This window comes from Klebsiella sp. 7-CIP_Kleb. (assembly GCF_050378655.1).
Taxonomy (GTDB): Bacteria; Pseudomonadota; Gammaproteobacteria; order Enterobacterales; family Enterobacteriaceae; genus Klebsiella; species Klebsiella quasipneumoniae.
In genome coordinates, this window is record NZ_JBNRLJ010000001.1 from 1,184,107 (window position 1) to 1,413,486 (window position 229,380).

At 58.3% G+C, this 229,380-nt stretch carries 201 protein-coding genes, 8 tRNA genes, 1 other RNA gene and 2 pseudogenes (1 of these 212 only partly in view); 87 read left to right on the plus strand and 125 right to left on the minus strand.

The window, feature by feature from the left end:
• The first annotated feature begins 84 nt into the window (after positions 1-84).
• On the plus strand, positions 85-198 hold the full coding sequence (locus ACQUTI_RS05820; RefSeq protein ID WP_002912762.1) for a protein YohO: 114 nt from the start codon (positions 85-87) through the stop codon (positions 196-198).
• Here the strand turns inward: ACQUTI_RS05820 and ACQUTI_RS05825 are convergent.
• From ACQUTI_RS05825 to bglX, 5 genes are all read right to left on the minus strand, one after another.
• Complete coding sequence (locus ACQUTI_RS05825) at positions 173-910, minus strand: ABC transporter permease (RefSeq protein WP_048325142.1); 738 nt, start codon at positions 908-910, stop codon at positions 173-175. The genes ACQUTI_RS05820 and ACQUTI_RS05825 overlap by 26 nt on opposite strands.
• A complete protein-coding gene (locus tag ACQUTI_RS05830) occupies positions 894-1,841 on the minus strand; it encodes an ABC transporter ATP-binding protein (protein ID WP_122543274.1) in 948 nt (315 codons plus the stop codon). The genes ACQUTI_RS05825 and ACQUTI_RS05830 overlap by 17 nt, the downstream gene beginning before the upstream one ends.
• Positions 1,834-2,991, minus strand: a complete 1,158-nt coding sequence (locus ACQUTI_RS05835) for an ABC transporter permease (RefSeq protein ID WP_122543276.1) — start codon at positions 2,989-2,991, stop codon at positions 1,834-1,836. The genes ACQUTI_RS05830 and ACQUTI_RS05835 overlap by 8 nt, the downstream gene beginning before the upstream one ends.
• A gap of 7 nt (positions 2,992-2,998) precedes the next feature.
• Entirely contained in the window at positions 2,999-3,916 is a 918-nt protein-coding gene (gene osmF, locus ACQUTI_RS05840; RefSeq protein ID WP_064183475.1) for a glycine betaine ABC transporter substrate-binding protein OsmF, read from the minus strand.
• Between the two features lie 136 nt (positions 3,917-4,052).
• Complete coding sequence (gene bglX / locus ACQUTI_RS05845) at positions 4,053-6,350, minus strand: beta-glucosidase BglX (RefSeq protein ID WP_004201601.1); 2,298 nt, start codon at positions 6,348-6,350, stop codon at positions 4,053-4,055.
• A gap of 194 nt (positions 6,351-6,544) precedes the next feature.
• Between bglX and dld the strand changes: the two genes are divergently transcribed.
• Positions 6,545-8,290: a D-lactate dehydrogenase gene (gene dld / locus ACQUTI_RS05850; protein WP_254465672.1), complete on the plus strand. Its 1,746-nt coding sequence runs from the start codon at positions 6,545-6,547 to the stop codon at positions 8,288-8,290.
• An 85-nt stretch (positions 8,291-8,375) separates the two neighbouring features.
• The gene (locus ACQUTI_RS05855; protein WP_002912829.1) at positions 8,376-8,930 is read left to right on the plus strand and encodes a GNAT family N-acetyltransferase; all 555 of its coding nucleotides are present in this window, start codon (positions 8,376-8,378) and stop codon (positions 8,928-8,930) included.
• A 218-nt stretch (positions 8,931-9,148) separates the two neighbouring features.
• On the opposite strand, the gene pbpG is transcribed toward ACQUTI_RS05855, so the two are convergent.
• Both pbpG and ACQUTI_RS05865 read right to left on the minus strand, forming a co-directional pair.
• Positions 9,149-10,099: a D-alanyl-D-alanine endopeptidase gene (gene pbpG / locus ACQUTI_RS05860; protein WP_162994654.1), complete on the minus strand. Its 951-nt coding sequence runs from the start codon at positions 10,097-10,099 to the stop codon at positions 9,149-9,151.
• Positions 10,100-10,287: 188 nt separating this feature from the next.
• The gene (locus tag ACQUTI_RS05865) at positions 10,288-10,875 is read right to left on the minus strand and encodes a Yip1 family protein (RefSeq protein ID WP_004201605.1); all 588 of its coding nucleotides are present in this window, start codon (positions 10,873-10,875) and stop codon (positions 10,288-10,290) included.
• Between the two features lie 153 nt (positions 10,876-11,028).
• Between ACQUTI_RS05865 and ACQUTI_RS05870 the strand changes: the two genes are divergently transcribed.
• On the plus strand, positions 11,029-11,598 hold the full coding sequence (locus tag ACQUTI_RS05870; RefSeq protein ID WP_023318737.1) for a DedA family protein: 570 nt from the start codon (positions 11,029-11,031) through the stop codon (positions 11,596-11,598).
• Positions 11,599-11,631: 33 nt separating this feature from the next.
• Here ACQUTI_RS05870 and mdtQ read toward each other — a convergent pair whose 3' ends face one another.
• Positions 11,632-13,071 (minus strand): multidrug resistance outer membrane protein MdtQ, encoded by a 1,440-nt coding sequence (gene mdtQ, locus ACQUTI_RS05875; RefSeq protein ID WP_023318738.1) that lies wholly within the window; start codon positions 13,069-13,071, stop codon positions 11,632-11,634.
• A 128-nt stretch (positions 13,072-13,199) separates the two neighbouring features.
• Here mdtQ and ACQUTI_RS05880 point away from each other — a divergent pair, with 128 nt between their 5' ends.
• Positions 13,200-13,934, plus strand: a complete 735-nt coding sequence (locus tag ACQUTI_RS05880; RefSeq protein ID WP_023318739.1) for a class I SAM-dependent methyltransferase — start codon at positions 13,200-13,202, stop codon at positions 13,932-13,934.
• Between the two features lie 33 nt (positions 13,935-13,967).
• Here the strand turns inward: ACQUTI_RS05880 and ACQUTI_RS05885 are convergent.
• The 5 genes and pseudogenes from ACQUTI_RS05885 to dusC all read right to left on the minus strand — a co-directional run bounded on the left by ACQUTI_RS05885 (position 13,968) and on the right by dusC (position 21,024).
• Positions 13,968-15,363 (minus strand): annotated as a pseudogene (locus ACQUTI_RS05885) (glycoside hydrolase family 1 protein).
• Positions 15,364-15,378: 15 nt separating this feature from the next.
• Positions 15,379-17,353 (minus strand): annotated as a pseudogene (gene bglF / locus ACQUTI_RS05890) (PTS beta-glucoside transporter subunit IIABC).
• Positions 17,354-17,381: 28 nt separating this feature from the next.
• Positions 17,382-18,215 carry a transcriptional antiterminator BglG gene (gene bglG, locus ACQUTI_RS05895; protein ID WP_048295206.1) on the minus strand — a complete coding sequence of 278 codons (834 nt, stop codon included), beginning with the start codon at positions 18,213-18,215 and terminating at the stop codon, positions 17,382-17,384.
• A gap of 155 nt (positions 18,216-18,370) precedes the next feature.
• The gene (locus ACQUTI_RS05900; RefSeq protein WP_135698848.1) at positions 18,371-19,735 is read right to left on the minus strand and encodes a carbohydrate porin; all 1,365 of its coding nucleotides are present in this window, start codon (positions 19,733-19,735) and stop codon (positions 18,371-18,373) included.
• 356 nt (positions 19,736-20,091) lie between these two features.
• Positions 20,092-21,024 carry a tRNA dihydrouridine(16) synthase DusC gene (dusC, locus tag ACQUTI_RS05905; protein WP_043520328.1) on the minus strand — a complete coding sequence of 311 codons (933 nt, stop codon included), beginning with the start codon at positions 21,022-21,024 and terminating at the stop codon, positions 20,092-20,094.
• Between the two features lie 357 nt (positions 21,025-21,381).
• Here dusC and ACQUTI_RS05910 point away from each other — a divergent pair, with 357 nt between their 5' ends.
• From ACQUTI_RS05910 to ACQUTI_RS05935, 6 genes are all read left to right on the plus strand, one after another.
• Positions 21,382-21,786 (plus strand): CidA/LrgA family protein, encoded by a 405-nt coding sequence (locus tag ACQUTI_RS05910; RefSeq protein WP_004201620.1) that lies wholly within the window; start codon positions 21,382-21,384, stop codon positions 21,784-21,786.
• Positions 21,776-22,471: a CidB/LrgB family autolysis modulator gene (locus ACQUTI_RS05915; protein WP_004201621.1), complete on the plus strand. Its 696-nt coding sequence runs from the start codon at positions 21,776-21,778 to the stop codon at positions 22,469-22,471. Before ACQUTI_RS05910 ends, ACQUTI_RS05915 begins: the two co-directional genes overlap by 11 nt.
• A 128-nt stretch (positions 22,472-22,599) precedes the next feature.
• Positions 22,600-23,484 carry a cytidine deaminase gene (cdd, locus tag ACQUTI_RS05920; RefSeq protein ID WP_135698850.1) on the plus strand — a complete coding sequence of 295 codons (885 nt, stop codon included), beginning with the start codon at positions 22,600-22,602 and terminating at the stop codon, positions 23,482-23,484.
• A gap of 275 nt (positions 23,485-23,759) precedes the next feature.
• Positions 23,760-24,491, plus strand: a complete 732-nt coding sequence (gene sanA, locus ACQUTI_RS05925) for an outer membrane permeability protein SanA (RefSeq protein ID WP_008804033.1) — start codon at positions 23,760-23,762, stop codon at positions 24,489-24,491.
• A 114-nt stretch (positions 24,492-24,605) separates the two neighbouring features.
• The gene (locus tag ACQUTI_RS05930) at positions 24,606-25,955 is read left to right on the plus strand and encodes a type II toxin-antitoxin system HipA family toxin (RefSeq protein WP_064178420.1); all 1,350 of its coding nucleotides are present in this window, start codon (positions 24,606-24,608) and stop codon (positions 25,953-25,955) included.
• The gene (locus ACQUTI_RS05935; RefSeq protein ID WP_064178387.1) at positions 25,952-26,398 is read left to right on the plus strand and encodes a helix-turn-helix transcriptional regulator; all 447 of its coding nucleotides are present in this window, start codon (positions 25,952-25,954) and stop codon (positions 26,396-26,398) included. The genes ACQUTI_RS05930 and ACQUTI_RS05935 overlap by 4 nt, the downstream gene beginning before the upstream one ends.
• A 41-nt stretch (positions 26,399-26,439) precedes the next feature.
• On the opposite strand, the gene mglC is transcribed toward ACQUTI_RS05935, so the two are convergent.
• From mglC to folE, 6 genes are all read right to left on the minus strand, one after another.
• Positions 26,440-27,450, minus strand: coding sequence for a galactose/methyl galactoside ABC transporter permease MglC (gene mglC / locus ACQUTI_RS05940; RefSeq protein ID WP_002912871.1), 1,011 nt, complete (start codon positions 27,448-27,450; stop codon positions 26,440-26,442).
• A 15-nt stretch (positions 27,451-27,465) separates the two neighbouring features.
• The gene (mglA, locus tag ACQUTI_RS05945; RefSeq protein ID WP_004201625.1) at positions 27,466-28,986 is read right to left on the minus strand and encodes a galactose/methyl galactoside ABC transporter ATP-binding protein MglA; all 1,521 of its coding nucleotides are present in this window, start codon (positions 28,984-28,986) and stop codon (positions 27,466-27,468) included.
• A gap of 118 nt (positions 28,987-29,104) precedes the next feature.
• A complete protein-coding gene (gene mglB / locus ACQUTI_RS05950) occupies positions 29,105-30,103 on the minus strand; it encodes a galactose/glucose ABC transporter substrate-binding protein MglB (protein WP_004201626.1) in 999 nt (332 codons plus the stop codon).
• A gap of 295 nt (positions 30,104-30,398) precedes the next feature.
• Positions 30,399-31,421: an HTH-type transcriptional regulator GalS gene (gene galS, locus ACQUTI_RS05955; RefSeq protein ID WP_017899327.1), complete on the minus strand. Its 1,023-nt coding sequence runs from the start codon at positions 31,419-31,421 to the stop codon at positions 30,399-30,401.
• A gap of 155 nt (positions 31,422-31,576) precedes the next feature.
• Positions 31,577-32,734 carry a DUF418 domain-containing protein YeiB gene (gene yeiB, locus ACQUTI_RS05960; protein WP_032456403.1) on the minus strand — a complete coding sequence of 386 codons (1,158 nt, stop codon included), beginning with the start codon at positions 32,732-32,734 and terminating at the stop codon, positions 31,577-31,579.
• A gap of 15 nt (positions 32,735-32,749) precedes the next feature.
• Positions 32,750-33,418 (minus strand): GTP cyclohydrolase I FolE, encoded by a 669-nt coding sequence (gene folE, locus ACQUTI_RS05965; RefSeq protein WP_004201633.1) that lies wholly within the window; start codon positions 33,416-33,418, stop codon positions 32,750-32,752.
• Between the two features lie 360 nt (positions 33,419-33,778).
• On the opposite strand from folE, the gene fghA reads away from it, so the two are divergent.
• Positions 33,779-34,612 carry an S-formylglutathione hydrolase gene (gene fghA, locus ACQUTI_RS05970; protein WP_004201634.1) on the plus strand — a complete coding sequence of 278 codons (834 nt, stop codon included), beginning with the start codon at positions 33,779-33,781 and terminating at the stop codon, positions 34,610-34,612.
• Positions 34,613-34,682: 70 nt separating this feature from the next.
• Here fghA and cirA read toward each other — a convergent pair whose 3' ends face one another.
• From cirA to yieE, 3 genes are all read right to left on the minus strand, one after another.
• A complete protein-coding gene (cirA, locus tag ACQUTI_RS05975) occupies positions 34,683-36,656 on the minus strand; it encodes a catecholate siderophore receptor CirA (RefSeq protein ID WP_023318747.1) in 1,974 nt (657 codons plus the stop codon).
• Between the two features lie 300 nt (positions 36,657-36,956).
• Positions 36,957-38,426: an amino acid permease gene (locus ACQUTI_RS05980; RefSeq protein WP_004201637.1), complete on the minus strand. Its 1,470-nt coding sequence runs from the start codon at positions 38,424-38,426 to the stop codon at positions 36,957-36,959.
• A gap of 181 nt (positions 38,427-38,607) precedes the next feature.
• Positions 38,608-39,474, minus strand: coding sequence for a DNA-binding transcriptional regulator YeiE (gene yieE, locus ACQUTI_RS05985; RefSeq protein WP_004201638.1), 867 nt, complete (start codon positions 39,472-39,474; stop codon positions 38,608-38,610).
• A 265-nt stretch (positions 39,475-39,739) separates the two neighbouring features.
• Here yieE and ACQUTI_RS05990 point away from each other — a divergent pair, with 265 nt between their 5' ends.
• Positions 39,740-40,789 carry a YeiH family protein gene (locus tag ACQUTI_RS05990; RefSeq protein ID WP_004201639.1) on the plus strand — a complete coding sequence of 350 codons (1,050 nt, stop codon included), beginning with the start codon at positions 39,740-39,742 and terminating at the stop codon, positions 40,787-40,789.
• A 71-nt stretch (positions 40,790-40,860) separates the two neighbouring features.
• A complete protein-coding gene (nfo, locus tag ACQUTI_RS05995; RefSeq protein WP_023318749.1) occupies positions 40,861-41,715 on the plus strand; it encodes a deoxyribonuclease IV in 855 nt (284 codons plus the stop codon).
• Positions 41,716-41,768: 53 nt separating this feature from the next.
• On the opposite strand, the gene fruA is transcribed toward nfo, so the two are convergent.
• Genes fruA through fruB form a run of 3 tightly spaced genes read right to left on the minus strand, consistent with a single transcriptional unit; the run spans position 41,769 to position 45,549 of the window.
• Positions 41,769-43,463, minus strand: a complete 1,695-nt coding sequence (gene fruA / locus ACQUTI_RS06000; RefSeq protein WP_004201641.1) for a PTS fructose transporter subunit IIBC — start codon at positions 43,461-43,463, stop codon at positions 41,769-41,771.
• Between the two features lie 16 nt (positions 43,464-43,479).
• Entirely contained in the window at positions 43,480-44,418 is a 939-nt protein-coding gene (gene fruK, locus ACQUTI_RS06005; protein ID WP_002912941.1) for a 1-phosphofructokinase, read from the minus strand.
• Positions 44,419-45,549: a fused PTS fructose transporter subunit IIA/HPr protein gene (gene fruB / locus ACQUTI_RS06010; protein ID WP_004201642.1), complete on the minus strand. Its 1,131-nt coding sequence runs from the start codon at positions 45,547-45,549 to the stop codon at positions 44,419-44,421.
• A 336-nt stretch (positions 45,550-45,885) separates the two neighbouring features.
• On the opposite strand from fruB, the gene setB reads away from it, so the two are divergent.
• Positions 45,886-47,067 carry a sugar efflux transporter SetB gene (gene setB / locus ACQUTI_RS06015; protein WP_048325162.1) on the plus strand — a complete coding sequence of 394 codons (1,182 nt, stop codon included), beginning with the start codon at positions 45,886-45,888 and terminating at the stop codon, positions 47,065-47,067.
• Between the two features lie 34 nt (positions 47,068-47,101).
• On the opposite strand, the gene ACQUTI_RS06020 is transcribed toward setB, so the two are convergent.
• Positions 47,102-48,238: an HlyD family secretion protein gene (locus ACQUTI_RS06020; protein ID WP_053810129.1), complete on the minus strand. Its 1,137-nt coding sequence runs from the start codon at positions 48,236-48,238 to the stop codon at positions 47,102-47,104.
• A gap of 1 nt (position 48,239) precedes the next feature.
• Positions 48,240-48,584, minus strand: coding sequence for a DUF3302 domain-containing protein (locus ACQUTI_RS06025; protein ID WP_017899321.1), 345 nt, complete (start codon positions 48,582-48,584; stop codon positions 48,240-48,242).
• 213 nt (positions 48,585-48,797) lie between these two features.
• Here ACQUTI_RS06025 and ACQUTI_RS06030 point away from each other — a divergent pair, with 213 nt between their 5' ends.
• On the plus strand, positions 48,798-49,730 hold the full coding sequence (locus tag ACQUTI_RS06030) for a LysR family transcriptional regulator (protein WP_017899320.1): 933 nt from the start codon (positions 48,798-48,800) through the stop codon (positions 49,728-49,730).
• Positions 49,731-49,732: 2 nt separating this feature from the next.
• Here the strand turns inward: ACQUTI_RS06030 and ACQUTI_RS06035 are convergent, their stop codons facing one another.
• On the minus strand, positions 49,733-49,987 hold the full coding sequence (locus tag ACQUTI_RS06035) for a YkgJ family cysteine cluster protein (RefSeq protein ID WP_004201647.1): 255 nt from the start codon (positions 49,985-49,987) through the stop codon (positions 49,733-49,735).
• Positions 49,988-50,134: 147 nt separating this feature from the next.
• Between ACQUTI_RS06035 and yeiP the strand changes: the two genes are divergently transcribed.
• Complete coding sequence (gene yeiP / locus ACQUTI_RS06040) at positions 50,135-50,707, plus strand: elongation factor P-like protein YeiP (RefSeq protein WP_002912951.1); 573 nt, start codon at positions 50,135-50,137, stop codon at positions 50,705-50,707.
• Between the two features lie 70 nt (positions 50,708-50,777).
• On the opposite strand, the gene uxuA is transcribed toward yeiP, so the two are convergent.
• Positions 50,778-51,968, minus strand: coding sequence for a mannonate dehydratase (gene uxuA / locus ACQUTI_RS06045; protein WP_064187884.1), 1,191 nt, complete (start codon positions 51,966-51,968; stop codon positions 50,778-50,780).
• A 207-nt stretch (positions 51,969-52,175) separates the two neighbouring features.
• Here uxuA and ACQUTI_RS06050 point away from each other — a divergent pair, with 207 nt between their 5' ends.
• The 9 genes from ACQUTI_RS06050 to yejF all read left to right on the plus strand — a co-directional run bounded on the left by ACQUTI_RS06050 (position 52,176) and on the right by yejF (position 63,831).
• A complete protein-coding gene (locus tag ACQUTI_RS06050; RefSeq protein ID WP_004201649.1) occupies positions 52,176-53,642 on the plus strand; it encodes a mannitol dehydrogenase family protein in 1,467 nt (488 codons plus the stop codon).
• A gap of 120 nt (positions 53,643-53,762) precedes the next feature.
• Positions 53,763-54,740, plus strand: coding sequence for a CobW family GTP-binding protein (locus ACQUTI_RS06055; RefSeq protein WP_043520310.1), 978 nt, complete (start codon positions 53,763-53,765; stop codon positions 54,738-54,740).
• Positions 54,741-54,777: 37 nt separating this feature from the next.
• Positions 54,778-55,491 carry a phosphatase PAP2 family protein gene (locus tag ACQUTI_RS06060; protein WP_017899316.1) on the plus strand — a complete coding sequence of 238 codons (714 nt, stop codon included), beginning with the start codon at positions 54,778-54,780 and terminating at the stop codon, positions 55,489-55,491.
• 426 nt (positions 55,492-55,917) lie between these two features.
• Positions 55,918-56,487, plus strand: coding sequence for a bifunctional murein DD-endopeptidase/murein LD-carboxypeptidase (gene mepS / locus ACQUTI_RS06065; RefSeq protein WP_004201653.1), 570 nt, complete (start codon positions 55,918-55,920; stop codon positions 56,485-56,487).
• Between the two features lie 187 nt (positions 56,488-56,674).
• Positions 56,675-58,237: a cyclic di-GMP phosphodiesterase gene (locus ACQUTI_RS06070; RefSeq protein ID WP_017899315.1), complete on the plus strand. Its 1,563-nt coding sequence runs from the start codon at positions 56,675-56,677 to the stop codon at positions 58,235-58,237.
• Between the two features lie 68 nt (positions 58,238-58,305).
• On the plus strand, positions 58,306-60,111 hold the full coding sequence (locus ACQUTI_RS06075) for an extracellular solute-binding protein (protein ID WP_064183466.1): 1,806 nt from the start codon (positions 58,306-58,308) through the stop codon (positions 60,109-60,111).
• A 9-nt stretch (positions 60,112-60,120) separates the two neighbouring features.
• Positions 60,121-61,215, plus strand: coding sequence for a microcin C ABC transporter permease YejB (locus tag ACQUTI_RS06080; RefSeq protein WP_048295218.1), 1,095 nt, complete (start codon positions 60,121-60,123; stop codon positions 61,213-61,215).
• Positions 61,215-62,240, plus strand: a complete 1,026-nt coding sequence (locus ACQUTI_RS06085; protein WP_065905076.1) for a microcin C ABC transporter permease — start codon at positions 61,215-61,217, stop codon at positions 62,238-62,240. The genes ACQUTI_RS06080 and ACQUTI_RS06085 overlap by 1 nt, the downstream gene beginning before the upstream one ends.
• A gap of 1 nt (position 62,241) precedes the next feature.
• Positions 62,242-63,831 (plus strand): microcin C ABC transporter ATP-binding protein YejF, encoded by a 1,590-nt coding sequence (gene yejF, locus ACQUTI_RS06090; RefSeq protein ID WP_428923219.1) that lies wholly within the window; start codon positions 62,242-62,244, stop codon positions 63,829-63,831.
• A gap of 3 nt (positions 63,832-63,834) precedes the next feature.
• Here the strand turns inward: yejF and ACQUTI_RS06095 are convergent, their stop codons facing one another.
• The 3 genes from ACQUTI_RS06095 to rsuA all read right to left on the minus strand — a co-directional run bounded on the left by ACQUTI_RS06095 (position 63,835) and on the right by rsuA (position 66,422).
• The gene (locus ACQUTI_RS06095; protein WP_002912974.1) at positions 63,835-64,179 is read right to left on the minus strand and encodes a YejG family protein; all 345 of its coding nucleotides are present in this window, start codon (positions 64,177-64,179) and stop codon (positions 63,835-63,837) included.
• Positions 64,180-64,509: 330 nt separating this feature from the next.
• A complete protein-coding gene (locus ACQUTI_RS06100) occupies positions 64,510-65,706 on the minus strand; it encodes a Bcr/CflA family multidrug efflux MFS transporter (protein WP_004201661.1) in 1,197 nt (398 codons plus the stop codon).
• Positions 65,703-66,422 (minus strand): 16S rRNA pseudouridine(516) synthase RsuA, encoded by a 720-nt coding sequence (gene rsuA / locus ACQUTI_RS06105; protein WP_004201662.1) that lies wholly within the window; start codon positions 66,420-66,422, stop codon positions 65,703-65,705. The genes ACQUTI_RS06100 and rsuA overlap by 4 nt, the downstream gene beginning before the upstream one ends.
• A 147-nt stretch (positions 66,423-66,569) precedes the next feature.
• On the opposite strand from rsuA, the gene ACQUTI_RS06110 reads away from it, so the two are divergent.
• Both ACQUTI_RS06110 and rplY read left to right on the plus strand, forming a co-directional pair.
• Complete coding sequence (locus tag ACQUTI_RS06110; protein ID WP_080847695.1) at positions 66,570-68,327, plus strand: DEAD/DEAH box helicase; 1,758 nt, start codon at positions 66,570-66,572, stop codon at positions 68,325-68,327.
• 136 nt (positions 68,328-68,463) lie between these two features.
• Positions 68,464-68,748 carry a 50S ribosomal protein L25 gene (gene rplY / locus ACQUTI_RS06115; protein ID WP_004201664.1) on the plus strand — a complete coding sequence of 95 codons (285 nt, stop codon included), beginning with the start codon at positions 68,464-68,466 and terminating at the stop codon, positions 68,746-68,748.
• Positions 68,749-68,806: 58 nt separating this feature from the next.
• Here rplY and ACQUTI_RS06120 read toward each other — a convergent pair whose 3' ends face one another.
• Positions 68,807-69,694, minus strand: a complete 888-nt coding sequence (locus ACQUTI_RS06120) for a LysR family transcriptional regulator (RefSeq protein ID WP_065697564.1) — start codon at positions 69,692-69,694, stop codon at positions 68,807-68,809.
• Between the two features lie 103 nt (positions 69,695-69,797).
• On the opposite strand from ACQUTI_RS06120, the gene ACQUTI_RS06125 reads away from it, so the two are divergent.
• The gene (locus tag ACQUTI_RS06125; RefSeq protein ID WP_428923220.1) at positions 69,798-71,084 is read left to right on the plus strand and encodes a serine hydrolase domain-containing protein; all 1,287 of its coding nucleotides are present in this window, start codon (positions 69,798-69,800) and stop codon (positions 71,082-71,084) included.
• 20 nt (positions 71,085-71,104) lie between these two features.
• Here the strand turns inward: ACQUTI_RS06125 and ACQUTI_RS06130 are convergent, their stop codons facing one another.
• A complete protein-coding gene (locus ACQUTI_RS06130) occupies positions 71,105-71,701 on the minus strand; it encodes an NUDIX domain-containing protein (RefSeq protein ID WP_064178373.1) in 597 nt (198 codons plus the stop codon).
• A gap of 81 nt (positions 71,702-71,782) precedes the next feature.
• Here ACQUTI_RS06130 and ACQUTI_RS06135 point away from each other — a divergent pair, with 81 nt between their 5' ends.
• Complete coding sequence (locus ACQUTI_RS06135) at positions 71,783-72,550, plus strand: DeoR/GlpR family DNA-binding transcription regulator (protein WP_428923221.1); 768 nt, start codon at positions 71,783-71,785, stop codon at positions 72,548-72,550.
• Between the two features lie 14 nt (positions 72,551-72,564).
• On the opposite strand, the gene yejK is transcribed toward ACQUTI_RS06135, so the two are convergent.
• A complete protein-coding gene (yejK, locus tag ACQUTI_RS06140; protein WP_004144267.1) occupies positions 72,565-73,572 on the minus strand; it encodes a nucleoid-associated protein YejK in 1,008 nt (335 codons plus the stop codon).
• Positions 73,573-73,758: 186 nt separating this feature from the next.
• Here yejK and ACQUTI_RS06145 point away from each other — a divergent pair, with 186 nt between their 5' ends.
• The 5 genes from ACQUTI_RS06145 to eco all read left to right on the plus strand — a co-directional run bounded on the left by ACQUTI_RS06145 (position 73,759) and on the right by eco (position 77,878).
• Positions 73,759-73,986 carry a YejL family protein gene (locus ACQUTI_RS06145; RefSeq protein ID WP_004195346.1) on the plus strand — a complete coding sequence of 76 codons (228 nt, stop codon included), beginning with the start codon at positions 73,759-73,761 and terminating at the stop codon, positions 73,984-73,986.
• An 18-nt stretch (positions 73,987-74,004) separates the two neighbouring features.
• Complete coding sequence (yejM, locus tag ACQUTI_RS06150) at positions 74,005-75,765, plus strand: LPS biosynthesis-modulating metalloenzyme YejM (protein WP_122543295.1); 1,761 nt, start codon at positions 74,005-74,007, stop codon at positions 75,763-75,765.
• A 76-nt stretch (positions 75,766-75,841) separates the two neighbouring features.
• Positions 75,842-75,918 (plus strand) — tRNA-Pro (locus tag ACQUTI_RS06155).
• A 185-nt stretch (positions 75,919-76,103) separates the two neighbouring features.
• Entirely contained in the window at positions 76,104-77,213 is a 1,110-nt protein-coding gene (locus ACQUTI_RS06160) for an AI-2E family transporter (protein WP_004201670.1), read from the plus strand.
• Positions 77,214-77,386: 173 nt separating this feature from the next.
• The gene (gene eco / locus ACQUTI_RS06165; RefSeq protein ID WP_004201671.1) at positions 77,387-77,878 is read left to right on the plus strand and encodes a serine protease inhibitor ecotin; all 492 of its coding nucleotides are present in this window, start codon (positions 77,387-77,389) and stop codon (positions 77,876-77,878) included.
• Positions 77,879-77,933: 55 nt separating this feature from the next.
• Here the strand turns inward: eco and mqo are convergent, their stop codons facing one another.
• Positions 77,934-79,568 carry a malate dehydrogenase (quinone) gene (mqo, locus tag ACQUTI_RS06170; RefSeq protein ID WP_017899305.1) on the minus strand — a complete coding sequence of 545 codons (1,635 nt, stop codon included), beginning with the start codon at positions 79,566-79,568 and terminating at the stop codon, positions 77,934-77,936.
• 280 nt (positions 79,569-79,848) lie between these two features.
• On the opposite strand from mqo, the gene ACQUTI_RS06175 reads away from it, so the two are divergent.
• Positions 79,849-81,087 (plus strand): SulP family inorganic anion transporter, encoded by a 1,239-nt coding sequence (locus ACQUTI_RS06175; protein ID WP_224051389.1) that lies wholly within the window; start codon positions 79,849-79,851, stop codon positions 81,085-81,087.
• On the opposite strand, the gene mgtE is transcribed toward ACQUTI_RS06175, so the two are convergent.
• The 6 genes from mgtE to ACQUTI_RS06205 all read right to left on the minus strand — a co-directional run bounded on the left by mgtE (position 81,050) and on the right by ACQUTI_RS06205 (position 88,403).
• The gene (gene mgtE, locus ACQUTI_RS06180; protein WP_004201674.1) at positions 81,050-82,486 is read right to left on the minus strand and encodes a magnesium transporter; all 1,437 of its coding nucleotides are present in this window, start codon (positions 82,484-82,486) and stop codon (positions 81,050-81,052) included. The genes ACQUTI_RS06175 and mgtE overlap by 38 nt on opposite strands.
• Before the next feature lie 148 nt (positions 82,487-82,634).
• Positions 82,635-84,278 carry a multidrug ABC transporter permease/ATP-binding protein gene (locus tag ACQUTI_RS06185; RefSeq protein ID WP_064189625.1) on the minus strand — a complete coding sequence of 548 codons (1,644 nt, stop codon included), beginning with the start codon at positions 84,276-84,278 and terminating at the stop codon, positions 82,635-82,637.
• 74 nt (positions 84,279-84,352) lie between these two features.
• Entirely contained in the window at positions 84,353-85,006 is a 654-nt protein-coding gene (gene alkB / locus ACQUTI_RS06190) for a DNA oxidative demethylase AlkB (RefSeq protein WP_032456416.1), read from the minus strand.
• Entirely contained in the window at positions 85,006-86,070 is a 1,065-nt protein-coding gene (gene ada, locus ACQUTI_RS06195; RefSeq protein WP_064189624.1) for a bifunctional DNA-binding transcriptional regulator/O6-methylguanine-DNA methyltransferase Ada, read from the minus strand. Before ada ends, alkB begins: the two co-directional genes overlap by 1 nt.
• A 73-nt stretch (positions 86,071-86,143) precedes the next feature.
• On the minus strand, positions 86,144-87,196 hold the full coding sequence (gene apbE / locus ACQUTI_RS06200; RefSeq protein WP_004201678.1) for an FAD:protein FMN transferase ApbE: 1,053 nt from the start codon (positions 87,194-87,196) through the stop codon (positions 86,144-86,146).
• 103 nt (positions 87,197-87,299) lie between these two features.
• The gene (locus ACQUTI_RS06205) at positions 87,300-88,403 is read right to left on the minus strand and encodes an OmpK36 porin (protein WP_032453553.1); all 1,104 of its coding nucleotides are present in this window, start codon (positions 88,401-88,403) and stop codon (positions 87,300-87,302) included.
• Between the two features lie 772 nt (positions 88,404-89,175).
• Here ACQUTI_RS06205 and rcsD point away from each other — a divergent pair.
• Positions 89,176-91,833, plus strand: a complete 2,658-nt coding sequence (gene rcsD, locus ACQUTI_RS06210; protein ID WP_004201683.1) for a phosphotransferase RcsD — start codon at positions 89,176-89,178, stop codon at positions 91,831-91,833.
• Between the two features lie 15 nt (positions 91,834-91,848).
• The gene (rcsB, locus tag ACQUTI_RS06215; RefSeq protein WP_004201684.1) at positions 91,849-92,499 is read left to right on the plus strand and encodes a response regulator transcription factor RcsB; all 651 of its coding nucleotides are present in this window, start codon (positions 91,849-91,851) and stop codon (positions 92,497-92,499) included.
• Between the two features lie 45 nt (positions 92,500-92,544).
• Here rcsB and rcsC read toward each other — a convergent pair whose 3' ends face one another.
• Both rcsC and gyrA read right to left on the minus strand, forming a co-directional pair.
• A complete protein-coding gene (gene rcsC, locus ACQUTI_RS06220; protein ID WP_064150954.1) occupies positions 92,545-95,385 on the minus strand; it encodes a two-component system sensor histidine kinase RcsC in 2,841 nt (946 codons plus the stop codon).
• Between the two features lie 131 nt (positions 95,386-95,516).
• Positions 95,517-98,150 (minus strand): DNA topoisomerase (ATP-hydrolyzing) subunit A, encoded by a 2,634-nt coding sequence (gene gyrA / locus ACQUTI_RS06225; RefSeq protein WP_004201688.1) that lies wholly within the window; start codon positions 98,148-98,150, stop codon positions 95,517-95,519.
• A gap of 146 nt (positions 98,151-98,296) precedes the next feature.
• Between gyrA and ubiG the strand changes: the two genes are divergently transcribed.
• The 4 genes from ubiG (at position 98,297) to yfaE (ending at position 103,141) form a co-directional block, all read left to right on the plus strand.
• Positions 98,297-99,025 carry a bifunctional 2-polyprenyl-6-hydroxyphenol methylase/3-demethylubiquinol 3-O-methyltransferase UbiG gene (gene ubiG / locus ACQUTI_RS06230; RefSeq protein ID WP_117129848.1) on the plus strand — a complete coding sequence of 243 codons (729 nt, stop codon included), beginning with the start codon at positions 98,297-98,299 and terminating at the stop codon, positions 99,023-99,025.
• Positions 99,026-99,369: 344 nt separating this feature from the next.
• Complete coding sequence (nrdA, locus tag ACQUTI_RS06235) at positions 99,370-101,655, plus strand: class 1a ribonucleoside-diphosphate reductase subunit alpha (RefSeq protein ID WP_428923222.1); 2,286 nt, start codon at positions 99,370-99,372, stop codon at positions 101,653-101,655.
• Between the two features lie 101 nt (positions 101,656-101,756).
• Entirely contained in the window at positions 101,757-102,887 is a 1,131-nt protein-coding gene (gene nrdB / locus ACQUTI_RS06240; RefSeq protein WP_004140835.1) for a class Ia ribonucleoside-diphosphate reductase subunit beta, read from the plus strand.
• On the plus strand, positions 102,887-103,141 hold the full coding sequence (yfaE, locus tag ACQUTI_RS06245) for a class I ribonucleotide reductase maintenance protein YfaE (protein ID WP_004201692.1): 255 nt from the start codon (positions 102,887-102,889) through the stop codon (positions 103,139-103,141). The genes nrdB and yfaE overlap by 1 nt, the downstream gene beginning before the upstream one ends.
• A gap of 463 nt (positions 103,142-103,604) precedes the next feature.
• Here the strand turns inward: yfaE and glpQ are convergent, their stop codons facing one another.
• Both glpQ and glpT read right to left on the minus strand, forming a co-directional pair.
• Positions 103,605-104,675 (minus strand): glycerophosphodiester phosphodiesterase, encoded by a 1,071-nt coding sequence (gene glpQ / locus ACQUTI_RS06250; RefSeq protein WP_023318768.1) that lies wholly within the window; start codon positions 104,673-104,675, stop codon positions 103,605-103,607.
• Between the two features lie 9 nt (positions 104,676-104,684).
• Positions 104,685-106,031, minus strand: coding sequence for a glycerol-3-phosphate transporter (gene glpT / locus ACQUTI_RS06255; protein WP_023318769.1), 1,347 nt, complete (start codon positions 106,029-106,031; stop codon positions 104,685-104,687).
• A gap of 272 nt (positions 106,032-106,303) precedes the next feature.
• Between glpT and glpA the strand changes: the two genes are divergently transcribed.
• Genes glpA through glpC form a run of 3 tightly spaced genes read left to right on the plus strand, consistent with a single transcriptional unit; the run spans position 106,304 to position 110,350 of the window.
• Positions 106,304-107,926, plus strand: coding sequence for an anaerobic glycerol-3-phosphate dehydrogenase subunit A (gene glpA / locus ACQUTI_RS06260; RefSeq protein ID WP_004201696.1), 1,623 nt, complete (start codon positions 106,304-106,306; stop codon positions 107,924-107,926).
• Positions 107,916-109,175 carry a glycerol-3-phosphate dehydrogenase subunit GlpB gene (glpB, locus tag ACQUTI_RS06265; protein WP_428923223.1) on the plus strand — a complete coding sequence of 420 codons (1,260 nt, stop codon included), beginning with the start codon at positions 107,916-107,918 and terminating at the stop codon, positions 109,173-109,175. The genes glpA and glpB overlap by 11 nt, the downstream gene beginning before the upstream one ends.
• Positions 109,172-110,350 carry an anaerobic glycerol-3-phosphate dehydrogenase subunit GlpC gene (gene glpC / locus ACQUTI_RS06270; protein ID WP_049092581.1) on the plus strand — a complete coding sequence of 393 codons (1,179 nt, stop codon included), beginning with the start codon at positions 109,172-109,174 and terminating at the stop codon, positions 110,348-110,350. Before glpB ends, glpC begins: the two co-directional genes overlap by 4 nt.
• Positions 110,351-110,371: 21 nt before the next feature.
• Here glpC and yfaU read toward each other — a convergent pair whose 3' ends face one another.
• From yfaU to ACQUTI_RS06300, 6 genes are all read right to left on the minus strand, one after another.
• On the minus strand, positions 110,372-111,175 hold the full coding sequence (gene yfaU / locus ACQUTI_RS06275; RefSeq protein ID WP_004201703.1) for a 2-keto-3-deoxy-L-rhamnonate aldolase: 804 nt from the start codon (positions 111,173-111,175) through the stop codon (positions 110,372-110,374).
• Between the two features lie 14 nt (positions 111,176-111,189).
• Positions 111,190-112,479, minus strand: coding sequence for an MFS transporter (locus ACQUTI_RS06280; RefSeq protein ID WP_004201705.1), 1,290 nt, complete (start codon positions 112,477-112,479; stop codon positions 111,190-111,192).
• A gap of 41 nt (positions 112,480-112,520) precedes the next feature.
• On the minus strand, positions 112,521-113,726 hold the full coding sequence (gene rhmD / locus ACQUTI_RS06285) for an L-rhamnonate dehydratase (protein WP_049092582.1): 1,206 nt from the start codon (positions 113,724-113,726) through the stop codon (positions 112,521-112,523).
• A gap of 10 nt (positions 113,727-113,736) precedes the next feature.
• The gene (locus ACQUTI_RS06290) at positions 113,737-114,522 is read right to left on the minus strand and encodes an IclR family transcriptional regulator (RefSeq protein ID WP_048325206.1); all 786 of its coding nucleotides are present in this window, start codon (positions 114,520-114,522) and stop codon (positions 113,737-113,739) included.
• 203 nt (positions 114,523-114,725) lie between these two features.
• Positions 114,726-115,922 carry a nicotinamide mononucleotide deamidase-related protein YfaY gene (locus tag ACQUTI_RS06295; RefSeq protein WP_135698860.1) on the minus strand — a complete coding sequence of 399 codons (1,197 nt, stop codon included), beginning with the start codon at positions 115,920-115,922 and terminating at the stop codon, positions 114,726-114,728.
• A gap of 102 nt (positions 115,923-116,024) precedes the next feature.
• Positions 116,025-116,567, minus strand: a complete 543-nt coding sequence (locus ACQUTI_RS06300; RefSeq protein WP_004201712.1) for a YfaZ family outer membrane protein — start codon at positions 116,565-116,567, stop codon at positions 116,025-116,027.
• A gap of 413 nt (positions 116,568-116,980) precedes the next feature.
• Here ACQUTI_RS06300 and nudI point away from each other — a divergent pair, with 413 nt between their 5' ends.
• The gene (gene nudI, locus ACQUTI_RS06305) at positions 116,981-117,406 is read left to right on the plus strand and encodes a nucleoside triphosphatase NudI (RefSeq protein ID WP_017899287.1); all 426 of its coding nucleotides are present in this window, start codon (positions 116,981-116,983) and stop codon (positions 117,404-117,406) included.
• Here the strand turns inward: nudI and ACQUTI_RS06310 are convergent.
• On the minus strand, positions 117,398-118,804 hold the full coding sequence (locus ACQUTI_RS06310; protein WP_004201716.1) for a HAMP domain-containing histidine kinase: 1,407 nt from the start codon (positions 118,802-118,804) through the stop codon (positions 117,398-117,400). The two genes, nudI and ACQUTI_RS06310, sit on opposite strands and share 9 nt — an antisense overlap.
• Entirely contained in the window at positions 118,791-119,468 is a 678-nt protein-coding gene (gene tctD / locus ACQUTI_RS06315) for a transcriptional regulator TctD (RefSeq protein WP_004201723.1), read from the minus strand. Before tctD ends, ACQUTI_RS06310 begins: the two co-directional genes overlap by 14 nt.
• A gap of 133 nt (positions 119,469-119,601) precedes the next feature.
• On the opposite strand from tctD, the gene ACQUTI_RS06320 reads away from it, so the two are divergent.
• From ACQUTI_RS06320 to ACQUTI_RS06330, 3 genes are read left to right on the plus strand one after another with little or no spacing between them, the layout of a single operon-like run.
• The gene (locus ACQUTI_RS06320) at positions 119,602-120,582 is read left to right on the plus strand and encodes a Bug family tripartite tricarboxylate transporter substrate binding protein (protein ID WP_135698862.1); all 981 of its coding nucleotides are present in this window, start codon (positions 119,602-119,604) and stop codon (positions 120,580-120,582) included.
• 15 nt (positions 120,583-120,597) lie between these two features.
• On the plus strand, positions 120,598-121,029 hold the full coding sequence (locus ACQUTI_RS06325; RefSeq protein ID WP_114508329.1) for a tripartite tricarboxylate transporter TctB family protein: 432 nt from the start codon (positions 120,598-120,600) through the stop codon (positions 121,027-121,029).
• An 11-nt stretch (positions 121,030-121,040) separates the two neighbouring features.
• On the plus strand, positions 121,041-122,558 hold the full coding sequence (locus ACQUTI_RS06330) for a tripartite tricarboxylate transporter permease (RefSeq protein WP_004201726.1): 1,518 nt from the start codon (positions 121,041-121,043) through the stop codon (positions 122,556-122,558).
• On the opposite strand, the gene menE is transcribed toward ACQUTI_RS06330, so the two are convergent.
• The 7 genes from menE to ACQUTI_RS06365 all read right to left on the minus strand — a co-directional run bounded on the left by menE (position 122,555) and on the right by ACQUTI_RS06365 (position 130,143).
• Positions 122,555-123,916 (minus strand): o-succinylbenzoate--CoA ligase, encoded by a 1,362-nt coding sequence (gene menE / locus ACQUTI_RS06335; protein WP_186601609.1) that lies wholly within the window; start codon positions 123,914-123,916, stop codon positions 122,555-122,557. The genes ACQUTI_RS06330 and menE overlap by 4 nt on opposite strands.
• Positions 123,913-124,878 carry an o-succinylbenzoate synthase gene (gene menC, locus ACQUTI_RS06340; protein ID WP_122542840.1) on the minus strand — a complete coding sequence of 322 codons (966 nt, stop codon included), beginning with the start codon at positions 124,876-124,878 and terminating at the stop codon, positions 123,913-123,915. Before menC ends, menE begins: the two co-directional genes overlap by 4 nt.
• Positions 124,878-125,735: a 1,4-dihydroxy-2-naphthoyl-CoA synthase gene (gene menB, locus ACQUTI_RS06345; RefSeq protein ID WP_004201730.1), complete on the minus strand. Its 858-nt coding sequence runs from the start codon at positions 125,733-125,735 to the stop codon at positions 124,878-124,880. Before menB ends, menC begins: the two co-directional genes overlap by 1 nt.
• Before the next feature lie 14 nt (positions 125,736-125,749).
• On the minus strand, positions 125,750-126,508 hold the full coding sequence (gene menH / locus ACQUTI_RS06350) for a 2-succinyl-6-hydroxy-2,4-cyclohexadiene-1-carboxylate synthase (RefSeq protein WP_122542842.1): 759 nt from the start codon (positions 126,506-126,508) through the stop codon (positions 125,750-125,752).
• A complete protein-coding gene (gene menD / locus ACQUTI_RS06355; RefSeq protein WP_122542844.1) occupies positions 126,505-128,175 on the minus strand; it encodes a 2-succinyl-5-enolpyruvyl-6-hydroxy-3-cyclohexene-1-carboxylic-acid synthase in 1,671 nt (556 codons plus the stop codon). The genes menH and menD overlap by 4 nt, the downstream gene beginning before the upstream one ends.
• Before the next feature lie 81 nt (positions 128,176-128,256).
• Positions 128,257-129,546 (minus strand): isochorismate synthase MenF, encoded by a 1,290-nt coding sequence (menF, locus tag ACQUTI_RS06360; protein ID WP_069603737.1) that lies wholly within the window; start codon positions 129,544-129,546, stop codon positions 128,257-128,259.
• 135 nt (positions 129,547-129,681) lie between these two features.
• Complete coding sequence (locus tag ACQUTI_RS06365) at positions 129,682-130,143, minus strand: GNAT family N-acetyltransferase (RefSeq protein ID WP_122542846.1); 462 nt, start codon at positions 130,141-130,143, stop codon at positions 129,682-129,684.
• Between the two features lie 57 nt (positions 130,144-130,200).
• Here ACQUTI_RS06365 and rnz point away from each other — a divergent pair, with 57 nt between their 5' ends.
• Complete coding sequence (gene rnz, locus ACQUTI_RS06370; RefSeq protein ID WP_004201736.1) at positions 130,201-131,121, plus strand: ribonuclease Z; 921 nt, start codon at positions 130,201-130,203, stop codon at positions 131,119-131,121.
• Positions 131,122-131,177: 56 nt separating this feature from the next.
• Here the strand turns inward: rnz and nuoN are convergent, their stop codons facing one another.
• From nuoN to ACQUTI_RS06440, 14 genes are all read right to left on the minus strand, one after another.
• The gene (gene nuoN, locus ACQUTI_RS06375) at positions 131,178-132,635 is read right to left on the minus strand and encodes an NADH-quinone oxidoreductase subunit NuoN (protein ID WP_004201737.1); all 1,458 of its coding nucleotides are present in this window, start codon (positions 132,633-132,635) and stop codon (positions 131,178-131,180) included.
• Between the two features lie 6 nt (positions 132,636-132,641).
• A complete protein-coding gene (nuoM, locus tag ACQUTI_RS06380; RefSeq protein ID WP_004201738.1) occupies positions 132,642-134,171 on the minus strand; it encodes an NADH-quinone oxidoreductase subunit M in 1,530 nt (509 codons plus the stop codon).
• Between the two features lie 298 nt (positions 134,172-134,469).
• Complete coding sequence (gene nuoL / locus ACQUTI_RS06385; RefSeq protein ID WP_108433381.1) at positions 134,470-136,311, minus strand: NADH-quinone oxidoreductase subunit L; 1,842 nt, start codon at positions 136,309-136,311, stop codon at positions 134,470-134,472.
• On the minus strand, positions 136,308-136,610 hold the full coding sequence (gene nuoK / locus ACQUTI_RS06390) for an NADH-quinone oxidoreductase subunit NuoK (protein ID WP_002913148.1): 303 nt from the start codon (positions 136,608-136,610) through the stop codon (positions 136,308-136,310). Before nuoK ends, nuoL begins: the two co-directional genes overlap by 4 nt.
• Positions 136,607-137,161, minus strand: a complete 555-nt coding sequence (gene nuoJ / locus ACQUTI_RS06395; RefSeq protein ID WP_004201743.1) for an NADH-quinone oxidoreductase subunit J — start codon at positions 137,159-137,161, stop codon at positions 136,607-136,609. The genes nuoK and nuoJ overlap by 4 nt, the downstream gene beginning before the upstream one ends.
• Before the next feature lie 10 nt (positions 137,162-137,171).
• Positions 137,172-137,714: an NADH-quinone oxidoreductase subunit NuoI gene (nuoI, locus tag ACQUTI_RS06400; RefSeq protein ID WP_002913152.1), complete on the minus strand. Its 543-nt coding sequence runs from the start codon at positions 137,712-137,714 to the stop codon at positions 137,172-137,174.
• 14 nt (positions 137,715-137,728) lie between these two features.
• Positions 137,729-138,706 carry an NADH-quinone oxidoreductase subunit NuoH gene (gene nuoH / locus ACQUTI_RS06405; protein ID WP_002913156.1) on the minus strand — a complete coding sequence of 326 codons (978 nt, stop codon included), beginning with the start codon at positions 138,704-138,706 and terminating at the stop codon, positions 137,729-137,731.
• Positions 138,703-141,429 (minus strand): NADH-quinone oxidoreductase subunit NuoG, encoded by a 2,727-nt coding sequence (nuoG, locus tag ACQUTI_RS06410; protein WP_122542848.1) that lies wholly within the window; start codon positions 141,427-141,429, stop codon positions 138,703-138,705. Before nuoG ends, nuoH begins: the two co-directional genes overlap by 4 nt.
• 33 nt (positions 141,430-141,462) lie before the next feature.
• Positions 141,463-142,800 carry an NADH-quinone oxidoreductase subunit NuoF gene (gene nuoF, locus ACQUTI_RS06415; RefSeq protein ID WP_002913158.1) on the minus strand — a complete coding sequence of 446 codons (1,338 nt, stop codon included), beginning with the start codon at positions 142,798-142,800 and terminating at the stop codon, positions 141,463-141,465.
• Positions 142,797-143,297: an NADH-quinone oxidoreductase subunit NuoE gene (gene nuoE / locus ACQUTI_RS06420; protein ID WP_002913160.1), complete on the minus strand. Its 501-nt coding sequence runs from the start codon at positions 143,295-143,297 to the stop codon at positions 142,797-142,799. The genes nuoF and nuoE overlap by 4 nt, the downstream gene beginning before the upstream one ends.
• A 2-nt stretch (positions 143,298-143,299) precedes the next feature.
• On the minus strand, positions 143,300-145,108 hold the full coding sequence (nuoC, locus tag ACQUTI_RS06425) for an NADH-quinone oxidoreductase subunit C/D (RefSeq protein WP_004201746.1): 1,809 nt from the start codon (positions 145,106-145,108) through the stop codon (positions 143,300-143,302).
• Between the two features lie 87 nt (positions 145,109-145,195).
• Positions 145,196-145,870: an NADH-quinone oxidoreductase subunit NuoB gene (nuoB, locus tag ACQUTI_RS06430; RefSeq protein ID WP_002913178.1), complete on the minus strand. Its 675-nt coding sequence runs from the start codon at positions 145,868-145,870 to the stop codon at positions 145,196-145,198.
• Positions 145,871-145,885: 15 nt separating this feature from the next.
• Positions 145,886-146,332 carry an NADH-quinone oxidoreductase subunit NuoA gene (gene nuoA, locus ACQUTI_RS06435; protein WP_002913181.1) on the minus strand — a complete coding sequence of 149 codons (447 nt, stop codon included), beginning with the start codon at positions 146,330-146,332 and terminating at the stop codon, positions 145,886-145,888.
• A 650-nt stretch (positions 146,333-146,982) separates the two neighbouring features.
• A complete protein-coding gene (locus ACQUTI_RS06440; protein WP_004201747.1) occupies positions 146,983-147,909 on the minus strand; it encodes a LysR family transcriptional regulator in 927 nt (308 codons plus the stop codon).
• 876 nt (positions 147,910-148,785) lie between these two features.
• On the opposite strand from ACQUTI_RS06440, the gene alaA reads away from it, so the two are divergent.
• The gene (alaA, locus tag ACQUTI_RS06445; RefSeq protein ID WP_004201748.1) at positions 148,786-150,003 is read left to right on the plus strand and encodes an alanine transaminase AlaA; all 1,218 of its coding nucleotides are present in this window, start codon (positions 148,786-148,788) and stop codon (positions 150,001-150,003) included.
• 81 nt (positions 150,004-150,084) lie between these two features.
• The gene (gene yfbR, locus ACQUTI_RS06450; protein WP_004201749.1) at positions 150,085-150,684 is read left to right on the plus strand and encodes a 5'-deoxynucleotidase; all 600 of its coding nucleotides are present in this window, start codon (positions 150,085-150,087) and stop codon (positions 150,682-150,684) included.
• A 45-nt stretch (positions 150,685-150,729) separates the two neighbouring features.
• On the opposite strand, the gene ACQUTI_RS06455 is transcribed toward yfbR, so the two are convergent.
• From ACQUTI_RS06455 to yfbV, 4 genes are all read right to left on the minus strand, one after another.
• Entirely contained in the window at positions 150,730-152,562 is a 1,833-nt protein-coding gene (locus ACQUTI_RS06455) for an SLC13 family permease (protein WP_004201750.1), read from the minus strand.
• A gap of 76 nt (positions 152,563-152,638) precedes the next feature.
• Positions 152,639-153,298, minus strand: a complete 660-nt coding sequence (locus tag ACQUTI_RS06460) for a sugar phosphatase (RefSeq protein ID WP_004201751.1) — start codon at positions 153,296-153,298, stop codon at positions 152,639-152,641.
• Between the two features lie 11 nt (positions 153,299-153,309).
• Positions 153,310-153,804 carry a YfbU family protein gene (locus ACQUTI_RS06465; RefSeq protein ID WP_004201754.1) on the minus strand — a complete coding sequence of 165 codons (495 nt, stop codon included), beginning with the start codon at positions 153,802-153,804 and terminating at the stop codon, positions 153,310-153,312.
• Positions 153,805-153,891: 87 nt separating this feature from the next.
• Positions 153,892-154,347, minus strand: a complete 456-nt coding sequence (gene yfbV / locus ACQUTI_RS06470) for a terminus macrodomain insulation protein YfbV (RefSeq protein ID WP_002913194.1) — start codon at positions 154,345-154,347, stop codon at positions 153,892-153,894.
• A 338-nt stretch (positions 154,348-154,685) separates the two neighbouring features.
• Here yfbV and ackA point away from each other — a divergent pair, with 338 nt between their 5' ends.
• Together ackA and pta are read left to right on the plus strand one after the other, a co-directional pair.
• Positions 154,686-155,888, plus strand: coding sequence for an acetate kinase (gene ackA / locus ACQUTI_RS06475; RefSeq protein WP_004201756.1), 1,203 nt, complete (start codon positions 154,686-154,688; stop codon positions 155,886-155,888).
• Between the two features lie 190 nt (positions 155,889-156,078).
• On the plus strand, positions 156,079-158,226 hold the full coding sequence (gene pta, locus ACQUTI_RS06480) for a phosphate acetyltransferase (protein WP_004201759.1): 2,148 nt from the start codon (positions 156,079-156,081) through the stop codon (positions 158,224-158,226).
• 88 nt (positions 158,227-158,314) lie between these two features.
• Here the strand turns inward: pta and yfcD are convergent, their stop codons facing one another.
• From yfcD to yfcF, 3 genes are read right to left on the minus strand one after another with little or no spacing between them, the layout of a single operon-like run.
• Positions 158,315-158,866 (minus strand): NUDIX hydrolase YfcD, encoded by a 552-nt coding sequence (gene yfcD, locus ACQUTI_RS06485; RefSeq protein ID WP_002913197.1) that lies wholly within the window; start codon positions 158,864-158,866, stop codon positions 158,315-158,317.
• A 57-nt stretch (positions 158,867-158,923) separates the two neighbouring features.
• Positions 158,924-159,475, minus strand: coding sequence for a phosphodiesterase (yfcE, locus tag ACQUTI_RS06490; protein WP_004201761.1), 552 nt, complete (start codon positions 159,473-159,475; stop codon positions 158,924-158,926).
• A gap of 56 nt (positions 159,476-159,531) precedes the next feature.
• On the minus strand, positions 159,532-160,176 hold the full coding sequence (gene yfcF / locus ACQUTI_RS06495; RefSeq protein WP_004201762.1) for a glutathione transferase: 645 nt from the start codon (positions 160,174-160,176) through the stop codon (positions 159,532-159,534).
• Positions 160,177-160,345: 169 nt separating this feature from the next.
• Here yfcF and yfcG point away from each other — a divergent pair, with 169 nt between their 5' ends.
• From yfcG to ACQUTI_RS06510, 3 genes are all read left to right on the plus strand, one after another.
• Complete coding sequence (yfcG, locus tag ACQUTI_RS06500) at positions 160,346-160,975, plus strand: GSH-dependent disulfide bond oxidoreductase (RefSeq protein ID WP_004201763.1); 630 nt, start codon at positions 160,346-160,348, stop codon at positions 160,973-160,975.
• A gap of 65 nt (positions 160,976-161,040) precedes the next feature.
• Positions 161,041-161,403 (plus strand): dihydroneopterin triphosphate 2'-epimerase, encoded by a 363-nt coding sequence (gene folX / locus ACQUTI_RS06505; protein WP_002913200.1) that lies wholly within the window; start codon positions 161,041-161,043, stop codon positions 161,401-161,403.
• An 18-nt stretch (positions 161,404-161,421) separates the two neighbouring features.
• Positions 161,422-162,315 (plus strand): TIGR01777 family oxidoreductase, encoded by an 894-nt coding sequence (locus ACQUTI_RS06510; RefSeq protein ID WP_004201764.1) that lies wholly within the window; start codon positions 161,422-161,424, stop codon positions 162,313-162,315.
• Here the strand turns inward: ACQUTI_RS06510 and ACQUTI_RS06515 are convergent.
• Positions 162,295-162,411: a hypothetical protein gene (locus tag ACQUTI_RS06515; protein ID WP_032425776.1), complete on the minus strand. Its 117-nt coding sequence runs from the start codon at positions 162,409-162,411 to the stop codon at positions 162,295-162,297. The genes ACQUTI_RS06510 and ACQUTI_RS06515 overlap by 21 nt on opposite strands.
• Before the next feature lie 119 nt (positions 162,412-162,530).
• Here ACQUTI_RS06515 and ACQUTI_RS06520 point away from each other — a divergent pair, with 119 nt between their 5' ends.
• A complete protein-coding gene (locus tag ACQUTI_RS06520; RefSeq protein WP_102037961.1) occupies positions 162,531-163,058 on the plus strand; it encodes a GNAT family N-acetyltransferase in 528 nt (175 codons plus the stop codon).
• Positions 163,059-163,063: 5 nt separating this feature from the next.
• Here ACQUTI_RS06520 and hisP read toward each other — a convergent pair whose 3' ends face one another.
• From hisP to argT, 5 genes are all read right to left on the minus strand, one after another.
• Positions 163,064-163,837, minus strand: coding sequence for a histidine ABC transporter ATP-binding protein HisP (gene hisP / locus ACQUTI_RS06525; RefSeq protein ID WP_002913206.1), 774 nt, complete (start codon positions 163,835-163,837; stop codon positions 163,064-163,066).
• A gap of 7 nt (positions 163,838-163,844) precedes the next feature.
• Positions 163,845-164,561, minus strand: a complete 717-nt coding sequence (gene hisM, locus ACQUTI_RS06530) for a histidine ABC transporter permease HisM (RefSeq protein ID WP_002913207.1) — start codon at positions 164,559-164,561, stop codon at positions 163,845-163,847.
• The gene (locus tag ACQUTI_RS06535; RefSeq protein ID WP_004201769.1) at positions 164,558-165,244 is read right to left on the minus strand and encodes a histidine ABC transporter permease HisQ; all 687 of its coding nucleotides are present in this window, start codon (positions 165,242-165,244) and stop codon (positions 164,558-164,560) included. The genes hisM and ACQUTI_RS06535 overlap by 4 nt, the downstream gene beginning before the upstream one ends.
• 66 nt (positions 165,245-165,310) lie before the next feature.
• A complete protein-coding gene (gene hisJ, locus ACQUTI_RS06540; protein WP_002913209.1) occupies positions 165,311-166,093 on the minus strand; it encodes a histidine ABC transporter substrate-binding protein HisJ in 783 nt (260 codons plus the stop codon).
• Positions 166,094-166,360: 267 nt separating this feature from the next.
• Entirely contained in the window at positions 166,361-167,143 is a 783-nt protein-coding gene (argT, locus tag ACQUTI_RS06545; protein ID WP_004180753.1) for a lysine/arginine/ornithine ABC transporter substrate-binding protein ArgT, read from the minus strand.
• Positions 167,144-167,183: 40 nt separating this feature from the next.
• Here argT and ACQUTI_RS06550 point away from each other — a divergent pair, with 40 nt between their 5' ends.
• Positions 167,184-167,345 (plus strand): hypothetical protein, encoded by a 162-nt coding sequence (locus ACQUTI_RS06550; RefSeq protein WP_004140952.1) that lies wholly within the window; start codon positions 167,184-167,186, stop codon positions 167,343-167,345.
• A gap of 65 nt (positions 167,346-167,410) precedes the next feature.
• On the opposite strand, the gene ACQUTI_RS06555 is transcribed toward ACQUTI_RS06550, so the two are convergent.
• The 10 genes from ACQUTI_RS06555 to pdxB form a co-directional block, all read right to left on the minus strand.
• On the minus strand, positions 167,411-167,995 hold the full coding sequence (locus ACQUTI_RS06555) for a UbiX family flavin prenyltransferase (protein ID WP_004180755.1): 585 nt from the start codon (positions 167,993-167,995) through the stop codon (positions 167,411-167,413).
• Positions 167,996-168,132: 137 nt separating this feature from the next.
• Positions 168,133-169,650, minus strand: a complete 1,518-nt coding sequence (gene purF, locus ACQUTI_RS06560) for an amidophosphoribosyltransferase (RefSeq protein WP_004180758.1) — start codon at positions 169,648-169,650, stop codon at positions 168,133-168,135.
• Positions 169,651-169,683: 33 nt separating this feature from the next.
• Positions 169,684-170,172, minus strand: a complete 489-nt coding sequence (gene cvpA, locus ACQUTI_RS06565; RefSeq protein ID WP_002913214.1) for a colicin V production protein — start codon at positions 170,170-170,172, stop codon at positions 169,684-169,686.
• 217 nt (positions 170,173-170,389) lie between these two features.
• Entirely contained in the window at positions 170,390-171,076 is a 687-nt protein-coding gene (dedD, locus tag ACQUTI_RS06570; protein WP_004201770.1) for a cell division protein DedD, read from the minus strand.
• Entirely contained in the window at positions 171,066-172,334 is a 1,269-nt protein-coding gene (gene folC / locus ACQUTI_RS06575; RefSeq protein WP_062914201.1) for a bifunctional tetrahydrofolate synthase/dihydrofolate synthase, read from the minus strand. The genes dedD and folC overlap by 11 nt, the downstream gene beginning before the upstream one ends.
• Before the next feature lie 75 nt (positions 172,335-172,409).
• The gene (gene accD, locus ACQUTI_RS06580) at positions 172,410-173,330 is read right to left on the minus strand and encodes an acetyl-CoA carboxylase, carboxyltransferase subunit beta (RefSeq protein WP_004201773.1); all 921 of its coding nucleotides are present in this window, start codon (positions 173,328-173,330) and stop codon (positions 172,410-172,412) included.
• A gap of 185 nt (positions 173,331-173,515) precedes the next feature.
• Positions 173,516-174,175: a DedA family protein gene (locus ACQUTI_RS06585; RefSeq protein WP_002913221.1), complete on the minus strand. Its 660-nt coding sequence runs from the start codon at positions 174,173-174,175 to the stop codon at positions 173,516-173,518.
• A 26-nt stretch (positions 174,176-174,201) separates the two neighbouring features.
• Positions 174,202-175,014, minus strand: coding sequence for a tRNA pseudouridine(38-40) synthase TruA (gene truA / locus ACQUTI_RS06590; protein ID WP_004201775.1), 813 nt, complete (start codon positions 175,012-175,014; stop codon positions 174,202-174,204).
• Positions 175,014-176,027: an aspartate-semialdehyde dehydrogenase gene (locus tag ACQUTI_RS06595; RefSeq protein WP_004201776.1), complete on the minus strand. Its 1,014-nt coding sequence runs from the start codon at positions 176,025-176,027 to the stop codon at positions 175,014-175,016. Before ACQUTI_RS06595 ends, truA begins: the two co-directional genes overlap by 1 nt.
• Before the next feature lie 63 nt (positions 176,028-176,090).
• Entirely contained in the window at positions 176,091-177,227 is a 1,137-nt protein-coding gene (gene pdxB, locus ACQUTI_RS06600) for a 4-phosphoerythronate dehydrogenase PdxB (protein WP_004201779.1), read from the minus strand.
• 110 nt (positions 177,228-177,337) lie between these two features.
• Between pdxB and flk the strand changes: the two genes are divergently transcribed.
• Positions 177,338-178,315, plus strand: coding sequence for a flagella biosynthesis regulator Flk (gene flk / locus ACQUTI_RS06605; RefSeq protein WP_017899511.1), 978 nt, complete (start codon positions 177,338-177,340; stop codon positions 178,313-178,315).
• 86 nt (positions 178,316-178,401) lie between these two features.
• Here flk and ACQUTI_RS06610 read toward each other — a convergent pair whose 3' ends face one another.
• Both ACQUTI_RS06610 and fabB read right to left on the minus strand, forming a co-directional pair.
• Entirely contained in the window at positions 178,402-179,577 is a 1,176-nt protein-coding gene (locus tag ACQUTI_RS06610; protein ID WP_049092826.1) for an MFS transporter, read from the minus strand.
• Between the two features lie 209 nt (positions 179,578-179,786).
• On the minus strand, positions 179,787-181,007 hold the full coding sequence (fabB, locus tag ACQUTI_RS06615; RefSeq protein ID WP_002913291.1) for a beta-ketoacyl-ACP synthase I: 1,221 nt from the start codon (positions 181,005-181,007) through the stop codon (positions 179,787-179,789).
• Positions 181,008-181,165: 158 nt separating this feature from the next.
• Here fabB and mnmC point away from each other — a divergent pair, with 158 nt between their 5' ends.
• A complete protein-coding gene (gene mnmC / locus ACQUTI_RS06620) occupies positions 181,166-183,154 on the plus strand; it encodes a bifunctional tRNA (5-methylaminomethyl-2-thiouridine)(34)-methyltransferase MnmD/FAD-dependent 5-carboxymethylaminomethyl-2-thiouridine(34) oxidoreductase MnmC (protein ID WP_254465677.1) in 1,989 nt (662 codons plus the stop codon).
• A gap of 61 nt (positions 183,155-183,215) precedes the next feature.
• Here mnmC and ACQUTI_RS06625 read toward each other — a convergent pair whose 3' ends face one another.
• From ACQUTI_RS06625 to prmB, 6 genes are read right to left on the minus strand one after another with little or no spacing between them, the layout of a single operon-like run.
• Positions 183,216-183,497 carry a YfcL family protein gene (locus ACQUTI_RS06625; RefSeq protein ID WP_017899509.1) on the minus strand — a complete coding sequence of 94 codons (282 nt, stop codon included), beginning with the start codon at positions 183,495-183,497 and terminating at the stop codon, positions 183,216-183,218.
• Between the two features lie 31 nt (positions 183,498-183,528).
• The gene (locus ACQUTI_RS06630; protein ID WP_017899508.1) at positions 183,529-184,077 is read right to left on the minus strand and encodes an elongation factor P hydroxylase; all 549 of its coding nucleotides are present in this window, start codon (positions 184,075-184,077) and stop codon (positions 183,529-183,531) included.
• The gene (locus ACQUTI_RS06635; protein ID WP_004201787.1) at positions 184,077-184,886 is read right to left on the minus strand and encodes a sulfite exporter TauE/SafE family protein; all 810 of its coding nucleotides are present in this window, start codon (positions 184,884-184,886) and stop codon (positions 184,077-184,079) included. Before ACQUTI_RS06635 ends, ACQUTI_RS06630 begins: the two co-directional genes overlap by 1 nt.
• On the minus strand, positions 184,886-185,710 hold the full coding sequence (mepA, locus tag ACQUTI_RS06640; RefSeq protein WP_004201788.1) for a penicillin-insensitive murein endopeptidase: 825 nt from the start codon (positions 185,708-185,710) through the stop codon (positions 184,886-184,888). The genes ACQUTI_RS06635 and mepA overlap by 1 nt, the downstream gene beginning before the upstream one ends.
• 2 nt (positions 185,711-185,712) lie before the next feature.
• Complete coding sequence (gene aroC, locus ACQUTI_RS06645; protein WP_017899506.1) at positions 185,713-186,798, minus strand: chorismate synthase; 1,086 nt, start codon at positions 186,796-186,798, stop codon at positions 185,713-185,715.
• Positions 186,799-186,840: 42 nt separating this feature from the next.
• On the minus strand, positions 186,841-187,773 hold the full coding sequence (prmB, locus tag ACQUTI_RS06650; RefSeq protein WP_254465678.1) for a 50S ribosomal protein L3 N(5)-glutamine methyltransferase: 933 nt from the start codon (positions 187,771-187,773) through the stop codon (positions 186,841-186,843).
• A gap of 167 nt (positions 187,774-187,940) precedes the next feature.
• On the opposite strand from prmB, the gene smrB reads away from it, so the two are divergent.
• A complete protein-coding gene (gene smrB, locus ACQUTI_RS06655; protein WP_004201792.1) occupies positions 187,941-188,492 on the plus strand; it encodes an endonuclease SmrB in 552 nt (183 codons plus the stop codon).
• A gap of 18 nt (positions 188,493-188,510) precedes the next feature.
• Here the strand turns inward: smrB and sixA are convergent, their stop codons facing one another.
• The 4 genes from sixA to ACQUTI_RS06675 all read right to left on the minus strand — a co-directional run bounded on the left by sixA (position 188,511) and on the right by ACQUTI_RS06675 (position 193,103).
• Entirely contained in the window at positions 188,511-188,996 is a 486-nt protein-coding gene (gene sixA, locus ACQUTI_RS06660) for a phosphohistidine phosphatase SixA (RefSeq protein ID WP_004201794.1), read from the minus strand.
• Between the two features lie 209 nt (positions 188,997-189,205).
• On the minus strand, positions 189,206-191,350 hold the full coding sequence (gene fadJ / locus ACQUTI_RS06665; protein WP_023318793.1) for a fatty acid oxidation complex subunit alpha FadJ: 2,145 nt from the start codon (positions 191,348-191,350) through the stop codon (positions 189,206-189,208).
• The gene (gene fadI, locus ACQUTI_RS06670) at positions 191,350-192,660 is read right to left on the minus strand and encodes an acetyl-CoA C-acyltransferase FadI (RefSeq protein WP_017899503.1); all 1,311 of its coding nucleotides are present in this window, start codon (positions 192,658-192,660) and stop codon (positions 191,350-191,352) included. Before fadI ends, fadJ begins: the two co-directional genes overlap by 1 nt.
• A gap of 158 nt (positions 192,661-192,818) precedes the next feature.
• A complete protein-coding gene (locus ACQUTI_RS06675; protein ID WP_428923224.1) occupies positions 192,819-193,103 on the minus strand; it encodes a YfcZ/YiiS family protein in 285 nt (94 codons plus the stop codon).
• A 373-nt stretch (positions 193,104-193,476) separates the two neighbouring features.
• On the opposite strand from ACQUTI_RS06675, the gene fadL reads away from it, so the two are divergent.
• Entirely contained in the window at positions 193,477-194,799 is a 1,323-nt protein-coding gene (gene fadL, locus ACQUTI_RS06680) for a long-chain fatty acid transporter FadL (protein ID WP_428923225.1), read from the plus strand.
• 58 nt (positions 194,800-194,857) lie between these two features.
• Here fadL and mlaA read toward each other — a convergent pair whose 3' ends face one another.
• Entirely contained in the window at positions 194,858-195,619 is a 762-nt protein-coding gene (gene mlaA / locus ACQUTI_RS06685; RefSeq protein ID WP_135698868.1) for a phospholipid-binding lipoprotein MlaA, read from the minus strand.
• 289 nt (positions 195,620-195,908) lie between these two features.
• Here mlaA and ACQUTI_RS06690 point away from each other — a divergent pair, with 289 nt between their 5' ends.
• From ACQUTI_RS06690 to ACQUTI_RS06710, 5 genes are all read left to right on the plus strand, one after another.
• Positions 195,909-196,838 carry a formate/nitrite transporter family protein gene (locus ACQUTI_RS06690; protein WP_004201800.1) on the plus strand — a complete coding sequence of 310 codons (930 nt, stop codon included), beginning with the start codon at positions 195,909-195,911 and terminating at the stop codon, positions 196,836-196,838.
• A gap of 89 nt (positions 196,839-196,927) precedes the next feature.
• Positions 196,928-197,002, plus strand: a tRNA-Arg gene (locus ACQUTI_RS06695).
• Positions 197,003-197,365: 363 nt separating this feature from the next.
• On the plus strand, positions 197,366-198,703 hold the full coding sequence (locus tag ACQUTI_RS06700; protein ID WP_114508333.1) for a sensor domain-containing diguanylate cyclase: 1,338 nt from the start codon (positions 197,366-197,368) through the stop codon (positions 198,701-198,703).
• Positions 198,704-198,821: 118 nt separating this feature from the next.
• On the plus strand, positions 198,822-199,304 hold the full coding sequence (locus ACQUTI_RS06705; protein WP_043520206.1) for a WbuC family cupin fold metalloprotein: 483 nt from the start codon (positions 198,822-198,824) through the stop codon (positions 199,302-199,304).
• 365 nt (positions 199,305-199,669) lie between these two features.
• Positions 199,670-200,530 carry a hypothetical protein gene (locus ACQUTI_RS06710; RefSeq protein ID WP_100051214.1) on the plus strand — a complete coding sequence of 287 codons (861 nt, stop codon included), beginning with the start codon at positions 199,670-199,672 and terminating at the stop codon, positions 200,528-200,530.
• 30 nt (positions 200,531-200,560) lie between these two features.
• Here the strand turns inward: ACQUTI_RS06710 and cynR are convergent, their stop codons facing one another.
• A complete protein-coding gene (cynR, locus tag ACQUTI_RS06715) occupies positions 200,561-201,469 on the minus strand; it encodes a transcriptional regulator CynR (protein WP_108433474.1) in 909 nt (302 codons plus the stop codon).
• A 132-nt stretch (positions 201,470-201,601) separates the two neighbouring features.
• Between cynR and ACQUTI_RS06720 the strand changes: the two genes are divergently transcribed.
• The 3 genes from ACQUTI_RS06720 to ypdK all read left to right on the plus strand — a co-directional run bounded on the left by ACQUTI_RS06720 (position 201,602) and on the right by ypdK (position 203,662).
• Entirely contained in the window at positions 201,602-202,060 is a 459-nt protein-coding gene (locus tag ACQUTI_RS06720) for a nucleoside deaminase (RefSeq protein WP_049116661.1), read from the plus strand.
• Positions 202,057-203,253 (plus strand): CynX/NimT family MFS transporter, encoded by a 1,197-nt coding sequence (locus ACQUTI_RS06725; protein ID WP_004202032.1) that lies wholly within the window; start codon positions 202,057-202,059, stop codon positions 203,251-203,253. Before ACQUTI_RS06720 ends, ACQUTI_RS06725 begins: the two co-directional genes overlap by 4 nt.
• A gap of 337 nt (positions 203,254-203,590) precedes the next feature.
• Entirely contained in the window at positions 203,591-203,662 is a 72-nt protein-coding gene (ypdK, locus tag ACQUTI_RS06730; protein ID WP_099119320.1) for a membrane protein YpdK, read from the plus strand.
• A 69-nt stretch (positions 203,663-203,731) separates the two neighbouring features.
• On the opposite strand, the gene alaC is transcribed toward ypdK, so the two are convergent.
• Entirely contained in the window at positions 203,732-204,946 is a 1,215-nt protein-coding gene (gene alaC / locus ACQUTI_RS06735) for an alanine transaminase (protein WP_004202031.1), read from the minus strand.
• Positions 204,947-205,232: 286 nt separating this feature from the next.
• Positions 205,233-205,331, minus strand: a complete 99-nt coding sequence (locus ACQUTI_RS06740) for a hypothetical protein (RefSeq protein ID WP_032428955.1) — start codon at positions 205,329-205,331, stop codon at positions 205,233-205,235.
• Here ACQUTI_RS06740 and ACQUTI_RS06745 point away from each other — a divergent pair.
• Together ACQUTI_RS06745 and ACQUTI_RS06750 are read left to right on the plus strand one after the other, a co-directional pair.
• Positions 205,330-207,027: a sensor histidine kinase gene (locus ACQUTI_RS06745; RefSeq protein WP_023318840.1), complete on the plus strand. Its 1,698-nt coding sequence runs from the start codon at positions 205,330-205,332 to the stop codon at positions 207,025-207,027. The genes ACQUTI_RS06740 and ACQUTI_RS06745 overlap by 2 nt on opposite strands.
• 11 nt (positions 207,028-207,038) lie before the next feature.
• A complete protein-coding gene (locus ACQUTI_RS06750) occupies positions 207,039-207,776 on the plus strand; it encodes a LytR/AlgR family response regulator transcription factor (protein WP_004202028.1) in 738 nt (245 codons plus the stop codon).
• Positions 207,777-207,830: 54 nt separating this feature from the next.
• On the opposite strand, the gene glk is transcribed toward ACQUTI_RS06750, so the two are convergent.
• The gene (gene glk / locus ACQUTI_RS06755; protein ID WP_004202027.1) at positions 207,831-208,796 is read right to left on the minus strand and encodes a glucokinase; all 966 of its coding nucleotides are present in this window, start codon (positions 208,794-208,796) and stop codon (positions 207,831-207,833) included.
• 263 nt (positions 208,797-209,059) lie between these two features.
• Here glk and ACQUTI_RS06760 point away from each other — a divergent pair, with 263 nt between their 5' ends.
• Positions 209,060-210,295, plus strand: coding sequence for an ion channel protein (locus ACQUTI_RS06760; protein WP_023318842.1), 1,236 nt, complete (start codon positions 209,060-209,062; stop codon positions 210,293-210,295).
• On the opposite strand, the gene ACQUTI_RS06765 is transcribed toward ACQUTI_RS06760, so the two are convergent.
• On the minus strand, positions 210,292-211,953 hold the full coding sequence (locus ACQUTI_RS06765) for an alpha-keto acid decarboxylase family protein (RefSeq protein WP_004202025.1): 1,662 nt from the start codon (positions 211,951-211,953) through the stop codon (positions 210,292-210,294). The genes ACQUTI_RS06760 and ACQUTI_RS06765 overlap by 4 nt on opposite strands.
• Positions 211,954-212,133: 180 nt before the next feature.
• Here ACQUTI_RS06765 and mgrA point away from each other — a divergent pair, with 180 nt between their 5' ends.
• Positions 212,134-213,126, plus strand: coding sequence for an L-glyceraldehyde 3-phosphate reductase (mgrA, locus tag ACQUTI_RS06770; protein WP_049093298.1), 993 nt, complete (start codon positions 212,134-212,136; stop codon positions 213,124-213,126).
• 130 nt (positions 213,127-213,256) lie between these two features.
• Entirely contained in the window at positions 213,257-213,616 is a 360-nt protein-coding gene (locus ACQUTI_RS06775) for a DUF2502 domain-containing protein (protein ID WP_017899491.1), read from the plus strand.
• A 57-nt stretch (positions 213,617-213,673) separates the two neighbouring features.
• On the opposite strand, the gene ACQUTI_RS06780 is transcribed toward ACQUTI_RS06775, so the two are convergent.
• The gene (locus tag ACQUTI_RS06780; RefSeq protein WP_043520195.1) at positions 213,674-214,915 is read right to left on the minus strand and encodes an Nramp family divalent metal transporter; all 1,242 of its coding nucleotides are present in this window, start codon (positions 214,913-214,915) and stop codon (positions 213,674-213,676) included.
• Between the two features lie 345 nt (positions 214,916-215,260).
• On the opposite strand from ACQUTI_RS06780, the gene nupC reads away from it, so the two are divergent.
• Positions 215,261-216,463, plus strand: coding sequence for a nucleoside permease NupC (gene nupC / locus ACQUTI_RS06785; protein WP_012540950.1), 1,203 nt, complete (start codon positions 215,261-215,263; stop codon positions 216,461-216,463).
• Positions 216,464-216,511: 48 nt separating this feature from the next.
• On the opposite strand, the gene ACQUTI_RS06790 is transcribed toward nupC, so the two are convergent.
• The 3 genes from ACQUTI_RS06790 to ACQUTI_RS06800 all read right to left on the minus strand — a co-directional run bounded on the left by ACQUTI_RS06790 (position 216,512) and on the right by ACQUTI_RS06800 (position 219,085).
• Positions 216,512-218,683: an EAL domain-containing protein gene (locus tag ACQUTI_RS06790; RefSeq protein WP_180242078.1), complete on the minus strand. Its 2,172-nt coding sequence runs from the start codon at positions 218,681-218,683 to the stop codon at positions 216,512-216,514.
• A 209-nt stretch (positions 218,684-218,892) separates the two neighbouring features.
• A tRNA-Ala gene (locus ACQUTI_RS06795) sits at positions 218,893-218,968 on the minus strand.
• A 41-nt stretch (positions 218,969-219,009) separates the two neighbouring features.
• Positions 219,010-219,085, minus strand: a tRNA-Ala gene (locus tag ACQUTI_RS06800).
• A 218-nt stretch (positions 219,086-219,303) separates the two neighbouring features.
• Here ACQUTI_RS06800 and ACQUTI_RS06805 point away from each other — a divergent pair.
• Together ACQUTI_RS06805 and ACQUTI_RS06810 are read left to right on the plus strand one after the other, a co-directional pair.
• The gene (locus tag ACQUTI_RS06805; protein ID WP_004202017.1) at positions 219,304-219,657 is read left to right on the plus strand and encodes a YfeC-like transcriptional regulator; all 354 of its coding nucleotides are present in this window, start codon (positions 219,304-219,306) and stop codon (positions 219,655-219,657) included.
• Positions 219,658-219,660: 3 nt separating this feature from the next.
• The gene (locus ACQUTI_RS06810) at positions 219,661-220,053 is read left to right on the plus strand and encodes a MerR family transcriptional regulator (protein WP_004202015.1); all 393 of its coding nucleotides are present in this window, start codon (positions 219,661-219,663) and stop codon (positions 220,051-220,053) included.
• 53 nt (positions 220,054-220,106) lie between these two features.
• Here ACQUTI_RS06810 and gltX read toward each other — a convergent pair whose 3' ends face one another.
• Positions 220,107-221,525 (minus strand): glutamate--tRNA ligase, encoded by a 1,419-nt coding sequence (gltX, locus tag ACQUTI_RS06815; RefSeq protein ID WP_053810103.1) that lies wholly within the window; start codon positions 221,523-221,525, stop codon positions 220,107-220,109.
• A 259-nt stretch (positions 221,526-221,784) separates the two neighbouring features.
• On the opposite strand from gltX, the gene ACQUTI_RS06820 reads away from it, so the two are divergent.
• The 5 genes from ACQUTI_RS06820 (at position 221,785) to ACQUTI_RS06840 (ending at position 222,341) form a co-directional block, all read left to right on the plus strand.
• Positions 221,785-221,860 (plus strand) — tRNA-Val (locus ACQUTI_RS06820).
• Positions 221,861-221,905: 45 nt separating this feature from the next.
• Positions 221,906-221,981, plus strand: a tRNA-Val gene (locus ACQUTI_RS06825).
• A gap of 46 nt (positions 221,982-222,027) precedes the next feature.
• Positions 222,028-222,103, plus strand: a tRNA-Val gene (locus tag ACQUTI_RS06830).
• A gap of 4 nt (positions 222,104-222,107) precedes the next feature.
• Positions 222,108-222,183, plus strand: a tRNA-Lys gene (locus tag ACQUTI_RS06835).
• A 22-nt stretch (positions 222,184-222,205) separates the two neighbouring features.
• A non-coding RNA gene (locus ACQUTI_RS06840) (RtT sRNA) lies at positions 222,206-222,341 on the plus strand.
• Positions 222,342-222,427: 86 nt separating this feature from the next.
• Here the strand turns inward: ACQUTI_RS06840 and ACQUTI_RS06845 are convergent.
• Positions 222,428-223,354, minus strand: coding sequence for a LysR family transcriptional regulator (locus tag ACQUTI_RS06845; RefSeq protein WP_004202013.1), 927 nt, complete (start codon positions 223,352-223,354; stop codon positions 222,428-222,430).
• Between the two features lie 88 nt (positions 223,355-223,442).
• Between ACQUTI_RS06845 and ACQUTI_RS06850 the strand changes: the two genes are divergently transcribed.
• Complete coding sequence (locus ACQUTI_RS06850; protein ID WP_004202009.1) at positions 223,443-224,441, plus strand: bile acid:sodium symporter family protein; 999 nt, start codon at positions 223,443-223,445, stop codon at positions 224,439-224,441.
• On the opposite strand, the gene ACQUTI_RS06855 is transcribed toward ACQUTI_RS06850, so the two are convergent.
• The 3 genes from ACQUTI_RS06855 to zipA all read right to left on the minus strand — a co-directional run bounded on the left by ACQUTI_RS06855 (position 224,438) and on the right by zipA (position 227,804).
• Positions 224,438-224,656: a DUF3820 family protein gene (locus ACQUTI_RS06855; protein WP_004202007.1), complete on the minus strand. Its 219-nt coding sequence runs from the start codon at positions 224,654-224,656 to the stop codon at positions 224,438-224,440. The genes ACQUTI_RS06850 and ACQUTI_RS06855 overlap by 4 nt on opposite strands.
• Before the next feature lies 1 nt (position 224,657).
• Complete coding sequence (gene ligA, locus ACQUTI_RS06860) at positions 224,658-226,673, minus strand: NAD-dependent DNA ligase LigA (RefSeq protein ID WP_004202005.1); 2,016 nt, start codon at positions 226,671-226,673, stop codon at positions 224,658-224,660.
• A 69-nt stretch (positions 226,674-226,742) separates the two neighbouring features.
• On the minus strand, positions 226,743-227,804 hold the full coding sequence (gene zipA, locus ACQUTI_RS06865) for a cell division protein ZipA (RefSeq protein WP_004202003.1): 1,062 nt from the start codon (positions 227,802-227,804) through the stop codon (positions 226,743-226,745).
• A gap of 230 nt (positions 227,805-228,034) precedes the next feature.
• Between zipA and cysZ the strand changes: the two genes are divergently transcribed.
• A complete protein-coding gene (gene cysZ, locus ACQUTI_RS06870; protein ID WP_017900461.1) occupies positions 228,035-228,796 on the plus strand; it encodes a sulfate transporter CysZ in 762 nt (253 codons plus the stop codon).
• 176 nt (positions 228,797-228,972) lie between these two features.
• Positions 228,973-229,380 carry the beginning of a cysteine synthase A gene (gene cysK / locus ACQUTI_RS06875; RefSeq protein ID WP_004202001.1) on the plus strand. The gene runs 564 nt beyond the window's last position, so the window shows 408 of its 972 coding nt (coding positions 1-408); its start codon is at positions 228,973-228,975; its stop codon lies off the right edge, out of view.

A 229,380-nucleotide genomic window follows, 5' to 3' on the forward strand; every position in this document is an offset into this window, starting at 1 on the left:
GCGCGGCGCGCTAAACCGCAATTAATGTTTCATTAACACCTGCGCTTCACCGTATAATCCCCCTGTTAACATCAGGAGCCTATTATGAAGCCAGCGAAAATCGCGGTCGTCACTCTCTTCTTACTTATGGCCATCGGCGGGATCAGCGGCGTAATGCTGGCCGGCTATTCCTTTATTGTACGTGGCGGTGTCGGCTGATCCAGCGGGTCAGACGCTCAAACGCGCGGTCGACAATGATCGCCGCCAGCGCCACCAGTAGCGCCCCCTGCACAATATAGGCGGTATTAAACCCGCTCAGGCCGATGATGATCGGCGTCCCAAGCGTATTGGCCCCTACCGTCGAGGCTATCGTCGCGGTACCAATATTGACGATGACCGAGGTGCGGATCCCCGCCAGGATCACCGGGGCCGCCAGCGGCAGCTCCACCTTATACAGACGCTGCCAGCCGGTCATTCCCATCCCTTCTGCCACATCTGACACGCCCGACGGTATCGATCCCAGCCCGGCCAGCGTCCCCTGCAGCACCGGCAGTATGCCATACAGCGCGAGGGCGATCAGCGCCGGCAGCCAGCCAAAGCCCAGCACCGGTACCGCCATCGCCAGCACCGCCACCGGCGGAAAGGTCTGCCCGATAGCGGCGATGGTCTCCACCAGCGGACGAAAAGCGCTGCCCGCGGGCCGGGTAACCGCCACCCCTGCCCCCAGCCCGACGGCGGTTGCCGCGAGGCTGGATACCACTACCAGCCAGCCGTGATCGAGAGTGAGCGCCCAGAAGCTCTCCTGCTGGTAAACCGGCCGCGGCAGTTCCGGAAACAACCGACTGAACAGCGGCGCGCTGTAGGGTAGCCCCATCAGCAGGCCGATGAACAGCGCGATAAGCCACCACAACGGCTCACGAAGCGCCTTCATGACTCGCCTCCTGGCGCAGCAGATCGGCAAAATGCAGCGTGCCGCAGGGCTGCCCCTCGGCATCCACCACCGGCAGCGCCTCGCAGCGCCGGGCGACAAACTGCGATAGCGCTTCCCGCAGGGTCATGGTGACGGTCAGCCCCTCGCCCGCCAGCCGCTCGTCGGGGCGCAGATAGTCCCGCACCTCACGCAGCGACAGCAGGCGCACGCCCAGCTCGCTGCGGCCAAAAAAGGTCTGCACAAAGCTATTCTCTGGCCGCAGGAGCATCGCCAGCGGCGCCCCCTGCTGGACCACCTCGCCACCATCCATCAGCACCAGGTGGTCCGCCAGGCGCAGCGCTTCGTCAATATCATGGGTCACCAGGACAATCGTCCGCCCCAGCAGGCGGTGAATGCGCAGCATCTCCTGCTGCAGCGCCTCGCGGGTCACCGGGTCGAGGGCGCCGAAGGGTTCATCCATCAGCAGCACCTCCGGGTCTGCCGCCAGCGCCCGCGCCACCCCGACCCGCTGCTGTTGGCCGCCGGAAAGCTGATGGGGGTAGCGGTCGCGCAGCGTCGCCTCCAGCCCCAGCAGCGCCATCAGCTCGTCGACCCGGTCGGCGATCCTCGCCCGCGGCCATTTTTGCAGCTGCGGCACGGTGGCGATATTCTGCGCCACCGTCCAGTGGGGAAACAGGCCGATAGACTGGATGGCATAGCCCATCCGTCGCCGCAGGGTCAGGAGCGGCTGCTGGCGGATGTCTTCGCCGGCAAAGCGAATCATGCCCCGGTCCGGCTCCAGCAGGCGGTTGATCATTTTCAGCGTCGTCGACTTGCCCGAGCCGGAGGTTCCCACCAGCACCGAAAATGCGCCTTCGCGCAGCTCCAGGGTCAGGTCCTTCACCGCCGGGGGGCCGGCAAACGCTTTGCTGACCCCTTGAAACTCAATCATTGGCCTCTCCTTTTAGCCAGGCGCCCCACAGGGCGAACAGAGCATCCACCACCACCGCCAGGGCAATGGTCGGCATCACGCCCAGCAGCACCAGATCCAGCGCGCTGCTCAGCAGCCCCTGAAATACCAGCGCGCCAAAGCCGCCGGCGCCGATCAGCGCCGCCACCACCGCCATGCCGACGGTTTGCACGCTGACCACCCGCAGGCTGCGCAGCAGCACCGGCATCGCCAGCGGGAGCTGCACCTGACGAAAGCGCTGCCCGGCGCTCATGCCCATCGCCGTCGCGCTCTCCAGCGCATCCTGCGGCACCTGCTGCAGGCCGGTCACCACCCCGCGCACCAGCGGCAACAGCGCATACAACGTCAGGGCAATCAGGGCCGGCGCCACGCCGGTCCCGGAGACGCCCAGCTCGCCCAGCGCCGGAAAATAGCGCGCCACACCGGCAAGCGGGGCAATCAGCAGGCCGAACAGCGCAACCGACGGGATAGTCTGGATCACATTGAGCACGGTGAAGGCCGGCGCCTGCCAGCGCGGACGCCGCCAGAGCCATACCCCCAGCGGCAGGCCGATCAGCAGGCCCGGCAGCAGGGTGCCAAACAGCAGAAGCAGATGCTGGCGCAGAGCGTCGTCAAACACCTCCTGGCGGTTGGCATACTCTTTCAGCAGCGAGAGCTGATCGAGCGCCCCGGCGGCGAGCAGGATGATGGGCAGAAGCCAGACTTGCGCATTGAGCAGCCAGCGCCACAGCGGCCGGGCGGTAAGAGGACGAATGGCCTCGCTGGCCAGCAGCAGGCAGAGCGCCAGCGACAGCCACAGGCCGCTGCCGGGCGAGGTGCGCGCCAGCGGCGAGCCGTGCCGGGAGAGCTCAAGCGCCGCCTGGCCGCTGCCCCAGATAAGCAGCGGGAAGAGCAGTTCGGCCAGCAGCAGATGGAGAAGCGGCGCGACCCTGCCCGGCAGCCAGCAGAGCAGGATCCCGGCGAGGGCTGCCGCCAGCTGAACGCCGGCGAGCCAGGGCATCACCTGCCACAGCCCGCGCCCTTCCCCGGAGAGTAAGCGATTCGGCGCGTAAGTGATAAACGGCAGCGCCAGCGTAACCAGCAGCAGGCCTGTCAGCAGCAGGCCGACGCGGTGAGTACAGCGAATGGTCACCGGTGGCTTACTTCAGCAGGCCTTTCTGCTGCAGATAATCTGCCGCCACGCGCTTCGCATCCTGGCCTTCCACTGCGATGCGGGCGTTGAGCTGCTGCAGGGTCTTTTCATCGAGGCTGGCGAAGACCGGCTTCAGCCAGTCGGCGATCTGCGGGTAGGCTTTCAGCACCGTCTCGCGCACCACCGGCGTTGGGGCGTAAATCGGCTGCACGCCCTGCGGGTCGCTCAGCGTCTGTAATCCCAGGGCCGCCACCGGGCCGTCGGTGCCGTAGGCCATCGCCGCGTTGACGCCGGAGGTCTGCTGCGCCGCCGCTTTGATGGTCACCGCCGTATCGCCCCCGGCCAGCGACAGCAGCTGGTTCTGGTTAAGTTTGAAGTCATACGCTTTTTCAAACGCCGGCAGCGCGTCCGGGCGTTCAATAAACTCCGCCGAGGCCGCCAGCTTAAATTCGCCGCCCTGCTGCAGATAGCGGCTGAGGTCGGCCAGCGAAGTCAGGTGATTTTTCTCCGCCAGCTCCTGACGCACGGCGATGGTCCAGGTGTTGTTGGCCGGCGCCGGGGTAAGCCATACCAGCTGATGTTTCTCCTGATCCAGGCGCTTCACCTTCTCATAGCCCTGCTGGGCATTCTTCCATGCCGGGTCGTTTTCATCTTTAAAGAAAAAAGCGCCATTGCCGGTATATTCCGGGTAGATATCCAGCTCGCCGGCGACAATCGCCCCGCGCACCACCGGCGTGGTGCCGAGCTGGATTTTGTTAATCGTTTTGACACCGTGGCTTTCCAGCACCTGCTGGATCATATTACCGAGCAGCGCCCCTTCGGTATCAATTTTCGAGCCGACCTTCACCGGCTCTGCCGCCTGCAGCGGCACACTTATCAGGGCGACCAGCGCCAGCGCGCCGGACCATTTCGTCGCCATCTTCATCCCGCATCCCTCAGTTCTTTTGCGCTTCGCTTACAGAAGCTTAAGAGAAAAGCGTAGTCCATTTGCCAGCGATACGAAAAAGAAAAGGCCGATTAATCGGCCTTTTAAGTGTGACGTTGCGCTTAAGGGCTATGTCTTACAACAGCTCAAACTCGCTCTGCTTCACGCGGGCGGAGTCCACGCCGATAAAGACATTGAATTTGCCCGGCTCAGCGACGTATTTCATCTGCTGGTTCCAGAACTTCAGCGCGTCGACGTCGATCGGGAAGCTGACGGTTTGCGTTTCGCCCGGCTTGAGGTTGACCTTTTTAAAGCCGCGCAGCATTTTTACCGGCCGGCTCATGGAGGCGGTGACATCCTGCAGATACAGCTGAATGACCGTCGCCCCTTCGCGTTTGCCGGTGTTGGTCACCTGCACGCTGGCGGTCACGCTGCCGTCGCGCGGCAGGGTGGCCGACGACATGGTGACATCGGAGACGCTAAAGGTGGTATAGCTCAGGCCGTAGCCAAACGGGTACAGCGGGCCGTTGGCTTCATCGAAGTAGCGCGAGGTGTACTTGTTCGGCTTCTCAGGATTATACGGACGACCGGTATTCAGGTGGCTGTAGTAGGTTGGGATCTGCCCCACCGAGCGCGGGAAGGACATCGGCAGCTTGCCCGACGGGTTATAGTCGCCAAACAGCACGTCGGCGATGGCATGCCCGCCTTCGGTGCCGGCAAACCAGGTCTCCAGCAGCGCATCGGCTTGCTGATCCTCTTTCACCAGCGCCAGCGGACGGCCGTTCATCAGCACCAGCACCAGCGGTTTGCCGGTGGCCTTGAGGGCGGCAATCAGGTTGCGCTGGCTCTGCGGCAGGGTGATGTCGGTCCGGCTGGAGGCCTCATGGGCCATGCCCTGCGCCTCGCCCACTACGGCAACCACCACGTCGGATTGCTTCGCCGCCGCGACGGCTTCGTCGATCATTTCCTGCGGCGAGCGCGGGTCAACCTGCACCGCGTTCTCATACAGGTTAAGGAAATCGACAATGCCTTTGTCGTCGGTAACGTTCGCCCCTTTGGCGTAAATCACTTTGCCGTTATCGCCCAGCGCTTCTTTGATGCCGGTCAGGACGGTCACCGACTGGTCGGCCACGCCCGCTGCCGACCAGCTGCCCATCATGTCGCGTTTGCTGTCCGCCAGCGCGCCCACCACCGCGATAGTGCCGGATTTTTTCAGCGGCAGCGTATCAAGCCGGTTTTTCAGCAGCACCAGGCTCTCGCGGGCGACTTCCCGCGCCTCTTTACGATGCAGACGGCTTTCTGCGTTGGTGTCCTGCGGGTCAGAATCTTTTGGCCCCAGGTGGCTGTAGGGATCGTTGAACAGCCCCATATCATATTTGACGTTAAGCACGTGACGGGTGGCGTCATCCAGCTCGGCCATGGTCACCTTGCCGGACTTCACCAGCCCCGGCAGGTACTTGCTGTAATACTCGTCGCTCATGCTCATGTTGATGCCGGACTTGAGCGCCACGCGCACCGCGTCTTCCGGGTCGGAGGCCACGCCGTGCTTGATCAGCTCTTTAATGGCGCCGTGGTCGGAGACCGTGATGCCTTTAAAGCCCCACTGGTCGCGCAGGACATCTTTCAGCAGCCAGGAATCGGCGGTCGCCGGGGTGCCGTTCAGCGAGTTCAGGGCCACCATCACCGCGCCGCTGCCGGCATCCAGCCCGGCTTTATACGGCGGCATATAGTCGTTGAACAGGCGCTGCGGGCTCATGTCGACCGTGTTGTATTCTTTCCCGCCCTCCACCGCGCCGTAGGCGGCGAAGTGCTTGACGCTGGTCATCACCGAATAGCGGTCCGCCGGGCTCTTACCCTGCATCGACTCCACCATCGCCTGACCCATCATCGTGGTCAGATAGGTGTCTTCCCCGAACCCTTCGGAAGCGCGTCCCCAGCGCGGGTCGCGGGAGACGTCGACCATCGGCGCCCAGGTCATGTTCAGCCCGTCATCGGCGGCTTCATAAGCTGACACCCGGCCCACGGTCTTCACCGCGTCGAGGTTAAACGACGAGGCCAGGCCGAGGCTTATCGGGAAGACGGTGCGCTGGCCGTGCAGCACATCGTAGGCAAAGAACAGCGGGATTTTCAGGCGGCTGAGCTGCATCACCTGATCCTGCATAACGCGGATATCCGGGCGGGTAACGGTATTAAAAATCGCCCCCACCTGACCGTTTTTGATCATTTCACGGATCGCCTCTTTGGGGTTATCCGGGCCGACGCTTATCAGACGCAGCTGGCCGATTTTCTCGTCTACGGTCATTTTTTTCAGCAGGTCGGTGACAAAAGCATCCCGCGCCTGCGGGGTCAGGGGGTGGTTACCAAACAGTTCATCCGCCAGCGCGGGTTGCAGCGCCAGACTCACGGCGACGCCTACAGTGCAGAGCCATTTCATTGTTATCTCGCTTTTTCTCAGACGGGGACTCGGTAAAACATAATAAAAACCGCAGTTTGCCATATATATAAACAACGCGCCCGCAGAATGCTAAGGTTCTTCTCTGATTTTTGCGAAACATTCATGCATCAAATTGTCATACAAAGCGCTATGCTTATCCTCGATATTTCGCGCACCACCACAAGGAGTGGAACATGTCATCTGCACCCACTAACACCAATAAAACGTTTCTGGCTGACCTGGCGCGCCTGGTTGGCCCTTCGCATCTGCTGACCGACCCGGCAAAAACCCAGCGCTACCGCAAAGGCTTCCGCTCCGGTCAGGGCGAGGCGCTGGCGGTTGTCTTTCCCGGCACCCTTTTGGAACTCTGGCGCGTGCTCAACGCCTGCGTCGACGCCGATAAAATCATTCTGATGCAGGCGGCCAACACCGGCCTGACCGAAGGCTCCACCCCCAACGGCAATGATTACGATCGCGAGATCGTGATTATCAGCACCCTGCGCCTGGATAAACTGCATCTGCTGGACAAAGGCGAGCAGGTGCTGGCCTGGCCCGGCACCACGCTCTACTCACTGGAAAAAGCGCTGAAACCGCTGGGGCGCGAGCCGCACTCAGTGATCGGCTCATCGTGCATCGGCGCGTCGGTGATCGGCGGGATCTGCAACAACTCCGGCGGTTCCCTGGTGCAGCGCGGGCCGGCCTACACCGAGATGTCGCTGTTCGCACAGATTGACGCCGACGGCAAGCTGAAGCTGGTCAACCATCTGGGCATCGATCTCGGCAGTACGCCGGAGCAGATCCTCAGCCGACTCGACGACGAGCGGATCAGCGATAGCGATGTGCTGCACGATGGCCGCCACGCCCACGATCACGATTATGTTACCCGCGTGCGCGATGTCGATGCCGACACCCCGGCGCGCTACAACGCCGACCCGGACCGCCTGTTCGAATCCTCCGGCTGCGCCGGCAAGCTGGCGGTTTTCGCCGTGCGTCTCGATACCTTCCCGGCGGAAAAGCGCCAGCAGGTGTTTTACATTGGCACCAACCAGCCGCAGGTATTGACCGAGATCCGCCGCCATATCCTCGCCGAGTTCCAGCATCTGCCGGTGGCCGGGGAATATATGCACCGCGATATTTACGATATCGCCGAGCAGTATGGCAAAGACACCTTCCTGATGATCGACAAGCTCGGCACCGACAAAATGCCGTTCTTCTTCACCATGAAGGGGCGCACCGACGCGATGCTGGAGAAAGTGTCGCTGTTTAAACCGCACTTTACCGACCGCTTTATGCAGAAGCTCGGCCACGTCTTCCCGGCGCATTTACCGGAGCGGATGAAAACCTGGCGCGACAAATATGAACACCATCTGCTGCTGAAGATGGCCGGCGACGGCATCGAAGAAGCACAGCGCTGGCTGACGGAATACTTCCAGCAGGCCGAGGGAGATTTCTTCGCCTGTACGCCAGAAGAAGGCAGCAAGGCATTCCTCCACCGCTTTGCCGCCGCCGGCGCGGCGATCCGCTATCAGGCGGTGCATGCCGACGAAGTCGAAGATATTCTGGCGCTGGATATCGCCCTGCGCCGCAACGATACCGAGTGGTTCGAACATCTGCCGCCGGAGATCGACAGCCATCTGGTGCACAAGCTCTACTATGGCCACTTTATGTGTCATGTGTTCCATCAGGATTACATCGTCAAGAAAGGGGTCGATGCCCATGCGCTGAAGGAGCAGATGCTGGAGTTGCTGAAAGCGCGCGGCGCCCAGTACCCGGCGGAGCATAACGTGGGTCATCTGTATGAAGCGCCGGAGAGCCTGCAGCAGTTCTATCGCCAGAACGATCCGACCAACAGCATGAACCCGGGGATTGGTAAAACCAGTAAGCAGAAATATTGGGGTGAAGCGGCCCCGGCGCCGGTCTCCCCGGCGGATCCGCAATAATCGGCGGCAGGACTATTCAGCCTGGCGCTTCTGTATTACGCTGCACGCCGGAGAATGTCTCTCCGGCAGATTCAGGAGCGCCGCCATGCCCGCAGAGGCCCCGTTACTCGACAGTGATTTAGAAATTCGTGAAGCGCTGCCCGACGATGCGCACGCCATCGCCGCGCTGTATGTCTGGCACGTGCTTAATGGCCGCGCCTCCTTCGAAGAGATCCCCCCCACCGTTGACGAAATGCGTAAACGGATCCAGACCGTGCGCGATAACGGGCTGCCCTGGCTGGTCGCGCTGTGGCGCGGGGCTATCGTCGGCTACTGCTACGCCACTTTCTATCGCCCGCGCCCGGCCTATCGCTATACCCTCGAGGAATCGATCTACGTGGAATCCGGAATGGGCGGGCGCGGCATCGGCAGCGCGCTGCTGTCGCGGCTGATCGCCGAATGCGAGAAAGGCCCGTGGCGGCAGATGCTGGCGATCATCGGCGATGGCCATAACAATGCCGGCTCGCTGGCGATCCATAAAAAGTTCGGTTTTACCGTGGCGGGTCAGCTGCGCAGCGTCGGCTATAAGATGGGCGACTGGCGGGATACGTTGATTATGCAGCGCGCGCTGGGTGACGGCGACTGGACGCTCCCGGAGTAATATTCGGCGTCAAATCCCCGGCTCGCGGCGTAAACGCCTCAGCCGGGCTACCGTTCAGCGCGGTTCCCCAGGCCGGATAAGGCGTCAGCCACCATCCGCCACTCGGCCTGATTGCCCGGCGGCGCTGCGCTTGCCGGGCCTACGAAGGGGGCGAACCCGGCGCCAAATCACGTAGCCCGGATAAGGCGCAATGCGCCGTCATCCGGGGGATGTGCAGATTAATCGTTCTGCGCGGTCTGGGCGCCGCCTTTCAGCATCGCCTCCGCCATCTGCGCTTCGCGCTGCTTCTTATAGCTCAGCGCCGAAGCCGGCACCGGCATCACCTTCCCGGTCTCGATCCACGTGCGCAAACGGCTGGCGTCGGCAAAGTGGGTATATTTGCCGAAGGCATCCATCACCACCAGCGCCACCGGGCGTTGGTTGATCACCGTGCGCATAATCAGGCAGTGGCCGGCGGCGTTGGTGAAGCCGGTTTTGGTCAGCTGGATGTTCCAGTTGTCGCGATACACCAGATGGTTAGTGTTGCGGAACGGCAGGCTGTAGGCCGGATGGGCAAAGGTGGCGGTCTCTTCTTTGGTGGTGCTCAGCTGGCCGATCAGCGGGTACTGCTCGCTGGCGATCAGCAGTTTGGTCAGATCGCGGGCGGTGGAGACGTTATGCACTGACAGTCCGGTGGGCTCCACGTAGCGGGTATGGGTCATCCCCAGCGCCTGCGCTTTGGCGTTCATCGCGCGAATAAAGGCGTCGTAGCCGCCCGGATAGTGATGCGCCAGGCTGGCGGCCGCACGGTTCTCGGAAGACATCAGCGCCAGCAGCAGCATATCGCGGCGGCTGATTTGGCTGTTGAGACGCACGCGCGAGTAAATCCCCTTCATTTCCGGGGTATGGCTGATATCCACCGTCAGCATCTCATCCAGCGGCAGATGGGCATCGAGCACCACCATGGCGGTCATCACCTTGGTGATCGACGCCATCGGGCGCACCAGATCCGGCTGGCTGGAGTAGATGATTTTTTTGGTGGCCAGATCGACGATCATGGCGCTGCCGGAAGCGATGTCCGGCTGCGAGGCGGTCACCGCCGTCGGGGTTTTTGCTAACGCCTGGGGCGCAAAAGGCACAGCCAGCAGCAAGGTCAGGCTGAGCAAAGAGACTCGAAATTTCGGCATCATGGGCATTCTGAAAAGTATTTTTGCACGTTATGCAACGTACGCCGCGAGGTTAAGTGGGCAACTTCGCTGGCAAACGCCATCATACCGCGCTGTAAGGCCCTGTGCCTAATAAGAATCGTGAAGAAATGCTGCATTGCCGACATAAAATACATATTTGCCGGCAATGCATATTGACCCGTTACGTCCGATCAGAAGAGTCGGTAGCCATACCCCCACAGCACCACGGTGATCGCCAGCAGGACTTCCAGCACCAGCACCCCGATGGCCAGGGTTGAGCTGGCGAAACTGAGCCCCTCTTCCCGGTTAATGCTCAGGAAGGTCGGGATCCCGAGATAGAGCAGATAGCCAGTATAGAACAGGGCAATGGTACCGATCAGCGCGCATAGCCAGACCAGCGGATAGAGCGCCACAATCCCGCTCAGGAACAGCGGTGTGGCCACATAGCCGGCAAATACCATGCAGCGTTTCAGGGAAGGCTGCTGTGGATACTGCCTGGCCATCCACCAGATGACCCGCCCCATGATCGCCACCCCGGCGAGCATCACGGCATAAAACAGCACCGCCAGCGCCAGCCCGGTCAACATCGACAGTTTAATAATAGTGCCGTCGCCGAAGTTCCAGCCCAACTGCGTGGTGCCGATAAAGGCGCAAACCACCGGAACGGCCGCCATCAGCAGCACATGGTGCGTATAGTGATGAGAAATGGTTTCATTCTCGCTCTTAATCACGCTCATCTCCCGGTTGGGATGAGCGAAGAGCCCCCAGACATGGTTCATAGCGTCCCCCTTGTCACGGCTTCGTACTGCACTGATCCAAGTATAATTCACCCTGTAGATTATTTTGTGTACAGCGCAAAAAATCTGCCTCGCCGCGTTTTGGTCAGTAGGGTGTATGATTAAGAGGTGATGAGGTAAGGAGAAAAGCTGTTTATGGATATCAATCACCTGATTTCCCAGTATGGCTACGCGGCGCTGATCGTCGGCAGCATGGCGGAAGGTGAGACCATTACCCTGCTGGGCGGCGTCGCAGCGCATCAGGGGCTACTGAAGTTTCCCCTGGTGGTGATCGCCGTCGCCCTCGGCGGGATGATTGGCGATCAGCTGCTCTATCTGCTTGGTCGCCGCTTCGGCGGGCGCATTCTGCGCCGTTTCGCCAGCCAGAAGGCGCGGATCCGGAAAGCGCAGCGCATGATCCAGCACCGGCCGTGGCTGTTTGTCATCGGCACCCGCTTTATGTACGGCTTCCGGGTGATCGGCCCCCTGCTGATCGGCGCCAGCCGCCTGCCGCCGCGCATTTTCCTGCCGCTGAATATTGTCGGAGCGCTGGTGTGGGCCCTGCTGTTTACCACCATAGGCTATCTTGGCGGCGAGGTGGTCGGCCCGTGGCTGCACCATCTGGACGCCCATCTGAAGCATTGGATCTGGCTGATCCTCGCGGTGCTGGTGGTCGTGGCCGCCCACTGGTGGCTCAGGCGGCGCGAGAGTAAGAAGAAAGACTGAGCGGCGCGCCCGCGGGCGCACCGTGGTTGGCGGTTACTTCACCGTCTGGTGGTAGCCGCCGCCAAGGGCCGAGGTCAGCTGAATGCTGGCGTCAATCCACTGGCCGTGCAGGCGCAAGGCGGTGATACGCTCCTGCAGCGCCGGGAGTTTCGCCAGGCTCACCCTGGAGCCGGGCAGGATCCCCGCCGCCATTCGGGCCTGCGCCAGATCCACCACCCGCTGGGCGTCTTTTTCAACCTGCTGCTGCTGTTGGCTTTTGGCCATCAGCGTCTCGACCTGGCTGGCGGTTTTCGCCACCTGGTTGACGGCGTCCACCACCGCTTTGTTGTATTGGGCGATGGACAGGCTGTTCTGCGCGCTGGCGATATCCAGATTAGCATTGAGACGACCGCTGTCGAAGATCGGCAGCGTCAGTCCGGCGGTGACGCCCATCTGCTGCGCCGAATGGCGGAAAAGATCGCTTAAGTGCAGGGCATCCTGCTGCAGGAACGCCATCAGGTTGATGTCCGGATAAAACGCCGCCTTCGCCGCGTCCACTTCGCTCAGCGACGCCTCGATATACCAGTGAGCGACCTGCAGATCCGGGCGGCGCGCCAGCAGCTCATAGCCGAGGGTATCCGGCAGCTGCGCGCTGACCGTCGGCAGGCTGGCGGGTTTGAGGTTTAGCGACTGGCTCTGGCTGTTGGTCAGGGCCATCAGCCGCGCTTCAATCTCTTTCATCGTGCCCGCCACGTCCGCCAGCTGCTGGTCGGTTTTGCTGACGTTAATATCGTTCTCCGCCCCTTCGGCGGAGTTGGTGATCCCGCGCTGATACAGGGCCTTGTCGACCGTCACGATATTATTTTGCTCGTTTTTCACCTGCTGCAGCACCGCTTTGATCGCCGCTTCCGTCTGCCACTGCCAGTACAGGCGCGCCACGCTGCCGGAGAGCAGCTCGCGGGTCTGTGCCTGCTCGGCCACCTGGGCTTTCAGCTCGCCGATGCGCGCTTTCACCAGCGCGCGGTTTTTGCCCCACAGATCGAGATCCCAGCCGGCAGTCAGGCCGAAGGTGCCATTGGTGTACCACGGGCCGGTATTGCCGTCGGTATCGGTGGCGAACGGCCCCATCAGGCCTTCAGCGGACATTTTCTGCCGTTCGATATCGGCGGAGAAATCCATCTCCGGGCCAAGATTCGCCTGCGACATTCGTGCCTGCGCTTCAGCAAGCCTGATGCGCTGTTCGGCAATCTGCATGTCCGGCGCGTTGGCGAGTGCGCGCTGAATCAGATTATCCAGTTGGGCATCGTGGTAGTCTTTCCACCAGTCGGTGTGTGGCCAGCCATTTTTGACGGCGGCGGGAAGATCCATGGAAACGTGGGAAGCCGGAATTTGCTGCTGCGGCGGATTAGCGACCTCATGAGAAGGCGCGCAGCCAGCCAGCGCGATGGCCAGGGGCAACGCCGCCAGCACGCTATTTTTTAATATCAATTTCATTTAACAGGTCAGATAACGTAATCAGGTTGGTTATCATAAATTAATTGAATTAAACGCGTTTAGTAAAGCGTGTGACTAAATTATTAGTTAGCTAAAAATAAACAACCTTATCAATTCAAGGGATGAATATGAGTCAGAATATTTATGACGACCCGCAGTTCTTTGCCGGCTATGCGACCCTCGATCGCTCGGTGAAGGGACTGGAGGGTGCACCAGAGTGGCCATCGCTGCAGGCAATGCTGCCGCCAGTAACCGGTTTGCGGGTGGTGGATCTCGGTTGTGGCTACGGCTGGTTTTGCCGCTGGGCGCTGCAGCAGGGAGCCAGCCAGATAATTGGTTTTGATATCTCCCGACGTATGCTGGCGCAGGCGCGAGAGATGACCCGCGGGGATGAGATTGACTACCGCTGCGCCGATCTGCAAACCCTGACGTTGCCCGCCAACAGCTGCGATCTGGTCTACAGCTCACTGGCGCTCCATTACTTACCAGACATCGCCCCGCTCTTCACCGCCCTGCAGCAGGCGCTGGTCCCTGGCGGCATCCTGGTCTTTTCCGCGGAACATCCCATCTATACCGCGCCGCTGCAGCAGGGATGGCAGGTAAATGAGCAGGGGCAAAAAAGCTGGCCGGTCAGCCACTATCAGCAGGAGGGCGAGCGCGTAAGCAACTGGTTTGCCGAGGGCGTCATTAAACAGCACCGCAAACTCTCAAGCTGGGTAAACGCGCTTATCGCCGCTGGTTTTGTGCTGGAGCAGCTGGATGAGTGGGGTCCGAGCGCCGAACAGATTGCTCAACAGCCCGCCCTGGATGAAGAGAAAGAGCGTCCGATGATCTTTTTACTGCGCGCGCGTAAACCGGGCTGATCCCTCGCCCGGCGATGGCCGGGCGGGGAAGCATTACACTTTCAGGCTGGCGCCGCGGCTGGCAATCACCTCTTTATACCAGTCAAAGCTCTTCTTCTTACTGCGTGCCAGGGTGCCGGTGCCGTCATCATGGCGGTCGACATAGATAAAGCCGTATCGCTTCGACAGCTCCGCCTTCGAGGCGCTCACCAGATCAATCGGCCCCCAGCTGGTAAAGCCCATCAGCTCAACGCCATCGTCAATGGCTTCCCGCGCCTGCACCAGGTGGTCGTTCAGGTAGCTGATGCGGTAGTCATCATTAATGCTGCCGTCGGCTTCCACCTTATCTTTGGCGCCCAGACCGTTTTCCACGATAAACAGCGGCTTCTGATAGCGATCCCACAGCACGTTCAGCAGCGTACGCAGGCCGAGGGGGTCTATCTGCCAGCCCCACTCCGAGCTCGCCAGGTGCGGGTTCGGCACCATGCTGAGAATATTGCCGCGCGCCTGCTGGTTCAGCGCCTCATCGGCGGTGACGCACCCGGTCATGTAGTAGCTGAAGGAGATAAAATCGACGGTGGTTTTTAAGCGTTTCGCGATCGGCCTCGGTGATGTCGAGCGTGATGCCGTTGTCGCGGAAAAAGCGCTGCATATAGCCCGGGTACGCCCCGCGCGCCTGCACGTCGCCGAAGAACTGCCAGCTGCGGTTCTCCTGCAGCGTCGCAAACACATCTTCCGGTTTGCAGCTCAGGGGATACATCAGCCCGCCGAGCAGCATATTGCCGATTTTGCCCTCGGGCACCAGCTCATGACAGGCTTTGACCGCCAGAGCGCTGGCCACCAGCTGGTGATGAATGGCCTGATACACCTCGCCTTTACTGCTGCCGGCCGGCAAGCCGACGCCGGTCATCGGGGCATGCAGCGACATATTGATTTCGTTAAAGGTCAGCCACAGTTTGACTTTGTTTTTATAACGGCTGAACACCGTCCGGGCGTAGCGCTCAAAGAAGCCAATCACCTGCCGGCTGCCCCAGCCGCCGTAATTTTTCACCAGCGCCCATGGCATTTCATAATGCGACAGCGTCACCAGCGGAGTGATGTTGTGCTTCGCCATCTCGTCGAACAATTTGTCGTAGAAGGCGAGTCCGGCTTCGTTCGGCTCGGCGTCGTCGCCGTTGGGGTAGATGCGCGTCCAGGCGATGGAGACCCGCAGGCAGTTAAAGCCCATCTCAGCGAACAGGGCGATATCTTCCGGGTAGCGATGGTAAAAATCGATCGCCACATCCTTTATGCCGCTGTCGCCGGGTACGCGCTCGACCACTTCGCCGAAGACGCCGTGCGGCTGCACATCGGAGGTGGATAACCCTTTGCCATCTTCCAGGTACGCCCCTTCCACCTGATTCGCCGCGGTCGCGCCGCCCCATAAAAAATCTGTCGGGAATGTTTTCATCTCTCTCTCCTGTGATTAATGGCTGACTGACAACAACGGCTGACCGGCTTCGACGGCGCTGGGCGCCACCGTGTCGATCTCACGATAGCCATCGCTGTTGCTGATAATAATCGGGGTCGCCAGGTCGTAACCGGCGTCCAGAATCGCCTGACGATCGAACTCAATCAGCAGATCGCCGGCCTGTACCCTGTCGCCCTCTTTCACATGCGCGGTAAACGGCACGCCATCGAGTTTGACCGTGTCGATGCCAACGTGGATCAGCAGCTCGATGCCGCTGTCGCTCTGCAGGCCGATGGCGTGTTTAGTCTGAAACAGGGAAGCCACTTCGCCCGGGAATGGGGCGATGACTTTGCCCACCGCCGGGATAATGGCGACTCCTCTCCCCAGCAGGCCGCTGGCGAAGGTGCTGTCCGGCACCTGATCGAGGGCGATGACGCTGCCGCTCATCGGCGCCAGGATGTCATTTGCCGAGACCGGCGCTACCGCCACGGCGCCCGGCGCGGCGCTGGCGCGCGGCAGGCCGGCGAAGAAGGTCAGCACGCAGGCGAGCACGAAAGCCACGCCGGTGCCGATAAGCCCGCCCCAGACGCTGGCGTCAATCCCGCCGGGCGGGATCATTTGCGCCGGGAAAAAGATGTTTGGCAGGCCAAACGAGTAGGCATAACTGTTGCTAAAGGCAGTGATCGCCCCGCCAATCGCCCCGGCGACACAGCCGAAGATAAACGGACGGCGCAGCGGCAGAGTCAGGCCATAGATAGCCGGCTCGGTGATGCCGAACAGCCCGGCGGAGAAGGCGGAACCGGCCAGCACCCGCTGGCGCGCATCGCGGGTGGCGAGGAAAATACCGAGCACGGCGCCCACCTGGGCAATCACCGCCGGGAGGATAATAGGCAGCATGGAGTCGTGACCAAGCACCGTCATGTTATTGATCATCAATGGCACCAGCCCCCAGTGCAGGCCGAAAATAACGCACACCTGCCACATGGCGCCCAGTACCGCGCCCGCCAGCCATGGCGCAAACGCATAAATGAACTGGTAGCCGTTGGCCAGCAGATGGCTCAGCCAGGTGGCGACCGGGCCAATCACCAGGAAGGTGAGCGGGACCACCACCGCCAGGCAGATGGCCGGGCTGAAGAAGTTTTTCATCGATGACGGCAACAGCGCGTTGCTCTTGCGCTCCAGCCAGCAGGAGACCCATGAGGCGAGAATAATCGGGATCACTGACGAGCTGTAGTTGATAAAGGTCACCGGAATGCCGAGAAAGTGCTCCACCGCCGCGCCCGGCGCCTGGCTGGCCTCAAAGGCCTGAATCATCAGCGGGTGGGTTAACGCCCCGCCAATCACCATCGAGATAAACGGGTTGCCGCCAAACTTCTTCCCGGCGGTATAGCCAAGAAACAGCGGGAAGAAAAAGAACAGCGCGTCGCTGGCAGCAAACCAGATTTTATAAGTCCCCTGCTCCGGCGTAAGCCAGCCGCAGGTCACCGCCAGCGCCAGCAGGCCTTTCAGCAGACCGGTTGCCGCCATCACGCCGATAAACGGTGTAAAAATGCCGGAGATGATGTCGATAAGCTGGCTTAACACCGATCCTTTGGCCGCTTTTTCCTCGGCAACCGGTTCGCTGTCATCGCTTAACCCCGCCTCCTGGCGCACCGCCAGCCAGACGTCGTGAACGTGGTTGCCAATCACCACCTGAAACTGGCCGCCGCTCTCCACCACCATAATCACGCCCGGATTGGCCTTCAGCCCTTCGGCATCGGCTTTGCCGTTATCCTTCAGTTTAAAACGCAGACGTGTCGCACAGTGAACCAGACTCACAATGTTCTCTTTGCCGCCGACGCGGTTGAGAATATCCTGCGCGAGTGCTTTATATTCCATGCTCTTTTCCTTACTGCCGCTGCCCGCAGACAACCGGCGACTGAGTAGTAAAAATAAAAAAAACCCGAGAACCACGCCGGTAGGCGTCGCGCTCAGGTTTTGCCTGCATCATGCAGTAACAATCCAGTTTGTCGGGAGACTTAGCGTCCCTCTTTTCTTACCCGTTCAATATGAATGGCAAGAAACATAATTTCTTCGGTGGTCAGCGCACGCTGATACTGCTTTTGCAGATGCGTCGCCACCGTTTCCGCACACTTCCACGCTTTGGCGTAGTTGTCTTTCACCGCGCTGTGCAGCGAGACGTCGTCATCTTCCACCACCGTGCGGGTCAGCATCCGCTGAGCGAAAAACTTCAGGTGGGTGACGAAACGCTGATAGCTCAGTGACTCCTCGTCGTAGTTCAGCTGCAGCTGATACTTCACCAGCTGCAGGATCTCCTGCATCACCCGGGTCACGTGCATGACCTCCGGCATTTCGCTGTTGAGCTGCGCCGTCACCAGATGCAGGGCGATAAATCCGGCTTCATCCTCCGCCAGCGCCACGCCTAGCCTTTTGGCAATGATGGCCCTTGCCTCCTGGCCCAGCGCGAACTCCTTCGGATACAGCCGCTTAATCTCCCACAGCAGCACGTTACGCAGTGCGATGCCCTTTTTCTGCCGCTCGATAGCAAAATGACAGTGATCCGTTAACGTGATGTACAAACTTTCCTGTAACTTGCCCAACCGCCCGCGTGCCAGGTCGATAATGCGATCGCAGGTGGTCATCACTTCTAACGGAATCTGACTGAGCAGCTCGCCTAAGCGGCCGACCAGCTCATCGCTTTGTAAGGCGAAAACTTTTTCAATTTTACTGTCGTCCAGCACGTCGCCCGGGCGTTTCTGAAAGGCCAGCCCTCGCCCCATCACCACCTGTTCGCGCCGGTGCTCGTCGAGAACCACCACCACATTGTTATTGAGTACTTTGGCGATTTGCATATAGACCCCAGAAACAAAAAAACCTGACCCCCGACGAAACGCCAGGTGATCAGGTTTTGCCTGCCGCAGCAGTTGCAATCCAACGCCAGCACTGTAACAACTTCTGCTGCGCGCTCAACCTGACAAGTGAAAAAACGTGATTAAGATCGCGACTATCAGAAGGTCACGATGGTTTTCCACTCCACTACCCACGCGTCCTGGGTCTGCGCGACGCCGCCCGGACGGTGCCAGTACTGCAGGCCCGGCTGCAGCTCCAGCCAGGAGACCGGGCGGAAGCGATAATAGAGTTCACCGTTCAGCGAATGACCGGCCACCGGCTGGTAAGCCGGATCGTTATAGTCGGTGGCGCCGCTTATCTGATTCATATAGCGCTGATTACGTGCGTAGTGGCTGCTCATGTCGATCCACGTCAGGCCGAAGCCGATCCAGTCCTCCGGACGGGCGTCAAACAGACCGCGGTAGCGCATGGAGGCGGCGACGGCGGAGTGGATATAGTTGCTGCGCTGGTCGCTGAGGCTGCCGCTCAGCGAGACGCTCATTCCCCGCAGCGGATCGTCGGCATGGCGGGTGATCTGCTGGTTCAGGCCAGCGTACATAAACCAGGTGCTGTCGTGCTCGGCGTAGCCTTGCGGGTCCGTCGCCCCGGCGCCGCCGGATTTACCGCTGTAGAGGTCGCTCTGCGGCGCGTTAGTCCAGACCACGCCAAGGTTATAGGCTCCCGGCAGGCCATTAATCAGCGGACGGGTTTCGATCTCCATCGGCAGTAAGATGCCTTTGCTACCCTTCGTCGACCAGCTCCACGCGTGGCTGCGCGCGGTAGCCTGCGGGTTTTGCTCCATCACCCCGCCTTTGAGGGTGACGGTCGGCGTCAGCTTGTACTCCAGGGTGGTGCCCCAGGTATGAATGTTCCAGTTATTCCAGGTCAGCGAGTTGGCCGATTTCCCACCGCACTGGGTCAGCAGCTGAAAATCGCAGGGTATGATCTGGTCGAAGGTTTGCACCTTGTTCATCATGCCGATGCGCCAGGTCAGGCGGCGGTCGTCAAAGCTGCGGGCAAAGGTCAGCCAGCCGAGACGGGTGATCGACCCGCCGCCCCAGCTCTCCTGCGACAGATCGTTGAAGCTGACCCGCGGATCCTGCAGCCGTTTCGTGGTGAGGTTTTCATCATGGTTGCGATTGACGATATTACCCTCAAGCCGCGCGTCCGGTATGCCGGTCCAGCGCTCCAGATCCTGGGTAAAGGTCAATGACACCTGGTCAATATAGGCCAGATGTTTATCATGGTTATAGCCGCCGCCGGCGTTGTAGGCCATCTCGTTAAGATAGCCAAGATTATAATGAAAGCCGTTCTCTTCAAGGATGGGACGAATGCCCAGCATATCGCCCAGCAGCCCTGGCTGTCCGGCTTCAAACCCCAGCACGCTGCCGTTCCACGCCGGGGTTTGCGCCGCGTTCACGGCGGGCGCCATAGTCGCCAGCGCCGCGCCGATAAAAAGCTGATTTATTTTTTTGTTATGCATTGTGATCTCCACCGTGACTGAATAAAAACAAAGGGGATCCCCAGGCTATTTATTTACCCGTTTTCTTTTTTTAAAAATGAATGGCAAAAAGCGTCCGTCGGTAATAAAACCGCGACAATGCCAGAGAAATCGTTATTCACATCTCATTGTTTTACATCATCATTTTATCCACCCTGAATTTTTACCAAAAAAAAACCTAAGCACTTTGCGCCACGAATGACGAAAGTGCTTAGGTTTTGCCTGAGTTCAGTAGCAATCCTGAATTGATTGACCGCACATTATCACTTTATTCAACCCATGCCTATCATCAATAGGCATGCAAGTAATAATATGTGAAGCGAATAACAGTATGGCGGTTAATAGCGGCCGATCGCCACCGCTATTTCAGCAGACGTTTGCAGGGCGCGAATTTCATTAAACAGGGTCAGCGCCTCGGTATATTCCTTGCGTAAATAGCCTAACCACTGCTTAATTCTCGCCACATGATACAGGCCGGTATCACCCTGCTTTTCCAGGCGGGTATATTTTTGCAACAGCTGGACCACCTGCGGCCACGGCATGCGCGGTTCATTGTATTTGATCACCCGGCTTAGGTTCGGCACATTGAGCGCCCCGCGGCCAATCATCACCGAATCGCAGCCGGTGACGGCCATACAGTCCTGCGCGCTTTGCCAGTCCCAGATCTCGCCGTTGGCGACCACCGGGATAGTCAGGCGCTGGCGGATCTCGCCGATCGCCTGCCAGTTGATGCGTTCGGCTTTGTAGCCATCTTCTTTGGTACGGCCGTGAACCACCAGTTCGCTGGCCCCCGCCTGCTGCACCGCGTCGGCGATTTCAAAGCGCCTTTCGCCGCTATCCCAGCCGAGACGCACCTTGACGGTCACCGGTAAATCCGCAGGGACCGCTTCGCGCATGGCTTTCGCGCCGCGATAGATCAGCTCTGGATCTTTCAGTAGCGTCGCCCCACCGCCGCTGCCGTTCACCAGCTTCGACGGACAGCCGCAGTTTAAATCAACGCCCCACGACCCCAGCGCCACCGCGCGGGCGGCGTTTTCCGCCAGCCACTCGGGATATTGTCCCAGCAGCTGGACGCGCACGCGGGTACCGGACGGGGTGCGGCTTTGATGATGCAGTTCCGGGCACAGCCTGTAGAACGATTTGACCGGCAGCAGTTGGTCCACCACGCGCAGAAATTCGGTGATGCAAAGATCGTAATCGTTAACCTCGGTCAGCAGCTCGCGCACCAGCGAATCGAGCACGCCTTCCATCGGCGCCAGTAGTACACGCATATCGTTACCCGGAAAAAAAAGAGGCGCTATGGTAGCGCCTCCGGGCGTTGGTTGAAAGCGCTCAATGCGTCCGACCCGGCGCACTCCGGTCCCTGGACGCCCGAGGCGGCAAAACGGCGAGATAATCTCTATGCTTTACAGGGGTCTGTGGCGTCTCATTTACCTTTATTTGCCGCGCCTCGTCCAGCAAGGTAGCGTGGGGAGAGAAACCGTCTAAGCCGCAAGGCTTCGGACTCTGACGGGCGAGACGATGGTTCCCGTAAGCTATAAGCGCTATGCATAGAATTCATGATGTGATCGGTAGCACATTTTAGGGATTAATTGTATGATGAATTCACTTCATCAAGGGTTATTACCATGAGTAAATCGCTGACTATTATCTGGCAGTACCTGCGGGCTTTCGTCCTGATTTACGCCTGCTTGTACGCCGGAATATTTATCGCCGGGCTGCTGCCCATCACCATCCCCGGCAGCATCATCGGCATGCTGATCCTCTTCGTGCTGCTGGCGCTGCAAATCATGCCGCCGCAGTGGGTCAACCCCGGCTGCAATATCCTGATCCGCTATATGGCGCTCCTGTTCGTGCCGATCGGCGTCGGCGTGATGCAGTACTGGGATCTGCTACGCGCCCAGCTTGGGCCTGTCGTTATCTCCTGCGCCATCAGCACGCTGGTGGTGTTTGTGGTGGTGAGCTGGAGTTCCCATCTGGTGCATGGCGAACGTAAAGTGATTGGGCAAAAGGAAAAGAAAAATGATGCATGAAATCTGGTGGTCGCTACCGCTTACCCTGATCGTCTTTTTCCTCGCCCGCAAACTGGCGGCCCGCTTCAAATTCCCGCTGCTCAACCCGCTGCTGGTGGCGATGGTGGTGATTATTCCCTTTCTGCTGCTGACCGGGATCTCCTATGAACGTTATTTTGCCGGCAGCAAGATCCTGAACGATCTGCTGCAGCCGGCGGTGGTCGCGCTGGCCTTCCCGCTATATGAACAGCTGCACCAGATCCGCGCGCGCTGGAAATCGATCATCACCATCTGCTTTATCGGCAGCTGTGTGGCGATGATCACCGGCACCACCGTGGCCCTGCTGATGGGCGCCACGCCGCAAATCGCCGCCTCTGTTCTGCCCAAATCGGTGACCACGCCGATTGCGATGGCGGTGAGCGGCAGTATCGGCGGCATCCCGGCCATCAGCGCCGTGTGCGTGATTTTTGTCGGTATCCTTGGCGCGGTATTCGGCCATACGCTGCTCAACCTGATGCGTATTCGCACCAAAGCATCACGTGGCCTGTCGATGGGCACCGCCTCGCACGCCCTCGGTACCGCCCGCTGTGCGGAACTGGACTATCAGGAAGGAGCGTTCAGCTCGCTGGCGCTGGTGCTGTGCGGGATCATCACCTCGTTGATGGCGCCATTTTTATTCCCGCTGATCCTCGCGGTGGTGGGATGAATTGTGATTCAAGTCACATTTCTTAATGCAACAAAGAAAAGTTGCATTAGCAATGGGATGTAAATCACATTTGAAACCCCTTGACGCCCGTACACTGGTTCCCCATTACACTGTTATGAGGCAACGCTATGCACTCACGTTTTCAAGCTGCTTTGACTACCCTGGCAGCAGACCTGCAGGCGGCCATCTCCCCGATGCTCGCCGACCCGCACTTCCCGGCGCTGCTCGAAGCCGATCAGGTGGCGACGCTGCAACAGGCGACAGGTCTGGACGAAGACGCGCTGGCCTTTGCGCTACTGCCGCTGGCCGCCGCCTGCGCGCGCGCCGACCTTTCTCACTTTAACGTCGGGGCTGTCGCCCGCGGCGTCAGCGGCCGCTGGTACTTTGGCGGCAACATGGAGTTTCTCGGCGCCACCATGCAGCAGACCGTCCATGCGGAGCAGAGCGCCATCAGCCACGCCTGGCTGCGCGGTGAAACCTCCCTGCGCGCTATCACGGTGAACTACACGCCGTGCGGCCATTGCCGTCAGTTTATGAACGAACTGAACAGCGGACTGGCGCTGCGCATTCATCTGCCCGGTCGTGAAGCCCATGCGCTGCAGCACTATCTGCCGGATGCCTTCGGCCCGAAAGACCTGGAGATCAAAACCCTGCTGATGGACCACCAGGACCACGGCTTCCCGGTCAGCGGCGATGCCCTGACGCAGGCGGCGATTGAGGCCGCTAACCGCTGCCACGCGCCGTACAGCCATTCGCCTTCCGGCGTGGCGCTGGAGCTGAAAGATGGCACCCTTTTCAGCGGCAGCTATGCGGAAAACGCGGCGTTCAACCCGACGCTGCCGCCGCTGCAGGGGGCGCTAAATCTTCTCAGCCTCAACGGCTATGATTATCCGGACATCCAGCGGGCGATCCTGGCGGAGAAAGCCGATGCGGCGCTGATTCAGTGGGACGCCACCGTCGCCACCCTGAAGGCGCTGGGCTGCCACAATATCGAGCGCGTGCTGTTAGGTTAATCCGCCTGCGCAGATGGCCGGATGGCGTCTTCGGCTTATCCGGCCGACCTTTTATACCCTTAGGTGTCGGGTGGCGCTACGCTTACCCGACCTACGGTTCGCGCCATGGCGAGCTGAAGATCCCTATGCCGGGTGTCGGCTCACCCCTTACCCGGCCTGCGTTCGGCGATCTGTCTATATTGCTGAAAATCCCCGCAATCAAACGCGGGTTTCTTGCGCTTACCCGGCGGGTAAAGTAGCCTGAAGACTCCGTTGTCTATTATTGAGCCAAGTTCATGTTAAAGCGTGTGTTCTACAGCCTGTTAGTCCTGCTCGGCCTGCTGCTGTTGACCGTGCTGGGTCTTGACCGTTGGATGAGCTGGAAAACCGCGCCCTATATCTATGACGAGCTGCAGGACCTCCCCTACCGCCAGGTCGGCGTGGTGCTGGGCACTGCTAAATACTACCGCACCGGCGTCATCAATCAGTATTACCGCTACCGCATCCAGGGCGCGCTCAACGCCTACAACAGCGGCAAGGTCAACTATCTGCTGCTGAGCGGGGATAACGCCCTGCAAAGCTACAATGAACCGATGACGATGCGCCGGGACCTGATTAAAGGCGGCGTCGATCCGGCGGATATCGTGCTGGACTATGCCGGTTTCCGCACGCTTGATTCGATCGTCCGCACCCGCAAAGTGTTCGACACCAACGACTTCATTATCATCACCCAGCGCTTCCACTGCGAACGGGCGCTGTTTATCGCCCTGCATATGGGGATCCAGGCCCAGTGCTACGCGGTGCCGTCGCCGAAGGATATGTGGAGCGTGCGGCTGCGCGAATTCGGCGCCCGCTTCGGCGCGCTGGCGGACCTCTACATCTTCAAACGGGAACCGCGCTTCCTCGGTCCTTTAATTCCGATTCCGGCGCAGCAGCACGACGTGCCGGATGACGCCCAGTCCTACCCGGCGGTCACGCCGGAGCAGCTGCTGGAGCTGCAGAAAAACACAAAACCCGCCAATGAGTGATATAAGATACATTAATCATGCGATGCCAAAACAATGCGTATTATAAGTAACGTTAATTGCATAAATGCTCTTTAATGAGTAATATTTCACTCATCATCCTTTTTGGAGGGCGAGATGGAAACATTAACGGTACAAGCCTTTCTCAATGCGGAGTGGCAAGACATTGCGTTGATAAAATTCCCCGGTAGTGAGCAAGGGGACTGGTTTACAACACAAATCGACTATCTTACCGATTACGCCATCGACTTTCTGGAACGCGATGACTATCACGCCGTGTCGCTCAACCACCCCGTTTCGCTTTATTTTGAGGATCACGGAAATCCTGGATGGTTAAGATTTATAGACGATATCATTCCAAGCGGCGCCAGCCGACGTTACTGGGTTAACTTTTTAGATATCAGTGAACTTCCTCAGGGCCAACAGAATTTCATCTTGCTCAAATTCGGCACGATGTCGCCAGTGGGAAATTTACGCATTAAAGACTCGGTGCCGGACTGGGATAGTCTGGCAAGCAGTAAAACGTTCTCTGTCACTGATGTCATGAATCGTGCCAGTGATTTTCTCGACTATGCCCAGGAACGAGGAGCCGCAGCAGGAGGGGCTACAGGTGCTGGCGGCGAAGCGCCGAAACTGCTGCTGCGCTGTAGTAAGAGGCAAGAAATCTGGATCGATACCTGGCAAAACGAACCAGGCTCTGACGATCTTTATTACCTGGTGAAGTATCCGCGAGGCAGCAGAAGCGAAGTGGACTGTAATATTTTACGCGCCGAATTTCATTACTACCATGAACTCACCGCCATGGGCTTTTCGACTATTCCTGTCGATAATATGCGTCTTGAGGAGGGGCTACATTATCCCTCTCTCTGGTTGCCGCGATTTGATATCAGAAGAGACGGTGATGGCCGGATAATGAGATTGGGAATGGAGTCAGTCTATTCTCTGTTACAAAAAGCGCCAGCGACGATACTCGATCATGAAACCACGCTGCGGATCCTGATCGAAAAGATCACATCCAGTCATATGGTAAGAGTACAGAATTATCGCTTTGATGTTCAAGGATTTATCATAGATTGGGTACGTCGAGACTTATTAAACATTATTTTTGGCAATAGTGATAACCATGGACGTAATACTGCATTTATGAAAGCAGATAATGAAATTACCCTTGCGCCAATCTACGATTTTGCACCAATGAAAGCCGACCCGGAAGGTATACCGCGCACGATGAAGTGGTCATTAGCCTGCGAATCAGGAGGCGAATACAACTTTGGCGCCATCGCACAAGCTTTGGCTGAATGGATCGCCCCTGACACATTGCTTAATGCTTTAAGAGAAACCGCATCTCAACTCATTGATTTACCATCCCGTCTTAAAGCACGCGGCGTTCCTGTTCAGATTCTGGAAATGCCATCAATTGGTTTTAAATTTATACCTGACAAACTCGCTCGCTGGGGGCTGTTATGAAGACCCTGAATAAAAAAGAAACAGAAATCCAAAATACCTTAGCCAGGCTGCGGGCGGAGAACCCACCATCCCTACCCGCCACCGAGGTAACGGCTACGGAAAAAAAAGCTCGTTCAGAGATAAGCAGACAACGCGTCTCGACTGGTTTAAAAAAAGTCAAAACGATCGATCGTCAGGCGGTCATTCACGCCATTATCCATGACATCATGCTAGGTGCCATCAGCCAGGGAGAGGCCCTGAAAAAACTGAGAGTAGAAGTTCTGGGTTTACGCCAGGATGAATATGCCCGGCTAGTGGATGTCTCTCGTAAGACCTTATCTGATGTGGAAAATGATAAAGGCAATTATTCTGCTGAGATCATTAATAAAATCTTTAAGCCGTTTGGCCTTGAAACAGGACTCGTCCCTATTTCTAAAACACTCATTTCTTCTCTATTTAAATAGTAAAAACCCGCGCCAGGCGCGGGTTTTTGATGCGTTCAATCTTATTTCTTACGGGCGTATTTCAGGGAATCCAGCGCCACGGCGAAGATAATGATCGCCCCCTTGATGATGTACTGCCAGTAAGGGTTGACGCCAATGTAGGTCAGGCCGTAGTTGATCACGGTGAAGATAATTACCCCTGTCACCACGCCGAATACGGTCCCTACCCCGCCGCTGAACGATACACCGCCCACCACGCAGGCGGCGATGGCGTCCAGTTCGTACATAAAGCCGAGGTTATTGGTCGCCGAGCCGATACGACCGGCTTCCAGCAGGCCGCCGAAGGCGTAGAACACCCCGGAGAGGGCATAGATCATCAGCAAGTTCAACGCCACGTTAACCCCGGAGACTTTCGCCGCTTCCGGGTTACCGCCGATAGCGAAAATGTTTTTGCCAAAGCGCGTCTTGTTCCACAGGATCCAGACAAAGAAGACGGCAATCAGCGCGTAGAAGGTGATATAGGACAGGCGGAACGAGCCCAGCGCCACAAACCCCTGCGCGAAATGGGAGAAGTGACTGTCGAAGCCGGAGATCGGCGACGCGCCCACGAAATCGTAGTACAGCGAGTTAATGCCGTAGACGATGATCATGGTCCCGAGAGTGGTAATAAACGGCGTTACGTTCAGATAGGCAATGACGATCCCGTTAATCAGCCCGATGACCGCCCCGATGGCGCATACCAGCAGGATGACCAGTGGGATCGGCATGGTCGCCATATCTGGGAACACCTTGTTGGCATTATCCACCGCCTGCAGCATGGTCGCGGCAATCACCGCCGCCAGTCCCACCTGACGGCCGGCGGAGAGGTCCGTGCCCTGCGTGACGATCAGTCCGGCCACGCCGAGGGCAATAATAATACGCACCGAGGACTGGGTCAGAATATTACTCAGGTTGAGCAGACTTAAAAATGTCGGATCCTGGAAAATAATAATGGCCAACAGGACCAGAAGGACGACATATATCCCACCCTCTTTCAGGTAAGTGAGAAAACTCTTTTTATTTAACGCACTCATGTGAAGCCCCTGATCTTAAAGGTGCAATGACGCAAGACGCAGTATTTCGTTTTGCGTGGTGGTTTTAGTCTCAACAATGCCCGCGACCAGGCCGTTGCTCATTACCAGAATGCGGTCGGTAATCCCCAGCAGTTCCGGCATTTCGGAAGAAATAATAATGATCCCTTTATCTTTTTTAGCCAGCTCGGCAATCAGCTGATAGATCTCGAATTTGGCACCGACGTCGATACCGCGCGTCGGCTCGTCCAGCATCAGGATCTCCGGCTGGGTCAGCAGCCAGCGGCCAATAATGACCTTTTGCTGGTTACCACCGGAAAGCGAACCAATCTGCGTATGCTGGCCGGGGGTTTTAACGCGCATGGAGTCAATCACCCATTGGGTATCGCTCTTCATCCGCGAGTTATCCAGCAAGCCGACGCTGTTTTTATATTTCTTAATATTGGAGATCAGCGAGTTAAAACCGATGTCCAGATAGGCGTAAATTCCGGTGGAGCGCCGCTCCTCGGTTACCAGCGCAAAACCGTGGTTAATCGCCTCATTGGCGCTGTGGTTGTTGATCTTCTTCCCGTGCAGGGTAATGGTGCCGCTGGCCTTCTCACGGATCCCGAACAGGGTCTCCACGATGTCGGTACGCTTCGCGCCCACCAGACCGGCGATACCGAGAATTTCGCCCTTATGCAGGTCGAAGGAGACATCGCGAATGGAGGGCTGGCGCAGGGAGGTGAGATTGCGCACCTGGAGGATGACTTCCCCCGGGGTGTTTTCACGATCCGGGAAGCGCTGATTGAGCGAACGCCCGACCATCATGGCGATGATCTTGTCCATATCCAGCCCTTCCAGCGGCTGGGTAGCGATCCACTGGCCGTCGCGCAGGATGGTAATTTCATCGCACAGCTGGAAAATCTCTTCCATTTTGTGCGAGATATAGACGATACCGCAGCCGCGATCTTTCAGCTTGCGGATGATCTTGAACAGATGGTTGACCTCTTTCTCCGTCAGCGATGACGTCGGCTCGTCCATGATGACGATTTTGGCGTCATAGGAAAACGCCTTCGCGATCTCAATCATCTGCATCTGAGATACCGATAAAGTCCCGACGCGGGCGCGCGGATCGATATCAATATCCAGCTCATCAAAAATAGCCTTGGTATCCCGGTACATTTTGTCCTGATCGACAAACATGCCTTTGGTGGGATAGCGGCCGAGCCACATGTTGTCCATGACCGAACGCTGTAAGACCAGGTTTAATTCCTGATGCACCATCGAAATACCGTTTTCCAGGGCTTCTTTCGCCGAATGGAAATCGATCTCTTTTCCCTGAAAAAGAATGCTGCCGGAATCTTTTTGATAGATCCCAAAAAGGCATTTTAATAATGTCGATTTTCCGGCGCCGTTCTCACCCATTAACGCATGAATGGAGTGCGGACGAACCTTCAGGTTGACATTATCAAGAGCCTTGACGCCAGGAAACGATTTGTTGATGTTGGTCATCTCCAACAAATATTCGCCTGACCGTTCGCTATTATTGCTGACCATAGTTATACCTGGCTGCGTTCATGCAAGCCCCGTCCGGCGCAATTACGCCAGCAGGAGTCTGGTTCTGTATCAGGAATAATCGGGCGTGGATAACCCACGCCCGCAACTCACATCACGATTATTTGCCGGTAAACTGGCTCAGGTTGTCTTTATCGACTCCCACGTAGGGGACGCGAACAATCTTGTTGTCAATTTTCCAGTTGGTGCCTGCCGCCGCCTCTTTTCCGTCGGCAAGGTTTTTCGCCAGCTCGAAGGTCGCTTTCGCCTGGTTGTTGGCATCGTTCAGCACGGTACCGGCCATCGCGCCGGATTTCACCAGCGCCAGGGCTTCCGGCAGGGCGTCAACGCCGAACACCGGAATGCTGCTCTTGTTGTGCGCTTTCAGCGCTTCAACCGCACCCATCGCCATGGCGTCATTGTTGGCGATCACCACTTCAATCTTGTTCGCATTCGGGCCGGAGAGCCAGGCGTCCATTTTGTCTTTCGCCTGGGCGGTATCCCACATAGCGGTGTCCATCTGCAGCTGCTGGGTCTTCAGACCTTTATCGTTCAGCTCTTTGATAACGTAGGTAGTACGCGCTTCCGCATCCGGATGGCCCGGCTCGCCTTTCAGCAGGACGTACTGGATCTGGCCGTCTTTATTCAGATCCCAGTTCGGGTTGGCTTTCCAGTGCTTGGCGATCAGATCGCCCTGAATAATCCCGGACTCTTTCGAGTCGGTACCGACGTAGTAAGCCTTGTCATAACTATCCAGCGCTTTACGGGAAGGCTCTTTGTTGAAGAACACCACCGGAATATTCTGCCCGCGCGCTTTTTCGATGACCGTTCCCGCCGCAGCCGGGTCAACCAGGTTGATCGCCAGGGCTTTCACGCCTTTCGCCAGCAGCACGTCAATCTGATCGTTTTGTTTCGACTGGTCGTTCTGCGAGTCATTCATCAGCAGCTGGACGTCAGGCGCGGATTTGCCATCTTTTTCAATCGCCTTACGCACCACCGACATAAAGTTGTCGTCATATTTATAAATCGTCACGCCGATACGGGTATCTGCTGCGTGTGCTGCGGCGCCAAATAACAGACCAGCCATTACAGCAGAGAGGGTAAACACCTTCTTATTCATGGAATCTCCGGTTTTATTATGCAGGGTCATTTTTGTGAAAAGTGCGGGCGGGACTTGTTGCATTAGTGTTACCGCACAACGCATTTCACGACGAAAATTCGGTCTTCCGTGTCGGGTAACGCTCCAGGAAAATACGGCTCTAATACTCGTTTAACGCCTTGTTCCTAATAGTAAAAGTGAGGATTTCCCATCACCTTGTGGTTCAGACTGGTAAACGCTGCCATCATAATCAGGCGAATGTTAATATACTGTGAATTTACTCACAAATTGAAAGCGGTTACATCCCACTGCCGCTTCAGTTAGTGATCGGCCCCACAGTTTGCCGCTGGGCAACGGAGTGACGGCGCACCAGGGTCGGCATAAAGCAGTGCGTCGCCTCGCGATCCAGCTTGCCGGCCGCCCCCAGCAGCGCCAGCTCGGTGGCCAGCTTCGCCATCGACATCACCGGATAGCGCACGGTGGTCAGTTGAGGATCGGTGTAACGGGAAATAGGAATATCATCAAAGCCAATCAGCGACAGATGCTGCGGCACGACAATGCCGTTATCCTTTAGCGTTGTCAGCGCGCCGGCCGCCATGCTGTCGTTATAGGCGAACACGGCGGTGAGGCCGAGATTCCGCCCCAGCAGTTCGACCATCGCCGCTTCGCCGCCCTGCATGTCCGGGGAGCCGGACCCGACCCAGCTGTCCGGGGCGATGATGCCCTGCTCCTGCAGCGCTTTGCTCCACCCTTCCCGGCGCATATCGTCGTCTTCAATGCCGTGATTTGAGGAGAGATAGCCGATGCGCTGGTGGCCGTGATTGAGCAGCATGCGGGTAGCCATCAGCGCGCCGCTGACGTTGTCGAGACCCACGCAGCGATGGGCAAAGCCCGGCACGATGCGGTTGATCAGCACCATCCCCGGGATATGTTGCATAAAGTCGCTCAGTTCAGCATCGCTGAGCGCTTTCGAATGGACGATCAGCGCCGAGCAGCGCTGGCGGATCAGCACCTCGATGGCGTGGCGCTCTTTTTCCGCCTCGTGATAGCTGTTGCCGATCAGCACATACTTCTGATGCTGCTGGGCGACGGTATCCACCGCTTTCACCAGCGCGCCGAAGAAGGCATCGGAGACGTCCATCACCACCACGCCGATGGTATCGCTGACCTGGGTGGCCAGCGCCTGGGCATTGGCGTTTGGCCGGTAGCCCAGCTGGGTCACCGCTTTCATCACGACGTCGCGCGTATCCGGACTCACCAGCGCGCTGTTGTTCAGCACCCGCGACACGGTGGCCACGGATACGCCCGCCTGGCGGGCGACATCACGAATGGTGATCATACTCAGCGACCTTAAGAGAATTACAGCACGTCACATTCACCTCCTGTGCTCAGCAAGGAGGCTATTCTGGCAGCGACCCGCGGTCCGCTACGTGAGTGAGGTCACACGGCTGGAAACGTTTACATCCGTTTTGTTAATGATTGTGATCGAGATCGTTATCTGGATGTGTCTTTCAATGATGTCCCTGACGCACGCAGGGTTAACTGACGCCACAGCCATTCCACCGGCCCCTGGCGGAAGCGGCGCAGCCAGAGTGATGACAGAAGGAGGTTTACGGCCCAGATGGGGGGAACAAAGGCCAGCAGCTGCAGACGATCGAAGCGCATAAACAGCCCGAGATGATAAAACAGGGTGGTGCAGATCAGGGTCTGCAGCAAATAGTTGGTCAGCGCCATGCGTCCAACGCAGGCGATAGCCCCCACCAGGCGGAAACGGCAGAGCTGCGGCCAGTAGCCCCAGGCCAGCGAGGCATAGCCGATAGCCTGCAGCGGGGCGCTCAGTTCACGCGGCGCCTGCAGTAAAAACGCGCACCAGCGATAGTCCCAGGCCAGATACCACTGGGCGACGATGGCCGGCACATTCACCGCCATCCCGGCCGCCACCAGCAGCACGCCGGTGCGCCGATAGTGACGCTGGCTGAACTGCCCTTTCAGCCAGCCGCTGCGCATCAGCGCCGCGCCTATCAGCATCATCCCCGCCAGCTGCCAGCCATACTGCGCGCCGAGCGCCAGCAGATTGTCCGACAGCATATCCGCCCGGTTGCTGACCGCCTCCATGCCGCCGTGTAGCTTCCAGTACTGCTCATACTGCAGATTGGCCGCGTCCGGGACCCAGGAGCGATTGGCCGCGGGTCCGGAGATCATCCCCAGCAGGACCAGCACCGCAATGCCGGTGAGGTAGAGCACCACCCCGGTGTTGAACAGCGATTTGACATGCTGCGCCTCGCGCACCATGCGCCAGCTCACCAGCCCCACCAGGGCGTAGGCCAGCAGAATATCGCCATCCCAGAAGAAAAGACCGTGAATGAAACCAAGCAGCGCCAGCAGGGTCAGGCGCGACTGGATCCAGCGTTTTCCGCGGGGGAGCAGAAGCTGCAGACCGGCGCCAAACAGCAGCGCGAACAGGGTGAGAAATTTCACCTGCGCCAGCAGGTCGAGAAGCGCCCAGGTCCAGGTATCGCTGAGGGTCGCGCTTCCTGACCAGGCCGGATTGAGGTAAGCGGCCTTCGGCAAGCCGAAGGCGCTGATATTGAGAAGCAGGATACCGAGGATGGCGACGCCGCGGACAAAGTCCAGCGTGACATTTCTCTCCATGTACCCTGCTCCGTTTTAGCTGTGGTGACGTACTGCGCGCAGGAATTCCTGGCGGGTATTCTGGCTGGATTTGAACAGGCCACCGAGGGAGGTGGTGGTAGTGGCGCTGGTCGCGTCGCGGATGCCGCGCGCTTTCACGCAGTAATGCACCGCGTCAATGGATACCGCCACGTTGCTGGTGCCGAGCAGCGTCTGCAGCGCAATCAGGATCTGCTGCGTCAGACGCTCCTGGACCTGCGGACGCTGGGCGAAAAACTGCACGATACGGTTGATTTTCGACAGGCCAATCACCGAATCTTTCGGGATATAGGCTACCGTCGCTTTACCATCGATGGTGACGAAATGGTGTTCACAGGTGCTGGTCAGGGTGATATCGCGTACAGTGACCATTTCATCGACCTTCATTTTGTTTTCAATGACGGTGATTTTCGGGAAGCGAGAATAATCCAGTCCGGAGAAGATCTCATCGACATACATTTTGGCGATGCGATGCGGGGTCTCCATCAGACTGTCATCACTCAGATCCAGATTCAGCAGTTGCATAATCTCGGTCATATGACCGGTAATCAAACGCTTGCGTGTTTCGTTATCAATTTCTTGTACTGGCGCACGCATCGGCGTCTCCAGCCCACGAGCGACCAGCGCTTCATGAACGAGGACGGCTTCTTTACTCAGTGATGACATTTGGGTTTCTCCTGCAGGTGTGGCGCTCTTTGCTTTTTCTGGGGGCAAAGTTTGTATTCATTGTGCGTGAGGCGGCGCACAGAATCCAGTAGCCGTAACGATAATTATTGAAATTGGCGCTGCCTTTTATTAAGGCGCGAAGTCTCGCCTCAAGCGCGGCGCCAAATCCCTACCGCCGAATCCGGAATGATCCAACCGCTGTACGCATCCATAAGCGCCATCGCTACACCGGCATGTTGGCTATAAGTTGCATTAATGATGCAGTAAGTTCTCAAAAGGAGAAAGTGAAAGTTGCTCACCGGCTAATGAAATATCTGTATTATTAACGTTTACGCGCACACCCCTTCCGAGGAGCCTTGCATGGAACTGCTTGAAGAGCATCGCTGTTTTGACGGCCGGCAACAACGCTGGCGTCATCACTCCCCTGTCCTGAACTGCGCCATGACGTTCAGCATTTTTTTACCGCCTGAGCGCGAAACGCCGCCGCCGGTGCTGTACTGGCTGTCCGGGCTGACCTGTAACGATGAAAACTTTACCACCAAGGCGGGCGCGCAGCGCATTGCCGCCGAGCTGGGCATCGCGCTGGTGATGCCGGATACCAGCCCGCGCGGTGACGAGGTGGCCAACGACGACAGTTACGATCTGGGGCAAGGCGCCGGCTTCTACCTGAACGCCACCCAGGCGCCCTGGGCGGCGCACTACCGAATGTACGATTACCTGCGCGACGAACTGCCCGCGATTATCCGCAGCGAGTTTAGCATCGGCGACCGCTGCGCCATCAGCGGCCACTCGATGGGCGGTCACGGCGCGCTTATCATGGCGCTCAACAATCCCGGCCGCTACGTCAGCGTCTCCGCCTTCGCGCCGATCGTCAATCCCTCCCAGGTGCCGTGGGGTAAGAAAGCGTTTACCGCCTATCTCGGCGCCGATGAATCGACATGGCACGCCTGGGACAGCTGCGCCCTGATGCAGGCCAGCCAGCCGGCGGACGCTGTGCCGACGCTTATCGATCAGGGCGACAGCGATCCATTCCTTGCCGGACAGTTGCAGCCGGCGGTACTGGCGGAGGTCGCGCGGCAGAAGGCCTGGCCGTTAACGCTGCGCATCCAGCCCGGTTACGACCACAGCTACTACTTCATTGCCTCGTTTATTGAAGACCATTTGCGCTTCCATGCGCAGCATCTCTTTGGCTAAACGCAAATGCGCCGCGAAGCTGCATCGCGGCGCATGTTCAGGCCTACAGGACGCGTTTTAGCGCCGGCAATCAGAAGCGATAATCCACCGCCATAAAGTAGCGACGGCCCTCTTCGGTATAGCTGTAGTCGTCCCGGCTGAGATCTTTATCGCCCACGTTCTGCACCCCGGAGCGCAGTTTCACATTCTTGGTGACCTGCCACGCCGCGCCGACGTCAAACAGGGTATAGCCGCCCGGCGTTTTGCCGGTGGCGCTCACCGCGCGCTGCTGGCCAGTATAGTTGGCCGTCACGTAGAAGGACCAGTCATCCAGCGGTTTCCAGTCGAGCGTGCCGTTGGCGGTATGGAACGGCAGCGTCTGCAGCGGTTTGTCGCCGCCGTTGCTCAGATCGCGACCATCGTTGTAGGTGTAGTTCACCGTCAGCTTCCACTCATCGCCAAACGGGATCTTCACCTCGGTCTCCACCCCTTTGATGCGCGCTTTGTTGACGTTGAAATAGCGGAAGATCGGCACGCGCTTGCCGTTGACGGTTTTCCAGCCGACAAAGTTCGGGTAGCCCGGCGCTTCGCTGGCGCTGGAGGTGCGCAGAACATCGATCATGTCGTCGACATTATTCTGGAAGGTGGTGATGCTGCCTTCGACATTTTCAAGCCAGCCCTCTTCCCCGCGGTAGTAGAGACCGAGCTCGAAGCTTTCGCTGGTTTCCGGTTTTAGATCCGGGTTACCAACGATGCTGCACGAGCCGCGGCAGGAGTTGGTGGTCCAGTCGGGATTAAGCTGCAGCAGGGACGGGGCTTTAAACGCCGTCGCCCAGCCGCCTTTAACGGTGACGGTATCGGTGGCGTTATACACCAGATAGGCGCGCGGGCTCCAGTGATCGCCATAGGTCTGATGGTCGTCCATACGAATGCCGGTGGTCAGCGCCAGCGGCTCGATGATGCGCCATTCGTCTTCAATAAACAGGGCGTACTGGCTGGCCGACGTTGACTGACCGCCGCTGCTCAGGTTGACCGGATCTTTCAGCTTGTCGTGGCGCCATTCGCCGCCGAAGGTCACCAGCTGGTTAATCATGTCCAGCGGCAGAACGTACTTGCCGTCGATGGCATTGCTTTCCGAAGTGATGGTCCCATTCTGCCCCGGATTTTTGTTATCCACCTTTTCGCCGTAGAACTTGAGCTCGCTGTTGCCCATATCCCAGCGGCCGTTATGGCTCAGGGAGTAGTTCTCACGCTCAAGGCGGTTGCGGTCAAGGGAATCGGAGTCGCGATCCTGGCGGTCAAAGCCATAGCCCGCGGTGAAATCGTGGCTGTCGTTCGGCGTCCAGGCGAATTCAACATTGCCATCGCGGCTGGTGAAGCCCTCGATGCGCGGCGTTTCGCCGGTGGCATTGCTGGAGGACTGCGGATCGTCCTTGGCGCGTTTCGCCAGGCTGCCGTAGGCCTTCATCCCGAGCACGCCGTCGATCAGCGGGCCGCTGGTGAAGAACTGGCCGTTCCAGGTATCCCCGCGGTCGCGGTGCTCCTGGATGGTGGTATCAGCACTCAGCGTCCCGGTCCATTTCTGGCCGATTTTTTTGGTAATAATGTTGACCACGCCGCCGAGCGCATCGGAGCCGTACAGGGAAGACATCGGGCCGCGCACCACTTCGATACGTTCGATGGCATCCACCGGGATCCAGTTAAGGTCGAAGTCGTTGTGGCGGAAGACGGCGTTCCGCGAGTTGACGCGCTTGCCGTCAACCAGGATCAGGGTATAGCTGCTGCTCAGACCGCGGATGCTGACGCCTTTGCGGTTATCCCCTTCGTTGGTGAGCTGGACCCCGGGCACATCGCGCAGTACGTCTTTCAGGTTCTGGACCGGCTTGCGCTGCAAATCCTGCTGAGTGATGACGCTGATGCTCGCCGGCGCGTCTTTGACGCTCTGTTCAGTCGCCGAGGCGGTCACCACCAGCGTTTCTTCATTCACGTCGGCCAGGGCCGGAAACGCCAACGATACGACGGACGCAGACAATCCCGCCCGGATAAAAGGGTTTAACCTGAACATTCCAAATCTCCATGAGGTGTACAACCAAACAAACAAAAAAGGTGCTGCTCACACGCGCTGGCGGCCTGCCGCTCTGTCGGCGGTAGACTCGCTGTTTTCTTGTCGATGTGGCTGGTCGCCCGATGTCAGTCTGTACACATGGCAGAGACGGGGGAGTGGCTTCATCCGTAATGGTCGGAAATGATAAAGATAATGATTTCTATTATCAATATAATTATGAAGAATTGTGTCAGGCTGTAACTGCGCGGACATAAAAAAAGCCCTCTGTATCAGAGGGCTTATGCTGTATCACCGCCGGGATTAACGCTTAAAGCGGTCCGGGAAGGTCATATCGCTGTAACGAACGAAGCGGGTGCCTTTCGCCAGTTTGTAGCCAAACCAGATGACGAGGAACAGCGGAATACCGATGTAGGTCGCCGCCACACCGCCCCAGTCAATGGTGTCCTTGAGGAACGCTTCATAGTTCTGTCCCAGGGTGATGATGAGGCACAGCACGAAGGCGAAGATCGGCCCCAGCGGGAAGAACCCGGAACGATACGGCAGGTTATTGAGATCGTTACCCTGCAGGACGTAGCCGCGACGGAAACGGTAGTGGCTGATGGCAATCCCCAGCCAGGCGATAAAGCCCGTCATCCCGGAGGTGTTCAGCAGCCACAGGTACACCGTCTGGTTACCGAACATCGAAGTCAGGAAGCACAGCGCCGCGATAACGGTGGTCGCGTACAGGGCGTTGCGCGGCACGCCGCCACGCGACAGCTTCGAGAAGATGCGCGGCGCTTTGCCGTCGCAGGCCAGGGTATACAGCATACGCGTAGAGGCGTACATCCCCGAGTTACCCGCCGACAGAACGGCCGTCAGGATAACGGCGTTCATGATCGCCGCCGCCGACAGCAGACCGGCGTGCTGGAAGACCAGCGTGAACGGGCTGACGGAGATATCTTTAACGTCGTTGCGCAGCAGGCTCGGATCGGTATATGGAATGATCAGGCTGATAATCAGGATCGCGAAGACGTAAAACAGCAGGATACGCCAGAAGACCTGGCGCACCGCGCGCGGAATGTTCTTCTCCGGGTTCTCAGACTCACCGGCGGCAATACCGATAAGCTCGGTGCCCTGGAAGGAGAAGCCGACAATCATCGCCACGCCGATCATCGCCGAGAAGCCGCCGGCAAACGGCGCATCCGCGATCCCCCAGTTGCTCCAGCCGGCAGGCTGCGCCCCTTTGAAGATGCCGACAATCATCATCACGCCGACGATGATAAAGATAATGACGGTGGCCACTTTGATCAGCGAGAACCAGTATTCCGCCTCGCCAAAGCCGCGCACCGAGATCCAGTTCAGCAGGAACATAATGCCGAGGAACAAGGCGCTCCAAATCCAGCCCGGGGTGTCAGGGAACCAGTAGCTCATCACCAGCTGCGAGGCCACCAGATCAACGGCGATCGTTACCGCCCAGTTGTACCAGTAGTTCCAGCCCAGCGCGAAGCCAAAGCCCTCTTCAACATAATTCTGCCCGTAGGTGGCGAAGGAACCGGACACCGGCATAAACGCCGCCAGTTCGCCCAGGCTGGTCATCAGGAAATAGACCATCAGACCGATCAGAATATAAGACAGCAGCGCCCCGCCGGGACCTGCTTGCGAAATCGTTGCGCCAGAGGCAACAAAAAGACCCGTACCGATGGAACCGCCGATGGCGATCATGGTCAAGTGGCGCGCCTTCAGTTCACGACGTAGCGTGGGCGCTTCTGTGGTTTTAGTTTCCGAAACCATGTGATAATGCTATCCATCCAAAAAATGAGGCGCGATTGTAGCAGACGATCGGGGTTCCATCCGGTACAAATGCAAAGTTATAAGAGAGCTTCATGATCGACCGCAAATTATTAGTAAAGCACTAACCTGCGGAATTGCCAGCAAATTCCCCCCACCATTATCAGGCGATAAAGCCGGATCGCTACACCTGGCAATACTGCAGAAAACGTTGTAATGCTTTAGAAATATGCTTCTGCCGGTGGTGGATCCGCCATAGCGTGCGCGTCAGCCGGGGCAGCGGTACTTTCAGCTCCGCCAGCGTGCCGGAGGCCAGCTGTTCGGCAATCACCCGCCGCGATAAGCAGCTGATCCCCAGCCCATGGCGTACCGCGTGTTTGATCGCCTCCGAGTTGCCGAGCTCCATCCCCAGATGAAACGCCGGCAGATGCGACAGCAGAACGTAATCGACAATCTCCCGGGTGCCGGATCCATGCTCGCGCAGGATCCACGGCGCCTCGGCCAGTTGCTGCAGGGTCACCTCCCCCGCCAGCAGCGGCGAGTCAGGCGCGGCAAACACCACCAGCTCATCTTCCAGCCACGGCTCGGCAATAATATCGGCGGCATGACACGGCCCCTCGATCAGACCGAAATCCACCCGCAGGTCGGCAACGGCGTTGATCACGTCCAGGCTGTTGCCCACGCTCAGCTCAACCGGCAGATCCGGGAAGTCATGGCGATAGCGGGCGATGATCTCCGGCATAATATAGTTGCCGATGGTGCTGCTGGCGTAGACCCGAATCGCCCCGTTGTCGCCGCGAAACAGCTGCTCGATCTCCAGGGCCCGCTCCAGCAGCGCCAGGGCGCGCGGATAGAGCAGCCGTCCATGCTCATTGACCACCAGCCGCTTGCCGACGCGGTCGAACAGCTGTACGCCGAGCTGCCCTTCCAGATCGGTCAGCGCGGCGCTGACCGCAGATTGCGAAAGCGCCAGCATCTGTGACGCCTGAGTGGTCGACCCACTCTTGTGGACTTCGGCGAACACTTCCAGCTGCCGCAGCGTAATATGCATAACCCACCCGTTGAGTAATCCAGTCTGAATAACCTTTCTTACTATGGTGACACAAATCGAGGCGGCTGATGGAAGGAAAATCCCCTTACGTCACAAAATCATCGTCTTGCTGACAAGAACAGCTCGCCTCCTCGCCTCACTCCCCTGCCCCATTGTCACCGGCGAAGCGGTCATTAACCACTTATTACGATTGATTATAAACATATAATCAATTTTATATTTAATCCCGCGCGGCGTAACCTTTAGGCAGACAAAGGAGAAGGTTATGACAGCACTCACTTTACCCACCAAACATCGTTCCCTGTGGCATTTTGTCCCAGGCCTGGCGCTGACCGCCGCCCTGACCGGCGCCGCCCTGTGGGCCGGTAGCTTTCCGGCCATTGCCGGGGCGGGCTTCAGCGCCCTGACCCTCGCTATCCTGTTCGGGATGGTCGTCGGTAACACGGTCTATCCGAAAATCTGGCAACCCTGCGACGGCGGGGTGATCTTCGCCAAACAGCATCTGCTGCGCCTGGGGATCATCCTCTACGGCTTCCGCCTGACGTTCGCCCAGATTGCCGACGTCGGCGTGAGCGGTATTTTGATTGACGTTCTGACGCTCTCCAGCACCTTTTTCATCGCCTGCTTCCTGGGCCAGAAAGTGTTTGGGCTCGATAAGCACACCAGCTGGCTGATCGGCGCCGGCAGCAGCATCTGCGGCGCGGCGGCTGTGCTCGCCAGCGAGCCGGTGGTCAAAGCCGAAGCCAGTAAAGTGACCGTCGCCGTCGCCACGGTGGTGATCTTCGGTACCATCGCCATCTTCCTCTACCCGGCGATGTACCCACTGCTGGCGCACTGGTTTACCCCGGAGACCTACGGGATCTATATGGGTTCCACCATGCATGAAGTGGCGCAGGTCGTCGCCGCCGGCCATGCGGTCAGCCCGGATGCGGAGAATGCCGCGGTTATCGCTAAAATGCTGCGCGTGATGATGCTGGCCCCGTTCCTGCTGTTCCTGGCGGCGCGTGTTAAACAGCTGACCCCGGCGGGTAACGGCGAGAAAAGCAAAATCACCATTCCGTGGTTTGCCATTATGTTCATCCTGGTGGCAGTGTTTAACTCCTTCCATCTGCTGCCGAAAGCGGTCGTGGATATGCTGGTGACGCTGGATACCGTCCTGCTGGCGATGGCCATGGCCGCTCTTGGGGTGACCACTCACGTCAGCGCGCTGAAAAAAGCCGGGGCGAAACCGCTGCTGATGGCGCTGATGCTGTTCGTCTGGTTGATTGTCGGCGGCGGGGCCATTAACGTCGCGATCCACAGCCTGATGGCATAAAGCACTACATCTTTCTCCAGTTAAGCCGCTATCATTACCCACCCCCCAGCGGCTTTAACTGGAGTTTTTTTATGAAATACGTAGGAGCGCACGTGAGCGCCTCAGGTGGACTGGCCAATGCCGCCATTCGCGCCGCCGAAATCGAAGCAACCGCCTTCGCCCTCTTCACCAAAAACCAGCGCCAGTGGCGCGCCGCGCCGCTCAGCGACGAGACCATCGCCGAATTCAAAGCCGCCTGTGAAAAGTATCACTTTGGGCCCGGGCAGATCCTGCCGCACGACAGCTACCTGATTAACCTCGGCCATCCGGTGGAAGAAGCGCTGGAAAAATCCCGTGATGCCTTCATCGATGAGATGACCCGCTGCCAGCAGCTGGGGCTGACGCTGCTCAACTTCCACCCCGGCAGCCATCTGCAGCAGATCCCGGAGGAGGAGTGCCTGGCGCGCATCGCCGAATCGATCAATATCGCGCTGGCCAAGACCGAAGGCGTCACCGCCGTGATCGAAAACACCGCCGGCCAGGGCAGCAACCTCGGCTTTAAGTTCGAGCATCTCGCAGCCATCATCGATGGCGTGGAAGATAAAACCCGCGTCGGCGTCTGCATCGATACCTGCCACGCCTTCGCCGCCGGCTACGACCTGCGCAGCGCCGAAGCCTGCGAGAAGACCTTTGCCGACTTCGAGCGTATCGTCGGCTTTCAGTATCTGCGCGGCATGCACCTCAACGATGCCAAGAGCGCCTTTGGCAGCCGGGTTGACCGTCACCATAGTCTGGGGGAAGGCAACATCGGCCACGACTGCTTCAGCTGGATCATGCAGGACAGCCGCTTCGACGGCATTCCGCTGATTCTGGAAACCATCAACCCGGATATCTGGGCGGAAGAGATAGCCTGGCTGCGGGCGCAGCAGATCGCCGAAGTGGCGTAAACAGAGACATAAAAAAAGGGCCGAACAGTCGGCCCTTTTTTATTGCGGAGAGATTATGCCGCTTTTTCGACTTCCGCTACCTGCGCTTCCGGGCGTTTCAGCACCGCGTAGGAGAGGCCCGCCACCAGCGTCCCGGCGACAATCGCCAGCAGGTAGCCCAGCACTGGCGTAATCGCCCCCGGGATCAGCAGAACAAACAGCCCGCCGTGCGGCGCCATCAGTTTTGCGCCAATTGCCATCGAGATAGCGCCGGTTACCGCGCCGCCGACGATACAGCAAGGCAGCACGCGCATCGGGTCACGGGCGGCAAAAGGAATCGCCCCTTCAGAGATAAAGCACAGGCCGAGAACCAGCGCGGCTTTGCCCCCTTCCCGCTGCCCTTTGTCGAACTTATTGCGGGCAACCAGCGTCGCGACACCCATCGCCAGCGGAGGCACCATACCGGCCGCCATGATCGCCGCCATCGGCGCGTAAGTCTGGGTACTCAGCAGGCCAACGCCGAAGGCATAGGCCGCTTTGTTCACCGGGCCGCCCATGTCGGTACACATCATCGCGCCGAGGATCGCGCCCAGCAGAACCGCGTTGGCGGTGCCCATGGTTTGCAGCCAGTGGGTCAGCCAGGCAAGGATACCGGCGACCGGTTTACCGATCAGGTAGATCATCGCCAGGCCCACGATCAGGCTGGAAACCAGCGGAATGATCAGGATTGGCTTCAGCGCTTCCATACTCTGCGGCAGTTTCAGCTTAGTGCTGATGGCTTTCGCCACGTAACCGGCAAGGAAACCGGCGATGATCCCGCCGATAAAGCCGGAGCCGCCGCTGACCGCCAGCATACCGCCGATAAGACCCGGGGTCAGACCCGGACGGTCGGCAATAGAGAAGGCGATAAAGCCCGCCAGCACCGGCACCATCAGCGCGAAGGCCGAGCCGCCGCCGATTTGCATCAGCGCCGCCGCCAGGGTGTCTTTTACTTCAAACGCTTTGATCCCGAAGGCAAAGGAGAGCGCGATACACAGGCCGCCCGCCACCACCATCGGCAGCATGTAGGAGACGCCAGTCAGCAGGTGGCGGTAGGCGCCCGCCGACTCTTTTTTACCTTCGCCAGCAGCCTGAGGTTTCCCGGAAGGCTGGTACGGTTTGGCTTCCACCACCGCTTTGTCCAGCTCCTGGGCGGTTTTCTTCAGCGCCAGACCGGTGGTAGTGCGATACATCGGCTTGCCGGCGAATTTCGCCAGGTCGACTTCGATATCGGCGGCGACGATCACCAGATCCGCCTCGGCCACCTCTTCCGGGGTGATAGCATTGCCCGCGCCGACGGAGCCGCGAGTTTCCACTTTCACCCACCAGCCGCGTTTTTTCGCTTCGGTTTCAATGGCTTCAGCGGCCATAAAGGTATGGGCAACGCCGGTCGGACAGGCGGTGACCGCGACAATACGTTTCGGTCCGCTGGTGGCCGCCGGGACTGCCGCGGCGGCAGGCGCCGCGTACGGCGTCGCATGGCCCTTGGCTTCGCTCAGGAACAGCTCCGGGTGCGCCACGGCGCGATTAATATCGCCGAGGAAAACCTGTTTGCCGTTCAGCGCGCTGTCAGTGGGCAGCGCCGACCCGAGAACAATCACCAGTTCGGCGTCGTTGGGGTTATCAATCAGTTCAAGGTGCGCTTTTGGCGCGGCGGCGCCCAGCAGGGTTTTCGCCATATAGGCGCGCGCCTGTCCGAGTCCGGCATCAATAATCAGCAGCGTTTTCATTATGCCTCTCCTGCTGTCAATTAAAGGGTTGTAAGTCGACGCGCGCCATCATCGCGGCCAACTGGGTACGGTCGGTGATCCCTACATTGCTCTGGCTGACGGCCAGGGCAGCGACAGCGGTCGCCAGGCGCAGGGTATGTTCGCTGGATTCACGCATCAGCAGGCCGTAAATCAGGCCGCCGACCATCGAATCGCCGGCGCCAACGGTGCTGACCACTTCGACTGAAGGCGGCTTGGCAATCCACTCGCCGGAGGCGTTCACCCACAGCGCGCCCTCTTCGCCCAGGGAAATCACTACGTGAGCGATCCCCTGCTCGCGCAGCGCATGGGCGGCGTCGATAACGTCTTTCATCTCCGGCAGCTTACGGCCAGCCCAGATTTCCAGCTCACGACGGTTCGGTTTCACCAGCCACGGCGCCGCTTTCAGTCCGGCAACCAGCGCTTCGCGGCTGCTGTCGAAAATGATGCACGGGCACTGGCTGCGCAAACGGGTCATCCAGTCGGTAAAGGCCTCCGGGCTGACGCCGGACGGCAGACTGCCGCTGACGCAGACCATATCGAACTGCCCGAGCCAGCTCAGGGAGTCGTTGACGAAGCGTTCCCAGTCGCCCGGGGTCACTTCGAAGCCGGAGAAGTTGAAATCGGTCACTTCGCCATCTTTTTCCGTCAGCTTAACGTTGATACGGGTCCGGCCCTGCACCACCTGGAAACGGTTGGCGATCCCCAGCTCGCTGAACAGCTGCTGAAAGCCATCCTGGTTGTCTTTCCCCAGGAAGCCGCCGACGGTGACGTCAATGCCAAGATCTTTCAGCACTTTCGCCACGTTGATGCCTTTCCCGGCGGCGTGCAGGCCGGTGGTACGCACCAGGTTCACTTCACCGCGCTCGATCTCCGGGGTGAAGCCCACCAGATCGTACGCCGGGTTTAAAGTAATTGTTGCTACACGTCTGCTCATTTATGCGCCCTCCCCAAGGCCTGCGGCGATCGCTTCGCCAATCGCATCCAGCGCTTGTTGCGCATCTTCACCCTGCGCGGTAAAGCGCAGACGGTGACCTTTTTTCACACCCAGCGCCACGACCTTCATCAGGCTACGACCGTTGGCCGGCTTGCCGGAACCGTCGAGGTTAGTGACGGTGACGTCACTGGAAAATTGTTTAATGGTGTTGACCAGCATGGTGCCCGGACGGGCATGCAGGCCATGCTCATTGCGCACCACAAATTCGGCGCTCAGCACATCTTCGGCAATCGCGTCGTCGCTGGTCAGCAGCGCCAGCACGGTGGCGGCGTCGGCTTTCAGCAGATGGTCAGCTTTCTTGTCCAGCAGCAGCTTGCTCAGGCGGTTCAGCACCGCGGTTGGCTGCTCGTCGGTCATCGCCACCGTGACCAGCAGGGAAACCGGCTGATCGTCGCGGGTGAAGGCGGTGGCGGCGCGGCTGACCGCCACGGCGCTGCGCAGATTGCCTTCAGCGCTGTCGTTCAGCCAGATGCCCTGACCGAGGTTCAGCGGCGTATCGTTAATGACGTGGCTAACGAAGGCGGAATCCACCGCTCCTGCTTCTTTCAGACGCGCGGCGTTCAGCGCCTGCAGGGTCAGCAGATCGCTGGCCGCGACGTCAAGACTGAGGGTCTCGTTATCCAGCTTCAGCGCTTCGCTCTGTTTCTCTCCCATCAGCAGCGCACGCAGCTCTTCCGCGGTGGTGGCGGACTGCAGCTGGGCGGCGACGGCGTCATCGCTCAACACGTGGGTCAGCTGACGCAGCAGGCCGAGGTGTTCATCTGAGCTGGCGGCAATCCCGATCGCCACATAGGCGGTCTGCCCTTCGCCCCAGGTGACGCCCTGCGGGAACTGAAACACCTGAACGCCGGTCTTCAGCACCTGATCACGCGTATCCGTCGTGCCGTGCGGGATCGCGATCCCGTTGCCGAGGAAGGTCGAGGTCTGCTGCTCGCGTGCCAGCATGCCGTTCACGTAGCCATCGGCCACGTTGCCGGCGCTGACCAGCGCGGCGGCGACCTGCCGGATGGCCTCTTCTTTATTACCGGCCTGCTGGCCGGGATGAATATCCTGCACAGATAACTGGAACATGGTTCTCCTCTCCTGCTGAATTGAATCGTTTCAGCTAACTTGAGAAAAAAGGCGCCATCTGACGGTGAACGATATGTCGAATGACGCTGAAACGTTTCAAGAATTTTGTACCTTTCTTGCTCAATGCGCAAGGTACGTCAGCGACTTGATTGCAGAACTTAGAGGTACTGCACACTTTTGCTGAAGCCCTGGCGCCTGGCTGGGGTAAGCGTCAGCTTTTTGCTGAACCTTGTATTTTGAAACGCCTTTTTAATTATTCGTGCCATACTACTGTTTATTTTCAGCCAGCAGGCGTAAACTCCGCGCCGTCTCCTGAAACTACAGAAAACCAAACACATGGAAAACCGAAGCGCCGCCCTTCCCCGACGCGGATTCGATGTCACCTCTTCCGCCTTCCTGATCGTCGCCTTTCTGACGGGCATTGCCGGGGCGTTGCAGACGCCGACCCTGAGCCTGTTTCTGACCAATGAAGTACACGTCCGCCCGGCGATGGTGGGTTTCTTTTTTACCGGCAGCGCCGTCATAGGCATTCTGGTCAGTCAGTTCCTCGCCGGACGTTCTGACCGTCAGGGCGACCGCAAGCAGCTGATTGTCGTCTGCTGCCTGCTGGGAGTGCTGGCCTGCGTGCTGTTTGCCTGGAACCGGAACTACTTCATTTTGCTGTTCGTCGGCGTCTTCCTCAGCAGCTTTGGTTCGACCGCCAACCCACAGATGTTCGCCCTCGCGCGCGAGCATGCCGACAAAACCGGCCGCGAAGCGGTGATGTTCAGCTCCATTTTGCGCGCCCAGGTTTCCCTGGCATGGGTGATTGGTCCCCCGCTGGCCTATGCGCTGGCGATGGGGTTTGGCTTTACCGCGATGTACCTCAGCGCCGCGGCGGCGTTTATCGTCTGCGGGATAATGGTCTGGCTGTTCTTGCCCAGCATGCGCAAAGCGAAGGCGGTGGCGACCGGCCGGCTGGAAGCCCCGCGCACGCACCGCCGCGATGCGCTGTTGCTGTTCAGCATCTGCACGCTGATGTGGGGCACGAACAGCCTGTACATCATTAATATGCCGCTGTTTATCATTAACGAGCTGCATCTGCCGGAGAAGCTGGCCGGCCTGATGATGGGTACCGCCGCCGGGCTGGAAATCCCCACCATGCTGATTGCCGGTTACTATGCCCGGCGCTTCGGTAAACGCTTTCTGATGCGCCTCTCCGCGGTGGCTGGGGTGCTGTTTTATGTGGGCATGCTGACGGTGCATACGCCGGGGCTGCTGCTGGCGATGCAGGTGCTGAACGCCATCTATATTGGGATCCTCGCCGGGATTGGCATGCTTTATTTCCAGGATTTGATGCCCGGGCAGGCAGGCGCTGCCACCACCCTCTACACCAATACCACCCGCGTCGGTTGGATCATCGCCGGCTCACTGGCGGGCGTGGTGGCAGAGATCTGGAGCTATCATGCGGTGTTCTGGATTGCGCTGGTCATGGGGATCGCCACGCAGGCCTGCCTGTGGCGGATCAGGGACGTCTAGATAAGGTTGCCCGGCCGGAGCCGGGCAATGGGGATTAATGATCCAGATAGAGATAATGCAGCCAGCTGGTCATGCGCAGCAGCACTTTGCGCATAATCGACACATGGGCAAAATAATCGGTATACACCGCCGCCTGGGCGCTGACACCGTCCGGTAAATGTTCCACTTCCGGATGGGGATCGAGGTCGATCAGCACGTAAATGCCCTCTTTCGCTGCCCCGGCGTTCAGTCCTTGCAGCGCGCCGCTGGCCTGGTAGCTGCCGTCCGGGACGGTCGGCAACACCCGCGATACCTTACCGCTGTAGACGCTGCCTGGCAGACCGTTAAACACCACCTCCGCGCTATCCCCGGCCGTCAGACGCAGGACCGAATTCTGGCGGAATACCGCCACCACCTGGCGCTTTTGCTGGGGAATAAACACCAGCACCGGCTTGAAGGGCAGACGCACCGCGGTCATCCCCGGCCGCGCCAGAAGCTGGGTGACGTAGCCGTCGCTCGGCGCGCGAATCACGGTTTGCGCCAGATTATACTCCGCTTCAAGGATCTGCGATTTCAGGCTGGCAATATTGGCATCCAGCCCGTGGTAGCGTCCGGATACCTGCTCTCGGGCGTTTTGTAATTGCGCTTTCGCCGCCTGCAGTACCGCCGACTGGATCTGCACCTGCTGCCTGGCATGAGTCACATCCTGTTCCGAAAAAGGATTCACCGGCATGGCCGCTCCCTGGGCATAGCGCTGGTAGTCGCGGGTGACCCGGTCGTACTCCGCCTGCGCCTGCTGTACTCTGGCGCTGGCATCGTCAATGGTTGCCTGCTTCGCCCGCAGCGTGGCCTCCTCGGCCGCCAGATCGGCTTTCAGCTTGTTCAGCCGTGCGCGGTAGCGGGTATCGTCGATGCGAAACAGCAGTTCGCCCTTCTTCATTAACACATTGGTTTTACTGGTCACCTCCACCACCTCGCCTGATACCTGCGGCACCATCGGAATGGAGACGACAATTTTTTGCGCTCGCATCGTATAGGGGTGGTTATAGTTCATCGTTAATATTAGTGCACCGACGATCACTATTCCGCCTAATATAGCGGTGGGGATCGTCCATTTATTTACTGGAATGCGAAATATTTTAAACACGCCCCAGGCAATGGCGACATAGCAAAGGATAATTAACAGATCCATATTATTTCTCGCTATTCTCCACCGACGCCTGCTGGCTGTTTTTTAATGCCGCTTCAAGTAACGCAATGCGTTTCTCCAGCTCCGCTCGCTGCTGATGTCCTTCGGTCTGTGAGGCCATCCCCCAGCCACGATCAGGCCGGTACAACGTGGCCCAGATCCACAGAAAAGGCCAGATAGCATGCAGGGTAAACAGGCTTATCCAGCCTGCTACATGAATCGCGTCCTGATGGGGATGCTGGCGTTTTTGCGCGATGTGATAGGGAATATCGTGGATAATAATAACTCCATAAAACAATATGAGAAATACCAGTATTAATACAAACAAAGCAAAATAATTAAGCAGCATGGTGCATATACACTCAGTAAGCCAGCGGGAAGATCGTTATTTTTAATCACGTCGAGAACCACAAAAGAAGCAATAAAACGCACAGATTTCCTTAAATAAACGACTGTTCAACGCAAAGGCCATCATACGTTCAGCGGATCAATAAATCACATGGCAATTCAGCCAAACTGGTATATCATTTTTGATATACTATTAATATCAGACAGCGATAAGATGTTGAAAGACTTTAAAATGGACGAGCTGAGGATCCTCTGCGCCATCGCCGAAACCGCCAGCGTAAGCCGGGCAGCCCAGCGCCTGAATATGCCCCAGTCTAACGTCTCACGGACGCTGACCAGCGTGGAGCGGAAAGTCGGTCTGGCTATTTTTCTGCGCACCGCCAGGGAACTGGTGCGTACCGAGTTCGGCGAGCAATTTATTCACGCCAGCAGCGCCGTTCTTGCGCAGCATGAGCAGCTTATCAACCTCGCCGACCGTTATAAGAACACACTGCAGGGCGTTGTCACCCTTGGCGCGCCCATCGGCATCCACCAGTTTCTCGGGCGCTATATTCTGCCAGCGCTAAGAAAAACGCTGCCGGAGCTGCAGATCAATCTGGTCACCCGCAACGCCAGCGAGCGGGAACAGAAATACGGCGCCATTTTCAATAGCGACTGCGATCTGCTGATAAGCCCCTTTAAGCCACAGAATGAAAACCTCATCGCCCGCCCGTTTACCCGCTTTCGTACCGGCGTCTTCGCCTCCCCGGATTACCTCGCGCAACACCCTATCGCCGAACCGGAGGCGCTGGTGGATCATGAGTGCATCACCCTGCGTATGCTGGGCGGCAGCGACAATATCTGGACCTTCAAAAGCAAAAACGGCAAACCGCTTAATCTCACGGTAAAGGGGGGATTCGTGTGCGATAACACGCTGCCGGCGGTGGAGCTGGCGAAGCTGGGGATGGGGATCGTTTATGCGCCCTACTATTCACTCGCCACCGAGCTGGCGGCAGGACAGTTGGTTCCCTGTCTGAAAAAGGAGCGCTGTATCGATCTGCAGGCCTGGCTTATCTACCAGCGACGGGACATTCTTCCGCTGCGCGTCCAGGCGCTGCTGGACGGCCTCAGCGTCCATATCAAAAACCTGTCTCATTTGCTGCTTTAAGCTCAGGGCGCGGTGGCCAGCTCAAGCGCCAGCAGCCAGGTAATGGCTTCATCACGATGAGTCAAGCACATCTCCGGCGAGGGCTGCAGGCTGGCGCACACCTTCGGGCGCAGTGGGGAACCGAAAATGAGGCACAGATTGTGCTCGGAGAGCTGAATACAGCGAGTGTTGGCCGGCTTGCCCTGCGGCATACCGGGGATCGGCGATGATATAGAGGGGGCGATGCAACATGCGCCACAATCAGTACGACATTCCACAACCCAGCTCCCGAACGCTCATTTTGCGCCACAGCCTAAACGTTTTGCCAGAAGATAGCAAAACTCGCGAATTCCACTTGCCTGAATGCCCGGGCGCGAGTAGTTTTACGCGATATTTTTGACTCGTTAAGTGACAGGATTACTGCAATGCCAAGAGCGAATGAAATTAAAAAAGGTATGGTGCTGAATTACAACGGCAAGCTGCTGATTGTGAAAAATATCGATATTCAGTCACCCAGCGCCCGCGGTGCTGCGACACTGTATAAAATGCGCTTCTCCGATGTGCGTACCGGCCTGAAAGTAGAAGAGCGCTTCAAAGGCGACGATATCGTCGATACCGTGACCCTGACCCGTCGTTTCGTTGACTTCTCTTATGTCGATGGCAACGAATACGTGTTCATGGATAAAGAAGACTACACCCCTTACACCTTCACGAAAGAGCAGATCGAAGAAGAGCTGCAGTTTATTCCGGAAGGCGGCATGCCGGATATGCAGGTGCTGACCTGGGATGGGCAGCTGCTGGCGCTTGAGCTGCCGCAGACCGTGGACCTGGAAATTATCGAAACCGCGCCGGGGATTAAAGGGGCATCCGCCAGCTCCCGCACCAAGCCCGCCACCATGAGCACTGGCCTGGTGATTCAGGTGCCGGAATACCTGACCACCGGTGAGAAAATCCGCATTCATATCGAAGAGTGCCGCTATATGGGCCGCGCGGATTAATCTTCCGTGACGAGTTGACATAAAAAAGGACAGCCGCTGGCTGTCCTTTTTATTATCCCCATTGCCGCGATTACAACAGTTCAGGGTATTTGGTCATCTTCAGCGCCAGCTCCACGCCGCGTACTTCCGCCATCCCCTTGAGACGGCCAATCGCCGAATAGCCTGGGTTGGTTTTCTTGCGCAGATCGTCGAGCATCTGATGACCATGATCCGGACGGAAGGGGATCGGGCGCAGATCGCCGGCCTGCTTACGCCGCTGCTCTTCACGCAGAATCGCATCCACCACCGCCACCATATTAACGTCGCCGCTAAGGTGCGCCGCCTCGTGGAAGGTTTTCGGGTTCGCTTCACGGCAGGTGGAGCGCAGATGGGTAAAGTGGATACGATCGCCAAAGGTCTCCACCATCTTCACCAGATCGTTATCGGCGCGGACGCCATAGGATCCGGTGCACATGGTAAAGCCATTATTAATGCTGTCCACTGTCTCTTTCAGCCACTGCATATCTTCAATGGTCGAGACGATACGCGGCAGGCCAAGGATCGGCCGCGGCGGATCGTCCGGATGCACAGCCAGACGGATCCCCACCTCTTCGCACACCGGCACGATGGCCCGCAGGAAATAGGCCATATTTTCGCGCAGCTGCGCTTTATCGATGTGGTCATATTCCGCCAGACGCGCGCGGAACTGGTCGAGGGTGTAACCCTCTTCCGCCCCCGGCAGGCCGGCGATGATATTGCGGGTCAGTTTCTCAATGTCCGCTTCGCTCATCGCCTTGTAATACGCCTCGGCCTGGCGCTGCTCTTCTTCGCTGTAATCCGCTTCCGCCCCCGGGCGTTTGAGGATATGCAGTTCAAAGGCGGCGAAGGCGATCTGATCGAAACGCAGCGCCCGGGAGCCGTCCGGCAGCTCATATTCCAGATCGGTGCGCGTCCAGTCGAGGATCGGCATAAAGTTGTAGCATACGGTATCGATGCCGCAGGCCGCGAGGTTGCGGATGCTCTGCTGATAGTTGGCAATCCAGGTCGTATACTGCCCGCTGTGGGTTTTAATATCCTCGTGCACCGGAATGCTTTCGACCACCGACCAGGTCAGCCCTTTCGCCGCTAACAGCGCCTGACGCGCTTTAATCTCGTCGACCGGCCAGACCTGACCGTTTGCAATATGGTGCAGCGCAGTGACGACCCCGGTCGCCCCTGCCTGCCGTACATCATCAAGCGATACCGGATCGTTCGGCCCATACCACCGCCAGGTTTGCTCCATCGCTATGCCCTCACAAAAGTTGTTATACCAATAATGGCGACACTCATGACGACTACCATACATGTTTCTCAGCAGGCTGCAAACAGTGCCGGTGCATTGATTGATCCAGCTCACAGTCAGCGGATAATTTCGGCTTACCAATTTAATTTCCTGTCATATAACTTTAGACTGGCAATGTTAATAAGCAGTTAAACAGGTGTGTGAAGAATGACAACAATTGCAACCGCTACGCTACCGGAAAACGTGCAACGTCCTCAGTACGATCGCAGCCAGCTCCGCTCGCGTATTGTCCATTTCGGCTTTGGCGCGTTTCATCGCGCGCACCAGGCGCTGCTGACCGATCGCGTGCTGAATAACATCGGCGGCGACTGGGGGATCTGCGAAATCAGTCTGTTCAGCGGCGATACGCTGATGAGCCAGCTTCGCGAACAGGACCACCTGTTTACCGTACTGGAAAAAGGCGCCGACGGTAATCAGCCCATTATTATCGGCGCAGTGCACGAATGCCTGAACGCCAGGCTCGATTCGCTGGCGGCGATTATCGAGAAATTTTGCGAGCCGCAGGTGGCGATTGTCTCGCTGACCATCACGGAAAAAGGCTATTGCATCGATCCGGCGACCGGCAAGCTGGATCCGACGCATCCGCGCATCGTTCACGATCTGGAAAATCCGACGCTCCCGCAGTCGGCTCCCGGTATTTTAGTTGAAGCGCTGGCCCGCCGCCGGGAACGCGGCCTGCCGCCCTTTACCGTGCTCTCCTGCGATAACATTCCCGATAACGGCCACGTGGTGAAAAATGCCGTCCTCGGCATGGCGGAAAAACGCAGTCCGGCGCTGGCGAGCTGGATCGCCGACAACGTTAGCTTCCCGGGCACCATGGTGGATCGCATTGTTCCCGCCGCCACCGCCGAGTCGCTGGCAGAAATCGCCGCCGTGCTGGGAGTGGAAGATCCCTGCGCCATCAGCTGCGAACCCTTCATTCAGTGGGTAGTCGAAGACCACTTTGTCGCCGGGCGCCCCGCCTGGGAGACGGCAGGCGTGCAGATGACCGACGACGTGCTGCCCTGGGAGCAGATGAAGCTGCGGATGCTCAACGGCAGCCACTCTTTCCTCGCCTGGCTTGGCTATCTGGCAGGTCATGCGCACGTCAGCGACTGCATGCAGGATGAGGTCTTCCGCCGCGCCGCCCGCCAGCTGATGCTTGACGAACAGGCCCCGACGCTGACCATTACCGGCGTCGACCTGGCGGCCTATGCCGACAGCTTAATCGCGCGCTTCAGCAACCCGGCGCTCAAACACCGTACCTGGCAAATCGCCATGGACGGCAGCCAGAAGCTACCCCAGCGCATGCTCGACGGTATTCGCGTGCATCTTGAGCGCGGCAGCCGCTGGCCGCTGCTGGCCCTCGGCGTGGCCGGCTGGATGCGCTACGTCAGCGGCACGGATGATGCCGGTCAGACCATCGACGTGCGCGATCCGCTGGTGGACAAGATCCAGCAGCGGGTGGCGCAGAGCGATGAGCAGCAGCGTGTTGACGCCCTGCTGGGTCTGGAGGAAATATTTGGCCGCGACCTGCCGCGCAACGCCCTGTTTGTCGCCGGGATCCGCGCCGCCTGGCAGCAGCTGGCGATGCACGGCGCCCGCGAGGCAGTTGCCCGCGCGCTCGATTCTTAACAATATTTGCGCTTATGCGGACAGAATTCCCTTCTGTCCGCCTCAGGACTTCTCTTTTCCCTCTTTTTTCGTCAGGATAGGCATAACTGTTACAACATTACATTTATCCTGGAGAAAAGAGTGACCAGAACCAATTTGATCACCGGCTTTCTCGGCAGCGGTAAGACGACCTCGATTCTTCATCTGCTGGCGCAGAAGCCTGCGGATGAAAAATGGGCCGTACTGGTTAACGAGTTTGGCGAAGTCGGGATAGACGGCGCGCTGCTGGCCGACAGCGGCGCCCTGCTCAAAGAGATCCCCGGCGGCTGCATGTGCTGTGTCAATGGCCTGCCGATGCAGGTCGGACTGAACACCCTGCTGCGCCAGGGGAAACCCGATCGTCTGTTGATCGAACCTACCGGACTTGGCCATCCAAAGCAGATCCTCGATATTCTCACCGCGGCGGTGTATGAACCCTGGATCGATCTGCGCGCGACCCTGTGCATCCTCGATCCGCGTCAGCTACTGGACGAGAAAGCGGTCAACAACGACAACTTTCGCGACCAGCTGGCGGCGGCGGATATCATCGTGGCCAATAAAAGCGATCGGGAAACGCCCGAAAGCGCTCAGGCGTTTGCCGACTGGTGGCAACGCTGGGGCGGCGAGCGCCGCCAGGTGTCGGCGACCCAGGGGAATATCGACCTCGCCCTGCTTGATGAACCCCGGCGCAACACCGCCCCACTGCCGGCGAGCGCGGAGCACGCCCATCGCCATCCTCCAACAGCCGGTCTCGCCGCCCTTAGCCTGGCGGAACACCAGCGCTGGCGCCGCCACCTTAACAGCGGCCAGGGCTATCAGGCCTGCGGTTGGATCTTCGACGCGGAAACGGTCTTTGACACCATCGCCCTGCTGGAGTGGGCCCGGCTGGCGCCGGTGGCGCGCGTCAAAGGTGTGCTGCGCATTGCCGAAGGGGCGGTGCGGATCAACCGCCAGGGTGAGGATCTGCATATCGAGACCCTCAGCGTTGCCCCGCCCGATAGCCGCATCGAGCTTATCTCCGCTAATGAAGCCGACTGGAATGCGCTCCAGACCTCATTGTTGAGGCTTCGTTTAAGTTAAGGCGGCTAAGGTTGCCGCCGACTGTCACAAAATCGCAATGGCTATGATGAAAAACCGAATTCCTTTAATCTTGCTGCTAAACATCGCGGGTGTGGCGCTATTTTGCTCCTGGTATCTGCCAGCCAACCACGGCGCGTGGGCGCCTGTTGACTCCGCGATCTTCCATTTCTTTAACCATGGTGTCAGCGTCAGCCGCGCTTACGCCTGGCTGCTGGCGATCATCAACAATCGCGCCTTCGACGCCTGCTCGCTGCTGGCGATGGGGTGCCTGATGCTTAGCTACTGGCTCAAGGCGCCGGCGGCAGGCCGTCGTCAGATCGCCATTATGGGCCTGGTGATGCTGCTGGCGGCGGTGATCATCAACCAGCTGGCGCAGCACCTGATGCCGGTTCAGCGCGCCAGCCCGTCGCTGTTTTTCAGCGATGTGACCCGCGTCAGCGACGTCGTTAACTTCCCCACTAAGGATGCTTCCAAGGACAGCTTCCCCGGCGATCATGGGATGATGCTGCTGATCTTCGCGAGCTTTATGTGGCGCTATTTTGGTCGCCGCGCGCTGGCCGTGGCGCTGGTAATATTTGTGGTCTTTGCTTTCCCGCGGGTGATGATTGGCGCCCACTGGTTCAGCGATATTGCCGTCGGCTCGCTGACCGCCGTGCTGATTGGCGCGCCCTGGGTATTGATGACTTCCCTGAGCGATAAACTGATCGCCTTTTTCGATCGCTACTTACCCGGTGGAATATCAGCCAAATAATGTCTCCGGCAGTCGCCAGACTCATTATCTATAAGGGGACCTTTTGGGTCCCTTTTTTTCAATTGTCCTTTTTTTCTACATCACGTTCATCTTCTTGTCACATTAATCCCGTGACAAATGAAGGAATTGTCTGTTTTTTGCCCGATATTGTCGCTATTTTGGCCTTTCCCGATGATTCACTTTTTGTCACCAAAATACTTATAAGAAATCGCGCAAAACCGCTCGCCATGCGGCGTTTGATAGGGTAATCTCGTTCTCGTTTTGCCTTTTCCGCAACATTAATTCAAGGCGTGAATAAAATTGTGCGTGACTGCACAAATTTAAGCTTAAGGAATTGTCTCATTGCGGATGGGTATTTAGGCTCTAACACGTTTGGCATTTTTATAACGACATTGTCGTTAAGGACAACAAGGGAAAATAAACAGCATGGTCAAATCTCAGCCGATTTTGAGATACATCTTGCGGGTAGCCCCCGCGATTGCAGTAGCGGTTCTGCTTTCCGCGTGTAGTTCAACAAGTACCGCCAGGAATATGCATTCTGAGACGCATGCTGTGGGTAGTGGCGATTTATCATCACTGCAAGCCTCTCAGGATGAATTTGAAACGATGGTCCGTAACCTGGACGTGAAGTCCCGTTTAATGGATCAGTATGCCAGCTGGAAAGGCGTGCGTTACCGCCTCGGCGGCAGCACCCGCAAAGGTATCGACTGCTCGGCGTTCGTGCAGCGCACCTTCCGCGAACAATTTGGTCTGGAACTGCCGCGTTCAACTTCTGAACAGCAGGAAACCGGAAAATCGATTTCCCGTACCCAGCTGCGTACCGGCGATCTGGTTCTGTTCCGTGCCGGTTCTACCGGCCGCCATGTAGGGATCTACCTCGGCAACAACCAGTTTGTTCACGCCTCTACCAGCAGCGGGGTGACTATCTCCAGCATGGATGAGCCATACTGGAAAAAGCGCTACAACGAAGCGCGTCGAGTCCTGAGCCGCTCGTAAACTGTCCTCTACCGCCGCCGGTTATCCCTTGGCTGGAAGCGGGATAAAAAACACTGCCCCGGCAGTGTTTTTTTTTGCCACCTGATTCTGAACGACGCAAAATAAGCTATGTCTTTTAAGTGGGAATGAGAAAAACGACGACTGACAACCCGTTGCTGCGCATCAATAACACGGAAAGACTATAGCTATGCTGACTCGCTACTTTTCGCCCCAGCGTAAAACCTGGATAACCAGCTTGTGCGTGGGAGTTATCGTCGCGCTACTGGCCGGCAGCATTCAGTTTATGGTGATTTACCATAACCGGGCGGAGCGTTTCGACGCCATTATCAACAACGTTAATACCTATCTGAAGAGCTACTTTCACGACCTGCGGCAGACCATCGACGGCCTGCAGCCGCTGGTGGACCAGCCCTGCGAGAATATTGACTCCGGGCTCACCTCCCATGCCGCTTTCAGCCCTAACGTCCGCGCCTTTCTGCTGGTCAAAAACGGCGTGGCCTTTTGCTCCTCGGCAACCGGCGCCATGGATACCCCCCTCACCCAGCTGATCCCGGCCATTGATATCCGTAAACCCCTTGATATGGCCATTTTGCCGGGCACGCCGATGATGCCGAAGAGCGCGGCGCTGGCGTTGTGGGTAGGAAAACCTGGTGATAAAAACAGCGGCATTTTCGTGTCGATTAACGCCAATCTCACACCGTATATCCTCTATTCTGCACGGCAGAATGATTTCAGCGGCATTGCGCTGGCCATCGATCACACCGCCATCTCCACCTTCAGTAACCGGCTGGTGGATCCGCAAACGCTGCATAACGCGCCGATCCGCCAGACACAGATCGAGGGTTTACCGCTGAAGGTCTACCTGTATGCCAACAGCTGGCTGGCGGAAAATACGCAGTTTGCTCTGCTGCTCGGAGTGGTGTGCGGCCTGCTGGCGGGGCTACTCTGCTATTACGTGCTGACGATCAAATCGGATCCGCGAAAATCCATTCTCCTGGGGATCAAAAACAACCAGTTCTACGTCGTCTATCAGCCGGTGGTGAATGCCCAGACTCTGCATATCAGCGGTGTCGAGGTCCTGATGCGCTGGCGCCATCCGGTGGTGGGCGAAATCCCGCCCGACGTTTTTATTAACCTGGCCGAAACCCAGCAGATGATCGTGCCGCTAACCCATCATCTGCTGGCGCTGATCGCCCGCGATGCTGCGGTGTTGAAGCGTATTCTGCCGCGCGGCGTCAAGCTGGGGCTGAATATATCTCCTGCCCATCTGCAGGCCGACAGCTTCCGCGACGATATGCTGCGCTTCGCCGCCGCGCTGCCCGCCGGCCATTTTCACGTGGTGCTGGAGGTGACCGAGCGGGCGATGATTGATAAAGAAAAATCGATGGCTAACTTCGCCTGGCTCCACCGCCAGGGATTCGAAATCGCGATTGATGATTTTGGCACCGGGCATAGCGCGCTGATCTACCTTGAGCGCTATAACTTCGACTATCTGAAGATCGATCGCGGTTTTGTGCAGGCGATCGGCACCGAAACCGTTACCTCGCCAGTGCTGGATGCGGTACTGACCCTCAGCCGCCGGCTGAAATTAATGACCGTCGCCGAAGGGGTGGAGACCCAGGAGCAGGCGGAGTGGCTCCGCGCTGAGGGGGTTCATTTCCTGCAGGGGTACTGGATCAGCCGGCCGCTGTCGCTGGCGGCGCTGGTGGCCGCGCACGATGAACCCGCGAACTATTTCACAACGCGTTAAGTCTCACTTATGATGCGGGAACAGAAGTCGGCCATGGGGGCCGGCTATGACGGGGTATTCTGCCGCCTATGTATGCGCGACTTTTTCTGCTTCTGCTTGCTCTGTTTAGCCTGAGCGCTAACGCGCAATCCATTCAGGAAAGCGTCGCCTTCGCGATTATCGGCGAGCCCAAATACGCCGCCGGTTTCAGCCATTTTGATTATGTCAATCCACAGGCGCCGAAAGGTGGCACGCTCACCCTGGCGGCAATCGGCACCTTCGACAACTTCAACCGCTACGCGCTGCGCGGCAATCCCGCGGTACGAACTGAGGCGCTCTACGATCCCCTGTTCACCACTTCGGATGATGAGCCCGGGAGCTATTATCCGCTGATTGCCGAGCGGGCGCGCTACGCCGGGGACTATTCATGGATGGAGATCGCTCTCAACCCCCGCGCCCGTTTTCACGACGGCACGCCAATCACCGCCCATGATGTCGCTTTTACCTTCAAGAAGTTTATGACCGAAGGGGTGCCGCAGTTCCGCCTCTTTTATAAAGGCACCACCGTGAAGGCCATCGCGCCGTTGACTGTGCGTATCGACCTCGGCCAGCCCGGTAAAGAGAATATGCTGAGCCTGCTGAGCCTACCGGTGATGCCCGAGGCGTTCTGGCGCCATCACAAACTTAGCGACCCGCTGTCAAAGCCGCCGCTGGCCAGCGGACCCTATCGCATCAGCGCCTGGCGGATGGGACAGTATATTACCTATTCCCGGGTCGCCGACTACTGGGCGGCCGACCTGCCGGTCAACCGCGGTCGCTGGAACTTCGATACGCTGCGCTATGACTATTATCTTGACGACAACGTCGCTTTTGAAGCCTTTAAAGCCGGGGCCGTTGACCGCCGGGAAGAGACGGTCGCCAAAAACTGGGCTACCCGCTACGTTGGCCGCAACTTCAGCCGCGGCTACATCATCAAAGAGGAGTATGCCAACACCTCGGCGCAGGATACCCAGTGGCTGGCGTTCAATATCCAGCGCCCGGTATTCGCCGATCGCCGGGTGCGGGAGGCCATTACCCTGGCGTTTGATTTTGAATGGATGAACAAAGCGCTGTTCTACAGCGCCTATCAGCGCGCCAATAGCTATTTCCAGAACACCGAATATGCCGCCCGCAGCCTGCCCGACGCGGCCGAACTGGCCCTGCTGACGCCGATGAAAAACGAACTGCCCCCCGAGCTCTTCAGCCAGGTGTACCAGCCGCCGGTCTCCCGCGGCGATGGCTTTGACCGCGCCAACTTACTCAAAGCCGACGCCCTGCTCAACGCGGCAGGCTGGACGGTGAAGAACCAGCGCCGGGTTAACGCCGCCACCGGCAAGCCGCTGCGCTTTGAGCTGCTGATGCCGGCCGGAAGCAATGACCGCTGGGTGCTGCCGTTCCAGCACAACCTGCAGCGCCTGGGGATCGTCATGGATATTCGTCAGGTGGATAACTCGCAGTACAGCAACCGCCGCCGCAGCCGCGATTACGACATGATGCCAAGCCTGTGGCGTGCCATGCCCTGGCCGGGGACCGACCTGCAAATCTCCTGGGCGTCAGACTATATTCACTCCAGCTACAACGCGCCGGGGGTGCAGAGTCCGGTGGTGGATAAACTGATTGCGCAGATCCTGCAGTGGCAGGGTAATAAGCAGAAGCTGATCCCGCTCGGCCGGGCGCTGGACCGCGTCCTCACCTGGAACCATTATATGTTGCCGATGTGGTATATGGCGCAGGACCGCACCGCGTGGTGGAATAAATTCTCGTTCCCGAAAACCCGCCCCATTTATTCGTCCGGCCTTGATACCTGGTGGTATGACGCGAACAAAGCGGCCACCCTCCCCGCGGACAGACGCTAAGGACATACCATGGGCAGTTACCTGATCCGCCGTTTGCTGTTAGTGATCCCCACCCTGTGGGCCATCATCACCATTAACTTTTTTATTGTGCAGATCGCCCCCGGCGGCCCGGTCGACCAGGCCATCGCCGCCATCGAATTTGGTCAGCACGGCGGAATGCCAGGCGCCGGCGACGGCGGGATGGGCGCCAGCCATGCCCGCACCGGCGCCGGCAATATCAGCGAGGGGCACTATCGCGGGGGGCGCGGCCTCGATCCGGAAGTCATCGCCGAGATCACCCACCGCTACGGCTTCGACAAACCGCTGCACGAGCGCTACCTGAAGATGCTGGGCGATTATCTGCGCTTTGATTTTGGCGACAGCCTGTTTCGCAGCGCCTCCGTGCTGCAGCTGATTAAAGACAGCCTGCCGGTCTCGGTGAGCCTCGGGCTGTGGAGCACGCTGATCATCTATCTGGTCTCCATTCCGCTGGGCATCCGCAAAGCCGTCAGCAACGGCAGCCGCTTTGACCTCTGGAGCAGTACGCTGATTATCATTGGCTATGCGATCCCCGCCTTTCTGTTCGCCATCCTGCTGATCGTGATTTTTGCCGGCGGCAGCTATTTCGACCTTTTCCCGCTGCGCGGTCTGGTCTCGCCAAACTTCGACACCCTGCCGTGGTATGAAAAGATCCTCGACTATCTGTGGCACATCACCCTGCCGGTGCTGGCGACGGTGATCGGCGGCTTCGCCGCCCTGACCATGCTGACCAAAAACAGCTTCCTCGACGAGATCCGCAAACAGTATGTGGTTACCGCCCGCGCCAAAGGCGTCGGGGAGAAACAGATCCTCTGGGGACACGTGTTCCGCAACGCCATGCTGCTGGTGATCGCTGGTTTCCCGGCCACCTTTATCAGTATGTTCTTTACCGGCTCGCTGCTGATCGAAGTGATGTTCTCGTTGAATGGTCTGGGGCTGCTGGGCTATGAAGCGACGGTCTCCCGCGACTATCCGGTGATGTTCGGGACGCTCTATATTTTCACCCTGATCGGCCTGCTGCTTAATATCGTCAGCGATATCAGCTATACGCTGGTCGACCCGCGTATTGATTTTGAGGGCCGCTAATGTCGTTCTTCAGTCCCGTTAATCAGGCCCGCTGGGCGCGCTTTCGCCACAACCGTCGCGGTTACTGGTCGCTGTGGCTGTTTTTAATTCTCTTCCTCTGCAGCCTGGGGGCTGAGCTGCTGGCCAACGATCGGCCGCTGCTGGTGCAGTACCGGGGCCAGCTGTACGTCCCGGTATTAAAAAACTACACCGAGCAGACCTTCGGCGGCGCATTCGCCACCGCCGCTGACTATAAGGATCCGTGGCTGCAGCACCAGCTGGCCAGCCACGGCTGGGCGCTTTGGCCGCCGGTGCGCTTCGGCGCGACGACGATCAATTTTGCCAGCACGGTTCCTTTTCCCTCGCCGCCCTCAGCCAGCAACTGGCTCGGCACCGACGCCAACGGCGGCGATGTGCTGGCGCGGATCCTCTATGGGACGCGCATCTCGGTACTCTTTGGCCTGCTGCTGACGCTGTTCTCCAGCGTGCTGGGGGTGCTGGCCGGGGCGATCCAGGGTTATTACGGCGGTAAAATCGACCTCTGGGGGCAGCGTTTTATCGAAGTCTGGTCCGGCATGCCGACGCTGTTTCTGATCATTCTGCTCTCCAGCGTGGTGCAGCCGGGCTTCTGGTGGCTGTTGGCGATCACCGTCCTGTTTGGCTGGATGACACTGGTGGGCGTGGTGCGCGCTGAATTTCTCCGCACCCGCAACTACGACTACATCCGGGCGGCGCAGGCGTTAGGGGTCAGCGACCGGCAGATCATCCTGCGGCATATGCTGCCCAACGCGATGGTGGCGACCCTCACCTTCCTGCCTTTTATTCTCTGCAGCTCTATTACCACCCTGACGTCGCTGGATTTTCTCGGCTTCGGCCTGCCGCTTGGCTCGCCCTCACTCGGCGAGCTGCTCCTGCAGGGCAAAAACAACCTGCAGGCGCCCTGGCTGGGTATTGCCGCGTTTCTTTCCGTCGCCGTGCTGCTGACGCTGCTGATTTTCATCGGTGAAGCGGTTCGCGACGCCTTTGACCCCAGTAAGGCGGTGTAATATGACCCACCCGCTGTTAGCTATCGACAATCTCTCTATCGCCTTTCGCCAGCAGGGCGAGACGCAGACCGTCGTGCATAATCTGTCGCTCGAGGTGGCGGTCGGCGAAACGCTGGCCCTGGTGGGTGAATCCGGCTCCGGTAAGAGCATCTCCGCCCTGTCGGTGCTGCGGCTGCTCCCTACCCCGCCGGCCAGCTACCCCAGCGGCGATATCCGTTTTCATGGCCAGTCGCTGCTGCATGCGGATGAGGCGACCCTGCGCGGCGTGCGCGGCAACCGGATCGCGATGATCTTTCAGGAGCCAATGGTGTCGCTCAATCCCCTTCATACCCTGGAAAAACAGCTCTACGAGGTGCTGTCTTTACACCGGGGAATGCGCAAAGAGGCGGCGCGCGGGGAGATCCTCGACTGTCTGGAGCGCGTCGGGATCCGACAGGCGCCACGGCGGCTGGCGGACTATCCGCACCAGCTCTCCGGCGGCGAGCGCCAGCGGGTGATGATCGCCATGGCGCTGCTGACGCGCCCTGAGCTGCTGATTGCCGACGAGCCGACCACCGCTCTCGATGTGTCAGTGCAGGCGCAAATTCTGCAGCTGCTGCGCGAGCTGAAGCGGGAGCTGAACATGGGGATGCTGTTTATTACCCATAACCTGAGCATCGTCCGCCAGCTGGCTGACCGGGTGGCGGTAATGCAGAACGGCCGCTGCGTGGAGCACAATCACTGTCGGACGCTGTTCAGCGCGCCGGCTCATCCCTACACCCAACGCCTGCTGGATAGCGAACCGGACGGTGAGCCGGTGCCGTTGGCCGTCGATGCCCCGGTGCTGCTGCAGGTGGACGATTTAAACGTGGCATTTCCTGTTCGCAAAGGGATCCTGCGCCGGGTTGTCGATCACCATCGGGTGGTCAACAGCCTCAGTTTTCAGCTACGCGCCGGCGAGACGCTGGGGCTGGTGGGCGAATCGGGAGCGGGGAAAAGCACCACCGGTCTGGCGCTGCTGCGCCTGATCTCATCCGAGGGCAGGATAACCTTTACCGGTCAGCCGATTCAGGGGCGTAACCGTCGACAGCTGCTGCCGCTGCGCCGACAAATGCAGGTGGTTTTTCAGGATCCGAACTCGTCGCTCAATCCGCGCCTGACGGCGCAGCAGATTATTGAAGAAGGATTGCGCGTCCACCAGCCGACGCTGACGGCAGTCGAACGCGAACAGGCGGTAATTTTTGCCATGCAGGAGGTCGGGCTCGATCCGGCCAGCCGCCAGCGCTACCCGGCGGCATTCTCCGGCGGCCAGCGCCAGCGTATCGCCATCGCCAGAGCGTTAATCGTCAAGCCGCAGCTGATCGTCCTCGACGAGCCGACTTCCTCGCTGGATAAAACCGTTCAGGCGCAGATCCTGAATCTGTTGAAAGCATTACAGCTGAAGCATCAGCTGGCCTATATTTTTATCAGCCATGATTTAGGCGTGGTGCGCGCGCTATGTCACCAGGTGATGGTGCTGCGGCAGGGAGTGGTGGTTGAACAGGGCGAGTGCCAGTCCGTCTTCAGCGCGCCCCGGCATGAGTATACCCGCCAGCTGCTGGCGCTAAGCTGACGGTCAGAAAGGGTTATTGCCGGAGAAGGGCTCGGCGATCGCCACGCCAAAATTTTTCAGACGACAGGTGGCGGCAAACTCATCCTGCAGATTAACGAACAGGCAGGGTTCGCCTTCGCACTCAAGAACGGAACAGTCGACTTCGATGTCGCTTAACGCCTGGCTGAGCTTATGCATCACCGGCCAGGCTTTTTCACCGTCCGGACTCAGCAGTTTCAGGGCGACGAGACTGTTTTCGTTCTGCGCGCCGTTTTGCGGAATCGGTTCAACTCTGGAACCCGCAAAACCGGCCAGCCAGCGATAGCTCTGCGGCAGACGGTGTACGATAGAGAGTTGTTGTGTATTCACGTGGTTTCCCCGGAAGCAAAAGGCTTCACAATAAATTTACATCAATATTAACACACTGTTGACAAATAGTCCTGCTCAGACGCAGAAAACGTTTACAGCCGCGTCGGACCAGGGTTAAGCGCTTATATTCCAGCGTGTTATTTTTTAACCCGGCAAGCCGATTGGCGCTATATGTACCCGTTTCTGTGATCCAAAACAACTTTTTTATCGCAACAATGCGACTTTTTACACTAATTGATTTTACATAAAGGAAACAAATCACAGAACCCTGAAGCCCATTGCGGTTGACATGCATCAAGAAAGGGGCGATTTCGCCCCTGAAAATGTGACCTAGCGTGCGATTTTTCGCCGGCGGGAAGCGTAAAGCGAGAAGAAAATAGAGCTGGTGGCGCAGAAGGCGATAGAGATCAGCATCGGCCAGGCGGTGGTAAAGGTCGCCATCGACAGCAGCGCGCCGATAATCGCCCCGATACCAAAGCGGAAAGTCCCCGCCAGCGACGAAGCGGTGCCCGCCATATGCGGAAACTCATCGAGGATCACCGCCATAGCGTTAGACGACACCATCGATACGCAGCCAACGAAGGCCGCCACGCCGATCACCAGCGACCAGAAACCGACGTCGAGCAGCGCGCAAACCACCATCCACACCGCCATGGCAAACTGGATCCACAGCCCGGCGCGGAACATGCGCAACGCCCCTACCCGCCGCACAAACCGGCTGTTGAACATGGTCATCAGGAACAAAAAGACAATGTTCAGCGCAAAATAGTAGCCAAAGTGCTGAGGCGCAACGTGGTTAATATTGATATAGACGAAAGGCCCGGCGCTTAGGAAAGAGAACATGCCCGCGAAGCTAAAGCCACTCGCCAGCATATAGCTCAGGACCCGCTTATGGCGGAACAGGGTGGCAAAGTTACCCAGCGTGGTGCGCAGGTGGAACGGCTGACGCCTTTCAGCCGGTAGCGTTTCGCGGATAAACAGGCCGATCATCAGCGAGGCCAGCAGGGCCACCAGGGCAAGGATCCAGAAAATGGCATGCCAGCTGAACCAGACCAGCACCGCCCCGCCGACCATCGGCGCCACCAGCGGCGCAATGGTCGTCACCAGCATGACAAACGACATCATCCGCGAAAACTCATCTTTCGGATAGATGTCGCGCATCAGGGCGTTAATCACCACGCTGGCCGCCGCGGCCGCCAGACCGTGGAAGAAGCGCATGGCGATCAGCATCTCGATGGTCTGCGACAGGGCGCAGGCCACCGCGGCCGCCGCGAAGACCAGCGTTCCGCCGAGGATCACCGGCTTGCGGCCGAGGCTGTCAGCCATCGGACCGTACAGCAGCTGACCCAACGCAAAGCCGAGGATATAGGTGCTGAGGGTCATCTGCGCGCTGCCGTCCGGCACGTGGTACTGGGCAGCGATCACCGGCAGGGCCGGGAGGTACATATCGATCGACAGCGGCATCAGCATGGCCAGCAGGCCAAGGATAAACACAATCCCCAGTGAAGAATTCTGCTTCAGCGTCACGTTTTACTCCGTGGCTGCGGGGCGCCCACGCTGGCGATTTCCGCTTCCGTCAGCGGACGATATTCACCCGGCGCCAGCGATTCATCCAGCTGGATGTCGCCGATGCGTTCCCGATGCAGGCCAACCACGTGGTTACCCACGGCGGCGAACATGCGTTTCACCTGATGGTAGCGGCCTTCGCTGATGGTGAGGCGCACTTCGGTCGGAGTGATAATTTCCAGCACCGCCGGTTTGGTGAGATCTTTTTCGTTATGCAGCTGGACCCCTTTGGCGAACAGCTCCGCGGTCCCTTCCGCCAGCGGGCTTTCCAGCGCCACCAGATAGGTTTTTTCACAATGGTGGCGTGGCGAGGTAATGCGGTGCGACCACTGGCCGTCATCGGTCATCAGCACCAGTCCGGTGGTGTCGATATCCAGCCGTCCGGCGGCGTGCAGCTTATGCGCCACCGGCTCGTCGAGGAAATAAAGGATAGTCGGATGATCGGGATCGTCGGTGGAACAGACGTACCCTTGCGGCTTGTTGAGCATAAAATAGCGCGGGCCGTTCTGCTGGGTCAGCGTGTTCCCGTCATACTCCACCTCGTGCTCCGGCTGAAGCTTAAAGGAAGCATCTTTTACAATGTCGCCGTCCACGGTAACGCGGCTGCCGCGGATTTCACGCCCGGCAATAGCCCGGCTGACGCCAAGCTGCTGAGCGATAAACTTATCAAGTCGCATGAGATTTTTTTAGCCTGTCAAAGTGCTGGAGCGGGCAAATCGCCCGAAAAAGAAGAATTTCACTGGCTAGTATAACGGGCTCTTAACACCACTCAAGGGAAAAGATTCATGGCATACTATTCGCGAGTTAATTAGCCCCGTGAATTCATGACTTTTACATTACGTCCTTACCAACAAGAAGCCGTCGATGCCACCCTCGCCTGGTTCCGTCGCCATACCGAGCCGGCGGCGATTGTCCTGCCCACCGGCGCGGGCAAAAGCCTGGTGATCGCCGAGCTTGCCCGCCTGGCCCGCGGCCGCGTGCTGGTGCTGGCCCACGTCAAAGAGCTGGTGGCGCAGAATCATGCCAAATACTGCGCCCTTGGCCTCGAGGCGGATATCTTTGCCGCCGGTCTGCAGCGAAAAGAGAGCCACGGCAAAGTGGTGTTCGGCAGCGTACAGTCGGTGGCGCGCAATCTAGACCAGTTTCGCAGCGAATTTTCGCTACTCATCGTCGATGAATGCCACCGCATCAGCGATGATGACGACAGCCAGTATCAGCAGATCATCGGCCACCTGCGGCAGGTTAATCCGCAGATCCGGCTGCTCGGCCTGACGGCCACTCCGTTCCGCCTTGGCAAGGGCTGGATCTATCAGTTCCACTACCACGGGATGGTGCGCGGCGATGAAAAGGCCCTGTTCCGCGACTGCATCTATGAGCTACCGCTGCGCTATATGATTAAGCACGGCTACCTGACGCCGCCGGAGCGCCTCGATATGCCGGTGGTGCAGTACGATTTCAGTCGCCTGCAGGCGCAAAGCAACGGCCTGTTCAGCGAAGCCGATCTTAACCATGAGCTGAAAAAACAGCAGCGTATCACCCCACATATCGTCAGCCAGATCGTGGAGTTCGCCGAAAGCCGCAAAGGGGTGATGATCTTCGCCGCCACCGTGGAGCACGCCCGGGAAGTGACCGGCCTGCTGCCGGCAGGCCAGGCGGCGCTGATCACCGGGGAAACCCCAGGTCCGGAACGGGATCGCATCATCGAGGCGTTTAAAGCGCAGGAGTATCGCTATCTGGTGAACGTCGCGGTGCTGACCACCGGCTTCGACGCCCCGCACGTCGACCTGATCGCCATCCTCCGCCCCACCGAGTCGGTGAGTCTTTACCAACAGATCGTTGGCCGCGGCCTGCGCCTGGCGCCGGGAAAAACCGACTGCCTGATCCTCGACTACGCCGGCAACCCGCACGACCTGTACGCCCCGGAAGTGGGAACGCCGAAGGGTAAAAGCGACAACGTGCCGGTGCAGGTCTTCTGCCCGGCCTGCGGCTTCGCCAATACCTTCTGGGGCAAAACCACCGCCGACGGCACCTTGATTGAACACTTTGGCCGCCGCTGCCAGGGGTGGTTCGAAGATGACGACGGCCACCGCGAACAGTGCGACTTCCGCTTTCGCTTCAAAAACTGTCCGCAGTGCAACGCGGAAAACGATATCGCCGCCCGCCGCTGCAGGGAGTGCGACACCATTCTGGTTGACCCGGACGATATGCTGAAGGCGGCGCTGAAGCTGAAGGACGCGCTGGTGCTACGCTGCAGCGGCATGGCCCTGCAGCACGGCGGCGACGAGAAAGGCCCGTGGCTGAAAATCACCTACTACGATGAGGACGGCGCCGACGTTAGTGAGCGCTTCCGTCTGCAAACGCCCGCCCAGCGTACCGCCTTTGAGCAGTTGTTTATCCGTCCGCATACCCGCACGCCGGGGGTGCCGCTGCGCTGGATAACGCCGGCGGATATCGTGGCCCAGCAGGCGCTGCTGCGCCATCCGGACTTTGTCGTCGCCCGCATGAAAGGCCAGTACTGGCAGGTGCGGGAAAAAGTGTTCGATTATCAGGGGCGTTTTCGCCGCGCCAACGAGCTGCGTTAATCACCCGAAAGCTGAGGTTTTGATTGCCCGGGTGTCGTTTGGCGGCTATAATGCCGCCCGCTTTTGCATTCGCAAAGCAGATAATCCGCCTGTTGCTGGGTCGCCTGTAGCAGGCTTTATATATAGAGAGACATCAATGTTTACTATCAACGCAGAAGTACGTAAAGAGCAGGGTAAGGGTGCGAGCCGCCGCCTGCGCGCAGCTAACAAGTTCCCGGCAATCATCTACGGTGGCGAAGCTGCTCCGGTTGCTATCGAACTGGACCACGACAAAGTTTGGAACATGCAGGACAAAGCTGAGTTTTACGGCGAAGTTCTGACCGTCGTGGTTGATGGCAAAGAAGAAAAAGTCAAAGTTCAGGCTGTTCAGCGCCACGCGTTCAAGCCGAAACTGACTCACATCGACTTCGTTCGCGCGTAATCGCCGATAGCAAGTTGTATGGCAAGCGCCCCGGGGTCTTCGGCTCCGGGGCGTTTTGTTATCCGCGCCGCCAAAGCTCCGGCGCCTTGTCCACGATGTCGCTAAGCATCCGGTGCTTATTCATTCCGGGCAGCCAGAGCATCACCATGGTGACGTTCAGCCCCTGACTGCCGACCTCCGTCGCGATTTCACTGACTCCCTGCCACTCGCCTGGCCGCAAATGGTCCGGTAAAAACCCCCAGCCCCTCCCCTGCTCCAGCGCATGGCGCAGCAGAGTAATTTCGTTCATATACAGCGTATGGCCGGAGATCTGCAGCCGGCGGGCAATCTGATCGTCACTGCGCCGGTGCATCACTAACTGCGGCGTCAACGAAAGATTCAATAGCGTCAGCGGCCGCGGAGCGTCGTGGAACAGGCTGTCCGCCGCGTAGAAACGCAGATCCACGGTGCCGAGCGCCCGCCACTCCATTTCGCTCCCCAGCGTGCGGTTGTTAGCCTGGCACAGCGCCATATCCGCCACGCCATCGCTCAGCGCCTGCTCGGCTTCGCGCCGCGAGGCGCTCCAGCAGCTCAGGCGGATCTGCCGCCGGGCCAGCGTATCGGCCAGCGCGCAGAGAAAATCACGTGGGATAAAGGGATCGTACACCAGACGCAGCGCCTGTCCGGTGGTTTGCGGCAGCGTTTGCGCAAAAGACTCGAAAGCCTGCGCCTGGCGCAACAGCAGATGCGCCTGACGAAAAAGCTGCTCGCCTTCGGCGGTTAAGGTCAGGGTACGCCCTTCCCGGTTGAACAGATGGTACCCCAGCGCGTCTTCCAGATAGTCCAGCAGATCGCGCAGCGTGGTTCGGTCTTTACCTAAACGAATGGCCGCCCGCGACAGGCTTCCGGTCTCGGCGATGGTGGCGAATGCTTCAATCTGCGCGAAAGAATATTGCAGGGTTTTCATCCTTCCCTCCCTTACGGGGGAAAATCCCCCCTGTGCTGATTTTAGCCGGCGCGCGCCGATTTATATACTGCGCAGCGAATCTATGGCAAACGAGGAAAGGAAGATGATAAGAAAACCACTGGCCCTGGCGTTAATCCTGGCGGCGCTGCCGGCGGCGGCAATGGCGCAAAACTGCGGCGGCCTGACGCTGGATGTCTGCCCAACGCCTTACGATCAAACGCTACCCGCGGCCAAAGACATGCTCAGCTGGGATCAGACTTCACGCGTGATTGGCTTTCGCAATGACTATCGCAACTATGCCGGGGATGTCTTCCGCCACGGCGCCTCAGTGCCGCTGGAACGCGCTGAAAAACAATTGACCGATGCCCGCTATACCCTTAACGGCCATACCTGGACCCTGCAGGATTACCTGAAGCGCGAGAACGTCAGCGGTATGCTGGTGCTGAAAGACGGCAAAGTCGCCTGGAAATATCTTGGCGACGGCAACACCGATACCACCCTGTGGACCTCACGCTCGGTGGGAAAATCGGTGGTCTCGACGCTGGTGGGTATCGCCATTCAGCAGGGTAAGATCCACTCCTTCGATGATCTGATTACCGTTTATGAACCCGAACTGAAAGGCACCGCCTGGGACGGCGTGACGCTGAAGCAGTTGATGCAGCACACCAGCGGTGTGGAATGGAATGAAGACTACACCGACCCGCAGTCGCACTTCGCCCGCCTGACCCAGTGCGAGGCGCAGCCCGGCGCCTATGCCTGCGTGCGCAAGATCGTCACCGGCCTGGCGCGCCAGCATCCTGCGGGCGAGCAGTGGTCCTACTCTTCCGGCGGCGCCTGGCTGTTGGGCGATATCCTGGAGCGCGCCACCGGTATGCCGCTGGCCGCCTGGCTTGAGCAGTCGCTGTGGCAGCCCGCCGGGATGGCCCACGACGGCGTATGGCATGCTTATCAGCAAGGGAAGCATGATGTTGGCGCCCACGGCTTTAACGCCACCCTTGAAGACTGGGGCCGCTTCGGCGAATTCGTCGCCCGCGATGGTCGGTTAAGCAACGGCAAACAGCTGGTGCCTGCGGGCTGGTTCGATCAGGCCGCAAGCTGGACCACAGCGCTGAACTCGGTCTCGGCGGCGCATCCGCAAGGTATCTACGGCTATCAGTGGTGGAATAACGCCATTCCGGCGAATGCGCAAAACGTCCAGCCGACGCCGCAGGAAGGGCTGAAGGGCTCGCTGTGGGCGCTGGGTATCTACGGCCAGGTGATCATGGTGAACCGCGCGGAACACCTGGTGATCGTCCAGTGGTCGACCTGGCCGCAGGCGGAACCCTCCTTTAACGCCCAGCCGCTGGAAGCGGCGCTGATGTACAGCGCCATTGCCCGCGAGCTGCGTTAACCCCCCCAGCTCCTTGCCGCTCAGCCGGCGAGGATCGTGTCGGCATTCAGCGCCAGATGCTGCAGCAGGATAATGGTTTTGGCATCCATGATCTCGCCATCGCGAATGGCCTGCAGCGCCCGCGCCAGCGGCCACTCCAGCACTTCAATGTCCTCACCTTCCGCCGCCAGCCCGCCGCCCTCTCCCTGCCGGTCATCGGCCTGATATTCGGCGATAAAAAAGTAGAGTTTTTCGGTGACAGATCCGGGGCTCATAAAGACGGTGAAGACGGGCTCGATGCGCGTCACCCGAAAGCCGGTCTCCTCTTCCGCTTCGGCAACGATCCTCGCCTCCGGCGAGGCGTTATCCAACAGCCCGGCCGCCGCTTCAATGAGATATCCGTCGTGACCGTGAGTAAACACCGGAAAACGGAACTGACGAGTCAGGACCACCGTTCGCTTTTCCCGGTTGTAGAGTAAAATGACCGCGCCGTTGCCGCGATCGTAGGCCTCGCGGCTCTGCTCCTGCCAGCGTCCATCCCGGCGCTGCAGTTCAAAGGTATATTTTTTCAGCGTGTACCAGTTATCAGAGAGCAGCGTCTCGCGAATGTGGCGGACGTGCGGTGCATGAGTTTGCATGTTATATCCCCTTTAAGATGACAGCAGGCACCATAACATGCATAATCGTGCACAAACAAGATCACTCGTGAAGGAAAAATCATGCTCGCCAGTCAACGAAAACAGCAAATCCTGCAGATTCTTGCGGAGGAAAAACAGGTGATGTCCGGGGAGCTGAGCCAGCGGTTTAACGTCTCAGAGGACTCCATTCGCCGCGACCTGCGCGAGCTGGCGGCGGAAGGAAAACTGCAGCGGGTCCACGGCGGGGCGCTGCCGGTCTCCACTGCCATCGCCCCTATTGAAACACGCAAAAGCGTGCAAATCGCCTCCAAGCAGGCGGTAGCGCGCGCCGCCGCCGTCCTGATCCAGCCTGGACAGGTGGTGATTGTCGATGGCGGCACCACCACCGCGGCGATGATCGGCTTCTTACCCGCCGACCTCAGCTGCACGGTGGTCACCCACAGCCCCGGCATCGCCGTGGCGCTGGTCGATCACCCGCGAATCGAGGTGATCCTGCTTGGCGGCAAAGTGTTTAAGCATTCAGTTGTCGCCGTCGGCCCCGAAACGCTGGAAGGAATGGCGCGGATCAACGCCGATGTGTTCTTTATGGGGGTGACCGGCGTCCACCCGCGAGCGGGTTTTACCACCGGTGATTATGAAGAGGCAGGCATCAAGCGCGCGCTGGCGGCCAGGGCCGCGGAAACCGTGGTGATGGCCTCCCGGGAAAAGCTCAACGCCGCGTCGGCCTTTGCCATCGGCGAGCTGAACCTCGCCAGTACGCTTATCGTCGATGGGGATCCCGACGCCGCGCTGCGCCAGCAGCTGGTGCAGCGCGGCGTGGAGATCGTCCCCGTTCAGCGGTCGCGCTGAACGGGGCGCGGCGCTTAGTTGCCGCCGGAGGTCCGGCGCTGCAGCTGGTCGCGCAGGTTCGGCGGGGTGCCCTTAATGGTCAGAGTATCGGTGGCGGGATCCCAGAATACGCGTTCGCCCAGCAGCATCGCGTCGAAGTTAATGGTTAAACCGCCGCCGCTGCCGGCAAACTTGGTCAGCTGGCGTAAGGTGCTGCGATCCGCCGGGAAGCTCTCTTCCAGTTCGTAACCCTGTTCGGCGGTGAATTCCTGGAAGCTCTTTTCGCTGACGCCGGCCAGCTCTTTGGACAGCGATTCCAGCTCAATCTCTTCCCCGGCCTGCAGCTGTTCGTTGCAGTACGCATAGACCTGCTGACGCACATTCTGTCGCTCGGATTTATCAAGCTGCGCGTCGGCGGCGAAGTCATCCACCGCCTGCAGCAGGCCGCGGTTCTGCGCTTTGGCGTTGAGGCCTTCGCTGGCGCCGAGGAAATCCATAAAGAAATCGGCCACTTTGCGCCCCACCCGCCCTTTCAGGAAGGTTAAGTAGCGAGTCGACTCCGGGTTGGTTTCCCACTCGGTCAGATCGATGCGCGCGACGATATCGGCATGGTTAATATCCAGATAATGGGTCGAGCGGATATCCAGCTCTTCGTTGACGCGCATACTGCTCAGGTTATTGAGCACCGCCACCAGCAGATACTCGACCGCCAGGTAACGATACTGGCAGAAGAGGACAATGCCCCCTTCGGCGAACGGGTATTTCGCCAGCTCATCGCGTAGGCGGCCGGTCGCCGCGCGGCTGAACGCCAGAAACTCCTCTTCGCCCTGACGCTGCAGGCGCAGCGCCTGCGCCAGTTCGCTCTCTTCATTGAACAGCCCATAGGCTTTGCTTTTGGCGCTATAAACCCGGTGCAGTTCAGCCATCATCTCGACGACCGTCGCGTTCGGCTCCAGCAGTGACTCGCGCAGCACCAGCTCCAGATTTTGTTCATCACGTTTGATTAACTGATGCAGGGCAATCTGGTCGATATCCAGACTCATGTTAAACTCTCCTTTTAGACCGGGCGGTATTCAACCACCGCCGGGTAGCCGACGCAACTGGCGCCACACATTTCGACGTCATGACTGACGATCGGTGCGCTTTTGCGCCGCGGCGAAAAAATGCGGAAAAAAAGCTGCTGCTACGGTAATATGTTGCCCTTTCACGAACAAACAGATTTTGAGTTTATGCCGCAAATTTCCCGCTATAGCGATCAACAGGTCGAACAGTTGCTCAGCGAGCTGACGAACGTCCTGGAATCACACAAAGCCCCGGTTGACCTTTCACTGATGGTGTTAGGCAATATGGTGACCAACCTGATCAACAGTAGCGTCGCGCCGGCGCAGCGTCAGGCCATCGCCCGTTCTTTCGCGCAGGCTTTGCAATCTTCGATTAACGACGATCCAGCGCATTAAGGATAACAGCAACAGTATATGGTGACTCTACGTCAGCCCTACCGAGAAAAAGTCTCCCAGATGGTTAGCTGGGGGCACTGGTTCGCCCTGTTCAACATGTTGTTGGCCATGGTGCTCGGCAGCCGCTACCTTTTTGTCGCCGACTGGCCGACGACGCTTGCCGGACGACTCTTTTCGTACGTCAGTCTCGTCGGGCACTTCAGCTTCCTGGTGTTTACCAGCTATGTGCTGATCCTCTTTCCGTTGACCTTTATCGTGGTCTCGCAGCGCCTGATGCGCTTCCTGTCGGTGATCCTTGCCACCGCCGGGATGACGCTGTTGCTGATAGACAGCGAGGTCTTTACCCGCTTCCATCTTCATTTAAATCCGGTGGTCTGGGAGCTGGTCATCAACCCTGACCAGAATGAGATGGCGCGCGACTGGCAGCTGATGTTTATCAGCGTCCCGGTCATCTTTTTGATTGAAATGCTCTTCGCCACCTGGAGCTGGCAAAAGCTGCGTAGCCTGACGCGCCGCCGCCATTACGCCCGCCCGGTGGCCTGGTTCTTCTTTTTGTCGTTCGTCAGCAGCCACCTGGTCTATATCTGGGCGGATGCCAACTTCTATCGCCCGATCACCATGCAGCGAGCGAATCTGCCGCTTTCCTATCCGATGACCGCCCGTCGTTTCCTTGAGAAACATGGCCTGCTCGACGCCCAGGATTATCAGCGTCGCCTGGTGGAACAAGGGGCGCCGGAGGCGGTATCGGTCCAGTATCCGCTCAGTAACCTGCGCTACCGCGACCTTGGCGCGGGCTATAACGTGATGCTGATCACCGTCGACAACCTGAACTACTCGCGGTTTGAAAAGACGATGCCGGCGCTGGCGGCGTTTGCCAAAGAAAACGTTAACTTTACCCAGCATATGAGCTCGGGCAATACCGCCGACAGCGGCCTGTTTGGCCTGTTCTACGGCATTTCGCCAGCCTATATGGACGGTGTCCTCTCGGCGCGTATTCCCGCAGCGCTGATCACCGCCCTCAACCAGCAGGGCTACCAGCTGGGGCTGTTCTCTTCCGATGGGTTTAGCAGCCCGCTGTATCGCCAGGCGCTGCTCTCCGACTTCTCGCTGCCGAGCGCGAAGACCCAGAGCGACGAGCAGACCGCCAATCAGTGGATCAGTTGGCTGGACCGTTACGCGCAGGATGAGAATCGCTGGTTCTCGTGGATCTCGCTGAATGGCACCACTCTCGACGACACGCAGCAGCAGAACTTTGTCCGCCGTTATAGCAAGGCGGCAGGCGACGTTGATGCCCAGATCGATCGGGTGCTGAACGCGCTGCGCGAAGCCGGCAAGCTCGATAATACGGTGGTGATTATCACCGGCGGCCACGGCAAGCCGCTTAACGTCAAACACGACTCATTCGACTGGTCGCGCGAGCAGCTGCAGGTGCCGCTGGTTATTCACTGGCCGGGCACGCCAGCCCAGGAAATTGCCACCCTGACCGATAACAAAGATGTGATGACCACGCTGATGCAGCGCCTGCTTCACGTTTCGACGCCGGCCAATGAGTATTCGCAGGGTGAAGATCTGTTCAGCGCCGCGCGGCGTCGGAACTGGGTCACCGCGGCCAACGGCGATACGCTGGCCATTACCACCCCGACCATCACCGTGGTCCTCAACCATAACGGCACCTACACCACCTGGAGCCGCGACGGCGAGAAAATCAAAGATCAGAAACCGCAGCTCAGCCTGTTGCTGCAGGTCCTGACCGACGAAAAACGCTTTATCGCTAACTGATTGATTAATTATGAATCAATCGCGCGCGACCCGCTTGCATTCGCCTGGGGAACGGGTAATATTATTCCCCACGCGTCGGCACGTAGCGCAGCCTGGTAGCGCACCGTCATGGGGTGTCGGGGGTCGGAGGTTCAAATCCTCTCGTGCCGACCAAAAATCCCAGAGAAACCAGCCTTTTAAGGCTGGTTTTTTTATGTCTCTCTTTTACGCCCGTCCCCCACCTCGTTGAATTTGTGCCCTTTCCGCGCCACAGCGTATAGAGTACGACTATCCTGATGGTAAATTACGTCGTAGCATCTATTATTCGACCGTATGACTCATAAGCAGGAGCGGATGACATGAGAGTTAATGGACTTACCAAAGGATTTTTCATCCTTATCGTCTTCATTGTAACCCTGGCCTTTTTTGATGTTCTCTCACCCTACTATTCCGCCATTCTCTGGGCCGCGATCCTCGCGGTGATTTTTAATCCGGTCAAAAACAAAATTCGCACCCGCCTCGGCGAGCGTAATGGCCTGGCGGCGCTGATGACCATCGTCATTATCTGCCTTATCGTGTTTACGCCGCTGGCGATTATCCTGTCGTCACTGGCCTACGAGCTGAACGTGGTGTACAGCAAACTGCAGCATAACGATACCCAGTTCCCGACGGTGGTCGCCAGCCTGATTGCCCACCTCCCCGGCTGGGCCAGAAGCTTCCTGGCAGAACATAACCTTGATAGCGCGCAGCAGATCCAGCAGCAGCTCTCCGATGTCGCCCTGAAAGGTGGCCAGTATCTGGCCGGCAGCGCGTTTCTGATTGGCAAAGGGACCTTTGGCTTTACCGTCAGCTTCGGCATCATGCTGTACCTACTGTTTTTCCTGCTGAAGGATGGACCTTACCTGGTGCTGTTGATCCTCGAATCTCTGCCGTTATCCAGCTATGTGAAGCAGCACCTGTTCGCTAAGTTCGCCGCAGTGGCCCGCGCCACGGTAAAAGGCACCGTCGCCGTGGCGCTGGCGCAGGGGGCGCTGGGCGGCTTAGCCTTCTGGATCGCCGGTCTGGACGGCAGCATTCTCTGGGGGGCGCTGATGGCGTTCCTGTCGCTTATCCCGGCGGTGGGCTCGGCCATTATCTGGGTGCCGGCGGCTATTTACCTTTTTGCTACCGGCCAGTTGTGGCAGGGCGCCTTTATCGTGGGCTTCTTTGTCGTTGTGATTGGTCTGGTGGACAATATTCTGCGTCCGCTGCTGGTGGGCAAGGATACCAAGATGCCGGACTACCTGATCCTGATCGCCACTTTAGGCGGCATGGAGATCTACGGTATCAATGGATTCGTGATCGGGCCACTGATCGCCGCCTTGTTTATCGCCTGCTGGAATTTGCTGTCGGGACGGGAACATGCTGGCAACACCGATGAAATCGATGAAGAGTTTATTGAGGAAGCAAAAAATAGCCGTACTGAATAGCTTCTCCGGCAGGCGTCTGGCGGCCCGCCAGCGCCACTGTCGCGCTCTGAACGCTGCCCTTTTGCCAGTAGATAACACTATTCACTTTGCAAAAAATGGTAAATAAATCTTAACATTCAGCTAAGTGATGATAGGCTATCCCTGTCAGGAACGAAAATAAAGGATGATCAACCGTGAAAAAAATCACTACGCTAGCCGTTTCTCTGCTCACCGCCGCCTGCATGTCTGCCGGTGCCCTGGCCGCAGACCAGCCGCTGGAAAAAGTCGCGCCGTTCCCGAAAGCGGAAAAAGGCATGAAGCGTCAGGTTATTCAGCTGCCGCAGCAGCAGGATGAGTCGGCGTTGAAGGTTGAGCTGATGATCGGCCAGACGCTGGAAGTCGACTGTAACCACCATCGTTTTGGCGGGCAGCTGGAAAGCAAAACCCTGGAAGGCTGGGGTTATGACTACTATGTCTTTGATAAGCTGAGCGGCCCGGTATCCACCATGATGGCCTGCCCGGACGGCAAGAAAACGAAGAAATTTGTTACTGCCGGCCTCGGCGATGACGCTATGCTGCGCTACAACAGCAAGCTGCCGATCGTCATCTACACGCCGACTAATGTCGATGTAAAATATCGCATCTGGCGCGCCGACGAGACTATCGGCAACGCCGAGATCCGCTAAGGCGCGCAATTAAATCAGCAATAAAACAACGGCAGCCCGCAGGCTGCCGTTTTTGTCAGAGCGCGATGTCCGCCATCGGCTTGCCGCCGCTCAGCGGCTTCAGCTCCGCCTGCGGAGCTTCATCCGCCGCCGCGGCCGGCTCATATTTCAGCTCCAGCACTTCACTGGTCCACGCCAGCGCTTTCTCAATCTCCGCCGGGTTGCCATCAAGGCGAATACCGTAGGTCGGGATGATCGCCTTCAGCCTGGCCTGCCATTCGGGCGAATTCACTTTGTCTTTAAACACTTTTTCCATCAGCTGCAGCATGATAGGCGCCGCGGTGGAGGCGCCTGGCGATGCGCCGAGCAGCGCCGCGACGGTGCCTTCGTCATCGCTGACCACTTCGGTGCCCAGGCGCAGTACCCCGCCCTTCTTCGCATCGCGCTTGATGATCTGCACGCGCTGACCGGCCTGCCACAACCGCCAGTCCTCTTTCCGCGCTTCCGGATAGTATTCGCACAGCGCGGCCAGACGATCTTTATCTTTCTGCATCACCTGGCTAATCAGGTATTTCACCAGATCGAAGTTGTCCAGGCCGACGTTGAGCATCGGCAGGATATTCGAGGTATTGGTCGAGGCCAGCAGATCCCACAGCGAACCGTTCTTCAGGAAGCGGGTCGAGAAGGTGGCGAACGGCCCGAACAGCACCACGCGTTTACCGTCGATAATACGGGTATCGATGTGCGGCACTGACATCGGCGGCGCGCCCACTTCGGCCTGGCCGTAAACCTTCGCCAGATGGTGGTTTACTACCTCCGGATTTTCGCAGACCAGGAACTGGCCGCCGACCGGGAAGCCGGCATACTCTTTGGCCTGCGGAATGCCGGTTTCCTGCAGCAGGGTCAGCGCCGCGCCGCCGGCGCCGATAAAGATAAATTTGGCTTTAATAACCCGCTTCTGACGACGGTTGTCGGCATCCGCGAGGGTCACCGTCCAGCTCTTATCGGCGTTGCGCTTGAAGCGACGCACCACGGTGCCCAGCTGCAGGGAGAAATTATCATGCTTTTGCAGGCTGGCGATCAGCTGGCGGGTGATTTCGCCATAGTTGACGTCGGTTCCCATTTCCGTACGGGTGGCGGCCACCTTTTGCAGCGGGTCGCGGCCTTCCATCACCAGCGGCGCCCAGGCTTTGATCTGCTGATGGTCTTCAGAATAACGAATGCCGCGGAACAGTTCGCTCTGCTGCAGCGCCGCATAGCGCGCGCGCAGGAAGTTGACGTTATCTTCGCCCCACACAAAGCTCATGTGCGGCACGCTGTTAATGAATGATTTTGGTTTGTTCAGGACGCCGCGCGTCACCTGATGCGCCCAGAACTGACGCGAGATGTGGAAGGCTTCGTTGATGTCGACCGCTTTGTCGATATTGATGCCGTTGGCGGTCTGCGGCGTATAGTTCAGCTCCATCAGCGCCGCGTGGCCGGTACCCGCATTGTTCCACCCGTTTGAGCTCTCTTCCGCCACGCTGGACATCTGCTCAACCATGGTAATAGACCAGTCTGGCTCAAGCTCCTGCAGCCAGGTTCCCAGTGTGGCGCTCATAATGCCGCCGCCAATCAACAATACATCCGTCTCTTGCTCATGGCGGGTGTTGGTCCGAGTGCTGTTGGGACCAACCGCCTGTGAGCGTGGTACGGCCATCTTTTTATTCATCGGATTTGAGCCTTACTTTACTCGCTGTTTTATTTAGCGCAGGTGATACGATTGTCACCCCTCACGTTACCACCGAAGCTCAAAAATTTAAATATTGTTTAAATTTTAAGTTCTGTTTTGAGATCCGTTATAAAAATGTTTAATAAATGTATACACCAAATCGCTTTTTGTACTGGTGCCCTGGCAGATTCCGCGCTATCATCCCTGGTTTTGTGACAGACCGCACGGAAGCAGGGCCTGACACCGCTCCTCCTTTTTTTATAATCTGCGAACTTTTTTTATGCCCCCAGTTTCAGACCCCGCCGCTTCCGGTAACCTGCGTCCAATCCTTCGTTCTCCGTCGCTGCTGACGCGCGAAGTCCTGGCCGGCGTGCTCACCGCCCTGGCGTTAATTCCTGAAGTGATTTCGTTTTCGGTTATTGCCGGCGTTGACCCGCAGGTGAGCCTGATTGCTTCCGTCGTGCTCTGTCTGGCGATGTCGCTACTCGGCGGACGCCCGGCGATGGTCACAGCCGCCGCGGGATCAGTGGCGCTGGTCATTGGCCCGATGGTGAATCAGCACGGCGTGGGTTACATTCTGCCAGCCGTCATTCTGGCGGGTATGATTCAAATTTTGTTTGGTCTGTGCGGCATGGCGCGCCTGATGCGCTTTATTCCCCCGGCGGTGATGACCGGGTTCGTCAACGCCCTCGGGATCCTGATTTTCTTCGCCCAGGTGCCGCACTTCTGGAGCCGCCAGCCGCTGATCGTCGGCCTGTTCGTCCTGACGCTGCTTATCGTTCTGTGGGCGCCGCGCTTTATTAAGACTATCCCGGCGCCGTTGATCGCCATCGTCGCGCTCACTCTCTATACCGCGACCACCGGCCAGCTGCTGCCGACCGTGGGTGATGAAGGGTCAATGAGCGGCGGCCTGCCGGGGTTCACCGCCCTGACCGTTCCCCTGAACCTGACCACCCTGCAGATAATCTGGCCGTGCGCCCTCAGCATCGCCTTTGTCGGCCTCATGGAGTCTCTGCTGACGGCTAAGCTGGTGGATGACCTGACCCATACGCCGTCGAATAAATCGCGGGAGAGCGCCGGGCTGGGGATCGCCAACATCCTCGCCGGCTGTTATGGCGGTATCGCCGGCTGCGCGATGATCGGCCAGACTATCGTTAACGTGGAAATGGGCCGGGCCCGCAGCCGTCTCTCAACGGTTATCGCCGGCCTGGTGCTGCTCCTGCTGGTGACAGCGCTCAGCCAGGTGATGGCGAAGATCCCGATGGCGGTCCTGGCCGGGGTGATGGTGATCGTGGCGGTGAAGACCTTTAGCTGGCACAGCATTCTCCCGGGCGAGCTGGCGCGCAATCCGTGGCCGGAAACGCTGGTGATGCTGATGACCGTCGCCGCGACGGTGGGAACCAGCAATCTGGCGATTGGCGTGCTGGCGGGGATTGTCGCGATGGCGATCATCCCCCGCCGCCTGCGGGCAAAAGCGCAGGCTACATCAGAAACAGCGTCGCCAGACCCAGAAAAATAAAGAAGCCGCCGGTGTCGGTGATAGCGGTAATCATTACGCTGGAGCCGACCGCCGGGTCACGCCCCAGCTTCACCATGACCATCGGGATTATCACGCCCATCATCGCCGCCATCAGCAGGTTGAGCATCATGGCCAGCGTCATCACCCCGCCAAGCTGCGGATCGTCATACAGCCACCAGGTGATGGCCCCCATGATCCCGCCCCACACCAGGCCATTAATCAGTGCAACGCCCATTTCACGCAGGATCAGAAAGGTAAAGCTGCCGGGCTGGATCTGCTGCAGCGCCATCGCCCGAACGATCATGGTGATCGTCTGGTTGCCGGTATTGCCGCCGATCCCGGCGACGATCGGCATCAGCGAGGCCAGCGCCACCAGCTGTGAAATGGTATGTTCGAAGCCGTCGATGACCCTGGAAGCGATAAACGCCGTACACAGGTTCACCGCCAGCCACGCCCAGCGCGTTTTCACCGCTTTGCTGACCGGGGCGAAGACATCTTCTTCATCGCTCAGGCCGCCCATCCGCCGCAGATCGTTGTCGGTCTCTTCATAGACCACATCGACGATCTCATCGATGGTCAGACGGCCGATCAGTTTGCCATCGGCATCGATAACGGCGGCGCTGAGCAAGTCATCACGCTCGAAGGTGCGCGCCACCTTCTCCGCTTCTTCATGCGGCTGAAAGGTGACCGGATCGCCCTCCATCACCTCCCCCACCCGCTTCTGCGCATCGTTGAGCAGAATGGTCTGCAGCTCCAGCTCGCCGAGCAGCAGCTTATTGCGGGTGGTGACGAACAGTTTATCGGTGTTCTCCGGCATTTTCCCGAGACGCCGCAGATAGCGCTGGACCGCCGCCAGGGTGGCCTCCGGCCGCACCGTAATGACCTCAAACTCCATGATCGACCCGACGCTGTTGTCGGCGTAGCGCATAATCTGGCGAATACGGGCGCGCTTCTCAGCCGGCAGGGTCGCCAGCAACCGTCCGGTAAGATTGCGCGGCAGATGCTGCAGCAGGTAAACCTGTTCATCGATATCCAGCGGCTGCATCGCCTGCAGCAGCTCGTGGTCGCTCATCTTATCGATGAGGTCGCCCCAGACGTTTTCTGAAGCTTCCAGCAGCACTTCGCCGCGTTTATCGTCGGGCACCAGGCACCACAGCGCGGTGCGGGCGTCATAGGGGAGCGCTTCCAGCGCATCGGCGAGATCCGGCGGCGGCAGATGCGAGACCAGCATTTCCACTTCAGCCAGGTCATCGGCCAGCGTCCCTTCATCGTAACGTTCGGCCAGCGTCAGTTTGCCCAGCAGCGCGGAGGTCACCGCTTTATCGGTGCTCAAGAGCCAAATCAGACGGGCGCGCTCTTCGTCACGCAAGCGGGCGCTTTTTTTATGCAAAACGGACATCGGTCAGGCAATCCTTTTGAGAATAGTGAGCCGGCCTGCGGGCCGGAAGCCTTAAGCATAGCGCGAGGAGGGGGAAATAATAACCGTCAGCACTGTAGACGCTGAAAATTTCAGCGGCGCCCGGCTTTCCCCGGGCGCGCAGCGTGAATCAGGCCGTGCGGGCCACCGCATCGCGGGAGGCCTGCGCCCGCTCTTCGCCAGTGAGCTCGGACAGCTGCCCGGCACGCATCTCCAGCAGGCGATCGGCGTGCTGGAAGTAGTGATCGTCATGGCTGATGGCAAACACGGTTTTCCCCATCTGCTTCATCAGCGGCAGCAGGACCTGGTAGAACTCGCGGCGGAAATGCGGATCCTGATCCGCTGCCCATTCATCCAGCAGAATGATATCCCGGGACTCGGCCAGCGCCAGCAGGAGCGCCACGCGCTTCTTCTGCCCTTTCGACAGCCGCAGGTCGCCGATCTTACCGTTTTCCAGCTGCAGCTTGTGGGCCATTTGCAGACGCTCCAGCCACGTTGCCACCAGCGCCGGATCGGCCTCCTCGCCCTGCGGCCCGAGCAGACGGTCGAACAACCAGACGTCAGTAAACACCGCGGAGAACAGTTTGCGGTACGCCTCCGGTTTATCCGCCGCCAGCGGCTGGCCATCCACCAGAATCTGACCGGAAACCGGCTGATACAGGCCGGTCAGGAGCATCGCCAGGGTTGATTTGCCGCTGCCGTTGCCGCCGATCAGAAACACCAGTTCGCCGCGTTTTAGCGTCAGATTAAGCGGCCCTACCGCAAAGCGATGGTCCGGATAATGGAAAGTGACATCGCGCAGCTCCAGCGTCTGCCAGTCAGCCTGCGGCTGCGGCCGGGGGAAATCCGCCCGGTAAGGGGCGAGCGAGAACTGGCGCAGCTTGTTGAACGCCACCTGGGCGCTAAGCAGCGTGGGCAGCGCGCCGACGGCGGAGAGCAGCGGCGTGCGCAAAAACAGCAGCGTCAGGGAGTAGGTCGCCGCCACGGCGGTATCGGCCCAGCCGAGGCTGTTGGCCATCCAGAACACCAGCCCGATGGCGCCAAGCATCATAATATTCGACCAGTTGACCGCGCTGAGATGAAAGGTATCGGCGCGAACGATGTGGTGCCGGTAGTCGCGGGCGTCCGGGAGATAGAGCTGATTAAACACATACTCCGCGCGCTCGCGGTTGAGGGTCAGCTCTTTGCGCCCTTCCAGCACCGTCTGGTAGTCGTGATAGAGCTTATCTTCCGTTTCGCGCAGGCTGGCCATATGTTTGTACACCCGCGACACCAGCACAAAGCCGCCCCAGATGGTGAGCGCCATCCACAGGGCCGTCACCAGCATCATTTTTCCTGACAGCCAGGCCAGATAAGCGGCGGAGCCGAAGGTGAGAATGATCCCCTGCACCAGCTCAGGGAGGCGTACAAAGGCGATGGTAATATTGCGGATATCGCTGGTCAGCCCGGCAAGCAGCGACGCGCTGCCGATCTTCTCCACCTGTTCAATCTGGGTATCGAGGATGCGTTTCACAAACTCGCCGCGCAGGCGAAAAACAAAATGGTGGCCGAGGGTGGTCAGCGCCAGCTGCGAGCCCAGCGTTACCGCCATTAACAGCCCCAGCAGGCCAAGAAATTCCGGCAGCACCCGCAGCGAGGTATCGACAGTGGCGATCAGGCGCATGTTAATAAAAGCGATTAAGCCGATACCCAGCGCGGCGCTGAGCAGGCTAAGGGCAATAACGCCCAGAAACGGCCAGCGATACTGGCGCCAGACGAGAGAAAGAAGTTCCATAACAGGCTATCCGGAAAAGCAAAACAGCCAGCAGTTTAAACGGCTCGCCGGTGACATCAAGAATAATTCTTATTTTAATCGCCGGGACGGCCCGCCTGCCGAAAGGTGAGGTTATATCGACAGTCGCCGGTCTCGGGATGATGGCCCGCTTTCAGCGGCTGAACGCCATGATAAAACAGGCGCGACTCCCCGCCCCAGACCACCACATCGCCATGCTCCAGCAACAGCCGCCGCAGCGGGTCGCTGCGCTGCAACCCGCCAAACTGAAAGATGGCCGGCAGGCCCAGGGAGACCGAGACGATCGGCGCCCGTAGATCCTGTTCATCTTTATCCTGATGCAACGACAGCTTTGCGCCGGGCTGGTAGCGGTTAATCAGACAGGCGTCGGGGGAAAAGCCCGGATAGCCGCCGGCCGCGGCTGCCGCCAGCGCCAGTTCATGGAACACGGCCGGCATCGGCGGCCAGGTATGACGGGTGACCGGATCGATCGGGGCGTAGAGGTAGCCGTGGCGATCGGTGGTCCAGCCCAGCCGGCCGCAGTTGGTCATCGCCACCGACATGGTGTACCCGCCCGGCGTGACCATCTGGCGAAACGGCGACTGGCGGGCGACGTCGGCAATCGCCTGCAGCAGCCCTGGGGCACGCTCGCGGGCAAAGCGGCGAAGCACCACCGCGCCGGGGGCCAGCGGCTCCTGCCACGGTGGGGTATCGCTAAACAGATCGAGCATTACTCCTCCTCTCGTTGCGCCTCGCGCGCCAGCAGCTGCGCTTTTCGCGCCGTTCCCCAGCGATAACCGGATAGCGCGCCATCTTCACGCACCACCCGATGGCAGGGAACGATCACCGCCAGTGAATTCGCCGCGCAGGCGCCGGCCACGGCTCTTACCGCCCGCGGCTGGCCAATATGCTCGGCCACCTGGCGGTAGCTGCGGGTCTCCCCCGCCGGGATCTGCCGCAGCGCCTGCCAGACCTGCAGCTGGAACGCGGTGCCCCGCAGATCCAGCGGCAGCGACACCGGCCGCCGGCTGTCGTCGAGGTGGGCGAAAATCTCCGCCATCTGACGACGAAACTCAGGGTCGCCCTGACGCAGCTCGGCGTGGGGAAAGCGCTGGCGCAGGTCGTCGAGCAATGCAGCATCGTTATCACCCGGCAGCACAGCGCAGACGCCGCGTTCACTTTGCGCCACCAGGCAGCGGCCCAGCGCGCAGTCGCCTGTCGTCCAGGTCACCACGGTGGCGGCGCCGCCGCGGCGAAACTGGCTGGCGGTCATCCCTAATGCGGCATCGGCCTGGCGATAATAGCTGCTGCTGTCGGGAAAGCCGGCCGCCAGCGCGGCGCGGGTCACCGGTTTCCCCTGCTCCAGCGCCTCCCGAAGGCGTCGCGCGCGCCACGCCTGCTGCCAGGCTTTCGGGGTCATGCCGGTGACGGATTTGAATAAACGGTGGAAATGAAACGGGCTGACCGCCAGCTCGCGCGCCAGCGCCTCGAGGGTCAGGGGCGCCTCCTGCTCCAGCAGCCGACAGGCCTGCGCCACCTTGTCGATCCTTTGCTGCTGCGGATAGTCTTTATCCGGCTGGCAGCGTTTGCAGGGGCGGAATCCCGCCGTCACGGCAGCAGCGACGTCGGCAAAAAAGCGCACGTTTTCCCGCCGCGCGCGCCGCGAGCGGCAGGAGGGACGGCAGCAGACGCCGGTGGTCAGTACCGCAAAGACGAACTGACCATCGGCCCGGGTATCACGCTCGCAGACCGCCTGCCAGCGGCGGTCATCGGTATCGGCAACTATCGATTTCATCACGGGTCTCCTGCTGTAAGTGTATCCTCAGTCTGCGGTAAAGCCCGCAGCAAAAAACCCGCAATCTTGCTTTTTAATTTTTTTCGCCGACGAGAAAGGTACGGAACTGCGGCGACATCCAGGTTTTAAAGCCCTCCCCCTCTTTGACGATCATGTAGACCGCCAGGCCCTGCTCGCGCACCACCTGCTGCGCTTTTTCCGGCCCCAGCACCATCAGCCCGGTATCCCAGCCGTCCGCCTCCAGCGCCGTTGGCGCAATGACGGTCACGGAGACCAGCTTATGGGTTATCGGCTGCCCGGTCTGCGGATCGATGACGTGCGAGATACGTTTGCCATCGAGTTCATAGTAGTTGCGATAGCTGCCGGAGGTGCTGATGCCGTGACCATTGATGTCGACAATCGCCTGAACGGCGTTTTCCCGGTCGGTCGGTTTCTGGATCGCCACCCGCCAGGGCTTGCCTTCGCCGTTCATCCCGCGGCTCACCAGCGCCCCGCCCACCGACACCAGATAGCGGGAGATCCCCTCCTGCTCCATCAAGCGCGCAAGGTGGTCGGCGGCATAGCCTTCCCCCACGGTGGAGAGGTCGACAAACAGATCGGGAATATCTTTTTGCAGGAACTGCCTGCCGCTCTGATTGATAACCTGCAGATGCTGCAGGCCGGTGCGCGCTTTCGCCGCGGCGATCGCCTGCGCATCCGGAGTGGCGACCGGCTGTTTATCCGGGCCAAAGCCCCACAGATTGACCAGCGGCCCGACGGTGATATCCATCGCGCCATGCGTTTTGGCGCCAATCCGCAGCGACAGGGTGACGATATCCGCCATCGCTTCGCTCACCGGCCAGGGCCGGGTATCCGTCGCGTGGTTGAAACGCATCAGCGCCGAGTCGTTTTTCCAGGTCGACAGCAGGCGATCGTCGGCGTCCAGCTGGGCCTGAACCTTGGCGCGCAGCGCCTGGGCCTTTGCCTCATCCACGCCGATAACGCTGACCCGCCAGAAGGTGCCCATTGTTTTACCATCCAGCACGGTGGCCGTTGAGGCGGGTGTCGCGGGAGTGGTGGCTGAATCGCAGCCAGAGAAGAGTACGCAGGCGCCCAACAGCGCGGCGCGAAAGAAAGTCATATCCATTAATCGAGGCTCCTCTTACCAGGGCGACAAGAGTATACCAGCGAGGTTAAACCAGACATAAAAAAAGGCGCCGGAGGCGCCTTTTTGTTTTGCAGCTTGCGACTTAGAACTGGTAAACCAGGCCCAGTGCAACCACGTCGTCGGTAGAGATACCGGCGTTGCGGGTGAAGCTGTTGTCGTCCAGCAGGTTGATTTTGTAGTCAACATAGGTGGACATGTTTTTGTTGAAGTAGTAGGTCGCGCCAACGTCAACATATTTCAGGATGTCCTGGTCGCCGTAGCCTTCCAGATCCTTACCTTTAGACTGCAGGTAAGCCACGGACGGACGCAGACCGAAGTCGAACTGGTACTGAGCAACCACTTCGAAGTTCTGCGCTTTGTTAGCAAAGCCCAGAGAACCAGCGCGGGTCGCGTTGTAGGTCTGGGTGTACTGAGTGGCCAGGTAGATGTTGTTCGCGTCGTATTTCAGACCGCCGGTGTAGGTTTCAGCGTTGTCGCCACGACCCAGTGCCAGCTTGCTGTTCTGGTCGCCAAGACGTTTGGAGTTAGAGTATGCGAAACCAGCACTGATGCCATCAAAGATGTCATAGGTCAGAGAGGTACCGTAACCGTCGCCGTTCTGTTTCAGAGCGGTACGACCGTTGTTGGTCGGAGACAGAGCGCCTTCACCGCTCGGGCTGCCGTTTTTACCCTGGTACTGCAGAGCAAAGTTCAGGCCGTCAACCAGACCGAAGAAGTCAGAGTTACGGTAGGTTGCAACGCCGTTAGCACGGGACTGCAGGAAGTTGTCAGAACCGTAGGTGTCGCCGCCGAATTCCGGCAGAACGTCGGTCCAGGACGTTACGTCGTATACTACGCCGTAGTTACGACCGTAGTCGAAAGAGCCCGCGTCGCCAAATTTCAGGCCTGCGAATGCCAGACGAGTCCATGCCTGATCGCTGGAGCTTTCAGTGTTGTTCGCCTGAACGTTGTATTCCCACTGGCCGTAACCGGTCAGCTGGTCGTTGATCTGGGTTTCGCCTTTCACGCCTACACGCATGTAGGTCTGGTCGCCGTCGACGCTCTTGTCGTCAGAGAAGTAGTGCAGACCGTCAATTTTACCGTACAGGTCTAATTTGTTGCCGTCTTTGTTATAAATTTCAGCCGCATTTGCTGCGCCTGCTACCAGCAGAGCCGGTACCAGGAGGGACAGTACTTTAACTTTCATGTTATTAACCCTCTGTTTGTTATATGCCTTTTATTATGCCACTGCTTACTGATTACCCTTCTAATCAGTCGGCTATTTCATTGTGCTGCAAAATGCAGAATAATCCAACAAGAATATGATACTAAAACTTCTAAGATGTTTCAAAGTTCCCACAAGATGTTTCAATTTGTAAATATGGCGGAACTTTTTTTTACCCCAAAATGGCCAGGGAAATACGCACTAATAATCAAAAAAATTATTTAGCCATTTAAAATCAACATGATATACAAAACCAAGCCTATAGCACTGAATGGTAAAACAAAATGATCATCGGTGACTAAAATAACAGTCGCTATCATCATTAACTTTATTTATTACCGTCATTCAGTTCTGAATGTCTGTTTACCCCTATTTCAACCGGATGCCTCGCATCCGGTTTTTTTTACCCTTCTTTACACAACTTTAATTTACCTGTGCTACAGCCAATGATTCCCTAACGACTATTAATCAATCAATTAGGCCGTCTTTTGCGCTTATTCTGCCAATGTCTTGTTATTTCGTGCGATTCCTGGCTTTTGTTTCTGTCAATATCGTCACTGGTCAGTCTTGCGGACGCGGTTTCATTTACGCTTCGTTTCTAAGATAATTCCTGGGCGGTATCGCGCCGCTGGCACCAATCTGTAGTATGGATTTACGCCATTAGCCTTTATACTGCCTGCAGCATCTGCTTTGTTGCCAGTTACTCTGGCGCTACATCCTGTTTACAAACAATGATGAGTCGTTCAGCCACAAGATGACCCCGAAAAAATTCTCTCTGATCCCCGGCAACATCAGCCGCTTCTTCATTTTGATGGTTATTGTCCTGCTGGCGACGATGGGGGTGATGATTCAAAGCGCCGTCAATGCCTGGCTGAAAGAGAAGAGCTATCAGGTAGTTGATGTCTCCCATGCCCTGCACCAACGCATTGATACCTGGCGCTATGCCACCTGGCAGATCTACGACAATATCGCCGCCACCTCCGCCAACACCGCCAGCGGCGGTCTGCAGGAGACGCGTTTAAAGCAGGACGTGTACTATCTGGAGAAGCCCCGGCGTAAAACCGAAGCCCTGATCTTTGGCTCCCACGACAGTTCGACCCTCGAGATGACGCAGAAAATGTCCGATTATCTCGATATTTTGTGGGGCGCGGAGACCATTCCGTGGTCGATGTACTATCTCAATGGGCTGGACAATAGCCTGATCCTTATCTCCACCCTGCCGTTGAAGGACCTCTCCTCAAGCTTTAAAGAGTCAACGATCAGCAGCGTGGTGGAATCCCGGCGCGCGGAAATGCTGCTGCAGGCCAATACCCTTGATGAGCGCGAGACCTTCTCGCCGCTGCGCCATCTTGCCTGGCAGAACGCGCACTACTTCACGTTACGTACTACCTTCAATCAGCCAGGACACCTGGCAACGGTGGTCGCCTTCGACCTGCCGATTAACGATCTGATCCCGCCGGGCATGGCGCTGGATAGCTTTCGTATCGAGCCTGATCCCACGCAAAATGTGGCCGCCAGCCCCGAGAAAGAGGCTAGCGATCATATCGGGATCACCTTCAACGGCATGCAGATTGACATCGCCACCGACATCAGCACCACCGGTATGCAGTTAGTGTGGACGGTACCGATGAGCACCATGCTGCTGGAATCCCTGCAAAACATTCTTCTGCCGCTGCTGCTTAACATTGGCCTGCTGGCGCTGGCGCTGTTCGGTTTCACGACCTTCCGGAATTATAAAGGTCGCAGCAGCACCTCGGGCGCCGGGCTCCCCTCCGCCGCCAATAGCGAACTGCGTTTACTGCGCGCCCTTAATGAAGAAATTGTTTCTTTGCTGCCGCTGGGGCTGCTGGTCCACGATCAGGAAGCCAACCGAACGGTGATCAGCAACCCGATTGCCGACCATCTGCTTCCGCACCTGAATCTGCAGAACATCACTAACATGGCGGACCAGCATCAGGGGGTGATCCAGGCCACCGTCAACAACGAACAGTATGAGATCCGCCAGTATCGCAGCCAGGTCGCGCCTCGCACGCAGATCCTGATTATCCGAGACCAGGACCGCGAAGTGCTGGTCAATAAAAAGCTCAAACAGGCCCAGCGCTTGTATGAGAAAAACCAGCAGGGCCGGACGACCTTTATGCGGCATATCGGCAGCGCCCTGAAGCAGCCAGCCCTTAACCTGGCGGCTGAGGCAGCGGCGCTCGACGGCGCGGAGAGCCGGACGCTGGCGCAGCATGCCGATGAGCTGGTCAAACTGATCGATGATATTCAGCTCGCCAACCTGCTGGAAAGCGATGCCTGGAAAACCAGCCAGTCGCTGTTCTCGGTGCAGGAGCTGATCGACGACGTCGTACCGGAGGTGCTGCCGGCGATGAAGCGCAAGGGTCTGCAGTTGCTTATCAATAACGCGCTGCCTGCCGGCGAGCAACGCTATGGCGACCGTGAAGCCCTGCGGCGCACGCTGGTACTGCTGATCCAGTATTCCATCACCACCACGCCTATCGGCAAGATCACCCTCGACGTCTGCCAGGAAGAGTCGGCCAGCGATCGCCTGACCTTCCGCATACTGGATACTGGCAACGGGGTCTCGGCAAACGAGATCGACAATATGCACTTCCCGTATCTCAATGAGACTCAGAGCGATCTGTACGGCAAAGCGAACGCCCTTACCTTCTGGTTATGTGACCGTATGACGCGCAAGCTGGGCGGGCAGTTGACCATCAAAGCGCGGGAGTCGCTGGGGACTCGCTATAGCCTGCATCTGAAAATGCCGGCCAGCGAAGAGGCGCCAGAGGCGGGAGAACATCTGCTGGATGACGTTATCGTCCTGCTGGATGTGACCTCCAGCGAAGTACGGCGGATTGTCACCCGCCAGCTGGAGAGCTGGGGAGCGTCCTGCATCACGCCGGACGATCGAGCGACAAGTCAAGCGTTCGATCTGTATTTAACGGATAATCCGTCTAATCTTACTGCTTCGGGCTTGCTTTTAAGCGATGATGAGGTTGGGATACGCAAAATCGGCCCGGGCCAACTGCGGGTCAACTTTAATATTAGCACGGCGATGCAGGAGGCTATCCTGCAGCTTATTGAGCAGCAGCTGGCGGAGGAGGCGGTTCAACCCGCCACCTCAGGAAACGAGAGTAACGCCGAACTCCATGCCAGCGGCTATTACGCACTGTTTGCCGATACGGTACCGGATGATGTTCAGAGATTGTATACTGAAAACGAAGCGGGTGATTTTGCTGCTCTGGCGCAAACCGCCCACCGCCTCAAAGGGGCATTTGCTATGCTTAATCTGATACCCGGCAAGCAGTTATGTGAAACGCTTGAGCATCTGATTCGCGAAAAGGATGCGCAAGGCATAGAAAAATATATCAGCGACATTGACGCTTACGTCAAGAGCTTGCTGTAGAAGGTAGCCTTATACATGAACACTATGAACGTAATTATTGCCGATGACCATCCGATCGTACTGTTCGGTATTCGTAAGTCACTTGAGCAAATTGAGTGGGTGAACGTCGTTGGCGAGTTTGAAGACTCCACGGCCCTTATCAACAATCTTCCGAAGCTGGACGCCCATGTGCTGATCACCGATCTGTCCATGCCCGGTGATAAATACGGCGACGGGATCACGCTGATCAAATACATCAAGCGCCACTTCCCGGATTTGTCGATCATTGTTCTGACCATGAACAATAACCCGGCGATCCTCAGCGCGGTGCTGGATCTGGATATCGAAGGGATCGTCCTCAAGCAGGGGGCGCCGACCGATCTGCCTAAAGCGCTGGCCGCGCTGCAGAAAGGGAAGAAATTCACCCCGGAAAGCGTCTCTCGTCTGCTGGAAAAAATCAGCGCCAGCGGCTATGGCGATAAACGCCTGTCGCCGAAAGAGAGCGAAGTGCTGCGTCTGTTCGCCGAAGGCTTCCTGGTGACCGAGATCGCCAAAAAGCTGAACCGCAGCATCAAAACCATCAGTAGCCAGAAAAAGTCGGCGATGATGAAGCTGGGCGTCGAAAACGACATCGCCCTGCTGAACTACCTCTCCTCCGTCTCGCTGAGCTCGACGGACAAAGAGTAATCCCGACGCGCTCTCCGTCTCGCCCCGGCGAGACGGAGCTCCCCATTATTCCCGCCCTTTACGTACCCGCGCCGCATATACCGTCAGCGTTTGCTTCAGCACGTCAAGCGTCACCGGCTTGGACAGACAGCTGTCCATCCCCGATTCCAGACAGCGCTGCTTCTCTTCCGCCAGGGCATTGGCCGTTACGCCAATCACTGGCAGCGTCAGGCCAAGCTGACGAATGCGCTGCGTCAGACGATAACCATCCATATTAGGCATGTTGACGTCGCTGAGCACAATATCGATGTGCTGCTTGCTGAGGACGTTGAGCGCGTCGACCCCGTCGTTGGCGGTCACGCACTGGTAGCCGAGCGATCCCAACTGATCCGCCAGCAGGCGGCGGTTGATCGGATGATCGTCGACCACGAGAATCATCATGTCGTCGTTATTGCCGACCTGCGCCTCCGGCGCCATCAGCGCCCGGCTATTCTCCACACTGGCCAGCGCGACGTGGAAAATACGTCCCAACAGCGGCAGCAGTTCATGCGGCGTCGTCACGCTATGCAGCCACTCGCCGGCGGCCCGCTCCTGCGGAATACCGATATGACGACGGCAGAAGATGACCATCGCCCTTCCCTGCCAGCCGCTCAGCGCTTCATCGTCAGTGAGTAAGACATCCTCGGCGTCCGGGGTTTCTCCGGCATGGCGGCGTACCGTCAGGCCGTGATAGCTGAGCAGCGAGGTGACGAACATCGCCAACGAGGTGTTGTGGATGGCCAGCCAGCAGGTCTTGCCAGCGAAACCGTCCGCCGTCACCTGCAGCGTGTTCTGCACGCCATACAGCGGGATGCGGATGGTAAAGCGGCTGCCCATTCCCGGCTCCGTTTCCACGGCGATATCGCCATCCATCATGCTGATCAGTTTTTCGCAGATCGCCAGGCCAAGGCCGGTGCCCTGGAAGTTGCGCTGCACGCCGGTCCCCACCTGGAAGAAAGGGTCGAAGAGGCGCAATACCTCTTTCGCCGGGATCCCCTCCCCGGTGTCGCGGACGCTAATCTGCAGATAATCTCCCGCGCACTGAACGTGGAGGATAATGCAGCCGGTGTCGGTGAACTTGATCGCATTGCTCAGCAGGTTTGAGATCACCTGCTGCAGACGCATCGGGTCGCCGGACATCTGTTCCGGAACGTCCGGTTCGATAAAGCAGTACAGACCCAGCTGCTTGCGCACCACCAGCGGCAGATAGTTGGCGGAGATATGGTTCATGACCTCGCGCGGGGAAAATTCCCGCGGCTCGATCTTCAACTGCTCGGACTCGATTTTGGAGAAATCGAGAATATCGCTGATGATTTTCAGCAGCAGGCTCGAGGAGTTGTTCATCGCCGTCACCAGGCGATCGACGCCTTTCGGCAAGGCTTTAGTCTGCAGCAGATCGAGGTTACCGATGATGCCATACAGCGGGGTACGCAGCTCATGGCTGACGGTGGCAAGGAACATCGATTTCGACTGGCTGGCCTGCTCCGCCGCCTGGGCCATCTCCTGCAGCGACTCCTCCATCTTCACGCGGGCGGAAACGTCCACCAGCACGCAAATCGCCACGTTTTCATTGCGATAGCGCGAGTGGACAAAGCTAATCTGCAGGTTGGTATGGTTGCTGGTCAGCACATCGACAAAGTTGACCTGCTGGCCGCAGATAATCTGCGTCAGCCGCTGGCGGTCCTCGTGGGTCAGCATGTTCAGATAGTTGTGCGCCAGCTCGTTACTGAGAATGTTGGTCCCGTCGAGGGTGCGCAGAATACAGATCCCCACCGGGGCGGAGGCCACGATTTTGCGGTTGAACTGCTCATGCTCTTCCAGCCGTTGAGCGTCATTTTCCGCCGGGATAAAAATGCGCCGCTCATACATCCGCGCCAGCGCAAACAGCATCGCGCCGCTGAGGATATTGAGAACGATGGCGTTGATGATCAGCATGCGGATCCGCTCCAGCACCTGGTCTACCGAGACGGAATAGACGATGCTCAGGGAGGACGGCGCGAGGCTTTTCTTCAGCACCAGCTCGCGGAAACCCGTGCTGTAGCCAAACCACATTCGCTCCTGCATCCACTTCGCTTCGCTCTGGACTTTGCCTTCCGCGCCGGCCAGCGAGATCAGCGGCTGGCCGTTATCGTCGAAGATCGTCACGCTCATCGGCAGGCTGCCCGGCGTAAAGAAGCTTTCCATGCGGATGGTCTGCTCCACGCCGAGCATCGCCTGCAGGCGATTGGCCATATAGATCGGCGTCAGGGCGTAAAAGTAGCCCACCCCGGGGCGCACGCCCTGACTTATCCAGAACAGGTTGTTGCCGCGCTCGTTTTGCGGCGCATTGCGGTATTGCTCAATGCGTTGATGCAGGACTTTCAGCGCCTGATCGCGCTCAATCGGCACGTCCCTCAGGCCAAAGTTGGCCATACAGAGATTATCGCTGCCGATGAGAAAGATGCGGTTAAGGTCGTAGGCGGCGGTAAAATTATCCCGCCAGTAGCGCATAAACCACGCCAGCGATTGGAGCGAATTACGCCATGCACTACTCATTGCGCTGCAGTCGGAGTCAGGATACAGGGGTTCAAAGCTGGGGATCGCAATATCGCCGCTTTGCCCTTGCGCTACCGCATCCCCTGCCGACAGCCGGTTACCGGCGACATACTTGAGCTCTTTAATCACGTCCGCCGTACGCTGAATGTAGCGCTGGGCCTGATCGGCATTGAGATTGAGCTCCTGATGGATCTCGGCTTCCCGCTCGTGTAGCGCGTTGACGATATAAAACACAGAGACAAACGCAATCAGCAGCCACAGCAATACCGCCAGCGCTCTGAACAGATAACGTGAAACCTTCAGGGTTGTGTGGAAAGAGGCAAGATATTTCAATGTGGCGATGCTCGGCCGTCAGGGACTCAACAGAATGGGGTTAAAGTAGCGGTAAACCGGCTTTGCCGCAATGTTAATGCAAAAAGGGCCGGGAGAATACCCGGCCCTTTCAGAACATTTACCTGGGACGATTACTCTTCGTCTTCGGCGATGTCGTCATCGGTATCTGCTTCCGGGGCGATATCATCATCGCCTTCCGCCGCGCTACCGTCGATGGCGTCCAGTTCTTCGTCGTCTACCGGCTCAGCGACGCGCTGCAGACCCACCACGTTTTCATCTTCCGCGGTGCGGATGAGGATCACGCCCTGGGTGTTACGGCCCACGATGCTCACTTCGGAAACGCGGGTACGCACCAGCGTCCCGGCGTCGGTGATCATCATGATCTGATCGCAATCATCCACCTGTACGGCGCCGACCACGGAACCGTTACGCTCGGTGACTTTGATCGAGATAACGCCCTGGGTGGCACGCGACTTGGTCGGATACTCAGCCGCGGCGGTACGTTTACCGTAACCGTTTTGCGTCACCGTCAGGATCGCGCCTTCGCCGCGCGGAATAATCAGCGAGACGACGCTGTCGTTTTCCGCCAGCTTAATGCCGCGTACGCCGGTGGCGGTACGGCCCATGGCGCGAACGGCATCTTCTTTGAAGCGCACGACCTTGCCGGCCGCGGAGAACAGCATCACTTCGTCCTGACCAGAGGTCAGATCGACGCCGATCAGCTCATCGCCTTCGTTCAGGTTCACCGCGATGATGCCAGCGGAACGCGGACGGCTGAACTCGGTCAGCGCGGTTTTCTTCACGGTACCGCTGGCGGTGGCCATAAAGACGTTAACGCCCTCTTCGTACTCGCGGACCGGCAGGATAGCGGTGATACGCTCATCGGCTTCCAGCGGCAGCAGGTTGACGATCGGACGACCGCGCGCGCCGCGGCTGGCTTCCGGCAGCTGATAGACCTTCATCCAGTACAGACGACCGCGGCTTGAGAAGCAGAGGATAGTGTCATGGGTGTTGGCCACCAGCAGGCGGTCAATAAAGTCTTCTTCTTTAATGCGCGCTGCCGATTTGCCTTTACCGCCACGACGCTGTGCTTCGTAGTCGGTCAACGGCTGATACTTCACATAGCCCTGATGCGACAGGGTGACCACCACGTCTTCCTGGTTGATCAGATCTTCGATGTTGATATCAGCGCTGTTGGCGGTGATTTCGGTACGACGTTCGTCGCCGAACTGGTCGCGGATCAGCTCCAGCTCTTCGCGAATCACTTCCATCAGACGGTCGGCGCTGCCGAGGATGTGCAGCAGTTCCGCGATCTGTTCCAGCAGCTCTTTATATTCGTCGAGCAGTTTTTCATGCTCAAGGCCGGTCAATTTCTGCAGACGCAGATCCAGAATCGCCTGAGCCTGCTGCTCGGTCAGGTAGTATTTACCCTCGCGCACGCCGAACTCTGGCTCCAGCCATTCCGGACGCGCGGCGTCATCACCGGCACGTTCCAGCATCGCCGCGACATTACCGAGATCCCACGCCTGGGCAACCAGCGCCGCTTTCGCTTCAGCCGGGGTCGGCGCGCGACGGATCAGTTCGATAATCGGGTCGATGTTGGCCAGCGCCACGGCCAGCGCTTCGAGGATATGCGCCCGGTCGCGCGCTTTGCGCAGTTCGAAAATCGTACGACGGGTCACCACTTCGCGGCGGTGGCGCACGAAGGCGGCGATGATGTCTTTCAGGTTCATGATCTTCGGCTGGCCATGGTGCAGCGCAACCATGTTGATACCGAAGGAGACCTGCAGCTGGGTCTGGGAATAGAGGTTGTTGAGCACCACTTCCCCTACCGCGTCGCGCTTCACTTCAATCACGATGCGCATCCCGTCTTTATCAGACTCATCACGCAGCGCGCTGATGCCTTCCACGCGTTTTTCTTTTACCAGCTCGGCGATTTTCTCAATCAGGCGCGCTTTGTTCACCTGATAAGGAATTTCATGCACGATGATGGTTTCGCGGCCGGATTTGGCGTCCACTTCCACTTCCGCGCGCGCGCGGATGTAGACTTTACCGCGACCGGTGCGGTAGGCCTCTTCAATGCCGCGACGGCCGTTGATAATGGCGGCGGTCGGGAAATCAGGGCCAGGAATATGCGCCATCAGCCCTTCAATGCTGATGTCTTCGTCGTCGACATAGGCCAGACAGCCGTTGATCACTTCCGTCAGGTTATGCGGCGGTATGTTGGTGGCCATCCCGACGGCGATCCCGGAGGCGCCGTTTACCAGCAGGTTAGGAATTTTGGTCGGCATGACGTCCGGAATACGCTCCGTACCGTCATAGTTGTCAACGAAATCGACCGTCTCTTTTTCAAGATCGGCCATCAGCTCATGAGCGATTTTCGCCAGACGAATTTCGGTATAACGCATCGCCGCGGCGGAGTCGCCGTCGATGGAACCAAAGTTACCCTGGCCGTCCACCAGCATGTAACGCAGCGAGAACGGCTGCGCCATACGGACGATGGTGTCGTATACCGCGGAGTCGCCGTGCGGGTGGTATTTACCGATTACGTCACCAACGACACGGGCTGATTTTTTATAGGCTTTGTTCCAGTCATTGCCCAATACGTTCATGGCGTAAAGTACGCGACGGTGTACCGGCTTCAGGCCATCTCGGACATCCGGCAGCGCACGGCCAACAATGACCGACATCGCATAATCCAGATAAGAGTTCTTAAGCTCTTCCTCAATGTTGACCGGTGTAATTTCTCTCGCAAGGTCGCTCATCTAACCGCTATCCCTCTACTGTATCCCGGATTCAAAGGTCGCAAATTATAACACAGCCGCGCTAAGAGAGGTAAAGCAATACGGTTTATTCATGGCGCGCTGCTGATATACTCCCAGGTCTGAACAGAAAAGGAGTAAAAGCGCCCATGAATGCCGAAAAAACGTCGGTAGCCCCTAACGTCGATCATGCTGAAATCGCCAAATTCGAAGCCGTCGCCTCGCGCTGGTGGGATCTGGAGGGCGAGTTCAAACCGCTCCACCGCATTAATCCCCTGCGGCTGGGCTATATCGCCGAACGCTCAGGCGGCCTGTTCGGTAAAAAAGTCCTCGATGTCGGCTGCGGCGGCGGCATCCTCGCCGAGAGTATGGCGCGCGAAGGCGCGACGGTTACCGGACTGGACATGGGCGCAGAGCCGCTGCAGGTGGCGAAACTGCACGCCCTGGAGAGCGGTATTCAGGTGGAATATGTTCAGGAAACGGTTGAGGAACATGCCGCGAACCACGCGCAGCAATACGATGTCGTCACCTGCATGGAAATGCTGGAGCACGTCCCTGACCCACAGTCGGTAGTCCACGCCTGCGCGCGGCTGGTGAAGCCTGGCGGTCAGGTCTTCTTCTCCACCATCAACCGCAACGGTAAAGCGTGGCTGATGGCGGTGGTCGGCGCGGAATATGTCATGAAGATGGTGCCCAAAGGCACCCATGATGTGAAAAAGTTTATCAAGCCGGCCGAACTGCTGGGCTGGGTAGATCAGACTACTCTGAAAGATCAGCATATCATCGGTCTGCATTACAATCCGTTGACCAACACCTTCAAGTTGGCGCCGGGGGTTGATGTTAACTATATGTTGCATACCAGCGCCAAAAAAGCGTGACGTCAGCAGCTGCGCTTATGATGATTGCGCGGCATCAAGCCGCGTGATTATTTCTTCCGATGAAGAAATCAGCACTCGATCAAATTTTCATTTTTTTTTCTGTTTTATTGACTTCTTCTCCAGGCCTTATGCGACGTGGACTTGCGGATTATTACCCTTCCGCAACCTCAATTTAACGTCAAAATCAACCCTTGTACTCAAAAGATTCCTTACTAAAATACTCACCATATAGCGTTCCTTTTATCGACAACCCCCTACATATAGTATTTATCCACAGAGTTAGTCACAACGGCCTTCTGTGGATAAACGGGGGATATTTTCTTTCACGGACAGGTAAAATCCACATGAATCAGAGTCTGCTGGTGACAAAGCGCGACGGGACCACCGAGCGCATCAATCTCGACAAAATCCATCGCGTACTGGATTGGGCGGCAGAAGGACTGAATAACGTTTCGATTTCCCAGGTAGAGCTGCGCTCGCATATCCAGTTCTATGACGGCATTAAAACCGCGGACATCCACGAAACCATTATTAAAGCCGCTGCGGACCTGATCTCCCGCGAGGCGCCGGATTACCAGTACCTCGCCGCGCGTCTGGCGATCTTCCACTTGCGTAAAAAAGCCTTCGGCCAGTTTGAGCCGCCGGCGCTTTACGATCACGTGGTGAAGATGGTCGAGAAGGGTAAATACGATCATCATCTGCTGGAAGACTACACGGAAGAAGAGTTCCAGCAGATGGACGGTTTCCTCGACCACTGGCGCGACATGAACTTCTCCTATGCTGCCGTGAAGCAGCTGGAAGGCAAGTATCTGGTACAGAACCGCGTCACCGGCGAAATTTATGAGAGCGCGCAGTTCCTTTATATTCTGGTGGCTGCCTGCCTGTTCTCTAACTACCCGCGCAAAACGCGTCTGGACTACATCAAGCGTTTCTACGACGCGGTGTCGACCTTTAAAATCTCGCTGCCGACGCCGATCATGTCCGGCGTGCGTACCCCGACCCGTCAGTTCAGCTCCTGCGTGCTGATCGAGTGCGGCGACAGCCTGGATTCCATCAACGCCACCTCCAGCGCGATTGTGAAATACGTTTCCCAGCGCGCCGGCATCGGCATCAACGCCGGCCGCATTCGCGCGCTGGGCAGCCCGATCCGCGGCGGCGAAGCCTTCCACACCGGCTGCATTCCGTTCTACAAACATTTCCAGACTGCGGTGAAGTCCTGCTCGCAGGGCGGCGTTCGCGGCGGCGCGGCGACCCTCTTCTACCCAATGTGGCATCTGGAAGTGGAAAGCCTGTTGGTGCTGAAAAACAACCGCGGTACCGACGCCAACCGCGTTCGTCACATGGACTACGGGGTGCAGATCAATAAGCTGATGTACACCCGTCTGCTGAAGGGCGGCGACATTACCCTGTTCAGCCCTTCCGACGTCCCGGGCCTGTATGACGCCTTCTTCGCCGATCAGGACGAGTTTGAGCGCCTGTACACCCAGTACGAGCAGGACGACAGCATTCGCAAGCAGCGCATTAAAGCGGTTGAGCTGTTCTCGCTGATGATGCAGGAGCGCGCCTCCACCGGCCGCATCTACATCCAGAACGTCGACCACTGCAACACCCACAGCCCGTTCGATCCGGTGGTCGCCCCGGTGCGCCAGTCTAACCTGTGCCTGGAGATCGCTCTGCCGACTAAACCGCTGGAAGACGTCAACGACGAAAACGGCGAAATCGCGCTGTGCACCCTGTCGGCCTTCAACCTCGGGGCTATCGACAGCCTCGACGAGCTGGAAGAGCTGGCGGTGCTGGCGGTGCGTGCCCTGGACGCGCTGCTGGACTATCAGGATTACCCCATCCCGGCCGCCAAACGCGGCGCAATGGGCCGCCGTACGCTGGGCATCGGCGTGATCAACTTCGCTTACTATCTGGCGAAGCATGGCAAACGCTACTCCGACGGCAGCGCCAACAACCTGACCCACAAAACGTTCGAAGCGATTCAGTACTATCTGCTGAAGGCCTCCAACGAGCTGGCTATCGAACAGGGTGCCTGCCCGTGGTTCAACGAAACCACCTATGCGCAGGGTATCCTGCCGATCGATACCTACAAAAAAGACCTGGACAGCATCGTCAGCGAATCCCTGCACTACGACTGGGAAGCGCTTCGCGAGTCCATTAAAACCCACGGCCTGCGCAACTCTACGCTCTCCGCGCTGATGCCGTCCGAGACCTCGTCGCAGATCTCCAACGCCACCAATGGCATCGAGCCGCCGCGCGGTCACGTGAGTATCAAAGCCTCGAAGGATGGGATCCTGCGCCAGGTGGTGCCGGACTACGAAAACCTGCAGAACGCCTACGAGCTGCTGTGGGAAATGCCGAACAACGACGGCTACCTGCAGCTGGTGGGTATCATGCAGAAGTTTATCGACCAGTCGATCTCTGCGAATACCAACTACGATCCGACGCGCTTCCCTTCCGGAAAAGTGCCGATGCAGCAGTTGCTGAAAGACCTGCTCAACGCCTATAAATTCGGCGTCAAAACGCTGTACTATCACAACACCCGTGATGGCGCTGAAGACGCTCAGGATGACCTGGCCCCGTCCATTCAGGACGACGGCTGCGAAAGCGGCGCTTGTAAGATCTAAGGTATTTTTGCCGGGTGGCGCTACGCTTACCCGGCCTACGATTTTGTAGGCCCGGCCAACCCATTCCCGCCGGGCAATACAGTTCAACAGGACTCACTTCAATGGCATACACCACTTTTTCACAGACGAAAAACGATCAGTTGCTTGAGCCAATGTTTTTTGGCCAGCCGGTTAACGTGGCCCGCTACGATCAGCAAAAATACGACATCTTTGAAAAGCTGATTGAAAAGCAGCTCTCCTTCTTCTGGCGCCCGGAAGAGGTTGACGTTTCCCGCGATCGCATCGACTACCAGGCGCTGCCGGAACATGAAAAACACATTTTCATCAGCAACCTGAAGTACCAGACGCTGCTCGACTCCATCCAGGGCCGCAGCCCGAACGTTGCTCTGCTGCCGCTGATCTCCATCCCGGAGCTGGAGACCTGGGTGGAAACCTGGGCCTTCTCTGAGACCATTCACTCACGCTCGTACACCCATATCATCCGCAACATCGTCAACGATCCGGCGACCGTGTTCGACGATATCGTCACCAACGAGCAGATCCAGAAGCGTGCCGAGGGGATCTCCCACTATTACGATTCGCTGATCGAGATGACCAGCTACTGGCACCTGCTGGGCGAAGGCACCCACACCGTCAACGGCAAGACCGTGACCGTCAATCTGCGCGAGCTGAAAAAGAAACTCTATCTGTGCCTGATGAGCGTTAACGCCCTGGAAGCGATCCGCTTCTACGTCAGCTTCGCCTGCTCCTTCGCTTTCGCCGAGCGCAAACTGATGGAAGGCAACGCCAAAATTATCCGCCTGATCGCCCGCGATGAAGCGCTGCACCTGACCGGCACTCAACATATGCTGAACCTGCTGCGCTCCGGCAGCGACGATCCGGAAATGGCGGAAATCGCCGAAGAGTGCAAACAGGAGTGCTATGATCTGTTCGTGCTGGCGGCCCAGCAGGAGAAAGAGTGGGCGGACTACCTGTTCCGCGACGGCTCGATGATTGGCCTGAACAAAGATATTCTCTGCCAGTACGTCGAGTACATCACCAATATCCGCATGCAGGCGGTGGGCCTTGATCTGCCGTTCCAGACCCGCTCCAACCCGATCCCGTGGATCAACACCTGGCTGGTCTCCGACAACGTTCAGGTGGCGCCGCAGGAAGTAGAGGTCAGCTCTTACCTGGTCGGCCAGATCGACTCTGAAGTCGATGCCGACGATCTGAGCAACTTCCAGCTGTAATGAAGCGGATCTTCTTGAAAATCTCTGACACTCGCCTTGAGTGTCAGGATGAACACCCTTCCCTGTTGGCTGCTCTTGAATCGCATAATATCGACGTCGAGTATCAATGCCGCGCAGGCTATTGCGGCTCCTGCCGCACCCGTCTGGTCTCCGGCCAGGTTGACTGGCTGACCGAGCCGCTGGCCTTTATCCAGCCGGGCGAGATTTTGCCCTGCTGCTGCCGGGCGAAAGGCGATATTGAGATCGAGATGTAGTCTTGTCAGGTGGCGCTACGCTTACCTGACCTACTGTTCCAGGACCGGCCGTTTACGCACTGCCGCCCTGGGCTACTGAAACTGCCGGTGTTGACGGCCTCAAAATCGCTGAGACGTTCCCGGAAGGCCGGGGCAGCCCGCATGGATGCGGGCTGAGGGCCGTGTTTTGCATGGACGCTGCCTCGGCCCGATCCGAAGCCTGCAGGGATAAGTCGAAGGTACCACGCAGCGGCGATTTTGCTGGCCGGAGCCCGGGGGTACAGGGGGAGGCGGCGACTGGCCTCCCCCTGTGCGCTCCCTGCGCTATGAAAGGCATAACGCAGAAGAAATATCGGGAGCGCCATCTTCCAGGAAATATCATAGAACAAACGTTATTCCCGGGTCGAAATCGTTGCACGCCGAGAACCGTGTCAACAAAACCGCAGTTCGTACGCCGGGTAAGGCGCAACCGCCACCCGGCTTTTTAGCGTTTAGCGTCCAGGAACTGCACCGCTTTATCCGGGAAATCGGTAAACAAGCCGTCGACGCCCGCCTGGTTATACAGCAGGTCATAGAGCTGATTAACGTTAGTCGCGTACTCCGGCAACTGATCCGCGCGCACGGTGTACGGATGCACCTGCAGATGGCTGGCGTGCGCCTCTTTCACCATCGCCGTCAACTTCACCGCCCCCGGCTTTGAGCCTTCCGCCACCAGCATATGGTAATCCGGACCAATGCCGTCGGCGTATTGTGCAATCTGCGCCATGGCCCCCGGCTTGAACATCCAGTCATAGCTGTAGTTCACCCATTGGCCATCGGCCTGTTTCTGCTGGGTTTCATTCCAGTCGGTATAGGCGATGAGCTGCACCAGATTAAGATCCATGCCCATCTTCGGCTCCAGCTCATTTTTAATGCGCTTCAGCTCGTTGGCGTCAAAGCACTGCAGATAGACCTTATCCTGCTTGCTGGTGTAGCCATACTCTTTCAGCACTTTCAGGGTGCTGGCGGCAATATCTTTGCCTTCCTGATGGTGGAACCACGGCGCTTTGATTTCCGGGTAAATACCGATGTTTTTGCCGGTGGAATGGTTCAGTCCCTGGACAAACTCAATCTCCTCTTCAAAGGTATGAATGCGGAAATCGGATTTGCCCATCGGGAAACGCCCGGGGTAGGTTTGCACGTTCTTGCCATCTTTCGGCTCAAAGCCTTCGGTAAACTTCAGCGACTTAATCTCGGCCAGGGTAAAGTCGATGGCATAGAAACGGCCATCTTGACGCGCCCGCTGCGGGAAGCGCTGAGCGACGTCGGTCACCCGGTCGAGATAATGGTCGTGCAACACCACCAGCCGGTCGTCTTTGGTCATCACCAGGTCTTGCTCAAGGTAATCCGCCCCCTGCGCGTAAGCCATCGCTTTCGCCGGCAGGGTATGCTCAGGCAGATAACCGCTGGCGCCCCGGTGGGCGATGACAAGTTTATCCGCCGCTGTCGCGCTGAAGCACAGCGCCGAACTGGCCAACATCATGCCGCTCATTAGCGCGGTGAGTTTCATGTTCATCGCCGCTCCTTAGGCTTGTTTCAGCTGTTGATGATGGCGGCGTTCACCGAGCATCACGATAACCAGCAGGACGACCGCCAGCACGCTGCCGCCGATCATCACCATAAAGCCGCCGTCCCAGCCGAAGAAATCGACGGTGTAGCCGACGATGGCGCTCGCGGCCACGGAGCCGCCGAGGTAACCGAACAGACCGGTGAAGCCTGCCGCAGTGCCGGCAGCTTTCTTCGGCGCCAACTCCAGCGCATGCAGACCAATCAGCATCACCGGGCCGTAGATCAGGAAGCCGATAATAATCATACAGGCCATATCCACGCCCGGGTTACCCGCCGGGTTCAGCCAGTACACGATGGTAGCGATGGTCACCAGGGTCATAAAGAACACGCCGGTGGCGCCGCGGTTGCCTTTAAACACCTTATCCGACATCCAGCCGCACAGCAGGGTGCCCGGGATCCCGGCATACTCGTACAGGAAGTAGGCCCAGGAGGATTTATCCAGCGCGAAGTGCTTCACCTCTTTCAGGTAGGTCGGCGACCAGTCGAGAATGCCGTAGCGCAGCAGATAAACGAAGACGTTGGCGACCGCGATGTACCACAGCAGCTTGTTCGGCAGAATGTACTGCATAAAGATCTGCTTCGCCGTCAGCTCTTCTTCGTGCTTTTCGCTATAGTCATCCGGATAGTCGTTTTTATACTCTTCGATTGGCGGCAGGCCGCAGGATTGCGGAGTATCGCGCATCATCGCAAAGGCGAAAATCGCCAGCAGGATAGCGGCGAACGCCGGCATATAGAGCGCCGCGTGCCAGTCGTTAAACCAGGCCATACCCAACAGGAACAACAGCGGCGGGATCCCGCCGCCGACGTTATGCGCGCAGTTCCACACTGAAACAATTCCGCCACGCTCTTTCTGCGACCACCAGTGGACCATGGTACGGCCGCACGGCGGCCAGCCCATCCCCTGGAACCAGCCGCAGAGGAACAGCAGCACGAACATGATCATGATGCTCGAGGTGGCCCACGGTACGAAGCCCATCACCAGCATCACCAGCGCGGCGAGGATCAGCCCCGCCGGCAGGAAAATGCGCGGATTCGAACGGTCAGAGACCGATCCCATGATGAATTTCGAAAATCCGTAGGCAATGGAGATGCCGGAAAGGGCGAAACCGAGGTCGCCGCGGGAGAAACCCTGCTCGATAAGATAGGGCATCGCCAGGGCAAAGTTCTTACGAACCAGATAGTAAGCGGCATAACCAAAGAAGATGCCGATAAAAATCTGCCAGCGTAACCGACGATAGAGCGGGTCGATCTCCGCGGCTGGCAAACGCGCTTTATGCGCGGCGGGTTTAAAAATACTTAACATATCAGCCTCCGTGGCCCTTGCTGTTTTTTACTAACGTCACGACAACAATCCCAGATTAATCACTAACTTCGAATCTGGCCGCGATGGTAGGCAATACGTAGAACTGATACTGTGAAACATCGCACAATTTGTTACAGAAATATGACAAAAGGTTCCAATGTGAGCACGAAATCACATAACACGCTCAAATAACGCGCGAATATGCTCGAAATCAAACAATAACCTTATAGACTGTGGCTAAATGGTGTTAAACGAAAGCAAAGGAGCTGAAGATGACGGGACGTCTGGATAGCGAGGTTATTATCATCGGCGGCGGAGCAACCGGCGCCGGTATCGCCCGCGATTGCGCCCGGCGCGGATTACGCACACTGCTCATTGAGCGTCATGATATCGCCACCGGGGCCACCGGCCGTAATCATGGGCTGCTGCACAGCGGCGCCCGCTATGCGGTGACCGACAACGAATCCGCCCGCGAATGCATCAGTGAGAACCGCATCCTGCGCCGCATCGCCCGTCACTGTATCGAACCGGCCGGCGGTCTGTTCATAACCCTGCCTGAAGACGATCTGGCATATCAGCAGACCTTTATCGCCGCCTGCCAGCAGGCTGGCATAGAGGCCACGCCGCTCTCTGCGCAGGAGGCGCTGCGCCGCGAGCCCGCCGTCAACCCGGCGCTGCTGGGGGCGGTGCAGGTTCCGGACGGCACCATTGACCCGTTTCGCCTCACCGCGGCCAATATGCTCGACGCCCGCGAACACGGCGCGCAGATCCTCACCGGCTGCGAAGTCACTGGCCTGCTGCGCCAGGGCGATCGCGTCTGCGGCGTCCAGGTATACGACAGTCAGCTTCACCAGGCCCGCACGCTGTACGCCGGGGTAGTGGTTAATGCCGCCGGGATCTGGGGGCAGCGCATTGCGGAATATGCCGACCTGCGCATCACCATGTTCCCGGCGAAGGGATCGCTGTTGATCCTCGACCACCGGATTAACAACCTGGTGATCAACCGCTGCCGTAAGCCGGCCGATGCCGATATTCTGGTGCCCGGGGATACCATCTCGCTGATCGGCACCACCTCGATGCATATTCCTTATGACGAAATTGACGACAACCGGGTCACGACCGCGGAAGTCGATACCCTGCTGCGCGAAGGCGAAAAGCTGGCGCCGGTCATGGGCCGCACCCGGATCCTCCGCGCCTACTCCGGCGTCCGCCCGCTGGTGGCCAGCGACAACGATCCCAGCGGACGCAGCGTCAGCCGCGGCATCGTCCTGCTCGATCATGCTCAGCGTGACGGCATGGAAGGCTTCATTACCATCACCGGCGGCAAGCTGATGACCTATCGCCTGATGGCCGAGTGGGCCACCGACGCCGTCTGTCGTAAGCTGGGCAACACCACCCCCTGTACCACGGCCGAGAGCCCGCTGCCCGGCTCACAGGAGCCGACGGAAAGCACCCTGCGAAAAATTATCTCCCTGCCTGGCCCGCTGCGCGGCTCTGCCGTCTACCGCCATGGCGATCGCACTCCGGCCTGGCTTGGCGACAGCCGCCAGCACCGTAGCCTGGTCTGCGAATGCGAAGCCGTCACCGCTGGTGAAGTGAAATACGCGGTGGAAAATCTGGCGGTTAACACCCTGCTCGACCTGCGCCGCCGTACCCGGATTGGCATGGGGACCTGCCAGGGGGAACTCTGCGCCTGCCGCGCCGCCGGGCTGCTGCAGCGCTTTAACGTCACCACCCCCGCGCAGTCGTTGGCCCAGCTGTCGGCGTTTCTCAATGAACGCTGGAAGGGCGTGCAGCCCATCGCCTGGGGCGACGCGCTGCGCGAAAGCGAATTCACCCGCTGGGTCTACCTCGGCCTGTGCGGACTGCCACAGGAGCATCAGGATGAAATTTGACTGCGCGATTATCGGCGGCGGACTGGCCGGTCTGCTGTGCGGCCTGACGCTGAATCAGTCCGGCCTGCGCAGCGTTATCATCAGCCGCGGGCAAAGCGCGCTGCATTTTTCCTCCGCGTCGTTAGATCTGCTCTCGGCGCTGCCGAACGGCGATAACGTCACTGACCTCGCGCAAGGTCTGCAGCAGCTCGCTGAACTGCTTCCTGAGCACCCTTATTCCCGGCTCGGCGCCGGGGCGGTGCTCGAATACGCTAAACAGACTGAAGCCCTGCTGACCGCCTGCGGGGCGGTGATGCAGGGCGACGCGCACCACCCGCACCGGCGAGTAACGCCGCTGGGGACGCTGCGCGCGGCGTGGCTATCGCCGCAGGAGGTTCCTGTCGCGCCACTCCCCCGACAAGGGGTCTGCCTGGTGGGGATCAGCGGCTTTGCCGATTTTCAGCCGCATCTCGCCGCCGCCGCGCTCGGGCAAACCGGCGTTACCGCCGTGGCGGCGGAAATCGAGTTACCGCTGCTGGATGTGTTGCGTGACAACCCCACCGAATTTCGCGCCGCCAATATCGCCCGCCTCCTCGACGATGAAAACCACTGGCCTGCCCTGCACACGGCGCTGCTGCCCCTGGCGCAGCAGCATGAGCTGCTGATCATGCCCGCCTGCTTTGGTCTCGCCGACGATCGCCTGTACCACTGGCTGCAGGCGCGCCTGCCCTGCCCGCTGCGTCTGCTGCCGACGCTGCCGCCTTCGGTTCCCGGGATGCGCCTGCACAGTCTGCTGCAGCGGCAGTTTATTCGCGGCGGCGGCACCTGGCTTGCCGGCGATGAAGTGGTGAACATCAGCCATCGACAGGGCGCAGTCGAGGCCGTCTGGACGCGAAATCACGGCGATATTGCGCTGCGTCCGCGTTTTACCGTGCTGGCCAGCGGCAGCTTTTTCAGTAACGGTCTTGTCGCCACGCGGGAGAGCGTGCGCGAACCCATTCTTGGTCTCGATCTGCAACAGACCCTGCCGCGCGACGACTGGTACCAGCGGGACTTCTTTGCCTCCCAGCCGTGGCAGCGCTTCGGGGTGAAAACCGATGCCCTGCTGCGTCCCCTGCTGGGCGGGCAGCCGTTCAGCAATCTGTTCGCCATCGGTTCACTGCTCGGCGGGTTCGATGCCATTCAGCTCGGCTGCAGCGGCGGGGTCTGTGCCGTCACCGCGCTGCACGCCGCCAGACAGATCCACGCCCTTGCCGGAGGCCGGCCATGAACGATACCCATTTTGAAAGCTGCATTAAGTGCACGGTCTGTACCACCACCTGTCCGGTAAGCCGGGTCAATCCGCGTTATCCCGGGCCGAAACAGGCGGGGCCGGATGGCGAACGCCTCCGCCTGAAGGATGGCGCGCTTTACGATGAGGCGCTCAAGTACTGCATCAACTGCAAGCGCTGTGAGGTGGCCTGCCCGTCGGATGTGAAAATTGGCGATATCATTCAACGCGCCCGGGCACAGTACGGCCAGCAAAAGCCGACCCTGCGCGACGCCATCCTCAGCCATACCGACCTGATGGGCACCCTTTCCACCCCCTTTGCCCCACTGGTTAATGCCACCACCGGCTTAAAACCGGTACGCCGCCTGCTCGACGCAGCGCTCCATATCGATCATCGCCGCACGCTGCCGAAATATGGCTTCGGTACCTTCCGCCGCGCTTACCGCCAGCTCGCGGCCCACCAGACGCAGTACCCTGAGCAGGTGGCCTTCTTTCATGGTTGCTACGTCAACTATAACCACCCGCAGCTGGGCAAGGACCTGATTCGCGTCGTCAATGCGCTGGGCACCGGCGTGCAGTTGTTATCAAGGGAAAAATGCTGCGGCGTGCCGCTGATCGCCAACGGCTTTTTTGACAAAGCGCGTAAGCAGGCGCTGAGCAACGTCGCCGCGATGCGGGAAAACGCGCTGCCGATCATTGCCACCTCTTCGACCTGCACCTTTACCCTGCGCGATGAATACCCTCACCTCCTGGATGTTGACAACAGCGATCTCCGCGACCGGGTGGAACTGGCCACTCGCTGGATCTGGAAACAACTGGATAGTGGCAAAACGCTGCCGCTGCGCCGGCTGCCGCTGAAGGTGGTCTATCACACGCCGTGCCATATGGAGAAAATGGGCTGGTCGCTGTATACCCTCGAACTGCTGCGGCTGATCCCCGGCCTGCAGCTGGAGGTGCTGGATTCGCAGTGCTGCGGCATCGCCGGCACCTACGGCTTTAAGACTGAGAATTACGCGGTATCCCAGGCTATCGGCGCCCCGCTGTTCCGTCAGATTGAGGAGAGCGGAGCCGACATCGTCGTCACCGACTGCGAGACCTGCAAATGGCAGATTGAGATGTCCACCAGCAAACGCTGCGAACATCCGCTGACGGTGCTGGCGCAGGCGCTCGTCTGAGTCCGGCGCCAGCCTGCGCCGTCAATAGCTCGCTTTCCCCTGCGGCTGAGCGCTGGCGGATTTAAACATCGCCAGCCGGCGGTCCAGCGCCTCGGTGTAGAGCATGGTATCGACCCCGACGGCGACGAAATTGGCCCCCCAGGCGAGACATTTTTCCGCCATCGCCGGGTCGACCGCCAGAAATCCGGCCGCTTTTCCCGCCGCGCGAATGCGCCGGATGCTCTGCTCAATCACCCGCTGCACGTCAGGATGGCCGGCATCGTCCGGGTGCCCCAGCGAAGCGGAGAGATCCGCCGGACCGATAAATACGCCGTCAATGCCCTCCACCTCGAGGATAGCGTCCAGATTTTCCAGCGCGGTTCGGCTCTCTACCTGAATCAGCAGACAGAGCTCGTCATTCGCCTCCGCCATATAATTCTCCACTCTGCCCCAGCGTGCCGCCCGGGCCACGCCGGCGCCCACGCCGCGGCTACCGACGGGAGGATAACGGGTTGCCGAGACGACTTCCCGCGCCTGCTCGGCGGTATCGACCATCGGCACCAGCAACGTTCTGGCGCCAATATCCAGCACCTGTTTTATCAGACTGCGGCTGCCCTCCACCGGTCGGATCACCGGCTGACTGGCATAGGGAGCGATGGCCTGGAGCTGATGATAAAGGTCCTGAATGGTGTTCGGGGCATGCTCGCCGTCGATCAGCAGCCAGTCATATCCTGAGGTGGCGGCAATCTCCGCCATATAGGAGGAGGTCGAGCTCAGCCACAGGCCAATTTGCGTCTCACCGCGTAATAATCCACGTTTGAAGGGGTTAGATAACAGTGCGTTCATAGCGATTCCTTTAATCAATGCTGTACGCTGCCGCGCTGAGGAACCGCGCGGGTGAGGCTTAATGAGAAGATGATGATCACCCCGACGATGGCCACACCGGCCAGGGTTAACAATCCGGCGGCGCTGCTGGCGAACAGCGTTTCGGCCTGCACGCGAACGATTGGCGCCAGAAAGCCGCCGATGGCGCCAAACAGGTTAACGAAGCCAATCCCGGCGGCCAGCGCCGTGCCGGAGAGCAGCTGCGTCGGCATCGTCCAGAAGACCGGCTGCACGGCAATCACCCCAACCGCCGCCACGCACAGCGCGATGATAGCCAGCACCGGCGCCACCAGTCCGGAAACCGCAATCCCGACCGCTGCCGCCAGCAGCGTCAGCGCGGCAATATTGCGCCGCTCGCCGGTGCGATCGGAGTAGCGAGGGATAAGCCAGGTGCCGAACAGCGCCGCCACCCATGGGATAGCCGTCACCACCGACGCAATGAAGCCGACTTTGGTGCCCAACAGCGCGGCGACCTGAGTAGGCAGGAAGAAAATCAGGCCATAGACCGCCACCTGAATGGTCATGTAAATCAGCGCCAGCTGCCAGACCCGCCCGTTACGCAGCGCATCGGACAGGCGCGAGGTGACCTTTTTCTCCTCCTCTCGCGCCAGCTCGCCGATCAGCGCCTGTTTCTCCGCAGCGCTCAGGAAGCGGGCATGCTGCGGCGAATCGTCCAGCCAGAAGAAGGTGAACGCTCCCGCGGCGACAGCAAGCAGGCCTTCAATCACAAACATCCAGAACCAGCCGGGATGGCCCATAAACCCATGCATCTCCAGCAGCGCGCCGGATAAAGGCGAACCGAGCGTCAGCGCCAGCGGCGCCCCCATATAAAAAAGCCCCATAATGCTGGCGCGGTTTTGCTGGGGAAACCACTGTGAAGTGAGGTAGATCATGCCGGGGAAGAAGCCCGCCTCCGCCGCGCCCAGCAGGGTGCGTACCAGCAGGAATTTCGCTTCCGTATCCGCCCACGCCATCGCCGCCGACAGCACGCCCCACAGCAGCGTGGTGCAGCCGATCCATTTTCTGGCGCCGAATTTGCGCATCAGCAGGTTGGCCGGTACCCCGAGAAAGGCATAGACCACAAAGAAAATCCCCGCCCCCAGCGCATAGGCTTCGTTGCTGAGGCCCGTATCCAGCTGGTAGGTCTCTTTGGCGAAACCGATATTCGAACGGTCAAGAAACGCCAGCACGTACAGCGCCAGCATAAAGGGGATTAAGCGGGCGCGGTTTTTCTTCACCACGCTCTCCAGCAGTGTGTTGCTCATCATAATATCCTCAGGCGTGGGCCGCCGGGCGGCCCGGGGGATCAGTGTTGATAAGGACGTTTCAGGCTGCAGTCGCGATTGAGCTCGACGCCAAAGCCGGGTTTATCCAGTACCGATTTATGAATGCGCCCCCTCTCAGGCACCGGCTCGCCGAGCAGGATCGGGTCGAACTGCGGACGCAGCGTGGCGCAGTCCGGACTGGTCATCAGAAACTCGCTGAACGGCGTGTTGGTGAAGGTGATCACCGCATGATGTGAGTACACCGACGAGCCGTGCGGCACCACCAGCTGACCGCGCGCTTTTGCAATAGCCGCAATCTCCACCAGCGTGGTTAAGCCGCCGCACCAGCCGACGTCGGGCTGCATAATATCAATCCCGGTCTCCGACAGGGTGCGGAAGGACTGCAGGGTGCCGTGGTGCTCGCCGCTGGTCACCATCATCCCGGCGGGCGCCTGGCGCTTCAGCTCGCGATAGCCTTCATACTGCTGCGGCGGCAGGCACTCTTCGATCCACTTGAGGTTGTAAGGGACGCAGGCATGGGCAAGTTTGGTGGCATAGTTAACGTCCTGGCTCATCCAGCAGTCCAGCATTAACCAGAAATCCGGGCCGCATTTTTCGCGCATGTCCGCCACCATGGCGACGTCTTTGCGGATCCCGGCGTCGCCATCGTGCGGCCCCCAGTGGGTGGGCATTTTGCCGCCGATAAAGCCCATCTCCTGCGCCAGATCCGGACGAGCGCCGGTAGCATAGAACTGGATTTCGTCACGCACCGCTCCGCCCAGCAGTTTGTAGACCGGCAGGCCAACCACTTTCCCGAACAGATCCCACAGCGCGAGGTCGACACAGGAGATAGTGTTCATCACCAGACCGCCGGATCCTGCGTAGTAGAGGGTGGCGTTGAGCATCTGGTCATGGATCAGTTTGATATCGCTGACGCATTTGCCTTCGATAAAGCGGTTGAGATGTTTTTCGACGATAAAGCAGCCCATCTCTCCGGCCGTCGACACGGCAAAGCCGGTCTGCCCGTTGTCAGCCTCCACTTCCACAATCAGCGTGCCCAGCACGTTGATGCCAAACGACTGGCGGGACTGCTCATACTGTTTATATTTGCTCATCGGGGTAGCGATATGATCGTCAATCCAGTGGTTAGCCCCCTGATCGTGGTAATCGCCGCCGCCGGCGCCCTGCTCTGCCGTGGCGCCGCCGGTAAACCAGGCACGGACGTGTTTAATTTTCGGTAGGGTCATGGTGTTCTCCTTATGATGAGGCGAGTTGTTCGAAGGGGCTTTTCCACCCCAGCAGTCGTGAAATATCTTTCGCGCAGGCAATCGCCTTACCGGCCAGATAATCGCGATTGTCTTCATTGATTTGCAGACGGGTGCCCACCACCGAGATGGCGGCGGTCAGGTCGTTATTGGCGTTAAAAACCGGGGCGGCCACGCAGCGCACATCCGGGTAGTCCTCGCCATTATCAAAGCTCCAGCCCCGGGCGCGGATCCGCCGCAGCTCCTCCCGCAGCTGTTGAGCATTGCTGATGGTCGTTGGCGTAGCCCGCTCCCACTGCAGTTCATCGATAATGGATGCCTGAACCCCGGCGGGCTGCCAGGCCAGCAAACATTTGCCGATCCCGGAGCGGTAAAGCGACAGGCTCTTTCCTTCGTGCGAACGCACGCTAATGGTGGCGGGTGATTCAATTTTCAGAATGTAGTAGGCGTTACCGTGATCGATAATGCCCAGATGGCAGAGCAGGCCGCACTCATCCATCAGCCGGGTCAGGCGTGGCCGCGCCAGCTCGCGCAGGTCCATTTTGCTTAGCGCCTGCCCGGCCAGCTCCACCAGTTTGGTCCACAGGCAGTAGTTATCCTGATTATCCATACTGATGAAGCGCTGCTTTTTCAGCTCGCCCAGCAGCAGATAAACCGTGCTTTTCGGGATCCCCAGCTCCGCTATTATCGTCGCCGCGCTGCAGGGTCCGATGCGGCCAATTAAATTGAGGATCTCAATCGCGCGGGTCAGCGCCGGGACTTTCGTTGATTCCAACATACTGGACTCCAATCCTGAATACTGGAATCAGTGTTGCGGTTGTCCGGGCGGTAAAGTGTGAGCGACATCGCGGGGCAATCGCTTTCCCGTATGCTGGACCGTTCGCAGCGGAAAATTGCGACTTAACGCACAGAATTTTTTCAGGAGAGTACAACAGGCTGGACAACCGGCGCCAGGGAGAAGCCCGTGCGCCGGGAAACGACTTACAGCGAGAGGGAATCCACCACGTTAATCCAGCCATGTTCGCTGGCCAGCGGTTGGCCATTCAGCCAGCGACGCAGCAGGTTTAATGCCATCATGGCGCAGACTTCCTGACGTACCGCCAGGCTGTGGCGGGTGACGCTGAACTTCACCCGCAGCGCGAAGGTGCCGTCCGGGGTGGCCAGGGCCACGTTAAGATGATCGTTCTCCTGGCCGCTCACCGCCAGGGCCAGGCCGGCAAAATGGTTTATGCGCCGCTCGGCCGCCCAGCGGGCCGCCTGCGCCAGCGTCTCCTCCTGCGCCGGGACCACTTCGCTGGCCAGCAGCGGCGCGCCGGCGCGGGACAGCTGGAGCGCCAGCAGACCGCCGGTAAACTGCTCGCTGAGCGTCAGGCTCAGCTGCCGCTCCTGCAGGCAGCGCGCAATCTGCGCCGGTAACCCTTCTGTGCCTTCGAAAATCAGGCTGTCGCCAGCCACTTTACGCACTTCCGGCCACAGAGCCAGCATGGCGTCACGCTGCTCAGCCGGTCCGGTCAGCTTCAGCTCAATGATCGGCATCGACGAGCGGTAGCCCATCACGACGCCAGGCGGTAACGTCAGCGGATTAAGGCTTTGCGCCAGCTCGCTCTCCGAGCGGCCAAAGGTGGTCAGACGCAGGCATACCGGCGGCTCCGGCAGCGTAAAGCGCTGGCGCAGACGCGGTAAAATCTCCTGCTCGACCATCACTTTAAATTCAGAGGGTACGCCGGGGGTGAAAAACATCAGGCAGCGATTGAGCTGGATGGCAAAGCCGCAGGCCGTGCCCACCGGGTTATTGATCATCTCGGCGCTGGCGGGGATTTCCGCCTGCTTACGGTTGCTTTCCGCCATCGGCCGCCCACGTTCGGCAAAGAAGCGGGTCATGGTATCCAACCACTCCGGATGCAAAATAAGCCCTTCGCCTTTCGCGGTGGCCGCGGCCAGCGCGCTCAGGTCGTCGCTGGTGGGGCCGAGGCCGCCATTGACGATCAGCACATCCGCCTGTTCGCTGCGTTCGCGCAGAATCGCCACCAGCGAATCGAGATCGTCGCCGACGGTATGACGGCGCGTTAACGGTAAACCCTGATTAAAAAAGAAATCCGCCAGCCATGCTGCATTGGTGTCAACGATTTGACCATGCAACACTTCATCGCCAGTGGACAGCATTTCCACATTCAACATTGCTCACTCCTTGCCTGCCAGGTGGCAAATACTATAACGCAAAGCGGGAGGCTGACGAGGAGGAAAATCTGGCGCGGCAAGAAGAGACCGCGCCGGAGGAGATTAGAAGCTGGCGCTGGCGCCGATGTACGGGCCGTCGGCGATGGTGTTATCGCGGTTGCCATCTTTACCCGCCAGGTTCAGATAGCGATAGCCCGCCTGGATGCTGAGCGGACGCATAATGGTCCAGCTGGCGCCGACGTTGGCTTCCTGATAGCTGTCAATACCGCTGGAGAGGGAATCTGGAGAATAGTAGTAGTCGCCATACAGACGGAAGCTGTCGCCGATTTTCCACTGCAGGCCGCCGCCGACCGCGGCCGCATAGCCTTCATCACCCTGTTTCGGGTTGGTGTATACCCCTTTACCGCCCACGGTCGCGAGGAACGGCCCCAGCGGAATATTCAGGCCCAGGCCTAAACCCGCGGCGTCGCCGTCGTTATCGCTGTGCAACCAGTTACCCGAAACAGCCAGACCGGTGGACTCGGTGCCGAAGCCGACCCCAAGGTTGGTGTAATGCTCGCCTGCTTCGCCGGTAACGCTGATCGCATGGGCCGCCGAAGAAACCAGCATGACGCCAGCCAGCGCCATAAAAATGCTTTTTTTCATTATTTACTCTATCCAGAAAATTAAAATCAAAGAAGTCCCGAAAAAACCCGAAAATTCTACTGCGCACTCGTCAGGAATCAATGACCTGGCGAAATGATTTTTCACAAGAGTGTAACCAGTTGCGTCTTTTTACGGCATCGGACGTTGCCGGTGCGGGGCGTCGGGAATTCAGCGTCATTCATATTGATGTTTAATATGATTTACGCCAAATACATTGACGTTAAACGGGCACACCGCACGATCGGCGCGGCGAGGGGGAATTCGTCGCCCTTTCCATGGCGGTGCTCCATACGGTTATTTTCGCTTAACGTAGCACTCGACAAGGCCAGGGCTTTATTTCTGTTGCGATTTACCGAGGCGGCTCGCAAACTGTTTCATCAGCCTACCACCCTATCCCCTGAAGGAGAAAAACCATGCGTCAAAGGACGATTGTTTGCCCGCTAATCCAAAATGATGGCCATTACCTGTTGTGCAAGATGGCTGCCGACCGCGGCGTTTTTCCCGGACAATGGGCCTTATCCGGCGGCGGCGTAGAGCCGGGGGAACGTCTTGAAGAGGCGCTGCGCCGGGAAATCCGCGAAGAGCTCGGCGAAAAACTCATCCTTACCCATATTGCGCCGTGGAGCTTCCGCGATGATACCCGCGTTAAAACTTACCCCGACGGGCGCCAGGAAGCGATCTATATGATCTATCTGATCTTCGACTGCGTCAGCGCCAATCGTGACGTGACGATCAACGAGGAGTTTGACGATTACGCCTGGGTGAAAGCGGATGAGCTTAAAAACTACGATCTCAACGCCGCCACCCGCCTGACCCTGAGCATGAAGGGGCTACTCTGACGCCACGGTCGGCAGGCGCAGCGTCGCCTTCAGTCCGCCCAGGCTTTCGCTGCGCGAAAGCTGCAGGTGGCTACGATGCAGACGCGCGATATCGTTTACCAGCGCCAGCCCCAGCCCGGCACCGGGTATCGCGCCCGCGTTATCGAGGCGGCGAAACGGCATCAGCGCCTGGTGTACCTGCTGGTCGTCAATTCCCGGGCCGCTGTCTTCCACGCTGAGCAGCACGGCGTCGCCGTCGCGATGCAGGCTAAGCGTGACCGTACCATATTCCGGGGTATAGCGAATGGCATTGTCGAGCAGGTTAGCGCACAGTTCCCCCAGCAGAACGCTATCGCCTGCCACCTGTACCGCCGACTGCTCGCCCTCATAGCCAAGATCGATATGTTTGCTCCGCGCTTGCGCAATACGCGAAAAGCAGCTGTTGCGCACAATTTCCGGCAAGTTAATCACCGCAAACGCCTGCTCCCGCTGTTTTACCGTCGCCAGCTGCAGCAACCGCTCCGTTAACAAGACCGTATCGTCCAGCGTGGCGCGCATCGCCTGCAGGCTTTCGCGCCACAGTTGCGGATCGTCGCTGGCCAGCGCAACCGAAGCCTGCGTTTTCAGCACCGCCAGCGGCGTTTTCAGCTGATGGGAAGCATCGGCGCTGAAGCGCTCCTGACGGGAGATCATCACCCGCAGGCGGTCGATATAGCGGTTGAACGCGACAATCAGCAGCCGCGTTTCTGACCAGGGCAGCAGCTCCGGCAGCGGCGTCAGCAGGCCGGGTTCACGGCGCACCATCAGCGCGGAGAGCTGGCGCATGGGCCGCAGCACGCGGCGCAGCAGCCAGGCTGCCAGCACCAGCGTCAACAGGACCAGTAACCCCTGCGACACCCAGGATGAAAAGAGTAACTGTCCAGCCAGCCAGCGGCGGGACTGCAGCGTTTCGGCAATATAGATCTCCGCCATGCCCACGATCCCCCCTTCGTTGATGGGCTGCAGCAGGCGCGCCACGCGAATTGCCTGACCGCGATATTCGGTATGATAAAACCATGCCAGCGCCGGATAGAGCTGAGTTCGCGAGGTGGAGGGCGGCATCGCGGGCAGATCGTCATAGCCGGAAATGACCTTCCCCTGCGGGTCAAGCACCTTGTAATAGAGGCGATCGTTCATGTTGAGCTCGAAGCTGTCCAGCACCACCCAGGGCACATTCACCTCCAGTTGTCCTCCGCGCACCACCAACCGCTCGGCCACCGTCCGCGCTGACGACAGCAGGGTACGATCGTAAGCTTGCGTCGCCGCCTGCAGCGCGCTGACGTAGCTATTAAACGCGGAGAGTCCCCACAGCAGGACCAGCGGCAGGCCGAGAAACAGCAACAGTTGGGCATAGAGCGATTGCGGCTTACCCCATCTCATGGCGCTCGCACTCAAGCAGATAGCCTAACCCGCGCAGGGTGGTTATACGCACATTGCTCGCCTGAAGTTTCTTGCGCAGACGGTGAATATAGAGTTCGATGCTTTCCGGACTGACGTCGTCGCTGAGACTGAACACCTGTTCGAATAACTGCTGGCGCGAAACCGGGCGGGTGCGGCGAAACATCAGCACCTTCAATAACGCCAGCTCGCGCGGCGTCAAAGACAGCATCTGGCCACGGAGTAAAAAATAGCCTTCGTCACAATACGCCAGCTCACCAAGCTGCTGCACCTCATGCACCTGCCCTTCGCTGCGCCGGAGCAGCGCCCGCAGGCGGGCGTCGAGCTCTTCCAGCTCAAAGGGCTTGGGTAAATAGTCATCCGCGCCGGCATTTAAACCTTTCACCCGGTCCGCTACCGCGCTGCGGGCGGTCAGCAACAGCACCGGCAGAGTCTGCCCGCGCTTGCGCAGCCGCTGGACCACTTCAAGGCCATCGTACCCCGGCATACCGATATCCAGCACCGCCAGCGCATATTGCTCGCTTTGCAGCAGATGGTCGGCCGCACGCCCGTCAGCGACGCAATCCACGGCAAAACCGCCCTGCACCAGCGCTTTTTCCAGCCAGTGAGCCAGCTCACGGTTATCCTCGGCTAATAAGAGACGCATATCACATCCTGTAACGTTGCTGCCGCATTGAAAGGGAAATGAAAGGTAACTGTTTTAACAATCATGCAACCGAATCGCTATATGTCGGTTCACATAATCAAAAAAACCTGCCCTGTACCTGCTGAGGAAGCCTATGAAAACGCCATTTCTCCGTCATCTGAGCGCCATCGCGCTGTGCCTCTGTACCACATCCGCCTTCGCCGCGGAGGCCCCGTCCCGCACCGAATGTATCGCGCCTGCTAAACCGGGCGGCGGCTTTGACCTGACCTGTAAGCTGATTCAGGTGAGCCTGATGGAAACCGGCGCCATCGAAAAACCGATGCGCGTCACTTATATGCCCGGCGGCGTGGGCGCGGTGGCCTACAACGCCATTGTCGCCCAGCGCCCGGCAGAGCCGGGGACCGTCGTCGCCTTCTCCGGCGGCTCGCTGCTAAACCTGTCGCAGGGTAAATTCGGCCGTTACAGCGTCGATGACGTGCGCTGGCTGGCGAGCGTCGGCACCGACTACGGCATGATCGCCGTGCGCGCCGATTCGCCATGGAAAGATCTGAAATCGTTTATAACCGCGATGGAGAAAAACCCCTCCAGTATCGTGATTGGCGCCGGGGCCTCCATCGGCAGTCAGGACTGGATGAAAGCGGCGCTGCTGGCGCAAAAAGCCAACGTCGACCCGCATAAAATGCGCTATGTCGCCTTTGAAGGCGGCGGCGAGCCGGTGACCGCGCTGCTCGGTAACCATGTGCAGGCAGTCTCCGGCGATCTCAGCGAGATGGTGCCCTATCTGCAGGGCAATAAAATCCGCGTGCTGGCGGTCTTCTCCAGTGAACGGCTGCCGGGGGCGCTCGCCGATGTCCCCACTGCAAAAGAGCAGGGCTACGACCTGGTCTGGCCGATTATTCGCGGCTTCTTTATGGGCCCGAAAGTCAGCGACGCCGAGTACCAGTGGTGGGTCGATGAATTCACTAAACTGCAGCAAACCGAAGCGTTCAAAAAGCAACGTGAACTGCGCGGCCTGTTTGAATTCAATATGAACGGCAAGGCGCTCGATACCTACGTTAAGCAGCAGGTCAGCGACTACCGCGAACAGGCGAAAGCCTTTGGCCTGGCAAAATAAACCGCGGAGGCGCTCATGAGCGATCGTATTTTTGCCGGAGTATGGCTGTTGTTATGTACTGGCGGTCTGTTTATCGCCTGGCAGATCCATAGCGAATACTCCTATGAACCCGTCGGCCCGCGCCCCTTCCCGCTCGGGATCATCGGCCTGATGCTGCTGTGCTCGGCGTTAATGCTGTTGCGTCGCCCGGACGCCGTCGAGTGGCCGGGACGGCATGTGCTGCAGCGTCTGCTGACCATGGTCGTGGTGCTGGTGGTGTACGCCTGGGGGTTTGAATGGCTCGGTTTTCTGTTGGCCACCGCGCTGCTGACGGCGATCATTGGTCTGCTGTTCGGCGCGACGCTGCCGGCGGCGGGCATTGCCGGCGTCGCGATGGGCGTGTCGTTATGGTACGCCTTCGACACCCTGCTCGATGTCACCCTGCCCCTCGGCATCTGGTTTAATTAACGGAGGCGTTTATGGATACCTGGATCTATCTCTCGCAGGGCTTCGCCGTCGCCATGACGCCGGAGAACCTGCTGATCGCCCTGATCGGCTGCTTTGTCGGGACGATCGTCGGCCTGCTGCCGGGGCTGGGCCCTATCAACGGCGTGGCGATCCTGCTGCCGCTGGCTTTCGCCCTTCACCTGCCCGCGGAATCGGCGCTGATCCTGCTGGCGACGGTCTATATCGGTTGCGAATACGGCGGGCGAATCTCATCGATTCTGTTGAACGTGCCCGGCGATGCCGCCGCCATTATGACCGCCCTCGACGGCTATCCGATGGCCCAGCAGGGTCGCGGCGGCGTTGCGCTGTCGATTTCCGCCGTCAGTTCCTTCTTTGGCTCACTGATCGCCATCGGCGGCATTATTTTGTTCGCGCCGCTGCTCGCCCAGTGGTCGCTGGCGTTCGGTCCAGCGGAATACTTCGCGCTGATGGTCTTCGCCATCGCCTGTCTTGGCAGCATGATGGCGCAGAACCCGCTGAAGTCGTTCCTCGCGGCGTTAATCGGCCTGGGTCTGGCGACGGTGGGAGTGGACGCCAATACCGGGGTTTACCGCTTCACCTTCGACAGCGTCCATCTCTCCGACGGCGTGCAGTTTATTGTGGTGGTGATCGGCTTGTTCTCGGTTTCGGAGATCCTGCTGATGCTGGAGAGCACCAGCGGCGGACAAACCCTGGTGCGGAAAACCGGACGGATGCTGTTTAACACCAAAGAGGCCGCACAGTGCGTCGGCGCGACGCTGCGCTCCTCGGTGGTGGGTTTCTTCGTCGGTATTCTGCCCGGCGCCGGGGCGACCATCGCCAGCGCCATTACCTACATGACGGAGAAAAAACTCAGCGGTAACAGCGATAACTTCGGCAAGGGAGATATTCGCGGCGTGGCGGCGCCGGAAGCGGCCAATAACGCCTCCGCCTGCGGTTCCTTTATTCCCATGCTGACGCTCGGCGTGCCAGGGTCCGGCACCACCGCGGTGATGATGGGCGCGCTGACGCTGTATAACATTACGCCCGGCCCGGCGATGTTCACCGAACAGCCGGATATCGTCTGGGGGCTGATTGCCGCCCTGCTGATCGCTAACGTGATGCTGCTTATCATGAACATTCCGTTGATCGGCCTGTTCACCCGTATGCTGACCATTCCGCTGTGGTTTCTGGTCCCGGCCATCGCCGCGGTCTCCGCCGTCGGCGTTTACGCGGTACACAGCACCACTTTTGACCTGTTGCTGATGGTGGGGCTTGGCGTGCTTGGCTACATCATGCGCAAAATGCACTTCCCGATGTCGCCGCTGATCCTTGGCTTCGTGCTGGGGGAGATGCTGGAGCAGAACCTGCGTCGCGCGCTGTCCATCAGCAACGGCAACCTGGCGATCCTGTGGCAAAGTGGAGTGACCAAAACGCTGCTGGTGCTGGCCATCGCCGTGCTGGTGGTGCCGCCGCTGCTGCGTCTGCGGCGTAAACAGCGCCAGCGTCGCGCCGAAGCCAATATCGGCTAAGCCGGCGAATTGACCCATTCGCGCAGCGCCCGGCGCGAGATCTTAATCCCACCGTTCTTTAACGTTTCCGGCAGCCGCAGCCAACGCACCGGCTGCTGGAAACGCGCCAGCCGCTCCGCGCTCCATGCCGCCAGCACGCTCATCTCGCAGCCGTCATCGCATTCCACCACCGCGACCGGACGCTGGCCATATTCCGCATCGTCCAGCGGCACGACAAACGCCTGTTGTATCTGCGGATGCGCCACGATGATCCGTTCCACCTCCTCAGGCTGGATCCCTTCCCCACCGCTGAAAAAGAGATTATCCAGGCGCCCGAGGAGAGTGAGCCGTCCATTGATGATCTCGCCGCGATCGCGGGTGGCAAACCACCCTTCGTCGTTGGTCAATGGCAACAATTGACCGTCGCGCCAGTAGCCCGCGGCCATACTCGCCGCCCGCAGCCAGACCTCGCCGGCAACGATTTTCATCTCCCGCCCCGGCAACGGCGCGCCCACATCCGCCGCGCCGTCGGCCTCTTTGGCGCAGACGGTGGAAGCAAATTCGGTCAGGCCATAGCCGCAGTAGGTGCGTACCCCCTGCCCCCGCGCCCGCTCGGTCAACTCGACCGGGATCGCCGCGCCGCCAAGCAGCACCGCCTTGAGGGAGAGCGCAGCACCGTCATTCAGCAGGCGCCACAGCTGAGTCGGCACCAGCGAAGCGTGGGTGCAGCCCTGCAGCATCTGCGCCAGCGGCTGTTTATCGCGCACCGTCAGCCGCGCGCCGGCCAGCAGCCAGCGCCACATAATCCCCTGTCCGGAGACATGAAACAGCGGCAGCGACAGCAGCCAGTCATCTTCTGCGGCAAACGGCATCAGCGCCAGCACGCCGGCGGCGCTGGCCAGATGGGCGCTGGCATCATGCACTGCCGCCTTCGGCAGACCGGTCGACCCCGAAGTCAGCGTCATTGAAGCGAAACGATCCCCGCGCCACGGCACAGCATGGGTTCCCGCTGCCGCCTGCAGGGTTAACGCCGGTAAATCCCCCGGCAGCGCATCGCCGTTAAGCACCAGCTGATGCTGGACGGTCAACGCTGGCAGCAGTTCCTGCAGCAACGCTGCGGGCAGCTGCGGATTCAGCGGCAGCACCCGCGCGCCGCACTGCAGCAGCGCCAGCCAGGCCAGCAGCGTCGACGGCTGGTTAAAAGCCTGCAGCGCCACCCCGTGACCTGCCGTTACGCCCTGCGCGGCAAAGCCGGCCGCCAGCGCGTCAACGTGGGCGCACAGGTCGCGCCAGGTCAGCGGCTGGTCATTCAGGCGCAGCGCTTGCGCCTCTCCGCGCCGCTGGCGCCAGTGGCGCCAGGGCCAGTCGTGAAAGGTCACAGCAGCGGCTCCAGCGTATCCATGTTGATCATCGGCAGGGTGCTTTCCGGCCACGGCCGCACCAGCTGGGCGCCCATCAGCGACAGGGTGTCCAGTCCGGGGATGGTCTGCGGCGTCAGCCAGGCGGCAACCCGCGCCAGCTGGGTTAACCCGAGGCTGGACTCGATTGACGAGCTGATCACCGCGCTCAGCCCCAGCGCATGGGCCGCGGCGACCTGCTGCTGAACCTGTTGTAAACTGCCGGTTAGCGTCGGCTTGATCACCACCGCGCGCACGCCCGGCTCGGCGACGAAGCGAAAATCCGCCTCGCGCAGGCTTTCATCCCAGGCGATAGCGATCCCGGTTTCGCGGCTAAAGGCTCGTGAGTCCTCCGGCGTTTTACAAGGCTCCTCAATAAAGGCAATGCGCTGGCGATACGCCGGATTGACGTATTTCGCAAACTGCTGCGCTTTCAGCGGCGTCCAGGCCCGGTTGGCATCCAGACGCAGCTGCAGGTCGGGGATGGCTTCCAGCAGCAGATTAACCACCATGCCGTCGCGGACCGCCTCCCAGAGACCCACTTTCACCTTAGCGACTTTCTCGCCGGGCATCGCCGCCAGTCTGGCGAACAGCTCATCCGGATCGCCGGAGCAGAGCGGCGCTGCGCGATAATCCGCGGCCAGCGGCAGCTCGCCGCTGAGCTCCGCCTGCGCGCAGCTGATGCCAAACGCGACAGAGGGCAGCGCAGGAAGCGCCGGCTCCGCGCCGTCGCGCCAGGCCTGCGCCCAGAGCAATAGCGCCGCCTGCGCCTCCTCCAGGGTCTCTGCGCTGAATCCCGGCAGGGGAGATATTTCCCCCCAGCCTTCGCGTTCACCCTCCCGCAGGCGGATGAACAGCCCATCGCGGGTTTTTAACCGCCGTTCGCGCAGCACCACGCCCGCGTCCATCGGTATCTGCCAGCGGTAAACCTGCGAAATGCGCATTAGGGATTCCGTTTAAATTTGCTGAAGTCCGGCTGACGTTTCTGGTTGAAGGCATTGCGGCCTTCCTGCCCCTCTTCCGTCATGTAGAACAGCATGGTGGCGTTGCCGGCCAGCTCCTGCAGACCGGCCTGGCCGTCGCAGTCGGCGTTCAGCGCCGCTTTCAGGCAGCGCAGCGCCATTGGACTGTTCTGCAGCATTTCCCGACACCAGCGCACCGTCTCTTTTTCCAGATCCGCCAGCGGCACCACGGTGTTCACCAGCCCCATATCCAGCGCCTGCTGGGCGTCATACTGACGGCAGAGGAACCAGATTTCCCGCGCTTTTTTCTGCCCGACGATGCGCGCCATATAGGAGGCGCCCCAGCCGCCGTCGAAGGAGCCGACCTTCGGCCCGGTCTGACCGAAGATGGCGTTTTCCGCCGCGATGGTCAGATCGCACATCATGTGCAACACGTGGCCGCCGCCGATAGAGTAGCCGGCCACCATCGCCACCACCGGTTTCGGGCAGGTGCGGATCTGGCGCTGAAAATCGAGTACGTTGAGATGATGTACGCCGGAGTCATCCTGATAGCCGCCGTAATCACCGCGAACTTTCTGATCGCCGCCCGCGCAAAAGGCTTTCTCACCTTCGCCGGTCAGGACAATCACCCCGATATTGTCGTCATAACGGGCATCCGCCAGCGCCTGGATCATTTCTTTGACGGTCAGCGGGCGGAAGGCGTTGCGCACCTGCGGGCGGTTGATAGTGATTTTGGCAATGCCGTCGGCCGATTTGTGGTAGCGAATATCGGTATAGCCTTCGGAACAATCGTGCCATTCAACAGGGGCATAGAGCATTGCTTCATCAAGAGAGATCATAGAATGTCCTTCAGTTAACTTGCCAAAATCTGCGCCAGACAGGCAATCACCGCCGCCGGGTTGTCCCGGTGCGCGTTGTGTCCGGCATGGTGAATAAGATGGAGATCCGCCGCGAGCGCCTGGGCGATGGCATGAAACTTCGCGTCGCGCTCGCCGCACAGGTAATGAAAGGGGAAATCGCGCGCCTGCAGGGATGCGCGCAGATCGGCCTGCCCGGCAAGGGAGGTTGCCTGCAACATCGCCGCCAGCGTCGCGCCGTTGTTCCGGCTGCGTAAGGCGACCAGCGCCGCGCGCTGCCCGGCGTTCAGTGAAGCGAAGACCGGCTGCTGATACCAGTCGGCAAAGACCTGCGCCAACGGCTCATGGCGAAAACGGTCCGCCCAGGCGCTGTCGTTGCTGCGCCGCACCAGCCGCGCTTCGGCATCCTGCAGGCCCGGATGGCCGCCTTCGACGATCAGGCCGCGCAGACCCGCGCGCGGCTGGCAGGCGAAGTTCATCGCCACCCGGCCCCCCAGCGAGTAACCGATCAGCCAGTATTTAAGTATGTTGTAACTATTAAGCGTAGCCTGCAGCAGGATATTGACCCCGGCAAAGTCCTGCACTGCGATATTCGCGGAGCCGCCGTGGCCCGGCAGATCGAGATACAGCCGCGGCCAGGCGCGAAACGCGTCGCCCACTTCCCGCCACTCGTTGCGGTCGCCGGAAAAACCGTGCAGAAAGACCAGCCAGGGATAACCCGGCTGGCCATGTTCGATAGCCGCGCTGAGAGTCACAGGCGGCTTACCTGCGCCAGCAGCTGCTGGAGGGTCTGTGTGCCGTCGGTCTCATTGACCGCCAGCTCAATCACCGTCGCCCCTGCACTGCGCCAGGCGCCGGCCAGCGCCTCATCCAGCGCCTGCCAGTCAGCCGGGCGATGATAGGCCAGGCCGAACATCGCCGCCGCGTGGCTGAAATCAACATCCTGCGGCATTAAGTAGAACTGACGCCGCTCGTCCTGCGGCGTCGGCAGCATGGAGAAAATCTGCCCGCCGTTGTTGTTCACCACGATCAGCACCAGCGGCGCCGACGCCTGGCGCAGTAGAGCCAGCGAGTTGAGATCGTACAGCGCCGAAAGATCGCCGACGATGGCCAGGGTTGGCCTGGCGCTGGCGCGCTGCACGCCGGCGGCGGTGGCGATCAAGCCATCAATGCCGCTGGCGCCGCGGTTGCTGTAAACCGGGTAGCCGGCCGGCAGCTGCGCCAGGGCGTCGATCAGGCGCACCACCAGGCTGTTGCCGACAAACAGTTGCCCCTGTTCCGGCAGATAGCGGCGAATTCGCTGCGCCAGCTGCGCTTCGCCAAAGGGTTCGTTGCTGGCGACCGCCGCCTCCCACGCCTGACGGGCCAGTTCAGGAATGGCCGTCGCCCACGGCTGGCGTTTCTCCGCCGGGTGCAGCTCAAGCCAGCGGTCAACGCTGGCAAGCAGACGGCGGCCGCGGTGCTGTGCCGGATCGAGACGACCGGGCAGATTATCCACCAGCCAGTATTCATCAGGCTCGCAGGTGGCCTGCCACTGCAGAACCCGCTTGCCGGTCAGGCTGCTGCCGAGCTGAACCACGATCTGCGCCTGCGCCAGCTCGCTCACCGCTTTGCCATTGCCCAGCCACAGGTCAGCGCACGGCAGCGGCTGCCCGGTCTGCGACAGGACATCGCCGATCAGCGGCCAGCCGAGGGTTTGGGCCCACTCGGCCACTTTTTTCCCTTCGGCAGCGCTCATTCTGCCCGCCACGACCACGCCGCGCTTTTGCCGCCAGAAGAACCAGTCGCGCTGTTTCTCACTTTCCCTCTGCAGCGCCTGACGCAGCCAGGGCTTATCGCTCTGCCACCAGCTGCCGAGCTGCTGCTGCCACTCCACGCCGGTATCATCCATATCGCCATACAGCGGTTCGGCGAACGGGCAGTTGATATGCACCCCGCCGGCGTGCAGCTCGCCCAGCGCCTGGTCGATGGTCGAGACCAGCCAGCGGGCGGAAATATCCTGCGAGGGACGCGGCAGAGAAATCGTCTGCGACGGATGGGAGGCGAACATCCCCGGCTGACGAATCGCCTGATTGGCGCCACAGTCGATCAGCTCCGGCGGACGGTCGGCGGTCAGGAGAATCAGCTTTTCCCCGGTGAGACCCGCCTCAATCAGCGCCGGATAGAGGTTCGCGGTGGCGGTCCCGGAGGTCACAATGACCGCCACCGGCTGGCGACTGGCTTTCGCCAGACCGAGCGCCAGGTGGCCGAGGCCGCGTTCGTCAAAATGGGTATGATGGATAAAGGCGCGGTTTTCCGCCGCCGCCAGGGTTAAGGGTGTCGAGCGCGAGCCCGGCGCGATGCAGATATGCTGCACGCCGTGGCGCGTTAAAGCTTCCAGGATCACTGCCGCCCAGCGTCGGTTAAATGCGCTTACTGACATGAAATTGTCCGGTATCAAATATTGATGCTAAGTATAGATAAGCCAAAGTGACGGCGTTTTGATATGCATCGTCATTCCCGCTTATGGACAGAGTAGCGAGCGCAGCCCGGCCGCTTTGTTGTCAATCTCCTGCCACTCCTGCAGCGCATCGGAGCCGCTGACGATCCCCGCCCCGGCATACAGTCGCAGGGTGTCGTTGTCCACTTTCGCCGAACGCAGCGCCACGCAAAACTCGCTTTGCGCCAGCGACAGATACCCGGCGGAACCGGCGTACCATTCACGGGAAAAAGGTTCATGGCGCTGAATGAATGCCAGCGCCGCCCGCCGCGGCAGGCCGGCCACCGCGGCGGTAGGCTGCAGCTGCAGCAGACAGCGGCTGTCGTCAGGCTCCGCCAGCTCGGTCCAGATGCAGCGTCGAAGATGCTGTACCTTGCGCAACCTCACCACCTGCGGCGGCAGAACGTCCAGCGTCGAGGCCTCACTCTGCAGGCGCTGGCAGATATCCTCCACCACCAGCATGTTTTCCCGCTGATTTTTGTCGTCTTTCATCAACCAGTCGGCCAGCTGCTGCGCCTTCGCGTCATCCTGATGGTTCGCGACGGTCCCCGCCAGCGCTTCGGTGCGCAGCAGCGCGCCGCGCCGGCGCCACAGCCGCTCCGGCGTGGAGCCGAAAAACGCCTGCCGGGGATTAAACGCCATCAGGAAATGAAAACAGTTAAGATTGCTGCGGCGGCTGGCCGCCATGATGCTCACGGCATCCAGCGGGGCGGCAAACTGCAGGTCGGTTGCCCGCGCCAGCACCACTTTATCCATGTCGCCGGCGGCAATGGCCTGCGTCGCCTGGTCTATCATTGCCTGCCATTGAGGATAGTCGGAGGAGTGGCGCTCGCTCAGCAGCGGCGGGATAGCGCCAGGGATCGCCTGGGCGGTGGTCAGGCTGGCGAGAAAATCACGCGCCGTCACGGCATCGTCGCGAAGGGAGCGGTCGCTGTGCAGCACCAGCCGCATCACGGCCCTGCCGCCGCACCGACGCCATTCCAGACGCGGCAGCACCAGCCGGCCCTGCTGCGGTTCAAACGCATTCAGGCCGCAGATGCGCAGATCCTGCCGTCCGGCCTGGTGTAAAAAGCGGTTCGCCGCGTCGAGCGAGGGAAAGCTTTTTACCGCCCCCAGCGCCGCCAGTTCCTCATCGCCATTGCGCTGTTGCCAGTAGAACTGCGGCCACTGCGGCTGCTGGCCGCACCATAGCAGCGGATCGAAGGCATCATTCAGCGGAAAGGCAATATCGATAATTCGCGTGCCGGGTGAGTCAGGAAAGGGCTCACTCAGGCCGTCACGTAAACGGGCCAGCGCAGTGGAAACAGACAGCACGCAAACCTCCACGGTGGTAAAACCCCACATTATAAGGGGTTCGACGGCGGAATAGCAGTACCCATGACGAGGGAGCGGGTTTTATCTCACCTGCACGCCGGCCCGGAACAGGGTTGGAATATGAGTGTTGAGGGGTCAAACAGCGCGGCTTTCCCGCGCCATGCCGATGTGCGGAATGCCATCCTCATCATAGACCTCAGTCACCGCCGTAAAACCGAAGTGGGCGTAAAAAGCTTGCAGGTGCGCCTGCGCCCCAAGGTAAATCGACTTTTGCGGCCAGTGCCGCTGACAGCTGGCCAGCGCCTGCGCCATCAGCTGATGGCCAAGCTTTTCGCCGCGCGCGGCGGGGCTGACGATAACCCTGCCAATCACCACCGGATCGTACATCTCTTCGCTTTTAAGGATCCGCGCATAAGCCACCAGTTCGCCATCGCGCCAGCCGAGCAGATGGCGATTTTCCCCAACCAAATCATCGCCGTCGACATCCTGATAAGCGCACTGCTGCTCCACGACAAAGACTTCGCTGCGCAGCTTCAGCAGCGCATACAGCTGGGGAACGGTGAGTTCACTATGATGGAGATCCTGCCAGGTCATCATCTGCTGCTCCTTATTGATATACTGATGTTTTGCGACTCGCCCTGAGGACACTGGACGATGGAATTAACTTTTTTGGGGACATCCGCCGGGGTGCCGACCCGCACGCGTAATATGACGTCGATAATACTCAATTTGCAACAGCCAACCCGCGCCGAAATGTGGTTGTTTGACTGCGGCGAAGGGACCCAGCATCAGTTTCTGCATACGCCCCATCATCCTGGCAAACTGAATAAGATCTTTATTACCCATTTGCACGGCGACCATCTGTTCGGCCTGCCCGGACTGCTGTGCAGCCGCTCGATGCAGGGGAATTCGCTGCCGCTGACGGTCTACGGACCAACAGGAATAAAAGAATTCATTGACACCGCGCTGCGCCTCAGCGGCTCGTGGACCGACTATCCTCTGACCATCATCGAAGTCGGCCCCGGTCTGGTGTTCGACGAAGAGGGCTATCGGGTCACCGCGTTCCCGCTTAGCCATCCGGTGGAGTGCTACGGGTATCGCATTGAGCAACACGACAAGCCCGGCGCCCTCGACGCCGCCCAGCTGATTGCCGACGGCGTGCCTCCCGGGCCGCTGTTTCACCGCCTTAAGCGCGGTGAACAGGTGACGCTGGCGGATGGCCGGGTGATCGACGGCAGCCGCTACCTGGGGCCCGCCACGCCGGGTAAAACGCTGGCCATCTTTGGCGATACCGCTCCCTGCCCGCAGGCGCTGGAGATGGCGCGCGGCGCGGATGTGATGGTCCACGAGACCACCCTGGAGCAGGCGATGGCGGAGAAAGCCAATAGTCGCGGCCACTCCTCCAGTCAGCAGACCGCGACGCTGGCTAAAGAGGCAGGCGTCGGCACGCTTATCGCCACCCACTTTAGCTCACGCTACGATGCCGAGGGCTGCCTGCGGATGCTGGCGGAATGCCGGGAGATTTTCCCGGACACCCTGCTGGCGGAAGACTTTATGGTTTACACGGTGGCGTAACATTCCGGGCATAAAAAAACCGCCATTCCGGCGGTTTTTTTATTGAGTCAATCCACTTACATCAGCGGCGTCGCCAGCTGCACGATGCTAATCAGCGGCTGCGGCCAGATACCGAGCACCAGCACCAGCAGGGCAGAGATCAGCACCACGATACCGCCAGCGCTGTACTGCCAGTTCGACGGCGCATCACGGTTCAGCTGCTCCGGCGCGCTCAGGTACAGGCTCACCGCCACGCGCAGGTAGTAGTAGAGACCGATCGCCGAGCCGACAACCACCGCGGCAACCAGCCACCACAGATGGGCGTGAACACCGACGGCCAGCACGTAGAACTTACCGATAAAGCCGAGAGTCATTGGGATACCGGCCAGGGAGAGCATCATCACCGTCATCACCGCCGACAGGATCGGACGGTGCCAGAACAGACCGCGGTAGGAGAACAGCGAGTCCGCGTCCGGGCCACGGTATGGGCTGGACATCAGGCTGACCACGCCGAACGCGCCGAGGCTGCTGAACAGGTAGCCGGCCAGGTAGACGCCAACGGCTTCCATCGACATTTCGCCGCTTTGCAGGGCGATCAGCGCCACCAGCAGATAGCCGAGGTGGGAGATAGAAGAATAACCGAGCAGACGTTTGATATTGGTCTGGCTCAGCGCCATCAGGTTACCGAAGATGATAGAGGCGAAGGCGATCAGCCCCAGCACCACGCGCACCGCTTCGCTGTTGCCCACCGGCATGTACAGGAACAGACGCATCACCACGCCGAAGATGGCGATCTTGCTGGCGGTCGCCAGGAAGGTGGAGACCGGCGCAGGCGCCCCCTGGTAAACGTCCGGCGTCCACAGGTGGAACGGCACCAGCGACAGCTTAAAGCCAAGACCGACGATCATCAGGCCGAGACCCGCCAGCAGCAGCGGCTCGTGCAGCGTGTTGTCCGCCAGGCTCTTGCCCAGCGCAAGGAAGGACAGGTTGCCGGAGTTCGCATACACCAGCGCCATACCGAACAGCAGGAAAGAGGAGGCTGCCGCGGAGAGGATGGTGTATTTGATGCTCGCTTCCAGCGAACGCTTCTGGCGGAAGGCGTAGCCGACCAGGCCGAACAGCGGCAGCGAGATTAACTCAATGCCGAGGAACAGCGCCGCCAGATGATTCGCACCGGCCAGCAGAATGCCGCCCAGGGCGGCGATCAGCACCAGCAGGTAGAACTCTTCTTTGTTGTCCTTGTAACCCTCAAGCCACGGATAGGCGAAAGTACAGGTGGCGAGACTCGCCAGCAGCACCAGCCCAGTGTAGAGCATCGCGTAGCCGTCAACGCGGATCAGCGGCGTGACGTCCATTGCCCCATTCTGGCCGACGAACCAGAGCGAGACCAGCGCGGCATTAAGCCCGAGAACCGACAGCGTGGCATTGAGAAAATGATTGCGTCGCCACGCAATGGAGAGCATCACAACCACCACCGTCAAGCCGACGATCAGCAGCGGTAGCAGTGCGATCAGTTGTTGTGGAGTTATTGTCATGGCGAATTACGGCCTTGTAGTAGAAACAGAATTAACAAACCACTGCTGAATGTTGCTCATCGCAGCATGCGAGGTGTCGAGGATCGGCTGTGGGAAGAAGCCCAACAGCACCAGCAGCACCACCAGCAGCAGGATGATAGACAGTTCACGCAGGGACATCCCCGGCAGCGCTTTCGCCGCGATTTCGCTTTTCGCTTTACCGAAGTAAGCGCGATGCAGCATCGACAGCGAGTAAACGGACGCGAATACCAGACCAAAGGTCGAGATCACGGTGATCACCGGCACCACTTTATAGCTGCCGAACAGGATCATAAATTCGCCGACGAAGTTACCGGTGCCCGGCATCCCCAGGGTGGCGACGGCGAAGAACATCGACATCGCCGGCAGCCATTTAATTTTGCTCCACAGACCGCCCATCTGACGCATGTCACGGGTATGTAGACGTTCGTACAGCTGGCCGCAGAGAATAAACAGACCCGCCGCGGAGAGACCGTGAGCAATCATCTGGATCACCGCCCCCTGATACGCCAGCTGGCTGCCGGTGTAGATAGCAATCAGCACGAAGCCCATGTGGGACACGGAGGTGTAGGCGATAAGACGTTTGATATCAGTCTGGGCAAAGGCCATCCACGCGCCGTAGAAGATCCCGATCACGCCCAGCCACATGGCGATAGGCGCAAACTCGGCGGAGGCGTTCGGGAACAGCGGCAGCGCAAAGCGCAGCAGACCGTAGGCCGCAGTTTTCAGCAGGATCCCCGCAAGGTCGACGGAACCGGCGGTCGGCGCCTGGGAGTGGGCGTCCGGCAGCCAGCCGTGCAGCGGCACCACCGGCATTTTCACCGCGAAGGCGATGAAGAAGCCGAGCATCAGCAGATATTCCACGCCGTGGGACATCGGGGTTTTCAGTAGCTCTTCATAGTTGAAAGTCCACACGCCGGTGGCGTTGAAGTGGACGAATGCCAGCGCCAGAATGGCAATCAGCATCACCAGGCCGCTCGCCTGGGTATAGATGAAGAACTTGGTGGCCGCCGTGATACGCGTTTTACCATCAGAGGCTTTGTGGCCCCACAGCGCAATCAGGAAGTACATCGGCACCAACATCATTTCCCAGAAGAAGAAGAACAGGAACATGTCGATGGCGAGGAACACGCCGATGACGCCGCCCAGGATCCACATCAGGTTGAGGTGGAAGAAGCCCTGGTATTTTTCGATTTCGCGCCAGGAACAGAGCACCGCCAGCACGCCGAGCAGGCCGGTCAGCACTACCATCAGCAGCGACAGGCCGTCGATCGCCAGATGAATGCTAATGCCGAAGCGTGGGATCCACGGCAGCACGAACTCAGACTGCCACTGCGGAATACCCGCGGATTGCGTCAGAGAATAGCCGCCCTGCATCCACAGCTGCAGGCCAAGCACCAGCGTCAGTCCCATGGTAATCAGCGCGATCCAGCGCGGCACTTTCACGCCAAAGCGTTCGGTCTGCCAGCACAGGAAGCCGCCGATAAAGGGGATTAATATCAACCAAGGCAATAACATGGTGATTTTTATTCCTTATTTAAGTCCGGTTCAGGCTATCTTACTCGTCATAACGAACTCCGGCTGTGCTCACAATCCTCACGTACTTTAGTACGCTCCGATTGCTCCGCGCAGGCGGCGTCCACTTTGACTTCGCCGATAACGCCTGTCCTTTACGACCTGATTTTCAACGAATTCTCACAGAAAATTCACTTCGGTTTGAGGCTTGTTTTGTCGGGTGGAGCTAATGCTTACCCGACCTACGCTCCCGTAGGCCCGGCAAGCACCGGGCCGCCGGGCAACACAATCGTTCTCAAACTCAACGCAATACCATCAGCAGCGCCAGCACCACCACCGCGCCAATGCTCATTGACGCCACATACCAGCGCAGATAGCCGTTCTCGCTCACCAGCAGGCCTTTACCTGCGAAGCGGGAGAGGAGCGCCGGGATGTTCATCAACGAGTTCAGCGGATCGCTCTTCAGCAGCCAGGCAATGCCGAGGAATGGCTTAACGAATACTTTGTCGTATAACCAGTCGAAGCCCCAGGCATGGAACCACCAGATACCGAAGAAGCGGCCAGGCGCGCTGTTGGCGATAGAGGTCACCAGGGTGCGTTTGCCCAGCCACAGCCATGCGGCGATCAGGATGCCGGCAATAGCGATGATCCCGGAGGCAATCTCCAGCGTCATCACGCTGCCGTGCGCCAGTTCAGTGGTCTGCGGTAAGACGCCTTCCAGCGGCGGCACGATCAGCGCGCCAACGAAGGTGGACAGCACCAGCAGCACAATCAGCGGCAGATGATGGGTGATCCCCTTCCCTGCGTGCGCGTGAATTTGCTCTTTACCGTGGAACACAATGAAAATCATGCGGAAGGTGTACAGCGAGGTCATAAAGGCGCCGACCAGGCCCGCCACCATCAGGTTGATATGACCGTTGGCCATCGCCCCCGCCAGGATCTCATCCTTACTGAAGAAGCCTGCGGTAATGAGCGGCAGAGCGGACAGCGCCGCGCCCCCCACCAGGAAGCAGACGTACACCAGCGGAATAGATTTGCGCAGGCCGCCCATCTTGAAGATGTTCTGTTCGTGATGGCAGGCGAGAATCACCGAACCAGACGACAGGAACAGCAACGCTTTAAAGAACGCGTGAGTCATCAGATGGAAAATCGCCGCGTCCCATGCCTGCACGCCCAGCGCGAGGAACATGTAGCCAATCTGGCTCATCGTGGAGTAAGCGAGAACGCGTTTAATGTCGGTCTGCACCAGCGCGGCGAAGCCCGCCAGCACCAGGGTAACCGCCCCGACGATCCCGACCAGATGCAGCACTTCCGGCGTCATCAGGAACAGACCGTGGGTACGGGCGATCAGGTAGACGCCCGCGGTGACCATGGTCGCGGCGTGGATCAGCGCGGAAACCGGCGTCGGACCCGCCATCGCATCGGCAAGCCACGTTTGCAGCGGCAGCTGGGCGGATTTACCGACCGCGCCGCCGAGCAGCATCAGCGTCGCCCACTGCAGCGTGGTGCTGCCGTTAGCAAAGTGCTGCGGCGCCAGCTCAACCATTTCGCGGAAGTTGAGGGTACCCAGTTCGTTGTAGAGGATGAACAGCGCGAAGGCGAGGAACACGTCGCCGACGCGGGTCACCACAAACGCTTTCATCGCTGCGGCGCCGTTCTTCGGATCGGTGTAGTAGAAGCCGATCAGCAGGTAAGAGCAGAGACCCACCCCTTCCCAACCCAGGTACATCAGCAGCAGGTTGTCGGCCAGTACCAGAACCACCATGCTGGCGATAAACAGGTTGGTGTAGGCGAAGAAGCGGGAGTAGCCCTCTTCACCGCGCATATACCAGGAGGCGAACATGTGGATCAGGAAGCCGACGCCGGTCACCACGGAGAGCATGGTCAGCGACAGGCCGTCCAGCACCAGGTTGAAGCCGATGTTGAAATCCCCTACCGACATCCAGGTCCACAGCGGCACGCTGACCGCCTGTTTGCCGTTAGCGAAAAAGTCGACGCCGACATAGGCGGTGACCAACGCCGCCAGGCCTACCGAGCCCATGCCAACGGTGGCGGAAAGGTTTTCCGACCAGCGCCCGCGGGAGAAGGCCAGCAGCACAAAGCCAATCAATGGCAAAAGAATGGTTAAGGCAAGCATGTTCATCCACGCAACTCACTTACTGAATCGATGTTCAGGTTCTGGCGGCGACGATGGAGCTGCAGCAGCAGCGCCAGACCGATACTCGCTTCCGCAGCCGCAAGGCTGATGGCCAGGATATACATAATCTGACCATCTGCCTGGCCCCAGTAGCTGCCCGCCACCACAAAGGCCAGCGCGGCGGCGTTAATCATGATTTCCAGGCTGATCAACATAAATAGCAGATTGCGGCGGATCACCAGCCCCGTCAGACCAAGCACAAACAGGATGGCCGCGAGGATCAGTCCATGTGTTAAGGGGATCATGCGTGTTCCTCCGTTTTTCTTTTGTCGCTGTCGTTCACGCGGTTGCTCAGCACCTCGCCGGCGCGCTCTTCGCGACCGATGTGGAAGGCGACCACCAGGCCCGCCAGCAGCAGCATGGAGGCCAGCTCCACCGCCAGGACGTACGGCCCAAACAGCGCAATACCCACTTCTTTAGCGTTGATTGCCGCGCCGTCGATACCCTGGTCGTTAATCCCCAGAATGGCGTAAACGATAACCACCAGCAGCACTGCGGAGAGGATGGCCGGGCCAATCCAGATCCCCGGCTGCAGCCATTTGCGTTCCTGTTCGATTTCGCTGCCGCCCAGGTTGAGCATCATCACCACGAAGACGAACAGCACCATAATGGCCCCAGCGTAGACGATAATCTCCAGCGCCCCGGCGAAGTACGCGCCCAGCGAGAAGAACACCCCGGCAATCGCTAACAGCGAAATGATCAGGTACAGCAGCGCATGCACCGGATTGGTGTGGGTGACGACCCGCAAGGTTGCGAGGATGGCGATCAGGCCACAGATATAAAAAGCGAATTCCATTGCCCTCTCCTTACGGTAACAGGCTCTTGACGTCGATCGGCTTAGCTTCGTTTTCCGCTTCGCCCTTATCTTTGCCGTCGATTGCCATACCCGCCATCCGGTAGAAGTTATATTCCGGGTATTTGCCCGGACCGGAAATCAGCAGATCCTCTTTTTCGTACACCAGATCCTGACGTTTGTATTCACCCAGCTCGAAGTCAGGGGTCAACTGGATCGCCGTGGTCGGGCACGCTTCTTCGCACAGACCGCAGAAGATGCAGCGTGAGAAGTTGATGCGGAAGAACTCAGGGTACCAGCGGCCGTCTACCGTCTCTGCTTTCTGCAGCGAAATACAGCCCACCGGGCAGGCTACCGCACACAGGTTACAGGCGACGCAGCGCTCTGCACCGTCCGGATCGCGCGTCAGCACGATGCGGCCGCGATAACGCGGCGGCAAATAGACCGGCTCTTCCGGGTACATCCGGGTTTCACGTTTGGCGAAGGCATGCAGGCCAATCATCCAGATACTCCGGACCTGGGTGCCGAACCCCACCAATAATTCTTTTAAGGTCATGTTCAATTCACCCCTTATTGCGCCTGCCAGAGAATGACAGCCGCCGTTACCAACAAGTTGACCAGCGTTAACGGCAGGCATACCTTCCAGCCAAAGGACATTACCTGGTCATAGCGCGGACGCGGTAATGATGCGCGGATCAAAATGAACATCATCATGAAGAACGCGGTTTTCAGCGCGAACCAGATGAAAGGAGGTAACCACGGGCCATTCCAGCCGCCGAAGAACAGCGTGACGATCAGCGCTGAAACGGTGACGATACCGATGTATTCACCCACGAAGAACAGACCGAACTTCATGCCGGAGTATTCAATGTGGTAACCATCGGCCAGCTCCTGCTCCGCTTCCGGCTGGTCGAACGGGTGACGGTGACACACCGCCACGCCGGCGATGGCGAACGTCACGAAGCCGAAGAACTGCGGGATAACGTTCCACAGATGCGCCTGGTTGTTGACGATATCGGTCATATTGAATGACCCCGCCTGCGCCACCACGCCCATCAGGGAGAGGCCGAGGAACACTTCGTAGCTTAGGGTCTGCGCGGAAGCACGCATCGCCCCCAGCAGGGAGTATTTGTTGTTGCTCGACCAACCGGCGAACAGCACCGCGTAAACCGCCAGGCCTGCCATCATCAGGAAGAACAGGATCCCGATGTTCAGGTCAGCCACCACCCACGTCGGGCTGACCGGCACGATAGCGAAGGCCAGCAGCAGCGAGGTAAAGGCGATAACCGGCGCCAGAGTAAAGATCACGCGATCGGAAAAGCGCGGGATCCAGTCCTCTTTAAAGAACATCTTGATCATGTCGGCGACCAGCTGCAGCGAACCACCCCAGCCCACCCGGTTTGGCCCGTAGCGGTTCTGGAACAGACCGAGCAGACGACGCTCGCCGAAGCTCATGAACGCGCCGCAGGTGACCACCACCAGCAGAATGACCACGGCCTTCAGGATGCTTAACAGAATGTCGATAAGATCCGGCGTTAACCAGCTCATGCTTTCGCCTCCTGCAGTGAATCAATACGCGATCCGGTCAGTACCGGCGCAATGCCCGGCATGCCCATCGGTAAGCCAACCTGTCCTGCGGTCAGACCTTCAGAGATAACCAGCGGCAGACGCAGGGTCTGGCCTTCCACGCTAAAGGAGAGCATCGCCCCGGCGTTGACGCCAAGCTTCGCGGCATCCGCCGGGTTCAGCTTGATGTACGGCTCAGGCATCCGGCTCTGGAACACCGGCGCGCGCTGTGACAGCTCATCGCTGCCAAACAGGTGATAGTAAGGTGCGATACGCCATTTCCCCTCTTCCGCCTGGAAGCTGGCCGGCACCGCCGTGAAGTATTCCAGCCCGCTGGCGGAAGCTTCAAACAGGCGGACGCCCGGATCGCCATGGCGCAGTTTCCCGCCCACTTCATCCTGGAACTTGTTCCATGCCTGCGGGGAGTTCCAGCCCGGCGCCCAGGCGAACGGGATCTGCGAACGCGGGGCAGACGGCTGGTTGTTCCCTTCCATGGAGAAGGCGAACATCGTGTCTTTATCCTGCGGCTGACGCGGCTCGTGGACGCTGATGTTAGCGCGCATCGCCGTGCGGCCGCTGTAGCGGTGCGGTTCACGCGCCAGTTTCTGCCCACGAATGCGGAAGGTCGCATCCGGCGCGGCATCTTTTATGCCCGCCAGCTGCGGCAGTGCGGCAATCGCGGCATCGATAACATGGTCCAGCTGCGTCCAGTCAACCTGACGGTTGTTAACGGTGCTGTGCAGAGAATGCAGCCAGCGCCAGCTTTCCAGCATCACGGTTTTCGCGTCGTAGTAGGCCGGGTCGTAGACCTGGAAGAAACGCTGGGCGCGGCCTTCGTTGTTCACCACGGTACCGTCGCTTTCCGCAAAGCTTGCTGCGGAGAGCACCAGGTGCGCTTTGTCCATAATCGCCGTGCGCTGATGGTCAACCACCATCACCAGCGGCGCTTTGGAGAGCGCTGCGTCGACGCGGGAGGCGGAAGCATGACGGTGAAGGTCGTTTTCCAGCACGATAACTGCGTCTGCGGCGCCGCTTTCCAGTTCGTCGAGCGCCTCTTCAAGCGAGCCGCCGCCGATCATGCCCAGACCGACGCTGTTCACCGCGCGGGCAACCATCGTGATGCCAACATCGGCGCCGCGGCCTTTCAACGCTTTCGCCACGTTAGCGGCAGCCTGAATGATTTCCATGCTGCCGGCGTTAGTGCCGGAGATAATCAGCGGTTTTTTCGCCCCGGCCAGCGCCTGAACGATCACATCGACTTTACCCTGCAGGTCCTGGCTCAGGCCATCAACCGCCGGCGCGCTGTCATCCAGCGCATGGGCGATAGCAAAGCCCAGACGCGCCTGATCTTCCACCGGCGCGCGGTAGGTCCACGCCGCGATGTCATCGAGGCGAGTGTCGTCGATATTAGTGACAAATAACGGATGCTTGGCGCGCTGTCCGATGTTGAGAATTGCCGCAATCTGCCAGTCGGCCACTTTCTGCGCCGCCGCCATTTCGCGTGCTTTCCCTTTCACCGCCTGGCGTACTGCCAGGGCAACGCGCGCGCCGGTCTGGGTAATGTCTTCGCCCAGCACCAGTACCGCATCGTAGGATTCGATATCGCGCAGCGTCGGGGTATGGATCCCGCCTTCGCGCAGCACTTTAAGCATCATCTGCAGGCGCGCTTGTTCGCCTTTGGCGATGCCGGTATAGAAGTTTTCGCTACCGACCAGCTCGCGCAGCGCGAAGTTGCTTTCAATGCTGGCGCGCGGAGAACCGATACCAATGACTTTCTTCGACTGGCGCAGGATATCCGCCGCCCCCTGCATCGCCTGTTCGGCGTTGAGCGCGATCAGATCGTCGCCGCGGCGCTGAACCGGCTGACGCGGACGATCTTTGAGGTTTACGTAGCCATAGCCGAAACGACCGCGGTCGCAGAGGAAGTAGCGGTTAACGGTCCCGTTATAGCGGTTTTCGATACGACGCAGCTCGCCATAGCGTTCGCCAGGGCTGATGTTACAGCCAATGGAACACTGCTGGCAGATGCTCGGCGCAAACTGCATGTCCCACTTACGGTTGTAACGCTCGGAGTGCGTTTTATCGGTGAAGACGCCGGTCGGGCAAACTTCCACCAGGTTGCCGGAGAATTCGCTTTCCAGCGTGCCATCTTCCGGGCGGCCGAAGTAGACGTTGTCATGAGCGCCATAAACGCCCAGATCGGTGCCGTCGGCATAATCTTTATAGTAGCGCACGCAGCGGTAGCAGGCGATGCAGCGGTTCATTTCGTGAGAAATAAACGGCCCCAGATCCTGGTTGCGGTGGGTACGCTTGGTAAAACGATAGCGGCGGAAGCTATGGCCGGTCATCACCGTCATATCCTGCAGGTGGCAGTTGCCGCCCTCTTCGCAGACCGGGCAGTCGTGCGGGTGGTTGGTCATCAGCCACTCCACCACGCTTTCGCGGAACTGCTTCGCTTCGCCGTCGTCGATAGAAATAAAGGTGCCGTCGGATGCCGGAGTCATACAGGACATCACCAGGCGACCACGCGTGTCTTCCGCGTTCTGATATTGCTTCACCGCACACTGGCGGCAAGCACCGACGCTCCCTAGCGCCGGATGCCAGCAAAAGTAGGGAATATCAAGCCCAAGAGAGAGACAAGCCTCCAGCAGGTTGTCCGCTCCGTTGACCTCGTATTCTTTGCCGTCTACATGAATCGTAGCCATTAGCGTGCTTCCAAAAATAAAAAAACCTTTAGATTACCAGCGCGTCTTAAGCAGGTTCGGCTGAATCCCGTTGATTGCATGGGTATTGCTGAACTGCTGCTTAATGCCAGCCTCGAATTCTTCGCGGAAATATTTAATCGCGCTCTGCAGCGGCTCAACCGCGCCCGGCGCGTGCGCGCAGAAGGTTTTCCCTGGGCCCAGGAATCGACACAGTTGCTCAAGCGTTTCGATATCGCCAGGCTGACCTTCGCCGCGCTCCAGGGCGCGCAGGATCTTCACGCTCCACGGCAGACCATCGCGGCACGGCGTACACCAGCCACAGGACTCGCGGGCAAAGAACTCTTCGAGGTTGCGCACCAGCGAGACCATGTTGATCTCGTGGTCAACGGCCATCGCCAGCGAGGTGCCCAGACGGCTGCCCGCTTTACCAATGCTTTCGAACTCCATCGGCAGATCGAGGTGCGCTTCGGTGAGGAAGTCGGTCCCTGCCCCACCCGGCTGCCAGGCTTTAAACTTCAGGCCATCGCGCATACCGCCGGCGTAATCTTCAAGGATCTCGCGGGCCGTGGTGCCGAACGGCAGCTCCCAGACACCCGGGTTCTTCACGCGGCCGGAGAAGCCCATCAGCTTGGTGCCGGCATCTTTACTGGTGGAGATGTTCTGGTACCACTCGACGCCGTTAGCCAGAATCGCCGGCACGTTGCACAGGGTTTCCACGTTGTTGACGCAGGTCGGCTTACCCCACACGCCGGAGCTCGCCGGGAACGGCGGCTTGGAGCGCGGGTTAGCGCGGCGGCCTTCCAGGGAGTTGATCAGCGCCGTCTCTTCGCCGCAGATATAGCGTCCTGCCCCGGTGTGGACAAACAGCTCGAAGTCAAAACCAGTGCCGAGGATATTTTTCCCCAGCAGGCCCGCCTCGGTGGCTTCGGCAATCGCGCGGCGCAGATGCTGGGCCGCTTCGATATACTCTCCGCGCAGGAAGATGTAGCCGCGATAAGCCTTCAGCGCAAAGGCGGAGATCAGCATGCCTTCCACCAGCAGGTGCGGGAGCTGCTCCATCAGCAGGCGGTCTTTATAGGTGCCCGGCTCCATCTCATCGGCGTTACACAGCAGGTAACGGATGTTCATGGATTCGTCTTTCGGCATCAGGCTCCACTTCAGACCGGTGGAGAAGCCCGCGCCGCCGCGCCCTTTCAGGCCAGCGTCTTTTACCGCCGTGACGATCTCGTCCGGCGCCATGCCGGTCAGCGCTTTTCGCGCCCCTTCATAGCCATTTTTGCTGCGATACTCGTCCAGCCAGACCGGCTGCTTGTCGTCGCGCAGGCGCCAGGTGAGCGGATGCGTTTCCGCAGTACGAATTACGGTTTTCATTTGTACTGCTCCAGCAGGTCAGGAATTGCCTCCGGCGTCAGATGGCTGTGAGTGTCCTCATCAATCATCATGGTCGGTCCCTTGTCGCAGTTGCCCAGGCAGCAGGTCGGCAGCAGGGTAAAGCGGCCATCAAAGGTGGTCTGCCCTGGCTTGATGTTCAGCTTCTTCTCGATGGCGGCCTGAATCCCCTGATAGCCGGTAATGTGACACACCACGCTGTCGCAATAGCGGATCACGTGACGGCCAACCGGCTGGCGGAAAATTTGGCTGTAGAACGTCGCCACGCCTTCGACGTCGCTGGCCGGGATGCCCAGCACATCGGCAATGGCGTAGATCGCGCCATCCGGCACCCAGCCGCGCTGTTTCTGAACGATTTTCAGCGCTTCGATGGACGCCGCACGCGGGTCTTCGTAGTGGTGCTTCTCGTGCTCAATAGCCTCACGCTCTGCCGCACTCAGCTCAAAAGCCTCGGTTTGTGGTTGTTGATTCTCGTGCATAATTAGCGGTCCACGTCTGACATAACAAAATCGATACTACCCAGATAGACGATCAGGTCGGATACCAGGCTGCCGCGGATCGCCGACGGGATCTGCTGCAGGTGCGCAAAGCTCGGCGTGCGGACGCGGGTACGGTAGCTCATGGTGCTGCCGTCGCTGGTCAGGTAGTAACTGTTAATCCCCTTGGTCGCCTCAATCATCTGGAAGGATTCGTTGGCCGGCATGACCGGGCCCCACGATACCTGCAGGAAGTGGGTGATCAGGGTTTCGATATGCTGCAGCGTGCGCTCTTTCGGCGGCGGCGTGGTCAGCGGGTGATCCGCTTTGAACGGCCCTTCCGGCATATTGTCGAGGCACTGCTGAAGAATGCGCAGGCTCTGGCGCAGCTCTTCGACTTTCAGCATCACGCGGGTGTAGCAGTCAGAAACGCCGCCACCGGTCGGGACTTCGAAGTCGAAATTTTCGTAGCCAGAATAAGGACGCCATTTACGCACGTCGAAGCCGATACCTGTGGCGCGCAGGCCTGCGCCGGTGGTGCCCCACTCCAGCGCCTCTTTGGCGGTATAGGCTGCCACGCCGACGGAACGGCCCTTCAGAATGGTGTTGCGCAGGGCGGCTTTTTCATAGGAGTCCAGACGCTTCGGCATCCACTCGAGGAACTCACGCAGCAGACGATCCCAGCCGCGCGGCAGATCGTGCGCGACGCCGCCGATGCGGAACCACGCCGGGTGCATACGGAAACCGGTGATCGCTTCCACCAGATCGTAGATTTTCTGCCGATCGGTAAAGGCGAAGAAGACCGGCGTCATCGCGCCGACGTCCTGAATAAAGGTTGAGATATACAGCAGGTGGCTGTTGATGCGGAACAGTTCGGAGAGCATCACGCGGATCACGTTGACGCGATCCGGCACGGTGATCCCGGCCAGTTTTTCTACGGCCAGCACGTACGGCATCTCGTTGACGCAGCCGCCAAGGTATTCGATACGGTCGGTGTACGGGATGTAGCTGTGCCAGGACTGGCGCTCGCCCATCTTCTCGGCGCCGCGGTGGTGGTAACCGATATCCGGCACGCAGTCGACGATCTCTTCGCCATCCAGCTGCAGAATAATGCGGAAGGCACCGTGCGCGGACGGGTGGTTCGGACCGAGGTTGAGGAACATGAAGTCCTCGTTGTCGGTGCCGCGTTTCATGCCCCACTCTTCCGGTTTGAAAGTCAGCGCTTCCATCTCCAGATCCTGTTTGGCTTTGGTCAGCTCAAACGGATCGAATTCGGTGGCGCGCGCCGGGTAGTCTTTACGCAGCGGGTGGCCTTCCCAGGTCGGCGGCATCATGATGCGACGCAGATTTGGGTGGCCATCGAAGGTAATACCAAACATTTCCCAGGTTTCACGCTCATACCAGTTGGCGTTGGGGAACAGTTTGGTGAAGGTTGGCAGATGCAGATCGTTTTCAGACAGCGCCACCTTGAGCATGATGTCGCGGTTGCGGTCGATGGAAATCAGGTGATAGAAAACGGAAAAATCCGCGGCGGGCAGGCCATCGCGGTGCGTGCGCAGACGTTCGTCCATACCGTGCAGGTCAAACAGCATCACGTAAGGCTTCGGCAATTTCTTCAGGAAATCACCCACCTCAAGCAGCTGCTCGCGCTTGACCCATACCACCGGTACGCCGGTGCGGGTTGGCTGAACGGTAAAGGCATCCGGCCCAAAGCGGTTGCGCAGTTCGCCGATCACCGGGTCATCAAGGTGATCGCGGGTTTGCCAGGCTGGTGCGGCGTCATGCGCGGTTAAATCGGTCATATTGTTCACCATTGCAAAAGGTCCGTGGTGACTGCCGGGCGAGACTTCGCGCTGTTGTAGATTGATTTGCGAAGTGTTTCTCCCGCCCGCAGGCGCAAATTAAATCTCGTCCGGCGTCCGCAGATTGGTCACTGCAATACGTTCGCCGCGTTTACGCTCGCGTTCCGACTGCATATTGGCGCGATAGACGCCCTGATCGCCAACCACCCATGAGAGCGGACGACGTTCTTTACCAATGGACTCCTGCAGCAGCATCAGCGCCTGCATATAGGCCTCCGGACGCGGCGGGCAGCCCGGGATGTACACATCGACCGGGATGAATTTATCCACGCCCTGGACGACGGAATAGATGTCGTACATGCCGCCGGAGTTCGCGCAGGCGCCCATGGAAATCACCCACTTCGGCTCCAGCATCTGATCATAGAGACGCTGAATCACCGGCGCCATTTTGGTGAAGCAGGTTCCGGCGACCACCATCAGGTCCGCCTGACGCGGAGAGGCGCGCAGAACTTCGGCCCCAAAGCGCGCAACGTCATGCACCGCAGTGAATGACGTCACCATTTCCACATAACAGCAAGAAAGGCCGAAGTTATACGGCCAAATTGAGTTCTTACGGCCCCAGTTCACCATGTCATGCAGCGCGTGTTCGAGTTTCCCCATATACACGCTTTTGTTGACTTCCTGCTCCAGGGGGTCGGTAACGATCTCCTGTTTCTGCAGGGGGTAACGGTCGTTCTCACCGTTAGGATCTATGCGGGTGAGCGTATAATCCATCTTATTGCCTCGCTTTTACTGCATATGACGGTTAGTGGGACTGTCTGTTTCCGGGTTAACCAGCGTGCGACGGGAACGCGCAGGCGTCCAGTCCAGTGCGCCGATGCGAACGAGATAAACCAGACCAGCCAGTAGCACTAAAATGAAAATTGCGGCTTCCACAAAGCCGACCCAACCGCTCTCGCGGATGGAGGTCGACCATGCGTAGAGATACAGGGCTTCCACGTCGAAGATAACGAAGAACATGGCAACCAGATAAAACTTCGCAGAAAGACGTAAGCGGGCCGAACCAACGGAGTCGATCCCCGATTCAAACGGCGTGTTTTTGCTACGCGCGCGCGCGCGACCGCCAAGGTACCAGCCGCCGACGAGCATCAGGCAGCACAGGCCGATAGCGATGATGAGAAATATAGCGAATGCCCAGTGATGAGCGATGACTTCAGTGGATGTTGACATACGCATTGCTTAACCAAAAAAGTGTAGCGCCAAAACCCTCTGCTCTTACTGGCAGATGAACGCCACAGCGTTTCACGGGAGGAATAAAAAATAACCGTGCAAAAAAGCGTCCCTGGAAGATGTGAGAAGCCCAGATGCCGTGGCTTTTTACCCCTTTCTTTAACCTTTTGTCAACTTTAACAAAAGTTTTCATAACATTAATTTACATTGGAATCTTTTCATTAACATTAAATGCCCTTTTATGCGAAATAACCTTGCATACTGTTCGGTTTTAGTGTTGTTGAATCGTGTCCGTTTCCGTCGTAAATCAAAAATCCCTGCTATTTTGACAGGATTTAGCCTCGATTCCTCCCCCCAAAGAGGGGTATTTTCTTGATCTGCGACACGGTTTTGTTAATTACCCCAGGAAATCGGCAACAATCCATCCGGTTTTTTAACATTAGCAGGAAGTGTTGAAAGTGCTGGGAAAAGTCGGCAAGGTGAGCGCCAGGTCACGCCAATATGCTGATTTTCTTGCAAAGAAATAAAAAAAAGATTCAAAACATCAATAATAGTGCAAAAAAAAGAGCCACCAGACGGGAAACCCACCCTTGAGGCTCTTTTTGGGCACTTACATTCTGTTACCAGTTTTTGTGATCTTTGTTAGCAAAATAACCTTACAAAATGAAGGTGCTTCCTCCCTCTTCCGGAGTAAGTGCCGGCCCGGCGCGCCAGGGATCGCTCTCCTGGCTCAGAGATTGAAAAATCGCCTGCGGTAGTTCGCCCACCGTCTGCGGATTGCAGCTAACGACGTACCGGGTATCCGGCAGGACCGGCAGGCCATCGCTGATGCCGGCCACGCGCAAATCCGGGCTCATCATTTCGACCGGACGCGCGGTGACCCCAAGCCCGGCTTTCACCGCCGCTTTCACCCCGGAGAGCGACGAGGCGCCGTGAGCCAGATGCCAGGAGACGCGGGCAGCCTCCAGCGCGGCGATGATGTCCTCACGGAACGGGCCAGGCTCTTCGAGCAAGATGAGGGGGATCGATTCCCCTTTCGCCAGCACGTAGTCCGCTGCACAGTACCAGAGGGTAGGCGACGTTCTCAGCGTGAAAGCGGTAAAACCGGGAAGCTGATGGGTGGTTAATGCCAGATCGACCTCTCCCGCGCTCAGCATCGCCATGATGACGGCATGGGGATGGACTTTAATCTCCAGCGTCATTCTGGGATAGAAGCAGCCGATGCGGTTTAACAGAAACGGCAGGATAGTATCAGCGGTTTCTTCCGACGCGCCGATGGTCAGTCCCCCCTGCAGGCTGCCATACATCAGCGACATGCAGGCTTCATCGTTAAAGCGCAGGATTTTGCGGGCATAGCCCAGCAGCTGGATGCCCTGCTCGGTCAGCAGTTTATTGCGTCCGTGACGAGCGAAAAGCTCCTTGCCAACCAGTTGCTCCAGGCGTTGCATTTGCTGGCTGACCGCGGACTGGGTACGACACACTGCGGCGGCGGCGGCAGCGAAGGTGTTCAAATCAGCGACTGCTACAAAGGTGCGCAGCAGATCGAGATCGAGGTTGAGTATCGGACGTGTTGTATTAATCATCTTTCTTCACTTACAGGTGGCTAACGCTGACCTGCCTTGTTGATGCTTTACGCCAGGTTTCCGGCTATTCCCTGAGCCTCGTGCTCACCGTCTGATGGCGGATAAACAACTGGACGAACGTTATTACATGCCAAAGTACTCGTCTGAGCAAATGCGCAGAACACCGGAGTAATATATTGTTCGTATTTCTCATTATTATTTATTACCACGGCCAGCCAGGCGTCTTACGTCGCCCCGGAAAATCGCGCAGTAGTGGTGAGAAAGCCTCTCTTTCGCCGGACTTCTTTTTGGCGAACAACGAACAATAAAATCCTGTAATAACAATATATTAAATGTCAATTCAGCCATAATTCATGCCGACTACCACTGATATTAACGGCGATATTCTAACCGATTCCCATCCTTTTTATAAGCCTTAATAAGGATTAACTGAGATAATTTTAAATTTTTTTTCAGCATTTTATATAAATTAACAAACCTCAGATTATTACCTGTCAAAAATAATAATAATGCGCTTGCGCGCAGTTTTTTATTAAAATTATTTAACATCAAAATTACAAATCAACCGCTATGAGATTAAGAATAGCGTTTTCTAGCGGTCACCCATTCTCCAGCGCCCCGTTTACCTAACCAACAAACCAGATAAATGATGGTAAAAAAGGCACTACATCAACATAGACGACCGAAAAAATGCCATGAAAAGGCATAAACCATAGGAAAAACCAGCAACCAACAGATAAATCAATTACGCTTAAAATCCTGCATTAGCAAAATCTTCTCCTGCAAAGCCTTCAAAACAGCGGGGAGGCGGAGTACATTGTTCCGTGCTGACTTCCACGGCAGGGAGTGGCGATAACAGCTAAAAGGTCAAGATTCATGTCCCCCATCGAAAAATCCAGCAAGTTAGAGAACGTCTGTTATGACATCCGCGGACCGGTTCTGAAAGAAGCGAAACGTCTTGAAGAAGAAGGCAATAAGGTTCTGAAACTGAACATCGGCAACCCGGCGCCCTTCGGCTTCGAGGCCCCTGACGAGATCCTCGTCGACGTCATCCGCAATCTGCCTACCGCCCAGGGATACTGCGATTCGAAAGGATTGTACTCGGCGCGTAAAGCTATCATGCAGCATTACCAGGCGCGGGGAATGCGCGATGTCACCGTGGAAGATATTTACATCGGCAACGGCGTGTCCGAGCTGATTGTGCAGGCGATGCAGGCGCTGTTAAACAGTGGCGATGAGATGCTGGTTCCCGCTCCGGACTACCCGCTGTGGACGGCGGCGGTGTCTCTTTCCAGTGGTAAAGCGGTGCACTATCTGTGTGACGAATCCTCTGACTGGTTTCCGGATCTTGACGATATCCGCGCCAAAATCACGCCTCGCACCCGCGGGATCGTGATCATCAACCCCAACAACCCCACCGGCGCGGTCTACTCCAAAGAGCTGCTGCAGGAGATCGTGGAGATCGCCCGCCAGCACAACCTGATTATTTTCGCCGATGAGATCTACGACAAGATCCTCTACGACGAAGCCCAGCATCACTCGATTGCCGCTCTGGCGCCGGATCTGCTGACGGTGACCTTCAACGGACTGTCGAAAACTTACCGCGTCGCCGGCTTCCGTCAGGGCTGGATGGTGCTGAATGGCCCGAAAAAACACGCGAAAGGCTATATCGAAGGACTGGAAATGCTGGCCTCGATGCGTCTGTGCGCCAACGTGCCGGCCCAGCATGCTATCCAGACCGCGCTGGGCGGCTACCAGAGTATCAGCGAATTCATCATTCCCGGCGGGCGTCTGTATGAACAACGCAACCGCGCCTGGGAGCTGATCAACGATATTCCGGGCGTCTCCTGCATGAAGCCAAAAGGCGCGCTGTACATGTTCCCGAAAATTGACGCCAAACGCTTCAATATTCACGACGACCAGAAAATGGTGCTCGATTTCCTGCTGCAGGAGAAAGTGCTGCTGGTGCAGGGTACTGCCTTTAACTGGCCGTGGCCGGATCACGTGCGTATTGTGACCCTGCCTCGCGAAGACGACCTGGAGATGGCGATCTCCCGCTTTGGCCGCTTCCTCTCCGGCTACCATCAGCTTTAGTCGTGCTGCCGCCGGCATTTGCATCCGGCGGCGATCCCTGCGCACAATGGAACCCGATGTTGTCACTGATTAAGGGTTCCTATGAGTCAGAGTCATTTCTTTGCCCACCTCTCCCGTCTGAAACTGATTAACCGCTGGCCGCTGATGCGCAACGTGCGCACCGAAAATGTCTCCGAGCACAGCCTGCAGGTGGCGATGGTCGCCCACGCGCTGGCGGCGATTAAAAACCGCAAATTTGGCGGCCAGGTCAACCCAGAGCGTATCGCCCTGCTGGCGATGTACCACGACGCCTCCGAGGTTTTAACCGGTGATCTCCCTACCCCGGTGAAATATTTTAATTCACAGATTGCCCAGGAATATAAGGCGATTGAGAAAATCGCCCAGCAGAAGCTGGTGGATATGGTGCCTGACGAGCTGCGCGATATTTTCGAACCGCTGATTGACGAGCATCATTACAGTGAGGAAGAGCAGTCGATCGTCAAACAGGCTGACGCCCTCTGCGCCTACCTGAAATGCCTCGAAGAGCTGTCGGCGGGCAACAACGAATTTCTGCTGGCCAAAGGCCGTCTTGAAAAAACGCTGGCGTCGCGGCGCAGCGCGGAGATGGATTACTTTATGCAGGTGTTTGTCCCGAGCTTCCAGCTGTCGCTGGATGAAATCAGCCAGGATTCGCCGCTGTAATTTTTCAGGCCGGGCAGCGGTCGCTCCCTACCCGGCCTGCATCTCTTAAAACGGGAAGAGCACCGGGATCAGCAGAACGCAGACCACCATCACCAGCACGGTAAAGGGCACGCCGATTTTGACAAAATCGCTAAATGAGTACTTACCCGGGCCAAGCACCAGAGTATTAACCGGCGAAGAGACCGGGGTCATAAACGCCGCCGAAGCCGCCATCGCCACCACCATGGCAAAGGGATAAGGCGACACACCCATCGACTTCGCCGCCGCCAGGGCAATAGGCGCCATCAGCACCGCGGTGGCCGTGTTAGAGATAAACAGGCCTATCGCCGCGCACATCACAAACAGGCAGCCGAGCATCAGATAAGGCCCCTCGCCTCCGGCTACGTCCATTAGTCCCTTAACCACCAGATCCACCCCACCGGTTTTCTGCAACGCCAGGGCGAACGGCATCATCCCGACAATCAGAATGATGCTCGGCCAGTGGATCGCCTTGTAGGCGCTTTCGGCGTTGATACAGCGGAATTTGCCCATCAGCAGACAGGCGATGATCGCGGCGATGGGGTTGGGGATTTCATCCGTCAGCATCAGGGCCACCATCAGCACCAGACAGAAAATCGCGTGCGGAGCCTGGCTGTGGGCCGGCGAAGCGTCATCAACCTCAACCGGCATATTGAGCACCACGAAATCCCGGCCGCGCTTCGCCAGCAGGGCAATTTGCCGCCAGTTGCCGACCACCAGCAGAATATCGCCGAGCTGCAGAGGCTCATCGACCACGGAACCATCCATCGCCTTGCCATCGCGCTTCATGCCGACGATATTGAGGCCAAACCGGGTGCGGAAGGCTATCTCACGCACCGTTTTGCCTATCATCTCTGAATCCGGGATCAGCGCCACCTCCGCCATCCCCACATCCAGCGCCTGATCGGCAAAATACTCCCCGCGCAGCACCATCGGCTCGAGCATTTGCTCGCCGCAGAACTGGCGCAAGTCGACATCGGAGGCAGACATATCGATCAGCAGGACGTCGCGGGCGCGAAATTCCGAGACCCCATTGACGTTAACAATCACCCGACGGAACCGCCGCCAGCGCTCAACGCCGATGACGTTGGCACAGTAGCGCTCACGCAGCTTTAAATCATCCAGTCGCTGACCGATCATCGGTGAACCGGGTCGGATCGCCAGCCGGCGAGCGCGGCCGGTGAGGTGATATTCGCGGATCAAATCGCGAAAGGTACTTCTTTTTCGCCCATCGCGCGCGGAATCGCCATTATCCGTCTTCAGCATAAAGCGCACCGCCAGCATATAGACGATGCCCAGGATCAGCACCACCAGGCCAATCGGCGTGACGCTGAAAAAACTGAAGCCGTGCAGTCCTTCGCGCAGCAGTTCACTGTTGACCACCAGGTTGGGCGGCGTCGCCACCAGGGTCATCATCCCGCTGATAAGCCCGGCGAAGCTCAGCGGCATCATCAGCCGCGAGGGTGAGGTATTCATCCGCGCCGAGACGCTAAGGACCACCGGAATGAAAATGGCGACCACGCCGGTGGAGCTCATAAACGCGCCCAACCCGGCGACGGTGAGCATCAGGTAGATCAGCATTTTGGTTTCGCTGTTGCCTGCCACGCTAACCAGCCAGGCGCCCATCTTGGTGGCCACCCCGGTACGCACCAGGCCGTCGCCGATAATAAACAGGGCGGCAATCAGGATCACGTTAGGATCGCTGAACCCGGAAAAAGCTTCAGTCAGCGTCAGCGTGCCGCTGAGGACAAAGGCGACAATGACCATCAGGGCGATAGCATCCATGCGCACCTTACCGGTAGCAAACAGCACAACCGCGATGGCCAGGAGGGATAAAACCCAAATCAATTCACCGTTCACAACGTTTCCTTGTCACAAGTGGGAGTCGACATAGTGGCATAAAAAAGCCCCGACGACGCGGGGCGAAATCATGGGTTTACGCTTTAAGACGCACATTTACCACGCCGTCAGTCTGGCGTTCAACCACCAGATCTTCCAGGCTGCTCAGCACGAGGTCGGCTTCATCCCGACGGGGGGCATCGGCGGGCACGTTGACCGCGATAGTGCGACAGCCGGCCGCCAGTCCGGAGAGGAGCCCCGCCGGCGCATCTTCCACCACCGCGCACTCCCCGGCAGGCAGACCCAGCCGCTCGGCGCCCAGCAGATAGGCGTCCGGCGCCGGCTTGCCGTGCTTCACCTGCTCAGCGGTGACAAATACCTCCGGCATCGGCAGGCCCGCCGCGCGGTGACGCGCATGGGCAACCGGAATCGAGCCGGAGGTGACAATCGCCCATGGGATCCCGGCCTCATTGAGCGTATTCAGCAGGGCTAACGCCCCCGGTAGGGCGACGATGCCTTCGATATCAGTGGCTTCCATCTGCTCGAGATAACGGAATTCGGCCTGGATATCCTCCTCGCTGCGACCCGGCATAAAATGGCGAATGGAGGTAATGGCCTGCTTGCCGTGAATAAAACTGAGAATTTCATCATGGTCAATGGCGAAACGATCCCCCCATTTGCACCATGAACGCTCCACCACCGGCAAGGAATCCACCAGCGTCCCGTCTAAATCGAACAGGAAACCTTTACACTGCACGGGCACCTCCCTCAGGCATTGATGATTTGGTTAATTTCGTTACTGCTCAGATGATACTGGCGTGGGCAGGCGTGCCAGACGCTCAGCATCCGCTGATATTTCTCCCACATCGGGGTCTGCGAGTTAAAGCCATGGGTGCCGGCGTCAAAGTGGCTGTAACGGCCTTCAACGTTGACCATAAAGCGCACGTAGCCGAGAAAACGCGCTTCGGTGGCGGCATCAAATCCGAGGAAGGTGACCCGACGCTCGTCGATACCCGCCGCATCTTTCAGGTTGGTCCAGGAGACGTGTAGCGCGTGGTACATCTCCATGATGTCGATTACGGTACGGCAGGTTTCTTCCGTCAGCTGGCCGAACTCGCGGTCCAGTTCACGCATCTGCAGCCCATACCCACGCTCAATGATGGTTTGCAGACGACGGTAGCGCTCCGCATTGTCCGGGTCGAGCATCGTCATCATCTTGTACTGATTGGATAAAATCAGACGCTGCGCATTGGTCATTTCCATGTTGTGACTCCTGTAGCACGGTAGGGCGTGAAATAAAGAAGGCGCATAAATCATGCGCCTTCTTTTATATGCGTTTTCCGTAGTGAATTACAAATCATCAAGGAAAGTTTTATCGAGTTGTTTGAAGGCGCGCTTAAGCGTGTCAGCCAACGCCTGATAATCGGGCTTGCCTTCGACAGGCGCCAGCGCCTGCCCCGCCTCCTGCAGTTTGCCGCGTACTTCGTAGAACCAGTTAAGAATGGAAGGCGGCAGCGGCGTCACTGAACGTTTACCCAACCACCATAACCCCTGCATCGGCAGGCTCAGTGCAAACAGCGCAGTGGCCACGGCGGGCCCCAGCTGGCCGCCCAGCGCTATCTGCCAGCAGAGGGTGAAAATGGCGATCGGCGGCATGATGCGGATGGCGTAGCGGGTGGCACGAATGATGCGGTTTTCAATAAATACCGGCGCGAGGCGCTTGTCGAGAGGCCAGGTCTTCGCGTAGTGCTGCCCGCGGTTGAACAAGCTAAAGAAGCTAACGGGGCGTTTCTCAGGGGTCGACATGGCTTTACCTCAACTTTACATATAAAACTTAAAAAATTCGTGCAAAACACCAACTATGCATGACATCGTTCAAAAGATTTTGGCAAAGGATGCCGCAATCAGGTATCCTGTGCCCGCCTGAAAGGGCGGATAGACTCTTTTGCCAGGCTAGTCAAATTATCGCATATTCTGCCATTGGCTGAAAATTATGCAAAATGGCATAAAATCAAATGTACTTATCTCATCGTGCCTGAAAACAGAACAAGGCATGATGTTAATCATAAATGTCGAGGTCATCCTGCGCTACGCTAATGACACACTGACGTTTTTTTAGCCACGTATCATAAAAAGGTACTTCCATGTCGAGTAAGTTAGTACTGGTTCTGAACTGCGGTAGCTCCTCTCTGAAATTTGCTATCCTTGACGCCGTTAACGGCGACGAATACCTGTCCGGTTTAGCGGAATGCTTCCACCTGCCAGAAGCCCGTATCAAATGGAAAATTGACGGCGGCAAACAAGAAGCCGAATTAGGCGCGGGCGCCGCGCACAGCGAAGCACTGAACTTTATCGTTAACACTATTCTGGCACAAAAACCAGAACTGTCTGCTCAGCTGACCGCAATTGGCCACCGTATCGTCCACGGCGGTGAAAAATACACCAGCTCCGTCGTCATCGACGAGTCCGTGATTCAGGGCATTAAAGACGCGGCGTCCTTCGCACCGCTGCACAACCCGGCACATCTGATCGGCATCGCTGAAGCGCTGAAATCCTTCCCGCACCTGAAAGACAAAAACGTGGCAGTATTCGATACGGCGTTCCACCAGACCATGCCGGAAGAATCCTATCTCTACGCCCTGCCGTACAGCCTGTACAAAGAGCACGGCGTTCGTCGTTACGGCGCACACGGCACCAGCCACTTCTACGTGACTCAGGAAGCCGCTAAGATCCTGAACAAGCCGGTTGAAGAGCTGAACATCATCACCTGCCACCTTGGCAACGGTGGTTCGGTTTCCGCTATTCGTAACGGCAAATGCGTTGACACCTCCATGGGTCTGACCCCGCTGGAAGGCCTGGTGATGGGTACCCGCTCCGGCGATATCGATCCGGCAATCATCTTCCATCTGCACGACACCCTGGGCATGAGCGTTGACGCCATCAACAAAATGCTGACCAAAGAGTCCGGCCTGCTGGGCCTGACCGAAGTCACCAGCGACTGCCGCTACGTGGAAGACAACTACCAGGAAAAAGCCGACGCTAAACGCGCGATGGACGTCTACTGCCACCGCCTGGCGAAATACATCGGCTCCTACACCGCGCTGATGGACGGCCGTCTCGACGCCGTGGTCTTCACCGGTGGCATTGGTGAAAACGCCGCGATGGTGCGTGAGCTGTCGCTGGGCAAACTGGGCGTACTGGGCTTCGAAGTTGACCATGAGCGTAACCTGGCTGCCCGCTTCGGCAAGTCTGGCTTCATCAACAAAGAAGGCACCCGTCCTGCCGTGGTTATCCCGACCAACGAAGAGCTGGTCATCGCGCAAGACGCCAGCCGTCTGACCGCATAATTCCACACCGCCAGCCCTGACCCGCAATACTTCGCGCTGCAGGAAGGCGGCGACACAGCAGATCCCCGGCGCATACGCGACCGGGGTGAGCAAGTAGAGCCAACGCACGTGCAACGTGGAGTATGACGGGTCGCTGGTGGTGCTGTTTTGTATCCCGCCTGATACTGGCGGTAACGAAAGAGGATATACCGTGTCCCGTACTATCATGTTAATTCCTACCGGTACCAGCGTAGGTCTGACCAGCGTCAGCCTCGGTGTGATCCGCGCTATGGAACGCAAAGGCGTTCGTCTGAGCGTCTTTAAACCTATCGCCCAGCCGCGCTCCGGCGGCGATGCCCCGGACCAGACCACCACCATCGTTCGCGCCAGCTCCTCCACCACCACCGCTGCTGAACCGCTGAAGATGAACCACGTTGAATCTCTGCTCTCCAGCAATCAGAAAGATGTGCTGATGGAAGAGATCATCGCCAACTATCACGCGAACACCCAGGACGCGGAAGTGGTGCTGGTGGAAGGCCTGGTGCCGACCCGTAAGCATCAGTTCGCTCAGGCGCTGAACTTTGAAATCGCCAAAACCCTGAACGCGGAAATCGTCTTCGTCATGTCGCAAGGTACCGATACGCCAGAACAGCTGAACGAGCGTATTGAACTGACCCGCAACAGCTTTGGCGGCGCGAAAAACACCAGCATCACCGGCGTTATCATCAACAAACTGAACGCGCCGGTCGACGAGCAGGGCCGTACCCGTCCTGATCTGTCGGAAATTTTCGACGACTCATCCAAAGCGAAAGTCGTGAAGATCGACCCGGCTCAGCTGCAAAAAGGCAGCGCGCTGCCGGTGCTGGGCGCCGTACCGTGGAGCTTCGATCTGATCGCCACCCGCGCGATCGACATGGCCCATCACCTGAATGCGACCATCATCAACGAAGGCGATATCAACACCCGCCGCGTGAAATCCGTGACCTTCTGCGCGCGCAGCATCCCGCACATGCTGGAGCACTTCCGCGCAGGTTCGCTGCTGGTTACTTCCGCAGATCGTCCTGACGTGCTGGTTGCCGCCTGCCTGGCAGCGATGAACGGCGTGGAAATCGGCGCCATCCTGCTGACCGGCGGCTATGAAATGGACGCGCGCATCAGCAAGCTGTGCGAACGCGCCTTCGCCACCGGCCTGCCGGTGTTTATGGTCAACACCAACACCTGGCAGACCTCCCTGAGCCTGCAGAGCTTCAACCTCGAAGTACCGGTTGACGATCACGAGCGCATTGAGAAAGTTCAGGAATACGTTGCCAACTACATCAACGCGGACTGGATCGAATCGCTGACCGCGACCTCCGAGCGCAGCCGTCGTCTCTCTCCGCCAGCCTTCCGCTACCAGCTGACCGAGCTGGCGCGCAAAGCCGGCAAACGCGTCGTTCTGCCGGAAGGCGACGAGCCGCGTACCGTGAAAGCTGCAGCCATCTGCGCCGAACGCGGGATCGCCACCTGTGTGCTGCTGGGCAACCCGGATGAGATTAACCGCGTTGCAGCAGCGCAGGGCGTTGAGCTGGGCGCCGGTATCGAAATCGTCGACCCGGAAGTGGTGCGCGAAAGCTACGTGGCTCGCCTGGTCGAACTGCGTAAGAACAAGGGCATGACCGAAGCCGTCGCCCGCGAGCAGCTGGAAGATAACGTGGTTCTCGGCACCCTGATGCTGGAACAAGACGAAGTCGATGGCCTGGTGTCCGGCGCGGTACACACCACCGCCAACACCATTCGTCCGCCGCTGCAGCTGATCAAAACCGCACCGGGCAGCTCGCTGGTCTCTTCCGTGTTCTTCATGCTGCTGCCGGAACAAGTTTATGTTTACGGCGACTGCGCGATCAACCCGGATCCGACCGCAGAGCAGCTGGCGGAAATCGCGATTCAGTCCGCTGACTCCGCGATTGCCTTCGGCATCGAACCGCGCGTGGCGATGCTCTCCTACTCCACCGGTACTTCCGGCGCGGGTAGCGATGTAGAAAAAGTCCGCGAAGCGACCCGTCTGGCGCAGGAAAAACGTCCTGACCTGATGATCGACGGCCCGCTGCAGTATGACGCCGCGGTGATGGCTGACGTCGCGAAATCCAAAGCGCCGAACTCGCCGGTAGCTGGCCGCGCGACCGTGTTCATCTTCCCGGATCTGAACACCGGTAACACCACTTACAAAGCGGTACAGCGCTCTGCCGACCTGATCTCCATCGGGCCGATGCTGCAGGGTATGCGCAAGCCGGTCAACGATCTGTCTCGTGGCGCGCTGGTTGACGATATCGTCTACACCATCGCACTGACCGCGATCCAGTCAGCTCAGCAGCAGAAGTAATCGCCCGCTGAGAGAAAGCAAAAGGCAGCCAGATGGCTGCCTTTTTTGTCAGGAGGCGAACAGCAGTTGCTGCCACGCGTTAGCGCGTTTATTCGCGCTCGCTCTCTTCCGCGTCATCATACTCGTTGCCGGCGTTACGGGTCATCCACAGCGCCAGCGCTTTCAGCGAGTCGGGCGTGAACTCATCGCAGCGGGCGGTGATCTCTTCCGGCGTTAACCAGCACACCTCGCTCACCTCCTCTTCCTGCAGGGCAAACGGCCCGTGGGAGACGCAGCTGAACAGGCTTCCCCAGACGCGGCAGAATTTATCTTCGTAGTAGAACTGGCCGTGATCGGCAAACGGCACCCCGGCGATGCCTAACTCCTCTTCCGCCTCGCGACGGGCCGACTCCAGCAACTGCTCATCAGCCTGCACGACGCCGCCGGCGGTGGCATCCAGCATGCCCGGATGAAAGTCTTTTGTCTCGGTGCGTCGCTGCACCAGAATTTTCCCCATTCCGTCGTGAACGACGATATAGGTCGCCCGGTGGCGCAGGCACTGCGCGCGCATCTGCTCGCGGCTGGACTGTGCTATCACCTCATTGTTTTCATTAACAATATCGACCCATTCTGTGCTTGCCAAATGATTCTGTTCCGCCATCAGGAAACCTTACTTTAAAAGCGCTCTTGCGGCGCGTCTTTATGATTGAGGGCTAAATTACGGGTAAATTGCGACCTCTGCAATAACCTGATTATCATTGAGTGCTAAAACCTGCAGACGCCCCTCATCCAGTAGCCCATAGCTGGCGGAATATCCCCCTTTTGGGATACTCACTGAGCCTGGATTAAACAGAGAGAACGCCCCGCGTTTTTCAGCAACCGGAATATGAGTATGGCCATACGCCAGGACATCGCCAGCGGCAAGTGGCGGCAAATTATCCGGGCTATAAAGATGACCGTGGGTCAGAAACAGGCGGTAGCCTTCGCCAAGCACCTGCTGCCAGGGCGCGGTCATGGGAAAACGAAGCAGCATTTGATCCACTTCGCTGTCGCAGTTACCGCGAACCGCAATGATGCGCTCCGCCACGCTGTTCAGCCGCTCGGCCACCTCCGCCGGCGCATAGCCTTCCGGCAGCGCGTTGCGTGGCCCGTGATTAAGCACATCGCCGAGGATGATCAGCCACCTGGCGCCGCTTTGCGCGAACCGCTCAAGCACGCGTTCCGTCGCAGGTAGCGAACCATGAATATCGGAGGCAAACATCAGCTTCATAGGTTCCATCTCCACTGGTTACGATGCCTCTATGATAGCGGAAGCGCGGCGGGTTATCAGCCTCCGCGTTTGGCGGAAAGCGCCGCGTAACGCTGGATTGAGGCCCGCTGCCACTGGAAAGTCGCATAATCCGCCAGCGCCTCCGGCACCTCATCGCCATTGAGAACCAGACGATTGAGCATCAGCGCCAGGTCGGCATCGGCAATAGACCATTCGCCGAATAAATTTTGCCCGCCGTGGGCCAGCAGCGTGGTAGCGGTGGCAAACAGTTTTTCCGCCGACCGCTTGCCTGCCTCGCTGAGCGCCGGCATTTTCACCCCGCCAAACACCACGGCGGTGGATCGCTCTTCACGAATGGGCACCAGATCGCTGCGTAGCCAGGCCTGGATCTGCCGGGCGCGGGCCCGCTTTTGCAGATCGTGTGGATAAAGGCGCTCCCACTCAGGCGGCGCGAAACGCTCATCGAGATATTCGGTAATCGCCGAAGACTCGCTCAGCGCGAAATCGTCAACCTCCAGCAGCGGTACGCGACGGGTGGCGGTATAGCCCGTCCAGCCGGCCTGCAGATGTTCGCCGCTGCCCAGGTCGATGGTTTTAAGGCTAAAAGGCAGGCTCTTTTCCTGCAGCGCGACATAAACAGACATCACGTACGGTGAGAAAAAATCGGCATCGGACCACAGGGTAATCACAGGCTGGCTCATAACTTCCTCAGGGTTGGTAGACAGGGCAATAAACCAACATAGCCTGTCTTACCGGCGATGTCACTGCTCGTCCGCTGCGTGGCTGGCGCCCCGCTCGCGGATTTTTTCCCGGGTCGCGCAGCTTCACCTATACTCGATCAGTTTGCGACCCACGACGGCGGGAAATATTATGATCGATCTCTACTATGCACCCACCCCAAACGGCCACAAAATCACCCTGTTTCTCGAAGAGGCGCAGCTGGCCTATCGGCTAATTCGGGTCGATATTGGCAAAGGGGAGCAGTTTCATCCGCAGTTTCTGGCGATTTCGCCGAATAACAAAATTCCAGCTATCGTCGACCACATGCCTGCCGACGGCGGCGCGCCGTTGAGCGTCTTCGAGTCCGGCGCCATCCTGCTCTATCTGGCGGAAAAAAGCGGCAAGCTGCTGAGCGGGGAGCTGCGGGCGCGCTATACCACCCTGCAGTGGCTGTTCTGGCAGGTCGGCGGCCTGGGGCCGATGCTGGGGCAAAATCAGCATTTTTCCCACTCAGCGCCGCAAACCGTGCCCTACGCGATTGAGCGTTTTCAGGTGGAAACCCAGCGACTCTATGGGGTACTGAATCATCGCCTGGGATCCAGCCCGTGGCTGGGCGGGGACCACTACAGCATCGCCGACATCGCCGCCTGGCCCTGGGTGAACTGCCATGTCCGCCAGCGGATCGATCTGGCGAACTATCCGGCGGTGCATAACTGGTATGAGCGCATTAAGCAGCGGCCGGCGACGGTGGAAGCGATGCTAAAAATTCAGCCTTATTAACCCCCTGCTCGCCCGTCGCGCTTTGTTGTATGATTGCAGGACTTAAACCACGGAGGAAGCCTGCAATGTCTCAACCAGACGCCATTATTCGTATTAAGAACCTGCGCCTGCGTACTTTTATTGGTATTAAAGAGGAAGAGATCGCGAACCGCCAGGACGTGGTAGTGAATGTGGCCATTCACTACCCTGCCGATAAAGCGCGCGACAGCGAGGACATTAATGATGCGTTGAACTACCGCACCATTACCAAACGCATCATTAGCCATCTTGAGAATGGTCGTTTCTCGCTGCTGGAAAAATTAACTCAGGATGTGCTGAATATCGCATGCGAACATCACTGGGTCACATATGCTGAAGTGGAGATCGATAAACTTCACGCGCTGCGCTATGCCGACTCGGTATCCATGACCATGAGCTGGCGGCGCTAACCATGTCAGGGAGGTGGTATGAAGATCCTGCTTACTGGTGGTACCGGCCTGATTGGCCGACATCTGATACCCAGACTGCTGGAGCTTGGGCATAGCGTCACGGTCTCCACCCGACATCCGGATACCGCCCGCGCCCGTCTCGATCCGCGTGTCACGCTGTGGCGCGATTTCGAGGGCCATCACCACCTCAATGACATCGATGCCGTCATCAATCTGGCGGGCGAGCCCATCGCCGATAAACGCTGGACCGCCGAGCAGAAACAGCGCTTATGCCATAGTCGCTGGGATCTCACTCAGCGGCTGGTGGGCTTGTTCCACGCCAGCGATACTCCTCCCTCCGTGCTGATCAGCGGGTCAGCCACCGGCTATTACGGCGACCTCGGCGAAGTGGTGGTGACTGAAGAAGAGCCGCCGCACAATGAGTTTACCCATAAGCTCTGCGCCCGCTGGGAGCAAATTGCCTGCGAAGCGCAAAGCGAGCGCACCCGCGTCTGTCTGCTGCGCACCGGCGTGGTACTGGCGCCGCGGGGCGGTATTCTTGGCAAAATGACCCCGGCCTTTAAGCTCGGCCTCGGTGGGCCTATCGGCAGCGGCAGACAGTACCTGGCCTGGATCCATATCGACGATATGGTTAACGGCATTCTGTGGCTGCTGGATAACGATCTGCGCGGCCCATTCAATATGGTTTCGCCCTATCCCGTGCATAACGAGCAGTTCGCCCACGCGCTGGGTCATGCGCTCAATCGACCGGCGATTTTCCGCGTTCCCGCCGCCGCCATCCGCCTGCTGATGGGCGAATCAGCTGTGCTGGTGCTCGGCGGCCAGCGCGCGCTGCCTAAGCGACTGGAAGCCGCCGGCTTCGCCTTCCGCTGGTACGATCTCGACGAAGCGCTAAAGGATGTGCTGAGTTAATGGCTGACACAGGGGAGCATTGGCTCCCCTGATTCCATTCTGCTGGCTCATGCTCCACGCCTGGATGGCCTCAGCCTGGCGCTGCAGCATCGCCATATCCCGGACAGCCAGCGCCCTGAAGCGCCTGAGTTCATCGCCAGCCGGCCGGTTCGCCGGTGTTACCTGGCGAAGCAAAGTGCTAAGGTAGGCCTTTCCTTCTTCGAATTGACTGCTTTATGACGACCATCACCACGCCTCGCCTTTCGCTTACCCGCTTTGTTACCGATGACTGGCCCTTTTTTCTGCGCCTGCGCCAGGATCCGCAGGTGATGCGTTTTATGGGCGAAGTGTTAAGCGAGGAGGCGTTGCGCAGCGTGTTCGCCAGTCGCTGCGCCGATCCCGGCGTGTATGTTCTGCGTAATAAGCGCGGCGATGCGCTGGGCGATATTGGGCTTCGCATCAGCCCTAAAAATCCGCACGAGGCCGACGTCGGCTATGCGCTGCTGCCCGAGGCTCAGGGAAAAGGCTATGCCAGCGAAGCGCTGCGGGCGATCTGCGATTATGGTTTCAGCACGCTGGGGGTACAGGCCATCAATGCCTGGGTGTTGGGAGAGAATCGTGGATCATCGCGCCTGCTACAGAAGCAAGGCTTTGTGCGCACGCAGGTGCTGGAGAAAGCCTATCATCTGAACGGCGTCGATTACGATGACTGGATTTACCGGCTGGAGCGTGAATCCCACCCGGCGCCCGCAGACGCCGGGTAAGCCGTTTATTTCAGCGAACCTTTCAGAAACTGCTGCAGGCGCGGGCTTTTCGGCGCGCCGAACAGCGCGTCCGGATGCCCTTCCTCTTCGATTTTTCCCTGATGCAGGAAAATGACATGCGAAGAGACGTGGCGGGCAAAGCCCATTTCGTGGGTCACCACCACCATGGTTTTCCCCTCTTCCGCCAACTGCTGCATGATGCGTAACACTTCGCCCACCAGCTCCGGATCCAGCGCGGAGGTCGGCTCATCGAACAGCAGCACTTCCGGCTCCATCGCCAGCGCGCGGGCAATAGAGACACGCTGCTGCTGGCCGCCGGAAAGATGCACCGGGTATTTCGCCTGCTGACGTTCGTCTATCCCGACCTTGGCCAGGTATTTTACCGCCCGTTCGCGCGCTTCCTGTTTGCTTAAGCCCAGCACCTGAATCGGCGCCTCCATGACGTTCTCCAGCACCGTCATATGGCTCCACAGATTGAAATGCTGAAACACCATGGTCAACCGGGTGCGCAGCAGGCGCAGCTGGTTCTTGTCGGCCACCTTCAGCTGACCGTCTTTATCCCGTACCAGGCCAATATTCTGGCCGCTGACGACGATCGTGCCTTCGCTCGGTTTTTCAAGGAAGTTAATACAGCGTAGAAAGGTACTTTTCCCGGAACCCGATGAACCGATGATACTGATAACGTCCCCGGCTTTCGCCTGCAGCGAGACGCCCTTCAGCACCTCGTGTTCCCCATAGCGTTTATGCAGATCGATAACGTTTAATTTATTGTCGGACATGGCGTTCTCAATGCGTCGAAGAAGGTTTGATATGCTGCAACCAACGCTTTTCCGCTTTGCGGAACAAGCTAATCAGCACATACGAGATAATTAAATAGAGCACCGCGGCGATGCCAAAGGCGGTGAACGGCTGATAGGTGGCCGAGTTGATATCGCGGGCGATTTTCAGCAGATCCGGCACCGTAGCGGTAAACGCCAGCGCCGTCGAGTGCAGCATCAGGATCACTTCGTTACTGTAGGCCGGCAGCGCAATCCGCAGCGCGGAAGGCAGGATGATGCAGCGGTACAGTTTGACCGAAGAGAAGCCGTAGGCCCGCGCCGCTTCAATTTCGCCCGCCGGTACCGAGCGGATCGCGCCGGCGAAAATTTCGGTGGTATAAGCGCAGGTGTTCAGGGTCAGCGCCAGCACCGTACAGTTTAGCCCGCTGCGGAAAAAGGCGTTCAGCAGTTCAGTGCCTTTGACGATTTCCAGGGTGTACATACCGGAGTAAAAGACCAACAGCTGCACATACAGCGGCGTGCCGCGAAATATGTAAGTAAACAGCCAGATGGGAAACTGGATGAACTTATTGCTCGAAACGCGGCCGATTGCCAGAAAGACCGCCAGGATGCCCCCCATGACCACCGAAGAGATCAGCAACCATAAGGTAATCGCCACGCCGGTAAAGCGATAGCCGTCGGTCCACAGCAGGGATTTCCAGTATTCCTGAATAATTTCAATCACAGGTCAGCCCTCTTGACGCCAACGGTATAGCGGCGTTCGAGCAGCAGCAGTACGCCATTAGAAAGGGTGGTAAATACCAGATAAATCAGGCCGCAGACGATGGCGAAGTAGAACGGCTGCCAGGTGCTTTTGCCCGCCAGCTGCGTGGCTTTGACCACATCCTCCAGCCCCAGCAGCGAGACCAGCGCCGTCGCCTTGAGGATAACCTGCCAGTTGTTGCCGATCCCCGGCAGCGCGTAGCGCATCATCGCCGGGAACAGGATGCGCCGGAACGTCTGCCCGCCGCTGAAGCCAAAGGCGGTGGCCGCTTCGATATGCCCCTTCGGCACCGCCAGGTAGGCGCCGCGGAAGGTTTCCGTAAAATAGGCGCCATAGATAAAGCCAAGGGTAATAATCCCGGCGATCATCGGGTCAATATCAAACTGCGCCATGCCCAGCGCGTCGGTAACGCTGTTAAGCGCAATCTGCAGGCCGTAGAAAATCAACAGCATCAGCACCAGGTCGGGGACGCCGCGGATCAGTGTGGTATAGCCTTCAAATACCAGCGCCAGAGGACGATTGCTCGATAGCTTTGCGCCAGCGCCCGCCAGCCCAATCAGGACGGCGAGAACGACCGAGCTGAGCGCAAGCTCCAGGGTGACAAGCGCACCCTGCAAAATAACCTGTGAAAACCCATACAGCATGCTGCCTACCCTGTCTGTCATCCACCATTGCGCGTGAATCGGACGCGCAATGGTGAGGCGTGAGAATTATTCGCCGTATACGTTAAAATCGAAATATTTTTTCGCCAGCTTGTCGTAGGTGCCGTCCTTACGCATCTCTGCAAACGCTTTATTCAGCGCTTCGCGCAGTTCGTTGTCTTCCTTACGCAGCCCCATACCGGTGCCGACGCCGAACAGCTTTTCGTCCTTAATCGACGGACCGCCAAACTGATAATCTTTACCGATAGGCTGTTTCAGGAACCCTTCGCTGGCCGCGACCTCATCCTGGAAAGCGGCGTCAATACGGCCGGCGGTCAGGTCGGAATAGATATTGTCCTGCCCCTGATAGGAGACAATTTCGATACCTTTCGGCGCCCAGTGCTCATTACCATAAGTTTCCTGCGTCGTACCCTGCAGCACGCCCACGCGCTTACCCTTCAGGGTGGCAAGATCCGGCGTTACCGGGCTGCCCTTTTTCACCACCAGACGCGAATCAGCCGCATACAGTTTGTCGGTGAAAGCGATTTCCTGCTGACGCTTTTCGGTAATCGACAGCGAAGACATAATCGCGTCGATTTTCTTCGCTTTTAAAGAGGGGATCAGCGCATCCAGCGGGTTTTCCACAAAGGTACATTGGGTATTAATACGCTTACACAGCTCTTTTGCCAGATCGATATCAAAACCCACCAATTCCCCCTGCGCATTCTTCGATTCGAAGGGAGCATAAGTCGGATCGGTACCGATACGAATTTTTTGCGGAATAGCGGCAAAGACCGTGGAAACGCTGGAAAGGGCCAGCGCTAAAGAGAGAGACAACGCCAGTTTTTTCATAACTATCCTCGACAGACTGTCATTCTAACGGGTTTATTAGAACTATTAACACCAGTTATCGTGCCATTATTCGCCCCTTGAGGGCAAAGATTTATGCACCAGAAAGGCCATTTTTTTGCATCACAAACGCTTAACTATGCATTCTTTAGCCGCAAAAGCGCCTGCCTTTGCACTAAAATGATCCACAGCGTCTGGCGATGCACCTTTTCAGGGCTTTTACACGAGCATGGCGGCAGGCCCACCCGATAGCGCGGGCCTGCGGCAGTCTTAGTCGCCGTAGACGTTAAAATCGAAGTATTTCTTCGCCATTTTGTCGTAAGTGCCGTCTTTGCGCATCTCGCCCAGCGCTTTATCAAACGCGGCTTTCAGCTCGGCGTCGTCCTTACGCAGGCCGATACCGGTGCCGTCGCCAAAGTACTTTTTGTCTTTAACGGACGGGCCGGCAAAGGCGAAATCTTTCCCGGCAGGCTGCTTCAGGAAGCCTTCGCTGGCGGCGACTTCATCCTGCAGCGCCGCATCCAGACGACCAGCGGAGAGGTCGGAATAGATCAGGTCCTGGTTCTGATATGCCACCACGTCAACGCCCTGGCTGCGCCAGCGATCGTTAGCATAGGCTTCCTGCGTGGAGCCCTGCAGCACGCCGACGTGCTTACCTTTCAGCGCCTCCAGCGTCGGCTGGATCGGCGAGCCTTTGGCCGCGATCAGCCGGGAGTCGGCGGCATAAAGCTTGTCAGAGAAGGCGATCTCTTGCTGGCGCTTCTCGGTGATGGAGAGCGAGGAGATGATGGCGTCAATTTTCTTCGCCTTGAGGGAGGGGATCAGGGAGTCAAAATCACTGCCGACCCAGGTACATTTCACCTTAATACGGGAGCACAGTTCATTGCCTAAATCGATATCAAAGCCAACAAAGTCCCCTTTCGCGTCTTTCGACGAAAAGGGCGCATAGGTCGCGTCAGTGCCAATGCGAATGCTCTGCGGCAGAGCAGCAAACACACTGGCCGTGCTGCTCATTCCCACGAGTAAAGAGAGAGCCAGAATCGTCTTCTTCATACAGTACCCTTAAGTGTCGTGATGTGGTGCGTTGCTTGTTATGGTGATTGCCGATCAATCCTGCAGTTTTTGTGCCATCTTCCCGGTGCGTGCCGGGAACAGGGTTAAATTTGTTAAAATAAAGTTGCAGGATTGTCTTAAAAGGGAAGATACCAGCATTACTGGCGAAACCGCAGCGCCTGAGCGCAAAAAGACGAAATAAATGTCGAGGATTTGATCGGGACGACAAATTTGCACCAGCGCAGCGCAAGCGTACATTTCACGCACCTATTTGGTGCAATCCTGTGACCCTTGCCAGCGCGTAAATAAGTCTTGTTCCAGGCTAATGTCGAACTGATCGAGTACCCGGTTGACGGTCTGGTTGATAACATCATCCAGGCTTTGCGGCCGATGGTAGAAGGCCGGCACCGGCGGCATAATCACCGCCCCCAGCTCCGCAGCCTGCACCAGCAGTCGCAGATGGCCAAGATGGAACGGAGTCTCCCGCACGCAGAGCACCAGCGGACGACGCTCCTTCAGCACCACATCCGCCGCCCGCGTCAGCAGACCATCCGTGTAGCTATGGACAATACCCGAGAGCGTTTTCATTGAGCAGGGTAAAATCACCATCCCGGCGGTTTTAAACGAGCCGGAGGAGATACTGGCGGCGATGTCGCGGGCATCATGCACCACATCAGCCAGCGCCTGCACTTCACGCACGGTAAAGTCGGTCTCCATCGCCAGCGTCTGGCGCGCCGCCTGACTGAGGATCAGATGGGTTTCAATATCCGGCACATCCCGCAGCACCTGCAGCATCCGCACGCCATAGATGGCGCCGCTGGCGCCGGAAATGCCAATAATCAGTCGTTTCACGTTCTGTTACCCCTTGCGCGTCGTGCCGCAGACTTTGCCGGATTATAGCCGTTGGCGCAACCATTGACGCACCGTTGCCGGGCGAAAAAAAGGCCCGCCGTCCATCAGGAACGGCGGGCCCGCGACGCGTGAACGGCTTAACCCTCGTTGTGCATCTCGAGGTTTTCGACTTCGTTCTGCAGCTGAACCGCTTTGGCATCATCGTTACGCAGGGAATCGAGGTAGTCGAGGTACTGCTGGTCGACATCCCGGGTGACGTACACGCCGTTGAACACAGAACATTCAAACTGCTGAATATCCGGATTTTCCGCGCGCACCGCCTCGATCAGATCGTTGAGATCCTGGAAAATCAGGCCATCGGCGCCGATGATCTGGCGGATCTCATCCACTTCGCGGCCATGAGCGATAAGTTCGTTGGCGGTCGGCATATCGATACCGTACACGTTCGGGAAACGAATTTCCGGCGCGGCTGAGGCCAGATACACTTTTTTCGCCCCTGCTTCGCGCGCCATCTCGATGATCTGCTCCGAGGTGGTGCCGCGAACGATGGAATCGTCCACCAGCAGCACGTTCTTATCGCGGAACTCCGCACGGTTGGCGTTGAGCTTGCGGCGCACAGACTTACGACGCAGCTGCTGGCCAGGCATGATAAATGTGCGGCCGACGTAGCGGTTCTTCACGAAGCCCTGTCGATAAGGCTTGTCGAGGATGCGGGCGATCTCCAGCGCGATATCGCAGGAGGTCTCCGGGATCGGGATAACGACGTCAATATCCAGATCTTCCCACTCGCGGGCAATCTTCTCGCCCAGCTTGGTCCCCATATTAACGCGGGCGCTGTAGACGGAAATTTTGTCGATAAACGAGTCCGGACGGGCAAAATAGACGTACTCGAACAGGCACGGGTTGCTGACCGGGTTATCGGCGCACTGACGGGTAAACAGCTGGCCCTTCTCGGTAATATAAACCGCTTCGCCCGGCGCCACATCGCGCAGGAATTCAAAGCCAAGGGTGTCAAGCGCCACGCTTTCCGAGGCCACCATATACTCGGTGCGGCCATCGCCTACGTCACGTTTGCCCAGCACCAGCGGACGAATGCCGTTCGGGTCGCGGAAGGCCACCATGCCATGACCGATGATCATCGCCACGCAAGCGTACGCGCCGCGGATCAAGCGGTTGGTCGCCGCAATCGCGGCAAAGATGTTATCCGCTTCCAGTGGGTAGTGACGGAAGTTATCCAGCTCACTGGCGAAAATATTGAGGAGGATTTCGGAATCTGAGGTGGTATTGATGTGGCGGCGTTTTTCTTCAAACAGCTTTTTACGCAGCTCATGGGCGTTGGTCAGGTTGCCGTTATGCGCCAACGTGATGCCATACGGCGAGTTGACGTAAAACGGCTGCGCTTCGGAGGCGCTGGAGCTGCCCGCCGTGGGGTAACGCACGTGGCCAATCCCCATATTGCCCTGCATACGCTGCATATGGCGGGCTTCGAATACGTCGCTTACCAGCCCGTTAGCCTTACGCAACCGGAAGCAGTTGTTGGCATCAATGGTGATGATGCCAGCGGCATCCTGTCCACGGTGCTGGAGCACCGTTAGCGCATCATAAATCGACTGGTTAACCGGCATAACACCGGCGATACCGACAATACCGCACATACGTCTTTTCCTCGTTCAGCAACGACCTAAAGTCTATACTTTAGGCAAGAAACTTGACGAGCTTTGCAGGTATTCAAAAAACCATCTGATGACGGGGGTAAAATAGGGAATAAACTGCGACTGATGCCAGTCATCGCTCTTCGCCATCCCGGTAAAGGTGTCAAGGAAGAACAGAATAGCGGCGATGATCAGCACCCCACGTAGCGCGCCGAAGCAGATCCCCAATACCCTGTCGGTACCTGACAAACCGGTTTTCTCCACCAGCTGGCCTATCACATAGTTCACGATAGCGCCAACGATGAGCGTCACGATAAACAGCGCCGCAATAGCAATCCCATTTCGAACCCGTTCATCCTCAAAGCCCGTAAACCAGACAGACAGATCAGCGTAGTAGTGGCTGGCGACATAAAACGCGCAACCCCACGTGACTAACGATAAAGCTTCGCGAACGAAGCCGCGGATCAGGCTGACCAGGCAAGAAAGACCCAGCACCGCCATAATGGCGTAATCAATCCAGACCATATACGTCCCACGATTTTACGCCCTGTCGTCCAGTTCGGGGCGCATTCTAACAGAAAAAGAAAACGTTTGCGTAGGGATTTCCTTGCCCTACAGAAATAAAAATGGCGCTGAAAAAACATTCAACGCCAGACTGTCTTTCGCCTCTTCAGGGCGGCTGAGACAGGGTTTACGGGGCGTTTAGCCCCGCCGCGTTATTTCCGCATCGCGGAAAAAACAATCAGTTCGGGGTGAAGCCCATCACTACCCCGCTGAGCCCGGAGATCTGTTGCAGATCGCCCAGCTGGCCCTTGAGCTTGTCTTTTGACGCATCCGGCCCGACGAGGATACGGGTAATTTTACCCTGTACCGGCGTCGAAGGCGACGTATACACTTTGAAGCCCGACGCCCGCAGTTTACCAACGATCTCGTTCACCTTATCGGCGTTCTTCAACGCGCCCAGCTGAACCACATAGGCTTTGCCGGTCGGCGCCGGCAGGGCCGCCTGCTGCTGCGGTTGTTGCTGCTGTGGCTTAGCAGGCGGTGGCGTTGGCGTCGCGGCCTGCTGTTGCGGCTGCGGCTTCGGCTGAGGTTTAGGCTGGGGTTTCGCGGCCACTACCGGCTCCTGAACGTCATCGAAGCTGTTGCTGTTCACCGGGATACGCGACGGATCTAACGATGGCGCGGCGGCATCGCCCGCCCGCACCTCTTCCGCCGCCCCTTCCGGCGGCTGCGAAGGCAGCGCCTGAGTCGCCGCCGGCAGCATATCCGGTTCATCACGATCGCCCGGTTTCGGCACCAGCGGGATCGCGGCAAACTCATCCTGGTAATGCTTTTTCTGCCCGTCCAGCAGCCCTGGCAGGATAATCACCCCCAGCGCCACCAGCACGATTGTCCCGACTAAACGGTTCTGAAACTTACTTGCCACCGATTCTCCCCGCGTCTATCTCTTCCATAACCTGTGCGACCGTGTGAAACGAACCACACACCAGCACGGTATCTTCCACTTTAGCGTCAGCCATGGCCGCATGCCACGCCTGCGCCACGCTGCTATAGACTGTGCCGCCACGCAAATGTTCCACCAGCTGCTCCGCCGTCGCCCCGCGCGGCCCTTCCAGCGGCGCGCAGTACCAGGCGTCGACTTCCGGGGCCAGATTGGCCAACGTGCCGGCAATGTCCTTATCATGCAGCATACCAATAACCGCCAGCACGCGTCCCGTTTTCGCTAACGTTTTGAGACGCCCGGCGAGATAAGCCGCCGCGTGCGGGTTATGCGCCACATCGAGGATCACCCGCGGGGCGTCGCTGATTATCTGAAAGCGTCCCGGCAGCATCGCGTCGCGGATCCCCGCGCGCAGGATAGCGTCATCCACGGCAAGTCCGCTGGCGCGCAGCGCCGCCACGGCCGTGGCGGCGTTCGGCAACGGCACCTGAGGCAGAGGCAGGCGGCTTAACGCCCCGCCCGCGTCGCGGAAAGACCATGTCTCGCCTTCCACCTCATAGCGCCAGTCGACGCCGCGGCGCTGGAGCAGGGCGCCCTTCTCGCTCGCCACTTCAGCAATGGTGTGCGGCATATCCGGCTCCCCTACTACCGCCGGTTTTCCGGCACGGAAGATACCGGCTTTCTCCCGGCCGATACTTTCGCGATCCGGTCCCAGCCAGTCGGTATGATCGAGAGCGATGCTGGTAACCACGGCGACATCGGCATCCACGATATTAGTGGCGTCGAGACGGCCGCCGAGCCCCACCTCCAGGATCACCACATCCAGCTGCGCCTGCTTAAACAACCATAGCGCAGAGAGCGTGCCGTACTCAAAGTAGGTCAGCGAGATGTCGCCCCGCGCCGCTTCAATCTCCGCAAACGAGGCCGTATGCGCCGCCTCCGGCAGTTCCGCTCCCTGAATGCGCACGCGTTCGGTGTAACGCACCAGATGCGGAGAGCTGTAGACCCCCACTTTATAGCCGGCCGCCATCAGGACGGTTTCCAGCGTGCGGCAGGTGGTGCCTTTGCCATTGGTGCCCGCGACCGTAAAGACGAACGGCGCCGGTTTGACGATATCCATCTGCCGTGCGACCTCGCTGACGCGCGCCAGCCCCAGGTCGATGGTTTTACTGTGCAGATGTTCCAGATAAGAAAGCCACGTAGCCAGGGGCGACGTGGCCTGAGGAATAGGATCTTTTTCCATGATGCCCGCAAGAATTGACGGTTAACGCGTATGAATAAAAAAGGGCAGCGCCGCCAGGCCCTGCCCTCTGCTTTATCAGGCCTCGGGTTCCTGATCCGGTGCCGGCGGCACCACCACGCCTTCATGAGGCGTTTCCGAAGCGGCAACCGGCGCCGGCAGGTTCATCAGCTTCGCCAGAATGCTGGCCAGCTTGAGACGCATTTCCGGACGGCGAACGATCATATCGATCGCCCCTTTTTCAATCAGGAACTCACTGCGCTGGAATCCCGGCGGCAGCTTCTCACGTACGGTCTGCTCAATGACGCGAGGACCGGCAAAGCCGATCAGCGCTTTCGGCTCGGCAATGTTCAGGTCACCCAGCATCGCAAAGCTCGCCGATACGCCGCCCATGGTCGGGTCGGTCAGCACAGAGATGTACGGTAATCCGCGCTCCTGCATTTTCGCCAGCGCCGCGGAGGTTTTCGCCATCTGCATCAGCGACATCAGCGCTTCCTGCATACGGGCGCCACCGGAGGCGGAGAAGCAGATCAGCGGGCAGTTATCTTCCAGCGCCTGCTCCACCGCGCGCACAAAGCGTGCGCCAACGACGGAACCCATCGATCCCCCCATAAAGGAGAACTCAAAGGCGGCGGCCACAACCGGCATCGCGTAGAGCGTACCTTTCATTACCACCAGCGCGTCTTTCTCGCCCGTCTCTTTTTGAGCGGACGCCAGGCGGTCTTTGTATTTTTTTGAATCGCGGAACTTCAGCACATCTTTTGGCTCAAGTTCGCTTCCCAGTTCCACCAGAGAACCTTCATCCAACAGGCTATGCAGGCGATTACGCGCCGACATGCGCATATGGTGATCGCACTTAGGACAAACCTCCAGGTTGCGCTCCAGCTCGGCGCGGTAGAGTACCTGACCGCAGCTGTCGCACTTGGTCCATACACCCTCAGGAATGCTCGCCTTGCGGGTGGGAGTGATGTTGCTTTTAATTCGTTCAATCCAGCTCATTGATAACCTTTCTGCCTGAACCTGGTCGATGCCAGTTTTGTCGTAAGGGGCGCATAATGCCATTTTTGCCTCTTACAGACCATGAATGTTGCACATTAAATCATATCATCCCGGAACATGGGATAAAAAAGTGGTCAAACCGCTGCGCGTGACGCTCTGCACCGTCACGCGCAACACAGGCTAAACTACTTCGCCTGCTTCGCCGCCGCCCGCTTATGGCGAATAATCTCAATCACGCCCGGCAGGACGGAAAGCACGATGATCGCCACGATCAGCAGCTTCAGGTTCTCCTGCACCACCGGCAGATCGCCAAACAGATAGCCGGCGTAGGTGAACAGCAGCACCCACAGCAGCGCCCCGACGACGTTATAGGCCGCAAAATGACGATAGGACATATGCCCCATTCCCGCCACAAACGGCGCGAAGGTTCGGACTATCGGCACAAAGCGCGCGAGGATAATGGTTTTTCCGCCGTGACGTTCGTAGAAGCTATGGGTTTTATCCAGATAGCTGCGACGGAAAATCTTCGAGTTCGGATTGCTGAACAGCTTTTCGCCGAACAGCCGGCCAATGGTGTAGTTGACCGCATCGCCGACGATAGCCGCGATGACCATCAGCAATACCATCAGATGGACATTAAGATCGTTGGTGGGCAGGGCCGAGAGCGCGCCCGCGACGAACAGCAGGGAATCTCCCGGCAGGAACGGCGTCACCACCAGCCCGGTTTCGCAGAACAGAATCAAAAACAGAATGGCATAAACCCAGACGCCGTACTGGGCGACCAGCTCGGCCAGGTGCACATCAATATGCAGGATGAAATCAATTAAAAAGTGAATCAAGTCCATGTTTGTCTTTACCCTTAATGACCCTATTAGTCCGCCAGAAACAGCGGGCCCATTGGCAGCACCGGTAAATCATAATGGGCCGGGTAATCCACCGACACCAGATACAACCCTTCCGCTTTTGCCGTTGCCGCAGCGAGCGTCCTGTCTTTTGCTGCCAGCAGTTCTGCCATCCAGCTCTCCGGCTGGTTTCCGGCCCCGATTTCCATCAGGCTGCCCACAATATTCCTGACCATATGATGTACAAAGGCATTCGCTTTGATATCCACCACCACATAAGCGCCGTAACGGGTAACGTTAATGTGCATCACGTTGCGCCACGGGGTTCGCGACTGGCACTGCACTGCGCGAAACGAGGTAAAGTCATTCTCCCCCAGCAGACACTGCGCGGCGCGCTGCATGCGCGCGGCGTCGAGCGGCTGGTGAAAATGCGTGACGCCATGACTCAATACCGCCGGACGCAGGCGATGATTATAGATGACGTAACGATAGCGGCGCGCCGTGGCGCTGAACCGGGCATGAAAATCCGCCGGTACATGTTTGACCCAACGCACCGCGATGTCACCAGGTAAATTCGCATTTACCCCCAGCGTCCAGGCGGCATCTTTACGCTGCGCCCGGGTTTCGAAATGCACCACCTGGCCGGTGCCATGGACACCGGCGTCGGTGCGGCCGGCGCAAAAGACGGTAATCGGTTCGTTCGCCACCTGCGAGAGCGCCTTTTCCAGCTTCTCCTGCACGCTGCGCACTTCGTTTTGCCGCTGCCAGCCGTAATATTTGCTACCGTCGTACTCGATGCCCAGCGCGATTTTACAGACCGGCTGTTGCTCCATCTCAGACATCAGTACAGGTACTCCTCAATCAGCTTCTCGGCGATCTTCACCGCCATCAGCGCGCCGCCGAAGCGGACGTTATCCGCCACCGACCAGAACTGGACCTGCTCCGGCATGCCGTAGTCATTATGCACGCAGCCGATGGAGAGACGGGCGTTACCGGAGGCGTCGCCAACCTGAGTGGGGAATTCGCCCTCTTCAGACAGTTCGATCTCCTCGCCGCGGGTAAAGGCGTCACGCGCCTCTTCCGCCGCCAGCGGACGCATCGCTTCAAAGTTCACCATCTGCGCATGGCCGTAGAAGACCGGCGACTGGACGACGCTGGCGGAGATCATCAGCCCGTCATCCTGCAGGATTTTGCGCGCTTCATCGACGATACGGCGCTCTTCGCGCACGCTACCTTCACGATCCGGCAGCAGCGGCAGCATGTTGAACGCCAGCTGGCGGCCAAAGAAATCGTCTTCATCGATGGGGATGCCGTTCAACAGCTTGGCGCTCTGCCCTGCCAGCGCATCCACCGCTTTTTTCCCCTGCCCTGAGGCGGAGAGCAGGTTAGTGACGCTAATGCGCGACAGTCCACCCTGATCGATAAGCGGCTTGAGCGCCGTCAGCAGCTGGCTGGTCAGACTGTTGGGCACCGCAATCAGATTGCGGTTGCGATAATCGCCTAACACAAACGGGTTCACGTCCGGCACCACCAGCGGTACGTCCGGCTCCAGCGCAAACAGGCCGCTGAGATCGATAACCAGACACCCGGCGTTTGTCGCATCTTCGACATACGCCGCACTGGCTTCTGCGCCTGCGGCAAAGAAAGCCAGCTGGGCCTGGGTCCAGTCAAACTCGGCGGCGTCCTTGACGATCACCGACTTGCCACCAAAACGCAGATGTTCGCCCGCGCTTTCATTGCGCGCCAGAGCAAAAATCTCCCCCACCGGGAACTGGCGTTCAGCAAGAGTTTCGAGCAGGGCTTCGCCTACGGCGCCCGTTGCGCCCAGTACGGCAATATTCCAGCCTTCAGACATGGTGGTTTACTCCAGAAATAAAGCGGCCCTGCCGGAGTATCCGGCAGGGGCATTAAGAAGACATTAACGAACAGGATGATGCACGGCGTTAAAACCGAGCTGGCGCAACAGGGCCGCCGCCTGCTCATCGCTGCACTGCACGTACAGCGAAGACCATTCGCGACGTTCCTGATAATTTTTACGCAGCTTGTCGAATTCACCGGCGACACCCGCCACCTTCCGCAGCGGCGCATCATCGCGGCGCACATCATACACCAAATGTACCAGTCTTTTCAGCGTCGGCTGATCGAGCGGGCCATGCAGGGTGATGCGGCCAAACTCCGGGGCCGGCAACAAGGTATCCAGCGCCACCTGCTGCGGATGGCCGATAAAGGCGCTATAGGCTTCGAATACCTGCGTCGTCCCGCGCGCCTTCCCTTCAAGGGTATAGCCGGCGATATGCGCCGTGCCGATATCCACTCGCTTAAGAAGCTCTACGTTGAGATCCGGCTCCGGCTCCCAAACGTCCAGCACCACGCTCAGGGACTGACCGGCTTCCAGTCGTTTCAGCAACGCAGCGTTATCCACCACCGGCCCGCGGCAGGCGTTGATCAAAATCGTTCCGGGCTTCAGGCGGCTAATCAGCGCCTCATCCGCCAGATGCAGGGTTTTATATTGCCCTTCTTTATACAGCGGGGTATGGAAGGTGATGACATCAGCTTGCTGGACCAGATCGTCGAGGGAGCGGAAGTCGCCTTCGTCGCCGCGGTCGGCACGCGGGGGATCGCAAAGCAGGGTTTTGATACCCAACGCCTCCAGGCGCTTTTGCAGCCGCCCGCCGACGTTACCGACGCCGACGATCCCGACGGTGCGATCGCGCAGCGCGAAGCCGTCACGTTCAGCCAGCATCAGCAGCGCTGAAAAGACATACTCCACCACCGCGATGGCGTTGCAGCCGGGCGCCGCGGAGAAACCAATCCCCGCCTGCTGCAGCCACGCCTGATCGACATGATCGGTGCCTGCGGTCGCGGTGCCGACGAACCTGATGGCCTTGCCGGCAAGCAATGCTTCATTGACCCGGGTGACCGAGCGCACCATTAAGGCATCCGCATCGGTCAGGGCATCGGCCGGAACCGGGCGGCCCGGGATCGCCTGCACGTCGCCTAAACGGCTAAAAAGCTCACGGGCATAGGGCATATTTTCATCAACGAGGATTTTCACAGTTCAGTACCTGTCTGAGAACGAGAGTTAACCGGGGAAGTGTGCCATAATCTGGCCGCCAGGCATACTCATCACCTGGTTCCAGTACCGCGATATCGAAAGGATGAATCATGACGCACCCCCTTGCAGATATGCCAGACCGTCCTCCTGGGCGAGGCCCATCAGGCACTGCCGCCACCGGCGAACCTTCGCTTTCCATGCAGCAACGCACCGTCCTGGAGCGATTGATCACGCGCCTGGTGGCGCTGACCTCGCAGCAGAATGCGGAAGTGTGGGCCTGCGTCAAACATGATCTCGGACTAAAAGGCGACACGCCCCTGCTGGCCCGCCATTTCAGCGCCGCAGAGGCCAGTCTCAACCAGCGCTTAGCCGCCGCGCAGGACAATCATCATCATCGCCAGACCCTGGCGCAGCTCAGCGATCTGCTCGGCCAGGGCAATAACCGTCAGGCGGTGAGCGATTATATTCGTCAGCATTATGGGCAAACGGCGCTGCATGCCCTCAGCCAGACGCAACTGGAACACATTCTGCATCTGCTGCAACGTGGTCAGCTGTCTATCCCGCAGCCGCAGCAGCGCCCGCCGACCCTCCGCCCGCTGTTGCCAGCCGAGCACAACACGCTCAATCAGCTGGTGACGAAGCTGGCGGCCGCCACTGGCGAACCAAGCAAGCTGATTTGGCAGTCCATGCTGGAACTTTGCGGCGTCAAGTCCGGGGAGCTGATCCCGGCGACGCACTTCACGCCGCTTTCCTACTGGCTACAGGCGCGGCAGACCCTCAGCGCGCAAACCGCGCCGACGTTGACCTCGCTGCAGGGAGCGCTCAAGCAGCCGCTGGAGGCCGCAGAGTGGCAGAAGATTGTCGACTTTGCCCGTCGCAACTGGCAGGTTACGCCGCAGACCACGCTGAGCCCGGCGCAGATCCTGGCGCTGTTGAACAAGGTGTTTGTGCTGCGGGTAGCCCGCGCCCAGGAGACGCTGGCGATCCCGCAGGAGGAGCCCGTGACCCGGCGGACATGGGCCGCTAAGCCCTGGCAGCTGGCGCTGGGAGCGGTTGTCCTGCTCCTGGTGCTGTGGCTCCTGCTGTAGCCCAGCAGGCACAGGTGGCGTTCACGGCTCCCTTTCATGCCAAACGCCACGGTGTTGACTACAGCGGTTTCAGGCCGGACAACAACCTAGCGGCGAAATGAGATGAGGGTGACGAGGATCCCCAGCGCCGCGCAGAGGGCGCCGGCAAGAAATACCGACGAGTAGCCCAGCGAAGTGGCCAGTAGACCGGTCAGCGGCCCGGTCAGGCCATAAGAGATATCCTGAAAGGCCGCATAGCCGCCGAGCGCAGTGCCGCGCACCTGCGCCGGGACGCGCTTCACCACCTCCACGCCAAGCGACGGGAAAATAAGCGAACAGCCGCATCCGGTCAGCGCCGCGCCGGCCAGCGCTACCCAGACGCCCGAGGCCAGCCCCAGCAGCGTCAGACCGACCGCCTCTATCAGCAGCGAGACCATCGCCACTTTAACGCCGCCAAACCGATCCGGCATCCAGCCGAACAGCACCCGCATCAGCACAAAAGCGCCGCCAAACGCCGTCAGGGTAAAGCCGGCCATCGGCCAGTGATGGCTGGCAAAATAGAGGGAGACGAAGGTGCCGATCACCGCAAAGCCAACGCCCTGCAGGCCCAGGCCAATCCCCGGCCGCCAGATCATGCCGATGACGCTCCACAGTGAAGGCCGCTCGCCTCCGTGCGCCGCCACTTTGCGCACCGTCCCGTTGATGAGCCAGGCGACGAGCGGCAGTGCCATGGTGACGCCGGCGAGGACCGCCACGCCAAAATGGCTATATATTAACAATCCCAGCGGGGCGCCCACCGCCAGCGAACCGTACATCGCCATGCCGTTCCATGACATCACTTTGCCGGAGCGGGCCGGCCCCACCAGGCCCATCCCCCAGCTCAGGTTGCCGGTCAGCAGCTGGCTTTCGCCAAACCCGAGGATCAGGCGGCCCAGCAGCAACAGGCCCAGCTTCGCGAACACCGGCAGCGGCAGCAGCGCAGCGGCCAGCCAGGCCGCACCGGCCAGGGCGCAGGCCAGCATCCCCTGCAGGACGGAACGTTTGGCGCCGTACTGGTCTGCCAGACGCCCGGCGTAGCCGCGGGTAAGAACGGTGGCGAGGAACTGGATCCCCACCGCCACGCCGACCACAGTGTTACCAAATCCCAGCTCCTGATGGACAAACAGCGGGATCACCGGCAGCGGCAAACCGACGGTCATATAGGTCAAAAAGACGGCGAATGTAATGCGAAAAAGCGAAAAATTCGCGGAAGAATGAGATGTTGTTTCAGTGACTGCGGACATGCATTACTCCAGATTCGCAGAGTAAGGCGAGCAAAGCGACACGCCCCCTCCACCTGACTATCAGGGTTAAGGCGCGTTGGTTGACGTTAAACGCTTACGCATTAGTGGAGAGACTAATGGATCCGCCAGCAGTGTGCCTGCGGGACCTTACCCTGTCAAGATGACAAAAAAGGGGAGCCGGTGGCTCCCCTCAGTGCATCGCGTGCTGATTAGGCGTTGTATTTACGCATCACCAGCGTGGCGTTGGTGCCGCCGAAGCCGAAGCTGTTGGACATCACGGTGGTCAGCTTAGCGTCAGTCGGTTTGGTGACGATGTTCAGGCCGGCTGCCTGCTCGTCCAGCTCTTCGACGTTGATGCTCGGCGCGATAAAGCCGTGCTCCAGCATCAGCAGGGAGTAGATAGCTTCCTGTACGCCCGCCGCGCCCAGCGAGTGGCCGGTCATCGCTTTGGTCGCCGAGATAGCCGGGCTGTTATCGCCGAACACTTCGCGGATCGCGCCCAGCTCTTTCACGTCGCCGACCGGCGTGGAGGTGCCGTGAGAGTTCAGGTAGTCGATCGGGGTATCCACGCCGTGCATCGCCATCTGCATACAGCGCACTGCGCCTTCACCCGATGGAGCTACCATGTCTGCGCCATCGGAGGTTGCGCCATAGCCGACGATTTCGGCATAGATGTGCGCGCCGCGCGCCAGAGCATGTTCCAGCTCTTCCACCACGACCATACCGCCGCCGCCGGCGATAACGAAGCCGTCACGGTTGGCGTCATAGGTGCGGGAGGCTTTTTCTGGAGTGTCGTTGTATTTGGTGGACAGCGCGCCCATGGCGTCGAACTCGCAGGCCATTTCCCAGCACAGTTCTTCGCCGCCGCCGGCAAAGACGATATCCTGTTTGCCCAGCTGAATCTGCTCTACCGCATTACCGATGCAGTGTGCGGAAGTGGCGCAGGCGGAGCTGATGGAGTAGTTAACGCCGTGGATTTTAAACGGCGTGGCGAGGCAGGCGGAAACGCCGGAAGCCATCGCTTTGGTGACCACATACGGACCCACGGCTTTCAGACCACGCGGGCTACGCATGGCATCAGCGCCGAAGACCTGGAATTTCGGGGAGCCGCCGCCGGAGCCTGCGATCAGGCCGACACGCGGGTTATTCTGGTATGCTTCCGGCGCCAGACCTGCGTCGGCAACGGCCTGTTCCATGGACAGGTAAGCATAGATGGAGGCGTCGCTCATGAAGCGCACTACTTTGCGGTCAATGAGGCCAGTGGTATCCAGTTTAACGTTGCCCCATACGTGGCTGCGCATCCCTGAATCTTTAAGCTCCTGAGAGAAAGTGATCCCTGAACGTCCTTCACGCAGAGATGCCAGGACTTCCTGCTGGTTATTACCGATGCTGGAAACGATGCCCAAGCCAGTAATCACTGCACGTTTCATTAAATACCTCTGTAAGTCGCACTATTTTAAGTTTCGTGTCGCACAATAGCGTACACTTGTACGCCGAACAAGTCCGATCAGACATTTTGTGTATAAATTTGCGCCCTCAGGCACACATCGCTAAGATCGCGCTACGCCTTGTGATTCGAGTAACTTACGTGAAACAAAACGCTATACAACCCGCCAACCTGGAATTCAATGCTGAGGGTACACCTGTTTCCCGAGATTTCGACGATGTTTACTTTTCCAATGACAACGGTCTGGAAGAGACGCGCTACGTCTTTCTCGGCGGTAATCGCCTGCCGGAGCGCTTCTCCAGCCACCCTCGCCCGCTGTTGATCGTCGCGGAGAGCGGCTTCGGCACCGGGCTCAATTTCCTCACCCTCTGGCAGGCGTTTGACGTTTTTATTCGCGATAACCCGGACGTTACCCTGCAAAGGTTACATTTCATCAGTTTTGAGAAATATCCGCTGAAGGCGGAAGATCTCCGCCTGGCGCACCAGCGCTGGCCAGAGCTGGCCCCATGGGCAGAACAGCTGCAGGCGCAATGGCCTTCGGCCTTCGCCGGGTGCCATCGTCTGCTGCTCGACGGCGGACGGGTGACGCTCGATCTGTGGTTTGGCGATATCAACGAGCTGACCAGAGAGCTGGATGATTCGCTGAATCAGCAGGTGGACGCCTGGTTTCTCGACGGCTTTGCCCCGGCAAAAAATCCCGACATGTGGACCCAGGATCTGTTCAATGCCATGGCGCGCCTGGCGCGTCCCGGCGGAACGCTGGCCACTTTTACCTCCGCCGGTTTTGTCCGCCGCGGCCTGCAGGAAGCCGGATTTACTCTGCGTAAAACCAAGGGCTTCGGCCGCAAACGGGAGATGCTGACCGGCGAGATGGCGCAAACGCTGGCCTTTCCGGCGCGCGCGCCCTGGTTCGCCCGCCGCGGCAGCGAGGCCCGCGAAGCGGCCATCGTCGGCGGCGGTATCGCCAGCGCCCTGCTCTCCCTGGCGCTGCTGCGTCGCGGCTGGCAGGTGACCCTCTACTGCGCGGACGACGCCCCGGCGCAGGGCGCCTCCGGTAATCGCCAGGGCGCGCTCTACCCGCTGTTAAGCCAGCACGATCCGGCGCTGGCGCGCTTTTTCCCGGCCGCCTTTACCTTCGCCCGCCGCACCTACGACGCGCTGCCGGTGCTGTTCGATCATCAATGGTGCGGGGTCACCCAGCTTGGCTGGGATGAAAAAAGCGCGCACAAAATCGCCCAGATGCTGGCCCTGGAGTTGCCCCCTGATATCGCCTGCGCGGTGACGGCGGATCAGGCCGCGGAGCTGACCGGCGTCGAGACCGGCTGCGGCGGCATAACCTATCCGGCCGGCGGTTGGCTGTGTCCACAGCAGCTCACCGCCGAGCTGCTGGCGCTGGCGGCAACTCGCGGTCTGCACGTGCATTATGGTTATCAGGTCGAGACGCTGAGTGTGGAAGGCGATGGCTGGCTGCTCAACCACCAGCGCTATCATCAGGCGGTCGTGCTGGCCAACGGCCACCGCATCGCGGATTTTGCGCAAACCGCGCCGTTGCCCGTCTATCCCGTGGGTGGCCAGGTCAGCCATATACCCACCACCCCGCGGCTTTCCGCCTTGCGCCAGGTGCTGTGCTACGATGGCTACCTGACGCCGCAGAATCCGCAAAACCAGCAGCATTGTATTGGCGCCAGCTACCATCGCGGCAAAACCGACACCACCTTCAGCGAAGAAGATCAGCAGCACAACCGGCAACGGCTGATCGACTGCTTCCCGGGCGCGGAGTGGCCGCAGGACGTGGATATCAGCGCCAGTGACGCCCGCTGCGGCGTGCGCTGCGCCACCCGCGATCATCTGCCGATGGTCGGCAACGTCCCGGACTATGCGGCGACATTGACGCAATACGCCGACCTCCACGAACGGCAGGATAGCGCCGGTAGCGCGCCGATCTTTCATAACCTGTTTATGCTTGGCGCCCTCGGATCGCGAGGCATTTGCACCGCGCCGTTAAGCGCTGAGATACTGGCGGCGCAGATGAGCGCTGAACCGCTGCCGCTGGATAGCGACACCCTGGCGGCGCTGAATCCGAATCGGCTATGGGTGAGAAAACTGCTGAAGGGAAAAGCGGTGAAATAAAACCATGAGGGCAGGCTATTTCCCGGGTACGGCTGACGCCTGACCCGGGCTACAACATGGCTCAGGCCTGATTTTTCGCCTGCAGATACAGGTTTTCCCACATGCCCTGCACCAGAATTTGGTCCGGCGGCGACAGCTCGCCAGCGCCGATGGCTTTCTCCAGGCTATGGCTGACTTTGCTGTGTATCGCTTCAGCTGAATGCTCGCCCTCACCTTCCAGCTCAGCCACCGCCAGCGTCAGGTGGCCGCGCAGATAACCGCCGGCAAACAGTTCATCATCACTGGCGTGGTCTACCATGTTGTCAATCAGCGCCAGAATGCGTGATTCAAACTCCGCGATCATCGTCTTACCTCTTGTCATGTAATGTGTGGCCTTAGTGCAGGTCTTCCGGCCACGGAAAGTGTTCTGCCGTCAATGGCGGCGTTTGATAATAGTGTTGTAGTGCGCGAATAAGACGCGCCGGACGTTCGGGGATCCCTTGTTCAAGCAGAGTCATCACCTGGGCATGTACCCGGCGCTGAAAGGCGATGCGATCGGGTTCGACGTCACCTTCCAGATTGTCACAGCTGACGTTAAACGGAAATCCCGCCGCCACGCAGAACAGCCACTCCAGGGCCTGCGGTTTCACCTCGACGTCCTCAAACTGGCTTTGGGTCATTGCATCGCGACCGTCCGGGCAGTACCAGTAGCCGAAATCCACCAGCTCGCGGCGGGCTTTGCCGGCGATACACCAGTGGGAGATCTCGTGCAGGGCGCTGGCAAAAAAACCGTGCGCGAAGACGATACGGTGATATGGCGTGCCATCGTCTGCCGGAAGGTAGATCGGCTCATCGTCGCCTTTCACCAGGCGAGTATTAAAATCTGCGGCAAAGCAGCTATCGAAGAGATCGATCAGCTGCTGATAATGGTGTTGCTGTTGCATTAATGAATTCCCAACCACTGCAAAATCTCCGCCCCGTGGCTGTCGTAGAGAAGCTTCGCGCTCATCACCGCCGAGACGATAACGATCATCGGTCGGATCAGCGATTGCCCTTTACTCAGCACCAGCCGGGAGCCGGCGCGGGCGCCAATAAATTGTCCGGCCATCATCACAAAGCCGGTGGCCCAGATAACCTTCCCGCCGATAATAAACAGCAGCAGGCCGCCGACGTTCGAGGTGGCGTTGAGCAGTTTGGCGTGGGCCGTCGACTTCGCCAGGTTAAACCCGGCGAGGGTGACAAACGCCAGCGCATAAAACGAACCGGCGCCGGGGCCGAAAAAACCGTCGTAAAACCCGACGCTGCCGCCAGCGACCAGCGCAAACGGCAGACCGTAGAGCCGACGCTGCCGGTCCGCTTCGCCCAGTTTCGGCATCAGCAGAAAATAGAGACCGATGCCGATCACCAGCAACGGCAGGATCTGCTTAAGAATATCGGACTGCACGTGCTGGACCAGCAGCGCGCCGGCGGTTGAACCGATAAAGGTCATCAGAATATTCAGCTTCTGATCGGCGAGATTGACCACCTTGCGCCGGACAAAGTAGAGGGTCGCCGACAGCGATCCGCCGCAGGCCTGCAGCTTATTGGTCGCCAGCGCCTGGGCCGGCGGCATGCCTGCCGCCATAAGCGCTGGCACGGTCAGTAAGCCCCCGCCCCCGGCCAGTGAATCAATAAAACCGGCCAGGATGGCGACAAAAAAAAGCACCACCAGCACCAGCGGCGATACGGAAAACAACTCGATAAAACTATCCATTACAGCACATGCTCATCCAGTAGCGCCTGGCAGGAAGGCGGCAACGGCGGCGGCGTCTTCTTCACAGGTGGGGTAGACCCGGGTTTAGGTGGCTCGAACCAGCTCTGCAGCTCCGCTCCGCAGCCATCGCCGGCCGGCGGTGGCGCCTGATCTTCGCACTCCAGGCTGCCTGCCGGGCAGCGCAGACGGACGTGCATATGGGCGCGATGCTGGAACCAGGGACGAACTTTGCGCAGCCACTGGCGGTCGCTTCCCGCGTCCAGGCACAGCTGCTGTTTAATCGCCGGGTTGACGAAGATGCGGGTCACCTCGCTATCTTCCGCCGCCAGCTTGATCAGCTGGCTGATTTGCGGACTCCACAGCGACGGTACCACGCGTTTGCCATCGCTGGCGACCAGATCCAGGGCCTGCGGCTTCAGCAGCTGGGACGATGTCCAGCGCGTCTGCGGCAGCTGGAGGAAGATATCGACATCGAGGCCCGTCTGATGGCTGGCGTGGCCGCCGTTAAAACGGCCGCCTGCCGGCATCCCCATGTCGCCAATCAGCACGGTCCCCATGCCTTTATTGTGCACCTGATTGCTCAGGCGCTGAATAAACTGAATCAGATCCGGATGACCGAAGTAGCGCCGCTGATCGGTACGCATCACCTGATAGCCGACAGCGTTCAGCGGCAGCGCCTCGGCGCCAACGATACAGCCATTGGAGAACGCGCCAATCGACTGCGCGCTGCCGCCGATTGGCTGGGATATCTTCTGCCATGGCGTGGCGGCCAGGCTGCCGGCGCTGGCCAGCAGCGCCAACAGGGCGATAACGGTGTTTTTCATGGTTACCAGCGTGGAATTGTCGTCGTCACGTCGCCATTCTGCGCGCGCTGACGCATAAAATGATCCATTAAAACGATCGCCAGCATGGCCTCAGCGATCGGTACGGCGCGAATGCCGACGCACGGATCGTGACGCCCTTTGGTGATCATCTCCACCTCTTCGCCAAAGCGGTTAATGGTATGACCGGGAACGGTAATACTGGAGGTCGGCTTCAGCGCGATGTTGGCAACGATCTGCTGACCGCTGCTGATGCCGCCAAGAATGCCGCCGGCGTGGTTGCTCTGGAATCCGGCTTTGGTGATCTCATCGCGGTTTTCGCTGCCGCGCAGCTTCACCACCTCGAAACCGTCGCCAATCTCCACGCCTTTCACGGCGTTGATGCTCATCAGCGCATGGGCGATATCGGCGTCAAGGCGGTCAAAGACCGGCTCGCCAAGGCCCGGCGGTACGCCGTCGGCGACGACGGTAACTTTGGCGCCAATGGAGTCGCCCTCTTTTTTCAGACCGCGCATCAGTTCATCGAGAGCGTCGATTTTCTCCGGATCCGGGCAGAAGAAGGGATTCTGTTCAACCTGTTCCCAGTCCTTAATGGCCAGCGGAATGTCGCCCATCTGCGTCAGGCAACCGCGAATGACGATGCCGAACTTCGCGGCGAGGAATTTTTTGGCAATCGCCCCGGCCGCCACGCGCATCGCGGTTTCGCGGGCGGAGGAGCGACCGCCGCCACGATAGTCGCGTAGACCATACTTTTGTTCGTAGGTGTAATCCGCATGGCCAGGACGGAACAGATCTTTGATCGCGCCGTAATCCTGCGAACGCTGATCGGTGTTCTCAATCAACAGCCCGATACTGGTCCCGGTGGTGACGCCTTCGAAGACGCCGGAGAGGATTTTGACCTGATCCGGCTCGCGACGCTGCGTGGTGTAACGCGAGGTGCCCGGGCGACGACGATCGAGGTCGTGCTGCAGATCGGCTTCGGTCAGCGGAATGCCCGGCGGCACACCATCAACGATGCAGCCAAGCGCCAGGCCGTGCGACTCGCCGAAGGTGGTGACGCGAAAGAGTTGTCCAATTGTATTTCCTGCCATCACGGCTCCATTATTTGTCGTTATGTTGGCGTGTTGTTTTTTTTAGTCTTTATAAATACTGAAGTGCGCGCGAGCGTCAATCAGCTGCTGTTTGGTCAGCATAAAGACGCCGTCGCCGCCGTTATCAAACTCAAGCCAGGTAAACGGCACGTCCGGATACTGCTCCATCAGATGTACCATGCTGTTACCGACTTCACAAATCAGAATGCCGTCGTCGCTGAGATAATCCGGCGCATTGCCGAGGATGCGGCGCGTCAGCTTCAGGCCATCGCTTCCGGAGGCCAGACCCAGAACCGGCTCATGCTCATACTCTTCCGGCAGGTCGGCCATGTCCTCTTCATCAACATACGGCGGATTAGTGACGATCAGATCGTACTGTAGCTTCGGCAGATCGCGAAACAGGTCGGAACGGATCGGGGTCACGTGATGGATCAGGCCATGGGATTCCACGTTGTGCTCGGCGACGGCCAGCGCGTCCGGGGAGATATCCACGGCGTCGACTTCGGCTTCCGGGAAGGCATAGGCGCAGGCGATGGCGATGCAGCCGCTGCCGGTGCACATATCAAGGATATGCTGCGGCTTATGGTTAATTAGACCGGCAAACTGGTTATTGATCAGTTCGCCGATCGGGGAGCGCGGCACCAGCACCCGCTCATCAACGTAAAACTCATGGCCGCAGAACCACGCTTTGTTGGTCAGATAGGCGACGGGAATACGCTCGTTCACGCGGCGAATCACCCGCTCTACAATGCGGTGTTTCTCGCTGGAGGTCAGGCGCGCAGTGCGCATATCTTCCGGGATATCCAGCGGCAGATACAGCGAAGGCAGCACCAGCTGTACCGCCTCGTCCCACGGGTTGTCAGTCCCGTGACCGTACCAGATATTAGCAGCGCTGAAACGGCTTACCGCCCAGCGCAGCATGTCCTGAATGGTATGCAGCTCATTGACTGCCTCATCAACAAAAATTTTATCCACGACATCCTCCAGGGCACACTCTGCTATAAATTCGGCGGCTAGTGTGCCATGAAGACGGCGATAAATCAGCATTCTTGCGTAGGGTGGCGGGGGAAAAAACAGGTTTTCCTTGCCCGAAGGGATATTGAGTCGGGTAAACTAGCGCAAAGTATTAATGAGAGCGGACAATGAAAAAGAAGACATCGCTTAGCGAGGAGGATCAGGCGCTGTTCCGTCAGCTGATGACCGGCACGCGGAAGATCAAACAGGACACCATCGTGCACCGCCCGCAGCGCAAGAAAATCACCGAGGTTGCCCCTAAGCGTCTGTTGCAGGAACAGGCCGACAACAGCCACTATTTTTCCGATGAGTTTCAGCCGCTACTGAATACCGAAGGCTCGACGAAATATGTCCGCGCCGACGTCAGCCATTTTGAGCTGAAAAAGCTGCGCCGTGGGGATTATTCGCCGGAACTGTTTCTCGATTTGCATGGGCTCACCCAGCAGCAGGCCAAACAGGAACTGGGCGCGCTGATTGCCGCCTGCCGCCGCGAGCATGTGTTTTGCGCCTGCGTGATGCACGGGCACGGCAAGCACATTCTCAAACAGCAAACCCCGCTGTGGCTGGCGCAGCATCCACACATTATGGCTTTTCATCAGGCGCCAAAAGAGTACGGCGGTGACGCCGCACTGCTGATTCTGATTGAGGTCGAGGAGTGGCAACCACCGGAGCTGCCTTGACGGCGAGCTCCGGGGCCGTCAGATGGCGTTGGCCATTTTGAGGTTGCAGGGGCTTTTCTGCCAGAGGTATTCACCCTTGCCGTCGGCGTCCAGATTGACGCAGGCGATAGCCGAGGTGGTGAACATAGGGGGCGTTTCCCCCGGGCACAGCTCTGAGACGAGGTACCCCACCAGCGGCAGGTGGGAGACGACCAGCGCCGTCGCCACGCCTTCATTTGCCAGCGCCTGCAGATAGGCGCTCACCATACCTACATCGCCGCACGGCGTGAGTTCCGGCATCACGTCGACATGTTTCGGCAGGTTCATGCACTCCCCAACAATATCCAGCGTCTGTTCCGCACGCAGATAGGGACTGACAAGAACGCGCTCAATATCCACTTTTTGACCTTTCAGCCAGGTTGCCATCTGACGAGACTCATCACAACCGCATACGGTTAATGGACGAACCGAGTCGCTGGCTGCATCGAGGGCAGCGTCGCCGTGACGCATAATAAAAACTTGCATATTGCACCGCTTTTGTTAACCAGAAGCACCGAAATTTAGCCTGCGAAGACAATACGCAGGCAACCCGGTGGCCGGGCATTGTGCCTGATCCATTCAACGAATGAAACGCTGTTTTTTACCTCAATGGCGTAAGTATAGTCAATGATTGTTTACAAAACAGCCAATCAACAGCGTCATCCGCAGCCGGATTTACCTTCTTTGACCACAACTTAGGTCAGCCGTTCATCCGCTGGCCAAAAGGTGGTCCCCTGTTCGGCCATGCGTAACAAAGTGTCACAGGGTGTAAAACGTGGGCCGTACTGGGCGGCCAGGCGCTGCAGGATCGCGGCAACTTCACCCGCGCCGATAGTATCCATATACCGGAACGGGCCGCCAAGAAATGGCGGAAACCCTATACCAAATACGGCGCCGATATCACCATCGCGCGCGCTACGGATGATCTGCTCATCAAAGCAGCGCGCCGCCTCGTTAAGCATCAGCATCACACAGCGCTCGGCCACCTGCTGCGCGGACAACCGCGACTGCGGGCGGTCGATGCCCAGCAGCGGATAGACTGCCGGGTCGGGCCGTTTTTTGCTTTTACGCCCTTTTATCTCATAAAGATAGAAACCACGATTATTTTTTCTACCTTTGCGATCGTCCTTCAAAATCGCGTCAATGATGTTTGCAGGCGGGCTAAAACGTTCTCCAAAGGCATTCTCCAGTACGGGAATAATTTTGGTGCCGGTATCGATACCCACCTCATCCAGCAGTTGAACCGGTCCCACCGGAAAACCGAATTTCACCAGGGCCTTATCAATCACCTCAACCGGTTCTCCCTCCACCAGCAGACGCATCGCTTCATTTATATACGGCGCGAGAATGCGGTTCACATAGAAGCCCGCTTTGTCCGCCACGACGATCGGCGTTTTCCCCTGACGTTTAGCCAGTTGCACCACCGTGGCAATGGTCTGCGGATCGGTTCCCTTATGCGGGATCACCTCAACCAGCGGCATTTTCTCCACCGGACTGAAAAAGTGCAGGCCGACCACCCGCTCAGGGTGGCTGGCATGGGCGGCTATATCGCCTATTGGTAACGACGACGTATTCGAGGCAAAGATAGTCTGCGGCCCGCCGTTTTGCTCCACTTCACTGACCATCCGCTGTTTCAGCGCCAGGTCTTCGAATACCGCCTCAATCACCACGTCGCGATGGGCAAAGCCCTGATAGTCGGTAGTGCCGGTGATCAGCGCCAGCTGACGATCGCGCTCGCTGGGGCGCAGTCGGCGCTGGCGAACCTGTTTGTTCAGCAGATCCCAGCTGTACTTTAAGGCGTGGTTGATCCCGCTCGGCTGAATATCTTTAATTCGCACCGGCAGTCCGCCTTTACAGGCGGTCACATAGGCGATCCCCCCGCCCATCAGGCCGCCGCCCAGTACTGCAACGCTTCTCAGCGGAGCTGGTTCCGCCTCGGCGCCACGGTCTTTTTTCAGATCGGTACTGGCAAAGAAGATCGATCGCAGCGCCTGCGACTGCGGGGTCATCGCCAGTTCGCCAAACGCGCGGGCCTCTTCGGCGTAACCGCTGCTGCAGCCGTGGGCCAGACCATTCTCGACGACCTGCAAAATTCGCTTCACCGCCGGGTAGTTGCCCTGGGTCTTGCGCTGCGTTTGCTTGCCGACGTACTGAAATAACAGATGGCGACCGAGGGGGCCCGCCAGCACGCGTTCGCGAACCGGCACCTCGCGGCTGGTCGGACGTCCCTTCAGCGCCAGCTCCACCGCCGCCTGCAGTAAAATTGTCTGCGGCACCACCTCGTCCACCAGACCGGCCTTCAGCGCCTGGCGCGGCCGTAATTGCCTGCCGGTGAGCATCATATCCAGCGCCGTGCTGACGCCGATTAGCCGCGGTAAACGCTGCGTCCCACCGGAACCCGGCAGCAGACCAAGCTGTACCTCCGGCAACCCGAGTCGGGTTTTTTCGTCATCGCTACAGATGCGGCCATGGCAGGCCAGCGCCAGCTCCAGTCCGCCGCCCAGACAGGCGCCATGGATGGCGGCAATGACCGGAATCGACAAGCCATGGATTTCGGCCATAATCTGCTGCCCCTGGCGCGCCAGCGCTTCCGCCTCCTGCGCGCTGCGGCAGCGGGCAATCATGTTGATGTCTGCGCCGGCGATAAAGTTATCGGCTTTGGCGGAGATAAATACCACGCCGCGCACCGACTTATCGTCGCGTATCTGGCGTATCAGTCCCCGCACCTGATTGCCGAACTCGGCCTTCAGGGTATTCATTTTTTCACCCGGAGCATCAATGGTGATCACCGCGATTTTGTCCGCACGGACCTCAAGCTTAAAAGCGGAAACAGTATCCATTATTCAGCCTCCACAATCATCGCCGCGCCCAGACCGCCTGCCGCGCAGGCCGTCACCAGACCAAATCCCCCTCCCCGTCGCCGCAGCTCATGCAGCGTCTGGGTGATCATCCGCGCGCCGGTGGCGGCAAAGGGGTGACCGTAGGCGATAGAGCCGCCGAGGACGTTAAATTTACTCTCATCCACCTCACCGGTGGCCTGCGCGCGGCCCAGCACCTCGCGGGAAAAGCGGTCGCTTGCCAGACACTGGAGATTGGCCAGCGTCTGCGCGGCGAAAGCTTCGTGCATATCGATAAGCGTGAGATCCGCCAGCGTCAGGCCAGCGCGCTCCAGCGCCAGCGGCGTGGACCATGCGGGCCCCAGCAGCATATCCTGCCAGACATCGATGGCGGTAAAGGCATAGCTGCGCAGATAACCCAACGGCGTCAGACCCAGCTCTTTGGCCCGCGACTCGGTCATCAGGATCACCGCCGCCGCGCCATCCGTCAGCGGCGTGCTGTTGGCGGCGGTAACGGTGCCATGTTTACGGTCGAAGGCCGGACGTAACTTTTGGTAATCCGCGAGGGTTGAATTTTTACGGATATTGTTATCCTGCTCCAGCGGTTCGCGGAAGGGAGAAGCATAGGCGGTCATCACCTCTGCGGACAGCTTGCCCTCCTCCCAGGCTTTCGCTGCCAGCTGGTGTGAACGATGTGCCAGCGCATCCTGTTGTTCCCGGGTGATCCCCCAGCTTTTCGCCATCTGCTCGGCGGTATCGCCCATCCGTAAGCCGGTTGAATATTCAGCAACCGCCGGGGGAACCGGCAGCAGGTCGCGCGGCCGCAGGCGGGAAAACAGCTTCAGTTTCTGGCTCAGCGTGCGGGCTTTGTTCGCATCTACCAGCGCGCGGGCCAGCGTTTTGCTGACGCCGATAGGCAACACAGAGGAGGAGTCGGCACCGCCGGCGATACCGGCGCGGATGGTGCCGGCCATCAGGCTTTCGGCGACATTCGCCACGGCCTGGAAGCTGGTGGCGCAGGCGCGACTGACACTGTAAGCGTCGGTGTGCACGCTCATTCCGGTACCGAGCACAATTTCCCGGGCGATATTCGGCGCCTCCGGCATCTGCACGACCTGACCAAAGACCAGTTGCTCAATGGCTTGCGCAGGAATGTCGCTGCGCGCCAGCATTTCGCCAACCACCATTTTTCCTAAATCAACGGCGGGAATGCCATGAAATGCCGTCGCCTGACGCGCAAACGGCGTGCGTAACCCTGTGACAATGGCAATGCGATCGCCCTGCCGGGTGATAAGCGGTAATGCCTGACTCATAACTCTCCCCTGTTAACCAAGACAAACAAGTGGTCTGACCTGATAGCATTGTTAACTAATTTTTTACATTAAGCCAATCGGGGAAGCGAAAAATTGCGAGCCAAAACACATTGAACGGAAAAGATAACGCCCCTTTCACGGGGCGTTAAGCGGAGGGATTAACGCAGACCCAACTGGAAGATCAGGGATTCGGCCTCACAGCTAAACACAAAATCGATATCCAGCTGTACGCCGCCGTCAACGTCGGCGAAGACGGGATTAATCTTGCACGGTTCAGATTCCACACTGCGGGCTTTTTCGCTCAGCGCGGCGAGCATTTGCTCTGCTTCCGCACGGTTGGCGAATACGCGGCTGTATGAGGCGGTGCAGTCGGTGTTGTCGACAATGGTCCCAACATCCATACAGCAGCAAACCGGGGTTTCATCAGCTCTACATTTACTCATCGTAGATTTCCTCTGGATATGCACCTGCGGTGCCAGACAATTTATGTGCCTATTTTACGCCCGCTCCCTGGTCTGCCTCCAGCCGATAATCGCCATCGCGGCGTTAAGTGACAGAAATCACACTTAAAAATGATCTAAAACAAAAATCACCTTTTCTCTCTCTCCTTCCCCCCGACAATTTTGCCAGCTGGATCGCGTTTCTGTTATCACAATTGAAAAACTTCATAAACAAACTTGCAACAACTCATCTGGTCAGACCTATACTCAGCGCACTGGTCTGATTTCTCTGTTGTACCGCAGACCCTACACTTCCGCGCTTCTGTTACGGCATGTAACATAGTTTAAAAAAAAATAACTCAATGAGGTTATGGGCATGAGCCAGAAAACCCGCTTTACCCAATCTGCCCTTGCAGTGGCTGTCGCACTTGTTTCCACCCAGGCCTGGTCAGCAGGCTTCCAGCTCAACGAATTCTCTTCATCAGGGCTGGGTCGGGCCTATTCCGGTGAAGGGGCTATCGCAGACGATGCAGGCAATGCCAGTCGTAACCCGGCATTAATTATGATGTTTGACCGTCCGACCATGTCGGCGGGCGCCGTTTTTGTCGATCCGGGCGTCAATGTCTCCGGGACTTCACCCACCGGCAAAAGCCTGAATGCAGACAATATCGCCCCGACGGCGTGGGTACCTAACTTCCACTTTGTCGCGCCGATTAACGATCAGTTTGGTTGGGGGGCGTCCATCACCTCCAACTACGGCCTGGCAACCGAATACAACGATGACTATGCCGCCGGCAGCATGGGCGGGAAAACCGACCTGACCACCGCGAACTTTAACCTGAGCGGCGCCTACCGTCTCGACAGCAACTGGAGCTTCGGCTTAGGCTTTGACGCGGTCTACGCTAAGGCGAAGATCGAGCGCTATGCTGGCGATCTGGGGCAGATTGTCGCTGGCTCGGGCGCGCTGCCGCCGGCGCTGGCGGGCCAGGTAGCGAAGATCCCGGCCGACACGCAGATCGCCCATCTTAACGGCAACGCCTGGGGCTTTGGCTGGAACGCCGGTATCCTCTACGAGCTGGATAAAAATAACCGCTACGGTTTAACCTACCGTTCCGAGGTCAAGATCGACTTCGACGGTAACTACCGCAGCAGCCTGCCGGCAGCCTATAACCAGATCCTCGGCAACTTCGGTCTGCCAGCAGGTACTAATGGCCAAACCACCGACGGTTCACTGACCCTTAACCTGCCGGAAATGTGGGAGCTGTCGGGTTATAACCGCGTAGCGCCGCAGTGGGCGGTCCACTACAGTCTGACCTACACCAGCTGGAGTCAGTTCCAGGAGCTGAAAGCCACCGGCAGCAACGGCCAGACGCTGTTCTATAAAGAGGAAGGCTTTAAGGACGCCTACCGACTTGCGTTGGGGACCACCTATTATTATGACGATAACTGGACCTTCCGCACCGGTATCGCCTTCGATGACAGCCCGGTACCAGCCAACAATCGCTCCATTTCCATTCCGGATCAGGATCGCCTGTGGCTGAGCGCGGGTACCACCTACGCGTTCAACAAGGATGCGTCGGTTGACGTCGGGATTTCCTATATGCACGGGCAGCATATTGAAATCAAGGAAGGCCCGTATACCTTCCGCTCCGAAGGGACCGCCTGGCTGTACGGCGCCAACTTCAACTACCGCTTCTGATAAGCGGCACACAACAAAAAAGGGTGAACATCATGTTCACCCTTTTTTTCTTTGCCGATTACTGTGAATCGATATCTTTCAGTTCATCCTGAATGGCGTGGGCGTTCGGATTGTCCGCCGGGGTCAGCTTACCGCCGTTGGCGATAAAGTCATGACGCTGGAAGTAAGCTTCACGCACCATAATGTAAGGATCGGAAGACTGGCGCAGCAGGCCGTCGGAATCCAGCAGCTGAGCGCGTGTTTCAATGCCTTCCACCGCCCATTTGCCGATCGACATCGGCCAGGTCAGCCAGGAGAGCACCGGATAGAGGCCATCGGCCATATCGCCGCCTTCGTCGCGCAGGGTAAAGCTGCCGTAGAATGGCAGTTGCACATACGGACCATAGCCGACGCCATAGTGGCCAAGCGTGCTGCCGAAACGATGCGGTTCAACGCGCTGCAGCTGCGGATTAGCCATCCCGGCGACATCGATCAGCCCCCCCATCCCGAGGATGGTGTTCAGGAAGAAGCGGGTAAAGTGGACCATCCCTTTATAGGGGTCGCCCTGCAGGAAGGAGTTCACCATCACCGCCGGCTCTTCCAGGTTGCTGGTGAAGTTACTTAAGCCATTGCGCGCCGGCTGCGGAACATAGTCACGCCATGCCACCGCGACGGGACGAAGCACGTAAGGATCAACCACGTTAAAGTTGAAATTGAACATCGTGCGGTTAAACCCTTCTAACGGGTCTGAGCGCCCCTGCGGCTGATCGCCAGAGCTGGAACTGGCACATCCCACCAGCAATGTGGCGCCAAGCGCAAGCGCCGACAGGCGATAATTCATAGATGTCTCCCTGGTTTTTATGGCTATCGCGAGTTGCCATCCATGACGGAAAGACAACGTTTCCGCCCGTAAAGATGTGAGCGATTGTAACAGCACGTTGAACGATGTCTATATCACCCAAGTTGTTGATTTGATCATAGCCTGGGAATAACGAGATCGCGGGGCTCCTATTCTAGCGGAGCGATAAAAATCTGGCGTAACCATTTTTGCGATTTAAGAGTATCCCCAGCCAGTCGCCAGGGAAAGCCGCTACGCTTTAACTAGATAACTTGTCAGCGAGGGCCGTGAAATGGATGAACCAGACGATAACAAATTAAAGCCTGCGGATGACGAACGCGAGGTCGAAAGTGAAGAAAAACAGCGCGGTGAAGAGATAGAAGTTGACGAAGATCGCCTTCCCTCTCGGGCGATGGCGATCCATGAACATATTCGCCAGGAAGGGGAAAAAGAGATGGAGCGCGATGCGCTGGCCCTGCTGTGGTCGGCGATTGCGGCCGGTCTGTCGATGGGCGCCTCCCTGCTGGCGAAAGGGATTTTTCACGTCAAGCTGGAGGGGATCCCTGGCGGATTTTTACTCGAGAACCTCGGGTATACCTTCGGCTTTATTATCGTGATTATGGCCCGCCAGCAGCTGTTCACGGAAAACACGGTCACCGCCGTACTGCCGGTGATGCACAATCCCACCCCCGGAAACGTCGGTTTGCTGATGCGGCTATGGTCGGTGGTACTGGCGGGCAATCTCATCGGCACCGCGGTGGCCGCATGGGCCTTCAATTATATGCCTGTTTTTGATGAGCCGACCCGCCAGGCCTTCGTCAGCATCGCCGAAGATGTGATGAAAAACAGCCCGACGGAGATGTTCGCCAATGCGATTATTTCCGGCTGGCTGGTCGCCACCATGGTCTGGATGTTTCCCCTTGCCGGCGCCGCCAAGATCGTGGTGATCATTCTGATGACCTGGCTTATCGCCCTGGCGGATACCACCCATATCGTGGTGGGCTCGGTAGAGATCCTCTATCTGGTATTTAACGGAAGCCTTCCCTGGAGCGACTTCATCTGGCCGTTCGCCCTGCCGACGCTGGCGGGAAATATCTGCGGCGGAACCTTCATCTTCGCGCTGTTGAGCCATGCGCAGATCCGTAACGACATGAGCAACAAGCGAAAAGCAGAAGCCCGCGCGCAGGCCGCCGGAAAAGCCAAAAACGCCGACCGGGCATAAAAAAAGCGCTCAGAATGGCGAGGGTTTAAGCAGTCAGACGGTATGGCACTTACTCAGGCGGGCGAAAAACGCTATACTCGTGCCGCCTTGTCCCCTTAGTTAAATGGATATAACGAGCCCCTCCTAAGGGCTAGTTGCAGGTTCGATTCCTGCAGGGGACACCACGCCCCTCCTGTTTTATGACGGATCCACGGCGATTTTTGATGATTTTTCTGCAGCTCCGGTAGATAGTTCACTCAAGCTAGTACCGACCTGATCATCAATGCCCCTCCCTGTTAACGCACAAAGTGATTTATTTATAGATATAAAACCCGTTGCGCCATTCCTCTTTTTAAAAAGAGGAAAACACCAGTGATCATTTTACAAATAAAATGAAAGACTCACAGGAAAAGAAGAGTTGTAAAACGTAATGATATCGTCAGCAGCAACCGCACGAAAAGCATACTACTCCCTCCTCACCGTCATTCACAATATTGATATTCACGATCATAACAACATAGTTTTCTTACCCTGACAGGTATGACCTAATGAACAGGCCTTCAGCCTCATCAACGCTCCGGACACCGTTGTTTTTTATTGTATCTATACTGGCGCTATTTTGCTTAATTAATTTTACCACAACCTACATTAACACGATAACGACCCCGGCGCCGTTGTTGTTTTACGGCATGACCCTTATTATTCTGATATTTTACTTTTTAATATCAATAACTATCGCTTTAAAATACTTAAGTGATAAACGCTGTCTGTTTCTCATACCAGTAGCCTGTGCCTTTATTGGCTCTGCCATAATGATGATTCTTGCGTTACAAAATTACAGCAAACTGTTTTATTGCAATCTCAACGACTCAATCTCATACAATGAATTTCTGCGGTATTACTTTTACCGCAACGCCTTAACACTCACCCAAATCATCACCGCGGCATTAGTATACAGATTTCGTTCTCATCGCCTGCTGGCCTCCCATAACCACATTATTATTACCTTTGCCTGCATAAGCCTTACTTTAGCTATCGTCCTGATTGTTGGATTTGCCTCAATGCACTTGTATGAACCAACGATACGCTTAGCCAGTAATATAATGGTTTACATGTGGACGCTCCTCTTTTTCACGACGATTGCATTAACCCGCTTCAGAAATATATTCTGGACAGGAATCTATTTTTACTGCTTCGTTTATATCTTAACCTTCTCTTTCTTAACAACCGCAGATGTCGCTAGCGAAAACACATGGTATAAAGCGAGGCTTTTCGAAACGCTGGGCACCCTGATCTTTATTATTATTATTTTCCTTAATGCGTTTAAGCTTTATCAATTATCCAACAATAAATATGAGAATGCCTATCAGAACTCGATTCATGATTATCTGACGCAGCTGTACAACCGTCGCTATTTTTACCTTGCGCTGACAAAAAAAATGCAACGGGTCTCTGTGCAAAAACCATTGTCTATCTTGTTATGCGACATCGATCATTTCAAACGCATAAATGACAAATATGGCCACTTTCAGGGAGATCTTGTTATTCAGTATGTAGCCTGGGTTCTTCAGGATCAGGTTCGAAGAGATGATATTGTGGCCAGAACAGGCGGCGAGGAATTTGCACTATTACTGCCTGACGTCGGCCAACAGCAGGCGCAACTCATCGCCGAGCGGATTCGCCAGGCTATTATCTCCCCAGGCGACGTCAGCAGCAGGGTTAAACTCCCCGAGAGCGTCACGATCAGTATCGGCCTTGCCACTACGGAGGATCCTAAAACGGTAGAGACTGAATTACTTAACCGCGCCGACGACGCCCTGTACCGGGCAAAAAAAGCAGGAAGGAATTGTGTGGTTGCCTGGCAGAAGTCCTCCTGTACTCGATAGCCTCGACAATTAACCGACAGCAACACACTTTCTGCGTACAATATCGCGTGGCCTGGGCGTCAACCTGCCGCCCTGCCGATTCAACACTCTCTGGACAACAAAGGAGCCAGGCGTTGGTATGAAACAGATCACCCTTAGCGATATGCAGCAGCAGAGCGAAGCGGCAGCCACTTCCCCGCGCTTACGTGCCCATCGCAATTTTCACCCTGAGCTGAGCGATCCGGTGCAGCGCCTGGCTATCGCTATGGAACCCGGCACCTATATCCGCCCGCACCGGCACCGACATACTTTTGAACTTTTGCTGTCGCTGAAAGGCCGCTTTGTGGTGCTAAATTTTGATGACCATGGCGTGATTACTAACCGGGTGGTGCTGGGTGAAACCTGCACGGCCCTGGAAATGGAGCCCGGCACCTGGCATACGGTGCTCTCACTTGACGCAGGAGGAATGGTATTTGAAGTCAAACAAGGCGCTTATCAGCCGCTTGCTGAAATCGACACCATGGACTGGGCGCCAGCCGAAGGGCAGCCGGGAACCGCGGAGATGATGGCCTGGTATGCCATCGCGCAGCCGGGGGATCGCTATCCCTCTGTCAGCCGATAAGCATGGCCGCCGCAAACGGATGCCGAGAGCGTCCGTTTGCGTTATCCCTGTCGTCATGGCATTTATCTCGAGAGCCGCATTTTCCTCATGCTGTGTTCTCCCTCGTCGGAGTCATTAATAAAAAATAACAAAAAAGTGTTGTATTCAGGCGCTAAGCAAACTATTTTTCTCGAGCGAAACAAATGATAGGATTACGCAGTCAAGTTAATATCTGACGTAACAATAAGAATAATCAACTTATCGATATAATATTCTCAACGTGAATGCTTTTCATTAATCAGGTCAGGGAGCCCAGGCAATAAAACGTGGCTGTTAGATGATTACGCCCAATACTAACCGCTATTTTTTTAGCAACAAAAAAACTTATGAATATAACAGAACGGAATATCTGGAAATTAAATAATTTACCGCCAATGGAGTATTGCTCTCTCCCCCGGGCGCAAAAATTATTAAACTGCGAAATTGAAGACATTCTTCACTGGCATGATATCGGCGCGATCAATCTATGCCTGAAGCTTAACCCGACGCGGGGAACATTAAAACTCGCCGTCCTTTCTCATCAGGAAAAAGAAGTAACCAGCACATTTAATCCACTCAATTCATCGGAGACGATGGAAACCTTCTGGTCGCCACACTCTCATGTCCATAGCATTCTGCGGCTTGATGGCGATATTCCCGTCATGGAAACCCTGCGCGGGAATACCGTCACGCAGTTCAACGTCAAGGTCACTGCGTCAGGTCTCTGGCATCCGCACAGCCGGAATTTAATGGCGTTACTGGAGGCGCCTGACGATATTCATCATGAAAACAGGCTCAGCATGATGCTGCCTGAGAAACCGTTTGTATATTGTCACTTCATTCCGCAGGAGGCAGAAAACCCCACCCTGTCATTGAACCGGCTCTATATTACCAGTCAGGCAATTGAGAAAATATTTGCCCATAGCATTAGCGCCCGACCGATGGATGTCACAAAAAATCCGCTACGGCAACAAACCGGTTATATCCATCAGGAATTAACCTCCCTTCCGCAAAGTGAGGTACTGCTGGAATTTATCCACGATCTAATTCAGTCCCATACTTTATTTAATGTGAAATTGCAGAAGATGGCTGAGCCAGACAAGACCCAGCTCTTTCATCACGTGCTGGAAAGGCTTAAGGAGGAAGTCATGCTGAGAGAGGATGTCCTGCCCGATGAGGCCGACTTCAGCAGCGCAACCCACCGTTAGTCCAGGCTCGCCGCCGAGCGACGCAGGCCGTCAGGCAGGAGGCAGGCGGTTTTCCTGCTCAAGCGTTAGCGCAATCTCCCGCGCCAGGGCGATAAATTCGCGTGCCGCGGCGCTCTGCCATGCATCCCTGCGCTGTAGCAAACAGGCCGTTCGCTGCAGCAGCGCAGGTTCGAGCTCAATAGCCACTACATCATCAAACTGCCCGGCGATCGCCGCCGGCAGCAGTGTCGCAAGGGGCGTGCGCCGAATGACCGACATAACGGCGCCGATAGAGTTGGCCTCCATCCGCACGTCAGGTTCGAGCCGATGACGACGGCAATAACGATCGATCTGCTCCCGGGTGGCAAACTCGCTGCTCAGTAAAATCAGCGGCTGCGCGTCGAGCGCCTGCAGCCGGAGCGCGCTCTCTCTGGCCAGAGGATGACTGCGGCTCACCACCAACGCGAGGGTTTCCGTCAGCAGCGGATGAACGACAATATCCCGGGAACGGCTTTCGTCAAAGGCAATGCCGACATCCAGTTCATCCTGCAGCAACATCGTTTCCATGCGCTCCTGGTTCATCTCCTGAATCAGCAATTTCACTCCGGGGTAGCGTCGATAGTAGTTTTCCACCAGCGGTCCCAGCATATAGGTGGTGAAGGTCGGCGTCATGGCAATGCGGAGTTTGCCACGCTGTAGATCCTCAGCGTCATGCAGAGCGCGCCGCCCTTCCTCAAGATCGCGTAACGCCCGGCGGGTATACTCCAGCCAGATCTCTCCGGCATCGGTTAACCGGGTATAACGGCCAGAACGGTCGAAAAGCTGAACCTCCAGCATGGCTTCAAGCTGGCGGATCTGCTGTGACAGCGCAGGCTGGGAGACGTGCAGCGCCGCGGCGGCGCGAGTAAAGCCACGGTGTTCTGCCACGGCGATAAAGTAGGAAAGATGGCGCAGGAGCATCCGCTTACCTATAAGTAATTCAACTAGGGTTAATCATAAATAAGTCTTTTAACTTATGAAACAAGTTACGTACCCTCTACGCACGACCCGTTGCCTTTTTTCCCCTGAACATCATCTTATGCAGGAGTGACTATGTCCGCTCACGATCGCTATCTCCAGCGCGCCCTAACGCTGGCAAACCACAACATCAGCCACGGCGGTCGTCCCTTTGGCGCCGTGCTGGTGCGCCATGACGAGGTTATCGCCGAAGCCGTCAATACCTTTCATCTAAGCGGCGACCCAACGGCGCATGCCGAACTAAATGCCGTCCGCGATATTGCCGCCAGGCTGGGGAGCGAGGTTCTGCGCGAGTGCGTTATCTACGCCAGCGGACAACCTTGCCCGATGTGTCTTAGCGCCCTCTATTTAACTGGCGTGCGGGAAGTGTTTTTCGCCAACAGCAATCAGGACGGAGAACCTTTCCAGCTATCTACCGCCGCGATTTATCAGCAGTTGCAGCAGCCGCTGGCGCAGCAGACGTTGCCGATCCATCATCGCCCGCAGCCGGAGGGGCTGGCAGTTTATCAGCGGTGGGCGGAACAGCAGCCATGAAAGCCGTATTGCGACAGAATCTGACGCTGGGGATCCTGGTGCTGATCGGCATAAATATGCGACCGCTGCTCACCTCCATCGGCCCTTTGCTTCCGGAGATCCGCGCCGCCAGCGGGATGAGCTATACCCTGGCCGCGCTACTGACCGCCCTGCCGGTGATAGCGATGGGCGTGCTGGCGCTGGCCGCCGGTTCGGTCGATCGTTATGTCGGTCAAAACCGTAGCATTGCGCTAAGCTTGCTGATTATCGCGGCGGGCGCCCTGCTGCGGGAAATCGCTCCGAATAGCGGCCTACTGCTCACCAGCGCCCTGGCCGGAGGCGTTGGCATCGGCATAATCCAGGCTGCCATCCCGGCGGTAATTAAGCGCTTGTTCGCCCGCCGGACGCCGCTGGTGATGGGGCTATGGTCAGCGGCGCTAATGGGCGGTGGCGGGTTAGGCGCTGCGTTTACGCCATGGCTGGCGTCGCATAGCACAGCATGGCGGGATGCGCTGGCCTGGTGGGCGCTCCCCGCCCTCCTCGCCCTGTTCAGCTGGCTGGCGATTTGTCGGCACCTGCCCCGCGCCCCGCATCAGACCAGCGCCGCGCCCCGGGTGGCGATTATTGGCCAGCGCCGCGCCTGGACGCTGGGACTCTATTTCGGACTGATCAACGCCGGCTACGCCAGTCTAATCGCCTGGCTGCCGCCCTACTATATGCAGCTTGGCGACAGCGCCCAGTACAGCGGCTCGCTGCTGGCGCTGCTGACGGTTGGGCAAACCGCGGGCGCGCTGCTGCTGCCGGCGCTGGCTCGCCAGGATGACCGGCGCCAGCTTCTGCTGCTTGCTCTGGCGCTACAGCTGATTGGGTTCTGCGGCTTCATCTGGCTGCCGCAGCACTTCCCAGCGCTTTGGGCCCTCGCCTGCGGCGTGGGTCTGGGCGGCGCGTTTCCCCTGTGCCTGGTGCTGGCCCTCGATCACGCCGGGCAACCGACGGTGGCCGGCCGGCTGGTAGCCTTTATGCAAGGTATCGGATTTATCATCGCCGGCCTGTCGCCCTGGCTTTCCGGCCTGCTGCGTAGCCTGAGCGGGAACTACACCCTTGACTGGTCCTGGCATGCGCTTTGTGTCCTGTTACTCATGGCGCTCACGCTGCGCTTTATCCCAGCGCACTACCCGGCCGAGTGGCGACAGCGCGCCTCTGATCTGCATTAAACCGGCGGCGCGTGGCAACGTGAAAGCCGCGCGCCAAGCCTGACTAGCCCCGCTAATCTCACTAACGAGAAACCCGTTTTGGTAGCGTCGCTGGCGCTAAATTTATTACCGGGCGAAATTAATGTGTCGCCGAATCACGACACCCGTAAGTAACTAAAAATTAATAAAAAAATGCCCCTTGTTTCCCTGATTTTTTAGGCGTACATTAGCGCCATCTGGAGCATTAAACGCACAGAATTGCGAGCTGCCGCAGGGTGAGATTTCACCGGCGACAGCCCTTGAAAAACAGAACAATTAATTCATTTGAACGTCGTATAAGCGCGTGGAGTGATGAGTCGTGAAATACTTCTTTATGGGTCTCTCTTTTATGGTCATCGTTTGGGCCGGTACTTTTGCCCTGATGATCTAGACTGCAGCGGTGTCAAAAAAACGGGAGCCCACAGGCTCCCGTTTTTGTTATAGCGTATTCGCCGAAGCGCTAGCTCGCGGCGGGCAGTAAGCCATCCGCGCGGAACATCGCCTTGATGCCGCGGATCGCCTGACGCGTCCGGTCCCGGTTCTCGATCAGCGCGAAGCGGACATGGGTATCGCCATAATCGCCAAAGCCAATCCCCGGAGAGACGCAAACCTTAGCTTCGTTAAGCAGCTTTTTCGCAAACTCCAGCGAGCCCATGTCGGCATAAGGTTCCGGAATTTTCGCCCAGACGTACATGGACGCCTTCGGACACTCAACCATCCAGCCGGCCTCGTGGAGCCCTTTCACCAGCACATCGCGGCGGCGCTTATACTGTTCCGCGATATCCCGCACGCATTGCTGATCGCCCTCCAGGGCCGCTATCGCCGCCACCTGCAGCGGCGTAAACGTGCCGTAGTCATGGTAGCTTTTGATGCGGGCGAGCGCGTTCACCAGGGTCTTATTGCCGACCATAAAGCCAATTCGCCAGCCGGCCATGTTATAGCTTTTCGACAGGGTAAAGAACTCGACGGCGACATCGCGCGCGCCAGGCACCTGCATAATGGAGGGCGCTTTCCAGCCGTCATACACGATATCGGCATAGGCCAGATCGTGGACGACCAGGATGTCATACTGCTTCGCCAGGGCGACAACCTTTTCAAAGAAATCCAGCTCGACGCACTGCGCGGTCGGATTCGAGGGAAAGCCAAGGATCATCATCTTCGGCTTCGGATAGCTCTCGCGGATGGCGCGTTCCAATTCGTTAAAGAAATCCACCCCTTCCACCAACGGCACCGAGCGCACCTGCGCCCCGGCAATCACCGCGCCGTAGATATGGATCGGATAGCTGGGGTTCGGCACCAGCACGGTGTCGCCATGATCCAGCGTCGCCAGCATCAGGTGCGCCAGCCCCTCTTTCGAACCAATGGTGACAATCGCTTCCGATTCCGGATCGATATCGACGTTATAGCGTTCTTCATACCAGCGCGAAATAGCGCGACGCAGGCGTGGGATCCCCCGCGAGGTAGAGTAACCATGGGTGTCAGGCCGCTGCGCGACGGTGCAGAGTTTTTCCACGATATGCGGCGGCGTCGCGCCATCGGGATTGCCCATACTGAAATCGATAATATCTTCGCCGCGCCGGCGCGCAGCCATTTTCAGTTCGGCAGTAATATTAAAAACGTACGGGGGGAGACGATCGATACGCGTAAAACGGCGTTCAGGACTGGATTCAGCCATAGGTTCCTCTGATTAACGTTAGCGCCCGGACCGTCCGAGCGACGCTGCCGCTGTTGCGGCTCGTTTAGAAAATAACCTGAAAAAAAACACGTTGTCGAGTGCCCTGACGAAAAATAATCACTGGCGTTAAAAACGGGTATCGTCTGCGCTAAATACGGCAATACGCCGCGGGATGAATACCGTTTTGTATGCAAGTGGTAACATATTGATATCTTTTCTATCACGGGTATTTATCGTTTCCTCTGGCGTCTAGCGGTTTGTCGCCTTGCCATGATTCAATCCCCTTTTAAAAGTGTGCCTTTTCCTCATTATTTTTCTGCGGCTGGTCTTCTGTCGTCAGGTTTTTTATCATGTCCTTTTCTGGCCATTGACGCGGCGCACCCATGCACGAAATCTTTACTATGATGCTGGCGGTCTATGATCGTGCGGCCCTGATGCTTATTTGCCTGTTTTTCCTTATTCGCCTCCGCCTGTTCCGCGAACTGCTGCATAAATCAGCGCATACGCCGAAAGAGCTGCTGGCTGTCACCGCCATCTTCTCGCTGTTCGCGCTCTTCAGTACCTGGTCCGGTGTGCCGGTGGAAGGATCGCTGGTAAACGTGCGCATCATCGCCGTGATGTCCGGCGGGATCCTGTTTGGCCCATGGGTGGGAGCCATTGTCGGGGTGATTGCCGGTGTGCACCGCTATCTGATTGATATTGACGGCGTGACCGCCGTACCCTGCTTTATCACCAGCATCATCGCCGGTCTGCTGTCGGGGTTGATTAACCGCAAGGTGGCCCGCGATCAACGCTGGAAAATCGGCATTCTGGCCGGCATGCTCTGCGAGACCCTGACCATGATCCTGGTGATAGTTTGGGCGCCCTCTCTGAGCCTCGGCCTGGATATCGTCTCGAAAATTGGTATCCCGATGATCCTTGGCAGCGTCTGCATCGGCTTTATCGTGCTGCTGGTGCAGAGCGTGGAAGGGGAAAAGGAGGCCAGCGCCGCGCGGCAGGCGAAACTGGCGCTCGACATTGCCAACAAAACCCTGCCGCTGTTCCGTCAGGTCAACAGCGATTCTCTGCGCCAGGTTTGCGACATCATCCGCCGCGACATTACCGCCGACGCGGTGGCAATCACCAATACGGAACACGTGTTGGCCTACGTGGGCGTCGGTGAAGCCAACTATCAACACCATGACGATGTCATCAGCCCCACTACCCGACAGGCCATTCGTTATGGAAAGATCATTATAAAAAACAATGACGAAGCCCACCGCACGCCGGAGATCCACTCCTTAATGGTCATCCCGCTGTGGGAAAAGGGGGTGGTCACCGGCACGCTAAAAATCTATTACTGCCACGCCCATCGCATCACCTCGACGCTGCAGGAGATGGCGATAGGCCTGTCACAAATCATCTCCACCCAGCTGGAGGTTTCCCGCGCCGAACAGCTGCGGGAGATGGCCAACAAAGCGGAGCTGCGCGCTCTGCAAAGCAAGATTAACCCACACTTTTTATTCAATGCCCTGAACGCGATCTCCTCCTCGATTCGCCTTAATCCGGACACCGCGCGCCAGCTCATTTTTAATCTGTCGCGCTATCTGCGCTATAACATCGAATTAAAAGACGATGAGCAGATCGATATCAAACGAGAGCTGTATCAGATCAAAGATTACATCGCCATTGAACAGGCGCGATTCGGCGACAAACTGACGGTCATCTATGATATTGACGACGACGTCAGCTGCGTGATCCCGAGCCTGCTTATCCAGCCCCTGGTGGAAAATGCCATTGTGCACGGCATTCAGCCATGTAAAGGGAAAGGGGTGGTGACGATCGGCATCAATGAGTGCGGCAATCGGGTTCGCATCAGCGTTCGCGACACTGGCAACGGCATCGATCCCGCCGTGGTCGCCCGCGTGGAAGCCGATGAAATGCCAGGTAACAAAATCGGCCTGCTCAACGTTCATCATCGGGTGAAACTGCTCTACGGCGAGGGGCTGCATATCCGCACCCTGACGCCAGGAACGGAAATCGCCTTTTATGTCCCCAATCACTCTACGCCGCAGGCGCTGACGGAGTCTCTGTTGTCATGAGCGGAGAAAAGATGAAAGTTATCATTGTGGAGGATGAGTTTCTGGCCCAACAGGAGCTCTCCTGGCTTATCAACACCCACAGCCAGATGGAGATCGTCGGCAGCTTTGACGACGGTCTGGACGTGCTGAAATTTCTCCAGCACAACAAGGTCGACGCCATCTTTCTCGATATCAATATTCCGTCGCTGGATGGCGTTCTGCTGGCGCAGAACATCAGCCAGTTCGCCCATAAGCCTTTTATCGTTTTTATCACCGCGTGGAAAGAACACGCCGTGGAAGCCTTTGAGCTTGAGGCGTTTGACTACATTCTGAAGCCCTACCAGGAGTCGCGCATCATCAATATGCTGCAGAAGCTGACCGCCGCCTGGCAGCAGCAAAATAACGCCGCCTCCGGGCTAGCCAGCGCGGCGCCTCGGGAAAACGACACCATCAATCTGATAAAAGATGAGCGGATCATCGTCACCAGTATCCATGATATCTATTATGCAGAGGCGCACGAGAAGATGACCTTCGTCTACACTCGCCGGGAGTCTTTCGTCATGCCGATGAACATTACCGAATTCTGCAGCAAACTGCCCACCGCACATTTCTTTCGCTGTCACCGCTCGTACTGTGTGAATCTCAGCAAAATTCGTGAAATTGAGCCATGGTTTAACAATACCTACGTGCTACGCCTGCGCGACCTGGAGTTTCAGGTTCCGGTCAGTCGCAGTAAAGTGAAAGAGTTTCGCCAGCTGATGAATCTGTAGACGACGGGGAGCCCCGCCTTGCCGGGCTACGGCGGTAGCCCGGGAGGAATGCGCTTACAGCACCTGACCCAGCGTCTGACGCAGATGCGCGCCGGAGCCCAGCAGGCCTGGGTTGTCATGCACGATCAGGTAAACCGGGATATCCTGGACATAGGCTTTAAATCGGCCTTTGTCCTCAAAACCGCCGCGGAAGCCGGAGGCTTTAAAGAACTCCAGGAAGCGCGGCACGATGCCGCCGGCGATATACACGCCGCCAAACGTCCCCAGGGTCAGCGCCAGGTTTCCACCGAAGCGCCCCATAATGACGCAGAACAGCGACAGCGCCCGGCGACAGTCGGTGCAGCTATCCGCCAGCGCCCGCTCGGTGACCTCACGCGGCTGCAGGTTCTCCGGCAGTCGACCATCCGATTTGACTATCGCGCGATAGAGGTTGACCAGACCAGGCCCCGAGAGCACGCGTTCTGCGGAGACGTGCCCCAGTTCAGCGCGCAGCTCTTCCAGAATAATGCCCTCTTCTTCACTGTTCGGCGCAAAATCGACATGGCCGCCTTCGCCTGGCAGGCTGACCCAGCGCTTATCAACGTGCACCAGATGGGCTACGCCCAGCCCGGTTCCGGCGCCATAAACGGCGATCGGTTTGCCGGCTACCGGCGCGCTGCCGCCGAACTGAATCAGGTGCTCAGCTTTCAGCATCGGGATGGCCATTGAAACGGCGGTGAAATCGTTAATAATCTCCAGGTGCGCAAAGCCAAGGTTGCGCTTCATCTCGGCGATGGAGAAGGCCCAGGTATGGTTGGTCATCGCCACCCAGTCGCCGGTGATCGGGCAAGCGATGGCGATACAGCCTTCGCTGACGGTCACCTGATGCTCCTCGAGATAGACGCGCACCACCGCCTCCAGACTGGGGTAATCGAGCCCGGAATAGGTCTTTGCACGAGAGATCTCTCCGCTCGCCAGATCACACAGCGCCAGGCGGGCGTTGGTCCCCCCGACATCTCCTACTAAAGCAAATTTTGTCATTCCGTTACGGCTCCGCTAAAGTCAAAATAAATCTTTTGGCACACTGTAAATTCATGGCGGCTTAACAACAACGTCCAACTCGCGGACGCCCCTTGTTTAGCGACACAGGTCACATTTAGTTTGTAATCAATGCAAAGTAGCCTATTAACGAGGCCACGGGTATCAGACGCCGCCTTAACTTTATCGTTTCAGCACCATTTGCATCGACGATCCCCGTCGACAAAGGCAAAGTAGTGCTCCTGAACTTTAACAAGGACATTTTCATGCTCCATCCTCGCGCCAGAACAATGCTGATCCTGTCGGTGCCAGCTATTCTGATTGGCATCGCCTCCAGTTTGATCCTGATCGGCGCGATGAAAGTTGCCGCGTTGCTGCAGCGCTTCCTGTGGAGCAATCTGCCTGTGCAGTTTGGGGTGAGCGCCGACAACCCGCTGTGGATCATCGCCATTCTCACGGCGACGGGGATCGCGGTGGGCCTGGTCGTCCGTTACAGCCCGGGGCACGCCGGGCCGGACCCGGCGACCGAGTCGTTAATCGGCGCGCCTATTGCCACCGGCGCGCTGCCCGGGCTGCTGGCGGCGCTGATCCTTGGCCTCGCCGGCGGCGTCAGCCTGGGCCCGGAGCATCCAATTATGGTGGTGAATATTGCGCTGGCCGTCGCCGTCGGCTCCCGACTGTTCCCCCGGGTCAGCTCTCTGGACTGGACCATTCTCGCAGCCTCAGGCACCATCGGCGCCCTCTTCGGCACCCCGGTGGCCGCCGCGCTGATTTTTTCGCAAACCCTGAACAGCAGCAACGAGTCGCCGCTGTGGGATCGTCTGTTTGCCCCGATGCTTGCCGCCGCCGCGGGCGCGCTGACGACCGGGCTGTTTTTCCACCCCCACTTCACGCTGCCGATCGCGCACTATAGCCAGATGCACTTCGTCGATATCGTCAGCGGCATGATCGTCGCCCTGATCGCTATCGCTGTCGGTATGGTCGCCGTCTGGTGTCTGCCGCGCCTGCACACGCTGATGCATCGCCTGAAAAACCCAATCCTGACGCTGGGCCTCGGCGGCTTGCTGTTAGGGATCCTTGGAACCATTGGCGGACATTTAACGCTGTTTAAGGGGCTGGATGAGATGCAGCAGTTGGCCTTCAGCCAGACGCTGACCGCCTCGGATTATCTGCTCATTGCGCTGGTCAAACTGGCTGCGCTGGTTCTCGCCTCGGCCTGCGGCTTTCGCGGCGGGCGGATTTTCCCCGCGGTCTTCGTCGGCGTGGCGCTGGGGCTGATGCTGCATGCCCACGTGGACGCCGTGCCGGCGGCAATTACCGTCTCCTGCGCGATCCTCGGCATGGTGCTGGTCGTCACCCGCGACGGCTGGCTGAGCCTGTTTATGGCCGCTGTGGTGGTTCCGGACACCACGCTGCTGCCGCTGCTGTGCATTGTGATGCTCCCGGCCTGGCTGCTGCTGGCCGGGAGGCCCTTAATGATTGCCAGACACCATACCGACTAAACGCGGCTGTTTCGTTCCTCCAGCGCCTGCGTCACCGCGCGCAGGAAATCGGGGATATCCATTTTCGGCAGCATCACTTCCACCAGGGTGAGAGTATCGGAGGTGATACTCTCCGCCATCGCCTCCCGTAGCTCAGCAGTGTGCGTAACCCGCCAGCAGCGCGAGGCAACGTCCGGGGCGAAGGCTTCCGGCAGGCGCCGCCAGTCCCACAGGGCAATATCATTGTAGCGCTGCTCCGGACCGTGAATCGCCCGTTCTACGGTATACCCTTCGTTATTCAGCAGCAGAATAAGCGGCTTTTGTTTATCGCGCAGCATAGAGCCCATTTCCTGAATCGTCAGCTGGGCGGCGCCATCGCCGACGATCAGCACCACCCGCCGCTCTGCCGCCGCGGTTTGCGCGCCATAGGCGGCCGGGAGGGTAAAACCAATCGATCCCCACAGCGGCTGGACGATCAGCGATGCCTCAGAGGGGAGCTTAAGCGCCGCGATGCCAAATGCCGCCGTCCCCTGATCGGCGAGGATAATATCGCCGGGGCGCAGCGCATCCTGCACTGTCGACCAGAAATTCTTCTGGGTTAACTCGCCTTCGCCCTCCTCTTCCACTTCCGGCGCCACGACCTGAGGCGCCGCCCACTCCGCCGCCAGCGGTGCGGAAAGGGACATCAGCGCAGCCAGGGCTTGATCCATCGGCACGCCGCTGAACCAGTGATCGCCCACCCTGACCGCGAAAGGCTGGATCTCTATCGTCTTCTCCCGCGCCAGATGCTGGGTGAACCCTGCGGTGATAGTGTCGGTGAAGCGCGTACCAATGCAGATGATGGTGTCGGCGTTTTCGATAGCCTCCCGGGTCTGAGGCGCGCTGGCGATGCCGCTGTAGGTGCCGACAAAACCTCTCTGCTGCTCATCGAACAGCCCCTTGCCCATGAGCATGGTGGCGTGGGCGACGGGGGTTTTCGCTACCCACTCCCGGAGCGTGTTCTGCAGGCCATAGCGTTGCGCGAGGAAGTCCGCCAGCAGGGAAATGCGTCGACTGCCCCGCAGCAGGCGGCTGGCATGTTCGCAGAATCCGGCGAGCTGGTTTTGATCCGCCGGAGCGGCCTCCACCAGCAAGCGCTGCGCTGGGGCAATCGCTGCCGCTCTGGCGACATCGGCCGGCAACATCAGATAGCCGGGTCGATGATGCGTCAGCATATCGCGCAGAACACGGTCGATTTCATGGCAGGCGTTGCCAGCGGTCAGCAGCGCCTGGCTACAGGTGATCTGCTCGCTCATTCGCGCAAAATGGCGGAAATCGCCGTCACCCAGGGTGTGATGCAGCAGTTCGCCGCGCTGCTGAGCACCAGTGGAGGGCGCACCGACGATATGTAATACCGGAATATGCTCCGCATAGCTTCCCGCCACGCCGTTCAGGGCGCTTAGTTCGCCGACGCCGTAGGTTGTTAGTAACGCGCCGGCCCCCTTAATGCGTGCGTAACCGTCAGCAGCATAGGCCGCATTCAGCTCGTTGGCGCAGCCGACCCACCCCAAGGCGCTGTGCGCAATGACGCGATCGAGAAACTGTAAGTTGTAATCTCCTGGTACGCCGAACAAGCGGTCAATACCGCAGTCAACGAGGCGATCCAGCAGATAATCCCCAATAGTGTAGGTCGGTTGCATGTCCATTATCCTCATTTTGGTGCAGGTGTAATTTGAGTATTGAATAAGCGATCCGCCTGTCCAGAAGGGGGACGATAAAGCCGGTGTAAAGCAATAGTTACGCCTAAAAAGCGGTGTACTCCACGCAAAACATTGATTAGTGTAAACGTATACACACCTTGTTTTATCTGCGGAGGAAGAATGGTTTACCAGGCAAGCACCACGCGATATCAAACGATGGCCTATCGTCGCTGCGGGAGCAGCGGCCTTCAGCTCCCGGCTATTTCTCTCGGTCTGTGGCATAACTTTGGCGATGAAACGCGGGTGGAAACCAGCCGGCAGATGCTCCTGCACGCGTTTGATCTCGGCATTACCCATTTCGACCTGGCCAATAATTATGGGCCGCCGCCGGGCTCGGCGGAGAGCAATTTTGGCCGCATCCTTAAAGAGGCCCTCCTGCCCTATCGCGATGAGTTGATCATCTCCACCAAAGCGGGTTACACCATGTGGGACGGCCCTTACGGCGACTGGGGTTCACGCAAATACCTGGTGGCCAGTCTGAACCAGAGCCTGCGGCGCATGGGGCTGGAGTATGTCGATATTTTTTATCATCACCGCCCGGACCCGGAGACACCGCTGACGGAAACGATGCGCGCGCTCGATCATCTTGTCCGCCAGGGTAAAGCGTTGTACGTCGGCCTCTCTAACTATCCGCTCGCCCAGGCGCGAGAAGCGGTGAAAATCCTTAACGACCTCGGCACCCCCTGCGTCATTCACCAGCCTCGCTACTCCATGTTTGAACGCGGTGTGGAAGAGGGATTACTGGATTTTTTGCAGACCGAAGGGGTGGGAAGTATAGCGTTTTCACCGCTGGCCGGCGGGCAGCTAACCGACCGCTATCTTAACGGCATTCCGGCAGACTCACGCGCCGCCAGCAGCAGTCGTTTTCTGCAGCCGGAGCAACTGACCCGCGCCAAATTAGAAAAAATTCGTCAGCTGAATACGCTGGCGGAAGCCCGCGGGCAGAAGCTGTCGCAGATGGCGCTGGCCTGGGTGCTGCGCGAGGAGAAAGTCACCTCCGTGCTGATCGGCGCCAGCAAAACCGCCCAGCTGGATGATGCGGTTGGGATGCTGAAAAACCGTCATTTCAGCGCCGAGGAGTGCGCGGCGATTGATGCCATCCTGGCGCTGTAAAGCAAATGTTACTTTAGCAAAAAGTGCTCTTTTCTGCGCTTTCGGAGTTCGTCCGATGCGACGGGTCTTTACCGGCCCGTAATATCAGGTTAACAGGCCGCTTACGGCCCCGATCGTGAAGGAGAAGAGTATGTTCAGGTCACTGATTCTGGCAGCAGTACTGCTGGCCGCAGCGCCACTAGTCGCTAACGCTGGTGAAATCACCCTGCTGCCATCGGTAAAATTACAAATAGGCGATCGTGACAATTACGGTAACTACTGGGACGGTGGCGGCTGGCGCGACCGTGATTACTGGCGTCGTCACTATGAATGGCGTGATAACCGTTGGCATCGTCATGACAACGGCTGGCACAAAGGCTGGGACAAAGGCAGAGATAAAGCCTGGGAGCGCGGCTATCGCGCGGGCTGGAGCGACCGCGACGACCATCGCGGCGGCTGGGGACGTGGTCCCGGCGGACGCGGTCACGGTCATGGACATGGCCATCACTAACAGACGAAAAGGGGAGCCCATCGGCTCCCCTTTGCTTTATTCCGCAGCAGGAAGTCATCAATCCACCCCGAGCAGCGATCCCACAATTAACCAGCCGTTCAGGCTCACCACAATGGCGACTATCGCCCAGCCGATGCCTCTCACCCAACGGGTATTCACCAGGTCTCCCATCAGCTTCGCATTGCTGGTAAATATCAGCAGCGGCACCAGGGCAAGCGCAATGCCAAAGCTGAGCAACACCTGACTCATTACCAGGATGCGCGTAGGATCCAGCCCCAGCAGAATGACGACAAACGACGGCAGCATGGTGATCGCCCGGCGAAACCACAGCGGAATATGAAAGCGGATAAACCCCTGCATAACGACCTGACCTGCCAGAGTGCCCACCACGGTCGACGATAAACCGGCGGCAATCAGGCTGAGGCCAAAGATGGTCGCCGCCGCGTGGCTCAGCAGTGGCTCCAGCGTTCTGTAAGCCTGATCGAGATCGGCGACGCCGGTATGGCCGTTGAAGTGGAATGCCGCCGCGGCGGTCGCCATCATCGCCAGGTTAACGAACCCCGCAATGGTCATGGCGATCGCCACATCCCAGCGGGTTGCGTTATAGCGTTCTTTTCGCGTCCCGCCGTGCAGATGCTGGGTAAGCGAGGAGTGTAAGTAGATCACGTGCGGCATAATAGTGGCCCCCAGCACCCCGGCGGCTAAGAATACCGCCTCGCCGTTGGGCAGCGTAGGGATCGCCAGCCCTTTGGTCAGGGGAGCCAGCGCGGGCTGGGAAAAGATCAATTCAACGACATAGGCGACGGCAACAAACAGCAGCAAGCCGCCAATCACCTTCTCCAGCGGTTTTTGCCCGCGCCGCTGCAGCATCAGGATCAGGAAGGTCGCCACCCCGGTCAGCACCGCCCCTTGCAGAAGCGATACGCCCAGCACCAGCTTAAAGCCAATCGCAGCGCCGATAAATTCGGCCAGATCGGTGGCCATGGCGATGATTTCCGCCTGTACCCAGTAAAACCACACGACCGGGCGCGGGTAATGGTCGCGGATCTGCTCGGCCAGGTTTTTACCGGTGGCAATGCCCAGTTTGGCAGAGAGCACCTGGATCAGCATCGCCATCAGGTTGGCCCATACTACGACCCACAGCAGCTGATAGCCAAAGCTGGCGCCAGCCTGAATATTCGTGGCGAAATTACCCGGATCGATATAGCCAATGGCAGCGACGAAAGCGGGCCCCATTAAGGCGAGCTTCACCTTGCGCGCGGCGCGACTACTGCTATTCTCAACGCGACTGCTAGTCATCTTCTGCCTCTGGAAATATAGCCTTTGCTATGTTTCATCCTATCAAAATGCGAATGATTATCAAGTTCATTTAGAATGGAGATAATAATTGCTGTGATAGGAGGGAACAATTGCTGGCCGGATATGGAAAAGGGCGTCAGAAAACCCGATCGCGCCAAATATTAAGAGTAGTACAAGAATGCAACTTTTAAAACCTTTACGTAACATAACAAAAGTGGATGTTTGATCACTATTTTTGCCATTGGTCACAGTTCCTTGCAATAGTGTGCAATTGATCTCGTTTTCTTTAAAGCCGTTGCATAGAATGTGCACGGAAATTTAACCTGCCTCATATTTGGAGCAACTATGGACCGCGTCTTGCATTTTGTCCTCGCGATCGTTGTGGTGGCTATACTGGCCCTGTTGGTCAGTCATGACCGTAAAAAGATCCGTATTCGTTATGTTGTTCAACTGCTTGTCATTGAAGTCCTGCTGGCCTGGTTCTTCCTCAACTCCGATATTGGTCTGGGTTTTGTGAAAGGCTTCTCCGAGATGTTTGAAAAACTTCTCGGCTTTGCCAACGAAGGGACAAACTTCGTGTTCGGCAGCATGAACGACAAAGGTCTGGCCTTCTTCTTCCTTAAGGTTCTGTGCCCTATCGTCTTCATTTCCGCTTTGATCGGTATTTTGCAGCATATTCGCATCCTGCCGATTGTTATCCGCGCCATCGGTACCGTGCTGTCGAAAATCAACGGCATGGGCAAACTGGAGTCCTTCAACGCCGTCAGCTCGCTGATCCTCGGCCAGTCGGAAAACTTTATTGCCTATAAAGATATTCTCGGCAAAATGTCGCGCAACCGTATGTACACCATGGCGGCGACCGCGATGTCCACCGTATCGATGTCCATCGTCGGCGCGTATATGACCATGCTGCAGCCGAAGTACGTCGTCGCGGCGCTGGTGCTCAACATGTTCAGCACCTTTATCGTGCTGTCGTTGATTAACCCGTACCGCGTGGAAGAGAGTGAAGAAAATCTGCAGATGTCGAATCTGCACGAAGGTCAAAGCTTCTTCGAGATGCTGGGCGAATACATTCTGGCGGGCTTTAAAGTTGCGATTATCGTGGCGGCGATGCTGATCGGCTTCATCGCGCTGATCTCCGCGCTGAACGCCCTGTTCGCTACCGTGACCGGCTGGTTCGGCTACAGCATCTCCTTCCAGGGGATCCTTGGCTATATCTTCTACCCGGTCGCCTGGGTGATGGGTGTGCCGGCAAGCGAAGCGCTGCAGGTGGGTAGTATTATGGCCACCAAGCTGGTCTCCAATGAATTCGTCGCCATGATGGATCTGCAGAAAATCGCCTCGACGCTCTCCCCGCGTGCGGAAGGCATTATCTCTATATTCCTGGTCTCCTTCGCCAACTTCTCGTCTATCGGCATCATCGCCGGGGCGATTAAAGGTCTGAACGAAGAACAGGGCAACGTGGTTTCACGCTTCGGTCTGAAGCTGGTTTACGGCTCCACGCTGGTCAGCGTACTGTCTGCTTCAATTGCGGCTCTGGTTCTGTAACAGGCGCCAGTCCTCTGAGCCGGGCAATGCCCGGCTTTTTTTTACCCGTCATTCGCCCAGCGGCCGGGGCTTGCCCACCAGGTAGCCCTGCAGATAATTCACCCCCAGCTCCAGCAAGCGCGCTTTTTGCGGTTCGCTTTCGACATATTCCGCCACCACGCTCATCTGTTTCGCCCGCGCCATCTCAACAATCGATTTCACCATAATGGCATCCAGCGGGTCAGTGAGGATGTCGCGAACGAAGCAGCCGTCAATCTTGATGATATCGGCCTGCAGATGCTTCAGTCGTTCATAGTTCGCATACCCGGTGCCAAAGTCATCAATGGCGATGGCACAGCCAAACGCGCGCAGCGCTTCAAGATTTTGCTGGCTGATGTCGGCATTGGAAAAGGCCTGCTCTTCAGTGACTTCAATAGTGATAAGGCCTGGTGAGACCGCATAGCGTTGAAACAGCGCGATAATCTGCGCGGCGCTGTCCTTTTGCATCAGAGTTGCAGGCAGCAGATTGACCGAGAATCGCTGGCCAGGGTGCTGATGAAGCACGCTGAACAAGGTCTCCAGCACCAGCATGTCGAAACGTTGGCTGAGGTTAAACTGCACAATCAACGGGATAAACTGATCGGGCATAATGACGCTATCGCCACAGCGCATGCGGGTGAGGATCTCATGATATCCCTCCCCTTCCCTGTTCTGAATCGGCTGCGCATAGAGCATCAGCGCCCGCTCTTTGAGCACCTGCTTGACGCGCATGAGGAGGCGCACCTGCTCGGTGGTTTGATCCACCACCAGCTCCTGCTCCTCATCCAGGGCCAGCACCCGACGTTCGCTACCCGCCTGTTCGGAAAGCCAGCTTAGCTGACCCAGCATCTGGTGAAGTCCCTCGCGCTGACCGTCGTCGCGGCCCCAGGCCGCGCCAAACTCCAGATCCAGCGGCTGATTGTGCCAGCTGAATTTTTTGTGATTGAGAACCGCGACCATATGATGCAAACGGGACGAAGGCTCCGGTCCGTCAAGCACGAGGATCAGTTCGCTGCCCGGCACCTGGAAAACTTTATCCGTCGCCCCCAGCAGCGGTTGCAACGCCCGAATAATCTGCCGTTTACAGTCCACCCCCATCATCAGGCCATAATGCCTGCTGAGAAAGTCGAGATTATGAATACGCAGGCTGCAGATAACCTGCTGCGGGCAGCTCTGTAAATGGCTCTCCAGCGCGCGCAGGTTAGGCAAGCCAGTCAGCGGATCTTCTTCCGCCTGACTACGCCAGCGGCGTTTATTGCGGTCGCTACGGGCATAGGTGTCTGCCATATAAAACAAACAGATAGTAAAGGAGATCAGCACTGAGAGCACAAAGGATAATGAATACTCGCTTTGGACGCCCTGGAGAAAGTTTTTGTTATACACCACCAGTAAAAAAGCCGAGACCGACCATGAAATACGCAGCAGCGCATGACCAATTCGGCTGATCCCGATAAAGTAGACGATAAAAATCACCGGAACTAAATAACCGGCAATAAATTCAGACTGATACGGCGCACACAATAGCGTTAATATCACCGCCAGCGCAATAAACCAATATAGCGTAAAGGAACGATATTTTGCTGCCAGCCACGGTAAACATTCCTGCCGCCAGAAACGTCGGGCGTAGCGTGGATTGATAATCATCCGCATTGGATAATATAAAAAAGTGGTAAAAATTAATGCCGCGCTGATTAAACTTTGAATATCTATTACGGTATAAATCAATGGCATACTGCCAAAATAGCTGGTAATAGATAAGGGAAAAGCAAAATATTGCCCGGCAAGGTACATGGTGAGTTTCAGCAGCACCGGCGCGAAGAAGCCGCCCCAGAAGATCCGCGCTCCCATATGTTTTGCCGTCGGGCCACAGCGCCAGCGCTTACCCACCATCAGTCTTAGAATAACGCAGGAGAAGAACACCGCAAACAGCTGACAAAAGAGTAAGATAAGCGCCTGCGGTAGCGTTAATTTAATAAGAAAGCAATTGGTGATGGCAAATGCGAGGATTAATGGCGCAATCGCATAGCGGCCAAAGATAAAAATAACAGAAAACATCACGCTAATGGGCAGCCAGGCAATATAAATAAGATTGCCATCAATAACCGTTTGCGGTGAAATAAAACGAGCCAGCGGAATAGCGACTAAACAGACGATAAAGGCCAACAGAGTTTTTTTGATATTAATGTTAATTTTATCAACCATTATTGTTAATTAAAACTCCGGCAACCTCATTACGTTTAATGGGGGAAATGTTATGTTGCTTATTTAGGGCAGGCAAGGTGATTTATCAGGAAAAAGTCTGAAATTACTTTCGATTTTAATTGCTGGAGATTAACTGACTTAAGCAGAAAATGCTTTACATGAAAATAGATAAAAACAAAAACCCCCGCCGAAGCGAGGGTTCTGAATTTTGGTGGAGCTAAGCGGGATCGAACCGCTGACCTCTTGCATGCCATGCAAGCGCTCTCCCAGCTGAGCTATAGCCCCACAGGACCTCTTTACGAACCAATTCCGCTGGGTGCAGAATTTGGTGGAGCTAAGCGGGATCGAACCGCTGACCTCTTGCATGCCATGCAAGCGCTCTCCCAGCTGAGCTATAGCCCCGTAACGTAAAGCGTGTCGTGTTGACGGGCGGCATAATATGAATTCCTCGCTCAGGTGTCAACGGCAAAATTATCCTTCTCGATTCAATCGCTGAAAAAGCAGGCAACCTGCTGACATTGCGAGCCTTATCGCAGCCAGAAGTTAAACAGGTCACCTTTTCCAGTAAAAGGATGCTATAACATGGACAGCTAATTCCATACATTTACTCAGGAAATAGTATGCTCAAGGAACGAATGACACCTGAAGAAATCGCCCATCTGACCGGCTACAGTCGGCAAACTATCAATAAGTGGGTGCGGAAAGAAGGCTGGCAGACCTCTCCGCGGCCTGGCGTCCAGGGCGGCAAGGCGCGCCTGGTCCATGTCAATGAGCAAGTCAGGGAGTTTATCCGCAGCGCCCAGCGCGTGGCGGAGACGCCCGGCACCTATTCTCCCCACGACAGCGATCTGGAATCGCTGCTGCTGACCCTCTGTAAAGAACTCACCCCCAGCGAGCAGAAGCAGCTTATGTCGCTGTTGCTGCGCGAGGGGATCACCGGGTTACTGCTTCGGTTAGGGATCCGCGATCGGTAAACCATGATGAAACTAAAAGATAAAATGACGCCCGCAGAGCTTGCCGACTGCCTGGGGCTGGCCAGACAAACGATCAATCGCTGGGTTCGGGAGAAGAAATGGCGCACAGAAGCGATACCCGGCGTTAAAGGGGGACGAGCGCGACTGGTGGTCATCGACCAACCGGTGCGTGAGTTTTTGACTAACATTCCCGCCAGACGCCATCTGTTTAGCGACAATCATCTCGCGGAATCGCCAGGCGCTTACCTGGTCAATGAGGCGGACGCGATCTGGCGGCAAATCACAGAAACCCTGCAACTGATGACTCCGGCAGAACAGCTGCAGCTCCGCGACCTGCTGGCCCGGGAAGGGATTAGCGGTTTTCTTGCCCGCCTCGGCATCGCCAGCCCGGCGTAACAGACAAAAAAACGGCAGGATTATATCCTGCCGTTATATCATCTACGTCCCCGTCAGGACGCCTGGCCTTCGCGCCCAGCGATAAAAGCCAGCGCTTTATTGATACGCTCTACGCTACGGGACTTGCCGATTGCATGGACGGTTACGTCAAGTGCAGGAGACTGCCCAGCACCGGTAACGGCCACGCGCAGCGGCATACCGACTTTACCCATGCCCACTTCCAGCTCATCAGCGGTTGCCTGAATCGCGTGGTGGACGTTTTCCGCCGTCCAGTCGCTAATCGCCGCCAGCTTGTCGCGGACGACTTCCAGCGGCTGACGCGCTACCGGACGCAAATGTTTCTTCGCCGCGTCGGCGTCGAACTCAGCGAACTCTTCATAGAAGTAGCGGCAGCTCTGGGCAATCTCTTTCAGCGTTTTGCAACGCTCGCCGAGCAGCTTCACCAACTCGGCCAGCTGCGGACCGTTGCGGGTATCGATATTTTCCTGCTCGATATGCCACTGCAGATGGGTCGCCACATACTCCGCCGGCAGCGTATTGATGTAATGATGGTTCAGCCACAGTAGCTTGTCGGTGTTGAACGCACTGGCGGATTTGCTGACCGCCCCCAGCGAGAAGAACTCGATCATCTCTTCGCGGGTGAAGATCTCCTGATCGCCATGGGACCAACCCAGACGCACCAGATAGTTAAGCAACGCTTCCGGCAGGTAGCCATCGTCGCGATACTGCATCACGCTGACCGCCCCGTGGCGCTTGGAGAGTTTCTTGCCATCGTCGCCGTTGATCATCGATACGTGCGCGTATACCGGCACCGGCGCGTTCAGCGCTTTAAGGATGTTGATCTGGCGCGGCGTGTTATTGATATGATCTTCACCACGGATCACGTGGGTGATCGCCATGTCCCAGTCATCCACGACGACGCAGAAGTTGTAGGTCGGGGAACCATCGGTACGGCGAATGATCAGATCGTCCAGCTCCTGGTTGCTGAACTCGATAGGTCCGCGGATCTGATCGTCAAAAATAACTGACCCTTCCTGCGGGTTGGCGAAACGCACCACGCACGGCTCATCGTCGGCATGATGCTCGTGGCTATGGCGGCAGCGGCCATCGTAACGCGGCTTCTCACCGTTCGCCATCTGCTCTTCGCGCAACGCTTCCAGACGCTCTTTCGAGCAATAGCATTTATAAGCGGTACCGGCTTCGAGCATCTCATCGATCACGTTGTTATAACGATCGAAACGTTTGGTCTGGTAATAGGGACCTTCGTCCCATTGCAGATTCAGCCAGTTCATGCCATCCATGATGGCTTCAATTGCTTCCGGGGTGGAGCGTTCGAGATCGGTGTCTTCAATACGCAGTACAAACTCACCGCCGTGGTTACGGGCAAAAAGCCAGGAATAGAGAGCAGTACGCGCACCGCCAACGTGCAGATAGCCGGTTGGGCTTGGCGCGAAGCGAGTTTTGATTTTCATGAATTGGCCTTACGTTTAATAAAGATGCCGATAGACGGCAATGTCCGGTGGAAATTATGGGTCAATATTCTAACACCGTGGGCTGATTCCTCAATGTTGTTCCCGTCGGAACGTCGCGGTTTGCCATTTTTGTTTATAAATCATGCTATGACGCCGGTTTTACGATCGCTTTGTTTAATTTTACGACGAACGAACGAATTCTTTAGAAAAGGCGTTGACTCATTTTCAACTCTCCCTATAATGCGACTCCACACAGCGGGGGTGATTAGCTCAGCTGGGAGAGCACCTCCCTTACAAGGAGGGGGTCGGCGGTTCGATCCCGTCATCACCCACCACTACTTAACGTAGTCTCCGCCGTGTAGAACAGAAAATTGAGAAGTGGGTGATTAGCTCAGCTGGGAGAGCACCTCCCTTACAAGGAGGGGGTCGGCGGTTCGATCCCGTCATCACCCACCACTTTCTCGCCAGCTGGATTTTCTGTCAAAATGTGAAGTACCGAAGTGGGTGATTAGCTCAGCTGGGAGAGCACCTCCCTTACAAGGAGGGGGTCGGCGGTTCGATCCCGTCATCACCCACCACTTCGGGTCGTTAGCTCAGTTGGTAGAGCAGTTGACTTTTAATCAATTGGTCGCAGGTTCGAATCCTGCACGACCCACCAATGTAAAAAGGCGCCCTAAAGGCGCCTTTTTGCTATGCGCGGAACTCAACGATTCGAACCTGCAGCAGGTTCGGGTCGAACGCAGTGAGACAACGGAGCCGCTTGCGGCGACGGCCCGAAGGGCGAGGCGAAGCCGAGTCATCCTGCACGACCCACCAATGTAAAAAGGCGCCCTAAAGGCGCCTTTTTGCTATGCGTGGAACACAGCCCCGGCCACGAGCTTCCCCGTGGCGATAAACCGCGATCAACGCTGATACAGCGGATCTTCAACCCTGGCGGCGGTGAGATTGCCCCCTTCTTCTCGCACGATTTCCCATAACGCCTGGGCGGCGGTCGACAGCGAGCGGTTTTTCCGGCATGCCAGCATCAGCTGCCGCTCCATTACCGGAGTCAGTCGCTTTACCGCCAGATGGCTTCCCTGCGGTAACGGCAGCGCCAGCGCCGGCAGTACGCTGATGCCAATTCCCGATTCCACCATCGGAAACAGCGTTGCCGGATGGCCAATCTCCTGCACAATGTTCGCCCGGACAGCCAGCCTGCTGAGCGCCGCATCAATCAGCGGACGGCTGCCGGAAGCATAGTCCTGCAGGATCAGTCTCTCATTCTGTAGCGCCTGCCACGGCACTTCAGTCAGGCTGGCAAAAGGATGATCCTCCCGGCAGAGCAGCAAAAAAGGTTCCGCCAGGACCACCTCGCACTGCAGATCGGCCGCCGGGCCCGGATCAATCACGATGCCAAAATCCACTTCTCCCTGGCGAATACTCTCCAGGACCCACTGCTGGGGCCGGTCGTGCAGCACAAAATCGATATCAGGATAACGTCGATTACTGTGAGCAATACACTGCGGAATAAGGTGGGCGGAAATCGTCTGGCTGGCGGCGACCTTAACGGTGCCACTCAGCTGCTGGCCTACCCGACCGGCATCGCGCAGCGTCACCGCAAGCTCATCGAGCAAACGCTCCAGCCTGCCTGCCAGCTGCTGACCCGCCTCGGTGAGGACCACCTCCCGGGTGGTACGGTCAAGGAGACGGACTCCGGTCTGATGCTCCAGCTCCTTGACGCTGTGGCTGACGGCCGACTGGCTTAAGCCAATCATCTCCCCCGCCCGGCTAAAGCTCCTGGCGCGGGCAACGGTAACGAATACTTTTAACTGACGCAGAGAGTAATTCATCTTTTTAATTCATGAATAGATGCAATAAATCAATTTTATTTCTCAAATCAAAAAAAGCACAATAGCGCATCTCTTTTCAGGAGCGTTTATGAAACTTTTCCGCATTCTCGATCCGTTTACGGCAACCCTGGTCACCGTTGTCCTGTTGGCCTCATTCTTCCCGGCCCGTGGCGCTTTCGTCCCCTTCTTTGAACATCTCACCACCGCCGCCATCGCCCTGCTGTTCTTTATGCATGGCGCCAAACTCTCCCGGGAGGCAATTATCGCCGGCGGCAGCCACTGGCGTTTGCATCTGTGGGTGATGTGCAGCACCTTTATTCTCTTCCCGGTGCTGGGGGTTCTGTTTGCCTGGTGGGCGCCGGTGAAGGTCGATCCGATGCTCTACAGCGGCTTTATTTATTTGTGCATTCTGCCGGCCACCGTGCAATCCGCCATCGCCTTCACCTCGCTGGCCGGAGGCAACGTCGCGGCGGCGGTCTGCTCAGCTTCGGCCTCCAGCCTGTTGGGCATCTTTGTTTCACCGCTGCTGGTGGGGGTCCTGATGAACCTTCACGGCGCAGGCGGTAGCCTCGAGCAGGTCGGAAAGATCATGCTGCAGCTGCTGTTGCCTTTCGTGCTCGGCCATTTATCGCGGCCGTGGATCGGCAACTGGGTGGCGAAGCATAAGAAGTGGATTGGTAAGACCGACCAGACCTCGATTCTGCTGGTGGTCTACTCCGCCTTTAGCGAGGCGGTGGTGAACGGGATCTGGCATAAAGTGGGCCTGGGATCGCTGCTGTTTATCGTGGTAGTCAGCCTGGTGCTGCTGGCCATCGTCATCGCGGTCAACGTGTTCGTCGCCCGCCGCTGCGGCTTTAACAAAGCTGATGAAATTACCATCGTCTTCTGCGGTTCGAAAAAGAGCCTGGCCAACGGCATCCCGATGGCCAATATTCTCTTCCCGACCTCCATCCTCGGCATCATGGTGCTGCCGCTGATGATCTTCCATCAAATCCAGCTGATGGTCTGCGCGGTGCTGGCGCGGCGCTATAAACGGCAAACCGATGCGCGTCTCGCTCAGGAAAAGACTAACGCCGCCAAAGCCTAACGCGCTTTCTTCAGGGGCTGGACCAGATCGCTCAGCCCCTCGCTTTTAATCAGCAGGGTCAGCGCCATCAGCTCGCCGAGATGGCCGGCAGGGAATTGATCCTTGCGCGCGAACCACAATAAATACTCCTCCGGGACATCGATTAAACGACGCCCCTTGTATTTACCGAACGGCATCTCGGTATTGGCGATCTCGACCAGCTGCGCTTTATCCACGTTATTCTCCCAGCAGACGCATCATTTCGGCTTCGTCAATCACCTCGATGCCGAGCTCCTGCGCTTTCGCCAGCTTAGAACCCGCCGCTTCGCCTGCAATCACCAGATCGGTTTTCTTCGACACGCTGCCCGCCACCTTCGCCCCCAGCGCCACCAGACGCGCTTTGGCATCATCCCGCGACAGTTGACTGAGGCTGCCGGTCAGGACGACGGTTTTGCCTGCAAACGGGCTGTCAATCTCTTCCGCCTTCACCACCACCGGCGCCGGCCAGTGAACCCCTTCCGCCAGCAGCTGCGCGATGACATCGCGGTTGCTCTCTTCGGCAAAGAAGTTGAAGGTATGGGTGGCGACGACGATGCCGACATCAGGGACCTTCTGCAGCTCCTCAATGGAAGCCTGCTCCAGGGCTTCGAGGGTGCCAAAATGCGCCGCCAGGCCTGCCGCCGTGGCTTCTCCTACCTCGCGAATGCCCAAGGCGTAGAGGAAACGCGCGAAGGTTGTCTCTTTGGCTTTCTCGAGAGCGTTGACCACGTTTTGCGCGGACTTCGGCCCCATCCGATCCAGCCCGGTCAGTTTCCCTGCGGTCAGCCGGAACAGATCCGCCGGGGTATGGACGTACTCTTTCTCCACCAGCTGGTCGATGATCTTATCGCCCATGCCGTCAACGTCCAGCGCGCGACGGGAGACAAAGTGCTTGAGCGACTCTTTGCGCTGCGCGCCGCAGATAAGGCCGCCGGTACAGCGGGCTACCGCCTCGCCTTCCACTCGCTCAACGTCTGACTGACAGACCGGGCAGTGGGTCGGGAATTCAACATCCCGGGCATCTGCCGGACGTTCGGAAAGCACCACGTTGACCACCTGAGGGATCACGTCGCCTGCCCGGCGAATCACCACCTTGTCGCCGATTTTCAAGCCTAAGCGTTCAATCTCATCGGCGTTATGCAAAGTGGCATTGCTCACCAGCACGCCGGCGACATGGACCGGCTCCAGGCGCGCCACCGGCGTAATCGCCCCGGTGCGACCCACCTGGAACTCCACGTCCCGGACGAAAGTCATCTGCTCCTGGGCCGGGAACTTAAAGGCCACGGCCCAGCGCGGCGCGCGGGCGACGAAACCCAGCTGTTCCTGCAGCGCCAGCGAATCGACTTTGATCACCACGCCATCAATGTCAAAGCCCAGATGGGGACGATCTTCCTCGACTTTACGATAGTAAGTGAGCACTTCCTCGGGGGTATGGCAAAGAGTGACGCGATCGCTCACCGGTAATCCCCATGCTTTGAACTGCTGTAAACGGGCCGAGTGGCTGGCCGGCAGCTCACCGCCCTCCAGCACCCCAACGCCGTAGCAGAAGAAAGTAAGCGGTCGCTTCGCGGTGATGCGCGGGTCCAGCTGGCGCAACGAGCCCGCCGCCGCATTGCGCGGGTTAGCAAACACTTTTCCGCCGGTGCGGCGAGCTTCTTCATTGATTTTTTCGAACCCGGCCTGCGGGAGGAACACTTCCCCGCGCACCTCCAGGCGTGCGGGGATATTATCGCCATGCAGCCTGAGCGGGATGGTGCGGATGGTTCGCACGTTAGAGGTAATATCCTCGCCGGTGGTGCCGTCGCCGCGGGTCGCCGCCTGCACCAGCACGCCGTTTTCGTAGAGAATGCTCACCGCGAGACCGTCGAGCTTCAGCTCGCAGCAGTAGATGAGCGGGTCAGTGCTTTTCAGGCGATCCAGCACCCGCTTGTTGAAGGCCAGAAAGCTCTCTTCGTCAAACACGTTGTCCAGCGACAGCATCGGCACTTCATGGCGGATCTGGCTGAAGGCGGTCAGTGGCGCCGCCCCCACGCGCTGAGTCGGCGAATCCGGGGTAATCAGCTCCGGATGCTGGCTCTCCAGCTCGCGCAGCTCGCGCATCAGCCGGTCATACTCCGCATCGGGCACTTCCGGCGCGTCCATAACGTGGTACAGGTATTCATGATGGCGAAGCGTGGTTCGCAGTTCAGTCAGTTGTTGTTCGATCGGTTCCATATCACACCATCAATGATAAAAAACCCCCGACAGGCGGGGGTTGAGAAGGAGTTGAGATAACGCGGGACGTCAGGCGTTCGCGTCTTTCACTTCGCGAATACGATCCTGGTATTCACGCAGTTTTTGCGGCGTCATCATGCGACGCTGATCGTCAAGCACCACGCCGCCCACTTCATCGGCGATATACTGCGCAGACTGCAGCATCAGCTTGAAGTTCTGCAGCTCATCACCGTAGGAAGGGACCTGCATAAAGATAGTCACCCCAGGGGTCATCATATCCGCCATGCTGTCCGGATTGAAGGTCCCCGGCTTCACCATGTTGGCCAGGCTGAACAGCACCGGGCCGCTGCCGTCCGGGCTCAGATGGCGGTGGAAAATATTCATTTCACCAAACTTGAAGCCGGCCTGCTGGATGCTATTGATAAGCACCTCGCCGTTAAGCTGCGCGCCATGGTGCGCGGCGACGTTCATCACGATGACCGTCTCTTTACGCTCTTTCGGCTGCGGCGCTGCAGGCTGCTGCGGCTCTGTCGGCTGCGGTTCAGCCACCGCGGGCTGCGGCGCGGCAACAGGCTGTGGCGCAGGCTGCTGCGGAGCGGCCGGCTGCGGCTGGGCGACGGTCGGGGTCACCGGCTGCGGCGCGACAGGCTGTTGCACAACAGGCTGCGGCTGGTGTTGCGGTTGCACGGGCGGCTGCGCGGGTTGCGGCTGTTGCCAGCCCGGCTGTGGAGCCGCATGCGGCGCAGACGGTTGTCCCTGCGGTTGTACCGGGGCCTGGCGCGGCGGCGGCGCCTGACGAACCGGTTCCTCAGGACGCACAGGCTGCTGCATCTGGCGCTCGTAAGGCGGCTGGTACTGGTGCTGCGGCGCCTGACGAGGGGCTTCATGCTCCCCATGCGCGCCGTGCGGAGCGTGAGTCACCGGATGAACGCGGACTTCACCTACGCCTTCAACATTATCATCAAAGTCGTCGTTTTCCGACTCATCGTCGCGCGACTTCATACGTTTCAGTGGGCGATCGCGAAACATCGAAGAACGTTCTTTACGGCTGGTCCAGAAACCATGTACCAGTAAAGCGATTATGGCGATCGCGCCAACAATGATTAATATCAGACGCAAATCCTGCATCATTATATTCTCTGTTGTTCTAACACCTTGCCACCACGGCAAACATTTACTCACTAAGAGTATTTGCCGATTACCTCAAGTGCAAGTGTGTCGGTCGCTTTCACCACATAAAGATGAACTAAATCGTGCTTTTTGCTGTTTTTTCGAACATTTCCTAACTGGTTATTGTCTGACGACCCGATAAAATAAGCGAGCATTCACACTGGATGTTAAAAAAGGAGCAATGCCTGGCTATGGTTTCATCATCCGCACCGACCCCGCGTAGCGGCGTACACTATTTTTCGCAGGGCTGGAAACTCATCGGGCTGCCGGGCATACGTCGTTATGTCTTCCTGCCTTTACTGGTTAACGTGCTGCTGATGGGCGGTGCTTTCTGGTGGCTGTTTACCCGTCTCGACAGCTGGATCCCTTCGCTGATGAGCCATGTACCTGACTGGCTGCAGTGGCTGAACTACCTGCTGTGGCCGGTGGTGGTGCTGTCGATCCTGCTGGTGTTTGGCTACTTCTTTTCTACTATTGCCAACTGGATTGCCGCCCCGTTCAGCGGCCTGCTGGCGGAACAGCTGGAAGCGCGTCTGACTGGCGCCACCCCGCCGGACGTCGGCGTCTTTGGCATCATGAAGGATATTCCCCGCATCATGAAGCGTGAGTGGCAGAAGCTGGCATGGTACCTGCCCCGCGCCATCGTGCTGTTGCTGCTCTACTTTATACCCGGCGTTGGCCAGACGGTGGCTCCGGTACTCTGGTTCCTGTTCAGCGCATGGATGCTGGCGATTCAATACTGCGATTACCCCTTCGATAACCACAAGGTCCCCTTCAGGACCATGCGCGAAGCGCTGCGCAGCCGCAAGGTGATGAATATGCAGTTTGGCGCGCTCACCAGCCTGTTCACCATGATCCCGGTGTTAAACCTGGTGATCCTCCCGGTGGCTATCTGCGGCGCCACCGCCATGTGGGTCGATTGCTATCGCGACAGACACGCCAGCTGGAAGTAGTCGTCACACCTCTCCCGGGGAGCGGCGAGCGCCGCTCCTTATATCTCCGCTTATTCCTTCTTGCTCATCATTATTTCCCTTACGCATATAGATATGCTAAATCCTTACTTCCGCATATTCTTTAAGCGGGTATGCTGATGCCGTACCCCCAAATTTCATACAGTTAAGGACGGGCCATGAGTAAGATTTTTGAAGACAACTCCCTGACTATCGGTCATACGCCGCTGGTACGACTGAACCGCATTGGTAACGGCCGTATCCTGGCAAAGGTAGAATCTCGTAACCCGAGCTTTAGCGTAAAATGCCGTATCGGCGCCAATATGATCTGGGATGCTGAAAAGCGCGGCGTGCTGAAACCTGGCGTGGAACTGGTCGAACCGACCAGCGGCAACACCGGTATCGCCCTCGCCTACGTGGCGGCGGCACGCGGCTACAAGCTAACGCTAACCATGCCGGAAACCATGAGCATTGAGCGTCGTAAGCTTCTGAAAGCGCTGGGCGCCAACCTGGTGCTGACCGAAGGCGCCAAAGGCATGAAAGGCGCCATTCAGAAGGCGGAAGAGATTGTCGCCAGCAACCCGGAA

Excerpts from the sequence above, each read along its gene's own strand:
- ACQUTI_RS05820 (WP_002912762.1), top strand. The coding sequence starts at position 85 with ATGAAGCCAGCGAAAATCGCGGTCGTCACTCTCTTCTTACTTATGGCC.
- ACQUTI_RS05825 (WP_048325142.1), bottom strand. The coding sequence starts at position 910 with ATGAAGGCGCTTCGTGAGCCGTTGTGGTGGCTTATCGCGCTGTTCATC.
- ACQUTI_RS05830 (WP_122543274.1), bottom strand. The coding sequence starts at position 1,841 with ATGATTGAGTTTCAAGGGGTCAGCAAAGCGTTTGCCGGCCCCCCGGCG.
- osmF (WP_064183475.1), bottom strand. The coding sequence starts at position 3,916 with ATGAAGATGGCGACGAAATGGTCCGGCGCGCTGGCGCTGGTCGCCCTG.
- bglX (WP_004201601.1), bottom strand. The coding sequence starts at position 6,350 with ATGAAATGGCTCTGCACTGTAGGCGTCGCCGTGAGTCTGGCGCTGCAA.
- dld (WP_254465672.1), top strand. The coding sequence starts at position 6,545 with ATGTCATCTGCACCCACTAACACCAATAAAACGTTTCTGGCTGACCTG.
- ACQUTI_RS05855 (WP_002912829.1), top strand. The coding sequence starts at position 8,376 with ATGCCCGCAGAGGCCCCGTTACTCGACAGTGATTTAGAAATTCGTGAA.
- pbpG (WP_162994654.1), bottom strand. The coding sequence starts at position 10,099 with ATGATGCCGAAATTTCGAGTCTCTTTGCTCAGCCTGACCTTGCTGCTG.
- ACQUTI_RS05865 (WP_004201605.1), bottom strand. The coding sequence starts at position 10,875 with ATGAACCATGTCTGGGGGCTCTTCGCTCATCCCAACCGGGAGATGAGC.
- ACQUTI_RS05870 (WP_023318737.1), top strand. The coding sequence starts at position 11,029 with ATGGATATCAATCACCTGATTTCCCAGTATGGCTACGCGGCGCTGATC.
- mdtQ (WP_023318738.1), bottom strand. The coding sequence starts at position 13,071 with ATGAAATTGATATTAAAAAATAGCGTGCTGGCGGCGTTGCCCCTGGCC.
- ACQUTI_RS05880 (WP_023318739.1), top strand. The coding sequence starts at position 13,200 with ATGAGTCAGAATATTTATGACGACCCGCAGTTCTTTGCCGGCTATGCG.
- bglG (WP_048295206.1), bottom strand. The coding sequence starts at position 18,215 with ATGCAAATCGCCAAAGTACTCAATAACAATGTGGTGGTGGTTCTCGAC.
- ACQUTI_RS05900 (WP_135698848.1), bottom strand. The coding sequence starts at position 19,735 with ATGCATAACAAAAAAATAAATCAGCTTTTTATCGGCGCGGCGCTGGCG.
- dusC (WP_043520328.1), bottom strand. The coding sequence starts at position 21,024 with ATGCGTGTACTACTGGCGCCGATGGAAGGCGTGCTCGATTCGCTGGTG.
- ACQUTI_RS05910 (WP_004201620.1), top strand. The coding sequence starts at position 21,382 with ATGAGTAAATCGCTGACTATTATCTGGCAGTACCTGCGGGCTTTCGTC.
- ACQUTI_RS05915 (WP_004201621.1), top strand. The coding sequence starts at position 21,776 with ATGATGCATGAAATCTGGTGGTCGCTACCGCTTACCCTGATCGTCTTT.
- cdd (WP_135698850.1), top strand. The coding sequence starts at position 22,600 with ATGCACTCACGTTTTCAAGCTGCTTTGACTACCCTGGCAGCAGACCTG.
- sanA (WP_008804033.1), top strand. The coding sequence starts at position 23,760 with ATGTTAAAGCGTGTGTTCTACAGCCTGTTAGTCCTGCTCGGCCTGCTG.
- ACQUTI_RS05930 (WP_064178420.1), top strand. The coding sequence starts at position 24,606 with ATGGAAACATTAACGGTACAAGCCTTTCTCAATGCGGAGTGGCAAGAC.
- ACQUTI_RS05935 (WP_064178387.1), top strand. The coding sequence starts at position 25,952 with ATGAAGACCCTGAATAAAAAAGAAACAGAAATCCAAAATACCTTAGCC.
- mglC (WP_002912871.1), bottom strand. The coding sequence starts at position 27,450 with ATGAGTGCGTTAAATAAAAAGAGTTTTCTCACTTACCTGAAAGAGGGT.
- mglA (WP_004201625.1), bottom strand. The coding sequence starts at position 28,986 with ATGGTCAGCAATAATAGCGAACGGTCAGGCGAATATTTGTTGGAGATG.
- mglB (WP_004201626.1), bottom strand. The coding sequence starts at position 30,103 with ATGAATAAGAAGGTGTTTACCCTCTCTGCTGTAATGGCTGGTCTGTTA.
- galS (WP_017899327.1), bottom strand. The coding sequence starts at position 31,421 with ATGATCACCATTCGTGATGTCGCCCGCCAGGCGGGCGTATCCGTGGCC.
- yeiB (WP_032456403.1), bottom strand. The coding sequence starts at position 32,734 with ATGGAGAGAAATGTCACGCTGGACTTTGTCCGCGGCGTCGCCATCCTC.
- folE (WP_004201633.1), bottom strand. The coding sequence starts at position 33,418 with ATGTCATCACTGAGTAAAGAAGCCGTCCTCGTTCATGAAGCGCTGGTC.
- fghA (WP_004201634.1), top strand. The coding sequence starts at position 33,779 with ATGGAACTGCTTGAAGAGCATCGCTGTTTTGACGGCCGGCAACAACGC.
- cirA (WP_023318747.1), bottom strand. The coding sequence starts at position 36,656 with ATGTTCAGGTTAAACCCTTTTATCCGGGCGGGATTGTCTGCGTCCGTC.
- ACQUTI_RS05980 (WP_004201637.1), bottom strand. The coding sequence starts at position 38,426 with ATGGTTTCGGAAACTAAAACCACAGAAGCGCCCACGCTACGTCGTGAA.
- yieE (WP_004201638.1), bottom strand. The coding sequence starts at position 39,474 with ATGCATATTACGCTGCGGCAGCTGGAAGTGTTCGCCGAAGTCCACAAG.
- ACQUTI_RS05990 (WP_004201639.1), top strand. The coding sequence starts at position 39,740 with ATGACAGCACTCACTTTACCCACCAAACATCGTTCCCTGTGGCATTTT.
- nfo (WP_023318749.1), top strand. The coding sequence starts at position 40,861 with ATGAAATACGTAGGAGCGCACGTGAGCGCCTCAGGTGGACTGGCCAAT.
- fruA (WP_004201641.1), bottom strand. The coding sequence starts at position 43,463 with ATGAAAACGCTGCTGATTATTGATGCCGGACTCGGACAGGCGCGCGCC.
- fruK (WP_002912941.1), bottom strand. The coding sequence starts at position 44,418 with ATGAGCAGACGTGTAGCAACAATTACTTTAAACCCGGCGTACGATCTG.
- fruB (WP_004201642.1), bottom strand. The coding sequence starts at position 45,549 with ATGTTCCAGTTATCTGTGCAGGATATTCATCCCGGCCAGCAGGCCGGT.
- setB (WP_048325162.1), top strand. The coding sequence starts at position 45,886 with ATGGAAAACCGAAGCGCCGCCCTTCCCCGACGCGGATTCGATGTCACC.
- ACQUTI_RS06020 (WP_053810129.1), bottom strand. The coding sequence starts at position 48,238 with ATGGATCTGTTAATTATCCTTTGCTATGTCGCCATTGCCTGGGGCGTG.
- ACQUTI_RS06025 (WP_017899321.1), bottom strand. The coding sequence starts at position 48,584 with ATGCTGCTTAATTATTTTGCTTTGTTTGTATTAATACTGGTATTTCTC.
- ACQUTI_RS06030 (WP_017899320.1), top strand. The coding sequence starts at position 48,798 with ATGTTGAAAGACTTTAAAATGGACGAGCTGAGGATCCTCTGCGCCATC.
- yeiP (WP_002912951.1), top strand. The coding sequence starts at position 50,135 with ATGCCAAGAGCGAATGAAATTAAAAAAGGTATGGTGCTGAATTACAAC.
- uxuA (WP_064187884.1), bottom strand. The coding sequence starts at position 51,968 with ATGGAGCAAACCTGGCGGTGGTATGGGCCGAACGATCCGGTATCGCTT.
- ACQUTI_RS06050 (WP_004201649.1), top strand. The coding sequence starts at position 52,176 with ATGACAACAATTGCAACCGCTACGCTACCGGAAAACGTGCAACGTCCT.
- ACQUTI_RS06060 (WP_017899316.1), top strand. The coding sequence starts at position 54,778 with ATGGCTATGATGAAAAACCGAATTCCTTTAATCTTGCTGCTAAACATC.
- mepS (WP_004201653.1), top strand. The coding sequence starts at position 55,918 with ATGGTCAAATCTCAGCCGATTTTGAGATACATCTTGCGGGTAGCCCCC.
- ACQUTI_RS06070 (WP_017899315.1), top strand. The coding sequence starts at position 56,675 with ATGCTGACTCGCTACTTTTCGCCCCAGCGTAAAACCTGGATAACCAGC.
- ACQUTI_RS06075 (WP_064183466.1), top strand. The coding sequence starts at position 58,306 with ATGTATGCGCGACTTTTTCTGCTTCTGCTTGCTCTGTTTAGCCTGAGC.
- ACQUTI_RS06080 (WP_048295218.1), top strand. The coding sequence starts at position 60,121 with ATGGGCAGTTACCTGATCCGCCGTTTGCTGTTAGTGATCCCCACCCTG.
- ACQUTI_RS06085 (WP_065905076.1), top strand. The coding sequence starts at position 61,215 with ATGTCGTTCTTCAGTCCCGTTAATCAGGCCCGCTGGGCGCGCTTTCGC.
- yejF (WP_428923219.1), top strand. The coding sequence starts at position 62,242 with ATGACCCACCCGCTGTTAGCTATCGACAATCTCTCTATCGCCTTTCGC.
- rsuA (WP_004201662.1), bottom strand. The coding sequence starts at position 66,422 with ATGCGACTTGATAAGTTTATCGCTCAGCAGCTTGGCGTCAGCCGGGCT.
- ACQUTI_RS06110 (WP_080847695.1), top strand. The coding sequence starts at position 66,570 with ATGACTTTTACATTACGTCCTTACCAACAAGAAGCCGTCGATGCCACC.
- rplY (WP_004201664.1), top strand. The coding sequence starts at position 68,464 with ATGTTTACTATCAACGCAGAAGTACGTAAAGAGCAGGGTAAGGGTGCG.
- ACQUTI_RS06120 (WP_065697564.1), bottom strand. The coding sequence starts at position 69,694 with ATGAAAACCCTGCAATATTCTTTCGCGCAGATTGAAGCATTCGCCACC.
- ACQUTI_RS06125 (WP_428923220.1), top strand. The coding sequence starts at position 69,798 with ATGATAAGAAAACCACTGGCCCTGGCGTTAATCCTGGCGGCGCTGCCG.
- ACQUTI_RS06130 (WP_064178373.1), bottom strand. The coding sequence starts at position 71,701 with ATGCAAACTCATGCACCGCACGTCCGCCACATTCGCGAGACGCTGCTC.
- ACQUTI_RS06135 (WP_428923221.1), top strand. The coding sequence starts at position 71,783 with ATGCTCGCCAGTCAACGAAAACAGCAAATCCTGCAGATTCTTGCGGAG.
- yejK (WP_004144267.1), bottom strand. The coding sequence starts at position 73,572 with ATGAGTCTGGATATCGACCAGATTGCCCTGCATCAGTTAATCAAACGT.
- ACQUTI_RS06145 (WP_004195346.1), top strand. The coding sequence starts at position 73,759 with ATGCCGCAAATTTCCCGCTATAGCGATCAACAGGTCGAACAGTTGCTC.
- yejM (WP_122543295.1), top strand. The coding sequence starts at position 74,005 with ATGGTGACTCTACGTCAGCCCTACCGAGAAAAAGTCTCCCAGATGGTT.
- ACQUTI_RS06160 (WP_004201670.1), top strand. The coding sequence starts at position 76,104 with ATGAGAGTTAATGGACTTACCAAAGGATTTTTCATCCTTATCGTCTTC.
- mqo (WP_017899305.1), bottom strand. The coding sequence starts at position 79,568 with ATGAATAAAAAGATGGCCGTACCACGCTCACAGGCGGTTGGTCCCAAC.
- ACQUTI_RS06175 (WP_224051389.1), top strand. The coding sequence starts at position 79,849 with ATGCCCCCAGTTTCAGACCCCGCCGCTTCCGGTAACCTGCGTCCAATC.
- mgtE (WP_004201674.1), bottom strand. The coding sequence starts at position 82,486 with ATGTCCGTTTTGCATAAAAAAAGCGCCCGCTTGCGTGACGAAGAGCGC.
- ACQUTI_RS06185 (WP_064189625.1), bottom strand. The coding sequence starts at position 84,278 with ATGGAACTTCTTTCTCTCGTCTGGCGCCAGTATCGCTGGCCGTTTCTG.
- alkB (WP_032456416.1), bottom strand. The coding sequence starts at position 85,006 with ATGCTCGATCTGTTTAGCGATACCCCACCGTGGCAGGAGCCGCTGGCC.
- ada (WP_064189624.1), bottom strand. The coding sequence starts at position 86,070 with ATGAAATCGATAGTTGCCGATACCGATGACCGCCGCTGGCAGGCGGTC.
- apbE (WP_004201678.1), bottom strand. The coding sequence starts at position 87,196 with ATGGATATGACTTTCTTTCGCGCCGCGCTGTTGGGCGCCTGCGTACTC.
- ACQUTI_RS06205 (WP_032453553.1), bottom strand. The coding sequence starts at position 88,403 with ATGAAAGTTAAAGTACTGTCCCTCCTGGTACCGGCTCTGCTGGTAGCA.
- rcsD (WP_004201683.1), top strand. The coding sequence starts at position 89,176 with ATGACCCCGAAAAAATTCTCTCTGATCCCCGGCAACATCAGCCGCTTC.
- rcsB (WP_004201684.1), top strand. The coding sequence starts at position 91,849 with ATGAACACTATGAACGTAATTATTGCCGATGACCATCCGATCGTACTG.
- gyrA (WP_004201688.1), bottom strand. The coding sequence starts at position 98,150 with ATGAGCGACCTTGCGAGAGAAATTACACCGGTCAACATTGAGGAAGAG.
- ubiG (WP_117129848.1), top strand. The coding sequence starts at position 98,297 with ATGAATGCCGAAAAAACGTCGGTAGCCCCTAACGTCGATCATGCTGAA.
- nrdA (WP_428923222.1), top strand. The coding sequence starts at position 99,370 with ATGAATCAGAGTCTGCTGGTGACAAAGCGCGACGGGACCACCGAGCGC.
- nrdB (WP_004140835.1), top strand. The coding sequence starts at position 101,757 with ATGGCATACACCACTTTTTCACAGACGAAAAACGATCAGTTGCTTGAG.
- yfaE (WP_004201692.1), top strand. The coding sequence starts at position 102,887 with ATGAAGCGGATCTTCTTGAAAATCTCTGACACTCGCCTTGAGTGTCAG.
- glpQ (WP_023318768.1), bottom strand. The coding sequence starts at position 104,675 with ATGAACATGAAACTCACCGCGCTAATGAGCGGCATGATGTTGGCCAGT.
- glpT (WP_023318769.1), bottom strand. The coding sequence starts at position 106,031 with ATGTTAAGTATTTTTAAACCCGCCGCGCATAAAGCGCGTTTGCCAGCC.
- glpA (WP_004201696.1), top strand. The coding sequence starts at position 106,304 with ATGACGGGACGTCTGGATAGCGAGGTTATTATCATCGGCGGCGGAGCA.
- glpB (WP_428923223.1), top strand. The coding sequence starts at position 107,916 with ATGAAATTTGACTGCGCGATTATCGGCGGCGGACTGGCCGGTCTGCTG.
- glpC (WP_049092581.1), top strand. The coding sequence starts at position 109,172 with ATGAACGATACCCATTTTGAAAGCTGCATTAAGTGCACGGTCTGTACC.
- yfaU (WP_004201703.1), bottom strand. The coding sequence starts at position 111,175 with ATGAACGCACTGTTATCTAACCCCTTCAAACGTGGATTATTACGCGGT.
- ACQUTI_RS06280 (WP_004201705.1), bottom strand. The coding sequence starts at position 112,479 with ATGAGCAACACACTGCTGGAGAGCGTGGTGAAGAAAAACCGCGCCCGC.
- rhmD (WP_049092582.1), bottom strand. The coding sequence starts at position 113,726 with ATGACCCTACCGAAAATTAAACACGTCCGTGCCTGGTTTACCGGCGGC.
- ACQUTI_RS06290 (WP_048325206.1), bottom strand. The coding sequence starts at position 114,522 with ATGTTGGAATCAACGAAAGTCCCGGCGCTGACCCGCGCGATTGAGATC.
- ACQUTI_RS06295 (WP_135698860.1), bottom strand. The coding sequence starts at position 115,922 with ATGTTGAATGTGGAAATGCTGTCCACTGGCGATGAAGTGTTGCATGGT.
- ACQUTI_RS06300 (WP_004201712.1), bottom strand. The coding sequence starts at position 116,567 with ATGAAAAAAAGCATTTTTATGGCGCTGGCTGGCGTCATGCTGGTTTCT.
- nudI (WP_017899287.1), top strand. The coding sequence starts at position 116,981 with ATGCGTCAAAGGACGATTGTTTGCCCGCTAATCCAAAATGATGGCCAT.
- ACQUTI_RS06310 (WP_004201716.1), bottom strand. The coding sequence starts at position 118,804 with ATGAGATGGGGTAAGCCGCAATCGCTCTATGCCCAACTGTTGCTGTTT.
- tctD (WP_004201723.1), bottom strand. The coding sequence starts at position 119,468 with ATGCGTCTCTTATTAGCCGAGGATAACCGTGAGCTGGCTCACTGGCTG.
- ACQUTI_RS06320 (WP_135698862.1), top strand. The coding sequence starts at position 119,602 with ATGAAAACGCCATTTCTCCGTCATCTGAGCGCCATCGCGCTGTGCCTC.
- ACQUTI_RS06325 (WP_114508329.1), top strand. The coding sequence starts at position 120,598 with ATGAGCGATCGTATTTTTGCCGGAGTATGGCTGTTGTTATGTACTGGC.
- ACQUTI_RS06330 (WP_004201726.1), top strand. The coding sequence starts at position 121,041 with ATGGATACCTGGATCTATCTCTCGCAGGGCTTCGCCGTCGCCATGACG.
- menC (WP_122542840.1), bottom strand. The coding sequence starts at position 124,878 with ATGCGCATTTCGCAGGTTTACCGCTGGCAGATACCGATGGACGCGGGC.
- menB (WP_004201730.1), bottom strand. The coding sequence starts at position 125,735 with ATGATCTCTCTTGATGAAGCAATGCTCTATGCCCCTGTTGAATGGCAC.
- menD (WP_122542844.1), bottom strand. The coding sequence starts at position 128,175 with ATGTCAGTAAGCGCATTTAACCGACGCTGGGCGGCAGTGATCCTGGAA.
- ACQUTI_RS06365 (WP_122542846.1), bottom strand. The coding sequence starts at position 130,143 with ATGATGACCTGGCAGGATCTCCATCATAGTGAACTCACCGTTCCCCAG.
- rnz (WP_004201736.1), top strand. The coding sequence starts at position 130,201 with ATGGAATTAACTTTTTTGGGGACATCCGCCGGGGTGCCGACCCGCACG.
- nuoN (WP_004201737.1), bottom strand. The coding sequence starts at position 132,635 with ATGACAATAACTCCACAACAACTGATCGCACTGCTACCGCTGCTGATC.
- nuoM (WP_004201738.1), bottom strand. The coding sequence starts at position 134,171 with ATGTTATTGCCTTGGTTGATATTAATCCCCTTTATCGGCGGCTTCCTG.
- nuoL (WP_108433381.1), bottom strand. The coding sequence starts at position 136,311 with ATGAACATGCTTGCCTTAACCATTCTTTTGCCATTGATTGGCTTTGTG.
- nuoK (WP_002913148.1), bottom strand. The coding sequence starts at position 136,610 with ATGATCCCCTTAACACATGGACTGATCCTCGCGGCCATCCTGTTTGTG.
- nuoJ (WP_004201743.1), bottom strand. The coding sequence starts at position 137,161 with ATGGAATTCGCTTTTTATATCTGTGGCCTGATCGCCATCCTCGCAACC.
- nuoI (WP_002913152.1), bottom strand. The coding sequence starts at position 137,714 with ATGACCTTAAAAGAATTATTGGTGGGGTTCGGCACCCAGGTCCGGAGT.
- nuoH (WP_002913156.1), bottom strand. The coding sequence starts at position 138,706 with ATGAGCTGGTTAACGCCGGATCTTATCGACATTCTGTTAAGCATCCTG.
- nuoG (WP_122542848.1), bottom strand. The coding sequence starts at position 141,429 with ATGGCTACGATTCATGTAGACGGCAAAGAATACGAGGTCAACGGAGCG.
- nuoF (WP_002913158.1), bottom strand. The coding sequence starts at position 142,800 with ATGAAAACCGTAATTCGTACTGCGGAAACGCATCCGCTCACCTGGCGC.
- nuoE (WP_002913160.1), bottom strand. The coding sequence starts at position 143,297 with ATGCACGAGAATCAACAACCACAAACCGAGGCTTTTGAGCTGAGTGCG.
- nuoC (WP_004201746.1), bottom strand. The coding sequence starts at position 145,108 with ATGGTGAACAATATGACCGATTTAACCGCGCATGACGCCGCACCAGCC.
- nuoB (WP_002913178.1), bottom strand. The coding sequence starts at position 145,870 with ATGGATTATACGCTCACCCGCATAGATCCTAACGGTGAGAACGACCGT.
- nuoA (WP_002913181.1), bottom strand. The coding sequence starts at position 146,332 with ATGCGTATGTCAACATCCACTGAAGTCATCGCTCATCACTGGGCATTC.
- ACQUTI_RS06440 (WP_004201747.1), bottom strand. The coding sequence starts at position 147,909 with ATGATTAATACAACACGTCCGATACTCAACCTCGATCTCGATCTGCTG.
- alaA (WP_004201748.1), top strand. The coding sequence starts at position 148,786 with ATGTCCCCCATCGAAAAATCCAGCAAGTTAGAGAACGTCTGTTATGAC.
- yfbR (WP_004201749.1), top strand. The coding sequence starts at position 150,085 with ATGAGTCAGAGTCATTTCTTTGCCCACCTCTCCCGTCTGAAACTGATT.
- ACQUTI_RS06465 (WP_004201754.1), bottom strand. The coding sequence starts at position 153,804 with ATGGAAATGACCAATGCGCAGCGTCTGATTTTATCCAATCAGTACAAG.
- yfbV (WP_002913194.1), bottom strand. The coding sequence starts at position 154,347 with ATGTCGACCCCTGAGAAACGCCCCGTTAGCTTCTTTAGCTTGTTCAAC.
- ackA (WP_004201756.1), top strand. The coding sequence starts at position 154,686 with ATGTCGAGTAAGTTAGTACTGGTTCTGAACTGCGGTAGCTCCTCTCTG.
- yfcD (WP_002913197.1), bottom strand. The coding sequence starts at position 158,866 with ATGGCGGAACAGAATCATTTGGCAAGCACAGAATGGGTCGATATTGTT.
- yfcE (WP_004201761.1), bottom strand. The coding sequence starts at position 159,475 with ATGAAGCTGATGTTTGCCTCCGATATTCATGGTTCGCTACCTGCGACG.
- yfcF (WP_004201762.1), bottom strand. The coding sequence starts at position 160,176 with ATGAGCCAGCCTGTGATTACCCTGTGGTCCGATGCCGATTTTTTCTCA.
- yfcG (WP_004201763.1), top strand. The coding sequence starts at position 160,346 with ATGATCGATCTCTACTATGCACCCACCCCAAACGGCCACAAAATCACC.
- folX (WP_002913200.1), top strand. The coding sequence starts at position 161,041 with ATGTCTCAACCAGACGCCATTATTCGTATTAAGAACCTGCGCCTGCGT.
- ACQUTI_RS06510 (WP_004201764.1), top strand. The coding sequence starts at position 161,422 with ATGAAGATCCTGCTTACTGGTGGTACCGGCCTGATTGGCCGACATCTG.
- ACQUTI_RS06515 (WP_032425776.1), bottom strand. The coding sequence starts at position 162,411 with ATGGCGATGCTGCAGCGCCAGGCTGAGGCCATCCAGGCGTGGAGCATG.
- ACQUTI_RS06520 (WP_102037961.1), top strand. The coding sequence starts at position 162,531 with ATGACGACCATCACCACGCCTCGCCTTTCGCTTACCCGCTTTGTTACC.
- hisP (WP_002913206.1), bottom strand. The coding sequence starts at position 163,837 with ATGTCCGACAATAAATTAAACGTTATCGATCTGCATAAACGCTATGGG.
- ACQUTI_RS06535 (WP_004201769.1), bottom strand. The coding sequence starts at position 165,244 with ATGCTGTATGGGTTTTCACAGGTTATTTTGCAGGGTGCGCTTGTCACC.
- hisJ (WP_002913209.1), bottom strand. The coding sequence starts at position 166,093 with ATGAAAAAACTGGCGTTGTCTCTCTCTTTAGCGCTGGCCCTTTCCAGC.
- argT (WP_004180753.1), bottom strand. The coding sequence starts at position 167,143 with ATGAAGAAGACGATTCTGGCTCTCTCTTTACTCGTGGGAATGAGCAGC.
- ACQUTI_RS06550 (WP_004140952.1), top strand. The coding sequence starts at position 167,184 with ATGGTGATTGCCGATCAATCCTGCAGTTTTTGTGCCATCTTCCCGGTG.
- purF (WP_004180758.1), bottom strand. The coding sequence starts at position 169,650 with ATGTGCGGTATTGTCGGTATCGCCGGTGTTATGCCGGTTAACCAGTCG.
- cvpA (WP_002913214.1), bottom strand. The coding sequence starts at position 170,172 with ATGGTCTGGATTGATTACGCCATTATGGCGGTGCTGGGTCTTTCTTGC.
- folC (WP_062914201.1), bottom strand. The coding sequence starts at position 172,334 with ATGGAAAAAGATCCTATTCCTCAGGCCACGTCGCCCCTGGCTACGTGG.
- accD (WP_004201773.1), bottom strand. The coding sequence starts at position 173,330 with ATGAGCTGGATTGAACGAATTAAAAGCAACATCACTCCCACCCGCAAG.
- ACQUTI_RS06585 (WP_002913221.1), bottom strand. The coding sequence starts at position 174,175 with ATGGACTTGATTCACTTTTTAATTGATTTCATCCTGCATATTGATGTG.
- truA (WP_004201775.1), bottom strand. The coding sequence starts at position 175,014 with ATGTCTGAGATGGAGCAACAGCCGGTCTGTAAAATCGCGCTGGGCATC.
- ACQUTI_RS06595 (WP_004201776.1), bottom strand. The coding sequence starts at position 176,027 with ATGTCTGAAGGCTGGAATATTGCCGTACTGGGCGCAACGGGCGCCGTA.
- flk (WP_017899511.1), top strand. The coding sequence starts at position 177,338 with ATGACGCACCCCCTTGCAGATATGCCAGACCGTCCTCCTGGGCGAGGC.
- ACQUTI_RS06610 (WP_049092826.1), bottom strand. The coding sequence starts at position 179,577 with ATGTCCGCAGTCACTGAAACAACATCTCATTCTTCCGCGAATTTTTCG.
- fabB (WP_002913291.1), bottom strand. The coding sequence starts at position 181,007 with ATGAAACGTGCAGTGATTACTGGCTTGGGCATCGTTTCCAGCATCGGT.
- ACQUTI_RS06625 (WP_017899509.1), bottom strand. The coding sequence starts at position 183,497 with ATGATCGCGGAGTTTGAATCACGCATTCTGGCGCTGATTGACAACATG.
- ACQUTI_RS06630 (WP_017899508.1), bottom strand. The coding sequence starts at position 184,077 with ATGCAACAGCAACACCATTATCAGCAGCTGATCGATCTCTTCGATAGC.
- ACQUTI_RS06635 (WP_004201787.1), bottom strand. The coding sequence starts at position 184,886 with ATGGATAGTTTTATCGAGTTGTTTTCCGTATCGCCGCTGGTGCTGGTG.
- mepA (WP_004201788.1), bottom strand. The coding sequence starts at position 185,710 with ATGAAAAACACCGTTATCGCCCTGTTGGCGCTGCTGGCCAGCGCCGGC.
- aroC (WP_017899506.1), bottom strand. The coding sequence starts at position 186,798 with ATGGCAGGAAATACAATTGGACAACTCTTTCGCGTCACCACCTTCGGC.
- smrB (WP_004201792.1), top strand. The coding sequence starts at position 187,941 with ATGAAAAAGAAGACATCGCTTAGCGAGGAGGATCAGGCGCTGTTCCGT.
- sixA (WP_004201794.1), bottom strand. The coding sequence starts at position 188,996 with ATGCAAGTTTTTATTATGCGTCACGGCGACGCTGCCCTCGATGCAGCC.
- fadJ (WP_023318793.1), bottom strand. The coding sequence starts at position 191,350 with ATGGATACTGTTTCCGCTTTTAAGCTTGAGGTCCGTGCGGACAAAATC.
- fadI (WP_017899503.1), bottom strand. The coding sequence starts at position 192,660 with ATGAGTCAGGCATTACCGCTTATCACCCGGCAGGGCGATCGCATTGCC.
- ACQUTI_RS06675 (WP_428923224.1), bottom strand. The coding sequence starts at position 193,103 with ATGAGTAAATGTAGAGCTGATGAAACCCCGGTTTGCTGCTGTATGGAT.
- fadL (WP_428923225.1), top strand. The coding sequence starts at position 193,477 with ATGAGCCAGAAAACCCGCTTTACCCAATCTGCCCTTGCAGTGGCTGTC.
- mlaA (WP_135698868.1), bottom strand. The coding sequence starts at position 195,619 with ATGAATTATCGCCTGTCGGCGCTTGCGCTTGGCGCCACATTGCTGGTG.
- ACQUTI_RS06690 (WP_004201800.1), top strand. The coding sequence starts at position 195,909 with ATGGATGAACCAGACGATAACAAATTAAAGCCTGCGGATGACGAACGC.
- ACQUTI_RS06700 (WP_114508333.1), top strand. The coding sequence starts at position 197,366 with ATGAACAGGCCTTCAGCCTCATCAACGCTCCGGACACCGTTGTTTTTT.
- ACQUTI_RS06705 (WP_043520206.1), top strand. The coding sequence starts at position 198,822 with ATGAAACAGATCACCCTTAGCGATATGCAGCAGCAGAGCGAAGCGGCA.
- ACQUTI_RS06710 (WP_100051214.1), top strand. The coding sequence starts at position 199,670 with ATGAATATAACAGAACGGAATATCTGGAAATTAAATAATTTACCGCCA.
- cynR (WP_108433474.1), bottom strand. The coding sequence starts at position 201,469 with ATGCTCCTGCGCCATCTTTCCTACTTTATCGCCGTGGCAGAACACCGT.
- ACQUTI_RS06720 (WP_049116661.1), top strand. The coding sequence starts at position 201,602 with ATGTCCGCTCACGATCGCTATCTCCAGCGCGCCCTAACGCTGGCAAAC.
- ACQUTI_RS06725 (WP_004202032.1), top strand. The coding sequence starts at position 202,057 with ATGAAAGCCGTATTGCGACAGAATCTGACGCTGGGGATCCTGGTGCTG.
- alaC (WP_004202031.1), bottom strand. The coding sequence starts at position 204,946 with ATGGCTGAATCCAGTCCTGAACGCCGTTTTACGCGTATCGATCGTCTC.
- ACQUTI_RS06745 (WP_023318840.1), top strand. The coding sequence starts at position 205,330 with ATGCACGAAATCTTTACTATGATGCTGGCGGTCTATGATCGTGCGGCC.
- ACQUTI_RS06740 (WP_032428955.1), bottom strand. The coding sequence starts at position 205,331 with ATGGGTGCGCCGCGTCAATGGCCAGAAAAGGACATGATAAAAAACCTG.
- ACQUTI_RS06750 (WP_004202028.1), top strand. The coding sequence starts at position 207,039 with ATGAAAGTTATCATTGTGGAGGATGAGTTTCTGGCCCAACAGGAGCTC.
- glk (WP_004202027.1), bottom strand. The coding sequence starts at position 208,796 with ATGACAAAATTTGCTTTAGTAGGAGATGTCGGGGGGACCAACGCCCGC.
- ACQUTI_RS06760 (WP_023318842.1), top strand. The coding sequence starts at position 209,060 with ATGCTCCATCCTCGCGCCAGAACAATGCTGATCCTGTCGGTGCCAGCT.
- ACQUTI_RS06765 (WP_004202025.1), bottom strand. The coding sequence starts at position 211,953 with ATGCAACCGACCTACACTATTGGGGATTATCTGCTGGATCGCCTCGTT.
- mgrA (WP_049093298.1), top strand. The coding sequence starts at position 212,134 with ATGGTTTACCAGGCAAGCACCACGCGATATCAAACGATGGCCTATCGT.
- ACQUTI_RS06775 (WP_017899491.1), top strand. The coding sequence starts at position 213,257 with ATGTTCAGGTCACTGATTCTGGCAGCAGTACTGCTGGCCGCAGCGCCA.
- ACQUTI_RS06780 (WP_043520195.1), bottom strand. The coding sequence starts at position 214,915 with ATGACTAGCAGTCGCGTTGAGAATAGCAGTAGTCGCGCCGCGCGCAAG.
- nupC (WP_012540950.1), top strand. The coding sequence starts at position 215,261 with ATGGACCGCGTCTTGCATTTTGTCCTCGCGATCGTTGTGGTGGCTATA.
- ACQUTI_RS06790 (WP_180242078.1), bottom strand. The coding sequence starts at position 218,683 with ATGGTTGATAAAATTAACATTAATATCAAAAAAACTCTGTTGGCCTTT.
- ACQUTI_RS06805 (WP_004202017.1), top strand. The coding sequence starts at position 219,304 with ATGCTCAAGGAACGAATGACACCTGAAGAAATCGCCCATCTGACCGGC.
- ACQUTI_RS06810 (WP_004202015.1), top strand. The coding sequence starts at position 219,661 with ATGATGAAACTAAAAGATAAAATGACGCCCGCAGAGCTTGCCGACTGC.
- gltX (WP_053810103.1), bottom strand. The coding sequence starts at position 221,525 with ATGAAAATCAAAACTCGCTTCGCGCCAAGCCCAACCGGCTATCTGCAC.
- ACQUTI_RS06845 (WP_004202013.1), bottom strand. The coding sequence starts at position 223,354 with ATGAATTACTCTCTGCGTCAGTTAAAAGTATTCGTTACCGTTGCCCGC.
- ACQUTI_RS06850 (WP_004202009.1), top strand. The coding sequence starts at position 223,443 with ATGAAACTTTTCCGCATTCTCGATCCGTTTACGGCAACCCTGGTCACC.
- ligA (WP_004202005.1), bottom strand. The coding sequence starts at position 226,673 with ATGGAACCGATCGAACAACAACTGACTGAACTGCGAACCACGCTTCGC.
- zipA (WP_004202003.1), bottom strand. The coding sequence starts at position 227,804 with ATGATGCAGGATTTGCGTCTGATATTAATCATTGTTGGCGCGATCGCC.
- cysZ (WP_017900461.1), top strand. The coding sequence starts at position 228,035 with ATGGTTTCATCATCCGCACCGACCCCGCGTAGCGGCGTACACTATTTT.